Source organism: Vibrio sp. Y42_MX_L11 (assembly GCF_024181785.1).
Lineage (GTDB): Bacteria > Pseudomonadota > Gammaproteobacteria > Enterobacterales > Vibrionaceae > Vibrio > Vibrio diabolicus.
On record NZ_JAMZAP010000010.1, the window covers coordinates 1 to 171,746 of the forward strand.

Sequence of the window (171,746 nt, forward strand, 5' to 3'; positions counted from 1 at the left end):
AATATTACCTAAGAATATCTCGTCTACGATTACCCCTATCCTTACCGCCCTGAAAAATCAGATTGAAAAAGTAGAAACAAAGATAGCGAAACTGATTGAGAGTTGTCCTGAGTATCAAGCCAAAAATACTATTCTCCAAAGCATGCCTGGTGTTGGTAAAGTCCTTGCTGCCTCCCTAATTAGTAATGTACCCGAGCTGGGCTTTATCACTAACAAACAAGCTTCTTCTCTCATTGGTGTCGCACCAATAACAAGAGAAAGTGGCCGCTTTAAAGGTAAGCGGCTGATACAAGGAGGGCGGTCTCAAGTTAGGACCGTTATGTATATGGCGATGATGTCGGCTATCCAATGCAACCCTGTTTTCAAAGCAACTTATGAACGACTACTTACGGCAGGAAAACCGAAAAAAGTTGCCATTGTTGCCTGCATGAGAAAGATGGTTGTTATCTTAAATTCAATGCTAAGAGATGGTGTTATGTGGGATACAGATAGCCTCAAAAATTAACTATTGACGCCATAGTCTCTTGTTATGGGACAGTGCAAGGTAATCATTGCTTTGCATAACAATGGCATTACACGTTGGACGTTTACCAAGAACAAGGTGTTTTTTTTCTCGTTCGGTTCAATTAGATCTTGAATATGAAAATCTAGGCGTTCCTCAATAAAGGAAGGAAGTGGTTTGCTTTGTATAGTTTCACTCATAATAAATCTCTTCTTCATATGGAAAAACGCCAGCGCTGACACTTATTCATATTGCGGATTTTGGGGAGAGTGTCACTAACCAGGTTGCATAAGTTTGCAGACCCTTGCAAACTCGACATTTGAGGGTTGGATGGTGGCTGTAACTCTATAGGGGCCCGGGGTCTAAACTAGTTTGTGCTTAAAGCTTATACGGCGATTTTTCGGTGTTTTTTTCGTGCTTCATGTCTGGATTTTGTATGAGGAATTTAAAGTTTGAAAAGTGAAAAAATGGGCGCATTAGATAACAAAAAAGGCGCGAAAATCGCGCCTTAAAATATGATTGGGAAAAGATAATATCAGTTTATCGCTTATTACGTAGATAGCGCTTGCGGCGCTCTTCTTTACGCTTCGCTTTTTCTTCTTCTTTACGAGCGGTTTCAATCTCGACTTCAATCAGCTCTTGAGTGATCATTTCTGGGCGCTCTAGTGTAATTTGGCCTAGTGTGCCTTGGCGAAGTTCGTGCAACAAAATCTCTGATACTTTGTGCAAGTCCACACGTCCACCTGCGCGTAGTGCGCCACGGCGGCGACCAATTTCTTCCATGATCTCGATATCTGATTCAGGAAGCTCTTCGATTTGGTAACGCTCTTTAAGCTTGTCTGCATAGTGGGCTGCTAGGTACTCAATGGTGTAAAACGCAACCTCGTCGTATTCCATCGCAGTATCTTTTACAGCGCCTGTAGCAGCTAAACGGAAGCCACTGTGTGGGTTTTCCACTTTTGGCCACAGAATCCCTGGAGTATCGGATAAAACGATGCCATTTTGCAGGTTGATGCGCTGCTGACGACGTGTTACCGCGGGCTGGTTACCAGTCACCGCGATCGTTCGACCAGCTAGAGTATTGATGATTGTCGATTTCCCAACGTTTGGGATGCCCATGATCATGGTACGAATGTTTTTACCGATCTCTTCACGGTGTGGGGCAAGTTTACGGCAAAGCTCCATGATTCGATGCACTTCTTGCGGTTCTGACGTCGTGATCGCCATTGCTTTTACGTGTTGCTCTTGCTCCAAGTGCTCAATCCATAATTGAGTTAACTCAGGATCGGCCAAATCACGCTTGTTCAAGACTTTAACGACCGGCTTGTCACCACGGATTTGAGAAATCAAAGGGTTTTCACTACTGAAAGGAATACGAGCATCCAGTACTTCGATGATCACATCCACTTGTGGGATTGCTTCTTCGATCTCTTTGCGTGCTTTGTGCATGTGGCCAGGAAACCACTGGATTGAGTTATTAACCATTTGAATTTAATACCTTAATTTTCTTACTGCTCCAACGGGCGTACGAGTAGTAATTTGAGCTTCGAGCAGCATAGTTTTAGACAGAGTGTGTTAAAACCGTACTTACTTTTGTGGCTCTGTACCGCAAAGTTGAGCGTTTCTTTCGTGTTAATGAGCTAGTTTATCACGGAATGACGGCGAAGCATTCAAGATGGAGACAAAAAGCCACGGTTTAAAGACGAGCAAGTAAACATTTGTTGAGTATACTCTCCAACGGACTTACAACAAGTATTCACTTTGGTGAGATATTAAGCGCAAATATTGTGTAGTCAAAGGTGGATTGTTTTGTCGGTTTTTTCTGACTTATTTTAATTTTTTATCTTTATATCAGTAATTTATATTTCATTTCGCTATTAGTCGAAATTTGACATTTAGCCGACACAAATTAGTCTGACTGCCCAGTCCGAGTAAGGCTTTATGCTCAGTACGATAAGTCGTATTACAGCGTTGTCCGTTGCCACATTTTTGCCAGTAGTTTCTTTTTTAACTCATTGATAGTGACAGTTATTGAGAACAGACAAGCAGACTGAGTTTTACATTGAGGCTGAGTAATGCTGGTCGATTTTGATCAGCGAGTGGCAGGATTAATTTAACCAATCGAGCAGGAGATCGAAAATATAGACTATTGGATAGAGATAAATGAATACACAGCTTAATGTGATGGTGATTGATGGTCATCCTCTACAAACCAAGATACTTACCCAAATATTGGGTCATAGTGGCGCTTCAGTCAGTACATTCAATTGTGTGGACACTGCTAGTCAATGTGCACAAGAGCAATATTTTGATGTGATCTTTTGCGATCTCCAGATGCCGGGAAAAGGCGGTATCGACATCTTGGAAGTATTCGACCAAATTCAGTATCATGGGCAAGTCGTGCTAGTCAGTTTGTTGGAGCAGAGCATCATCTCGGCAGTACGAGAAATGTGCGAAGGGTTTAGTTTTGAGATATTAGGAGAACTGCCTAAGCCGTACGACGAAATGCAAGTGGTTAAACTCCTCAACCAAATAAAAGATGAAAGAACGCGAAAAACAGCGTTTGCTCAACCTATCGTACTGCAAGACCAAGAGTTTTTGTTTGCTTTGGGTGAAGGGCGAGTGAAGAATTATTACCAACCTTTGGTAGACGCACACAGTGGTGAGCTTTTAGGTTATGAAGCGTTAGCGCGTTGGGTGCATCCCATTTATGGCGTGTTGTTACCAAACCACTTTCTTCCGATCGTAAAACGATGCCATTTGTCTTCTGAACTTTTTCAATCAGTGCTGATTAATACAATCTATGACATCAACAATAGGGGATTAACCCAAAAGGTCTCGATTAATGTCGACCACGAAAACTTGAACGACCCTGACTTCTCGCATCGTTTTATTCAACAATGCTCGGAAAGTGGTGTCGACCCGTCACAAATCACCATTGAGATTACAGAGCGGGAAGCTTTCCAAGCTAGCACGTCTATCTACAAAAACCTCATCAAACTCAGAATGAAAGGTGTCACGGTATCAATTGATGATTTTGGTACGGGCTCATCTACATTTGAAAAGTTGGCAAAGTTACCTTTTAACGAGATCAAACTTGACCGCGTTTTTGTCTACGGAGCGAGTGAAGACCTGAAAAAGAAAAGCATTGTCATCGCTATTTGTGCTTTAGCGAAAAGCCTCAATATTCGTATTGTCGCAGAAGGTGTCGAAGACGAAGTAACCTATAAAACCATGCGCGAATGTGGAATAGACATCTGCCAAGGCTTTTACATTGATAAGCCCATGCCGTTAGAGGTAATTACTATTTTGAAGTAAAAATATGAAAAAATTGAACTGTTTGATCTTTGATGATCAAATGCTTATCTGTGTGGCTATCAGTGATAAAACCGTGAGTACCAAGAAACGTCGATTTTTAGACAAGTTTAATGTGAATGATGTTATTGAACTTGCAAAAGTAGTGGGAACATAAAGTGTTATGAATGTAAGAAGTTTTGTTTCTTCTTTTGCGGTTGCGATGTTGTTATTTATTGTATCGGTGACCATGATTGGTGCTGTACTCATCTCTTATGAGGAGAAGCAATTTAATACGTACGCTAACAATTTAGCAAAAACAAAGCAGAAGGTCATTCTGCTAGGCTTGTTGACCGAAGCTCAATTGGCTCAGTATGAAAACTTCAGCGTCGAACAAATAGAAGCACTGACTGACTTCAGTTTTCAAGATGCAATTTATGCTTTAAGGCCGTATAAAAAACTAGATTATGTGGAAACTGTTGCTCGTAAAGCCCTACACCAAGCAGAAGCTCATTTGTCCAATGTCTACGATAGAGAAGACGCCATATTGTACTTTCGTTCTTACACTAGTGACAAACTCATCTTAGAACGACCAATCCCAGCTCTAGAGGGATCTAAAGAGACGTTTGATATAGAATGGTGCAGAGTGAATTACGCTTGTATTCTTGCCGCGTGGAAAGAGCAGCTCTCCGACCGAGTTCTTATCTCTAAGCCCTTCAAAACCACGTATTCAGATGAGATGGCATTAAGTATCATGAGTCCCGTCTACTATAGAGGGAAGCTTGTCGGCGAATTTTCGGAACAACTGTATTTATCATCGCTTTATAATGAAGGCAAAGCCGTTGACGTAGAGGTTAGTAACGGAAATAAGCAGATAATTATTTACTTTCCGAGCTACCCCTTAGCTCATTTTGCTTACACTCAATCCTATGTTGCCGACAATAATAATCTTGTCATTTACCAATATCCGTTTAGTAAAATAGTGGTGGACTACAGCTTTATTCTTGTCATCTATTCTGTCGTAGCGTTCGCCTATTATCGAAAAGCCAATGAATCTAAACAGAGCAAAATTCAATTAGAAAATGCTCTGAGTGATGTAACGCAAGATGACTTAACCGGGTTATTAAATCGGCGAGTATTTAAAGAAGAGCGGTTTAAACATCGAATGGAGGTTGAACCATACTCTATCATTGCGATTGACGGAAATCGTATCAAGAAGATTAATGATCGTTACGGACACCATGTTGGCGATGAAGTCATTGTTATTATTGCAGACTCAATGAGAAAGGTTTTTCGGAACAGTGACTACTTAGTCAGGACTGGTGGTGATGAGTTTATTGTAATTTTGCCCGGATGCAGCATGAGCAAAGCTTCCATGTTAGCGAAAAAGCTCCGTAGCGTTGTTAAACACAATCGTTTAAATACATTAGATATAGAGATCAGCGTTAGTACTGGTGTTGCTGTGCGCGAAGAGGATGAAACGCTGCAAGAGGTGATCGTGAGAGCAGATGAAGAGTTATATGAAATGAAAAAACAGCGTGTTTGAGGACAACAATACATAACCATGACATAACTGTTTGATAAATTTGACCAAGCAGTACCCTTGGTCTTTTATATTAGTCGAGCAATGCATAATGCTCCTTTGATTGCTGATTAGCATAAGACCCAACTGGTACTGTATCGTGAACAAAGACCTTGATCTAAACCTATTAAAAATACTGGTTCTGCTAGAAAAGCATCGTCAGCTTAAACCCGTAGCGAAAGCCTTGGGCAAGAGTGAGGCGTCGATCAGTAAATATCTTGCTCGCTTACGCATCCAGCTTGGTGATGAACTATTCATTCGTCACCCACATCATTTAGAACCCACCAACTTTCTGATGCGTCAGTTACCCAAAATAGCAGATGCATTAGATAACTTAGAAACATGCTTAGTTCGATCAGAATTCAAACCAGAAAAATACAGTAAGGATATAACGGTCTGTTTACCCCAAACGGCTCAGTACTCATTTGGACACTTGTTGGCGATGGATTTAATGACGCTGTTTCCTAAAGCTCATATTACTGTCGCAACCATCACGGAATATACGGTGGACGAAATCCTTTTAGGCAAAGTGGATGCCCAGCTTCATTACTTCAATGATGAATTGCCAAAATCTATCCATCAGAAATTTATTGGCTACGCGCCTGCTGTGGTTGTTGTTCCGGAAGAGCTTGGGATCACCACTCTTGAAGAGGCTGCCAAACTGCCATTTATTATGCTTGAAATTATCGGTTGGAAAGAGAAAGAGCAGCTTGCAAAACGAGCAATGGAAAATCACGGTATGGTGATCAATCGAATTGCAGCGCTAGATAACGTGAGCAGTGTGCTAAAGCTGCTCAAACAAAAAAAGGCGGCGACGGTTTTTCTGGAGTATCAGGCGCCAATCGAAGGATACCGTTTTATTCGTATTCCTGAATCTTATTACACCAATGGCTGGCCAAAGGTTGTACTTCAGATGAAGCAAAGCCATCGTCACGACGCTATGCACCAGATATTAACCGATGCCATTGCAAAATATATGAAGAACTAACGATCGCATCGAATGTTTTCAGCGCTTGGGATCGTATGCAGTAATTCAATCAATGAATCTGCATGGTATTTTTTCAAAATACGAGTTTTGTAAGTGCTGATGGTTTTAGCGCTGAGCGATAGTTGTTCTGAAATACGTTTATTTGAATAGCCCTGAGCTAAGTAGTGGAACACCATGGCTTCGCGATTGGATAGCGTGACATCACCAGTAGAAGGAGCGTGAGTAGACTTAAACATAGAGTACCCACGTGAGACGCTCACAATCGCGTCAGTAATCGCTTCTTTTGTCTCGTTTTTATTCAAGAAACCATGAGCTCCAATCTCGTAAGCCGCTTTAGAAAGGCTGGAATAGTCGCGTGAAGAAATGAAAAGTAATTTACCTTGATAGTCCGTTGCTAAAATATTCTTCGCCAAACGCATACCATCTCGATCACCAAGGACAACGTCTAGAATAATAAAATCAATTTTTGTATTTCGAACTAAGTCCATTACTTCTGCGCTGTCTTTCGACTGAATGACTTCGGCTGTGTTGATTACGCTCTCAACAAGAGAAGTCAGTGCTTCGCTGTAAAGTGGTTGGTCATCAATGATAAGAACATTATTCAAATGGAGCCTCACTACTATCCGAACTGTCATACCGCCCAACGCAATATGATTGTATTAAGAGGGATTGTAGGAAAAACCTTTCTGATGGAAAGGAAAATGACATTTTCTATAATTGAAATTCACTGAGCACAATTGAATAAGATACTGTCGAATACGCCAATACACGAGGGATTTCATATGTGTGGGTTATAGTGATAGGCCAACGAAAAACATCAATATTAACCCTAAACTTTTCATCGAAATGGCCGCTAAAAGTGGGAAGGTAAGCTCGCACTAAGTTAACTCATGTTATCCTGTTCAAAAATGAGACATTTTTTCACAGTTTGATATGGAAATGTGCGTTGGCCGTCCTTTTGGTGGTTTACAAACTTTGTTGTAACGACTAAAAAGGATGCTTGGATTTTTAGCCTGAGAATGGCTTCTCATGGCGTTTGCATCAAACTTTTTCTGATGCGTATTTTGGTTGGATAATTGGCTTTATGAGTAACGTAACCAGCACCATTTTGACAGAAAGTGGTACCAATGAGCTTGAAATCATCGAGTTTCATTTAGAAAAAACATTGCCGGATGGCAGCACAAAAACTTGTTATTACGGCATCAACGTTGCGAAAGTACGAGAAGTGATTCGCGTACCAGAGACAACCGATTATCCAAACGCACAACCTCACATGATCGGGGTGTTTTCGTCCAGAGATGTATTGACGCCTTTAGTAGATTTAGCTGGTTGGTTAGGTGTACCAACACGCCAGGACCTAGAGCGTAAGTTTGTTATCGTTACTGATTTCAACAAAATGACCAATGGCTTTCTGATTGATAGTATTTCACGTATTCATCGTATCTCTTGGAATGATGTGGAATCACCAAGTCAGTTTTTGGAAGCGGGCGAACAAGATTGTGTAGTGGCCGTTGTTCGCAAAGAAGGCAACCTGATCATGATTCTCGACTTTGAAAAAATCATCGCGGATATTAACCCAGAGCTGAGTATGGAAAAATACGATGTGAAAGGGGATAAGTCGGTAGATCTAAACCAGAGAATGGTGGGTAAGCGTAATGCTAAAACGATCATGGTGGTGGATGACTCAGCATTTATTCGCTCTTTGATTCAAGATACATTAGCTTCTTCAGGTTACAATGTGATCACTTGTAAAGACGGTGGTGAGGCTCATGAGAAATTAATGAGCTTAATCGAGGTCGCGAAAGAAGAAAACTTGCCAGTTAAAGAGCTGTTAGATGCGGTGGTTACAGACGTAGAAATGCCTCGAATGGATGGTATGCACTTAGTGAAGAGACTACGCGATACTGAAGCGTTTCATGACATGCCGATCATTATGTTCTCATCATTGATGAGTGAGGATAACCGAGCGAAAGCACTGTCTCTTGGCGCAAATGATACGATTACCAAGCCAGAGATTGGCCGTATGGTGAATATGATGGATAAATACGTATTTAACTTTGCGTAAACAAACCCGATAAGATTAAAAATAAGGCTGCCGATGGGCAGCCTTATCTTATTGTGGGCATGGAAGAATTTTTAAGGTGTAACTTTCGTTTGGAGCCTGCGGTGGTCCATATAAAATCCCGCATTGTGTCAGGCTTGCTCTTTTTTCGTCTACTGCTGCAATGACCATTTCTCGTGTTGTTGAACCCGCTGGGTGATGAAATGTTTTCCAATCTGAGCCTTCTTCGTTCAGCCCTTGCACAAGCAATTTCATCGACTCGCTATCAGAATCAGGATACCCATATAAGAAAACACAGCGTTTTGAACCACCAATATTACAACCGTCAAATGGTAAATCGGCCATTAAAGCACTGTCTACGAAGTTTGAAACGTAAGATTTGCTCTCCAACCCTGCAATCGCCATTTTCCCATAACCGACACCGAGCGCTGATGCAATCGCGCCCTTCATGCCTTCTAAACGCGCTTCACGCGCATCACTTTGAAGGTTTAAAAAGCGTGGTGCGGCAGTGACAGCAAGAATGCCAAGCACGACAATAACTACGACTAACTCTATTAGAGTAAATCCAGTTTGTTTTCTCATATTATTTTCACAGCAAGTTAAAGGTAGAAAAAGTAACACTGACCGTACACTTGTTGTTGTGTAAATAAGTACGGTAATGACAAAATGATCAATAGTATAAAGCGATGAGTCATAAAGTGCTATACCGACGTAGTGAGAATCGGCTACGCCTACATAGAGCGGGAGGAGGGGTCAAAGATCTAATGCGGCCGTTTTTGAGCAGTCATTAATTCCGTTGAAGAAATGCTGTATGAACAGTCGAGCATGAATTCGTCTAGATATAAGCATACGTGTACATTGGCTGAATGAAAGACGAAAAGAAGTGACGGCAAACCGCACAAATGGATTGTCTTTTTGTTCACTTTGATGAATGCTACGCGAGATTCATATCACAACACACTCGACGCATTCATCGTGCGAATGTGCTTTGGTTTCGTGTTTGGCTTTCAAATATAAGAATAATCTAAATGGAATTCGATTCGATAAACTTGCTTGCGATAGGGCTAATATTTCTTGGCTCTTATGTACAAACCGCAATAGGCTTTGGCTTGGCAATTGTTGCCGCACCTTTACTGATTCTTTGGGCGCCGGAGTATGTGCCTGCACCAATCTGTTTAGTCGCGTTATTTATTTCTTTGATGAATGCGATGAAGCACCGCAGTAGTGTTGAAATCGGCGGTTTAAAAATGGCATTGATTGGGCGTGTGCCCGGATCGGTCGCTGGCGGCTTGCTACTGTTTTTTTTCTCGACTCAAGCCCTTACACTTTGGATTGGTTTTTTGGTGTTATTCGCGGTTGTGGTGAGTGTTTTACCGTTTCGGGTTGAACCCACACCAGCGCGTATGACATTAGCAGGATTCTTTTCTGGATTGTTTGGTACCAGTTCGGCGATTGGAGGCCCACCGATGGCGTTGTTGTTGCAACATCAAGAAGCAAATCAGTTACGTGGTAACCTGTCGGCATTTTTTGTTTTCAGTTCCATCATTTCGCTCGTTGTTCAAATTCCCGCTGGTTTCTTCACATTACACCATTTGGTGATTACTATTTCACTATTACCTGCGGCAGCACTTGGGTATTGGCTCGCGATGAAAACCACCCAATCGTTACCAAAAGAAAAAATTCGGTTTGGAGCACTTATGTTGTGTTTTGTGAGTGGGTTTACAGCAGTAGTACAAGCGTTGAACCAGTAATGCCCTCAGCATCTTAAACTCACAGGGATATCGCGTTCCTTTTATTATGCATAGCGCGATTTGTTTGCGCTGACTTATTCGTTTAGATGAGCGATAGTTTTATGAATAACACTCGTTATGGCACTTTTATGGCAGCATTCTCCTTTGTAATTTGGGGGCTGCTACCCATTTATTATCGTTATTTACCGAATGCTTCAATGGATGAGTTGCTGGCATGGCGAATCATCGGCTCAGTTCCGGTCGGTTTTTTAATTGTGCTTGGTATAACCCGTCGAGGACCGAATTGGAAAGAAATCTGGTGTGACAAAAAATCTTTGTGGTACACGTTTGTCGCGAGCAGCTTGATGTGTATTTCATGGAGTGCGTTCACTTGGGCTTTGACTCACCATCGAGTCATCGATGCAAGCTTAGGCTTTTTTATTGGACCGTTAGTGTCTGTGGCACTAGGCGTGTTTATTCTTGGAGATAAGCTATCAAAAGGCAAACTCATCGCAATTGTGCTAGCAACAATTGGTGTGATGTATCAAGTGATTCATTATGGCCAGTTGCCTGTTATCGCACTAACGATGGGGTTGTTCTTTGCTTTGTATGGGTTGTACAAAAAGAAGATAAAATATGACTGGAGCACCACCTTATTTGTTGAGGCTCTACTATTGACTCCAGTTGCCGTGGCGTATTTGTTTTACAAACAATGGACAGTGGGTGAGTTGGCTTCAGGCGTAGATATCACAACTTTGCTTTTGTACTTTGGCAGCGCACCGATCACGCTTTTACCACTGATTTTTTATTCTATCGCGATACGTATAACAAACTTATCGACAGTTGGTTTAATGCAATACATTGAACCAAGCTTGCAGTTTGTTTTGGCTGTCATGTTTTTCGGTGAACTGTTTGATGAAGTTAAAGCAGTGACCTTTGCCTTTATTTGGGTGGGGCTGTTATTTACAATCTTTGAAAGTATTGTCAAAGGGCATAAGCGTAAAAAGCTGGCCAATCATCCTTTATAGTGCACCATTCTTGAATATTCACGATTTCACTCTCACGCCCTCTATTCGAGGGCGTTTTTAGTTCCATAAAGTATTCTCTTACTCGTTTTCTTATAAGCATAATTTGAGGTTAATTGACGCATTATCATTAGGATACCGCTATATTTATAGCCAAGTGACACGCTATATAATGAAAACCGGATCAAAAAGGACGACATATGATCACAGCTCTATACGCTAGCATTCTTGCAATACTGATTATTTGGTTGGCCGTTCAAGTGATTAAGCAGCGTCGCTTAAATCAGGTTGCTTATGCTGACGGAGGAGTAGAGGCTCTCCAAATCGCTCGTAGTGCACAGAGTAACGCGACAGAATATATCCCCATTACTCTGATTCTAATGGCACTATTAGAATCCAATAGTGCTTACCCAACCTGGATACATCTCACAGGCATTATTTTCGTGATCGGTCGAATTATCCATGCTCGAGGTATATTGAAAGAGGACTTAAAAAGGCGTGTTAGGGGCATGCAGGTGACATTCCTAGTGATACTTTCGCTGGTTGTGTTGAATATGATTTATCTTCCGTACGATAAGTTATGGTAAGTCTTCGTAGCTATATCCCGCCGCCATGGGTACTCGTTCTGATTGGGTTAGTACTGAATATTGGCGCGATCGTTCTTACTAGCTTGGTCCTTGATAGGCTTGGCAAACAGTATTCGCAACTCGCAGAGCAAAAGGCGGAAAACTTGTATTCCATCCAACTCGCGTGGAATAGCGTTGAAACTCTAGAAAGAAAAAGAGAGGCGTTGCTGCTTCACTTGCACATAGGTCAGAGCGCAGCGATACCTTCGGAGATAGAACAGATATTGGAAGGGCACTTATCCTCTTGGACTCATCACGAATCGGATGAAATACAAATAGATAAACTCCCTCAGCTAATGTCAAAGATAAACCAAGCACAAGCTTCGTATAGAGATCGCATTGATGACTATTACATTGAGAATGTAGAGCTCAATGAGGTAATGGCAAAGCAAGATGAAAAGATCGCTTGGTACAAGAATATCGGGCTCTTCTTACAAGTATTCGGACTCGCATTAATCCTCGCACGTGATTTGGCTAGGAAGCCATAGAACAAAAGTTAACGGTAGGGTTTATTGCGAAATGCTAATTATAATTTGCAAATTGCAATTCATTGCGTGAGCAAACAGTGGCTATTGGTGAAGTTTTAATGAAAGTGGTTAAATAACAACCTGTTTTTGTGCGCTGCAAAGTTGGCACGTCTCATGCTTTAGTATGAGTGACCCTTTCTAAGCCGAGGGTCACCTAGCCAACTGACGTTGTTAGTGAACCACTTTGTTCACAAATATATACAGCCAATCACGAATCCTTGTGGTTGGCTTTTTTTTATTTAAATGACACAGTTTAGAACTGTGCTTTAATCCAGATCATGCGATGGTCGGAAGACACATCTTTGCCATCACCATACTTGCCGATACGCGCATCGTTAAATAGCTTACGACCTTCTTCATAAGAAGCTGACCAGTATACACCAGAGTCCACCACATTTAGGTTTGCAGAAGGCAAGGCATAATCTACACCCAAGCCAAACGTCGAAGTGATGCGATTTGGATATGGGTGAGTGGAGCTGCGGTCAACAGCGTGTTCGGCTGCCCCAAAGCTTGTCGGATAAAGCTCGCCATTCATCACGGTTTGGTTAACCAATGGATCATTATGCAGTTCTTGCATTACAGAGCTAATACCGTCACCGGCCACGGGATCAAGGTTTTGATCGCCCATCATTACGAATTTAGCCCCGCTCGATAAGCCGCCTTTCTTACCTGCATCGTCGTAGAAATAGTCTTTACCTTGAATGTAGTGATGCCAGAACTCTACTTCGGCTGCGTTTTGCGCTTTGTTTTTACCTGGATCGAATACTGGTGGAGTAGGGTGCGACATCAGTAGATGCACAACTTCCTCGCCATTGCGAGTCGGAATGATAATTGGTGCATCTACGTGGTTTTTAGAAGATAGGCGTACTTGATCCCATTCTTCTGCAGAGTACCACTCATCACCACACTTCATGCCATCTGGAATCTTTTGTGAGCCGTCACAGATAGTAATGGTTGGAATCTTCGCACCTTCCATATCTTTCCATTTAAACGCTTGGAACGTACGCGTATTTGCCGTATCAATCTTGTATTTAGACATTAGGGCAAAGGCATATTGACCGTGGTACATGCCAAAGCCCCATGCATCGCCCGGCATTTGACCTGCTGTTCCATTGTTGTCGAGGTCAAACTCGCTTAGCAAACCTGTGTTTGTAGAGTAAGACTCCGCGTAAGGATATTCGATAGGTTCAAGGTTCGCTTCACCGCCTGCACCATTGATGCTTTGCGCGACAGACAGGTAGTTCTTCTGGAAGCCTTCAAGGGCAGCTTTGTTTTCGCCTGTTCCGTCGTTGTTGTATTCCGCCATCATAAGAACATCAGGGCGATTCTTCTGAATAATCGCAGCAACGTTACGAATTTGAATGACTTTTTCCGCAGTGGTTTTGTCTTCAGCGGCGATAGAACCGTCTAAATAGGCAGTAACCAATACAGTTTGCTGCGCTGGTTCAATTTGCATTTCACTTACTAAAGCTTCAAAAGTTGCACGGTCAAAAGAGAGGTTGTAAGTCGCTATTTTTACTTCTTTTGGCTGAACATTGACGTATTCAGTGTCGTCATTACATCCAGATAATAGAGCGGCGCCAACCAGGAGAGCGATAGAGGTTTTGATTGTTTTCATGGGTACGTCATACCTTATAATTGATTCGGCTGAATATTAAAGTCATCAGTAATTGTTTTAAGCGATATCAATCACACAAACGTTTTCATATTTACATGTTCAATTAGTTTTTGTGTGATTTGTGCAATAAACGCAACACTTTCAACACCAAAAGGTTATATGCAAATTGTTAAAAAACGGTGTCGCTTTTAATAGATGAAATGGCACTAAAACATAAGCTGTATGATTGTGTGTGCTAAAATCAATGAGCGGGATGATTACGATAAGTTTGACTTCACTTTCGGGTGAGAAACAAACAAATAAGAACTGGTCAGTTTGGCTTTGCTATTGATGCAAAATAGGGGGCTAACCGATGGGTTCAGTATCAAACTATCAGAGCAGGTTATTTGTCACGGCAATGCTTGCTTCACCACTTCTTTTTTCAACATCTTTATCCGCCGCTCAGTCCGAACGGCTAGAGAAAAACCATGGTCTTGTTGTTGCTTTAGAAAAACGCAACCTTGCAGCCACACAAAATATAGATCGTGTGTTAGGTTTACAAAATGGAAATCGTGTACAAAAGCTGAAAACCAACAAAGGTAAAAACGGCGGTACGCATAGTCGTTATCAGCAGATGTTTAAAGGCGTCCCGATTTGGGGCAAGCAAATTGTCGTACATCGTGATAAACAGGGCCAAATCAAGCACATCAACGGCACTCTCGTAAAGGATATTGCCCGAGATATCAATGATATGGTGCCTAGATTGTCGCTTTCTCAAGTAATGTCTTCAACGCAAAAGCCGTACCGTGAAAACGGATACCAAATAGAGAATCAGCGCCAAGGTTTGCGTATTTATGTCGATAAAAGTGACGTGGCGCACTTAGCTTATATTGTCCAGTTTTTTGCTGATAATGAGCATGGTGGTAAGCCTACGCGTCCCACCTTTCTTGTTGATGCTAAAACAGGAAACATTTTGCTGCAATATGAAGGGTTAGCGCACGTAGAAGCGAATGGTCCGGGAGGAAACCAAAAAATTGGTCGTTATCATTATGGTGTGGACTTTGAGTCTCTATTAGTCCAGCAATCCGGTGATACGTGTTTGATGGACATTCCTGGCGTGGTCAAAACCATCAACTTGAATGGTGGGACGTCTGGCAATACACATACGTTCGTTTGTCCAACCAATAGTGTTAAAGAAATTAATGGAGCGTACAGCCCGTTAAACGATGCGCATTACTTTGGCAAAGTGGTATACGACATGTACAAAGATTGGCTGAATACCGCGCCCTTAACGTTTCAGCTTCAAATGCGAGTGCATTACCGCAAACGCTATGAAAACGCCTTTTGGAATGGCTCGAGCATGACTTTTGGCGACGGTGCGAGTTATTTCTATCCTTTAGTGAGTTTAGATGTCTCAGCGCACGAAGTTAGCCATGGATTTACAGAACAAAACTCTGATCTGATTTATTCAGAGCAATCTGGCGGAATCAATGAGGCTTTCTCAGATATGGCAGGTGAGGCGGCTGAATTCTATTCACGTGGTTCTAACGATTGGAAAGTTGGGTACGATATTAGAAAGGCTGCCAATGCGGCGTTGCGCTATATGGATAATCCGCCCCTTGATGGTCGTTCAATTGATCACGCGTCTCAGTATGTGAGTGGCATGGATGTGCATTATTCAAGTGGTGTGTTTAACAAAGCGTTTTATCTATTGGCGGTTGAGTACAATTGGGGAACGCGACAGGCGTTCGAGGTTTTTGCGTACGCTAACCAGAACTACTGGACGCCAAGCGAAACGTTTGACTCTGCAGCTGCGGGTGTATTGGCGGCCGCCCAAAGCTTAAACGTGGCGGCGAATGATGTAGCCGACGCTTTTGCTCAGGTCGGTGTTTCAGTTGATGGCGGAGTCGTCGAGCCACCATCTAGCACGTGTGAGGCTATCGCCCTAAACAATGGTGTTTCCAGCAACATAGACTCTTCATCTACTGGTGAGTGGCATTGTTTTACGATTGATGTGCCTACCAATAGTTCAGATTTTACTGTTACCACATCGGGAACAAACGGCGATGCGGATCTTTACGTTAAGTTGGGAAGTGAACCAAGTTTAACCAGCTACGATTGTCGCTCATACAGTAGCAACAGTAATGAAGCATGTAGTATTACTTCTCCGAATGAAGGAACGTGGCACATTGGCGTGTACGCTTACAGCAGTTACAGTAACTTGAATGTGGAAGCAAGTTATGTAGGACAAGAAGCGCCACCACCATCTGGTGAAGTTACTACACAATCAATCAACAATGGTAAAACATGGACGGCGATTATTACTGGTTCTGGCTTGATGAGTGGCGTGTGGAATGTTATTTCAAATACGCCGTGTGATAACGATAACGAGTGCAGTTTATCCGGTATCGGAAAGAAAACCAGTGAGGTTAGCTTTACGTTGACGGATGGTACCGTATTCATCATCGCTAAGCCCTAGCGATTTTTATGTAAAGAGGCCCTGAAATATCAGGGCCTTATTTTTTTACGTTCAATTTTCTGTATATAATAGCGAGTCACAAAGAAGTGAGGACGACCTCACCGCTCTATCTTTTCTCGGGGACGACCCCATCTCGTTGGGAAATATGACATGGCTTGGGGAATTCTCTTCATTGCTGGCTTATGCGAAGTGGCATGGGCTGTCGGACTAAAATACTCACAAGGTTTTACCAAATTGGCGGCATCTGGCTTTACCGTTACGTTTATGGTGTTGAGCTTTTGGTTACTTGGAATTGCATTAAGGACGCTACCACTCGGTATCGCTTACGGCGTTTGGGTAGGTATAGGAGCGATTGGAACGGCAATCGTCAGTATCTACATATTTAACGAGCCCGCGACGCTGATAAAATTGCTGAGTTTACTGCTTATTGTTGCCGGTATCGCTGGATTAAAATTATCCGCTTAACGTCAGGTTAAACATAAAAAGAAAGCCAGAGTCGACTCTGGCTTTTTACGTTTTAGTGTTATCTCGCTTTGGGGCTGAAGGGTTAAGCGCTGCGCTTAACGAATGGCAATCGCAAATGGTGGCCAAATACGTTAATGAGTGCGCCCGCTACAATTAGTGCACCACCGATGTACGTCCAGATGAGCGGGATTTCGCCGAAGAAAATGATGCCTAACAACACAGAAAATACGATCTGAATATACGAGTAAGCAGACACTTTGCCCGCTTGCTGAGTTTGCATTGCTTTGGTTAATCCCAATTGCCCAACTTGGGTGAATACACCAACCAAAACCAACATGAAAGTCAGATACAGGTCGGGCATAACAAAATCATCGCCAATCAGTAAGAGTGAAGCGGGCAGAGCAACCAGAGGGAAATAGAAAATGATCACTGAACTATCTTCAGTTTGGCTAAGTTTTCTAACAATGACATAAGCAATTGAGCTACCAAATGCGCCCAAGATTGCAATCATTACGCTAAACATAGGTAAAGTGCGCTCTGCTTCTTGTCCTGTTTCTGGACTTACCATTATATAGATGCCGAGTAAGCACAAGGCAATACAAAGGAACGTCGATGGTTGAATGCGTTCCTTCAAGAAAAAGACGGCTAGGAGCGCAGTAAATACTGGGTGAATGTATTGGAATATGGTCGCTTCTGCCAAAGGTAAGGTAGTCACCGAATAATATACGCACATCAATGCCATGGTGCCCACTGCGCCACGCGCAAACAGTAATGGCTTATTATTGCCCCATACAGAAATTCGTTTTCGCTTAACATCTAAATAGCTGATAACAAGTGAGACGAGTGCCCTCGCTGCAACAATCTCAAATACAGGGATACCATGAAGGCTGACATGCTTTACTGTGGCAGACATTAGCGCGAAACCGAATGCGGAGAGCACCATAAAGCGCACACCAATGGGAACCAGAGTGTTGAATGAATTAGACATTTTACTGCTCATTTGTTGCGACAGATCTCACTTTAGCATACTCAGCTCACAAAATGATCCGTGATATTCAAACACATCTGCCGAGAGTGAGAATAAGCAGTAGACTGTGGGTTCTCAAGCAACCCTATCTTTCATTCGCGCATGGAGCGCATCTAGGAAATATCTAGATATTTAAGGAGCATACATGATCCCAGTACAAGCGACGCATACTTCTGGCGTTGTCATTTCTAAAATTGATGGCGTCGATAGAATGCTGTTGCTCAAACGTGTTAAAGGTGGTTATTGGTGCCATGTTGCTGGTGGGGTAGAGGCCGGTGAAACCGGATGGCAAACTATTCTCAGAGAACTGAAAGAGGAGACGCAAATTGACGATGTTGAGTTACATACTGCAGACTTTCTAGAACAGTTCTACGAAGCAAAAAATAACCGCATCATGGTTATTCCATGCTTCGTAATGTTTTGTCCACCTAACCAATCGGTTGTACTTAACGAAGAACACACAGAGTATTGTTGGTGTACGCTTGAAGAAGCAAAACGACTAGCCCCGTTTGCAAATCAACACCACCTTTACGAACATGTGTGGAGGCATTACGTGGATGTGGAGTCGTTGACGCCATTTACGTTAATTGAACAAACAGACTAGACGAGATAGCCATCCTTTTAAGCACGTTTGACATAACGAATATGGAAGTTTGTTCTCAATGCAATGAGGCGGTAGGATTTATGAGTAGTGTTTACTGAAAAAGGGATAATGTGGATGGATGAGGTCATGTGCCAAAAGGCGTATCAAGGAAATAGCATGCAGGCCAGTTTTGCTGTTTCAGACAGGGTCTCAATTGAGCCTCTCACCACCAAACACGCGACTGTTTTACTGGAAGTGGTGAACACGTATCGAAACAGCCTCTCTGGCTATTTGCCTTGGACGGACTTTGTGACCAACCGCAGAGAAGCGGTGAACTACATCTCTCAGCGCGTGAACAGCAAAGCGTTAGATGCCCACTGGTGCGCGATTTATTTTGATGAGCAGTTTACGGGTGTTATTGGCATAAAAGGTGTGGATTCGCACACACGCGTCACTGAGATTGGCTATTGGCTTGCCAACAATGGGCGAGGACACCGAGTGATCGACCAAGTACTCGCGGTGTTGATTCCTTTTTTGAAGCAGAAAGGGCACGCGCAATTCATACAATTCCACTGTATGGAAGACAACATTGCCAGCATCAATATTGCTGAGCGTGCTGGTGCTACATTAAAAGAATACGTTGATCACGAGTTCGAGACGCTTGACCGCTCTCAACGGCTCGGCATTTATGAGTTGCGTCTGACTTAGCTCCAAACCCACTGATATTTTAATCAGAGTTCGAACTCTAATTTCGCGAGCGCTACAATAGTAACATTGTTGCGCTCGTGTTAATTTGGAGCGTCATTGGTTGAAACTAGGTTAGGAGAAGCATCATGAACGCAATCGCAGAGGTTGAAGTGGACAACTCGTTACAACAAAGCCTTGATCGCTTAAAAGCAGCGTATGCCGCCGAACCTTATCCTAGTCTGGATGAACGTAAGCAGCGCCTTGTCTTGCTAAAACAAGCTCTGATTGCGAATAAACAAGCATTGGTGGAAGCGCTGAGTGACGATTTTGGCTATCGTTCCGAATTTGATACCGCCATGACCGACGTTTTGCCGACGGTCTCGCACATCAATTACACCATCAAGCAGCTAAAAAAGTGGTGCAAACCAAGTAAGCGTGAATCCGGTCTGTTGCTTGCTCCGTCGAAAGTGACTGTTCAGTATCAGCCACTCGGCGTGGTCGGGATCATTTCGCCGTGGAATTTTCCTGTCATTTTGAGCCTTGCGCCTTTAGTTACTGCTTTGGCCGCAGGTAACCGTGTGATGATGAAGCTCAGCGAATTTACGCCCAAAACCAATAAAGTCATCGTCAATATTTGTCGCGAGTTGTCTGAATATGTCGAAGTATTTGAAGGTGAAGCGGACGTTGCACGATCATTCAGCCAACTGCCATTCGATCATCTTTTGTTTACTGGCTCGACAAATGTTGGTCGCGCTGTGGCAAAAGCAGCGGCAGATAACCTGACTCCAGTGACGTTAGAACTGGGTGGAAAATCTCCGGTGATCATTGCAGAAGATGCAGACATGAAGAAAACCGTTGATGCGATTTTGTTTGGTAAATGCATCAATGCCGGTCAGATTTGTGTCGCGCCTGATTACGCGTTTGTACCACAAGAACGCGTCGAAGAGTTCATCACGCTGTTCTTAAAACGTTTTGAAAAACTCTATTTGAAATCCAACAAGAATCAAAAGCTGACCCATATTATTAATCAACGACAGTATGATCGTTTGACTGCGCTACTTGAGGACGCCAAAGCTCAGGGCGCAAGCATCCATACTGTTGAAGCGTCACCTCAACAGGAAAGGCTTTTGTATCCTCATTTGATCACAGACGTGTCGACAGATATGCGCATCATGCAAGAGGAAATATTTGGGCCATTTCTACCCATCAAGCCTTACAAAGCGGTAGATGAAGCGATTGACTACATTAATCAGCACCAGCGACCACTTGCGCTGTATGTTATGTCGGACAACAAATCGACCATCAGACATATTGTACGCAACACACACAGTGGCGGCGTCGGCATTAACGACACGGTATTACACGTTGGCGCTGAAGATGCGCCTTTCGGTGGCGTTGGTGAATCAGGCATTGGTCATTATCACGGAGTGGAAGGATTCAGAACCTTTAGCCACGCGAAAACCGTACTCCACACGCCGAAATGGCTACCAAGGACGGGGGCATTAATGCGTCGCAGAGCTATGGCGATAAAAGCGATTCAAAAGATTTTTGTTCGATAGTGGTTGGATTGTTAAAAACCGCTCAAACGGGCGTTTTTTGTTTCTATGTGTTCTGAATTGCGGATTACCTAAGGTCGGGAAGTTTCCACCACGCGCTGCCAATAGAGAAAGAAAGGCTCTTTTTGAAAGAGCCTTTTTCACGAAATGTCGACAGATTTTTGGAAGTTTAATGCAGAACTTCACTGCTGAATCTTAAGTATTTGCAGTCGTTCATTAGCTCTTTAAATGCCTTTCTATCTAGCTTAATCAGAGTTTCATGATCGCCGGCTTCAAGATAGACATGTTCCAAGTTTGCTAATCTTTCATCACAAACGGTCGACATGTGGTAAGGACTACCAATCGGTGGAATTGCGCCGTGCTCACAATCAGTGAAGAGTCGGTAAACCATACGCTCTTTCACCAAGTGGAAAGTAGCGTTAAATTCATCGTTTAATCTCGACAAACTGATTTTGTTGTTGGCAGGTAAGACCGCCATCATATGATGCCCTTCATGATCCTCAAGAATGACGCCTTTTGCGATATTCATTAAAGGCACACCTGCGGCAACACCACTTTGTAGCGAGCTATGACTGTGACTGTGATTCACGGTTTGAAAGTGAATGTTATGCTCAGTCAAATATTCATCTAATCGGGTTGCAATCGTCATATAGCCTCCACGTGTATGAGACCCATAAAGAGTATAGGTGAGGCAAGCGACAATCGCGTATTTTACTCTGGTTTCGCTGACGCTCTTTCCGCTCCTGTTCTACGCTTATTGCAAGCCAGCGAGAAAGCGTGGTTAACAATAATAAACAGGGGGCAACATGAGCAAGCCAATCATCGCCGATAATAAGCCGACTAAAGTGAATCTAACCGAAGGGCAAGAATATTACTTTTGCCGATGTGGACGTTCTAAAAATCAACCTTATTGCGATGGGTCGCATTCGGGAACAGGCTTAAAGCCAATGAGCTTTACTGCGGAAAAAGATGAAGAAGCGTATCTCTGCCAGTGCAAGCATACCTCTAATGCCCCATTTTGTGATGGAACACATAAGCGTTTTTCTTCTGAGCAAGTCGGCAAAGAAGGCCCTGAGAAAAAACGAGAGAAAAGTGACAAACCGACTGCGTCCGCTACTCAAGAAGAACCAACCCTAGAGTTTATCCACCAATTAGCGAGAGAAGGGCTCTCTAAACTCGGTCATCATGGTCCGATGGCTGCAATGGGGGTTCCTAGGCATTTGCTACCACATTGGGATGCTATACAAATCATGGTGGCGCAAATGGCGACACAACCGTTGTTAGAAGACGTTCCCGTGTCTACCGAGTTGATTGTGGGGCCAAACGCGCGTAAGCCGCTCAAGCTCGCTATTCCTTTGTTGGTGTCGGACATGAGTTTTGGCGCACTTTCGGAAGAGGCGAAAATTGCGCTAGCAAAAGGTGCTGAGTTGGCAGGGACTGGGATTTGCTCCGGTGAAGGGGGGATGTTACCTGAAGAACAAGCTGCAAATTCGCGGTATTTCTATGAGCTTGCCAGTGCTCAGTTTGGCTACGATGAATCTAAGCTTCTTAATGTTCAGGCTTTTCATTTTAAAGGTGGGCAGGGCGCCAAAACAGGCACGGGTGGTCATCTTCCAGCAAATAAAAATGTGGGTAAGATCTCTCAGGTGAGAGGTATCCCCGAAGGCCAACCAGCAATCTCACCGCCAACATTTAAAGACCTTCATACTACTCACGATTTCAGAAAGTTTGCTGACAGAGTCCGTGGCATCACTGGCGGCATTCCAATTGGCTTTAAACTCAGTGCAAACCATATTGAGCAAGACATACAATTTGCGCTCGATGCGGGTGCCGATTACATCATCTTAGATGGTCGCGGTGGTGGCACGGGCGCGGCGCCAACTATGTTCCGTGATCATATTAGCGTGCCAACCATTCCTGCGCTAGCTCGTGCGCGTAAGTACTTAGATGAAAAAGGCGCAAGTGACCGCGTCACATTAATCATCACTGGTGGGTTGCGAGTTCCTATGGATTTTGTCAAAGCGTTGGCACTTGGGGCAGACGGAGTGGCGATAGCCAACAGTGCGATGCAATCGATCGGTTGCGTCGCGGCTCGCATCTGCAACACCAATAATTGCCCGGCAGGCATTGCGACACAAAATGCCGATTTGAGGCAGCGTCTCGATATCGAAAAATCATCTCAGCAACTGAAAAATTTCTTCGAATCCTCGGTCGAGCTCATGCAAGTTATGGCAAGGGCATGTGGTCACCACGCTCTGAATGAATTTAGTCGCCATGATTTAGCGACTTGGGATCACAACATGGCGAGGCTGTCTGGGATCAAGTATTCAGGTATGGACTTAAACTGATCTCTATCCATATTTTCTGCATATAGGTACATGTTTGATAACAATTATTTATTAGCCGAGATATGGAAATTTTGACTTGGCGTTAACTAAAAATTCAGTGTATGAACTACGCTGTTTGAGGTGGATATTCGATTTATTGAATAACAAAGAGTGGTTACCACAACCACGATACGAAGGAGCATTATATGAGCAACACAAACGGCGGTTCGGTAGGTAAATGTCCAGTTATGCATGGTGGGCAAACATCTACAGATAAGTCGGTGATGGATTGGTGGCCGAATGCCTTAAACTTAGACATCCTGCATCAACACGACTCCAAAACCAACCCATTTGGCCAGGACTTTAATTACAAAGAAGAACTGAAAAAGCTAGATGTCGAAGCACTTAAAAAAGACTTAAAAGAGTTAATGACTGATAGCCAAGACTGGTGGCCTGCCGACTGGGGACATTACGGCGGTTTAATGATCCGAATGGCATGGCACGCAGCGGGTAGTTATCGTATCGCGGATGGACGTGGCGGCGCTGCGACAGGCAACCAGCGTTTTGCTCCTCTCAACTCTTGGCCAGATAACGCAAACCTCGACAAGGCTCGCCGCCTTTTATGGCCAATCAAGAAAAAATATGGCAACAAATTAAGTTGGGCCGATCTGATTGTCCTTGCCGGTAACATGGCGTATGAATCCATGGGCTTTAAGACCTTTGGTTTTGGCTTTGGGCGAGAAGACATTTGGCACCCAGAAAAAGACACTTACTGGGGGTCCGAGCAAGAATGGTTAGCCACAAGTGACGCTGATAACAGCCGCTACTCTGGTGAGCGAGATTTAGAAAATCCACTTGCCGCAGTAATGATGGGGCTTATCTACGTCAACCCAGAAGGGGTGGACGGTAACCCAGATCCCCTCAAAACAGCACATGACATGCGTGTGACCTTTGCGCGAATGGCAATGAACGATGAAGAAACTGTCGCGCTCACAGCGGGTGGTCACACGGTCGGTAAGTGTCATGGTAATGGTGATGCCGCAAACCTTGGTCCAGAGCCCGAAGCAGCAGACGTTCATGAACAAGGTCTTGGCTGGATTAACCACAAAACACGTGGCATTGGCCGTGACACGGTAACGAGCGGCATTGAAGGTGCTTGGACGACACACCCTACACAATGGGACTACGGATACTTCCACCTACTATTTAAGTACGATTGGGAACTGAAGAAGAGCCCAGCAGGTGCGTGGCAGTGGGAGCCAATCGACATTGAAGAAGAAGACAAGCCTGTCGATGTTGAAGATGGTTCTAAGCGCTACAATCCAATTATGACTGACGCCGATATGGCGCTCAAAATGGACCCTGAATATCGCAAGATTGCAGAAAAGTTCCAAAATGACCCAGCGTACTTTGATGACGTTTTTGCTCGTGCCTGGTTTAAGTTGACACACCGCGATCTAGGACCAAAATCATGTTATTTCGGACCTGATGTGCCAAGCGAAGATCTTATTTGGCAAGACCCAACGCCTGCAGGTAAGACAGACTACGATGTCGATTTAGTGAAAACAAAAATCGAAGCAAGTGGCCTATCCATTAGTGAGCTAGTAAGTACGGCGTGGGATAGTGCGCGTACTTACCGTGGCTCTGATCGCCGAGGCGGCGCAAATGGTGCGAGAATTCGTTTGGCTCCGCAAAAAGATTGGCAAGGAAACGAGCCAGAGCGTCTAAGTCGTGTTCTTGCTGTGCTAGAAAAAATAGCAGCAGAAGAGGGCTGTAGTGTTGCAGATGCTATCGTGCTTGCTGGTAACGTAGGTATTGAACTGGCTGCGCGTGCCGCAGGTCATGATGTATCTGTGCCATTCGCGCCAGGCCGAGGTGATGCCACCCAAGAGATGACGGATGTTGAATCATTCGAAGTTCTTGAGCCTGTTGCAGACGGTTTTCGAAATTGGTTGAAGAAAGACTACGCGGTTAAGCCGGAAGAGTTGTTGCTCGACCGAGCGCAGCTTATGGGTTTGACAGCACCAGAAATGACGGTACTCATCGGTGGTATGCGCGTTTTAGGCAGTAACTACGGCGGTGGAAAAGAGGGCGTATTTACTGACCGAGTAGGCACTTTGTCGAATGATTTCTTCGTGAACCTTACTGACATGGCATATACGTGGAAACCAGTGAGTGCTAATCAATATGAAATCCGTGATCGTAAAACCGACGCTGTGAAGTGGACGGCAACCCGTGTGGATCTTGTCTTTGGCTCAAACTCGATTCTACGTTCGTACGCGGAAGTGTATGCGCAAGATGATAATCAGGAAAAATTCATCCACGACTTCATCGCTGCATGGACGAAAGTCATGAACGCCGACCGTTTTGACTTGTAATAAGTGAAACGATGCAAATCGGTAGATGCGTAAACAAAGTTGATGAATAAGTAAGAGAGGCGGGCGCAAAGCTCGCCTTTTTCTTTACCTGTCTTTTTACTTTGATTGTTACTTTGATTGAAAATTGAGCTCATTTGAACCATAATAACTAGACCATATGAACCATAGGAGCTTGATATGGCAACTGCAGCATTAAAAAGCTTTAAGCCGAAACAATCTCATAAAGCCAATTTCTGGCTTATGTTAGGTATTGAAGATGCTGAAACGGGTCGTATTGATGCGGTTCACAAAGGCTTTGAGCCCAAGGTATACCGGAACATTGTTGATCGAGTAAAGCTTTCTCAAAGTGAATTCCAACATGTGACACTGATTCCTGTTAGTACAATTAAGCGTCGTCTTAAAAATGATGAGCGTTTTAATACTCAAGAGAGTGATGCAATCTATCGATTAGCGATGTTATTGAAACTCGCAACAGAGTTGTTTGACGACGAAGAACGCGCGTTAAAATGGATGAGAGAAAATGTGTACGGCTTAGGTGGAAAACGTCCACTTGATATGGTGTCGACTACGGTTGATTTTGAAATCGTAAAAGATTTGATCGGCCGTTTAGAGCACGGGGTGTTCTCGTAATATGAAGCTCTATCGTCTCACACAAAAGAAATTCGCTGACACGCCATTTAGCCCCGTTGGCGCAAAGTTATTTGGAGGGCGATGGAACTCAAAAGGAACCGAAGCCCTCTACTTCTCTGAATCGGAATCCCTTTGCTCGTTGGAAGTGTTTGTTCACGTAAATAACGATCCAGCTATCACCAAACTGTACGATTTATATCGTATTGAGATGCCCGAATATCTCATCGCCACCTTAGATGAAGAAGATCTCCCTGTGACGTGGCGAGCAATACCGGCGAGCGAGTCTACACAGTACATAGGTGACCAGTTTCTCAATGATCCTCATCCTGAGTTTGCCGCGCTACAAGTGCCTTCAACGATTTCACCTCGTGATAAAAACTACGTGGTGAACCCAAATCATCCCAAAATGAAAGAGATCATCAAGAAGGCCGAAAAGCTCGATTTCGCGTTTGACCCACGCATTTTCAAATAAACGCGCTGGCTTTCTCTCGCTTTAAAATATTCAGCGCTTACCTGAGATAAGCGCTGAAGCATAAAAGTTTATTCTCTTGGTTATTGTCGGTCGTAAGTGAACTGTTGCGCTTCATTCGCACTGCTGTGGTAATGCCCAAGCACCAACTCAGCACCTTTGTAAGATAAATGGCTGTCATCGGTATACATGGCGTTGTTCGCACCAACTTTCATTCGACATACACCATTTCTGCAAATGGCCTCGGTCAAGTCGACAAACTCAACATGCTCAAATTGCTCAAAGTAGTTCACTAACTTTTCCACGTTTTGAGGGTGATGTTGTTTGGGAGAAAAATCGCATGCGGACTCTTTCGTCTCGCCAAACAAACGCGCTTTCCAAAGGCATTCTCCTACCGCAAAAGGTGCGGAAGGGGTTGGGCCGAAAACGACCACTTCTTTCCCTTCCAGTTCATTCAACAATCCAGTTAATGATGCCTCATAATCGGCTTGTGAAAGCTCTTTATTGAAGTTGGAAGAGATAACGACGCGACGAATAGAAGGGGTACGCAAAATGGTATCGACTGCCTGTTTGAAGAACTGTCGGCAAGAAATTGATCCAGCATCTTTGATGATGTCGACATAACCGACTGCACAGGAATCTTGAGTAAGTTGCACTACGCCAGTTGGTGTTACTTCGGATAGACGCTTTACGTAAACCATGCTGTGACTATTGCCTAGCACTGCGATGGTGGGCTGCGGCGCAGACGAGCACACATCGTTAACGTCGGTGTTGCCGTTGCAATCTAAACCGTAACCGTTATTAACGCGCATGGCTTCGAAAAATGCGCTTCTTTCTGGAAAACCACCGTTTTTATGACCAATAACGCCGAACGTCAGCAAGGGTAACGTCAACAACACAACAACCGCAGATACAGTGCGCATGCTCATGGCTTTTCGGCTGCGGAACGGCTTTTCAACAAAGCGCCAAGTGAAGTAAGACAGTACAAAAAGAGCGGCAATGTAAAGCGAGATATTGACGTCTTGAGTTGCGTCCAGCATGTAGCGGTAAAACACAAATAGCGGAATATGCCACAAGTACAAGCTGTAGCTGATTAAGCCAACGAACACAACCCATTTTAGGCTCAGCAATTTACCGCAGACATTGTCTTTAGAGGCAAACAAAATCACTAACGCGCTACCGATGACTGGCACCAGCAAAGTGATACCCGCGCCATCTTGCGATTTTTCAAACAAAAGTGCAGAGGCCAATATCAAAACGATGCCAATGGTTGCCAGCGTATCGTTGGATTGAACTTGAACTTTTCTCATTACTAATGCGAGTAATGAACCGGTTGCCAGTTCCCAAGCACGAGAGAAGATCATGTAGAAGGCGAAATCAGGATCGTTGCTCGCATAGACAATAGTCATCAAACTCAGCGCAAATACCGCGATGAAAAAAGTCAGGTAAAACGCGTTTTTGCCACGAGCGAGTAGCATGAGTAGCAAAGGAATGACAATGTAGTATTGTTCTTCAACGCCCAAGCTCCAGGTGTGAAATAGCGGATTGGCTTGATCTTCTAAACCGAAGTAATTGTGACCTTTTAAATACAGAAGAATGTTGGATGAAGAAAGTATAGAAGACACTGCGAACTGACCAACGTCTTTGTGTGCTTGTGGCAAAAACAGCCACCAAGACATCAAATAGCTGACGGCAATCACCACCAGTAGCAGGGGAAGTATGCGGCGAATGCGTCGCTCATAAAAATCACCGAGGCTGAACTTCTGGTTTTCCAAATCGTTAATCACGATGGTGGTGATCAAATAGCCGCTGATAACAAAAAATACGTCGACGCCAATAAAGCCACCAGCGAATTGCTCAACTCCTGCATGAAACAAAATCACCAACGTGACAGCAATCGCCCTTAATCCGTCCACTTCCGCTCTGTAAGTCATATCGTGTCCCTCCAACATTCCGTTTAACGAAGTAGAGCAAAATATGAACCAGAAATAATATTGCTTTAAATCAGCACCTTAAATTGAGTGTCAAAATGAAAAGGCTGGGGGAAATAACGAATTCCCAAATTGAATTTCAATATGGAAATCCCAGAAAGAGTGATTTTAAGAAGCGCTAAATCAAAGAACGTAAAGCGCGAGGCTCTTAGACTTCATTGAAAATGATAACGCTAAAGAAACAATGACAGAGAATACGATTCAGGAAAAAATTGCCAGCTTTACTTGTATCGAAGAAGCGTTGGATTACTTCGAAATCGAGTTTGATAGCCGATTTATCGAAAACAACCGAACCGAGTTGGTTAAGAGATTTAATGGCTACTTAATCCTCACTAAACCGGATGATTGGTTTTCAGGCCGCCGCGCACTGAAAAATGCCTACTGTAAAGTACAACGCAGTTTACTAAGTAAAACGACGCGCTCTGCGTGCCGAGGTTGCACATCTTGTCAAAGACGTTAATTCTTGGTGGCTTAGCCTAAAAAAGAACCCTGCATCTTGGCGTCACAGGGGGAAGAGCAAGGTTCTTTTGGGTTAGCTATTGGTTTGTCGCGAGTTGCGAATCGGCTTTACGTAGATGAGTTAACCCGCGTGATAAGCAGGGTAGTCCACTAAGCCTTTTTCACCGCCGCCGAACAATGTGGCAGGGTCATGTTCTGCCAGTGGATAGCCATGCTTGATGCGGCTTGGTAAGTCTGGGTTTGCAACAAACGGACGACCAAAACCGATCATGTCGGCTAAGCCACTTTCAATCGCGTGTTGCGACTTTTCTGCGTTGTAACGACCGGCATAGATCAGTGTGCCTTTATACGCCTCACGAACTGCGGTTTTAAAGTCGTGCGGAGTGTCTGGTGCGTCGTCCCAATCCACTTCTGCAATGTGAATGTAAACCACATTGAGTTTATCAAGCAGCGCTGCAGCAGCGGTGTAGGTGTTGACAGGTGTGCTATCAACGGTGCCGTTTAACGAAGTGAATGGTGCAAGGCGAACACCAACACGCTCTGCGCCAATGGCTTGCGTCATTGCTTCGACCACTTCACCAAGAAAACGCAGACGGTTTTCAATTGAGCCGCCGTATTCATCGGTGCGGTTGTTCGCTTCAGAATCGATAAACTGGTTAACCAAGTAGCCATTTGCTGCGTGAAGTTCGACACCATCAAACCCAGCTTCTATCGCGTTTAATGCGGCTTGGCGGTATTCTTCAATAACATTCTTGATGTCTTGTTTGGTCATCTCACGCGGCTCAACCACGTCGACAAAGCCAGGTTCGTCTGTGCCATTGTCGATAAATACTTTCACGTTTTCTGCTTTGAGCGCAGAAGAAGAAATAGGTTGCTCGCCGCCGATGTTGTCAGGATGAGTCACACGACCAACGTGCCATAATTGCGCGAAGATAACGCCGCCTTTCTCGTGCACTGCATCAGTTACTTTTTTCCAGCCAGCAATTTGCTCTGGGCTATAAATACCCGGTGTCCACGCGTAGCCTTGACCCATTGGTGAAATTTGCGTGCCTTCAGCAACGATTAATCCCGCTTCGGCGCGTTGAGCGTAGTAGGTGGCCATCATGTCGTTGGCGACATTACCCGGTTGAGAGGCTCGAGAGCGCGTCATCGGAGGCATAACGATGCGGTTTTTTAATGAGAGAGAGCCAAGTTGAATCGGTTGAAATAATGCGTCTGTCATAGGAAACCTCGTTATTGTTTAGTTTGAATCAGTTCGATTGGGTAGCCGTCGGGATCTTTAATGAAGGCGATGTGTGTTTCTCCTCCTTTCATTGGACCGGGTTCGCGAGTGACGTTACCACCAAGCGCTTTGATTTTTTCGCAAGCTGTGTAAATGTCTTCACACCCAAGCGCCATGTGTCCGAATGCGTTACCTAAGTCGTAACTGCCGGTATCCCAGTTATAAGTTAGCTCGATGGTCGCGCTATCTGGTTGATCAGGGCTACCAACAAACACCAGTGAGTAACGGTATTCTTGGTTCTCAAAACGATCCAAAACGCTCATTCCCAGAATTTTTGTATAAAATTCGATAGATTTGTCTAGGTCAACAACACGGATCATCGTGTGGAGAAACTTCATAAGTCGCCTTTCATAACGTTGCGTAATCACGATGCAAACCTTATCGCCACTCTAAATAAACTGGAAATTATCGTTAATTATGAAAATGATTATTTAACGTTATGGATAATGAGGTTGTTGGCCCTACAACGTGCAAACAAAGATTACTCGCCGTTTCTTTTTGATAATTGGCATATGCTAATTACTCTTTTTACAAGCCGAGTACTTAACATGTCCGCAAACAGTCACTTTCATTCCACTCACGAATCTCATTATCAATGTGCGGTTTGTTCTTCAATCGATGCGAATCCGAACTCTTTGGCTGTGAACTACCAGTGCCTAGCCGATGGTTCTGTTGTCGGAGAGTTTCACGTTTTACCGCGTCATCAAGGTTACACAGACCTGTTGCATGGTGGCATTGCGAGTTCGCTGCTCGATGGTGCAATGACGCACTGTTTGTTATTTAGAGACATTCAAGCCCTTACCGCGCAGTTGGATGTGCGCTACCATGCACCTATTGAGCTAGATGAGCATGTCTCGATTACTGCACACTGTGAAGGTGAACGCCGCGGTATATATCAACTGGTGGCTCAATTACTGGTCAATAATGAAGTTAGAGTGACGGCAAAAGGGAAGTTTATTCGTCCTAAAGAGGCGTAAATAAAAACTCGTTCTACGGAGAGATAATGAAGAAATTTGATGAGCTGTACGCAATTGCGACGAGAAAATCTCAATATGACCAAACCAACACTTGGTTTAAAGGCGTAGAGACTTATCTGGAGGCCATTGGCAAAGAAGTCGATGAAGTCCGTGAAGAGATTCGTGAGGATCGCCTTTGTCATTTGGAAGACGAGTTAGGCGATGTGTTGTGGAACTATCTTAATGTATTAAAAGCGTTGGAAAGAGAAAAGGGCATAGATCCTGAGAAAGTACTCGAAAGAGCCTGCACTAAATACGAGCAGCGTGTATCTGCGATTGAATCGGGACGCAGTTGGAATGAGGTTAAACAGCAGCAGAAACAAGCCTTGAACGCGGAACATGAAGCCGCGCAGTTAGAGACCATGAAGAGCCAATAACTGCGCGTGATATTATTTAAGATGCGGCGGAATGGGGAAGCCTGATCAATCCTTCGTGCTATTGACCAACAGCAGGTCACAAGGCGGTTGATCAAGTAACGTGTCTACAGTGCTGCCAGACCAAAATTGGGATGACATGCTTCGCTTACACGCGCCCATAATCAGAATTGCCGCTTGTGATTGCTTAACTGCTTTTGGTAACGCCGTTTCAGGGTTTCCTTCTGGCAGCAGTAGTGGTACTCGTGTTAACTTTTGCGCAGTAATAAAGTCCGTAATGCCTGCTTTTTGATTGCTCAAAATCTATGCACGATAGCGAGATAGATAAGGCGCAACGTAGCGGCAGTAAACTAACGTCATTTTTCCGCCCAAGGTTTTTTCTAGCTTTGAGCCTCGCGATACAATGGCTTTATCTACGACCGATTTCGCATCTCCGCGATGAAGCGGATCTATCGCGCAAAGCATGTTGGCGTGAGAAGGCCATGAACGCTCACTTAATAGCAATAAATCACAATCGTTTTTTGCTAGTTCGGTGAGTAAGGTTTGAATGTCGTGCTTGTTAAAATGCCCCACGAGCAGTAAATCTGTGTGGTCGACAAGACGTTTCGCAACTTGAGCAATCCAATGACTCCCTTTGAAATGCTCGTAAGAGAGGGTTGGCGTTTCAACTTCTTCTTCTTCACAAAGTTCGATAACGAAGTCTTTAAATTTTGATGTCCAAGCTTCAAACTCAGCTTGTCTCTTTTCTATATGGTCAGAGTTGAAACTAAGGAAATGCGCGAACGCGTGATCTTCACTCCGGCGGTGATCTTCCACCAATACCACGATGGGGTGAGCCAGCGCTGTCGCAAACTGAATCACTTTACGAAGCACCTTACGACTTGGTAAGGCGGCTTGCTGAGTCAGAAAAAATACTGGTGCCATTGATTACTCCATTATCAAACGAGGCAAATGCGCCTAATGCACACTAAAAGTTTATACCATCCCCTTATGCAAAGACGTTCTGTTTCTGCGAGCAAAATATAAATTCCGCAATTGTGCGCGCCATTGCCTAGAATTTTAACATCAGGATCTCATGCCTTTAGGTAATAGACATCGTGTTGACACTAACGTGATGTCCAAGGAAATCGGTGACAATGATGATAGATTCCAGCCAATTACAGATTAATCGCAAAGTACCTCATTTGCTTGCCGAGATCATTAAAGCGATAGAGTCGACCGAAGACCTCAGTTTTTTGAAAGACTATCAGGAAGCGCAAATCGCGAACATTTTGGAGTCGGTCAACATTGCTTATCGTAAACGCGTGATAGAAGCGGTGCCGCCAGAGAAGTACTGGACGGTATTAAATTTGCTGCGATACGACACCGCCAAGCACATTCATCAATCACTCAACAAAGAGCTGCAACATGAACGCTTAGCGTACATCACGGATTCGGAACTGATCATCTTTGCAGACTTTCTGCCGACCGAGTTTGTGGATGAGTACCTTATCGACCAAAGTGAAGAGTCGGTCGCACACATTCAACAAGCGCTGTCGTATGAAGACAATAAAGTGGGGAGATATGCCGAGACGCATTTTTTAGTCGCAAATCCTAAAAACAGCGTGGGAGGCATCAAAACCGAGTTGTTAAAACGTGGACAAAGCCCGGTGCGATTGATCATTGTGCGTGATGTCGGAGGCGTTATTGGGACGATAGAACCTCAAACCCTATTGCTGCATGAGAACCATACCAAACTCACAGACTTGACCGTAGTCACGCCAATTCTGGAAGATATCCAAACGATTCAAAGCGTCAGTAAACAGGTCTCGATTGATGGTGGAGCGCATTGGTTTCCTATCATGGCTGGTGGCAAAATTATGGGCGTTTTGTCGATGGCGACCATCGCGATTACTTTGCGCGAGCTCAGCCTACAAGCTGTAGTGGCAGAAAACGTACGAAGCGAAGAAGATTTGTTCACACCATTAACTGTGGCGACAAGGCTAAGAGCACTTTGGTTGGTGATTAACTTGCTGACCGCTTTTGTTGCCTCTGCAATCATTGGTATTTTTGATAATGTGGTCGAGCAAGTCGTTGCGCTTGCGATCTTAATGCCCGTGGTGGCGAGTATGGGCGGCATCGCAGGTAGCCAAACCTTAGCGGTGGCCATTAGGGGTATCGCACTCAACCATTTGCACCAAAGTAACTTGAAGCTATTGGTGAATAAGGAATTAAAAATCGCCACCATTAATGGCTTGATCATGGGATTAGTCATCGCGGGTGTCGTCTACATGGTGTTTGACTCTTGGCCATTGGCGCTTATTATCTGCTGCGCAATTTTTCTCAATAGTCTGGCGGCTGCGGCATCGGGTACGCTGATACCATTCACGTTGAAGAAGTTTAACATTGACCCCGCCGTGGCTGGCTCGGTAGTATTGACGACCGTTACTGATGTCGTCGGTTTCTTTGCGTTCTTAGGCTTAGGTGCCATCTTCTTGATATAGAAAGCCAATTGACGCACTAACCCGCTGATCCAATCTCTCCATTTTCCAACCCAATTTTTGGGCAAGCTTGGTTCGCTCAAAATTCCTCCGTTTTTCATAAACGCTGAACACGCCGTTTAAGCTTCCATTTCATCAATATTTTTCACTGTTCATTTCTATTCCAAAACATTCCACTGCTGATTTCTCTTAACGCTGGCGTGCCAAATGCCATGTCAATTTCAAACGCCAGATGATGCCAATTTTCTTGGCTGTACACGCATTACTTCACTCAAACAAAAAAATAAGGAAACAATTTTGAATAAACTCATCGTATTCACTGGTGGTCCCGGTGCAGGAAAAACCTCGGTAATCGAACAACTAAAAACACAAGGCTTTATCTGCTCGCCAGAAACAGGTCGTCACGTAATACAAAGGCAGGTTGCGAATCACGGTTCAGCATTACCTTGGAATGACAAACAAGCCTTTCGAGACGAAATGATGAAGGCAGAAGTGAGCAATTACCGAGCTTTCAATGTGCACCAAGCGGAGGTGTTTTTTGATCGCAGTATTGTGGACGTATATGGCTACAGCAAGTTGGAACAATTGCCAATCTCGCATGAGCTCATCACGCATTGCCAGACGCTTCGTTATCAGTCTCAAGTGTTCATTTTTCCACCGTGGTCGTCGATATTCAGCAACGATGAAGAGCGAAAGCAAGATTTTTCTGAAGCGGTCGCCACGTATCAACAGATGGTCGATGCATACCACAAGTTCGGTTATCAATTGATCGAAGTGCCCAAAATGTCAGTCGAAGACAGAGTGGCGTTTATTCTCGACTCAGTCATCGAATAAGGCAGACAGATGAATAATGCAAACAAATGCGTAAGGCGACTGTGACCACGACGACAATATGTGTAAAGGGAGTTATTTATACTGGATAAAATTCAATAACTTAATTGAGTATTATGTCTTTTAAATATCTTACCTTATTGCTCGCAACGACGAGCATGAACAGCTTTGCTGACGTGGACCTGCCTTCGGGGGATGATTGGTTAAACCATGTGACGAATGGTCTAGCGCCATATTGGATGATGGAAAGTGCGCATGGGCAACCAGCGGGGAATTTTCCGACATTTCGTTGTGATAACGGTGTCATTCTCGACCCACAAAAGCCGTGTGAAGAATTAAACAAAGGGTGGATTAGCCCGCACTTCGATCGCGAATACACACGCATGAAGTCGCGTCAAACTTACGCTTATGGCGTGCTTTTTCATCTTACGGGTGACAAACAAGCATTAGAGCTAGCCAAGAAAGGGGCTTATTACCTGATTGATCATCTACAAGATGAGAAAAACGGTGGCTTCGTGAGCTTTACGCGTAGTGGAAAACCGGGGATGGAGTGGCAACAGCGAACTTCTCAAGACCAAGCTTACGCCTTGGTGGGCTTGGCGATGTACTACTACTTGACGCAAGATCCAAAGGTTGAACAAACACTTATCGACCAGCAAGCGTTTATATTTAAACAATACCGACGAAGCGATGATCGCGGTCTGGCGTGGGTTTTGAAAGATGGTGATGGAGAAAGTGAGAAGCAGCAAGAGTTAGTCGCTCAACTTGACCAGATCAATGGCTATCTGTTGTTAACGGCACCACTCTTACCAGAGCCAGCGCAAGCCAAGTGGAAGCAAGATCTGCAATGGCTGACGCAAGTGATGCTGGATAACTACCACTCCGACAAAGAGCAGCGCTTTTATGGCGCGATACACCACAAAGCGGTAATGATGCCAGATGCAAAACACAATGATTTTGGACACACCATCAAAGCGTATTGGATGACGTATCTCACTGGTCAGTTGTTGGAGAATTCCAATTGGACAGAGTTTGGTTTCAAAGGAATGAAACACACGCTTAAACAAGCGCAATACCAGCAAAACTTTGAGCAAGTCAAAGCGCTCTTCTCACCAGAATGGCAGAGTAAATGGACGCAAGAGAGTATTCCTGCTTGGCAATCAAGACCGCACAAGCATTACAGCTCGTCTTGGGAATGGGCTGAACTCGATCAAGCGGCGATGACGGTTTCTCTTGTCGATGGTTCGATGAAAGAAACGCTTCAATACACGTTACCCACCTTTATGGACGTGTGGGTGGATCATCAGTACGGAGGTGTTGGTCTGAATCCTAAATCAACCAAAGCGTTCCATTGGGGAAATGGTTACCACCAGTTTGAACATGCGTTGGTCGGGTATTTGTACGCGCAACAAATGGCAAAACAGCCTGCCAAGCTTTACTACGCGCGACCAGCCGAGAGTAAAATGCCACTTAATCCATATTACTTTAACGCGGATATAAAAGCGTTTTCGTCGCAAAGTGATGGAGTCACTACCGCAACGTTCACCAATATTCGACCATAACTTGGTCGATGGTAGTGTGGTGGTTAAAGTCTGCGTGCAAACTAACAAACCCCAGTGGTAAACTGCGGGTCTGTTTTACATAGTATTTAAAGGTAATTTGATGAACCCGATTCTTGCGATGTTGAAAGAAAACAATATTAGCGACGAGCAAATCAACGAGCTATTTCAGGCGTTAACTCAAAACCCTCTGGCTGCAATGGCAACTATCAGCCAACTAGGTTTGCCACAAGAGCAGCTTCAAGCGTTAATGGCGCAGGTAATGCAAAATCCTGTACTGATTAAAGAAGCAGTGGAAGAGCTAGGCCTAGACTTCTCCAAAGTAGTAGAAGCCAAAGCGAAGCTACAGCAGTAATCGAGTTTTCGATAAAAACAAAAGCCGCCAGAGCCAAATGGTTCTGGCGGCTTTTTTACATCAGATGAAAGGTACGCGACTCCAACGGGAAAACGAATAGGTTGAGCTTAACTTGGTGCTTGCATAAAAAATTAAGTGCGATTCTAGTCACGTCGCATGAACTCACGGGTGCTATTGGAAATAAATGAATTGTTTCTAATACATAGAACGTATTAACATGGTTGCACTGGGCCCATATGAGTAAATTCATTGAATATACAATTTGAGAGAGGGTTTAGTTTTAAAAAATAATAGTTAGTTGGAATCTAGGTTAAATGAAAATAAATATATTTAAAAAGCTACAAGTTGTATTTCTTGTGGTGTCAGCATCTTTAATGGTGGGGTGTTCGTCTATAGATGCGCATGCTGGTGGCGGATACGGAAAGCCGTTTTCAGGCACAGCGTTATCAGTCGCACGACAACCTTGCTATTTAAGAGCTGATATTACTTCCATCGCGTTATACCCACTATCATTGATTGACATTCCTTTGTCGTTAGCAACGGACGTTGTGTTTCTTCCTGTTGATTTAATCATGGTAGCTACACCAACAACGAGTTATGGCGGTGTTGTTTCTCTAGGTTGTCCAAGCGGAAGCATGATCTAAAACACTTATTTTATTCAAATAAATGGAAGGAAATGAAAGTGGAATCGAAAAATAATTACTCAACAGAAAACAACGCTCCCTCGGTGCTCTTTGTAACGTCGCTTTTGTGTTTGGCATCAGTTTGTTTGGCCATACTGCTATTTATTATTGAGTACATTTCTGGCATGGAAATGAACGGTGTCGGCTTTCTTGGGACGTTAATACCAGCGATGAGTGTAGGATATTATTTTGGCTATAAAACAGGGAATATAATGCCTTCGACAACGAGATGGTATTCAGTGCTGCTTTGGAATTTATCGAGCTTAGTGGTGTTTTCTCTCATCTTAATGTTTTTGGGCATCTCTATATTTGAACTGATAGCGGAACTAGGCTGGTTCAGTATTATTATCGTTGTATTAACGTTAATAACCGTTTGTCTCGGGTACTTTATTTTCAAGAGTGGTGAAAAAATGGCGATTAAGGTTTTGCTAAAAGCGCAAAAGAGTGCGTAACTCACATATAACGAACGCTTAAAGATAGATACGTAAAGAAGACGCCAGCCATATCGTGCTGGCGTTATTGTCTTCTCTTTCTTTGTGCCTCTTTGGTCTCTAGCAAAATCGAATGTTTTAGACGAAACGGTCTTTCCACGAAAACTCAACATGTTTATGTCTGCCGAAACGTGTGTATAATTCGCCGGAAATTATGATTTACAGATAACGAAAGGTAAGTATGGCAGTCCTCGAAATTCTCTCCATTCCAGACCCAAGACTTAAAGTAAAAGCAGAAAAAGTCACTGATGTATCGACAGTACAAACGTTGATCGACGATATGCTAGAAACACTTTACGCAACGGGCAATGGCATCGGTTTAGCTTCAACCCAAGTGGGCAGAAAAGAGGCGGTTGTTGTCATCGATATCTCTGACGAACGCAATGATCCTTTAATCTTGGTCAACCCAGAAGTGGTGAGCGGAGAAAACAAAGCACTTGGTCAAGAAGGGTGCCTATCTGTTCCCGAATACTACGCCGATGTAGAGCGTTACACATCAGTTGTTGTGTCTGCATTGGACCGTGATGGTAACCCGATGACAATCGAGAGCGATGAGTTTTTAGCGATTGTGATGCAGCACGAAATCGACCACTTATCTGGTAACTTGTTCATTGATTATCTTTCACCGCTAAAGCAAAAAATGGCGATGAAAAAAGTGAAGAAGTACGTAAAAGCACAAGCTAAGTAATATGAAAAGAAGTAACTCACAACCGCGAGTTGCCTCCTTTTAAATCAAGAATAAGTAGAGTGTTTTATCTCGCTTTGTGGGGGACATAACGCTTTACGACCTTCATAAGCCGCTGAAATGAAGAACAGTTCATATGTGACTCATGAGGGTAGGTGGCAACATGGTTTAGGCTGTCTCGCACCGCTTTCAAACGTGTTATTTGCTCATCAATCTCAAGCGCCCTTTTCGCCAGTAAGTCACGATCAATGTATGGTTTTGAACCTTCTGAGTGATTCAACATTTCTGCCATTTCGTTAAGTGATATTCCAGCGATACGCCCCAAACTAATGATGTTGAGTTTATTGAGTACCTCTGGTGAATATTGACGTCTCAATCCATTCCTTCCTATCGAGCGAATTAACCCCAACTGTTCGTAGTATCTGAGCGTTGAGGTCGGTAATCCTGATTTTTTAACCACTTCTGCAATATCCATATTATTCCTCATTGACTTCAAGTTGGCTTTAAGTTGTAGCATGCAACTAAGACCTTAACAAATCAAAAACTTGAGGAGCAAAAAATGCTGTTTTTAATAGGATTACAAGCGGCGCTAATAGGGATTGGTGCGACTTTGGTAATGGATTTATGGGCTTGGATACAAAGGAGAGTGTTTGGTATTCCCTCACTAAACTATGCATTGGTTGCGCGCTGGGTTTTATATATGCCCAAAGGAAAGCTTATGCATGCGCCAATTATGGCAACAGACCCGATGTCGGGAGAAAAAGCACTCGGTTGGCTTTTGCACTATGCCATTGGTGTTGTTTTCGCTTTGGCTCACATTGCTGCTTTTGGGCATCATTGGTTGGTAGAGCCTAGTCTAGTGCCCGGCTTAGCCACTGGTGTGGTAACGTTGGTGTTCCCATTTTTTGTCATTCAACCTTGTCTAGGATTTGGTTTTGCTGCCAGTAAAACCCCAACACCTTGGAAAGCCCGTTTTCTTAGCACATTGGCGCATTTGGCTTATGGCTTGGGTTTATTCATAGCCGGGTTTGCAATCAAAGTGGCGAGCCAGTATTTTGCATAGGGAATATGAGCATCATGCAAACGAGTCTTTTTTGTTTTTATTTATGATGCTCAACTCTTGGTCGTTTTTGGCGCGTTGCTCATAGTGGGCCGATATGTTTGAGGTCTGTCGTATTTATCCAAGACGTAAAGTCGGCGAACATTTAACATTACCTTAACGCCAGAATGGCAAGCGGTTTACCAAGAAAAATTAAAATTATCTGGTTTGATATAAAGAATATTAAGGGTTTCAGATGGCTTCAAAAGTGGCAGGGATATCAATACTGAGCTTATTGGCAGCGCCAGTTGCGATGGGAGAAACAGCCAGTGCTTATGATTTATGTTTGCTAGACAAAATCAAGCAAAGCAAAGGTGAGGAAACCATAAAGAGCATTCGCGCGCAGTGTGAGCTTGATGCAGTAACAAGTACAGTGCCCGCAGATCCAGAAATTGAAGAACCTGAGGAGCTTCAGGAAAGCTTGGTCGACAAGCGTTTGGAGTCAGAACGAGAAAACGCCTTTGAACCATTTAGTTTGGTAGCGCATCGTGTTAACTACATCTTGCCGCTCACTTACAGTGATCGCGTAAATAAGCGTGCTTATGCGGACACTAAGTATGGGGATGAGCTGCGTAAGGAAGAAGCGGAGTTCCAAATTAGTTTTAAAGTGCCAATGAACTACGACGATTTGTTGTTTGATGGGGATGGTTTGTTCTTTGGTATGACGCTCAAGTCATTTTGGCAGGTGTATACAGGAGCAGCATCGCGTCCATTTCGTGAAACCAATTATCGTCCTGAGCTTTTTTATTATACTCCGACAGACTGGAAGCCACTTGATGGTTCGACTTGGTTAGGTTTTGGTATTGAACATGAGTCGAATGGGCAGAGACAAGAGTTATCGCGCAGTTGGAATCGTGTTTACGCCAACTTAACCTTTGCGAAAGACAATTTTGCGGTTTCTCTTCAACCGTGGTGGCGTATACCTGAGGATGAAAAAACATCTCCGAATGATCCTAAAGGTGATGATAACCCGGATATCGAAGATTACATGGGGCACTTTGAGCTATCGAGTGCATACAAATGGAATGGTTATGAGTTTACCTTCTTAGGCCGCCAGAACTTCCAAACGCATAAAGGCTTTGCCGAATTAGGGGTGTCATTTCCGATCTGGGGCAAACTTCAGGGATACGCACAGTACTCGACGGGGTATGGTAAGAGCTTGATTGACTATGATCATAATCAGCAGCGCATTGGTGTTGGTATCGCGATCAACGGTGTTCTGTAGTTTTTCGGTAGCCCATTAGAAATAAACGCTGGCAATTGAGATTTCAGTATTTAGAATGCGTGGCTGAAATTGATTTCCAACCTAGAGTGATTTTATGCTTCGTGATTACACCTTCGATTGTCTTGTAACCATGCCTCGTCATGAACTGGAAGAGTTTAGTGCTCGCATGATCAGTAAAATGGTGCCAGAAGACGTGATGAATGAGCTATTTACTTTCGATCAAGAAGAAGTGGATAGCGAAGACCGTATGTTGTCTGCACGTCTTGATGCCATGCTACGCATGACAGCAATCGCACTGAGTGAAATTCAACAAGCGTTTGATGACTCAGACAATGCAAAGCAAAATAGCGAGCGAATGACGCGATTGGTGCTTTGGCATTTCTATGCGATTTCATTCCATTTGGAAGAGGCAATCACGCTAGAAACACACTGTGCACTAGTGGAAAAACTACTTGAAAATACACCTTCGGATGTTTTTGCTTGGGTGAAAACTCTGACAGAGCTTCTGCACACTTACGCTGAAATCAACGCGAAAGAAAACCCTCAAGACTAAGGTTTTTGTCGTTAATCGTTCAGTAAACAAGGCGAGCCATCCGGTTCGCCTTGTTTTATTTTTGCATCTGTAAAATCCGCAGTTTTGGACTTTTGACGTACACCACTATCCTCGCTTTAGGTTCGCTTCTCACTAGCAAATAGGGCGATTCCTTCTTACACTAAAACCAAAGTATTTGTTTTCGAACACTTTAATGCATCATTAAGGTGTGTCTTTCAATCCACTTAAATACGGATAATTTATGTCGGAGAACGTTCTGGTTTTTAAATTTGGGCCTATTTTGAAGCGCATATGCTTTCTATCTCGGCTATATTTTCGTTGCGGGCGTAAATAATGGACCCGTTAACGCAAGGTTTACTGGGCGCTGCTTTGCCACAGTCTGCGAGTAACAAGCGGCACATTGTGGCTGCTGGCGTGTTAGGCGTGGTTTCAGGGATGGCGCCGGATTTGGACGTACTTATCCGTTCATCAACTGACCCATTGCTGTTTTTGGAGTATCACCGACACTTTACCCATTCATTGTTGTTTATCCCTTTTGGCAGCTTTCTCTGTGCTTTAGTGTTGTATCCGTTGTTTGCAAAAAGACGAGGGCTAAACTTCCGACAGAGTTGGTTTTATTGTGCCCTTGGTTATAGCACCCATGCGCTGTTAGATGCTTGCACCAGCTATGGGACTCAGCTTTTTTGGCCGATAAGCAACACACGCTATGCTTGGAACACAATCTCGGTTATCGACCCCGCTTTCACATTTCCTATTTTGATCCTGCTTTTGTTTGCCGCGCTGAAGCGAAATCGAAATTACGCGCGTGTCGCATTTCTATGGTCTCTGGCTTATCTGACTCTTGGGGTTATTCAACGAGATAGAGCAGAAGTGGCCGGATGGAAAATCGTCCAAGAGCGACAGCACAGCGCTGTGCAGCTAAAAGCAAAACCAACCTTCGGGAACCTTTTGGTCTGGAAAGTGATTTATGAAACGGAAGATAACTACTATGTGGATGCGGTAAGAGTGGGGCGTTCAATAAAAATCTACCCAGGCGAATCCACACCAAAGCTCAATGTGAAGACTCAATTTCCATGGCTCGACCCGCAATCGCAACAAGCGAAAGATATTGAACGTTTCCGCTGGTTTTCAAATGGTTTTGTAGTGCAAGACCCGGATGACGAAATGCGAATTGTTGATGTGCGTTACTCCATCGTGCCAAACCAAATTAATGCGCTGTGGGGCATCAATCTATCCCCAAAAGCCAGCGCGGATGAACACGTCGAATACACTGCTCATCGAGGTAGTACAGCGGAAGACCGCCAAACTTTTCTCAATATGCTTACGGACTTTGATTGAGCGCTTACTTGGGTTACATGGGGAGTGACTCAGTGACTATCAAGCCGATTGAAAGTCCTTCACCAGCGTAGGCTTATGAGCAAAGAAGATTTTGCTAAACAGAGATTTATACTTCCATCCAAGAGACAACAGTCGTTTTGCTAAGCTTTTGTTTTCAATGATAGCGACTTCAACGCCTTGGTAATGATATGGATGGCTTTTAATGTAGTCGATAAATGCAGTAAGCACACCTTGCCCGCGAACGGAGGGCGCAAAGTTGACTGCAACAATGGAAAAGCGCTGACTGCCAACAGGGCAACGGACAAAGCAGTGTCCAAGCGGATGAGTGATGGTCTCGGAAAACTCAGGAAACGCGCGAGACTCTAGTTCTTGAGAGAGCGCATCGTATTGCTTACATAGATAAGAAAATAGTTGTTTCGCTTCGCTGTTCATATCGGTGCCGCTTACTTGTAACTTGGTTTAAAGGCATGGATTTCAAAAACATTGTAACCATAGGCAGCAAGACAAAATGCGGTGAACTTTTACAATGGTGATTTCCTATTTTTGAAAGCTGACTTGTTACAAATGAAGTTGATTGGATTTTATATGGTACTTGGGGATGAGTGTTTCTAGTTGAAGGGAGAGTACGCTGGTTACTGGATTCTTACCGGAGTTCCTGTATTAAAAGGAGAACCACTTGGTTTAATGCCGCTCGTTTAACTGCGAGTGGCATCTTTTTGTATTTCGTCACCTTGTACAGCGACGAAGGTGCGTGATATAGGATCTTCTATCCTAGCTCTTTATGGTCAAAATTGTCTCTTTAACCACTCAGCACGTTGCTATTAGATTCCTAGTCTCGCCAAGGCTCGCTGGAATGACACAAAAACATCGTTAAGCTATTGGCATTAAATCTCTTGGTCCGTTTTTGCTTATTCTGAGGGCTTAACTAGGCATTACTCTAAGTGCTTAAATTGCAATGCCACAAGTCGCTGATACAACTCACAGCTTTGCATTAATGATTGGTGGTTACCAACATCGACTAACTCGCCATTGTCGAGCACCGCAATTTTATCCGCATGTTGGATAGTCGAAAGACGATGAGCAATGATCAGCGTTGTGCGTCCTTTCATCAGTGCTTCAAGTGCTTGCTGAACGTGATGTTCACTTTCACTATCAAGAGCGCTGGTAGCTTCGTCTAGCAGTAAGATTTTTGGATCTTTTAGAATCGCGCGAGCAATCGCAATGCGCTGTTTTTGTCCGCCCGATAGCCTAACGCCGCGCTCGCCTAAAAAGCTGTGATAGCCTTCGGGAAGCTTCTCAATAAACTCATGGGCATGGGCTTTTTTCGCAGCCTCGACGACTTGTTCATCCGTTGCTTCAGGATTACCGTAGCGAATATTGTGAAACACATCATGGCTAAACAGCGCTGGTTGTTGTGGTACGAGTGCCATTTGACGTCGAAGCTCTTTTGGGTCGAACTGTCGAATATCTTCGCCACCAAACAACACTTGCCCCTGTTGTGGGTCATAAAAGCGTTGCAGCAATTCGAATAGTGTTGTTTTACCTGCACCAGAAGGGCCAACCAACGCCAATACTTTGCCTTGTTCTGCGGTTAGATTTAATTCTTTGATAGCTGGTTGATTTGGGCGAGAAGGGTAGTTGAAACTCACCGAATTAAAGTTAACCTCAGCAGGTATGTCCGGACGGACAGGCAAATAGTTGCTTGGCGCTTTAATATCGCTGTCTACTTGAAGAATCTCAATCAGTCGCTCGGTAGCACCTGCGGCTCTTTGCAGTTCACCCATGACTTCGGAAATGGTTGCAGTCGATGAGGCAACCATAATGGCGTAAAACACAAACGCTGCTAGGTCTCCCGCAGACATCTTTCCGTGAATCACATCGCTGCCGCCAACCCAAAGCATGCCTGCAATTGCGCTGAACACAATCACAATAACGCCTGATATCAGGATTGCGCGTTGTTTTACTCTCTGTCTGCCCACTTCATACGCTTTTTCCACCTCGACAGCGAAAGCCGCTCGTTCGTACGGCTCTGAGCTAAAACTTTGCACGGTTTTAATATGTTCTATCGCTTCACCTGCGTAGCTGCCGACATCGGCCATTGAGTCTTGACTTTGGCGAGAGAGCGCACGCACGCGTCGTCCATAAAACAAAATCGGAACCAAAACCAAAGGCACAGAAGCAAGCACAATCAGCGTGAGCTTAACGTTGGTGGCAAACAACATTATGATGGCCCCAAAGCACATCAAAGCGCTACGCATCGCCATCGAGAACGATGAACCAATAATGCTTTGCAGCAACGTGGTATCGGTAGTCAGGCGCGACATAATATCGCCGCTACTGTTGGTCTCAAAATAGCTCGGATGCAGCGTAATCACATGGTTAAACACCGCAAGGCGAATATCCGCACTAACGCGCTCACCTACGGCAGAGACAAGGTAAAAGCGAAAGAAAGTCCCAATGGCAATACAAAGTGTGACACCGACAATAAACTGAATCGCATTGGTAAGCTCTTGCAGTGATTGCTGAGCAAAGCCTTGGTCGATAAGAATACGTACTCCATAGCCAACGGATAACGTCAAACTTGCTGTCGCGACAAGGGCAACCAAGGCCGCCGCAACCCGCCATTTATAGGGTGCAATAAAGGTGTTGAGTTTAAGAAGAATGCTGAGATTTTTGTTATTTTTTCTGCTCATGAGTGACTCACAAAGCGTTTTAGGTACCAGGCATAGTAAGCCAGTTTGGTTGGTGAGACCAGCGAACTGCCGCTTTCGAATTAGGAAATTCACTGGGATAACCAATATCGCATGTATATCGAAAATCACTTAAACGTCGAAGAGACTAGAATCAGCTTTTAGTTCGGAGGGTGTTACGCACGGCTTTTGGCGAGTAGCAGGTCGACTTTTCCTTTGGCTGTTTTACTGACCGTTTGCATCAACTTAAAACTTGGTTTTTCGACGCCTGAGTTTTCTATCCCTTCGACCATTAAGAGCCAAAGCTTGGCTGTCATTTGCGCATCGGCTAGTGCACGGTGGAAAACACCGTCGTTGTCGATATTTTTATAGCGAACAAGTTCACCTAGCTTATGTGATGGGGCTTCTTGAATGAGCCGTCTTGCCACCAGTAAGGAGCAAGCAAACTCACCCGAATAACTACAGTTGATTCGTTCAAGCTCCGCATCTAAAAATCGTTTATCGAAGGACGCGTTGTGAGCGATAAGATTCTCGCCTGCAATGAACTCACTAAATGACGCCATTACCTCTTCGCAGCTTGGTGCCGATCGCAACATATTGTTAGTAATGCCGGTGTAGTTCTCAATGAAAGAACTCACTCTGAAGCCTGGATTCATGAGTTGCTGAAAACTATCGACAACCTCGCCATCGACTAACTTTACTGCACCAATTTCTATTACGCGATCACCTAAAGTAGGAGAGAGACCTGTGGTTTCAAAGTCGAGTACGACCACAGAGTTTGCTTGAGGCATAAAATTTTCCAGCCGAGTAATATTGCGCAAGAGTATTATCGAAAGCGACAGAAAAAGAAAGGCGAACGCAATGGTGAATATCTGTCTATCTTTACTCCACAAAGTCAGTGTTCGTCGTCCACTGTTTATGGTCAGGTACGTTCTGGCTTACCCATCGCGGCTTGTGCGGTAGCCTTATATTTCAAATGTTTTTCGGCTTTTCGATTCATTTCAGTTAAGCATTAACTTTCGATACAACATACTGATTATAAATTGATTTTATAAATTAACTTCGGCATCATTCACGGCTTGATTTTGAGGATGAATATCATCACGGCAAAAAATTAGAACAACTTATAATGCGAGGCTAGGGAACGATGGAACCAATGAAAAATCACTATTTAGATATACCTGAAGAAAGAAAATTGCGTATTTTTCGTGAAGAAGATGAAGATTTCTACAGCTTCTGGGAAAGAATGCTTGATGAAAAACAATTTTTTTATCAGCAACCTCTCAAAAGAATGAGTAGCGACGCTTGGTATTCGCTTGATGCATTCTTCACTGCTTCCGAATTCGGACAACATCAGGCCTCGCCAGCTTATATAAAAAGGGCGCTTGAGTTACTGAATAACGTGTACTTGCTGGCCAATCATTCAGACCAAGTTGTTGAGTTCTCCGTTGGGCACCGACACTTTTCGGAAGTGGGTAACCGTTCTATTGCAGGAGGAACAATGGATGCTTGGCTGGATGAAATCTGCTTAGCGATGGCCGCGAGAGATTGGCGCTGCGTAGAGCTGATGACCATCATGGATGAGTCATTATTGTCTATAAAGACGCCGTTTAATGTTGCTCTAGTCGAGTTCGTTAGCGGTGTATTTAGCAATTCATCAGCGTTACCTGAGTTATTGCAAACTGTGATGGAGAAATCCTCCCCGCAATATTTAGAATCAACCAGGGTACCATATGTACACTCTTTGTTTATTCCATTTGTGAATGTGTTTGTTGCCATTATCGATGGCGATGAGTCACATTATCAAGAAGCACTGAGAGATGCGTTAGAGGCGCATTACCAGTTCTACATGAATGAAGATGTTCGCTATTCGCCAAAAGGAAATGTTTCTTTGAAACTGACTGGTCTTGCTGCATTGGCATACGATAAGTATGGCTGGACAATTCCAGAAGCCGCATATTTACCGAAATGGCTCGTTTACGGTGAACAGGATCTTTGTTCTAAATAAATCATTAATAGAACACCTTATGTAGTGTCTGCAGCAATGCCGTTCGATGAAAGGTTGGCTCAGCTGCGGGCTCTGTTTGAGCGAACAAAACAAATCTACAAGATCATTGGGCTTTGTTGCGTAATTCGATGGAACTAAATCAGGAAGTTACGATCTGATCGGCTACATCAGTTAATCATCGTAGCCTTATGCCGAAACCTTGTTACAAAACAACTAACTGGAAACAGGCGGCTTTTCGATTCATTTCAATTAAGTATTACTTTTCGATATAAGATACTGATTATAAATTGATTTCATAAAACAACTTCGGCATCATTCACTGCTTGATTTTGAGGATGATTATCATCACGGCAAAAAATAAGAACAACTTATAATGCGAGGCTAGGGAACGATGGAACCAATAAAAAATCACTATTTAGATATACCTGAAGAAAGAAAATTGCGTATTTTTCGTGAAGAAGACGAACGTTTCTACAGCTTTTGGGAAGAAATGCTTGATGAAAAGCAGTCCTTTTATCAACAACCTCTGAAAAGAATGAAAGGCGATGCTTGGCATTCGCTCCACTCATTCTTCACTGCTTCAAAATACGGACAACATCAGGCCTCGCCAGCTTATATAAAAAGAGCGCTTGAGTTACTGAATAACGTCTACTTACTGGCCAATCATTCAGACCAAGTTGTTGAATTCTCCGTTGGGCACCGACATTTTTCGGAAGTAGGTAACCGTTCTGTTGCAGGAGGAACAATGGATGCATGGTTGGATGAAATCTGTTTAACGATGGCCGCGAGAGATTGGCGCTGCGTAGAGCTGATGACCATCATGGATGAGTCGTTAGTGCGTTTAAAAGATCCATTCGATGTTGCGCTAGTCGAGTTCGTTAACGGTGTATTTAGCAATTCATCAGCGTTACCTGAGTTATTGCAAACTGTGATGGAGAAATCTTCTCCGCAATACTTAGAATCAACCAGAGTGCCCTATGTACATTCTTTGTTTATTCCATTTGTGAATGTGTTTGTTGCCATTATCGATGGTGATGAGGAACATTATCAAAAAGCACTGAGAGATGCGTTAGAGGCGCATTACCAGTTCTATATGAATGAAGATGTTCGTTATTCGCCAAAAGGGAATGTTTCTCTGAAACTGACTGGTCTTGCTGCATTGGCATACGATAAGTATGGCTGGACAATTCCAGAAGCCGCATATTTGCCGAAGTGGCTCGTTTACGGTGAACATGATCTTTGTCCTAAATAAATCATTCGGAGTCTGCGCCCAAGCCCATTCGGATGTTCTGCACGGAAGCATACACAGAAAACATGCCGCGAAAAGGTTGTTTTTTAATCGACCACTCGGTCGTAAGGCATAAACTTATCAATATGCGAGCTTACTAACACGCCATACGTGACACTTCATGTATTCTTAGCCGAAGCGAAGAAGAGGATTTATCAATGTCAAAAAGCTCCAAGCTTCACAATGAAGACAAACTGGTCAAGAAGGCACTAGAGATTGGTGGGAAGATGGCGAAACTACAAGGTTTTGACCTTCCACAGTCACCACAACCTCTGAGAGTAAAAGCGATTTACCTATTCTTGGTCGATGCAAAACAGATAACGCCACTACCGGAAAGTAAGCTAGACGGCGCAAGCATCAAACACCGACTGGCAGTATGGATACACAGTGCATTGCCAGACAACGACCCTCTAAAGTAGAAAACTCAAGAAGTCACATAGGTTATTACTTAACACAGGCCATTAATTAACAAGGCGAGCCAAGTGGTTCGCCTTGTTTGATCTTGGCGAGTGCACCGAGGTCTTTTTGCGTGGCGGTATCATTGATTTACAAAACAGAATCAAAAGGACTAAAGATAAATCCCGAGAAGCGCTACAATGCAGGCGTTGCGAGAGTGCAACCAAGATTACTCATTTACAGAAGCCTTGAAGTAACCAAACATGTCTAAAGATTTCGAATTCACTACAGAATACATACTCGACAAACCTTTCTTTGCTGAGTGTTATGATCAAACTAGCCAGCCAACTAAGTTCCCACAAGCGTACCTAAAAGGGATACTGTTTCTTATCTTTGGTGTGGTTTTATTAGAGTTTGAACTGCTACCAAACGGTTATGTCGGTTGGTTCTTTATCGTATTGAGTGTGATTGAAGCATGTAGCGTTTACTTCAAAAGAACTTGGTGGCTATGGCGTCAAACCATCAGTTCAAGCCGTGGCAGCAAAGTAGTGTTTGAAGTGAATGCAGATGGCGTGCGCTACAAAAGCGGTAAAGTTGACCGCAGCCTCGCATGGAATGAAATCGACCAACTGGAACAAACTGATTTGGGCTTTATCCTTCACCTTGGTAAACAGCGCCAATACATCAGCAAATCCTGCTTAAACGAAGAAGTGATCGCGTTTATGGTAGAACAGCAAGCGGCATCAAAAGCGAGCTAACAAATTCACATCAAGCTGGAATGAGCGATCTGAAAAGTAGGTGATATATGATCGAACTTCATAACAAGTGCTTGGTTGATTCTGAATCAACTGGGTTTGATGTAGAAAGCTAATAGGGTTTAGAGATTTCTCTTTCGGACATACTGCTTCGGTGTCATGCGCGCAATCTGCTTACACTCTCTAGTCATGTGTGATTGATCGGAAAAACCTTGCTCCAGCGCCAACTCCGATAAAGTAAGATCGGGTTGCGCTCGGAGTTGCTCTAAAGTGTGCTTCACTCATTTAATGCGTTGGTAATGTTTAGGAGTAATCCCCAACCATTTCTGAAAATTGCGCTCTCTCTGGCGCTGACTGAGCGTCCCTGTAGGCTGGTCAATGATGTGGCGGACGTACTGTGGTTCATATTCCTCAATCAGTGCTTGAACCCAGCGATACAAAGTAGAAATCCTTGCAGACGGCGAACGCGCTGTTTTCAGAGACTCAAATGTTGCTAGCGCAGAAGAAGCCAAAGGGTGGTCGTCTTGAATCCGCAATAGCTGATCTAGGCGTTTACCAAATAGTTGATAACCAACTGCAGGATGAAAGCGTACGCCAGTCATCACCGCGCCTGGCGGTAGGAAGACCTGATGTGCAAGAATGCTCACAGGTAGTAGGACAACCCCCGGCGCCTGCCGTTCACCATCCATTTGTACTTCATTTTGTAAAATGAATACCACACCTGTACCAGCATCACTGAGTAATTGTTTACATACGGTTTGCGTCGTATCAGGTTTGACGGATGCTGACCAAATGGCTTGAACATAGCCAGCTAAAGCCCTTTGAGGTTTTAAAATATCAAATTCTAGGTTCAAATGAATCATCCTATTTAACCTCAACTTAAATGAGAAAGTGATATACATGTACTTTTCATCATATTAAGCTGAGGAATAAGCAGCGACTTATATGTAAAAACTGTCAGATAGAATTATCTAGGTTTATAGACTCCAGCCTTTGGCTTAAATGCCTTAACTATTCGGTTCCAACTGTTGATCGCGTTGATCGCAATTGTTAGGCTGACCATAGCTTCTTCTCCGAAGGTATTCAAGGTCAGCTGATAGGTATCATCATCTACTGGTCGGCCAGCAGTTAGTAATTCAGCCCAGCCTAGTGCAACGTGTTCTGCATCGCTGTAGAATGGCATATCTTTCCATGCACTAAGCCCCCATATGCGTTCCGGCTTTTCACCTAACTTAAGCGCATCTTTACTATGCATGTCGATACAAAATGCACATTGATTGATTTGCGATATGCGTAACTTAACCAGTTCCCATATGATCATGTTCATGGTTTCTGATTGGCTAAATTGTTCATGGAAGTAAGCTTCCTGAGCGTATAGGATTTCTATTGCCTTTGGCGCTACTTCAATATAGTTGAGTCGTTTTTTCATGGTCATTCTCCTCTGTTTTTCACATAATAAAAAACGCTCTTAGCAAAAGATTGAAGATTTTCGACATGCACTCAATAAAGTTAGATAAAGGAGTGAACGAAGAAAGCGAAAAAGGATGTCTATTTGATGCTATGCGTAAACATTCGTATTGTGTGCCTTACACTTTTGCAAGGCGTTACGTGCTTTCTAGAAAAGTCTCAAAATAGCGTACAATTAGCGTTTTGACACAGCGGAAATCATCATGGCCAAAACTGTTCAGCAGCAAATCGGAAACATTGCTCTAGTCGTTGAAAATTACGACGATGCTATCGAATTTTATACTCAAAAACTTCAATTCACCCTGGTTGAAGATACCAGCCTAGGTGGTGGTAAACGCTGGGTTCAAGTTTCTCCTCCAAACTCCAATGGTACAAACCTTCTTTTGGCTCAAGCGAGTACACCGGAGCAAACGCACGCAGTAGGAAATCAAACAGGTGGTCGTGTTTTCTTGTTCCTGCAAACTAATGATTTCTGGCGTGACTATGAGTTGATGAAGAAAAATGGTGTTGTATTTAATGAAGAGCCTCGTGTGGAAGAATACGGGACAGTGGTGGTGTTCCAAGATCTCTATGGTAATAAATGGGACTTACTGCAACTGAACTGAGAAACTACACATTACCTGCATAACATAGTGTTCATGAGGAGTTTCCAACAAGCTTTTAAGGTTCTGAGATATTAGTGCTAATTCAAAGGTTCTCAGAAGTCACAATATTTCTAAATCACTTTTGTGCAAACAATAACTAGCCATCATTCCTTCTTGATGTATCAACAAATGTTAGGGCGGCACACCAAAAACAAAAAGGCGAACCAAACGGTTCGCCTTTGTCTATTTAGATGCTGCCAAAAATTAATCTTCGTAGTTATCGATGCTTGGGCACGAGCAGATTAGGTTACGGTCGCCGTATACGTTATCTACGCGGTTTACTGTTGGCCAGTACTTCCAAGATTTGGTCGCTTTAGAAGGGAAGCAGCCAAGCTCGCGAGAGTAAGGACGGTCCCACTCTTCAGCAGAAAGGTCAACTTGCGTGTGTGGCGCATTAACGAGAGGGTTGTTCTCTAGTGGCCATTCACCGTTTTTCACTTTTTCCATTTCTTCGCGGATAGCGATCATCGCATCACAGAAGCGGTCCAGCTCTTCTAGATCTTCCGATTCCGTTGGCTCAACCATTAGCGTGCCCGCTACAGGGAACGACATAGTTGGTGCGTGGAAACCGTAGTCCATTAGACGCTTCGCAATGTCTTCTTCGCTGATGCCTGTTTCTTCTTTCAGTGGACGAATGTCGATAATACATTCGTGCGCTACACGACCATTTTTGCCACGGTAAAGAACAGGGTAGTGTTGGCGAAGTGTTTCCATCACGTAGTTTGCGTTCAGAATTGCTACTTTTGTTGCATCTGTTAGGCCTGCTTCGCCCATCATTGCGATGTAAGCCCAAGAGATAGGTAGGATAGAAGCGCTACCCATATCTGCTGCTGATACTGCAAAATCTTCGCCTTCTACGCCGTCTTCAATATGGCCTGGTAGGAAAGGCGCTAGGTGAGATTTCACACCGATAGGACCCATACCCGGACCGCCACCACCATGTGGGATACAGAAGGTTTTGTGTAGGTTTAGGTGAGAAACGTCTGAACCGATGAAGCCTGGTGATGTTAGACCAACCTGTGCGTTCATATTAGCGCCGTCTAGGTAAACCTGACCGCCAGCGGCATGAACCATTTCACACACTTCTTTCACTTTCTCTTCGTAAACGCCGTGCGTAGAAGGGTAAGTGATCATAATGCTTGATAGGTTGTCTTTGTGCTTCTCGATTTTCGCTGCTAGGTCGTCGATGTCGATGTTGCCTTCTTCATCACACTTAACCACGACAACTTTCATTGACACCATAGATGCTGTCGCAGGGTTAGTACCGTGCGCAGAGCTTGGGATCAAACATACGTTGCGGTGACCTTCGCCACGGCTTTCGTGGTAGCGTTGAATCGCGATAAGACCTGCATACTCACCAGATGCACCAGAGTTTGGCTGAAGTGAGAATGCGTCGTAGCCTGTGATCTCACAAAGCTTCTCTTTTAGATCTTTCGCTAGTGCTGCATAGCCCGCCGCTTGTTCTGCTGGCGCGAATGGGTGGATAGAACCAAACTCAGGCCAAGTGATTGGAATCATCTCTGCCGCGGCATTCAGCTTCATCGTACAGCTGCCTAGTGGAATCATGCCGTGCGTTAGCGAGAAGTCTTTGTTCTCTAGCTGTTTCAGGTAACGCATCATTTGCGTTTCGCTATGGTGCGTATTGAATACAGGGTGAGTCAGGTATTCTGTTGTTCGGCGTAGCGCTTCTGGAATTGCCGCAAACTCGTTGCCTGCGATTTCCGTCGATAGTGCTGCTACGTCTTCTTTTACACCAAAGACTGCAAATAGTGCTTCTACATCAGCGACCGTGGTTGTTTCGTCACAGCTAATACCTAGCTTGCCTGGTAGTAGACGTAGGTTGATGTCTGCTGAAAGTGCTTTTGCGTAAAGCTCTTCTGTTTTTGAACCTGTGTTGATGGTGATGGTATCGAAGAAGCTGTTATGAGCAAGTTCAAAGCCGCCTTTGGTTAGGCCAGCGGCGATAATCGCAGTCATATGGTGTGTACGGCGAGCAATAGTGCGTAGACCTTCTGCGCCGTGGTAAACCGCGTAAAAAGACGCCATGTTCGCTAGCAATGCTTGAGCGGTACAGATGTTCGATGTCGCTTTTTCGCGGCGGATATGCTGCTCACGAGTTTGCATTGCCATGCGCAGTGCTTGGTTACCGTTGGTATCGATAGAAACACCGATAACACGACCTGGCATGGTACGCTTGTGTTTGTCACGCGTTGCCATGAATGCCGCGTGTGGACCGCCGTAACCCATAGGAACGCCAAAACGTTGTGCAGAACCGATTGCTACGTCTGCGCCCATTTCACCAGCAGGCTTCAATAGGGTAGAAGCAAGCAGGTCAGTCGCAACAGTGACAAGCGTTTTGTTTGCTTGCGCTTTTGCGATGATGTCCGTTAGGTCACGAACTTCACCTGTTGTGCTTGGGTATTGAACTAATGCGCCGAACACGTCTTGCTCTGGTAGGGATTCTAGCGAACCAACCAGAACTTCAAAGCCGATGAATTTTGCACGAGTTTTTACTACTTCTAGCGTTTGTGGGTGAACATCGTCAGCCACAAAGAATACGTTGCTCTTGCTCTTACCTGCGCGCTTACACAGAGTCATTGCTTCTGCTGCCGCTGTTGCTTCGTCTAGCAATGAGGCGTTCGCGATTTCCATACCAGTTAGGTCGATGATCATTTGTTGGAAGTTTAAAAGGGCTTCCAAGCGACCTTGAGAAATTTCAGGTTGGTAAGGTGTGTAAGCGGTATACCAGCCAGGGTTTTCTAGCACGTTACGTAGAATGACGTTTGGAGTAAACGTGTTGTAGTAGCCCTGGCCAATGAATGTACGTTTAATTTGGTTTTGTTTAGCAAACTGCTTCATCGTCACTAGCATGTCTGCTTCGCTTTTCGCTTCTGCCAACGTCATTGGTTGTTCTAGGCGAATTTGTGCAGGCACGGTTTCTTCGATGAGGGCGTCAAGGCTTACCGCGTTGATGGCATCCAACATTTTTTGTTGGTCTGATTTGCTTGGTCCGTTGTGGCGTCCAACGAACTCATTTTGTGTGCTGAGGCTTTGAAGTAATTCAGTCATTGTCCTTTACCTACTCCTTGGCTCGGGTAACGGAAATGGTCGTTAGTGACACATTTAATTATACGTCCGAACCTAGAAAAAAAGCTGCTCTCTAAACAGGCTAGGGAACAGCTTTCGTCACATCCTAATTACTCTTCTTCGATAGAGTTTAGGTATTCTTCCGCGTCTTTTAAGTCATCCAACTCAGATGGGTTTGAAAGCTTCACTTTCACAATCCAACCACCTTCGTACGGTTCTTCGTTGATTAGCTCTGGGCTGTCTTCTAGTTCTTCGTTGATTTCTACGATTTCACCGGTAACAGGAGAGTAGATATCTGACGCTGCTTTTACAGACTCAACCAAAGAGAAGCTTTCACCTGCTTCTACTTCGTCTTCTACGTCTGGTAGGTCAACGAATACTACGTCACCCAACATTTCTTGCGCATGCTCAGAAATACCAAGTGTTACTGTGCCGTCACCGTTGTCACGTACCCACTCGTGGCTATCTGTAAACTTCAGTGTTTTGTCCATTGCTTAATCTCCAAATAACTTGTCAGGAATTATTGTGATTTTTAAAAAATCGTTTATTGGTAAAGAGGGAAGCGACTGCAAAGTTCTTTTACTTCTTTGCGAACGCGTTTTTCAACGTCTGCGTCACCTTCTGGGTTGTTCACCAAACCATCCAGCACGTCACCTATCCAATTACCGATGAGTTTGAATTCTTCAGCGCCAAAGCCGCGGCTTGTACCCGCAGGCGTTCCTAAACGGATGCCCGATGTAATCATAGGCTTCTCTGTATCGAATGGGATGCCATTTTTGTTACATGTGATCCCAGCACGTTCTAGAGCTTCTTCTGCTTTGTTGCCTTTCAAGCCTTTAGGGCGAAGGTCAACCAGCATTAGGTGCGTGTCTGTGCCACCAGTTACGATGTCGCAACCGCGAGTTTGCAATACTTCCGCTAGGACTTTTGCGTTATTGATCACCGAATCAATATAAGTTTTAAATTCAGGGCCAAGCGCTTCTCCAAATGCAACCGCTTTTGCTGCGATAACGTGCATCAGTGGGCCGCCTTGTAGGCCAGGGAATACGGCGGAGTTGATTTTCTTAATGATGTCTTCGTGGTTAGTAAGAATCATACCGCCGCGAGGGCCACGCAATGTTTTGTGTGTTGTGGTTGTCACAACATGCGCATGTGGCAATGGGCTAGGGTGTGCACCTGTTGCGATAAGGCCAGCAATGTGCGCCATATCGACCATAAGAATTGCGCCAACTTCGTCAGCGATTTCACGGAACTTAGCAAAATCGATAACGCGTGGAATAGCACTGCCACCCGCGATGATCATCTTTGGTTTGTGCTCTACTGCAAGTGCACGAACGTCGTCGTAGTTGATTTCTAGTGTTTCGCGATCAACGCCGTATTGAACTGCGTTAAACCATTTACCAGAAAGTGCTGGGCGTGCACCGTGTGTTAGGTGGCCACCAGCGTCCAAAGACATGCCAAGAATGGTGTCACCTGGTTGAAGAAGAGCCAGTTTCACCGCACCATTTGCTTGAGCGCCTGAGTGAGGTTGAACGTTTGCGTATTCGCAATTAAAAAGTTTTTTCGCGCGTTCGATAGCAATGGCTTCCACTGTATCTACGTGCTCACAACCACCGTAGTAACGACGACCTGGATAACCTTCAGCGTATTTGTTTGTTAGGCATGTGCCTTGAGCTTGCATTACCGCTTTAGAAACAATGTTCTCAGAAGCGATAAGTTCGATTTGTTCATTTTGGCGAGCGGATTCCGCCTGAATTCCAGCAAAGACAGCATCATCTGTCGCAGAGAGGTTGGTAGAGAAAAAGTTTTCCAAGCTGTGGTTAGGGTAACTCTTATTCATGGTAGTTGACCTTCCAAATCTTAAAATGAACCCGCAATAGATGAATTATGATTTGCGGTTGTGGTTCATTTGTCCTCAAAACAGCTGAACTGCATAGCAGAACAGAGTGAACATCCGGCCCTAAATGTGGGCAAAAACTCCGTCGGATTGCGTGTTTCCTTTACCAATCTCTTACGGAAATATGCATCTCTACATCTAACAAGTTGGTAACATAGCGCCTGCGGCGGGAACAATCAACCAAAAATTTCCTATAGGAAACAAGATTTCAAAAATTGTTAACAAGAGCACGGTTTAATTCACTTGGTGGACTTTTCTCCACTATGTGCTTCATGCACAATGCGAGTAGGACAAAAATAAGGATATCTATAGAGGGATTTATGGCAGAAAGTATTTACGATGAATACCCATCGATGACGTTAGCGAAAGAGCAAAATGATCAAAATATCGAGCCGTTAAAGCTGGGTCAGCGTATCAAGGATATCCGCTCAAAACTTGGTATTACACTAGAAGAAGCCAGTCAGCGAACAGGGCTTGCTCGTTCTACACTAAGTAAAATAGAAAATGAGCAGATCTCTCCGACATTTCAAGCAATGCAAAAATTGGCGCTTGGCTTACAAATTGATATGCCGCAACTCTTTGAACCGCCTAGAAAAAAAGTTGCAACAGGGCGTAGAGATGTTACCAAGAAGAATGAAGGTAAACCACACCCAACGCAAACTTATGAACATGAGCTGCTCGCTACTCAACTTTCCAATAAGAAAATGATGCCGTTTAAGAGCCAAATTCGTGCTCGCAGTTTTGATGAATATAAAGACTGGGTTCGTCATGATGGTGAAGAATTTCTGCTTATCTTATCTGGTGAGGTCATGTTCTATTCTGAGTTCTACGAACCTGTCGTTCTAAGCGAGGGCGACAGCGTCTATTACGATGCGAACATGGGACATATGTTGACCAGTGTTAGCGAGGAAGATGCGCACATTTTGTGGGTGACAGCCAAATAGTGATAAATAGTTGTAAATTTCCTATAGTGAAAGCAAACGATTGCTGTTGGTGGTCGTTATGATGAAAAGGCGCTTTTTTGATGAGAATACACTCATTAAAGCGCTTTTTTTGTACGATTTGTTGTGATTAAAATGTTAAGAGTCACACTTTTGCAAGTCGATCTACGTCTTGTTCGTGCAAAATAGAACGAGCCATGTTTATTATTGGAAACACATCGAATGCCGATAGCATTCTCGGGTCTATCTAAATGGAGACGAAAATGACTCAAGAACTACTGAAAACACCACTACACGCACTTCACGTTGAAGTTGGTGCCAAAATGGTCCCGTTCGCGGGTTACGATATGCCTGTTCAGTATCCTCTAGGCGTAAAAAAGGAACACTTACACACTCGTGATGCGGCAGGTCTGTTTGATGTTTCTCATATGGGACAACTTCGCCTACTCGGTGACGGTGCAGCTGCGTTCCTAGAAACATTAGTGCCAGTGGATATTGTGGATCTTGAGTCTGGTAAACAGCGTTATGCGTTCTTCACTAATGAAGAGGGCGGCATCATGGACGACTTGATGGTAGCTAATCTAGGCGATCATCTTTTTGTGGTTGTGAACGCGGCATGCAAAGAACAAGACATTGCACACCTACAATCGCATTTGCCATCTGGTGTTGAGTTAGAAATTATCGAAGACCGTGCTCTGCTTGCGATCCAAGGTCCTAAAGCGGCAGCTGTATTGGCGCGTTTTGCCTCAGAAGTTTCTGACATGCTGTTCATGGATATTCGTAAAGTCGATATTTTAGGCGCCGAATGCATTGTTTCTCGTAGTGGCTACACTGGCGAAGATGGTTACGAGATCTCGGTTCCTGCTGACAAGGCAGAAGAACTCGCACGTAAACTGACCGCGGAAGAGGAAGTTGAATGGATTGGCCTTGGTGCTCGTGATTCACTTCGTCTTGAGTGTGGTCTTTGCCTATACGGTCACGACCTAGACACAACAACTACGCCTGTAGAAGCAAGCTTGTTATGGGGCATCCAAAAGGTTCGTCGTATCGGCGGTGAACGTGAAGGTGGTTTCCCAGGTGCGGATATTATTCTTAAGCAGATCGAGACCAAAGATGTGGCGCGCAAGCGTGTCGGTTTAGTTGGCCAAACTAAAGCACCAGTACGTGAAGGCGCGGAATTGTTTGATGCTGATGGCGTTAAAATTGGCGTTGTCACCAGCGGCACTGCGGGTCCAAATGCAGGTAAGCCTGTCTCAATGGGTTATGTGCGTGCTGATCTTGCTGCGATTGGTACCGAATTGTTCGCTGAAGTACGCGGAAAAATGCTATCAATGACGGTTGAGAAAATGCCGTTTGTACCGCAACGTTACTACCGCGGTTAGGTTACTCTTTATTGTCATTCTTCGCGTATTCGCGAAGCAAGAAACAAGCAAAAATGCCGAGCTTTCTAGCTCGGCATTTTTATGTATATCGGTTTTATATACGCTTGGAAGTTATCGTAGTTTCTGCAGCCTTATCCGACCGCTTTGTCGATTGTACAACACATGTCGATAACGATATCTTCAAGTTTTTCCGGATGAATCATGTCTTCTTTTGCAATCCCAAACTGAGACGCCATGATCGTATTGAACAGCTCCCAATGTTTGATCAGCATTTTTTCGCGATTATCAGCGATGTCAGGCCATGTCTCTTGCATCATCGGAGTAAGACTGATTGCACCATGTGCAAAAATCAACATCTGCCACTTTGATTCCCACTGATCAAATTGGGCGTTAGGGTTTTCACTGTTGTACTGCTCAAAAATTCCGGTAAATATCGCAGCAAACTCATCTTTTGACTTTAAGAAATACTGCAGCAGGGCACCATCATCGCCTTGGCGAATAGCATCAGCGATCATCTGTACTGGGTGAGGATTAACGAGCGCAAATGCCAGCATGCGAACCATGAACAGATAAATTTTTCTATTCGAAGGTGTGTTCTCTGGCATCTCATTGATTAATTCAGCCATATAGCACTGCATGAATTCATCCATCGCGTCGCTAACCGCTTGCCAAATCTTCTCTTTGCTGCCGAAGTGGTGACGGATCAAACTATGTGAAACACCAGCCTTTTCACTGATATTGCGCAGTGAGACACGCTCGTAACCAAGTTCACAAAACATATCTGCTGCCACCTTAAGGATCAGACACTTAGTTTGTTCTGCGGCTTCAGCACTTCTACGCCCCTGCTTTCTTTCATTCATAGTTCGAATTTTCCCGAATATTGATCAACGCGCTTACTTTTACCAGAAACCGGACGCTTTGACTAATTAATTTGCTTTCCACCTGGAAAATATGTTGATCAATTTCAAATTCTGCATATACTGCACGACTGTGTAATATATAAAACCTACGGAGAAAGCGGGTGCGAAAACAATATTTAAAGCGCACTTTAGTTGGTGCTGTGGTGACATTAAGTCTCTCTGGCATGCTAACTGGGTGTAACAAAGCCATTTCCGAGCCGTCTGAACCTTTAATCAAACCTGTAAAATTACTGGCGGTGAAAGATCTAGAAGTTGAAGACTCGCATGCCTTTTTAGCGCGTATTGATGCGACACATCGCGCACAGCTTTCTTTTCAGGTGGGTGGTGAGGTCGATGAATTACTTGTTCGCATGGGCCAAGAGGTAAAAAAAGGTGAAGTGCTTGCAACGTTAGACCCTAAAGATCTTCAGCTTGCGTTAGACGCCTCTCAAGCACAATTCGCGTTAGCAAAAACGCAATGGGAGCGCGCGAAAAACCTTTATGGAAAAAAGCTGATTAGTACAGATGAGTACGACCAGAAAGAAACTCAATATAAAGCGGCATTGGCAAACTACGAACAAGCCAAAACAGATTTGAGTTATACCAAGATTCAAGCACCTTTTGATGGCATCGTGTCATACACCTACGTTAACCCGTTTCAAGTGGTCGCAGAGAAGCAAGAGATCCTGAATCTTATCGATAACACGACCTTAGATGTGTCGTTCACACTGCCAGTCAGTTATGCGGAATCCGTATCACTTGAGTCACTGCAAAACTCCGATATGTGGGTGACGATGGATAGCGAGCCAGGAAAACGTATCCCTGGAAAATTTAAAGAAATTTCGACTCAGCCAAATATCGATACCAACAGTTATGAGGCGATCGTAACCATCACTCGACCAGAAGATCGCAATTTGCTAACAGGTATGACAGGGCAGGTGCACGTAGCTAAACAACATCTATCGGACGCGATGACGTTGCCTCAATCTGCTTGGGTAAACAAAAAAGAGACGCAAGGCGAAGTGTGGGTAATGGACAGAAACACACAGCAAGTTAATAAAGTCACTGTGTCTCTTGATGCCTCTGGAGGTGTGAAAGCAGGGCTTGATAACAATGATTACGTTGTTGTTGCTGGCGTTGAACGACTGGTCGAAGGACAAGTCGTGAAAGCTTGGGTTCGTGAGGGAGGCATTTAATGAAACGATCTCTACTTACGATCTCTGCAATTGCGCTTGCAGTTTTAACGGGTTGCAAAAATGAAAACCAAGCTGTCGTCGAGCAGCCGCTTTTTGTGTCGACTATCTCTGTGGATGCGCCGGTACAAAGCCAATATCGAGCTTTTAAAGGAATAGTTGTACCAGCAGAGCAAACGCCTATGGCATTCCGCCGCGCGGGAGAAATTCAACACGTGTTGGTGAAAGCAGGCGACGTTGTTAAGCAAGGCCAAATGATCGCAAAGCTGGATGACAGTAAAGAAAAGCAAGCCGTAAATGACGCAGAAGCGCAATATACACTGGCGATTCGTCAGCTCAAACGCGGCGAAGACCTACACGCACGTCAGATGATCTCAAAGGCCGAGCTTGATGAGCTAACGGCTAATAAAGAGTTGGCAGAGGCTAATTTCTATAACGCCACCAATCAATTGAACTACACCCGTTTATTCGCCCCGTTTGCCGGTAAAGTGTCTGACGTTTTCAAAGAGCGTTTTGAACGTGTGGCAGTTGGGGAGCCGGTTTTGAACCTATACCAAAACGATTTGGTGTACGTGCGTATTGAGCTTTCCGACAATGTTCTCGCTATGGTGGACCCAAATTCAGACAACATGAGTTACAAGCCCAGAGCAACCTTCTCCGGCATTAATGACACATTTGCTTTGGACTATTTAGAGCACACAAGTGAGCCTAACTCCGAAACTCAAACTTACGAAATGTATTTGACGATGCCGCAGCCAAAACCAGAGATATTGCCGGGAACCAGTGTCAGTGTTCTGGTTGATATGGTGAAAGCGGGGATTACCTCCATCGATGGTTACAGTATTCCAGTGACGGCGCTTCAAGCGGGCAGCGAAGAGAATGAGTTCTTTGTATGGAAAAAAGAGGGTGACGTTGTCACCCGGGTGCCTGTGATGATTTCCCAAGTGAATGGCAACGGAGCCATTGTGTCGTCAGGAGTTAAGCAAGGCGACGTTCTGATTAATTCAAACCTACGTAAATTACGTGAAGGTAAACATGTGGATGTTGTGGAGAATAAACAATAATGAACATTGCTGAGTACTCAATAAAAAATAAAGTCATCAGCTGGTTGTTTATTATTATCCTTGCTGTTGGTGGTCTAACGTCGTTTTTGGAGCTTGGGCGACTAGAAGACCCGGCATTTACGATTAAAGATGCCATGATCATTTCAACATACCCTGGCGCGACGTCGAAAGAGGTTGAAGAAGAGCTGACGTATCCTTTAGAAAAAGAGATTCGAAAGCTTCCTTATATAGACAAAATTACCTCTACGTCTTCTGATGGTATGTCTCAAATCACGGTCAGTATGGAAATGGACTATGGTCCTGATGAACTGCCGCAAATTTGGGATGAAATGCGCCGTAAAATTAATGACTTGCGACCAACTTTGCCTCAGGGCGTACAATCTTTGCAGATCATTGATGATTTCGGTGACGTTTATGGCGTGATGCTGATGCTCACTGGTGACGATTACGATTATGTCGAGCTAAAACGCTATGCTGATTACCTGACTCGTGAAATCGAGCTGGTTGATGGCGTAGGAAAGGTGGATATCACGGGCGATCAGCAAGAAATGCTATTCGTTGAGATCTCACTTGATCGCCTTGCGGCATTGAACTTAGACATGAACGTGGTTGCGAGCTTGTTGAACCAACAAAATAATGTGGTTTCAGCAGGGGAAGTGATGGTCAATGGCGAAAGCCTTGTCATTCGTCCAAGTGGTACCTTAAACACCGTAGAAGCGCTAGAAAACTTGATCATTCATGGTCGTGACACTGGGAACCTAATTCGTCTAAAAGATGTAGCAACGATTTCTCGTGGTATCCAAGAGAAGCCAAGCAACGTCGTACTCTTTAACGGTCAAAAAGCAATTAATATCGGTATCTCGTTTGCGTCAGGTGTGAACGTGGTTGAGGTTGGCGAACGTTTGGATGCGGAGCTTGCGAGCCTTGAGTCTATCAAGCCTGCTGGCATCGATATGAACTACTTTTACAACCAAGCCAATGAAGTGGATGAGTCCGTTAAAGCGTTTGTGATTAGCCTAGCAGAGGCTGTGGCGATCGTTATCATCGTTCTGCTGTTTACGATGGGATTACGCAGTGGTGTCATCATTGGCGTCGTGCTGTTATTGACGGTGTTCGGTACCTTCATCTTGATGAACTACAACAATATCGAGCTGCACCGTATTTCTCTTGGCGCGTTAATTATTGCTCTGGGTATGCTGGTTGATAACGCGATTGTGGTCGTGGAAGGCATCTTGGTTGGCCTAAAAAAAGGGCGCACTAAAGTTCAAGCGGCCGTCGATATTGTAAAGCAAACACAGTGGCCTTTGCTTGGCGCAACCATCATTGCGATTACGGCTTTTGCACCTATCGGTTTGTCGCAAGATGCAACGGGTGAGTTCATGGGCTCTCTATTCTGGGTGCTGTGTTTCTCACTATTTTTGAGCTGGATTACCGCTATTACGCTGACGCCATTCCTCGCAGATCTATTGTTGAAAGAAGAGGACAAGGGCCAAGATACCAACGAAGAAGATCCCTATAAAGGTTGGCTGTTTGTTGTATTTGGCGCATCGCTGAAATTCGCACTGCGATTCCGTTGGCTCACGGTTGCTGGCATGGTCGCGCTATTAGTGGGTGCTGTCGTGGCATTTGGTAATGTAAAACAGCAGTTCTTCCCACCATCGAACACGCCGATGTTTTACGTTGATATGTGGATGCCAGAAGGTACGGACATCCGCGAAACGATCAAAAAAGCTGAAGAGGTAGAAAGCTACATTCGTCAGCAAGATGATATTGACTTTGTTTCTGCTTCAATTGGGCAGGGTTTGCAGCGTTTCGCTCTGACTTACCAGCCAGAGAAAAGCTACGAAGCGTACGCCCAGTTCCAAGTTCGCGCCACTGATCGTGAGAGCATGTTCGGTTTGTTGCACAAGTTAGACGCTAACCTTGCGAAGACGTTTGATGCACCGACATTTCAATTTAAATTGATGGAATTTGGCCCTTCACCAGCGTCTAAGATCGAAGCACGTATTACTGGTCCCGATCCGCAAGTTTTACGTGATTTAGCGGTGCAAGTTGAAGACATCCTTCATACCGACCCTGGTGCCCGAAACATTCGTCACGATTGGCGAGAGCGTACTAAGGAGCTGGTGCCTGTTTTCAATGAGTCTAAAGCTCGCCGCTTAGGCATTTCGAAAGAAGATCTTTCAAGCACACTACAAATGGCGTTTGGTGGTAGCACGTTGGGTTACTTACGCGATGGTACACACACTTTGCCAATTATGACGCGCCTTCCTGAAGAAGAACGCGTGGACTTTGAATCACTACAAAACGTGACCATTTGGAGCCCATCACTGCAAACGTATATTCCGGTCGACCAAGTGATTGATGGCGTTAAATTGGATTGGAGCGAGCCGCTAATTCAGCGTCGTGACCGCAAGCGCACGTTAACTGTGCTCGCTGACCACGATGTGTTGAGCGACGACACGGCGGCAAGCTTGTTTGCACGTGTGCAGCCTAAAGTGATGGCACTGCATATTCCAGAAGGTTACGAAATCACATGGGGTGGTGAGTATGAATCATCGAAAGATGCGCAAGAAGGTCTGTTTGGTTCGTTGCCGATGGGTTACTTGTTGATGTTCATCATTACTATTTTGCTGTTTAACTCAATTAAAAAGCCGTTGGTCATTTGGTTCACCGTGCCGTTGGCGATCATTGGTGTTGCCTTTGGTTTACTTACCACTAATATGCCGTTCAGCTTTACAGCATTCCTTGGTTTGCTGAGCCTAAGTGGCATGATTTTGAAAAACGGTATTGTGTTGCTTGATCAAATTAACCTTGAGTTGGAATCAGGGAAAGAGCCTTACCTCGCGATTGTCGATAGTGCGATCAGTCGTGTTCGTCCGGTAAGTATGGCTGCTCTGACGACCATCTTGGGGATGATTCCACTCGTCTTCGATGCCTTCTTTGGATCGATGGCAATAACGATTATGGCAGGTCTTGGTTTTGCTACAGTACTGACACTGATTGTAGTGCCAGTAATGTTTGCGATTCTGTTTAGGGTAAAACCGACCACTGCATAGGGACTCCTGGCTATTTGCCAGCTTCCTGCCTAGCCCTGAAGGTCTTCTTCAGGGCTTTTTTGATCTTACCAATGTACACCAATCCATTCATTTACTTGATTCTAATGATTTTCTTACGAATGCAATGCAAATCATGCGTATACTGATGGAACGATACATCAAAGAGCGAGATAACATGAACAAGCGCGTATTACACGGACTCTTCTTCGTCGGTTCTTTCACCTTGGTCGGCTGTACTACGACAGACAGTATGACTACAGAAGAGGCTAAGCAAGCCGTTCCTAAAATCAACAGCGTTAGCACTGAAGTCATCTCCAACTGGATTGATAGCAAGGTTTTAGCGCCTGAAGGGCTTTCACTCGAACAAGACAATCTACGTTATATATCGGGTAGCGCCGACTTAAACAGCGATGGCAATGCAGAACACATTGTATTGCTACAGGACCGTTATTTCTGTGGCAGCGGTGGTTGTGCAGCTTATATGTTTGATAATGAGGGGAACGTTATCAATCGAATGTCTGTCACTCGCACGCCTATTGTACTTGCAGATAGTTACAGCAATGGCTGGCAAGATTTCATCGTTTGGAGTAATGGCTCATATCGACTCATGAGTTACAACGGTGAATCTTACCCGAGTAACCCTTCTTTGGAGCCAAAGGTGGATCGTGACTCAAACCAGCAGGCGGCAATTGCGAATGTAATGGCGACAGAGCTTTATCAGCAAGATGGCTATGACATTATGCCCGCTGATTCGAAAACTTTGTGGACGCCAGCCAATGTATACCACTTCACCTTTAAACATTACGGTGATCCGCATAGTACTTATAAAGCGACGGTGGATATGAATAGTGGGGAAGTAGACATTGTTGCCGTTCCGGCTGCGGAATAAAAAACACCTCCCTTAACCGGAATTAAAGGGAGGTGCTGAATGCCAAATTCGAGGGTGGCATTGTTAAGCGGAGTAATTCTGTTTATGCCGCGACTTCTTGTTTGGCTTCTGCTTTGCTTTTTAAGAAAGCGTAAGTAAAGCCAGTTACTGCTGTACCAGCTGCGATAGCCACTAAGTACATTAACACTGGTGAAATGGCGTTAGGGATTAACAGTACGAACAGACCGCCGTGTGGTGCCATTAATTTTGCACCGAACAGCATGGATAGGGCACCAGTAAGCGCGCCACCTGCCATACAAGATGGAATCACACGCATTGGATCTTTGGCGGCAAATGGAATTGCGCCTTCAGAGATGAAACACAGGCCCAATACAAATGATGCTTTACCAGCCTCACGTTCATTTTGTTCAAATTTGTTCTTCGCAATGAAGGTCGCTAAACCCATACCTAGCGCAGGAACCATACCTGCTGCCATGATTGCTGCCATTGGCGCGTAAGTTTGCGAAGCCAATAGACCGACGCCAAATGCGTAAGCGGCTTTGTTTACTGGGCCACCTAGGTCGAAACACATCATCGCACCAAGGATAATACCTAGCAGAACTGCACTGTCAGATCCCATGTTGTTTAGGAAGTCAGTCAGGCCGTTCATGATGCCTGAAACTGGGCCACCTACGATGTAGATCATCACAAGGCCGGTGAACAGTGTTGCCACAAATGGAATGATCAGAATTGGTTTAAGCGCTTCCATCGATTGTGGGAGTTTTACTTTGTCCGCAAGGAGCTTCGCTGCATAACCGGCAATGAAGCCCGCTGCGATACCTCCTAGGAAACCAGCACCCGTTGAACTTGCTAGCATACCGCCAACAAGACCAGGAGCCAGGCCCGGACGGTCAGCAATTGAGAACGCGATGTAACCCGCAAGAACAGGAATCATCAATGCGAATGCAGAGCCACCACCAATGTTCATCAATGCTGCAGCTAGCGTGCCTTCTTCTTTAAATGCTTCAATGCCAAACACGAACGATAGGGCGATGATCAAACCACCAGCGACAACCACAGGCAGCATGTGCGATACCCCTGTCATCAAGTGTTTGTAAGCGCCTTTCTTCTCGTCTGCTGCCGAAGCAGAATTTGCAGAACCTGAATGTTGGTAAATCGTGGCTTGCTCGAATGCTTTGTCCATCTCTTCGGCTGTTTTCTTCAGAGCTGGGCCTGTTTTCGTGCGGTACATCTTTTTGCCGTTGAAGCGATCAAGTGGCACTTCGATATCTGCAGCAATGATCACTAGATCAGCGTCTGCGATGTCTTGATCTGTCAGTTGGTTTTTCGCACCAACTGAACCACGAGTTTCCACCTTGATTTGATGGCCACGGCGTTTGCCTTCTTCTTCTAGCGCTTCTGCTGCCATAAAGGTATGCGCAACGCCAGTAGGACAAGCGGTGATTGCGACAATTTTCTTCGCTGCTGATGTTGCTTCAGGAGTGATAGGGGCTGCAAGTGTGGTTGCTTTTTCAAGTAAAGTGGCGTTTTCAACCGCTTGCTGGAGAAACGCAGTTGCGTCTTTTGCTACTTCGCGGATTTCCGCTTGGTAAACCTTTTTCCCTACGAAACGAGAAGTATCCACGCAAGTATTTGCCGCAATGATAATGACTTCTGCTTGCTCAACGTCAGCTTCCGTCAGCAATGTAGGTTCAACCACACTTGATTGACATTCGATTTTTGCATTCCAGGTTAATTTTGCGGCTGCTTGTTCTAGTAACCCTGCCGCAAGGATGCTATTTGCAACACCGCTCGGACAGGCAGTAATAATGGCAATATTCATACGATAACCTTCTGTTCCTTAGTTTTGTTCTAAGTTTGTAATAGGGTAAAGCTCGCTAACTTCAGTTTGCTGCTTGATGTTCTCCAGTTCTTCCTGACTGGTTAGCCCTACGCCGACTTGACTAACTGCCAAGGCAGAAAGTGCTGTAGCGAAGCGCAATAAATCGTTTTTCGGCATCAGTTGCATGTGACCCCAACACAAGCCAGCAACTAGCGTATCGCCAGCGCCAACGGTGCTTACCACATTCATTCGAGGGGGTTGTGCACGAAGCCATTCGCCTTGGTTTAGCCACATCACACCGTCAGCGCCCATGGAAACCACGATGTTCTCGATGCCTTTGTCACTGAGTGTTTGCGCGGCGGCTTGGCATTGTTCTGGTGTTTCTAGGTGTTCGCCGACAAAATCACCAAGTTCTTCATCGTTAGGCTTAATCAACCATGGGTGAGCCTCAATACCTGATTTCAATGCGGCTTTACTGCTGTCGAACAACACCTTTTTGCCTTGTTGATGCAGTGCTTTTATCCACGCAGCACATTGTTCGGCGGTTACGCCACCAGGTAAGCTACCCGCAAGCACAAAGTAATCGTGAGTCTCTGCGAGACGGAATAGCGTCTCCTCAAAGCGAGCAATTTCGTCAGCCGTTACTTGAACACCAGGGAAGTTAATGTCACTAACGTTGCCACTAGCCTCCACGAGCTTGACGTTGATACGAGTGGCACCTTGTACTTCTATAAACTCATTCTTAACGCCGATGTCATTGAAAAGCTGATGGAATAGCTCAGGGTTATCTTTACCAAGAAAGCCGGTAACCGTGACATCTGCGCCTAAATCGCTCAACACTTTTGCTACGTTGACACCTTTACCTGCAGCATGGAGATTGCTTTGCTGCACTAGGCTCACGGAACCAACGTTTAGCTCATTTACTGAACCTGTTAAATCCAATGCCGGGTTGAGCGTAATAGTGACAACTTTACTTGTTTTGTTCGTCATATCGGCTCCTTAACCTTCACCAAGGCCAGAAGCGATAGCATTCCCGATAGACTCCAAGGCTTTTGGTGCATCAGGGCCTTCCGCAGTGAATTGAAGTTGATGGCCGTGCTTAACCCCAAGCGCAATGACTTTCATTAGGCTCTTCGCGTTTACTGTTTTGCCATCACCGTCTAGGTTGGCAACGCGAATGGTGGATTCAAATTTTTTCGCTTCCGCCACTAACATTGCACCCGGACGAGCATGTAAACCATGAGAGTTTTTGATTTTAAATACAGCGGTATTGCCTTCTTCTGAAGATGCGGCTGTGGCTTCTTCACTTTTAAACAAAGCAAGAATCTGTTCTACTGATGCATCTAAAAGCTTGCCGTGCTCATTGTTAAACACAATATTAGAAAGCGTTTTTAGGATAGGCTGGTGAGCATTGTTACATGCCGCAAACGCGACAAGTGCACGCACTTTTTGACCTTCATATTCGCAGTCGTTTGCCGTCGAGACAAATGACACGCCTGTGCGAGTTACATGTTTGTCACTGCCAATTAACCAAAGGCCATTACCTAAGTGAGTTGGTGTTTTGGTAACGAGATCTGCGACGAACTCGTTATCAGCACAGCCCGTGTTTTTCAAAAGACCACCAGCAACAGCACTCATTTGTAGCATATCGCTCGCAGGGAACATAAGTTGAATTAAAGAAGCGTCAAAGTCTGCTTCAAGCTGAACATCACCGTGGAGCAGGGCAATAATCTCGTCTTCATTTTTTGCATTACGTAGGCGTTCTTCTACGCCGTCAGCGCCTAGCACTTTCGTTAGCTGTTTAAGAATGCCAAGGTGCTCATCAGATTTAGCTGCAATGCCGATAGCGACGAATACCGTGTTACCATCGCCCCAGTCGACACCTTGTGGAAAGTGGTGCACAGCAACACCCGTTGTTTTCACCATTGAGCGAGTGTCAGTCGTGCCGTGCGGGATGGCAATACCGTTCCCCAAAAACGTTGAGTTTTGGTTTTCACGGTTTAGCATGCCTTCCACATAACCTTGTTCAACAAGGCCTTTATCAGTCAGGCTATGAGCAATACTCTTTATTGCTTCAAACTTATCTGTCGCTGATTGCGAGAGGGTAATGTCGTTCTTATTTAGCTTAAGCATGGTGCTTCTCCAGCCTTAAGGTATCAATTTAAAAATGTATTCTGTGTGAGAAGTTGAACGCTGCTTCTGCTGAGCGCTTATCACTCCTCAAACCATTCTATCTTTCAAGCTAAATCGATTCAGCTTATTGGTAAATTTTTTAAAAGACTCAGAAAAACTATTTTAAAAACTGACGTTAACAAATGAGTCTTTGGCGCTGTCCTATAGCCTAGCCTACAAATTGGTTTGTTGTGTATTCAGGTGATTTACGTCAATTTTTAAGTTTTGCTGAATCCTTTCAGCTTTTATACTGAATCGGTTCAGCTTATAATTCAACTTATCGAAAGATCGCTGATGTATTAATATGATCGCGCGCACAGAATAAGGTTTAGAATATGACACTGGATGAAATAGCCAAATTAGCAGGCGTTTCTAAGACAACTGCAAGCTATGTGATTAACGGAAAAGCGCAGAAATACCGCATCAGCGAGAAGACTCAGAAGAAAGTGATGGCCGTTGTAGAAGAATACAATTATAAGCCAGATCATGCGGCGTCTTCTTTGCGAGCAGGTAATTCACGCTCATTTGGGCTTATCATCCCAGACTTAGAAAACACCAGTTATGCGCGTCTTGCAAAACTGATTGAGCAAAACTCGCGTAAAGCAGGGTACCAAATTTTAATTGGCTGCTCTGATGATGATCCTGATACAGAGCAAAAGGTGGCGGAAGCGTTAGTCAGTCGTCGCATTGATGCGTTGTTTGTGGCAAGTGGTATGCCCACTGCAAACGAGTATTATCTTAAGTTGCAAAATTCTGGTACGCCAGTTATCGCGCTAGACCGCCCAATGGATGATGAGCACTTTTGTTGTGTCATCAGCGAAGATTTTGACGCCGCACTTGAACTCACTCAGTCAGTACTGTCCGAGGATATAAAGTCCATTGGCTTAATCGGCGCATTGCAAGATCTTCAAGTTTCAAAAGAGCGTGAGCTCGGTTTTCGATCCGCTTCTCAACAAGGTGGCAAAACGGCAACAGTGGGTTATGGACAACACTTCTCCCGAGAAGAAGGTAAGAAAGTCTTAGAGAGATGGCTAGCAGAGAACGAGCAGCCAGATGCCATTGTCACAACGTCATACACACTGTTAGAAGGTGTGTTGGATGTGATGCTCGAAAAGCCAGAACTCATGAGCAAAGTTCGCCTAGCGACGTTTGGTGATAATCGACTGCTGGACTTCTTGCCAGTGAAAATCAACTCTTTACCTCAACAATTTGAGTTGATCGCGGACAGTGCAATGGAGTTAGCGCTCAACGCTTCCGCCAAACGTTATAAACCGGGTGTTGAGTTGATTCCACGTAAAATTGTTAAACGTCACTAAACAGGTTACTCAAAGCTTTACTTCAGCCGTCAGCGCCACAAATGCGTGGTCGCTGGCGTTTTTATCTCTGTCATAAATCGGGTTGATCAGATGTTGGTTAGACACCTGATAATCAACAACCTCGGCAACCGATATATCTGATAAGGTGTCAAACTCTTGAGAGAGCAAGATATAGTCGAGCACATTCCCAGTGGAAAAATGATAATGCGTAGCGGGGCGTTCATCCTTCAGAGCGTCACTTTGTAATGACCATCCATCTTTGAGTTGCAACTCAGTGACGCTGTCACCAGTATTGGCTACCAATGCGCTATTAACACTGGTTGGAGTGATAGGTTGATTCATATCGCCCATTAACACCGTTGGCATTGGCTCCTTTCTATACCTTTTTTGCATCGCGTCTCTTAACATCGCAGCTTCCCAACCTCTTTGCTGGGTGGATAACCAGCGCCCCATAATCGTGCTAGACGTTTCTGGTTGTTCTGAGTCGGCTGGGCGTTGAGATTTTAGGTGCGTCACGTAAACGGCGATATGACCGAGTACAGGATGTATGACTTGGGCATAGATAGGTTTGCGACTGAACTCTGGAGCAACACTTACTCCAAAAGGCTCAAGCGTTGCTAAGTCAAACTCTACCGCTTGTACTTTTACTATTGGAAACCGAGATGCGATTGCCACAACAGGGCTTGAGTAAATGTACTCATCCTCAACATGTGGGGTGTCAACGGTCGCAAAGTAGGGGTAGCCGATGGTTGAAAAGAATGCCTGGGTCTTCTCGATACAGAATACTTCTTGTAAGCCAATCACGTCGCCTTCCAGTTTTTCAACTTGACGTTGCGTCCAAGCAAGTTTGTCTTGCCATTGCTCTAACGAGTAGATGTTTTCGAAATCATAGTAGGCATCAGGAGGTGCGACAAAATTAAACAAGTTAGCCGTGACAAAGGTAATTCTGCTTGGTTGAGACAAAGTATTCGCTCTTTTCAACAATAACTTGAAGAGTATATACCTTCAGACTGCGTAATTGCAGCTTCGTTTGAACCAAGCCTCGACATACAAGCTAACGAGCAGCAAGTTAAATGGGTTAAGAGGTACTCAAATGCCAAGGCTAATCGGTGATTGAGCATCGGCAGAGGTTTCTATTTTTAAGCATTGCGTTTAAACTTCAGGGCATCAAATAGTAAGAGTAAGTAACATGACCCAAGATTACGACCACGAAGAGTATTTAGAAGGCGAAGAGATTGAGATCGAAGCGATTGGCATCGACGTTGATGCGCATCCGATCGAACTGTACAAGCTTTTTAAAATCGCGAACTTGGTCAGCGGTGGCGGCGAAGCAAAGCATATCATCGAAGAAGGTTACGTCGCGGTGAATGGTGAGCTAGAAACACGTAAGCGCCGCAAGATGTATGATGGTGACTTTTTTGAGTTTAACCAGGAATATTATGTTGTGGTTTGCGATGCGCCGGTAACTGAACCTGAAACGGCAGAGCAAAAAGCGGAAAAGAAAGCGAAGAAAGAAGCGCAATCCGCACGTAAAGAGAAATCTCGCCAAAGCAAGCCTGCTAAAGGCTCTGGACCTAAGTCAACAGGCCGAAAAGCAGCGCATAAAGAGCGTAAAGCACAACAAAACGCGCTGTCGCAATCGGCGAAGAAAGGTAAGAAAGCTGAAAAGCCGCAAGCGACTCGTGATCCGAAGAGCGGACGTAACTCTATTGACTTTTTCTAAGCAAATTAATACCTAACTAAGCAGGTCATCGCCAAGCAAAACCCAAAAAGCGCCGAGTATATATCGGCGCTTTTTGGGTTTTACTGTATTGTAAGGGGGCAGTGTCAATGCACTGTCGTCTCAATGTTTAGGCTATCGGTCCAGTGATGAATGGCGCAAGGCTTACCTAAGTAAAAGCCTTGGTAATAATCCAAATCAAGTTGATACATCGCTTGCAGCTGCACGTCTTCTTCTACCCCTTCTATGATCACTTTTGCTCCCATATGAGCCGCGAGCTCAACGGCGCTATGTATGGAAAAGGTTTCTCCGGCGCAGTAATCAAGTAGATAGGAGCGATCGATTTTTATGATGTCAGGGCAGAGCTGCTGAACACGTGCGATATCAGAATGTTGAGCGCCAAAATCATCGATAGCAAAGATAAAGCCATTCGCTCTCATTAACTGCACGGCTTTGATCAGTAAATCAGTATCACCGCATGACTCTTCGACTACTTCAAACACCACGTCTGATGGGCTCATACCAAGTTCGGAAAGGCGCTTGTAAAGCAGGCCGTTGTCTTTAAAGCCCATGTCTTTGGTTAGGGTGAGTAGGGTTTGAGGCATGACATTGAGAAACAGTTTGATAGGCGTTCCTGCGAAACAGCGTGCAAAATTTCGAATGTGCATTGCTCTGGATAAAAACTCAACACACAATCGAAAGTAGGGATCGAGGCCATTGTTGGCCAGAAATACATCAGGACGAATTAACGAACCATCAATGCCACGAATTCGCAGTAGAGCTTCCATTCCAATAATACGCTGGTGCTTATCAAAAATCGGCTGATAAACACTGTGAAAAGTGAATTGATTGAGAACTACGTAATATTCACCAAGATTATCTTGCTTAATGTATCGCTCGTAGTCCGATTGATTCTTTAACTCCATGAAAAACGCCGAAAATTTAGCATCTTTTCAATGTAACAGGATGCAATTCTGATTTGAAGATTCAAATGTGTCTAATTACATATACGGTTGAGTTAATTTGAAATGGATTCCGATTTTGCTTCAATGTAGCGAAAAGTAAGTGACAACCCGAAACAAATCAAAAAGTAAGCAAGGCCGACAATCAGCCAAATTTCAAAGATATATCCTGATGAGTTTGCCATCTCTGTCCCAACGAAAGTCATTTCTTGTATAGAAATTAGCGAAACGATGGAGGTGTCTTTCACTAGAGAGATGGTTTGACCTGCAAGTGCTGGGGTGATGACTTTGAGCACTTGCGGCGCGATAACGAATCGGTATTTCACCCACCGAGACAAGCCCAATGAATCTGCCGCTTCCCACTGTCCTTGGTCGATACTTTGTAAACCTGCACGCACCACTTCTGCAACGTAGGCAGAAGATAGTAGGCCGACGCATAACACGCCAGAGGCAAGATTTTCCCAAAGGTTATAAGGCCCAAAAAGAAAGCTCTGTAGCGCATTTGGTTCGCTGTTATAGTTTCGTAGAATATCTTCCAAACCGAGTAACGGGATCAACTGGTTAGAAATGAAAAAGTAGAAAATAAAAACAAAAACCAACGGTGGGATGTTTCTTACCAACTGGATAAATGTGTTTGCAGGTGTGCGCAACCAAACGGAGCGAGAGAAGCGCGCTAAGCCTAGCAACGTGCCAAGTACTAACGCGAAGCTGATGCTCCAAATACTGAGCCTTAACGTCGAAATCAAACCTTGGAAGAAGTAGGGCAAACCACCATCGCCTCTGGGCGTAAAAAGTAGTTCAAACGCCTCTTTCCACTGCCACAAATAATGCACACCAACAGTGGAGCGATGGTACAGCCAAACGCCACCAATACCACAGATAATAAGCAGTACCCAATCTAGCGTGTTTAACCGCGATAGAAAGGAACCTGTGTTGGAATTAGTGGGTACTGTGCGAGTGGTGGTTTGTTCGCCCAAAAATTTGACTCCGATAGATGATGAAAAAGTAAAATGGATGATTGGAAAGTATAGGCTCGCGAAGACCACGAGCCATTTAGATTACTGGCCTCGCGCGACTTGATCTTGCCAATCTAATGTCGAGAACCAGTATTCATAACGCTGTTTTAACCATCCATCTTGGGTTCTTTCTTCAATCCATTTATTGAAAAAGGCTTTTTTATCTTCTTCTCCTAGGCGAACCGCAAAGGCTTCGTTACCTTTTGAGAGTCGCTCGGAGAATGGAAGGAATAGTTTGTCGCTGTGTTTCACTGTCTCATGCTCTGGTTTTGGGCTAGAAGCGATGACCGCATGGGCGTTACCATTCAGCACCTCTTGGAACGCTTGAGCGTCATCATCAAATTGCAGAATCTTCGCTTTCGGGAAGGTTTCTCTGGCTACTTGAACGGTGAACGCACCGCGACGAGCCGCTATTTTTACGCGTCGTGAGTCAAAATCGGAGAATTCGCTAAAACCTGAAGCCAGCTCTTTGTTCGCTGCCACTTGAACTCCAGAGTGCGAGTAGGGCTCAGTAAACAACACGCTTTTGGAACGCTCGGGCGTGACCGACATGCCACCGATGATCACGTCGAACTTTTTCGCCAGTAGTGCGGGAATAATGCCATCCCACGCGGTCGGTACAAATTCCACTTTCAAACCTGAATCTTCTGCTAAGCGTTTGGCAACATCGATTTCAAAACCGATTAACTCACCTTGCTTGTTGCGCATTGCCCAAGGGACAAATGTTGACATACCAACGCGCAAAGTGCCTCGTTCTTTGATTTGATCTACATTGGGTGTGGCAACATCTTCTTTCGCGATTGTAGGCATAGCGATGGCTAGCCCTAATAATGCAGTAATGGTCGCTTTGAATAACTTCATGTTATCTCCTTATAATTTGCGCCAACTGGCTCCGAGTTTGTGTTCTAGCCATGCAGACAAGCCAGAAAGTGATAGAGTGAGAGCAAGATAAATTGCTGCCACGGTAAACCAAATTTCAAACGGCATCGCCGTCTCAGAGACGATGTTGCGTGCCTGTGTTGTTAAATCAAAAATCGCCATCACGCTTACAATGGAAGAGTTTTTGATCAAAGAAACCACTTCATTGGTCAGTGGCGGTAATGTGCGCTGTAAAACCTGGGGCAAAATTACGTCTTTGTAAGTGTAAGACGGTGATAACCCGAGTGTTTGTGCTGCTTCGAATTGCCCTTTAGGAATACTCTTTAAACCTGCGCGGAATATTTCTGCAGTGTAAGCTCCTTGGAAAAGGGACAAAGCCAAAACGGCGGTGCTGAATCGGTCCAAACCAATCACGGGGCCAAACACGAAGTAAAGCAAATAGATTTGCACCAACAACGGCGTGTTACGTATTACCTCGACATAAGTGGTGCCAATAACATTGCCGACTTTCGAATCACTAAGTCTTAGTAACGCGATGACCAACCCCAACACTAAGGTGAAGAATAGACTAATGGCCGAGATGTTAAGCGTGACCAACAGCCCATCGATAAGTTCTGCCGGCCACCATTCGCCATCTTCATAAAAAGCGATGTAATCAGGTACGCGCTCCCATTGCCATTGATACCCCATAGCGTCGGCACCAGAGTCTAACACCCACACAATCGCGATGAAGAGGAGCGTCATTTGTAGTAAAGCTTGAAGGACAGGTTTGATTACGCGAACTATCATCAGTAACTTAAAATTTGGTTCAAAAATGCTTGGGTTCGTGGATGCTGTGGTGTCTCAAATAAGGCGATCGGTGAGTTCATTTCCACGATTTGGCCTTCATCCATAAATACCACGCGGTTCGCTACTTTTTTGGCAAATCCCATTTCGTGCGTGACGCAAATCATCGTCATTCCGCTTTGTGCCAGCTCAACCATGACATCCAACACTTCATTGATCATTTCCGGATCAAGTGCTGAAGTTGGTTCGTCAAAGAGGAGTAAGTCCGGTTCCATACATAAGGAGCGGGCAATCGCGACGCGTTGCTGCTGACCGCCAGAAAGCTGGATAGGATACTTACTCGCTTGCTCTTCAATATTGACTCGCTTGAGGTAATGTCGTGCGCGTTTTTCAGCTTCTTGTTTTGACAATTTGAGTGTGCGAATCGGCGCTAAGGTGAGGTTTTCCAGTACAGTCAAATGAGGAAAAAGGTGGAAGTGCTGGAACACCATGCCGATTTTACCGGGCTTGAGAGATTTTGCGTGAGAAGGCTGGTCAAACACATGAAGTTGGCCTTCTTGAATCGATTCAAGATGGTTGATGCAACGAATGAGCGTTGATTTTCCTGAACCAGAAGGGCCACACACCACGACGATCTCGCCAGAATGCACGGAGAAGTTGATATCTTTTAGAGCGTGGTAATCGCCATACCACTTGTTTACGTTGCTAAATTCAACGACGGGAGTGTTCTCTTTCAAAGGGGCACGCTATAAAGGAAAAATATCCTTCTACAATAGCAAGTTGTGCGCATTATTTCATTAAGAACAAGCTTATATTCAGGTTCTAAGATTAAGAACCTGCTCACTTTAGTGTTTGATAAAGTAATGTTTTAAGAATTAGGCACAAAAGCTATTACTAATAATGCAGTTCAACTGAGATACGGATAACGAACAACGATGGCAACAACAGACATCACCATCAATGTTTGTGCGGAATAGTAGGTCACCATGACGACTTGTCGCGAAAATACGGATCGTCCCCCGAAGCGTTCAAAAGCTAAGACGGTACCAGAAACGATGAAGATAAAGCTTCCGAGCACTGCAAATGAGGACGATTGTGTTTTTCCACTCAAATAATACTCGATAGCAGCCCAACACATGGTCATCAATACCAATATGTAGCTGGCAACCGGGAGCTTTTCTTGACCAAGGTCCGGTCGAAACAACCAATAGAAACACACACCGAGTCCAAATAAAGCAATAGGGAGCCAAGGCGTAAAATGCCAAGCGGACATGATGGTAAAACCGTAGCTATAGGAAAGATGGGCAGAGCAGAAGAGCACTAATCCGGTAATAAACTTATCTCTAGGGAGCATTAATAGTAGATCACCAAGCAACGAGAGCGATAAGCCAACCAAAATCCAATGCGTGTATGGCATATGATAGGCAGGAGACTGGATTAAAATCCCTAACATACAGAGCACTGGTAATGGTTTGGATACGTAGAAGACCCACTTAGGACCTTTACGGATACTGATGATATGTATGAATGCTAATACTACAACAACTAGCCACATAAAATGGATTCTCGAACAGACAAGCTAATGTAGTGGATAACTACAACAAATAAAAGGTCCATTAAATGAGTAAGTTAGACCTTTGAATTCAATTTTATTTTTTGTTTGTGTAAAGCTGGACAGTTGTCTCTTTACTGACCTACACGATCAATGAGTTTGTAGGGATTAATCGTTATTTTGAGGAGTTCCCGAATTTGAACGTGATGAAGCTTACAAAATAGCATAAAAAAACGGTATTGTGACCGTTAAGTCACAATACCGTTAAACCCTAGAAAGGGCAGTGAACTATTTTTGCTGTTAGGCAACAGCGAGTTCTAAAATTTCACGACTACGTTCAAGAGTAATCGCTTGGTTTTCACCGAGAACGGTCATTCCGTGTTTATTGAGTTGTTCGATGATGGCATCGATCGCTTGTTCACGACTTTCACCATAGTTTTCTAGCTTAGTTGCGACATCAAGTTGATGATAAAACGCTTCGATCGCTTCGATGGTACGTTCAGCAAGATCGTCTCCAGCTTCAAGTCCAAATACGTTGCGACCCATTTGCTCTAGCTTAGGACGTTTAAATTGCATTTGGTTGCGAAGTAGCGATGGTTGGACGATTGCAAGAGAACGTGCATGATCGACGCCCCATAGAGCCGTTAATTCATGGCCGATCATATGTGTCGCCCAGTCTTGTGGAACGCCACTACCAATTAACCCGTTCAATGCTTGGTTAGCAGACCACATTAAGTTTGCGCGCCACATATCGTCGTCTCGCTCGGCAAACTGTTCTCCGAGTGTTTTTAAGGTTTTCAGCAGTGTTTCTGCATAGCCATCTTGAACCATTGCGCCAGTAGGAAGCGTCAAGTATTGCTCACATACGTGCACCCATGCGTCAACAATGCCGTTGATCAACTGGCGTTCTGGCAATGTTTTCATTACATCCGGGTCTAACACCGCAAATTTAGGCTGTACTGCTGGAGACATGAACGGAAGTTTGTCTTGAGTTTCTTTTTTAGTGATAACTGCGCCCATGTTTGACTCTGAGCCTGTTGCTGGCAGTGTCAAAATTGCAGCTAGAGGCGTCGCTTCAGTGACTTGGTGTTTACCAATCATGATATCCCAGCCATCACCATCATACTTAGATGCTGCTGCTACGTATTTAGAGCCATCAATGACTGAACCACCACCTACAGCAAGAATAAAGTCAACACCATGTTCTTTTACCATTGCAACCGCTTTATCGAGCGTTTCTTTGGTTGGGTTTGGTTCAACACCAGAAAACTCTAGCCATTCATGTCCCTCTAGTGCTTCTGAGACTTGGTCGTACACGCCATTTTTTTTAATTGAGCCACCGCCGTATACCACTAAAACTTTTTGGTCGGATGGGATAGCTTCTTTGATTGCAGCGATTTGTTTTTGACCAAAGAAAATCTTGGTTGGGTTTACATAAGAAAAGTTCATTATTAGCCCTCTTGCTTCCAGTAAAGGAGATTGAATACGTGCATATTAGTCCTGATTAACGTTCGTTAATAGGTCGATTTCTGCAAATAATCTGCCTATTTCTACAAAATTGATGCTCTTGAGCTAGAAAGTTAAAGTCGAGAGGAAGTATAGTGCACGAAATGATAATAGAGACCAAACTCGTTGGTCATTGATGGAGCGCTCGAATGCACACTCTCGCAGATATCATGCAGCAATATGTTGAAAAGCAGGGACTGCATGACTTAGAAGGTATGAAGAAAACCGCAATAGATGGCGTATGGTTTTATCGCAGTAGCAAAGGAAATCATCGCCAGCCGTTTGTCTATCAGTCTGGAGTTATTGTTTTAGGGCAAGGACATAAGAACATTCATATCGGTGATACACCTGTCCAATATGGGCCCGATGATTACCTTGTCGTAGGAGTTCCCATGCCCCTGGAGTGCGAAGCGTTTGCGACAAACAATGAGCCTTTACTTGGCATCTCGATAGATATTTCGCCAACGCTTCTTCATAAGCTCGTTAAAAAACTTGAGGCTGAGAAATTCAGTAATAAGTGTCTGGACGCTACCCGTTGCGGCCTTAAATCGGTACGCATGAGCGAAGGTATGCTGGATGCATGCAAGCGACTAATGAGCGCGTTGTGTAATGAGCTAGATGTTGTCATGCTCGGTGATCTACTTCTTGAGGAAATTGTTTATCGCACTTTGGTAAGCAAAGAAGGGTATGTTTTATTTGACTTAGCACACCAAGAAGGCTCTTACGCTAGAGTGGCCAAAGCATTGAATCGTGTTCATCAAGCGTATCATGAACAGTTGAGCGTACAAACATTGGCTGAAGAAGCCAACATGAGTGTGTCTGCTTTCCATCAAGCATTTCGCAATGTCACGCTTGAATCTCCGTTGCAATACATTAAGAAAGTTCGACTTAATAAAGCGCGCGAGTTGATCCAGTTGGAGGGGCGACGTGTCAACGATGCCGCGAGACTGGTCGGGTACACGAGCCCATCACAGTTTAGTCGTGAGTACAAGCGACATTTTAATGAAACGCCAAGGTCAACAAAGGCTTAGTGATCTTTATTTCAAAATAACGACTTCTTTTGCCTTTTTTATTAATTTGCGAGTGACATATTTATTTGATTTATAAAATTAGTTACTGGTGCCAAATAATAGGTACGTTGTTGCAAGCATTTAGTGGATTGTTGCGAGGCGGTGTGGAAAACTCGTAAATAGATAGTGTGAAATCACCAACTTGTACTTAAGTTATTTTACGTCGAAATAAAAGTATAAGTGCGCTTTGTTTAGCGCATTTAGTATTGTTTTAACAATAACTTAAGGAAGAGCGATTATGCACCTTAAAAATGGCAACGCAGTGAAAAGCGTGTTCACACTAAGCACTCTCACCGCTTCTTGTCTTATGGCCTTCAATAGCTACGCAGCGGTTGACTGTGCCCCTCTAGAAACTTGGCAATCATCAAAAGTTTATAACGGTGGTGACCAAGTTCAACATGAAGGTAATGCTTACAAAGCACGTTACTGGACGCAAAACAGTAACCCAGCGCAATCTGGTGAGTGGGGCGAGTGGGAAACACTTGGCGCATGTGATGGCACCGGACCGGTTGATCCACCTCAGAATGAAGTCCCGACTGTTACTCTAACATCGCCTTCTGCGTCGGCTTCTGTGACTGCGGGGGATGTTGTTAACCTAGCTGCAGATGCAGCAGATACCGATGGTACTGTTAGCAAAGTAGAATTCTTTGTTGATGGCGTATTAGTTGGTCAGGCAACGTCTGCGCCTTATGCTGCGTCATGGACAGCGACTGAAGGCCAGCACGAATTCTCTACTAAGGCGTATGATGATGCAGGTGCAGTGAGCACAGCAAGCGCTGTGACGTTAACTGTGGCACCAGCACAACCTGGTAACGAAGCGCCGACAGTGGATGTTGCGCTTTCTGCTACTTCTATTGACTTAGGTGGCTCCGTCACACTGACTGCGAATGCCGCAGATGCGGATGGCACCGTTGCTAAAGTTGATTTCTATGTGGCGGGCGTCCTTGCTGGCACCGCAACAACTGCGCCATACACGCTTGATGTAACGCCTTCACAAGCTGGTTCGCTAAGTGTTTATGCGAGAGCAACCGATGATGCCGGAGCAACAGCAGATTCTGCACTTGCGACGTTAACGGTAAACGGTGGCGCGGTGACATCTAACTGTCGCCCTGATGGCTTGTATCAAACAACGGGTGTAGACGTTCCTTACTGTTCTATTTATGACGAAGAAGGTCGCGAGAAAATGGGCGCCGATCACCCACGTCGTGTGATTGGTTACTTTACTAGTTGGCGCGCAGGTGAGGACCCTCAATCGACTTACCTTGTTAAAGATATTCCTTGGGAGCAACTTACTCACATTAACTACGCGTTTGTGAGCATTGGTTCTGATGGTAAAGTAAACGTTGGTGACGTTAATGACCCTAACAACCCTGCTACGGGTAAAACTTGGCCTGGCGTTGAGGTAGATCCTGCTCTTGGCTTTAAAGGTCACTTTGGTGCGCTCGCGACTTACAAGCAAAAACATGATGTTAAAACGCTAATCTCTATCGGTGGTTGGGCTGAAACGGGCGGTCACTTCGATACGAACGGCAATCGTGTAGCTGATGGTGGCTTCTACACCATGACGACGAATGCGGATGGTTCTATTAACCATGCAGGCATCGAGAAGTTCGCAACTTCAGCCGTTGAAATGATGCGTCAGTACAAGTTCGATGGCCTGGATATCGACTATGAATACCCGACATCAATGGCTGGTGCTGGTAACCCTTACGACAAAGACTTCATGGAACCACGTCGTCAGTATCTATGGGCGTCTTACCAAGAGCTTATGAAAGTATTGCGTGAGAAACTTGACGCGGCATCCGCGCAAGATGGCATTCATTATATGCTGACTATCGCAGCCCCATCTTCAGGTTACTTGCTACGTGGGATGGAAACCTTCGATGTAACTAAGTACCTAGACTACGTAAACATCATGTCTTACGACTTGCATGGGGCTTGGAATGATCACGTTGGTCACAACGCGGCATTATTCGATACAGGTAAAGACTCGGAGCTAGCGCAGTGGAACGTATACGGCACTGCTGCATACGGTGGTATCGGTTACTTGAACACAGACTGGGCTTACCATTACTTCCGTGGTTCTATGCCTGCAGGTCGTATCAACATTGGTGTTCCTTACTACACCCGTGGTTGGCAAGGTGTTACTGGTGGTGAAAATGGTCTGTGGGGCCGAGCAGCACTGCCAAACCAAGCTGAGTGTCAACCAGGTACCGGTGAAGGTGAGAAGAACAACTGTGGTCACGGTGCTATTGGTATCGACAACATGTGGCACGATACCGACCCTAAAGGCAACGAAATGGGCGCTGGCTCTAACCCAATGTGGCATGCGAAGAACCTAGAAAATGGTATCTGGGGCTCATACGCAGCCGCTTACGGTCTTGATCCAGTTAACGATCCTTCGGATAAGTTTGTTGGTACATATACACGTCATTACGATAGCGTTGCTGTAGCGCCTTGGTTGTGGAACGCAGAGAAGAGCGTGTTCCTATCTACGGAAGATAAAGCTTCTATCGAAGTGAAAGCTGATTACGTTATCGATAAAGAAATCGGCGGTATTATGTTCTGGGAACTGGCAGGCGACTACAACTGTTACGTACTGGATACAAATGGTAATCGTACGGCAGTAGATGCAACTGAACAAGCTTGTGCAGCTGGTAATGGTGAGTACCACATGGGTAACACTATGACCAAAGCTATCTACGACAAGTTTAAGTCTGCAACACCTTACGGTAATAAAGTTGCGACGGGTCCAACACCAACAGAAGCGGTAGACATTACAGTCAGCGTTGGCGGCTTTAAGGTTGGCGACCAAAACTACCCAATTAATCCGAAGATCACGTTTACGAACAACACTGGTCAAGCGATCCCTGGTGGTACTGAATTCCAGTTTGATATCCCAGTATCAGCTCCTGATAATGCGAAAGATCAATCTGGTGGCGGTTTGAAAGTCATTGCTTCTGGACATACTCGTGCAAACAACATCGGTGGCTTAGATGGCGTAATGCACCGCGTATCGTTCTCTCTACCTGCTTGGAAAGATTTACCAGCGGGCGGTACTTACGAGCTTGATATGGTTTACTACCTACCAATCTCTGGTCCGGCTAACTACTCAGTGATTTCTGGTGGTAAAGAGTTTGCGTTCAAGTTTGAACAGCCAGAACTGCCAATTGGCGACCTAAATGCAGGCTCGGGTGATGGTGGTACTACTGAACCAGGTACGTGTGATACGACAGGTTTAGTGACATACCCAGCTCTACCACAAACGGATTGGGCTGGTAACCCAAGCCATGCTAACCAAGGTGATAAGATCATCCACAACGGTGTGGTTTACCAAGCGAACTGGTGGACAGCGGCTGAGCCGGGCACTGATGGTAGCTGGTCAACGGTATGTAACATCTAATCGTTTTTGATTAACTGTTATAGCCTAACGTTAATAGGCATTTAAACAAAAGCGCACGATAATGATCGTGCGCTTTTTTGTTGCGATGGTTTGTCGTTTAATCGAATTGATAACTTTCGGGTATGACGACAATACCTTTGTCTGAGATTTTAAATCGCTTCGCATCTTCTAGTTTGTTGATGCCAATTTGAGTATGTGGCGGAATACGAACATGTTTATCCACAATACAGTTGACCAACTGACTTCCTTCACCGACCTCTACGTCATCAAAAATGATGGAATCGACAACCGTTGCACTGTCTTGAATACGTACGTTAGAGGAAATGATGGAATGCTGTACTGAGCCTCCAGAATTGATGACACCGGTAGCAATGATGGAGTTAATAAAAATACCTTCATTGCCCGTAGCAGAAGAAACGGTACGAGCTGGTGGAAACTGCGGCTCGTAAGTACGAATCGCCCAATTGGATTGATATAGGTTCATTGGTGGTACTGGCTCTAGCAGATCCATATTCGCTTCATAGAAGGAATCAATGGTACCCACGTCGCGCCAGTAGCAATCCTTATCAACTCGACCTTTACTGCCACAAAATTGATAAGCATAAACGGATTCCGTATCAATCAGCTTAGGTATGATGTCTTTTCCGAAGTCATGACTTGATGAATCGAGTTTTGAGTCGTCTTCGAGTGCTTCTTTTAAAACATCCATATCAAAGATATAGATCCCCATGGAAACGAGGCTTCTAGTTTTGCTTCCTGGAAGGGTAGGTGGGAATTCTGGTTTTTCTATAAATGAAGTAACTAGCCCGTTTTCTGCGGTGCCCATTACCCCGAATGCTGAAGCATCCTCTACGGGAACATCCATACAGGCAACGGTGAGCTTAGCACCTTTCTCTTTATGCTCTTCAAGCATTGCGGCGTAGTCCATTCGATAGATATGATCGCCGGATAACACAACCACATACTTCGCGTCATTGCGCGATAGTAACCACATGTTGTGATAAATCGCATCAGCGGTTCCTTCATACCATGCACCACCTTTGCGCATTTGAGGTGGAACCGCAGTAATGTACTCGCCAAGCTCTGGATTGAATATCGACCAACCATCTCGCAAGTGTTTTTGAAGTGAATGAGATTTGTATTGGGTCAAAACAAGGATTTTACGTAAACCCGAGTGTAAACAGTTGGTTAGTGTGAAATCTATAATTCTATACTTTCCGCCAAAAGGTACTGCTGGCTTGGTTCTATCATCGGTGAGTGGGCTGAGTCTAGACCCCATCCCTCCAGCTAAAATTACGGCGAGTGCGTCTTCCATATTATTCCCTTTCCCTTTTTTGCATGCATCAAAACGGTGCTAACCAGGAGGAAGTGGTGTACAGCGCAGAGGTTTTGAAAGTGCATGTGCTGATGTGTTTACTACTGCAAACTTTAGTACAAGATTCGAGCCATAGAATATCTCTTTAAAAATCAAAGGGGTTAAAAATTCATCGCAAGGTAATTGCACCACATTAGTGAAGTGCTAAGTAGGCCGTGCATCAAATTGGCGCAAGATTATAGGGAAGGGGAGAAAATAAGTATGGATTTACAATGTAAAGTGAGGATAAAACAGTAAGATAAAGATAATCAAGCACGCCTCTTCGTCTGTTCAAAGTGAGTGGATATAGAAGTAAACCACTCACTCTTTAAACGTGCTTCCTTTATAGTCAACTATACGTTGACGTTACACTAAGAGAGACCGACGATATTTCCTTCATCATCAAGGTCTAAGTTCATAAACGCAGGCTTATCAGGCAAACCTGGCATCGTCATCACCGTACCGGACAACGCATACACAAACCCAGCGCCAGCACACAGACGTAACTCGCGGATAGGGACGGTAAAACCTGTTGGCGCGCCTTTGACAGCGGAATCTGTTGTTATCGATAATGGGGTTTTCGCTATGCAAACCGCTAAGTTGTTAAAACCTAGATTTTCAAAATGGTTGAGCTGTTCAGTAGCAAGAGAACTCATTTCTATATTGGCGGCACCATAGCCAGCTTCACACACAGCCATAAGTTTTTCCTGTAACGATTGTTCTTTATTGTATAAAGGACGAAACTCTGTAGGCTGGGCACAAGCGTCAATAACATGTTGAGCTAACTGAGTTGTGCCTTGCCCGCCTTGCGCAAAAGCGGTGCTGATAGCGACTTTAACTTCCGGATTAAATTGCTGAACTAGCTCTTTAAGTATTTTAAGCTCTTTCTCACAATCGTGCGGGAACTGGTTAATAGCGACAACAGCTGGAATGCCATATTTATGAACGTTATTAATGTGCCATTTTAAGTTTTCAAATCCCGCTTCCAATGCTGCTTGGTCTGGATTAAAAATGGAATCTGGAATGGCCATACCTGGTCGTAAATCGTAGTGTCCAGAATTTGCTTTGAGGCCGCGTAATGTCGCTACTATCACTACACAATCTAGCGCCTTGCTGGCGGCGGCAGCTTTAATGTTACACGCTTTCTCAAATCCCATGTCTGAGCCAAATCCCGCCTCCGTTACAGTGTAACTTGATAGTTTTAGCGCGATATCGTCGGCAATAATGGATGAATTTCCATGGGCGATGTTTGCAAACGGGCCTGCGTGAATCAACGTAGGAACACCTTCCAGAGTTTGCATCAGTGTCGGTGCTATGGCCTCTTTTAATGTCACTGCCATTGCTCCTGCAACTTGCAGATCCTCAGTGGTTACCGGGTTTCCGTTCAAATCGTACGCTACGACAATTTTCCCAATACGTTGACGTAAATCTTTTAAATCTTTAGCCAGTGCAATGATAGCCATTAACTCAGACGCGGCAGAAATATCAAACCCTTCGTCGCGTTCGTATCCATTGATGACTTTTCCTGGCTCATTTAACCCAATTTTGACTTTACGTAGTGCACGATCATTATGGTCCATTACTCGTTTCCAAGTAATGCTTGCCGTATCGATTTTAAGTGCCTTTAATCCAGTACGTGCTTCAAAGGCATCATAGCCTTCGCGTTGTTCATGATACAAGCGAGCATCAAGCGCGGCTGAAGCTAGATTATGCGCCGCCGTCACCGCATGGATGTCACCAGTAAGGTGCAAGTTCAGTTCTTCCATTGGAGCAACTTGGGAATAACCACCGCCAGCAGCACCGCCTTTAATACCGAATACAGGCCCCATAGAAGGTTGTCTAATACATGCGATAACGGATTGTCTAAGCTTAGCTAAACCTTGCGCCAGTCCGACTGTTGTAACGGTTTTTCCTTCGCCAAGTGGGGTAGGAGTGATCGCAGTAACAAGCACAAGCTTACCGTTATCATTCTCTTTGAGCCGCTCCAAACATTTTGGATGGACTTTGGCTTTGTGCTTCCCGTGAGTGTCATATTCTTCGGGTAGTAACCCTACTTTTTCCGCAATAACATCAATAGAAGAAAGTGGTGTGTTTCGGCAAATTTCAATATCTGACTGCATGGATAATCCCTAAAGTGACTCGCAGGTAGTGTTGAAAAACAATCTGAGTTGGAGCAAGTATTATTGTTGGGCAAACGTTTGCTCGGTGATGGTACGGTTTCGATTCGGTATGTAAAGAGTTTACTGCTCTATACTGTGCTACATACTAACAAAATCTACTATTTACTGCGCCAGATCAAAACAAAAAGGCCACCAAATGGTGACCTTGATGTATTTTTAGCTTTAAAGCTGTGATCTTAACGATCCCAGTAAGTTTCTTCTAAGCTATCTTCTCGTTCAGGAAGTGCTCGCGATAGGCGAGGAGAGTGTTGCGTCAACACTTCATAGCTTACTCGGTTTGCATATTTACAGATCTGAGAAAGTGATGAGTAAGTCAAACAGCGTACTTCGTGCTTTTCTGAGTTAGGCACTTCTTTTTGATGGAAAGAGTTTGCAGCCATATCATGCAGTAAAGCAGAAAGCGCCGCATCACCTGCGCCGTTGGTGTTCTTAATCTCTAGTGGACCACCCAGGTAAGGACCAATGTAAGAGTATACCTTCATTGGCTTCTCACAATCTCCTTTACGCATCGCACGACTGAATTCGTATTGGTTAAAGGCTTCAATTGAACCTTCAAGAATGTCGTGTGTGGTTTCTCGTTTTACTTTTTCGTCGGTGTAACCTGCCATGTATAGGCCATTTGGCCCAGCAGTACATAGAACAAGATCGACCCACTCAAGTGCTTTATCAGCAGCCGCAAGCGGTTCTGTCTCGCCTGTTAATGCGGCGCCTTCTTCTTCATTCATTGCAACAACAGATATGTTCTCGCGAATGTACTCTTGCCACCACTGCGCGTTACCTTCGATAACGTATTTTGTGCCTAAAGTTAGTACTACAGGGACATCGTGCTTCTTGGCAAAGTCGATCGCTTTTTGTACTGCTTTCGGCATTGGATCCTCTTCTTTACCGCGCATGAGGTAAGAAGAAACAACCAGAGCTGATGCTTTCTCAAAGATCTCTTCAGGAATGCTTTCTGGAAGTAGTTGGTTCATGTGACCTTCATTGATAGCAAATGTGCGTTCGCCATCTTGAGAAATCAAGGTATAACAACGACCAATAGGACCATCTACCGTTTGTAGGTGGTTGAGGTTCATGCGTGAAGACGTGCGGCAAAGGTAACGGTAAGCAAAAGAACCAACTTGAATGTTCTTGGACATCACACCGAGCAAAACGGATTTGCTATCCGCCAATACTGAGTAATTGTGGAGCGTGTTGCCAATCGTGTCACCTGGGTATTGGTGTGTGATCAGGCCTTGCTCAACCAGTTCTTCGTAAAGTGCATCTGCTTTGCTTTCTTCAAGAACGAGTGAATGTCCTTTACTTAGGTTGTATTTTTCTAAAAACGCATCATCTACACGCGCTTCGATATCTACGATGGTTTGACCGACACCAACAATAGTTGGGCGATATAGCTTAGGCGCTTGTCGGATTTGGTTTACTAATGGATCTCGAGCGTGAGTTGGGAAGTAGTGTTTAGATTTACGCTGACCAGGAAACTTCATGCTTGTTCTTGAGTGAGAAAAAAAAGAGGCGGGATTGTATCACAAAAAAATGAAAATCGTGGCGTTTTATTACAAAGAAGTTTGCCCGCTGAAAAAACCAGCGAGCTGGAGAAATTGCGACCAAGATAACCTAAATTACTGATGCTTATAGTACTGCAATTGGTCGCTTTTCAGATTGTTGATCGGTTATTCTCTTTAACAACGAGCTTGGAGCTACCCAAAATTAGCTGCGTTACTTTTTAACTTCAGTTGGCTCAACGTAAGCCTTGGTGCCCCAAAGTGGAACCGTCGATAGGCTGTGCTTAAAGCTACCGTCTGTCTCTTTTGTTGTGTAAGACAGGTAGAGTAAGGTTTGGTTGTCTGCATCATAAATTCGGCGAACCTTCATTGTTTTGAAGAAAATACTTTTTGACTTCTTAAATACAATTTCGCCAGACTTACTTTTATCTATTTTTGCAATCATTTCCGGCGTGATTTCGCCAGTCTGACGACATGATATTGAGCTGTCACTTGGATCCGCTAAGCTAAAATCGGCTTCGATAGAAGCTATATGACACGTTACCCCCGTGACTACCTCGTCTTTTAATTCACCTACTTTGATGTCTTTCAAAGTAAACCAACCGAGTCCTACATCAGCAACATCGTTATCTGAACAACCAACCAGCGTAGTAGCAAGCAATGCACTTAACAGCATCTTTTTCATTATTTTTGTCCTTAACTAGGAAAGATATTGATGAAATCTATCAGAGGTTTGCAACTAAAACAAAATTTAGCCAAGGAAAGGTCTACGTACGCTAGGTTTGTTGTGGGCTTCATGCTAATGTACTGCTCTAAACGAAATGATGAGTTAGAGTGACCATACTTTCTCCCAATATGACTTTATATCGCTTGTCGCTCTGTCTAAGCTTCACTCTATGTGAGAATGAAACACTTTGCATATTTCGTTTTGCAACTAAGGTATCAAAATGAATGAACAACAGTTAGCCAGTATCGAGCGTAAAAATGCATGGCTGTATGATCTGGTTGAAGTTGAATTTCCAACACCAGAGAGTCTGAAAGGGCGTGATGTCTATTTCAAAGCACTAGAACAAGCAACCTATCAAGTGGTCGACAAAGACACGCTACTTGAGAGTAATTCTGAATTTAGCTCTGACGATATTTTTCTGGTCGATTTTCACCGACTTACTATCATGTTTTCTGTCCTGCAGTCTCAGCGTTGGGATCAACAGTACGATAAAGATATGATTGTGGAATATCTCACTCAGATAATTCTAACGCCAGATTTTGAATTATATGTTGGTTTTAAATCTGGAGCTCCAATTGGTGCCGCTATTATTAGCCACCTTGAAGGAAACACGCTTATCTCTGATGTCGCGGTTTCTGAATCAAAATACAAGAGTTCGTTTGTGGCGGATCTTGCTAAAAGACTAAGTACCGAACACAAGCTTTTAGATTCGGTGATTATTGAAAGCTAATTTGCGCACTCAAATGCATAAAAAGCAAAGCAAGATGACGATAGGTGATCTTGCTTAGAAAAACTGTAATTGCTCCCCTCTATTTCTATGAAATGCCAAGCTCGTCGTTTCAACAATCCCAAACTTAAATAAGATTAAGCCAACATTTTTAAAATCAGCTAGGGCATTAGCCTTTAAGATGTCTGGAGATGGCTATGGCAATTACCAATATTAAGTGCGTGATATTTGATTGTGATGGTACGTTGGTCGATAGTGAACGATTGTGTTGCCAAGCTCTCGTCAATGTATTTAACCTGCATGGCGCAGAATTAACGATGGAAGAGTGCGTTTCTCATTTTAAAGGAGGAAAGCTCGCTGACATCCTTTTAGATACTAAAGAGCTGAAAGATATCAAAGTCCCTATTGATGTCTTAGAGCCGCAATACCGTGAAGAAGTCCAGTCTCTTTTTGTTCGCCACTTACAGCCGATGGATGGCGCAAAGCGATTAATTCAGTTTTTAGATTCGCATAATATCGAATATTGTGTCGCGTCCAATGGGCCGAAAGATAAAATAGAATACGCATTGGAGTTAACAGGATTGATCGATGCTTTCCAGGGGAAAGTGTTCTCTGCATTCGATGCGAATAGTTGGAAGCCTGAACCTGACTTAATTATGTACAGTGCAATGAGCATGGGCTTTTTACCGAGCGACTGTCTTTATATTGATGACACACCTAAAGGCGTAGAAGCGGGATTAAACGCTGGCATTAAAACCGTACAGCTATTTAATGGTGAGGCAATCAATCGTGTTGATGATGAACGCGTAATTCGCATTCAACATTTAGATGAATTAAAAGAGCAGCTATTTAGCTGCTCTGTTTAATCTCTTAATGGCACACCGTACTTAAGCTATGGATATGTTTAAGTTTGGACTGTAGGTAAGGGGTTTGATGTAGGCATTGGATGGATGAGAAGCTTTTTGTATGAAATCCGCAAGCAGCGCATGTGAATTTCTCTCCATCCGATGAAATGAGATATTCATCCCCCTGGCAGAGAGGGCAACTTAGGTTTTCGATGTCTTTTGTATCTTTGTAATTATTCATATTGTTTTCCAGCAGCAAATTGGAATTGGCAGGATTAAGCATAGCGGAACGCTTTGTTTATGAACATTATTTCATCAGGTACAGCGAGAACTTGAGATTCACTTCAAATATCCACTTGTGTGTAGTAGAAAATATCGACGATAACGGCTGAAAACGGTTTAAAGAAAAGGGCTCCTGAGGAGCCCTTGTTGATCATAAATGCTGCAAAGTTATGCTGTGCGGTAGCGTTGTAATACCTCACCAAGAGACACTGACGCCTGAGTGAGATTAGCTACCCCTACGGTAGATTGCTCTGCAACTTCTCTGATTGTGCTCGACTGGCTGCGAATTTCTGAAAGCTCAGATGCAATATCGTTGGCGACTGCGCTTTGTTCTTCTGCTGAGGTGGAAATTTGGATACTCATGTCCATCAATGAGCGTGCGGATTCAGCAATAGACGTCACATCATGACCAATTTCATCAATAAGCTGGCTACTGGTTTGCGCTTGTTGAACGGTTCGATCAGTGATTGAAGCAATGTTCTGGCTTTCGGCTTGTAGTTTCTCAATCATGGCTTGAATTTCTACTGTTGCCTGTTGAGTTCGGCTTGCCAATGTACGCACTTCATCAGCAACCACAGCAAATCCACGACCTTGCTCCCCGGCGCGTGCCGCTTCAATTGCCGCATTCAGAGCCAATAGGTTGGTTTGTTCTGAAATGGCATTGATCGTTGTGATAACGTCATTAATCTGCGTCGTGTTTTCATTTAAATTGGTTACTGATGTGGAAGCCTGTTCAATATAGCTGGATAACGTCTCAATTTCTCCAATCACATTTTGCACGCGATTTCTGCTTAGCTCGATCTTTTGAGCATCCTGATCGGATTGCATCGTCGCTTGTTGGGAAATGCTGGATACTTCTTTTGCAGAGGCTGTCATTTCTTCCATTGCTGTCGCGACGGAATCGAGTGTTTGATATTGATGAGATATCTGCGTTTCGCTCAACTGCATATCTTTTTCGAATGCAGAAGATGTCTCACTCAATGTAGCCGCATTATTTTTCACACTGTTAACCAGTTCACTTAAGGTGTCCATAGATTTATCTAACGCGCAACCAATGGTGCCAAACTCGTCTCGGCCAGGATGAAAACCAAGGCGAGAGGTTAAATCACCTTCACCAATTTTTTCGGTTGTCGTATATAAAACCCACAGGGCGCCTCCTATAAAGGTCGCAACCCAGTAAGAGAAAAGGGCAAAAGGAACAACCCATAAAAAGCTGAGTAACAGAGAGGTTAAGGCTGACGACTTTGCAGATTCGTATTGCGCGGATACGTTTTTAGTCAACTTAATCACTTCGCCAGAATGCAACTTTGCATAAGCGGTGACAGAGCCATCAACAAAAGAGCTCTCGCTTACGCGACTTGATTTCGATACGCCGTCAATTTGTGGAACATGACCTGGTTGAGCGTCAACAATACCAGAAAGTTTCGCTTCGCTAGCAGAAATCGCTTGTTGTTTAAATTGTTGTATTTCATTGAAGTAGCGGCTTCCAGCCACAGAAGTGAGGGCTACTAAAAACAGCAGGAATATAACCCACATTTTGTCGTTGATAGACATCTTGATAAACAGCCTGTCTATCGTTCTAAACTCAACTTCTCTCATTTAAAGCTCCATTAGAGATAAAAGATATTGACCAAATCTATTGCTATATCGAAACAAAATATGCGAAGTTAATCAGCAAAATATGTAACGAAAACTAAATTTAGTTTAAAAAATGAGATCTAAGGACGCCTATAACGGTATGTTATATCTTTAAATTGACATAAATATTGATAAAAGAGCTATTTCTCTGTAGTGCTAAGTAGATATGAAATCTGGTTGCAAACGTTTACTTTTGATTCTGCTCATAGGTTTTTAAATCTTTACTTCTCGCTGTCATGAATGTGTCATATAAAGACTATAAAAAGGAGTTGTTGACGTGGATATGGCAAGGCCAAGCCGTCAGCAAGTACAAGCAAGAGAGCTTAAAATAAAGGAGGTCACAATGAGCGACCAATACCAAAACGATGAGAGCCTAGAGCTGCTAGATGCGCTTGAAATTGGCATTATCTTGTCGGAATACGTTGGCTCAGACAACGAAGCCGAATAGCGGAACACTCTCATCTCGTCGTAATTGACGTTATACTAGGTTCATGTCACACCAAGCCTTAAAGGCCAAAACTGGCGTCGGATGAACTTTCTAGCCCACCTGCATATCGCAGACCACTGTAACAGCCATTTATTGGGAAACTTGCTTGGAGACTTCGTAAAAGGGGATCCAAGCAAGCTGTATGAACGTGATATCTCGAACGGCATCAAATTACATAGATTTGTTGACCGCATTACCGATCACCATCCTATTGTTAACGAATGCAAACCTCACTTCAAAGGTACTGCGCGGCGCTTTGCCCCTATCGCTCTCGATATGTTCTGGGACCATTGTCTTGCAAAACACTGGGACGACTTTTATGCCGTATCTCTCGAACACTTTGTCGACTCGGCATACGAGCGAGTAAACCGTGACGTTGATGAACATTTGCCGTCGCGTTTTTTGGTGCTCCACAGCCGGATGTGGCACGGTCGATGGCTTCAGTCATACCAAGACCTGGATAATATCGAATTTGCATTACATCGAATGTCGCAAAGAAGCCCGAGAATGGCTGACCTTACTACAACATTTAAAGTGATTGAGAGTGATTACACAGTATTGGAAGAGAAGTTCTCGACACTCTATCGAGACGTTTTACGCCAGTCGTATGATTTTCAGCAACAGCTTATTGATTTAGCCCAATGAGATAGAAAAGTAGTATGGCTATTGGGGCTCTGGTAAACTCTGCGCTCCAAAAATAATGAGGTTACACATGTCTGTTAATTTTGCTGACTTAGGCATTGAACAAAAGCTAATCGAGACGCTAAGCAATCTAAATATTGTGACGCCAACACCAGTGCAAGAAAAGTCTATTCCACATGTCCTTGAAGGAAAGAACTTACTTGCTGCTGCACAAACTGGTACGGGGAAAACGGCTGCGTTTGGTTTACCTATTATACAAACCGTTCAGCAAAAAAAACTCAACGGCACGCCTCAAGCATTGGTTTTGGTTCCAACACGCGAGCTTGCGCAGCAGGTATTTGATAATTTGAATCAGTACGCTGCACAAACCGAACTTCGCATTGTGTGTGTTTATGGTGGTACAAGCATTGGCGTACAAAAGAGGAAGTTAGAAGAGGGCGCTGATATTTTGATTGCAACACCAGGCCGCCTTTTGGATCATCTGTTTAATGGCAACGTAAACATCTCCAAAACCAGTATGCTCGTTCTAGACGAAGCCGACCGTATGTTAGATATGGGATTCTGGCCTGACTTGCAACGCATCTTCCGACGTTTACCCGCCGAAAAACAGATCCTGTTGTTCTCTGCGACATTTGAAAAGCGAATCAAGACTATTGCGTACAAACTCATGGAATCGCCGGTTGAAGTTGAAGTGTCACCAGCAAACACGACGGCTGAAACGGTAAAACAGATGGTTTATCCGGTAGACAAAAAGCGTAAACGTGAATTATTGGCGTACTTGATTGGCTCGCGCAATTGGCAGCAAGTGCTTGTATTTACAAAAACTAAGCAAGGTAGCGATGAGCTAGCAAAAGAGCTTAAGTTAGATGGCATAAAAGCGGTTTCAATTAACGGAGATAAGTCACAGGGTGCGCGTCAAAGAGCGTTGGATGAGTTCAAACAAGGTAAGGTGCGTGCGTTGATTGCAACAGATGTAGCAGCACGAGGGCTGGATATTCAAGAGTTAGAGCAAGTGGTGAACTTTGATATGCCATTTAAAGCCGAAGATTATGTCCACCGTATAGGCCGTACTGGCCGTGCAGGAAAGTCAGGTTTAGCTGTCTCTCTAATGAGTCGAGATGAAGAATATTTATTGCATGCTATCGAGAATTTGCTTGATCAACGCCTACCACAAGAATGGTTGGCAGGCTTCGAGCCAAGCCTTATAGAAGAAGTCGAGCCTGAGAAAAATGGTAGTGGACGCCGTCGAAGCCGTTCATCAGAGAAGCGTAAGCTAAAAGCAAAATTAGCGATTCATAAGAGCCGTGGTAAATCACGTAACTCTCGCTAAACCGCACAAACTTTTGTTGTTACATAGTCAGGCTGTTTTTGCCTCTTCATAAACGTCTAACGTTTGCGGGATAGCGAGTAGGTATCCTTGATACATATCGAAACCGAGTTTTTTCATTAAGTTAAGTTGATGCTCGGTTTCAATTCCTTCGATAACGGTTTTAGAGCGCAACGTTCTTGCTAGTGATAATGCATCGACTAGAGCTTTCCAGTCACCATTTTCGTATCTCAGCATTAACGAGCGATCCATCTTTATTATGTCTGGACGAACGCCTTTCACTCGTTCAATTGTTGAGGCATTGACGCCATAATCGTCGATCGCCAATTTAAACCCGCCTTGGCTTAATTCACGAGCTGCTTGCGACAACGAGGACTCGTCTTCTACGTTCAACTCAAGCAACTCCATGACGATTTGTTCATTTACTAAATGAGATTGATAAATGGTTTGTTTTAGCAGCCTATTGTACGTGATGTCTCTGGCTAGTATTTTTGCTGCTTCTGGTAATACATTAAGAAACAGTTGTTTATTGTGAAAGTGAGATTGGGCAAAGTTTTTGATATGAATTAGGCGACTTAAGCGTTCGACATTGAGTAGGTCTTGAGCGGCAATGGTTTTTGATTGGAAAAACTGATCTGGCCTGATCATGGTGCCATTAGCATTGGTAATTCTTACTAGTGCCTCAAGGCCAACGATAGAAATATCTTTTTTATATATAGGTTGAAAGACACTTCGAAGAGTGAGCTTTGCGTATTTCGCAATATATTGCCCGTCGGCTTGTTTGCGGATGCAACTAAGGAGTTGCGAGGTGCTCATCATTGTTACAACAACCTAAATCAATGCTTCTACATCAGCGCTATCGCGCTAACTTTTTATTTCATTGGCAGTGAATCTAAGTGGGCTCATGAACTCAAGCAAGAATGATGGTAAGAGATGATTAGATTTGTCGAGTGATATCAAACAAATTGATGAAATGACTGACAATCTTCCTATTGCAATTTGATGTTACCATTGTAGTACTGCATACAGTTGTAAGTATTTTCTGACCAACTGTTGTTTGTTCGAGCGACGCAAAGGATGACCAAACTTAATGTAACAAGGGCTAATGCCAAATCGAGTGTCTAACGATTGCGTGAGCTGCGATTCGCTGGTGTACAGCGTGATCCCTTGCTCCGTGTATTCGTTGATCTGGTCGGGCAGTTCTCCCATCCACCAATGAAGCAACTCTCGGCTCGTTTTGCTGCGACTGATCCAATGATCACAAACTAAAAAGAGTAGATCATTCGGTTGCAGCGCATAACCATATTCGCTTTGCCATTCAGTAATTGATGAGAGTAAGTTTTCTCGACAAGATTTTCCCGCACTGACCATATGGTGGCTCAGGACCCAAACCGTGCCTATTTCAGATGAAATACGGTAGTGATGAGGAAGGTCCGGCGTATTTAAAACTTCAATTGGTTTTACCACACTGTTGTATCCGAAGTGACGGAAAGTGTGTTCCATTCGTCTTGAAAACGCGAGACCAAGATGATGCTCACTCATGCCTTGGTTATGTACCGCAGGGTAATGCTTTTCACACAGCTTAAGACAGTCGTCTTGAAAATCATTAACACTTTGAATCACTAGGTCGAGTAGCAAAGAATATCCCTTAATAATTAACAAAACGAACTGCAAAAGGTTAGCATAGTCTTTTGAGAATAGACTAATTTACTTCGGCAACTTCTTGATCTAAACACCAAATTTCTCACAAAGGATCGCGCCTACTCTTTAAGAGAGCAAGACGATAGAAGCACACATAGAACAAAATTCTGAAAAAGGGCAAAGATGATAAAGTTAGAACGTGCACAAAAAGAAACGCTGGCAACCGCCATTCAAGATTATATGCAGGACGAACTAGATGTTGAGATTGGCCAGTTCGATAGTGAATTTCTTATTGATTTCATTACAGAAAAACTAGGGCCAATTTATTACAACAAGGGGGTGGAAGATGCAAAATCACTGGTTGAACGGAGAATGTTAGAAGTGTCCGAAGAGCTGTATGAGATAGAACAAGAAGTTAAGCTGTAAGTTTCAGTTTTATAAACGATTTAAAGTTCCTTCAAAAAATTCGAACAACTTGATAGATACGGTGCCATTGGCTGGATGTAAATGATGGTAAATAATCTGTTTCATATGACGTAAATAGGTTAATGTAGTGTTTCTTGCTCAACATTAACTTAGGAATATATCTAGGAACTTGAGATGGATACACTGGTAAAGAATTACAACCTTACTGCACGCGTGATGCACTGGTTATCTGCGCTGTGCATTATTGGTCTATTTGCAGTGGGTTTGTGGATGGTCGACCTTAGCTATTACAGCGAATGGTATCGAACTGCACCACATTACCATCGCTCTGTCGGTATTTTACTCGCTATTTTAACTTTGGCACGCATTGTATGGAAACATGTTACGGCGTCACCAAAGGTAGAAGGCAAACCTTACGAAGTGCTTGCTGCTAAAGCGGCGCATGGTGTTATGTACCTACTATTGGTCACCATCTTTGTTTCAGGTTACCTCATTTCAACGTCTGATGGACGCGGTATCGAAGTGTTTAATTGGTTTACCGTGCCAGGAGCGGGAGAGTTATTCCCAGGACAATCAGACATAGCGGGTGAAATTCACTTCTACGCAGCTTGGGCCGTCATCCTGATAGCAGGTTTGCACGCTATTGCTGCGCTAAAACACCACTTTATCGATAAAGACAACACATTAAGAAAAATGTTAGGAGCTTCAAAATGAAAAAGTCACTCTTCGCTACAGGATTAGCTATCGCTATGGCACTACCATTTGGTGCGCAAGCTGCAGATTATGTCATCGATACCAAAGGTGCTCACGCTTCAATTAACTTTAAAGTTAGTCACTTGGGTTACAGCTTCATCAAAGGTCGTTTCAATACATTTTCTGGTGACTTTTCTTTTGATGAGAACAACATTGCTGATTCAAAAGTGAATGTTGTTGTTGATACAACTAGCTTAGACTCCAACCACGCTGAACGTGACAAGCACATTCGTAGTGGTGACTTCATTGATGCTGGTAAATACAGCGAAGCGACCTTTAAAAGCACAAAAGTGGTTGATAAAGGCAATGGCAAGCTAGATGTAACTGGTGATCTAACGCTACACGGTGTTACTAAGCCTATTACTATCGAAGCTGAATTTGTTGGCGCAGGTAGTGACCCATGGGGTGGTGAGCGCGCTGGCTTCGTTGGTAACACTCGCCTTGAGCTTGCTGACTTTGATATCCCAGTAATGGGTGCTTCAAGCTATGTTGATATGGAACTTCATATCGAAGGCGTTAAGAAGTAACGAACTTCTTTTAGATACAGTAAAAGCGCTCTTCAACGGAAGAGCGCTTTTTTATTACCTCAATCACAATCGACAACATTGGCAAGCCAGTCAGTGACAGCGATTGAAAGCCAACAGACGTTGCAAGCGTTTAATGAATTACGCTGTTTCTAACTCGTTTTTTTCTACTAGGTTTAAACGCTCACCAAAAATCGGGCGTAGTGCTTTTAATACTTCAGTACGAGTAACAACACCGACCATCTGGCCATTTTCAAGTACAGGAAGTACTTGTGGCTTGCTCACTTTGATGCTTTTTGCGCGTTCTTCTAAAGATAAAGACGTCATGCGAGTGGCGATGCCCATGCTGCTCGTTGGGTACAACTGCTCTTTATCGATACATAGGAACTCGACAACATCAACGAGACGGTCACCAGCATCAATTGCGACCACATCGCGGCTCATGATGTCGACGACTTTTTGGTCTTTCACCGGAATGTAGTCTTCACACCATAGTTCTACCATCACATCGTGAGCAGAGAAGAAGCCAACCAATCGATTTTGTACGTCTACAACAGGTGCGCTAGTTACGTTGTTATCAAGTAGCACATCCAGTGCGATTGCTATCGGGGTTTCTGCACTGATGGTAACTGGTTTTGGGTTCATAATGTCTTTAACAAAAGATGCGTTTTTCATGGTGAAATCCTTAACTGACGAGAGTGTTGTAGTCGTTGTGATAGAAGAGATATTCGCTGCTTTTAGTTCTGGTCGGCGAAAAATACACCAGTTTGCAAGACCAACTAAAACCGCTCCGCCGACGATGTTGCCAAGCGTGACAGGAATTAAGTTAGCGGTAATAAAGTGGCCAATATTTAAGTCTGCGTACTGTGAAGCGGGCACACCGACGGAGGCCCAAAAAGACTCAGGTGCAAAATTCGCGATAACAATGCCAAGTGGAACCATAAACATGTTCGCGACACAGTGTTCAAAGCCACTGCTGACAAACATGGCCACAGGCATGATTGTCATTGCTGCTTTTGTCATTGCATTTGCAGAGCTAAACGTTAACCAAATCGCGAGGCAGACCAATAGGTTACAAAGGATGCCGAGCGCAAACGCCTGAATGAGAGTGTGATGAAGCTTGTGCTGCGCGATGTTAAGCGCATTTAACCCCCATTGACCGCTATCCATTTGATAAAGACCAGCTGCAGTAACTAGCGCAAGTAGGAACATCGCACCAATGAAGTTGCCAACGTAAACCTTGCCCCAAATAGAAAGCATTTTTCCGAACGAGATTTGCTTATTGGCCCATGAGATACTGGAAAGAACTGAGCTGGTAAATAGTTCACCGCCGCAGATCACGATGAGGATCAAGCCCATACTAAATGCTAATCCGCCAGCAAGACGGCTTAAGCCCCAACCAGCGCCAGCGCTGCCAGTAGTCACTGTGATGTAAAACAAGAACGCCAATCCAATGAACGCGCCCGCCATGATGGCAAGACTCAGTGTCATACTGCTGGTTTTGTTTGCTTTACTTAACGCAAATTTTTCCGCTTCAGCCATCATTTCTTTTGGAGAAAAGTACTGGTGATTTTGAGAGCTGGTCACCGCCATATTGACTCCTTAATTTGTAATCGCATAAAAATTCCTTGGTTATTAACTCAAAAATGAAATTGTTGTTTTTATTTAGAAGCCTCAATGACTTCAGTCTCAAAGTCATTGAGGCTTGCGGTGTTCCCGAACCGCACAGTCAGAATAAGGAGAAGGGTTTGGTAGGTAAAATTGATAATATTTAGAAACCTCATCAAATTAATTGATAACTTTATGCGGCTAGGTAAAATGAACTCTATTGCTTATTGGGGCATGTTTTTAACGATTGTGAGGGTATGAAAAATACTCACCAATAATGGAGGACACTTTGCGCTACTCACTTAAGCAATTAGCGGTTTTTGACGCAGTTGCAGATACCGGCAGTGTAAGCCAGGCCGCAGAGAAACTGGCTTTGACACAATCAGCGACAAGTATGTCGCTTGCGCAATTAGAAAAAATGCTTGGCAGGCCTTTATTTGAGAGGCAGGGCAAGCAAATGGCGTTAACCCATTGGGGTATGTGGTTACGACCAAAAGCAAAACGCTTATTACAAGACGCACTGCAGATTGAAATGGGCTTTTATGAGCAACATTTGTTAAGCGGTGAGATTCGCATGGGCGCGAGTCAAACTCCGGCAGAGCATCTGGTTCCAGACCTTATCAGTATCATTGATAATGACTTTCCAGAAATGCGTATTTCCCTTGGTGTGCAGAGTACAAAAGGGGTTATTGATGGCGTATTAGATTATAAATATGATTTAGGGATCATCGAGGGGCGTTGTGACGATAACCGTTTGCACCAAGAAGTCTGGTGCCGAGACCATCTTACTGTTGTCGCTGCATCTCATCATCCTTTTGCTCGCAATCAATCTGTAAGCCTCGCGCAGTTAGAACAAGCGAAGTGGGTGTTGAGAGAGCATGGCTCTGGCACACGAAAAACATTTGATAGCTCTATTCATCATCTAATTGAAGATTTGGATGTGTGGCGAGAGTACGAGCACGTTCCGGTGTTACGCAGCTTAGTTGCTAACGGCCAGTACCTTACTTGTTTACCGTATTTAGATGTAGAGCGATATATAGAAGCGGGTCATCTTGTTGCGTTAAATGTGCCCGAGCTAAAAATGGAAAGGACACTTTCATTTATATGGCGAGCTGATATGGCAGAAAACCCACTAGTCGACTGCATTAAACGAGAAGGTCTGCGAATGATGAAAGGTAAGCCTTCGGTATTGTAAGTTACCACTCAATACACGCAATAAACTCTAGAAGCACAGCAATGCCACTCGCTTAATTGTGAGTGGCATATTTCTATGTAAGTATACTGAACTTCGAAGAACAAGCGTGATTCAGGAGCTTCTATGCACTCACTTGGTGGACCCATGATTCTGCACGTCGATATTAGCTTCCTAGTCTCGTTAAAGCTTGCTGGAGTGACCTATTGGAACTATCCAACACACACCCTTTTTTACCGAGTATTAGAAATACTCACTCCCTAAATCTGTTGATTTATCGGTTGCGTCAAATTTTTAGTGCAAGTCATGAAATTATTATAACCTTATTGTGATCATTGTCACCGATAAACAAGACTGATGTATCTAACATGTGTCCTTGATTTCAATGTATGAAGGCAGTTATTGAGCCATATGGGTACGATAATAGCCAAGCAGGTACGACTACCATGACGACACTTTTAGCTATCTCTATCACTACTGGAATTTTATCTGGCGTATGGGGTTGGATCGCCATTTCTTTAGGTTTGCTTTCTTGGGCTGGTTTTTTAGGTTGCACGAGCTACTTTGCTGCGCCAACTAGCGGATTGAAAGGACTTGGTATCAGCTTAATCACTAATATGACGGGTGTATTCTGGGCAATGGTAATTATCCACGGTTCAACTTACGTTGGTTTGGAAATTATCGGTTATGTGATTACCGCTATTGTGGCATTTTTCATGTGTATTCAAGCGAAACAGGCTTGGCTCGCGTACATTCCAGGCACTTTTATTGGTTCCTGCGCAACATTTGCCGCTGATGGAAACTGGCAACTTGTCATTCCATCTTTGCTGCTAGGTGGTGTGTTTGGTTATCTAATGAAAGCGACTGGACTTTGGTTGCATACGAAATCAAGCACTACTTCTTCTACGCTTGCTGAGCAAGCACAGTAGTGAACCCCCGATCTTATTTGTATCCACTGTGTATTGAGTTTTATCCCTCTCAATACCTTTAATCAAAATTAATGATGTTTGATACAAGCACACCAATTTGGTGTGCTTTTTTTGTATTACAAGACAAGGTGTGAGTGTGAAATACTCTAACTCATGTATTGCCGTTTGCCATGGTGACAACGCGCTTAAGTGTCCAACGCAGAAGTACAGGAATGCATTCCATACCTCTCTCTTCACAGTGGGAGACAATGGCCAAAGCTAAGTCCGGTTTTGCATGCTTTTTCAAAACACGGTTGACGACTTTTTTAGCTGGGATAGGGTGATCATGAGGAACTTTGATGATGTCCTTAAAGAAAAGTTCAAACCCATGATTATATAGAAAATGTTCGATATCTCGATCAGGTAACTCTGTAAGTCTATGCCTTTCCTGATCATGATCGAGTTGCGCTCTCACGGCATGCGCGTACTTTTTACCTGCCGGGTCACCATCGGTAACAACATGCCAGTCGATACCGAACTCTTTTGCTACTTTGATCAGTGACTTCAGTCCTGACTGTGCAAATTCAACGATTTGAACTCCTTCCGCAGCTAAGTCATATCCGCATTGACGAGCCAGTTCATGAAATAACCAAACTTCAGTTTCGCCCTCTACGAGTAACCAACACCGTGCAAACAACGCCCCTGAGCGATGAAAACGAATGTGGAAACCAATTCGGCGTAACTCATCTCTACCAAACTTGGCAGAGTTTAAGCTCTTGGCAATGGTTCGGTCTGACAAGCGAATCAAACGCCGGATTGAATAAAGTGGAACCGAGCCAAGTAACGTACCGCTGTTGGTAGTTAAAATCTTTTGCATTGGCAACAACTGCAATAATGACCACGCTCTAGCGAGATGAGTTGGGTGTAGTCGGCCTTCTGGGTCCTCGATGATCAGTATCGGTCTTGCGCAGCGTCTTAAATCGGTAGGGCCTTTTGCTTGAAGGTAAGCATTGAGAAGCCCCATTAAAAGCAAACGGCTTTGTTTATCATTTGTTTCCTTAAGGAATTGACTTAATCCTTTATCAGAGGAAGGGCTTGTATAAAAAAGACCATCACGAGGTTTTCGTGGGTTACCTTTGCTGACACTGCGGAACGCAAAATAGTGTTCGACAAGTGTTTGCATTGAATCGAGACTACTGCGAATCTCACCCTTGTTTACGTGCCCAGGCATCGCCAATAGCCGTCGACAGGTGTTATTGATTCGTTTTTCAATCCGAGCATTTTTGCTGTCGCCGTTGACGTGGTTTAAATCTGGGAAGCGTCGGGAGTCTCGTAGGCGGATAACAGGGTGAAGAGTCATCAACTCTACGGCGAGTTTCTCAGAGTGGTGCAGTTTCTTCGGCTTACCGTTATGATCCAAAAATGCGTATTCAGTTTTAATATCATACTCGTCGCGAGACGCACTAATTCGATAGTAAATGACCTGCTCACCATCCTCGTTTGTGCACCATGCAGGTTTTATCCGTCGATAACGCCCAGCTTTTACTTCGTTCTTGTCTTGTGTTTTAAAGCAAACAATGATCTGCAAGTGTTGGGTTTGTGGATGAGAAATTGAATAATCAACGTGAAAATCTTTTAATTCGAATTGATACAATGAGCCATTAGCAGGTAGCGCGATAGAAAGGGCATCGAGCAATGATGATTTGCCCCACGTGTTCTCACCGATGAGCGTAGTGAGTTCGTCAAAAGAGAGTGAAAGGCGTTTGATGCCTCTAAACCCGGAGATTTCGATGCGTTCTAGTCTCATCTCAATCCTCCTTGCAATTATTTGAATTATCGAGAGTTATTTTGCTACTCCTAAGCATATATTAATTCGAAATATTGGAGTTAAGCTCAGTTCACAAAATTACGAGAGCCCCTTAATGAATAGAGACCGCAACAAGCGACGCTTGCTTTCAAAAGTAGTGTAGATAGCATCGTGATCACTTAAACATGAAATCAAAAAATCACAGTTTCATAAAATTCATGATTCTGTCATGATTCACTTCTTATTATTATAAGGAATGAAAAGAGAGAAGATGAAGATGAATAACAATCATAAGCCAGTGAGAATCAAACTGGCACACATCAATGACACACATTCCTACTTTGAGCCAACGTCATTACAGTTAAAGCTTAAGATCAACAATGAACTCACGCTAGAGCCATACGTGAGTGCTGGCGGGTTCTCTCGCATCGCGACCCGAGTAGAGCAGCTACGAGACGACGCTCAGCGTCAAGGGCATGGGATGTTATTTCTCCATGCTGGAGACTGTTTCCAAGGCACACTTTATTTCTCATTATTTAAAGGTAAAGCCAACGCCGATTTGTTGAATGCGTTAAAGATTGATGCGATGGCGTTAGGCAACCATGAACTGGATATGGGTAATGAACCTGTTGCCTTATTCTGTCAACGTACTCAGTTTCCATTGCTTGCTGGTAACTGGGATCTATCAAATGAATCGCTTCAAAAGCCTCACCGAGTCAGCGATAGCAACAATGTGTATAGTTATCAAACGGAGACACAAAGCGCACAATACATCGTCAAAGAGTTTCATGGTGAGCAGGTTGCGATTTTCGGATTATCCATTGATAAAATGAGCGATATCGCGAACCCAGATGCAGATACCCCATTTAAGTCTGCAATTGAAACCGCTAAGGCGACCGTAAAACAAATTCACTCCTCTGGTATTAAAAATATCATTCTTCTGAGTCACTTAGGTTATGAAGGTGATTTAGAGTTAGCTGAACAAGTTGAGGGGATTGGTATTATTGTTGGTGGACATAGCCACCGACTGCAAGGCGATTTCTCATCAATAGGTTTAGGGCAAGATGACCCTTATGGTGTCAAAGTAAAAGATACCTACGTTGTGCAAGCGGGCTTTCATGCTTTGACCATGGGGCACTGCGTCATTGAATTTGATGAAAACGGCAAAGCAACCATGCTGAGTGGTCAAAATGAACTGTTACTTGGCCGACGTATTTTTTGGGACTCGACACTAAATCAACAGCTTGACCAAGGCGTATTCGAAACCGCGTGTGACTTTATCCATGGCCAACCTAATGTGGTGGTCTGTAAGAAACACCCGGAGACTCAAGCAATCCTAAGTGATAAATACATCCCTCGGGTAAGACAGTTACAGTCACAAGTCATTGCCAGTATTGACACCAAAAAGCGTCATGTGCGAATCCCAGATGAGTTTGGTGAGAGCGAGCTGGCTTCTTCCGTTGCTCGTTCATTTTTGTACAGCCTAAATAAACGCGGGCATGAGGTTCAATTTGCGATTCATAATGCGGGTGGCGTGCGAACATCATTGAATCCTGGCAACATCACAGTGGCAGATATTGCCGGACGATTGTTGCCTTTTGCCGTTCCGATCGGCTTTTACGACGTAAAAGGCAGTGCTATTCGCCGAGCACTTGAAGGCGCCATAAACAATGCACTCAACAATGATGTGGAAGGTACTGGCTCTGGCAGTTATCCATACACTTACAATTTAAACTTTGAGTACCGAGCGGATGCCCCTAAAGGTGAAAGAATTCAGTCATTAGCAATTTTTGATGGTCAACAATGGGTCGACGTTCAAGACGACACCTGGTATCGAGGCACTTCCTCCGCTTATACCATGAAAGGGAAAGAAGGTTACGATGCGCTACTGGAGATGAAAGGCGAGGGGCGTGTAACCAACTTATCCATGGCAGACTGTTTTATTGAACTTCTGACCGATGAGCCAAACTGCTTGAATCAAAGTCACAAACTTTATACACAGCAACACAGATAGTAGATATTGGTATCGATTTTGCTGTCCTTCAATTGCTACATGCGATGATGAGGGTGGCAGTATGTGGAATAAAGATTGGACAGATACGGCAGTGGTGGTTGCTTGGGTCGCAATTTGGTCAACGTTAGTTTACTTTGTACCTTTGAGCGGCTTTTGAATTGCTAATAACACGGAAGTTAGAAAAGGAGCAGTTATGCTCCTTTTTTGTGTCTATGTTCTCAGAGACAACGCTCTGACTCCTAAATGTATCATCTTGAGTCACTTTCCGATCTTTACATCTAATAACAAAAGTTCACGTGGTTGAACCAATTCCTTTGTTTTTATATTTCTTTCTGATTTTTAATAAGAATTTTATTTCGATTGGACAAAGTTTTTTTGTTGGAAAGCGTGACATTCGGCGTTATCATTGCGGCGTTTGGGGAGTAGTTAGCGCAAGTTTACTTATCGTCATCTCGTTAAGCATTAGCTTATCCGGTAAGTAAAGGTGTTGCGTGATTCATCCACGCCGACACTTCAACGAGACCAACGCATTCATTGACTGGCAGCACATGATTACTATGTGACTGCTTGTTGTTATTGTCTGCGGAAGGTCACCAAACTCATGTCCTTCCGCCATGGGAGGAAGCATGTCTCTTATCGAAAGTACCACCCAATTGAGCCAATCGGCACCACTTCAAGAGTCATTAGCGATGTATGGCGCTTTTGGTCTTTTTACGCTTGTTCTTGTTGCGCTTGATATCTATCAAACGCGTGGTGGCGTAATAACGATGAAAAAAGCCATCCTTTGGAGTGTTTTTTGGTTCTTACTTGCCTTTGTTTTTGCAGGTTCTATCTATTTATTCTGGGACCTTTACGCACCGCACAGCACTTATACGAACGATAAAGCAACGGTTTCATTCTTAACAGGCTACTTACTAGAGAAGTCGCTAAGCGTGGATAACTTGTTTGTGTTTGCCATCATCTTTGCACAATACAGTGTGCCGGAGCATTTGCGTCCGCGAGCGCTGCTTTGGGGCGTGATTGGTGCGTTAGTTCTACGGGCTATCATGATTGCGGTTGGTACTCAGTTACTTGCGCAGTACCACTGGGTGTTGTACCTCTTTGCCGCATTCCTTATTTGGACAGGTATTAAGCTTGCTCGCGACAAAGGTGAAGCAGAAGAGGTTAACCCATACCCTGAGCAGTTTATTCGCAGAATATTGCCAGTTACGGATGATTACCAAGGAAATCACTTAATCTTAAAGCAAACTGGTAAGTGGGTGGCAACACCAATGCTGATCGTAGTCGGTGTAATTGCAGTTATGGACGTAATGTTTGCACTGGATTCTATACCAGCCATATTCGCGGTAACACGAGAGCCATTTTTAGTCTTAGCCGCGAACGTGTTTGCACTGTTGGGTTTGCGATCTTTGTACTTTGTTCTGCAAGCGATGTTAGACAAGTTTGTGTACTTAAAACCAGCATTATCGGTGATCATGATGTTTATCGGTGTAAAGATGTTATTGGTGGGAACAGAGTATGAGATTCCGACAACGTGGTCACTCACATTCTTAATCGTTGTGATGACATCAGCAGTTGTGGCATCGCTCCTCAAAAATAAGTCGAACAGTCGCTCTAGCGTTAAAATTACTAATCAAAAAATATAAGTAAAGCGCTAAAAATAAAATAAATAACGAAACTTAATGTTAAAAATATGTTGTAACTTGAGGTGTGCTTATGCAGGTAACGTTAAGTTATTCAACATAATTAAACAGTTTCTGACTATTTATGCTGTTATTATTCATTTGTATTTTTGATGTTTGTAATGGGCTTGTTTTATTAGATAATCTAATTCGAATAGGTAAAATTTGTCATTTCTTAAATAATAAGAAACTGACTAATATACAACCAACAAAACAGACTACTGCTTTAAAGAGAGGCAATCATGGCACAAGCAATGCAAATGACAAATGTAGCTTTACCAACCTCTATGGATAAGAAAACCTACGCGGTTAACTTCAAAGGACTGATTGCTCACTTACTAGACATTCTATTCGTAGATAATACTGCACCACGCAGTTACTATGCGGAAGATTTGTCAGCTCACATTCAAAAAGATATCGGTATGTACCGTTAATCTTGAAATTATGAATGAAAATACCGGCCTATAAGCCGGTATTTTTTTAGCTGCTCAAACGTGAATAACGGAGCTAGAACTCTATACAGAGTCAATACCGGAGTAGAGGAGCTTATTCCAAATTGGTGTTCATTAGAAATGAAAACGGGGCACTAATAGTGCCCCGTTTTGACTTGTAGAGTAATACGATATTACTTCTTACGGCAGTATTCTGCGATCACGTACATTGACTGACCGCCATTTGCCTTGCCCGAAACTAGTTTCGGATCATCACCAAGGCTGATACCACGGATCACTGTGCCTTGTTTGATTACTTGGTTAGTGCCTTTAACTGGTAGGTCTTTGATTACCGTTACATCGTCACCTTTCTTAAGTTCAGTGCCGTTGCAATCCAGCGTTTTGTCATCATCAGACATACCCTTCATCGCCCAGTTCATTTGCTCTTCTTCCATGTACATCATGTCAAGAGCATCTTGAGCCCAGCTTTCAGAGTTTAGGCGAGTGAGTTGGCGCCATGCTGTCACTTGTACTGCAGGAACCTGGCTCCACATGCTTTCGTTTAGACAACGCCAGTGGTTAATGTCTTTTGGCTCATCGATCTCACCCAGACACTTATCACAAACCATGATAGCAGTATCAACGGTCACGTTACCGTGAGGTGGGACAGCGTATGCTGTTAGTTGAGATTCAGAAGAACACAGTTCACATTTTGACTCGCAGCGCGCAAGCAGAGTAGCTTCAATAGACATAAGGACTCACCTTAGTAATGTTATTTTGTGGCGGTATTATCCACTTTATCCTGAGAAATAAAAGGGTGTTAGCGAATTAAAGCCGAGATTTTACAATATTCCAACCTGATTAGGGTGAAGATGTAAAATATTCGCTAAACAAATAATACCTGTATATAAGAAAATGCATTGATTGTTTTGAATGATGAATTGGTTGCTTCATTTCTTGAGGAAGTTAGAGGTTCGTTGGGAGTATTAACTGCGCTCAGAAGTGTGGGCAGAGCCCTCTATAAATATAGAGGGCATGTTGCTAGCGTTCAATAATCTGCACAATTTGATCTTTTGAAATGCTCATTTCTTTCCCATCCATGTCTTCATACTCGTACATACCCGTTTCTTCGTTAAGGTCTGGTTTACCGTAAGAAGTAATAATTTTTCCTTCATTTGTCGACATAAGATATTGGCTACTTCCGCATGCAGCAAGAAGTAAAGCAGTGGCCATTATAGTGAATATGCGCATAGAGTTTTCCTTTCAAACAAGTAAGTTAGGTACGACACCGCTTTAACTATAGCAAAGGATATACGGGACGGTTTTTTATGATAGAGAACGAAAAAGCCCAGTCGAAACTGGGCTTTGGTAAGAGAGGTGATACGATTACTTCAGAACGGAAGTATTAGTCACACCCGTTAAAGTGTCATCCATTAAGAAGTCTGTGTTTTCCATTTGCATCTCAACGTGATGGTCAATATCAGAAAGTGTGCCATTTGGAGAAACAAACGTAATGTGCGATGCAGTAGCGTTATATTGCACAAAGCTTGCCATTGGAGACACGGCTGTATTAGCACTGTTTACGGTCGTTAAACCTAGTTTAGCTGCTAGAGGCTCAGTCCCGGCAAACGGTGCATTTGGAACGCTGTTTGGTACATTGCCATCGCCATCAACCTCGGTCATCAGGAATGGTGTTGTTAGTGAACCAGAAGCAACTAAATCTGACGCGTTTGTGAACGGGTCTACGGTATCTAGCGTGGTTTGTGCCGCGTAGATAAACTGGGAGAAGCCAGCTTCTAGTGTTGCTAACTGAGTTTCTGTTGCTGCGGCCTCAAAAGCTTCGTAACACGTTTTATCTTCCAGTTGTGTACATGACGCATCTGCATAACTCGCGTAGTCTGCAGACGCAGCATATGCTAAGTTATGCCTGATCTGAGCGCCATAGGCTTCTGAACCTAGTAACAAATTGCCGATTTGGCCACCAGAGTTCTGTACAGAAGCAGAGCTAAATGTGTAAAGTGCATCTGCGTTGGGGCTACCTAGCGTGTTATTTGCTGCTGCCACGGCAGATGTAGCCACAATACCGCCAAGTGAATGACCTAACATTTTGACTTTAGAACCCGTCATTGGGTTAAAGCCTTGTAGAGGCCCTTCTGCCAACAGACCACCTTGCGCTGATACCACTAAGCTCGCGCGTAAACCCAATACATCCAGTACACTTTGGCGTAGGTTATCACGAGCGATTGCCAAGTTAGAAAGATTTAGATACGCCAAGATATTAGCATTAGCTGAACGTTGCTCATCTAAGCTACGTGTGCCGTGAATAGGTAAGTCGATAGCAATAACTGCCACACCTGCTTTCACCATATTAAACGCGAAGGCATATGAATCCTCTTTTGCAGAAGTGATGCCGTGTTGATAAATCACAACGTCGGTCGCGACACCAGATTTAGGTGTGAAGACAAGTACTTCGACATCTTCTACCGATTTAACGACTGGAACTGGGGAGTAGCGAGTCACAATACGTTCGCTGTCGAGTTGGGTACCATCGCTTAATGTGAGTTTAGCACCCACCAGTTTTAGCTGCTCTGTAGGATCGGTTGCAAGCTTTGTCACGTCAACAGGGTTATTTGCGAAAACGCCGGTTGATAGCTGCTGGACCATGTTCGCTTGCTCGTTCGGATCCGCCAGTGCTGCACTTAGCTTCGCTAGGCTTGGCATCGCAGATACCATTGGCTGCATGTTCCAGTTTGCCCCTTTTTCTAGATAATGAGGCAGTCTGACCACACCTTGAGTCACATTTACATCGGCACCTGACTTCGCATAAAGGCCTTTAATTGCCGTTTTTGCCGCGTCTAGGTCACTAACGTACTCACTAAAGTCATCGTCAGAGTCTAGCGCAGTGCTAAAGTCTTGGGTTGCACCAAGTGTCATTGTGTAGGCTGTTGATAAATCTACTGAACCTTCGTTCGCATCGTTTTTGTAAACGGCGTTTAGTGTATTTGCACCCGTTGAGAAACCGGTTGCGGTTACACCTTTAACCGCCGCCAAAGTATCACCTACAGACTGAGTGCTGAACCATGAGGAGTAAACGATGTCGTCAGGGTTAACTTGAGCTAGACCAAAAATGCCTTCCACCGCTTGTGTCACCGCTTGAATAGAAGCAAGAGCACCAGTTTCATAAACGATTTCTTTCGATTTACCTGTCGCGTAACTGGCTGATGTACCGATTGGCTCGCCATTCACGTCAGTAACATCTTGTGTTACGGCAAAAATGTACTCGCTTGACTCATCAAGCGCATCCATGAACTGGATATATAGAGAGTTGCCTTTTGCTTGAACTACGTAGTCTTGGTTCTGAACGAGAACTTCTTCGATTGGGTTAGACTTACCATCCCACTCGGTCAAACGTTGATTAATCTTGATGACTTTAATACCAGACGGCAGCATACCCGTTGCAAAACCATCGCCTTTAAAGTTCAGAACGATTGGCATAGACGTTGACCATCCATCCATCGTATTCATCGAGGCTCTAGGGTTGGTTAAGGCATCATCACCGTCAGTTGGCAGACCAAGCGTGCCATCTGTTGTGTCCATTAATAAGTAAGAGGGCGCAGGTACATCCGCATTCGCCCCTTGAAGCGTAAAGCTGATAGATGTTCCACGGTCGAGCAGTGCTTGGACTTCATCTTCAAATTGAACTTTGTCGGAAGTACCAGAGCTTGATGTATTATCACCACAACCAGCAAGAAGGATTGCAGAACAAAGCATTGATAATTTAAACGTGTGTTTCATTGGTTTACTCCGTAATCCCATTATTTGAAGGTGTAGTTCATCTGTACCGCGCTGATGTAAGCAGTACCTTCAGAGTCGAACTTGATCTCTTCATCCTGAGCGTTCGTCTCGGTGAAAGAGCCTGATTTACTCTTAACAAGTGCAAAGCCTGCATCGAAAGTTAAATTCTCATTCATTGCGTAAGTCAGGCCCGCGCTGTACCAAAAACGGTCACTGTCAGGGATGCTCAATGTGGCTTCACCTGCTTGTTCGTCGTATGCAAAGCCTGCACGGAATGTCCAATCCGCATTGAGGGTGTAAGTTGCACCAATAGAATAACGGTTGTTGTCTTCGTATTTCTCTGGTTTGTAGAAACATTGACCAGCAGTTCCATCATTACATTGAGGACTCGTCGCTTTCAGTTCTTTAAATGTGCTCCAATCGGTCTGTTGCCAGCCGTAATGTACTGCCCATTGTTCATTCAGTTGATGGAAAGCCGATAATTCGATAATTGAAGGGAGAGAGATTTTTAAACGGCCATCCACTTTTGGTGATGGAGCTCGGCCTGAGTCGTAACTACTAAACTCACCGTCGTCAAAATCTAGATCAACTTTAGAACGGTAACCAAAGCCAAAACGGTTGTTTTCATTTAGCTCGTACAAAGCGCCAATATTCCAACCCCAAGCAAAAGTTTCGCCTTCCATGCCGACAAGGTTATCGGACTTATTACCACCTAAAATACGGGCGAGTGCGCCTTTGTGACGAGTCAGCTCCGCTTCCGCATACACTAGGTTGATACCGCCACCGACACTGAAAGACTCGTTAATACGGTAAGCAACATTAGGATTAATGTTTACTGAAAGTAGGGAAGTGTCACCTGCCATGTCACCCGCAGAAATATCATCTGGATAATCAGTAGCAACACCGTATGTGGTGAACATACCGATACCCCAAGCCCAGTTATCGTTGATAGGGCTGATGTAATAACCCGCTGGCACGACTTGTAAAGGGGCAACATCTTTTGCATGTTCTTTGTTAACCGTGTCATACACATCGACTTCAGGATCGATGATAGATAACGCGCCCGAGAATTGAGCTTCTTTGAAAAGCGTCATCGCTGCTGGGTTTCGTGCAAGAACGCTGGCATTGTCTGCGACCGCTCCTTCACCTGAAAATGCTCGACCAAGACCAGATGCTGAATGCTCAGCTACCTGGAAGCCCGCTGAATGGGCATTACACGCAAACAATATCGAAATTGTAAGCAGAGAGCAGTGCTTCTTGTTCATCCTTGACCCTCCTAGGGTGTCATAGTGTTGGACCGAAGTCCTTGTAATTGTTGTGTGATACTTACACCAGTTGTTAATACGTGAAATACAACTGTGATGTAAATGTAATGTTAATTGTATGTTTAATAACTTGTCAAAGTTTGAGAGTATTTTGCGTTTTAAATATGATGCATAGGTCAAACGGTGATTCGTAAGGGCATGTATTATCGTTATATTTTTTAAGAGAATGGTACGACCAGAATTGTTTTACGGGCTTTATGGTTAAATGGCATTCAAACCAAGAGATAGCGGGCTTTGCCGTTTCTGTACTTAGCAGGCATAATTCGCGCCTCGCTTTGTTGTTATTCAATAGACGCAATAGGAATCGTGTTGGAATTACTGAATGTTGAATTTTTAGGTCGTTCGTTAAGGCTCGAAGGATCGATGGCTGGTTGGCAGCAGTTATATTGGGATAACACCTTGGTGTCCCAAATAGATGCCAGTGATAATGTTGCAGACACTTGCCTTCACCAGTTTAGACTCTCTGCTGGGGAGGAAGTCCTGGTATGCCATTTGGAGTGTTCATTAACATGGCAACCGTTTGAATTGAGTTACAAGGTCACAATTAACGATGAGCTTATTAGCGAAGGTTGCCGAAATGAAAAAGACATCGAACGCCAAGTACCAGAAATTGAGCCGCCAACAGAAAAGCGTTTAAGTGTGATAGGGCTAGTATCGCTTGGAATGAAAGCACTCAAGAGTGCGAAAGTCATCAAAGTGGCGTTAGCATCTGCAAGTCTTGCTGCATATTCTTGGCTATTTTCTATCGAGTTCGCGTTAGCTTTGATCGCATGTTTAGTTTTCCATGAGTATGGCCATATTAGAGCGATGAAGTACTTTGGAATGAAGACCAAGGGCATCTATTTGATTCCATTTCTTGGCGGTTTAGCGCTGAGTGATGAAAAGATCAACACACGCTGGCAAGATGTGGTTATCTCGATTATGGGACCATTTTTTGGTTTAGTTCTTAGCATCGCGTTTACTTTGCTTTATTGGATGACTGGAGAGGTGCTCTTCGCTGGCCTAGCAGTGTTTAACGCGTTACTAAACCTGTTTAATCTGTTGCCTATTCTGCCACTAGATGGTGGTCATGTACTCAAAAGCATTACCTTCTCGATGAACACTTGGGTTGGATTAGTCGGCAGTATAGCTGCTGCCTTGTTGGGTATTTTTATCAGCTATTCTTTCGGGCTGACGTTGCTAGGGTTTTTATTGTTAATGGGGATGCTAGAAGTGGTCATGGAATGGAGAGGTCGACACCATTGTCATTTATTGCCGTTAACCCGTTACGGACAACTCTTCTCACTTGCTTGGTACTTGGTTTCTGTCGGTGGTTTTGTCGCTATCATTTGGTATTTTGCTACCCTTGGAGATAGCCTGTTGAGCTTGCCACTACAGATACTGGGTACTTAAACTATTCCTTATACCCATTAAAAAAGCTCCCTAGGGAGCTTTTTTGCGAAAAATAGACACTGGTAGCAGAAGTTTAGCCACATTTTGGCGCTTTCGCCTTATACGCAGGCAACTTATTTATGGTTGCTTGTAAATCTTTAATACGCGTACTGTGCGATGGGTGAGTTGAGAAGAATTCAGGAGGTTGAGAGCCACCGGATGCAGCACTCATATTTTTCCATAAATCGACACTTTGACGTGGGTCGAAGCCTGCTTTTGCCATAAACTCAAGCCCGACAATATCAGCCTCGGATTCCTGTGTACGACCGTATGGTAAAATAACACCGTATTGGACACCGACACCAAGTGCCGCCATCGTCATTTGCTGATACTGTTTGTACTCGGAAGCTCCTATAGCAACGTTTGCCAGAGACAATCCCGCATTTGCTAACTGGCTTTGTGAAAGGCGTTCATTACTGTGGTCAGCAAGGACGTGAGCCACTTCGTGACCAATGACTGTTGCCAACTGATCTTGGTTTTTCGCGACACCTAAAAGCCCGGTGTAAACGCCGATCTTCCCACCAGGTAGAGCAAAAGCATTGACTTGTTCACTATCAAAAACAACCACCTCCCAATCTTTAAATCCAGCTTGTGCAGGAATGGTGTCAGTGATGTGTTTGGCAACGCATTGTACGTAGGCATTCGTTTTGCGATCTTTGCTGATTGGGATATCTTTCTTCATTTGTTCGAAAGATTTGGCGCCAAGCGATGACATTTCTTGATCTGAAAACATCAGGATCTGGTTACGGCCGGTCGGTGATGCGCTACATGCCGTTAAGCCCGCGATAGTTAAAAGAGCAGAGGCTTTCATCCATACCTTCATAATAGGCTCCATCTAAATTATTTTTGTTTTGAAGCAATAGTATATACCCAAATAGTAACATGATGCATGGATCAAATTATTCATCAACTGGCAAAGAGGCCAAGATGTTACACCTTGAAGTTAGACCTAAGTAAAGTCTATGCTAGCTCTCTAATAAATCGTAACAATCCGACAAACCAATTTGTGAAATTAAGAGTAAAACAATGAGTATATGGAAAAAGCCCGTTAGCATAGAGATTCTGAATGCTACATCAAAAAATACCCTGATCGAGCACCTACAAATTGAATACACAGATTTTACGGATGACTCCCTTACAGCAACTATGCCCGTATGCAGCTTTACTCATCAACCTTTAGGAATGCTTCACGGTGGTGCATCAGTCGTGCTCGCAGAAACATTAGGCTCTTTAGCTGCGAATTTCTCTGTTGATGAGGGGAGTTACTGTGTCGGTTTGGATATCAACGCGAACCATGTACGTGCAATGCGAAGTGGTCATGTGATTGGTACGGCAAAACCCGTACACCTTGGCGTTTCAACACAAGTGTGGCAAATCGACATAACTGATGAACGAGGCCGATTAGTGTGTACCAGTCGCTTAACTATCGCAGTGAAGCAACATAAAACAAAGTCGGTATAAAGCAAGATGGTGATTGAGTTTTCATTAGGAAAAATCATTGCTACCCAGCGTGAAATCGTGATTAAGCTCTCCGGCAGTGCAATGGTAACCTTACAAGCGCAAACCGATTCTATCCAGTTACTGGGTAGAGGAGCGAACGTTGTTTTATCTCATGGTGCAGAGTGTAAATGGTCTATCAAGCTGGATAATGAGGAACAACTTGCCGATCTTGCACGAGAAATTGGCATCGATATTCAATAATTTACTGCGTGACGTTTGCACTTTTTGATAAAAATGAGGAAACTTAGCTTATCAACAATAAGATAAGAATTTCCTCTTTATGAGTAGCCCTCGTTTACGTGTTCAGTTCGAAACACTGTTTGAAAAATTCGCCGGTCACGATACGGACGTTCAGCTAGAAGACATTACCGAAGCGCTGTTTTGTACACGTCGCAATGCCCGTATTGTTCTCAATAAATTAGAAGAGGAGGGCTGGATTGAATGGCATCCAGCGGCGGGTCGAGGAAAGCTCTCAAAACTCGTTTTCAAACGTAACCGTAGCGATGTCAGTGAAAACCTCGCCAGACGTTATCTCGACGAAGGGAAAATTGGCCAGGCTCTAGATGCGCTTGATAACGACGCGGCTCGATTAACGCAGGTTATTCAGGGTTATTTAGGGCTTCAGCATCGACAGGGCGAGCAGGTGGTACGTTTGCCTTATTATCGACCATTGGCGATGTTAAACCCACAGAAACCGATGCGGCGTTCTGAACAGCACATCGCCAGACAAATTTTTAGCGGGCTAACTCGCCTTGATGAAAATGAACAACTTCAGCCAGATTTAGCCCACACATGGGAAGCCATTTCTGATACACACTGGCGTTTTTATCTTCGTCGTGGGGTGCGTTTTCATAATGGTGAACCGTTATCAACCAGTTGTGTACTTGAAAGTGTGCTTGCACTAAGTAGCTTGAACCTGTTTTCTCATATAAAAAAGGTATCTTCACCACAGAAATGGACCGTCGATATTGAACTCGTCCGTCCTGACCGCTACCTGCCTTTGGCGCTGAGTGAGTCGCAAGCAAAAGTTTTGCTACCAAGCGCTTTGCGTTCAGAAAACTTCGATAGACAACCGATTGGGACAGGGCCGTTCCAAGTTAAAATGAATGATGATAAGCGTCTCATTTTGACTGCTTTTGATGGCTACTTTGGCTTTCGTCCCTTGCTGGACCAAGTTGAGGTGTGGGTAATTGATGAAGCGTACTCTTCAATGGTCTATCCAAGCTTGTCTAAGCCAAAGATGGATAAACAAGGTTCATCTGATGAGGTCGAGCTTGATCCTGGCTGTACATTCCTATTACTAAACAAAAACACCGGGATTGCAAAAGACCCACGCTGGGCAGAATTCCTATCACAAACTCTCAACAGTCACCAAATTTATGCTCATGTTCCTCAGGATAAAGTGATGGAACTGGGAGTATTGCAAGCCTTTGGCCTTAAGCCAGGTTGGATTGACCTTAGGCCAGCAGAGGCGGGAACCGTGCCGCAGGCTGATAAGGTGATTTCCGTGGCGTATCAGAAAAAGCATCCGATGTTTCCAGTAGTTGCCAAGGCCATCAAGACACTCTTAAAACCGCACGGTATAGAGGTCGAGTTTATTCGTTATGACTCTCAACCGCCCGCACCGGAGGAAGTGGATATTTGGGTGAAAGCCATGGGCATTGCAACGAACCGAAATGACGCGTTAGCGGGCTGGCTTCTGGATTACAGTGATATTGAGAAATTCAGTTCTGGTTACGATTTTAGCGAATGGGCTAAGCTCGTTGATCAGTGGCGTGCTGGTGTTTATCCAGACTTCCCTGCACGTGAGTTAGGACGTCAGTTGGTAAAAAGTTGTCAGGTGATTCCGATGTTTCACTGCTGGTTGGGTGTCAATAAAGACCACAGCGGTGCCTTACAAAATGCAAAGTGTAATGCCTTAGGTTGGTTTGACTTTAATAACGTATGGGTAAAACCTGATATAGAAAATAATCATGGCGAAACCGAATAAGAAACAGCCGACGAAAACCGTCGATATCTATTGCTCAAAGTGTAAAACTCAACTATTCAAGTACCGTAAAGGCGGAAAAGGCGCACTGGTCAAGTGCTTCAAAGAGCGCATTGTTGACGATTTCACACAAACCCCATGCATCTGTCCCAGTTGCGGGCAAGAGTTTGCAAGAGATACCCTAGTGAGAGGAACGCCCGCTTACAAAATGATTGGCGGCAAAGTGACAATGAAATAATGAAGGGCTAAAAAATGAGTATAAAACATGATTACTGCATGGTGTTAAGCACAACCTGCAACGAAAAAAATCGAGATCAGATCATTAAAGGTTTGCTAGATGCCCAATTAGCCGCGTGTATTCAAACGATGCCTATTGAAAGTCACTATGTGTGGAAAGGGGAGATTTGTACTGACAACGAATGGTTGCTGGTGATCAAAACTCGTCGAGAGCTCTATGAATTAGTGGAAGAGAAAATAGAAAACCTGCACGAATATGAAGTAGCACAGATCGTACAGGTTCCAATTGTTGATGGGTTTAACCCTTATTTAGAGTGGCTGAGAGAATCGACGCTGAGCCGACATTAAAAACAGCGACAACGCTGCACCAACGGTGTCGCACAACATATCTTTCTGGGCGTCCCATATGTCACCTTGCGAGCCCAGAAAGGCGATTCCTTCATCGCCGCCAGCCAATTCTGCATACCACCATTCGATAATCTCATAGCCTGCTGCAAGCGACATGATCGCAAACAAAGCAAACCAGCAGGAGAACGTTTTGTTGAACTTATTCTTGTGTATCAAGTATTCAGCTATCGGATACGCATAAAGGCCAATCGAAAAGTGCGCAACGCGATCAAAGTTGTTTCTATCTGAACCAATCATGTCGTTAAACCAGTCAAATGGTACTTCGGAAAACGTATATTTCGCTCCGATAGTGTGCAAACAGAGCCAGATGAACATTAAAAAGTAAGCCGTATTACTGAATTGATAGCGAATCGAGATTGCCCAAATAGCAACAAGAATACCAATTGCTGGGATAATCTCCGCAAACCAAACGGCACGTGAGTTAGGTTCTAACGCAGAAAATAAAAACACGATGGCATAAAAAATCGTCAATCCTAAGAGTGTCGAGGTGCTTTTCATAGAGTTACTTGATCCTTCAATTTATCTTACAGTGGGACTCCATAGACTTGGGTAATGATTACACTTAATTGAACGGTGTGCAATTGTTATTTTGATGGTGTTTTTGATCACTGAAAATGTTGATTTATTGCCAAACTGCTCAACATTAAAACGTTTGCGCGTGCACTTTTCATTAAAGTTTGATTTACAACATGCCCATCCATAGAATCCGTGATTCAGTCTAATAAAAAAGAAGTAAAGCCATGAAACTGGAAACTGTCGATTATCTTGCTGACGATGCTGCTCAACAGTTCGTTACCTCTCTGCGCGAAACAGGGTTCGGTGTGTTGAAAAACCACCCGATTCCACAAGAGCTTGTAGAGTCAATTTACAAAAACTGGCATGAGTTTTTCTGTTCAGATCAAAAGAATGATTTTCACTTTAACGTAGATACCCAAGATGGCTATTTTCCACCTTCTGTGTCTGAAGTAGCGAAAGGGCACAAAGTGAAAGACATCAAAGAGTACTTTCATGTTTACCCTTGGGGTCAGATCCCAGAGCAACTTAAAGCTGAAATCTTAGAGTACTACGAGCGTGCGAATGCATTTGCTCAGGAGCTATTAGGCTGGGTTGAAGCGTACGCACCTAAGGACGTTCAAGAGAAGTTTTCTATCGCGTTGTCAGAAATGATCAATAACAGCGACAAAACATTACTACGCGTTCTTCACTACCCGCCAATGACAGGGGAAGAAGAGCCAGGCGCTATCCGTGCTGCCGCGCATGAAGACATTAACCTGCTAACGGTTCTGCCAGCCGCTAATGAGCCTGGACTGCAAGTAAAGAGCAAAGAAGGTGATTGGATAGATGTACCCTGTGACTTCGGAAACTTAATCATCAACATTGGTGATATGCTTCAAGAAGCGTCGGGCGGTTACTTTCCTTCAACGACTCACCGTGTAATCAACCCAACGGGTGGCCGTCAAGAAAAGTCGCGTATTTCATTGCCGTTGTTCTTGCATCCAAAGCCAGAAGTGGTTTTGTCAGAGCGCTACACCGCACACAGCTACCTTATGGAACGTTTACGTGAACTAGGGGTTATTTAACCTTTACGTGATCTCCTTACAAAGGCCGATGGTTGATGACTATCGGCCTTTTGTTGTTTATGGTACAAAATGATACCCACGCTTCATTCGGTGCCACAGAAATTAGGCCTGAAACACGCGTCAGCAAGCATTTTTACCAGTACAGATGAGCAGCTTTCTCTGAGATTAGTGCGATGCTTCAATATTAAAAACAGAGAGGATGAATGGAAGGACAACGCACGGTCAGTAGTATTGAGACTCACGCAATAGAAAACCCGTTGCTTTGGCCAATGCTAGAAATTCTTAGAAAGCAGCCTTCCGATTGGAAAGTTCACACCTTAGCAAGCAAGTTGAGTGAACAGGGCTACATTTCGACATTGGATGACTCTCCTGATAAGGATTTATTCAAACGAAATTTCTTAATCATGAACGCGCTATACCAACTGCAAGAAACGCTTTACCCAGATGCCTGGCTGCAAGTTGAAGCGATGAATATCCAGCTGATGTCTTCGTTAGAAGCTTCGAGGCATATCGTTGATATTAACGATCCTTTGCGTGAATATTATCTGGATTGGCGCAACTACGAAGCGGACGAAGATGAAGTGCGTCGATTGTTGAATGAATTTTGGACCACTTATCAAAAATTCATTGGTGGTTCGTCTACAGTCAGTGTGGATAAAACAAAAGCACTCTCACTGTTTGAGCTTAACCTTGATGCAACACCCGCAGAAATTAGAAAGCAGTGGCGAAAACTCGCGCTTCGTTGGCACCCAGATAGAGAGAATGGTGATGCAGAAAGGTTTAGAATTCTTTGTGAAGCGTGGAATGTACTGAGAAACGAATGATTCGGTATGAATAAAGATAAAGGAAGGCAGCTAACTATTAACTGCCTTTTTTCATTGGATTGTCTCAATCAGCGTATCAAAACTAGCATGAAGGCTTAAACTGAGATTTTCTCATGCGATTAAGCGCAGCCATTACGTCTAGTGTGCGTGGTTTGGCTAAGTCCCCTTGCTTAGGAAGCGATGCATGCCACTCACCAGACAGCATTTCTTCAATTTCTTTCGCTGGATGATTACACCAGCCTGGAAGCTGAGCGATTTGGAACCATAACCAGCCAATCGTGTTGACTTCATCTGCGGACTCAATCTGTTCCAAAGCGCTAAGGTCAGTAAACTCTTTGCCAAATCGAAGTGACTCTTTGCCTTTCGCATTCACACGGAATTTACCGTCAGTGAGAATATTCATCAAAGCAACGCGATTCAGGGCGCGAGGCGGGAAGGTTTGTAAACGTTCTTCCGATTCGTTATGACGTTGAGTAGGGTGCTGAGCGATCACTTCTTTCGCTTTTTCTGTCACATCAACCGCTTGGTAGTCGTGCATCTGAATGACTGTGTCGGCAACGTCTAAGTAGTCGCCTGAACCACCCATAACGATAATGGTAGAGATATCGAGATCATCTCGCAATTGACCAATGCGATCGACAAGAGGGGTAATTGGTTCATCACCTTTTGCCACCAATGCCTGCATACGTTCATCTCGAATCATGAAGTTCGTCGCAGAGGTGTCTTCATCAATCAATAACGTGCTCGCACCTGATTCAATAGACTCTTGAAGCCAAGCGGCTTGTGATGTTGAGCCTGATGCATCTTGAGTCGAAAAGTCCGCTGTATCTTTACCCATTGGCAAATGGTTGATGTAATTCGACAGGTTCAAATGATGCACGCATCGACCATCTTCGGCGCGGATCTTCATTGCCTTGTCATCAGCTACGATGTATTCACGACCATCTCCTGGAATATGGTCGTAAATCGAACGCTCAATCGCATTCAGTAAGGTAGATTTACCGTGGAAACCGCCACCAACGATTAGCGTAATGCCCTTTGGAATCCCTAATCCCGTGACATGGCCTTTGTTTGGTGCATGTAAAGTCACTTGCAGCGATTCAGGGGCCTTGAACTCAACCGCCTCTTTCATTGGGAGATCACAGTTGCCAGCAGTTCGAGGAAGAATGCTGCCATTTGCGACAAACGCAACTAGGTTATTGGCTTCCAACTGTGCACGCAGGGCATCTTGGTCTTCAACAACTTGGCAATGCTCAATCAATGCTGTTTTGTCGAGTTCACGTTCTAAGGTCGCTCGACGGATAAACTTAGGCAAATGGAAAGTCAGTATGTTGTTGGCTTTTTTCCCCAACACTGAACGACCTTCAGCAGGCAAGTTAACTCGAAAACGCAGTTCAATACCTTCCTCGGTAAACAATACTGCGGTGCTATCCAACACAGTTTGGCCATTCAATGAAATGGATACGGAGTTTTCTTGTTTAGCAAACTGCTCAAAACTGCGCGCAATAAAATCACGTGCTGCTCGTTGAAAAGCAGGGGACTCGTCTTTCAACCATTCCAGACCAGTCAAGGACCAGGCGCGAGTTGCACGAAAACGTGACGCGGAAGCATACGGATCTCCTTGTACGTGATCGATGAACAAAGTGAAATCAGTGAAGTCGTATTGACCTTTGATTTGCTGATAAGCGCGGTAGTTCTGCTTTTCAATTTTCTTAAGCGTGGCAGTCAACTGATCCATGAAGATATTGGCCTTTTAATAGAAGCGGGCGGCGATTATAGAAACCACCGCCACCTTAGTAAAGAGAATGCTTAGGAAGAGTAGGCGTATTGTCCGCCTGAAAGACGCTGATTAAACAAACTTTGCTCAAATTCATTACAAGGCATCGGTTTACCATAGAGAAAGCCTTGCCCAATATCACAACCCTCACCAATAAGAAACTGCTCTTGTTGGGGGGATTCAATGCCCTCAATAACCACTTGGAGGTCCAGTTTTTTAGCTATGTGTATGATAGAGCAAATGATCGCACGATCATCGTCCGACTTTTCCATTTGCTGGACAAAGCTCTTATCAATCTTGATGGCATCAAATGGGTATTTCTTCAAATAGCTGAAAGAGGCGTACCCAGTACCAAAGTCATCTAGTGACAACGTCACACCTAGTTCGTGCAATTTGTTTAGCGTTGTGCGTGCTACGATTTCATCGGCAATTAAAGCGCTCTCCGTCACCTCGAGTTCGAGAAAATGTGCTGGTAAATGGAAGGATTCGAGTAGGTGTTGCACTTGCTCCGCAAAGTTCACGTTTTGTAATTGAATTGGAGAGACGTTAACGGCAATTTTGAAATTATCAATTAACTCCGACCACTGTTTAGCTTTGTCTATCGCGGTACGAAGAACAAAAGAGCCAACTTCAAAAATAAGCCCATTTTGTTCGGCCATATGTATTAATGCTTCGTTAGAGACGTCGCCCAGTATTGGGTGTCTCCAGCGCAGCAATGCTTCTGCGCCAATCCATTTGTGAGTATGGGGATGAACTTTGGGCTGAAAGTACAGCATCAGGTCGTCATTTCTTACCGCTTGCAACAAGTAGCTTTCCAATTGATTGTGGTTGTTTAGCTCATTCGAATGACTTTCACAAAAATAACTATACGCTTCGCCAGACTCTTTACACAGCAGCATGGCATAGCATGCATTTTGAAGAAGTTGTTTGGCATTGCTGGTTTGGTGGGCTTGTACAACACCAATATAAGAGTTGAGGTGAACCTCTGTGTCTTTTGTATAAAAGCTTCCCAAGCCAATATTGGTGATATCATCCAGTAGCTTACGCAATTTCATATCAATATCGTTGCCCCAAATGAGTAATACAAGGTCATTCGAGCTCGGCCTCCCGGTAACAAAATAACTCGATTCTCGTTTACCAAGGCGATACCTAAATTCTTTTAATATCTCGTCAAAGGCCTCAAAGCCATAGCGGGTTTGGATACTGCGAGCGTTACTAAAGCCAATGTTTATCACGAGCAGTGATTGCTGGCTATGATCCAACATTCCGAGCGTTTCTCCGACAACACTTTCAAGTGCTGCGCGGTTTAAGAATCCGGTTCCCTGATCGTGTGTTTTTTGGTAGCTCACTTGTTTTTCTGCGGCCTTACGACGATCAATCTCTTTTGTTAGGGAGTAACTCAACTGCGCTAAGTCCGTAGTACGGTTCTCAACTCGATTTTTGAGTTCATTATTAAGACGCTGGAGCTTGTGTTGCTGATACACGACGGAGAGCTGCGCTTCGATTGAGTCTTTGAAAGTTCCGAGCAATTGGCGGTAAGTGTCGCTGTATTCATTCTTCTTGGAATCAAGCATGCAGATGGTTCCAAACGTCTCTCCGTTTGGCCAGAATAACGGTAAACCACAATAAGATATCATGCCTAGTTTGATGTCAGGGTTATTGCACCATTCTTCATCCTCGAGCGCATTAGGAACCATGAGTTCGCTCTTATGCTCAATGACATGCTCACAATATAAACCGTTGCCGAGTAGTTCAGCATCGCCGGTACGATAGGGGTTACCTTGAGTTTCACTGGATGTGTTGACTTCTATACGATCTCGGTGGATACGCATGATTAATGTGGTGGGTACGTGCGTGATTTGAGCCAGTAAGTTGACGATTTCCTGCCAGCTTTTTTGCATAGACTCAGGGATTTCATAATCTAATGTTTGCAATCTCCCCATATAAGTCATCCTTTACGTGGTTTCACTTCCTGTGAATTTAAAATGTAGACTGCTCTATCTTGTTCTCGGTTTTTAATTAAGTATAGGGTGGCTGGGGCTTGAAACAAAAAAAAGTCCTGAAAAGTGTTCAGGACTAGGAATAGTTATCACATATCTCATACTTGAAACAGATAACAAGCATTAAGGTTTAAGCGATTTTAGCGACTCAATAGAAATGTCTTGCGAATAGTCGACGTCTTCAAAGTTAAAGCCATTTAGCTTCATAAATTCATCTTTAAAGCCTTGGTAATCACCAATCTCTTTAAAGTTATTGGCGTTCATTTGTTCTAAAAGAGCATGGACTTCTTGTTGTACTTGCGGGTCAAGCTCTAAGTCGTCTATCCGGATTAAGCGTTCGCCGTCAACAGGCACTTTATCTTGATCGTACAATTTAGTGGTAAACAGTCGCTGCATTTGTTCAATACAACGTTCGTGAGTACCTTTTTCCTTCATCACTCGATAAAGTGCTAATAGGTAGGGACTTAGCGCAGGAATGAACACACTGGCTTTCGTCACCAACGCCTTACACACTGTTGCGTAAGCACCGCCGTCAAAGTTGGCAAGTTTTAGATTCAACGAGTGACTTGTTTGGTGTAAATCTATTTTCGCTCGACCTAACGTACCATCGAGATAGATAGGGTGCGTAACGTCTGGTCCCATGTAAGAAAACGCGATGGTTTTGCAGCCTTGTGCAATCGAGTCGTTATTAATCAGTGTATCAATCCAGCTTTCCCAGTCTTCACCACCCATCACTTTGATAGTGGCTTCGGCCTCTTCCTCTGTTGCGGGAGTTAAAGTGGTTTCTACCCACTGATCGTTCTCCAGCATAATTGAAGCGCCAGTGACAGGCTCACCAATAGGCTTAATGACACTGCGCCAAAACTCATCAGACTCTGGTTTAGGTCGAACACCCGTCGCTAAGCTATAGATGACTAAATCAACTTCACCTTCAAAGTACGTTTCAATGGCTTCAATCACTTGATTGCGGACAGAGTTAGAGAATGCGTCACCAACAATATTGATGGCGGTACGCCCCGCGTGATTTGCTTCTTGTTTAAAAAAGATGTTGTTATACCAACCCGCACTTCCAACGCCTTTATCTGAAGGCCCGTGCTCGAAGGACACACCAATGGTATCAGCTTTAGCACCTCCGAAGGTGAGGGCAATACGAGCCGCTAACCCGAAACCAGAGGAAGCACCAATAATCAAAACCCGTTTTGGACCGCTTTTGATCTGCGGGGCGTGTTTTACGTATTCAATTTGCTCTTTAATGGATGCATGACACCCGTATGGGTGAGCAGAGCGAGCAACAACACCTTGAATTAAAGGGTCTATTCGCATGTTGTTATCTATCCTCGATGAGTGGAATTGAAAATAGATTAACGTAAAGTTAAGTAAAACTTATTGAGCTAGACCATTAAAATTAGAGATGTTTAATTAATTCTTGAGCAACAAAGTCAGCAATCCAAGGCTGTGCATCAGGCTTTGGGTGAAGGCCATCATCCATCATCCACTCGGGTTTGATGACCACATGCTCCAAGAAGAATGGCATCAAGGTAACTTGTTGATGTTGTGCAAGCTTAGGGTAGATATCGTAAAACATATCGCTATAGCGCTTACCATAATTAGGTGGCACTCGAATTTGCATCATGACAACGTCCGCACCTGAATCTTTTATCATGGTAATCATTTTTGAGAGATTCGACGTAATAAGTTTAGGAGGGAAACCCCTCAGGCCATCGTTGGCACCTAACTCAATGAGCACCATATCAGGGCTGTGCTGGGTTAGCAGCTGCGGTAATCGAGCTAAGCCGTTGCCTGTGGTATCGCCAGAAATGCTGGCATTAATAACTGTTACATCTTGACCATGTTCTGACAACGCATCAGGGAGTAAGCTAGGCCAACTCTTTTCGATCGGCATCTGATAGCCCGCGCTCAGGCTATCACCTAAGACAAGTAGCTTTTCGCTCGCATGTGCAGTAGCGGAAAAACAAAAAAATAGAACTAAGGAAAGTATACGAATCATGCAAACACCTGTACTTAATGCACCTATTGTTCAAGCCAATTTGGTTTCTAAACAAGTCTCTACTAATCAAGAGCAATTAACAATCCTCAAAGATGTAAATGTTGACATCAGGAAAGGAGAAAAAATCGCCATCGTCGGTACTTCCGGTGCGGGTAAGTCAACGTTGATGACGTTGTTAGCTGGCCTTGATACACCAACATCAGGTGAAATTACCTTGTTAGGTCATGAGTTATCAAAACTTGACGATGAAGCTCGCGCAAAAATTCGCGCTGACTCTCTGGGTTTTGTTTTCCAAAGTTTCTTATTAATCCCGAGCTTGAGTGCATTACGCAATGTTACGCTTCCTTGTCTTTTACGTGGTGAAGCCGAAGATGAAGCAAGAGCAGCCGAATTATTAACCGCTGTTGGATTGGAAAAACGTGTCGATCATCTTCCAAGTCAATTATCTGGTGGTGAACAACAACGTGTCGCGCTAGCACGTGCCTTTATGACACAGCCTGAACTGTTGTTCGCAGACGAGCCTACCGGCAATCTTGACCATCAAACCGCAGACAAAGTGATTGAGCTGCTATTCGATCTTAATGAGCAGCATGGAACAACGCTGATATTAGTTACACACGATGGTCATCTAGCAAGTCGATGTGACCGTATTTATCGTATGGAGGCGGGTGAGCTTAAGGAGGAGGTGTAATGTCTGCAGTATCATCAAGCGAAGCAACATCGACAGAAAGAAGCAGTGCAATAAAACACTCGTCAAACAAAAGCCTAATACGTTGGAGTTTCGGCGAAATAAGACAGGGGAACCTTTGGCCTATTAGCGTTGCTCTTATTCTTGTGATTGCGAGCATCTTTGCGCTTTCTGCATTAGCGGAGCGAATGGAGCAGGTGATCGTCAAACAGGGGAAGGATGCATTGACAGCGGATGCGGTGTTTGTGTCTGCTAATCCTATACCTGACACGTTGTTATCCTCGACTGAAAACCTAGAACGTTCGACGATGACACGATTTGCCACGATGGCATTTAGCGACAATGGTATGCAGTTGATTTCCGTAAGGGCAGTGGACGACAATTACCCTTTAATGGGAGAACTGGTACTAGACAACAACCCATCCGGTCGCGTTAAAGAGAACCAACTCTGGCTTGATGAGCGGATTATGGCTCAACTAGACGTCAAGTCGGGTGACAGCGTCACTATAGGCGATGCCGATTTTACGGTTTCAGGTGCAGTGCTGATGGAACCTGGGTTAAGCTTTAACCCATTTCAACAAATGCCTTCTGCATACATCCATCAAAAAGACGTTGAGAAAACGGGAGCGATTCAAGTCGGGAGTCGAGTTCAATACCGTCTGTTTTTACAAGCCGATGATAAAACGCTAAAAGGCCTGCAAGAAGATACTGTTCTTTCTCCTAGTGATCGCTGGCGCACGCAAGATACTGCCAGTCGTAGCAATGAGGTTTTTGAACGTACGACGCAGTATCTGTCGTTGACCGTAGCGATTGTCATCATTATGGCGGCGACAACATTGGTTCTTACTTGCCAAAACTATGTGAATAGTCGAACACAAACCATTGCGATGCTAAAAAGCCTTGGCGCAAGTCGACGATGGATTGAAAAATGGCTGTTTATTCAAGTCACAATCCTGCTCATTAGCGCCAGTGTCGTTGGGTTATTGTTGGGGAGTGGGCTGGAGTACTTATTGCGCATTCCACTCAAAGACTTATTACCAGAGCCACTACCTAGTTACGGCGTCACTCCTTATCTAGTGTCGTTTATCTCAGCGGTTCTGATTACCGTTCCTGCCCTTGGCATACCATTGTTGGGTTTGATTAAAACTCCAGCCTTAGAAGTGCTACAGCAGGGCAAAGCACAACGTTCTTGGAAGCGAATGTTGCTTGTTCTAGTTCCCGTCGTCCCATTACTTTTGCTTTATGCTGATAATACCTTAGTTTGGATTGTTCTTATTGGTATTGCAGTACTTTTTGTAGTGCTTGCTGCAGTGAGCGTCGCACTCACAAAATTGTTTGCGCGTATTTCAACACAACCTGCCATGAAGCTTGCGTTGAGTCGTATCAACCGCGAGCCAGTAACCAGTGGCCTGCAGTTTGGTGCTTTGGCGTTGTCCTTGATGCTGCTATCTGTTATCTGGCTTGTGCGCAGCGATATTCTCGCGGATTGGGAGAGAACCTTACCTGCAGACGCGCCAAATGTCTTCGCATTAAATATTGGTGATTACGAACTCGATAGCTACCTAGAAACCTTAGATAAAAATGGGGTTACACGGTCACAAGCTTATCCAATTATTCGTGGTCGATTGACAGAGATTAATGGTCAAAACGTCAAAGAGATTGAATACGAAGGAGAAGGCTCTGACGCAATACGTCGTGAATTGAACCTTACGTGGGGAGACAGCCTGCCAGAGTATAATGATGTGCTTGCGGGTGAATGGACAAATAAGGGGAGTGTCTCCGTAGAAGCCGATGTAGCAAATGACTTGGGCATCGAACTTGGTGACAAACTGCGCTTTGTTATTAATAGCCAGAACTACGATGCGGTAGTAGATACCATTCGTTATGTTGAATGGCGTGATATGAAGCCTAACTTTTACTTTATTTTCTCATCCGACGTTATGGCTAATCTACCGGGTTCTTACCTCATCAGTTATAGAATTGATGAAGGGAACGAAGCACTATTAACGTCTATGTCTCGATCTCACCCAACGGTATCTGTTTTAGATATTCGTACCATGGGCGAAAAAATCCAGGATTTGATTCAACAAATCGTATCGGCAATCACTATTCTTGCTCTTTTAGGCGTGGTTGCGGGGTTGCTACTTATCTTTACGCTATTGAGATTAAGCTTATCCCAACGTCAGCAGGAGATCCGTTTGTATCGCACATTAGGTTCAAGTAAAAAACGGATCAATACAACTCTGTGGGCCGAATACGGCATTATGGCGTTGATAGCGAGCGGTGTCGCGGTATTCGCTGCCGAAGTTTGTGTTGCCGCGGTAATGATATATGGCTTCGACCTAAACGCACAAATTCACCCCGAATTGTGGATAGCTTTACCACTGGCAACATTTGTTACGTTGGCACTTGTCGTAATGAGTTTGTTGAAAAGATTGTTAACGCCAGTAAACACTTAATCACTGCAAATGTTATTAAATGTGGAACACTCCATGACACTTTTATTTTAGTTATCCACAAAAACAGTGGATAACTTTTGGGATAACTAAATGGGGTAAAAAGTGGGGTGTTTCTGCAGGCTTTGCGCCATGGGTCTTACAGTGAAATTGTTATTCACATAGGCACAAAAAAGTGTCTTCCTAACCATGTCGTCAAGTACTTTTTTTGCAATTTTTTTCTACTTTAACGCACCATAAAGGCGCAGTTGGATATTTCGCAAACCCATGAACTTTTTGTGATTTTAATCAAGCCCAAACACGAGTAGAATCCACCGTTAGTAAAGAGTTTTCCTTATAAAATTTTTAGTGAAGCAATGAAGTCTGAGTTTCCAAATTACAAAGATAAGCACATCGCTGTTGTTGGTGGCGGTGTCGCAGGTGCAACAGCAGCAATTCATTTTGCGGAGCTGGGTTTTAAAGTTTCCGTAATAGAGAAGGGCGTATCACTGGTAAATGGTCCGCCCATTTGCCATTTACATGCAGGTGGCAACTTATATCGAGAGATTTCTGAGCAACAATGTTTAGATTTGTTAGCACAATCCATTGATACCGTTCGCCTATATCCGCTTTCACTGAATATTCGCCCGACGATCATTGCAGTTCCTTATTCTGATGGTGGAGACCCATCCGCACTTATTCCTCGACTAGAGGTGGTGAAAAATGCGTATCAAACGCTCGTTGATAAAGATCAAAGCAACAAAGTGCTCGGCGAGCCAAGCGAATACTACAAATTGTATTCAAAAGAGGATCTAGAAGCACTCGCACAATGTACTCAACCAAGTCACCCTGCAACCTTTGATGAGTGGTGTATTCCTTTTGCTCAACATACTGATCTAGAAGCGCTAAAGTACCCAGTTGTGGCGGTTCAGGAATATGGCTGGAGTGTTTTTCGCCTTGCCGCAATTGCCAACTTAACGTTGAACGCTCTGCCAAACGCCTCAGTATGCACACAAGCAACGCTCAAACAAGCGGACTGGATGGGTAATCACTGGCAACTTGGTTACGAACGAGATGGCATTGATTATCTTATGACATGTGACTACTTGGTCAATGCATGTGGTTTTGAAACAGGATCCATTGACAATACCATCGGTGCCAAGCATGATAGGTTAGTTGAGTTTAAAGCCGCTTACGTAACCAAGTGGGCAGACTGTCAACAACTGTGGCCAGAAGTTATTTTCCATGGACCGCGTGGAACTGATAAAGGAATGGCTCAACTGACCCCCTATGGTGATGGTTATTTTCAGCTTCACGGCATGACGAAAGGTATTACGCTATTTGAAGATGGCTTAGTTGAGAGTACACCGTCCTCAGCTCAGCCCGAACTGCCCGTTCCTTTACTCTCAAAGATACGTAACGGTTGGCGAGAAGAAGTCTTAGAAGAACGAACCAATAACGCTATCAATCACATGGCGCAGTTCATTCCCAACTATCACTCTGCTATCAAAGGGGGAAAAGCCCTGTTTGGTGCCCAGCAAATTCCTGGAACGGATCCGGTACTCAGGGCAGCCGACGTGACCTTTGAAGACAACCATTACGCACGAATAGAAGTGGTAAAAGCGTCATCAACACTACTCGCAGCGCAAAAAATGCTTCAGTTCTGGTTTGATGTTGAACCTAATCAAAATGTGGAATCCCAACATCCTGTCGCTGTGCATTGGTCTGAACAAGAAATTGAACAGTACGCGATTAAACTCACGCAAGAGCGAGATTATCCGCAAGCGTTAGCAGAGCGTTATGGGATGCCTGCATAACAGTTACGTATGGGCTTAGAGGTTGTATTAATATCCAAAAAACTGAGCCCATTGGCACCATACTTCTTGCAAGCCTTGTCTATCTCCTTTCACAAAATTGACTTTTTGCCCGGGTTTCGCCTGTGCCAACCTTGGCAGGTCAATACGTGCTACACAGCCAAACTTAGGATAGCCACCGATGGTTTGATGGTCGTTGAGCAACACAATGGGATTACCATCGTTAGGAACTTGAATCGATCCTAGCGCAATTCCTTCCGACAGTACGCCTTCGTAAGGCGGTTTGATTTTGTTTCCTTCAAGACGATAGCCCATACGATTTGAATCAGGGGATATGGTGAATGCGTTGCTATAAAAGGCTTGGCGAGCGTCTTCATCAAAGTCCTCATTTTGATAGCCTTCAATCACTCTCAGCTTGATAGGTAAGTTGTAATCCGGCTTAAAGCGAAATGTCATCAGCCTTGGTTTGTGTTTCGGTAAGTTATGAGGAAAAAAGGGAAGAATATCGCCTGCTTTTAAAGCGCCACCATTTGAGTCATAACCACCAAGAGATTCTCTCGTGACTGTAGAGGCACTTCCTAAGTGCTGAGCAATATCGAACCCACCTTTAACCGCAAGATAGGATCGAAGTCCATTTTTTGCGACTCCGAACTGCAGCTTCTGCCCCTTCTTCAATATAAAGTCAGACCAATTTGAGATAGGCTCACCATCTATTTTTGCATTCAAATCACCACCACATATTGCAAGATGGCAGTTATGTAGTGCGACAAAGCAAGCGTTACCCAAAGTAATTTCAATCGCTGCACAATTGACTACGTTACCAAGTAAATGATTTGCCCAACTGTAGGCGTAATCATCTACGGGGCCACCTTGAGTCACGCCAATATGCGCTAAGCCAAAACGACCAAAGTCTTGAATCAAAGAAAGTGGCCCTGACTTTTCCACCAGCAATCCAGCGTAACTCATAGAACACCTCCTAACTCGATAAACTTTTGTTTGGAAATGGCATTAAACGTGACCTTGTCACCTACTTCAAACGGTATAAAAGGTGGTGTATCAGAGAAAAGGGGAAGCGGGCTTCTACCGATAATGTTCCATCCGCCAGGACTATCTGATGGATAGACGGCCGTTTTAGAGTCTGCGATTCCCACGCTTCCGGCTGGTACTCGCGTTCTTGGTGTAGCTAACCTTGGCATATGTAATTGAGTATCGACATCGGAGAGGAATGCAAAACCTGGAGCAAAACCAATCGCTGAAACCGCATACTCGGCTTGAGTATGTAAGGAAATGAGCGCGTCTAATGATAGTCCACGATCTTGAAAGCGGGGCAAATCTAGCGCGGTTTCTTCGGAGTAGTATACGGGAATAGTGATGTGGTTAGGTTGAACAAGGCTGAGCGATTGAGTATCAAACTTACTGATCATTTGATGCAGTTTATGCACTAAATCTTTTTCATTGATTCGAAAAGGCAAGTAATCAATGAGGATGGTTTGATAGGAGGGGACCACGTTCATAATGATTGACGCTAAAGTGTCTTTGATGTTTCGAGCAAGTTCTCCGATCGCATTTTCAGAGATATTCTCGTCAAACTTAATGAAAATACTGCACTCAGAGATCAAAGAGATACTAAATTTCTCTTTATGCATTAATTTCCTCCCGCGTATAGGCTTTGACGGATCTTTTGGATCAGCGCGATCGACTCTTCATTGTCACCATGAACACAAATCGTATCGGCTTCCAGTAAAATGTAGCCGCCAGAAGCGGTTTTGACACGCCCAGAGTCTGCTAACGTACGGACTTGCTCAAGTATCGCATGCTCACTATTTAATACGGCATTAGGCTGTGTCCTAGGTGTAAGTAATCCGTCATCTTGATACAAACGGTCTGCAAATGCTTCAAACAGCAAGGGAACGTCATAATCATCTGCGATTTCTAAGTATTTTTCGTTTTCCTGTGACGCTAGAATCATTAACGGCACTTTGAACAAAGCTGCCGCCTTTACGACTGATCTAAATATCGAATCACTTTTCATCATGTCGTTGTATAACGCGCCATGAGGCTTTATATAGCTAATATCTGTGTATTGAGCCCGACAAAGTGCCTGTAAAGCGCCTACTTGGTATATAACCATGTTAGTAATTTCATCACCCGTCATGTTTATACTGCGCCTGCCGAAGCCTTGGAGGTCGGCGTAGCCCGGGTGTGCTCCAATATCAACATCGTTGTCGTTGGCGAGAGTGATAGTGTCGTGCATGACATTAGGATCGGAAGCATGAAAACCGCACGCGATGTTTGCCATATCAACATGAGGCATAACATCTTCGTCTGCCCCCATAATCCAAGAGCCAAAGCTCTCACCCATGTCACAGTTCAATGTAAGTTGCTGTTTATTCAATGTCATACGTTTTATTTCTACACAAGCAATGGGTTCACGATGCAGGAAAATGCATCTAGGTTCAGTGACTCACTTCATTCTTCTATCATGAAAGCGAGGTTTATGATCTGATGGCTGACGAAAAAGATCACTTTAGTCCATAAAGATGTTGCCGTTATTTGAGTTGATCCGAATTTTAAGGTATTTCGTTCCTTTTCCATCCAATTATTGAGAATTTAAGGTTATTTTGCATTGGCATCGTGTTAATCTTGTCGCCCTTAATGGGTAATAGATTGCATAACAACGCTTCTGTCATTTTTAGTGGTTGTCTGCGACAGGAATACATATGTCATTACGAGCAAAGCTTATTTGGCCAATTTTGGTCTTTATAACGGCTATCTTTGTTATCTCAAAAGGTTATACCTCGTATACTGCATACCAATCGTCTAAGCATGAGTTGGTCGAACAAACGAGAAAGTTGATTAACAATGTTTCTTTCTCAATTAAAGATGCGCTAACGACAAAGAACAAGCAAAAAGCTCAAACTACTCTCATCAACTTTTTAAACCAGCCGAATGTTACGCGGGTCAAACTTTACGACCAAGATGATCAACCTTTCGTTGTTCTTGAAGGAGGTGGGGTATCAGCTCCCGTCCCTAATCAAACTGAAAGAAGCAAGTTACACGCGCTAGGTTATGCCTTATCTGCCAAATTTCTTTATGTTCTAGAGCCAATTATTCACGATGGTCGTGTCATTGGCAGTATGAGGGTTACGCTTTCCCATCGTCCAATCATAGAAGCCCAACAATCTTTACTTCGAGATGGTGCTGTACTTCTTCTGTTGCTGTTCGCTGGTGGCACTATCTTTTACATAAGTATCGATAGGCTTGTTCTCAAACCTGTTATAGAACTGAGTCATACGATAGAGAGTGTGACACACGGACAAAATACGGATACTCAAGTTCGCTATTACTCCAAGGATGAAATTGGAGAACTCGCACATTCCTTCAATCAAATGATGAACAAGTTAACAACACGCGAGAAACAGCGGCAACATTCATTAGAAATGTTAGAACAAAAGCGGGCGTTTTCAGAAGAAGTCATTGAATCTATTCAACATGCATTAGTTATTACCGACAACTTCGGGCGTGTTATTTACTGTAATACTGCGACTCGGCAGATATTTCAAAAAAAGTCAGAGGAACTTGAGCATGCCAATATCCGTGATCTAATTAAAACGAAAACACCGAATGAGCTGAGCCAAATCCTAAGTAGGGGGTTAGAGTGCGATGACATTCACCTCAAAAATGCAGACAACGAACAGCAGTTGAGTTTAACCAGTCGTCGTTTGTCCACACATGGACACTTATTGTTTTCGATTCAAGATATCACCGAAATTGAAGAGGCCATGAGCAGGCAGCGTGTTGCGGGGCGTGTTTTTGAGAGCAGCCAAGATGGCCTCATCGTTCTTAATCATCGAGGTGTTATCACAATGGCTAACCCTGCGGTCACTAAGTTAGTTGGACTAGAGATGGATCAGCTTATTGGGAAGTCATTTATCCAAACACTTAAGTGGCGCAAGTTGCAGGAAATGATGCCTAGCATCATTGAATCGATAGAAAACTACGGGGTATGGCAAGGGGAAGTTATTGAACAGAACCATCTTGGCCAGTTTGTGCCGATGTTTGCAAGGGTTAATCGCATCGTTAAGTGTGAAGACCATGGGTTCTACGACCTGGTCATTGTTCTTACCGATCTTTCTGGCGCAAAAGAGATGGAACGGCTTGAGTACTTAGCTCATCACGATGCATTAACGGGGTTAGCGAATCGCTCTAAGTTCCATTTAGAGTTGGAAGAATTAGTACAACGGTCGGGATACTTACGTGACGAATTTGCGGTGCTTTACCTCGATCTCGATGGTTTTAAAGAGGTTAATGATACCTATGGCCATGACGCAGGTGATGAAGTTCTGAAAAAAGTAGCCGAGCGTCTAACATCTGCGACTCGACATAGTGATTTAATCGCAAGACTTTCGGGTGATGAATTTGTCATGTTGGTTAATCCTGCCAACCAAAAAGTCGTCACCCGAATTGCAGAACAACTGCTCGAAAGCGTATGCACACCAATCAAGTACAAAGGTAACTCGCTCAAGGTTGGCGTTAGCATCGGCGTAAAATTGGTCGGTGTTAATGAGCGAGATGCCACTCGAGTGTTAAAAAGTGCAGATACTGCAATGTATCAAGCTAAAAAAGCCGGAAAAGGCCAAGCAATATTAATGGGATGTGAATTGCAGGAGACAGTTTAAATCGTAACGTCAAAGCTTTAAACTAAACCCATTCGCGTCAGAAGGAATGATAAAATGAAAGTACTTGTTACGGGTGGTATGGGCTATATTGGTAGCCATACATGTATTCAAATGATCGAAGCTGGTATGACGCCAGTGATTCTAGATAACCTGTACAACAGTAAGTCTACGGTCTTAGAGCGCATTGAAAAGGTATGTGGCGTAAAGCCAACCTTCATCCAAGCCGATATCAGAGATAAATCGACAATGGTAGAGGTTCTAAAATCGCACGATATAGAAGCGGTTATCCATTTTGCAGGTTTAAAGGCCGTCGGTGAGTCCGTAGCAAAACCTCTAGAGTATTATGACAACAATGTGAATGGCACTTTGGTATTGGTTGATGCAATGCGCGAAGCTGGAGTTAAATCGTTGGTATTTAGCTCCTCAGCAACTGTCTATGGCGATCCTGCATCTGTTCCAATCACAGAAGACTTTCCAACTAGCGCAACTAACCCTTACGGACGCAGTAAATTAATGGTGGAAGAGTGTTTAACAGACTTCCAAAAGGCGAATCCAGATTGGAGCATCACACTTCTTCGTTACTTTAACCCTGTAGGTTCACATCCAACAGGTGAGTTAGGTGAAGATCCTCAAGGTATTCCAAATAACCTAATGCCGTTTGTTTCTCAAGTTGCGGTGGGCCGCCGAGAGTTCCTCTCTGTATTCGGTAGCGACTACCCAACGAAAGATGGCACCGGCGTGCGTGACTACATTCATGTGATGGACTTATCCGATGGTCACGTCGCTGCTTTGGAAAAAGTAGGTAACAAAGCTGGGCTTCATGTCTACAACCTTGGCACTGGCAATGGCTACAGTGTGCTTGAAATGGTGAAAGCGTTTGAAACCGCAAGTGGTAAAGATGTTCCATACCAACTTGTTGAACGTCGTCCAGGCGATATTGCGGAGTGCTGGGCTGATCCATCAAAAGCAATGAATGAGTTAGGTTGGAAAGCGTCTCGCACTCTAGAAGAAATGACGGGTGATACATGGCGTTGGCAATCTAACAACCCTCAAGGTTATCCAGACGCCTAATTTTGATTTACACAATAATAACAAAAAGACGCATAATTGCGTCTTTTTTGATCCAAATCGGAAAAAATCGTAAATTACTGGTTAAAAGGTAGCAAGTCTATATAGAGCTGTTAAACTATGTCCGACTCTTAATTTGGGTTATAAATTTTCTCATAGCTATTGGGGTAGTTCATGGAACTCGGTCTGATCATCACTTTTATCATTGCAGCAGCAGTAATGGTGAAAAAAGAGATGGCAAAACAGTAAACTTTCATTTTTCATACTTTTCTTTACATTTTTGAAATGAAAGCCATAAAAAAGCCAGCATTAAGCTGGCTTTTGTGTTTTTAAGGTTTAGAACTCGTATTTAACACTAATGTTGTAATTACGCTCAGCTTGCGTTTTATCTCGACTTAACTCAGTCTTACCGCGAACATCGTTCCAAAGATGGTATTCTTCATTCGTCAGATTCATAACACCAGCATGAATGGTTATATCTTTCATTGGTTTGTAGTACGCCGTTAAGTCAACGACTGTCGCAGACGGCAAAGCAACTTGGTCTTTGATTCCGCCTTTATCACCATCAGAGTTGATATCACTGTTCGATTTCTTAGCCGTGTAGTTTACTTTTAGACTTGTCCCCCAAAGTGCATTTGGTGAATCGTAATTTACCGCTGCCACTGCATTCCATGGGTTGACGCTGTTCAATGGGTTACCATCACCATCTTCACCTTCTGTGTATGCTGCAACAAAACGAGTTGTCACGCCTGATGGAAGACCGGCAATAGCATGCCAATCAAGACGGTTAGAGAGCTCAACCCCTTTAATATTTGCTTCATTAATATTGATATTTGTGAATTCAGTTAAACCACCATTATTTGATGACGTTTGCTCAATAAAGTCACTGTAATCACTGTAGTAGAACGCTACTTCAGTTGCAGACGCTGCAGTGTTATGACGGTAACCAAGCTCATAAGACAAACTCTTTTCAGATCCCAAATTTGGGTTAGGGCGGTTGGTATAGCCATGAGCCGGATTATCGTAGGTGTAGTAAAGCTCGTCGAACGATGGCGCTCGAAACCCTTGGCTCACTTGCGCGAAGATCGTGCCAGGTTGCGATATAGAGTAAGTTGCTCCTAAACGACCAGTTAATGCAGAGTCGCTAAACTTCTCGAATGACTCTTCAGAGGTGTTGGAAGGATTAGTAGAGAAGTAATCGTAACGCACACCTGGAGTCAGAATTAGCTTGTCATTAAGAAGTGAAATTTCATCTTGCAAGAATAAACCAAAGCTTTCTTCTTTTGCATCCGGAGTGTAAACGTAAACGGTATCTGGCGTGCCGGGATCGGAATTCAACTCGCGATTGGTATTACTGATGTCACTATGTTTATACGATATTCCGTAAACAATATAGTGATTTTGAATCTCTTTATCTAACTGAGTTTCGAATTCAAATTTGTCTTCAGTATATTCATAATCTTTTTTCTGTTGGTTGTCACCACTAGGCGGTACGTAAGGTGGATAACCTGGGCTGGCTTCGATAAAGCGATTAGACACGCCGTTTTCTTCTTTACCAATCCATGTAAGCTTGGACGTGATCGTATCCGAGATAGCTGCATCTGCAAACCAAATGTGCTTGAGCCCAATGCGATTTTGCTTGGTTGTGTCTTCAGCGTTGAAGTTTTTGTAACTTTTATGTGCGATCTCTGAGTCAGTCTCGTTGTAAATAACTTCTCCCAAGAACTCCAAGCGATGAGCGTCATTCAATTGAGATTGAAGTTTTACCAATAGATCGTTTTTGTAATAATCTTGGTTGTCCACAGAATAGTTATCGTAAGGTGCCTTAGAGAAATTTTGTAGATCTCCACCATCACGTCGTGTAAAGGCAATAAGTGCTTCTGTATTAGCGAAACGCTTTGCTAAAGCTACATGCTCACTAAAAGAGTTATCTTCCGATGAATAAGAAAGTTTTGCTTGACCACCAAAGTCTTTACCATCTTTGAGGAAATCCTTCGGATCTTTTGTTTCGAATGCGACAACACCCCCAATTGCATCACTACCATGTAGACTAGAAGCTGCACCTTTAACAATTTCGACACTCTTTAGCATATCAGGGTCAACAGTAACGGCACTAGAATTGATAAACGAATATGGTCCACCGCTGAATACACCTGGTTGAGATGCACCGTCTACTAAGATTTTAACTCGTTTACCTTCCGTCCCGCGAATGTTAATACTTTGAACGCCTTGGCGTTGAGTGCCATTAACAGTAACTCCTGGCGTATACTCGAATAGATCATTCAAGTCCTTTACCATGTTTTCTTCGATTTCTTTCTCAGAAATAACGGCAACAGACGCAGCAACCGTATCCATGGTTTGGTTGGTACGAGTTGCCGACACAACGACTTCTTCAAACTTAGAAACTTCTTCCGCATAAGCAGTCTGGGAAAGGGCAATCAGAATAGAGGCTGACAAAATTGTTTTTTTATACATTGGCTTCAATACCTTAGATCCATAATAGGTAACAACAAACGGATATTAATGGATCTAAATAGCAATTACTATCATTACCGTTATCACTTGTGACTTTATCCTGAATAGAACTCTTAGGTTATGAGCATTTCTAGTCTTTAGTTATCAGTGTGTTATATTGTTTAACGTTAGTTCTTGGTAAGATCATCCAAATACAATCAATGTGACAAAAATCACATTAAGAGAGGCCATGTGCAGAGTCCAATTACGTTAGAAGCGCTCCATATTCTGGATGCCATTGACCGAAGAGGGAGTTTTGCAGCTGCTGCGAATGAGTTAGATAGAGCCCCGTCATCACTGAGCTATCAGATCCAGAAACTCGAGCAAGACTTAGACATCATTATCTTCGATCGCTCTGGCCACAAAGCCCATTTTACTGAAGCAGGAAAGCTCATCCTTGAAAGAGGACGAGCCATTTTACAAGCCAGTGAAAAGTTAGTGAATGATGCAACGTTATTGGCGAATGGTTGGGAACTGGATATTACCATTGCCTTTGATGGCATTATTCCTATATCCAATTTCTTCCCTATGGTTGATGCATTGGCTGAAGTAAGCTCAACACGAGTCAGACTGCAAGAAGAGATCTTGGCTGGTAGCTGGGAATCGCTGAATACAGGTAGAGCGGATTTACTGATTTGCCCATCACTGGATACACTTCCTCAAGAAGTCAAATCAGAAAAAATTGGTAAAATGAGCATGTTTTGGGTAGCGGCAGCTGATCACTATGTTCACAAGCGTAGTGGTAAGTTTGATGAGGCGGCGCGAGAAAAGTACCGAATCATTGCCATTGCAGACACTGCACGCGAACAACCCGCGCTCTCAATTAATATCATTCAAAAACAGCCTCGCTTGACCGTCACCAACTTTACGGCCAAAGTAGATGCGCTCACTGCAGGTTTAGGCATTGGTACGTTACCAAGCCAAATTGCACAACCTTTGATTGATAGTGGCGTATTGAAGCGAATCGAAGGTACAGAAGAGCAACCGATGGATATTATCTTAGCATGGCGCCGAAATACCATGGGTGAGGCGAAATCCTGGTGTATTCAATACTTGAAAAAGAATTGGAAACTAAAGTAACAACGTAACTTTTACTTCTTAGGTTCCCATTACTTATCGAATCTAAGAAGTAAAGTTATCGCTAATGCTTTATTTTTCAATTTAAAGGGAGCACCATATCTGCCGTACCATCGGCAAACTGAACATCGACTTCAAATCCCAGGTTTTGAGCTAACATCAACATCCCTCTGTTTGTAGGCATGGTCATTCCAGACATTTGCTTTGTGCCTTTAATCTTGCAATAGCTGATAATTTTCTGCATCAGCACTTTACCTAAGCCTTTTCCTTTCAAATCTGAACGAACCAAAATAGCAAACTCAGCATCACTATTATCTGGTGTAATCAATGCGCGGGCTACGCCTATGATAGACGGTCCGTCGGTATTAAACGCTACCGCAACAAACGCCATTTCGCGGTCATAGTCGATTTGAGTGAAGTTTGCCAAAGCCTCATGGTTGAACTCACCAACCTCAGAAAAGAAACGCTTATAGAGATCTTCTTTCGATACGCTATTAATGAATTGAGCATGCAGCGGCTCATCTTCAGGCAGGATAGGGCGAAGCAGGATAGGTTGGCCATCTCGAAGCGTCACTGTTTCGACAAATTCTGCCGGGAAAGGACGAATCGCCAGACGTTTTTGCGCATCTCCCTCGTATTTACACAGTGTGATGTCCGCATCGAGGATAGTTAAATCGCTTCCCGACACCAATACTGGATGGATATCCAGTCTTTGTATTTCTGGCAACTCTACCGCCATTTGGGAGATACGAACTAAGAATTTCGACAACTCACTGATATCGAGCGCATCTTTGTGTTTCTGCAGGCGAATCTTTCCAGACTTTAAAGCCACAACGACAAGGTAGCGTGCAAGCGTCATGTTCAAAGGAGGAAGTGCAGCGACGGCATCTTGGGCGATATTCCACTCTGAGCCGCCTTGACCCAGCAAGATGACAGGTCCAAAGACCTTATCTACTGCAATACTAATCCGTAGCTCTTCAGCGCTGCCGAGCTTTGCCATACCTTGCACCAGCAGACCGTGTACATTGGCAGAAGGGTAACTGAGCTTTACTGTATCTAAAATGGATAGCGCTGCGTTAGAAACTTCTCGACTGTTTCTTAAATTCAGGGCGACACCGTGTACATCCGATTTATGAGGAATGTCTGGAGATCGCAACTTAACCGCAACAGGGTATCCGATATTTTCTGCCATATGAACGGCTTCAATGTCGTCAGATGCAATCCATGTTGGCAGAACATTAAACCCGAACAGCTTAAATAATGGGCTGGTTTGATGCGTATCCAGGGAAACTGTGTTTTTATCCAGTAGTCGCTCATTTACCCATTCTTTTGCAGAACTCACACTTCCAGAGTGCAATGGCTCAGCTGTCGTTGGCGTTTCCATTAATTGCTTCTGGTTTCGACGATACTCAACCAAGTGCATGTATGCAACGACCGCACTTTCCGGCGTTCGATAGGTTGGAATGCCAGCTTGAGTAAATGCCAGTCGTGCCTCTCTCGACGTTTGTTCTCCTGACCAGTTGGTCAAGATATTAAAATGCTTATGCCGAGGGTGAGCCTTGATCGCTTCAATAACAGCTTGAGCAGTTTCAAGAGGGTCGGAAACTGCAGAAGGACTATGCATAATCAAGATCGCATCTGCACAGTCGTTATTCATCAGTGCGTTAATGGTATCAATGTAGCGTTTTTTTGTTGCGTCACCAGACAGATCAATCGGATTTCGAGCGCGCCAGTTGGACGGGAGTACAGTTTGTAATTGCTCAATGGAAGCGTCATCAAGCGTTGCTAGCTGACCACCACGTTCAATCAAAGTATCAACGGACATAACAGCAGGGCCGCCGCCATTGGTGATGATCGCTAAACGCTCCCCACGAAGTGGCACAGAATGCGTGAGTGTTTCTACCGCAGCGAATAACTCATGCGTATTGCTGACTCGTAACATACCAGTTCGACGGATGGCAGAATCGTAAATTACATCAAGCGTATCACCATCTTGCTGTTCGAAAGTATTCATCTCTTTAGAGCGGCCAGCTTTTAATACCAATATACGGCGGTTACGTGAAGCAGCTCGCGCAGCAGACATAAATCGCCGAGCATCTTGGATGTTATCCACATAAAGCAGAATAGCTTCCGTATTCCCATCCATACTTAAGTAATCAAGCAAATCTGCAAAATCGATATCCTGTCCGCGTCCAATCGAAATGAACGAAGAAAAGCCAATATTCTTATCATTTGCCCAGTCTAACACTGTGGTACAAACCGCCGCAGATTGTGAGATGAACGCAATTTTTCCGGGCTTAGCCGCAACAGGAGAAAACGTGCAGTTAAAATTGTGCCAAGGCAAGATAATACCCAAGCTGTTTGGTCCTAAAACTCGAATATTCAATGATGAAATATTTAAAGGCTTAGCGTCATCAGAGATAACAATCGCAAACGGCGTGCCTCTCTCATCTAACTCTTTAAGCAGTTGCTCGTTGCGTGAAACGTTCGTACATAAAATCGCAATATCTGGCGTATAGGGTAGGGAAGCCACATCAGGGTAGGCTATAACTCCGGATACCGCTTTGTATCGCGGCGTTACTGGCATAATCGCGCCACCAAATCCACTTTGTAGAAGGTTACGCATAACGACATGCCCTGCTCGCAATGCTTTTTGAGATGCACCAATAACGGCCACAGAGTTGGGTTTAAAGAGTTTATGTAGTTTATTCATGCTGACTCCTAGCCGTTTGCAAGTAACGTTTGCCTATCGGTTTCATATCAATCATAAACGAATAATTTATTGATAAAACGCCTTCAGACCAGACATTGAATAAAATGTGGGCGATGCTTATGGAGTTTGTGTTATTCATCACATCAAAATCACAGATTATTGTATTTGATGCTTGATAAACGGCCCTGCTATCGGCATGATTTATCGTAATATTTATCCAGAGCATTTGTTACTTCATGAAAAAAATCGCAATCATCGGCTTGTCAGTCCTGCTTTCTGCTTGTGCATCTGAAACTTACATCACAGACGTAACTTCTGAAAGTTATCGAGAGGACTACAAATCAGATCGTATCTCTAAGCCAATTATGGCGTCTGAAAACGCTGTAGTAGAAAAAGACGTACAACCAACTGTTGTGAAAATGACGGCAAAGCCTGAAGAGAAGAAAGTAGTCAAGCTAACGCCAAAAGAGCAGGCGAAGCCAGTTAAGATAGTACCACCGAGTAAAAAGCAAGCTGGCATTCAACGATTTGGCTATACCATTCAAGTCGCCGCTGTGGGTAGCCAAGCGAAAGTCGATCAGTTTGCAAATAAACTACCACAAAACGGTCAGCCGATTTGGGAAAACTATAAAGTCGTCAACGGTACTAAGTGGTTCTCAGTTTTATACGGAGACTACGCAACAAGCGCGGAAGCCAAGCAAGCGATTTCGACTTTGCCTGCTCAATTTCAGCAGTTAAGACCATTTGTTAAAAGCATTGACGCCATTAAAAACTCAGCCTACCCAACGCTTAACAAATTAAACTAACACATCAAATAAGGGAGCGAATAGCTCCCTTATTTATTTGTTCAAATCCTACTCGAACAAAATTCCTCACACTAAAATTACTGTACGTCACACTTCAAAGGTTTATCATAATAAATAGTATCTTTTGTAGGTCACGGAAAGATTGATTCATGATTAAAAATATTCTTCTACTATGCGGCGGCGGCTCTTCTGAGCACGAGATTTCATTATTGTCTGCAAACTTTGTCGAACAACAATTAAATCTTATTGAAGACGTTCACGTTACACGCGTAGAAATAAAAAACGAAGGTTGGATGACCAACCAAGGTGAGTTGGTTTACTTGGATCTCAATACCAAGCAGTTGTGCTCAAGTGAATCTAATCAAACCATCGATTTCATTGTGCCTTGTATACATGGTTTTCCAGGCGAGACAGGTGATATTCAATCTCTGTTTGAAATCGCAGGCATTCCTTACCTGGGTTGCGGGCCAGAAGCAAGTAGCAATAGCTTCAATAAAATCACATCTAAGCTTTGGTACGACGCTATCGGCATTCCCAATACGCCATACTTATTCTTAACGCGCAACGATGAAGAAGCTCATACTCAAGCTCATAAAGCATTTGAAAAATGGGGAAAAGTCTTTGTCAAAGCCGCGCGTCAAGGGTCATCTGTTGGATGTTACAGCGTCACAGAAAAAGATAAACTTTCCAATGCAGTAAATGATGCGTTTGGGTTTTCTGACCAAGTGTTGGTTGAAAAATCAGTAAAACCACGAGAGCTTGAAGTTGCTGCATATGAGATGAATGGCCAGCTGCACATAACGAAGCCAGGCGAGGTTATTGCACCTGACGGTGCTTTTTACTCGTACGATGAAAAGTACAGCAGTTCAAGTCACTCGCTAACTGAAGTTGAAGCGAAGAATCTAACCCAAGAACAATTAGATGCAATTCAGCACGCATCTGAGAGGGTATTTAAGCAAATGAATCTTCGCCATTTGTCTCGTATCGACTTTTTCTTAACGGAAGATGATGAGATTTACTTAAACGAAGTAAACACATTCCCAGGTATGACTCCGATCTCGATGTTCCCTAAAATGCTTCAAAATAACGGGCACAAATTCCATGAGTTCTTGGAAGATTGTATAAACAGTGCAAAGTGATTAACGTTATCAAGGCGCGTTTTATGATAGAAATTGTTTTCTAGAGCAAGGTTTATTCAAGCCGTATTTGAATATTGCTCAGTAGCAATTATGATTATATCAACGCATTAAACAGATGACTCAGTGGTATGGCGATTTCAAACTATAGAGGTTTTAACCTGCAGTCAGGCGGACCAGATGGCAGTATTTGGAAGGTTAAAATCAAGAACCACGTCTTACAAGGTAGTTTGACGGCGGTAAAGAAAAGCATTGATTGGTGGTGCGACACCGCATCAATTATTGATCCCAAAGAGTTTGCCGCCCTTGGACAAAGAGCGCAGCAAGTTGGTGGTGCAAAATCAGAAGTCTTTAACGGTTATACGATTCAAAATGATACAGGTCAGCCCAACTCTTGGTACTGTATGTTTAATGGTAAACTGATTAAGGGTAGTAAAACTGCTATTCAACGTCATATCGAAGCTTATTTAGTTGCAAAGCAAAAAGCGATGCAAGCTCAACAACAAAAGAAACAATAGAATGACTCTGGTATATTCAACAGAAACCGGTCGAATTAAGCCGGAAGAAGAGAAAACATCTCGCCCCAAAGGCGACGGTATTGTACGAATTCAGCGCCAAACGAAAGGACGTAAAGGTAAAGGTGTATGCATCGTTACAGGTTTAGACTTGGATGATGCACCTTTAAAATTATTGGCTGCAGAACTCAAAAAAGTCTGCGGCTGTGGTGGCTCGGTAAAAGATGGCAATATCGAAATTCAAGGTGATGCTAGAGACAAGATCAAAGCGCATCTTGAAAAGAAAGGCATGACAGTCAAATTAGCCGGTGGTTAATTTACATTCAGGAAAACTCAGAATGGCGTCTAAAAATAGACGCCATTTTTTATTTTAGTAAGTAATACGCTAATTGAAGAACAAGCAATCGCAGATTGATAGATCGATATTAGCTATTTTATGGTAAATAGCCATTATGTTTAATGGTTATGATAGAGACCTTAAATTTCAAATCCACAGGGGAGTAGGAGTACTCATTGGCAACATTTGGCGTACGAGCACTCATCATTTAACATAATATACATAATGCGCACTGATATAGTGATTCTTTAGGACTTGCAATCACTAAGGCTAATCCAGCACAAGCCATTGAAATACTTGATAATCCAAGTCCGTTAAACTTTTTTCCTATGTTCTGCCATAGTGTCTGCGCTTCGTGCGTTTTTGCTTTATCCATCGCTAAGCCAATCAGAGCCTTTTCTTTATCTTCGCCTACAGCGTCCGCAAGCATAAGTATCTGATTCTCATTAAGAAATGTTCGACCTTTTCTAACTTCTGTGATCATTTGCGGGCTTACACCCAAGTCATGAGCTATCTGTTTGTATTGAACGTAGTTCATCTTGTCTTTATAAGCGTCGAGCAGCTTGTTTGTATACATTTTGTAGCGTCCTCAATTCACGTCATTAAACCGATTTTAGTCTTTTAACACATAATTTGCTGTATTGACGATACATAAGATTCTGTATTTAATCGGTACAGAATTTAATGTATTCGCTGCTTTAGCGGTCACTGTCTAAATTACTCTAGGTGATTTTTATGCTTACGGAACAAATCAAATCCCTTATCGAAAATGAATGTGCGCTTAGTCCTCGACTTACTGGCGTGTTCTTCCGTAAGCACCTGAACCAATCTATGTATGATGATGACGGCCAACTCACTGAGTTCGCCATTCAATGTCATCACTACTTTAACGAACTCAAACGCGCTGCTGAGCAAAAAGCCTTTCATGCTCGTCTTGAACAACGTCGTCTTCAACACGAACAACAGCAAGAATCAGTTAAACGCGTTAATCAGTCCGTAAAGAAATCCGCTAACCAGTCACGAGCTCAGTTCATTGGCTCTCTGCGCTTTGAACTCAATCAAGGCGTTCTGATGGTTCGCTCGGTTTCCCGTTCAATGCCAACACCAACCAAATGGATTCGTCACTATCTCAAGAAACTTGGCGTACATCGCATTGGTAAGTCTTTGTCTAACGGTGTTTTATTTACTGGTGACGCTGTCACTGAAATCCTTGCTTGTTTGCAAGCTAAACAGGCTAAGAACGACACCATACCGTTTGAACTGAATATCAGCGCCCTGCCGATTTTAGCTTGGTTTCGTTCGCCACTCAGCTTTGGCACTCCAACATTGGAGGCTCAGTAATCATGAACGAAGCTCAAATCATCTATTACGACTTGCTGCCTGACTACACGGTTTCTGTGTTGGTCAAAGGTTGCGACGAATGGGATTTGCTTAAATCCATGTCTCATCTTGAGTCTTGGGCTTCGTCTCAGTTCGCTTCTTATGAGTTGGTGTCCATCACCAACACGACCGTTGAACAACGTATCAATATGGGGGTGTTCGATGACTACTGCAACTAACATCCTTAAAAGTTTCGATGAGCAAAGCGTTCATATTGATTACCTGTGTTTTACGTTTGCCGTGAAGGATTTACGTCATTGTCACGATGCCGTTCGTCGATTGCACAAGCATGAGGAATACAAAGGCTTTGCCAAATCTGGACTGTTACAGCGTCACTGTCGTGCGCCTAAGTTCCCTGCTCCACCTGTGTTTAATCCGACCGTCGCTCAGACTTCCGACGAGATTGATGCGTACAACAAAGCGTTTGATATCTGTTATCGCAATTACTTGGAAGACTGCTTGCGCATCTTCACCAACCAAGTGCTTGGTTTGTCGCTGTCTGCGCCTCGCGGTTTGGGTTTCCAGTTCTACACCGAATCCATGAAACTGACTTCGCCAGATGGTGAGGACTTTTGCGGCTTCGTTGGTATCGGCGGTAACAATGACACGGTGCATTTCCAAATCAACGGAACGGGATGCAAGCATGTATTTGCCCGTCGTCCTACGTGGTCGCTGCATGACTGGCTGACTAATGTACTTGGTGTGCAAACTCTGGCGCGTGTTGACTTGGCCTATGACGATTACGACGGGCTTTTTGATTGCGAATACGCTTACAAGGCGTGGCGTGACGACTGTTTCCGCACCGCAGAACGTGGTCGTGGCCCTGTGCTTCATGAAGATATGACCATTGCCAGTATCGGAAAAGACGGCAAACCGATTTACACCAAAGAGCAATACTCGATTGGTTCGCGTACCTCGCGCATTTATTGGCGTATCTACAACAAGGCTCTTGAGCAGAAACTCGCGAACACTGGCCTTGTCTGGTACCGCTCCGAAGTTGAGCTGAAAAAATGGAATGTTGATGTGTTGCTGAATCCAGCTGGCGCGTATGCCGCGCTCAATGATTTCGCAGCCTCGATTTCTACTGCAAAGAAATTCAATACCAAACCTGTCCCGACCAAACGCGCGGCGTTAGACCTGTTGGCCTCTGCGCACTGGATGCGTCGTCAGTACGGGAAAATCCTTAATTCACTTATCGAGTTCCATGAGGGCGACATTGAAACCGTCGTCGGTTCCCTTGTCCGTGATGGAACGAAATTCACCTTCCCCGATACCTACGGCAAGTTGGTGACTCACATATTGGAGACTTAACAAATGGCTAAATCCGTTTTTGTACTTGGCATGGATATCACTTGGAACTCAGCACGTGGTGACAGTGCTCAACTGAACGTGTCGCGTCCTCTACGTGAAATCAACTCAGAGAAATTCAAACGCCGCACTATCGGTGAATCCGGTGATGTGAATCCACAGTGGGACCAACCGTTGATGATTGATCATCAATACGCCCTATTACTTGAGCGCACTGGTGCCCTCGTTCCTCGCCGTGAGTACCAATTGCGTTTGGAGATTAACCCAGACGACCCATTGGCAGGTGCTATCGTGACTGAGCTTATTCCAGTCGACCAAGAAATTAAGAAGCACTTCGAGGCTTCAATGAAACCCGTTCAAGGCTAAAAAATGTCTGTATGCGTCACCGTCGTTAACCAGTATGGCAATTTGAAAGCAACAAAAACGCCTGTTGCGGATTGCCAAGAATACGTGCTGATTTCGGCGGTGGACTACCAAGAATATAAGGAACCAGTCCTATTCAACGGTGACTTGTTCCTGTATGTCAGTGGCGTGCTCTTGATCAACATGGTCGTTGGTCACTGGGTGGGTCGTGTTGTTCGCCTTATGAGTAAAAGGTAAATCTTATGAAAAAACTAGAACTTGTTGTAACTAACGTAAAACACGCAGTCGTAAACAAAAAAACCGCAGCTGGCGCTGCACTGATGGCCGCGTCTGTCTCTCCGGCGTTCGCTGAAGTCGATATCACGGGCGCAATCAACTCTGCGGTATCCGGTGGTCAAGCTAACGTATCACTGGTTGTGGCGGGTCTGATTGGTATGGCTGCACTGGGCTTTGGTGTGACCATGGTTGTTGGCTTCTTGCGTCGCTAACGGCTCACCTCTATGCCTCCTTTATCGGGTAATTTACTTGGAGATGTTCTCGCTATCGTTCTAGGTGTTGCCTTTGCGGGGGCATTCCTCCACGGCTTTGTGAGTGGCATCAATACTCACTAATCAATAGATAAAGGGGGCTTCGGCTCCCTTTTTTATTGGTTTGTTGTGATGAATATTAGTCTCACTTTTCGTTACCTTATTTTTTTCTCTCTCTTATTTTTAGCCTGTCACTCTAGTGCTTTAGAAATGTATGCAAGTTCGGGAATGATGGGATGCTATGAGAAAAGAGCTTGGAATAATCCCTCTTCTGTCCATGCGTGTTTGTATGAGAATTACGGTGAAAACCTTTACGGTGGTGTGCGTGATTGTTCTGTTGTGCTTTACGATACTGATTTAGGTTACAACCGATATGCTTCAAATTGTTATAACAATAAAGGCTACTACGAGACCTACGTTATATATGAGAAAGCGAGATGTCCATCTGGCGAGCGATTTAATAGCTCAACGATAGCCTGCGAGCCTAAATGTGACTATGGGACGAATCCTGATGGCTCATGCATGGATGCTTGTCAGTTCAAACAGTCCATTGGCGATACGGTGAAATTGTATTGGCACCCTGCGGTTTACGGCGAACTGGTGACGGGCGCGTGTTACGGTGACTACGGTGCCACTCGATGCGAAATGACCAAAAACGAATCCACCATTATTTGTACTGGCGTTCCTGATGGACAGTACACGCCCGACTCTCAATGCTCTCTGCGCTTTGCTTACACTGGACGTCAGTGTGAAGGTGGCACACTTTTCTGGGGCGTGAATGGGCCAGACGAGCCAATCATTCCACCGGATACGCCAGAAGACCCAACCCATGACCCTGACGACCCAACAGGCGAGATTGAAGACCCAAGTGTCCTACCCGATGATTCAACCAACACGGTCAATCCCGGTGTCGTTGATGATAAACCGGACGTAGAAGACCCTGACACGGATGAATCGACAGACACGGCAGTCCTTTCTGCTATTAAAGGGCTTAACGTGGATGTGAACAAAGGCATTCATGATCTTAACGTCGATATCAACCAGTCACACGCTGACATCACCAACGCGGTGATTGATGTGAAAGGCTCTTTGGTCGATAACACCCAAGCCATTCAAGAGCAGCAAATCAATGACAACAAGATTTATAGCAACACCAAGGCACTCATCCAACAGGCCAACGGCGATATCACTACGGCGGTGAACAACAATACCAACGCCACCATTGGTATTCGTGACGATTTAAAAGGGCTTGGTGATTCCATGGGCGAACTCGATAGCAGCTTAAATGCAATTGAGGGTCTATTGACTGGCTCAGAGTTTGGCACACCTACGGGCACCGCTATTACTGGCGAAATCTTCACGGCAGAAGACTTTGCCAACCTGCAAACCACGATAGATGAAAAAGCCGAATCCATCCAAGGCTATGTGGACGACATTAAAGGTTTAATCACTATCGGCACCAACTTCAACAACGGCACATTAAGCGACAAGTCTTTCAATATCAAAGGCGCAACCGTTGAATCAGGACTACAGCGTTTTGATGCGGTATCGGGCTACGTGCGCCCTGTCGTGCTGTTCATTTGTGCCTTAATCGCCCTTTGGGTTCTGTTTGGTAATCGGAGTAAATAACATGGAATACATCTACTCAGCATTAGAGTTTATTGCCAACATTGGGCAAACCTTTCTCGACTTCTTTGATGTGGCGATTGAATGGATAAAGAACGCATTTGAATATGGTGCGATGTGGCTTATCTCAGTATGGCTCGATATCAAGATTGCCTCGATACAAATTGCACTCAAGATTGCGCAGCTGCTGCTCGAAGAATATGGCGTCTATACGCTTGTCGAAGACCGCTTTAATGCGCTTCCTTCTGACGTCCGTTATATCTTGACGGAATACGGCGTCACCTCTGGGCTACGTGTCATCTTTGATGCGTTCGCTACGTCTTTAGTTATGCGTTTCTTTAACTGGTGATTGAATGGCTACTTCATTTCGATACGGTCACGGTGGCTCTTACAAATCGGCTTGCGCCGTGTGGTTTGACTTACTGCCTGCACTGCGTGAAGGTCGAATTTGCATTACCAACATTCATGGCATGCAGCCACTTGAAGTGATTGAACAACGCCTTGGTGAGAAGTTCCCTGATACGGCTCGGCTCATTCGCATTAGCTCTCGCAATCCTGAAGGCTTCGAGCTGTGGAAATACTTCTTCTGTTGGGCACCCATTGGGGCATTCATCCTCATTGATGAGTGTCAGCAAATCTTCTCGGTCAATGCAGGTTTCAAAATGGCGAACATACACAAGCGCCCTTTCACTGACTTTGAGCCTCACTTACCGGAAGGATTCTCCGAGCTGTTTCACTCTCGTTGGCTAACGATTGATACATCCAGTTTGGACAATGGCGAGATAGACGATTGCCAACGCACACGCTTTGATGAGCAAGGACGCATCATCTATCCAGAGAACTTTAACAACGCCTTTATGGAGCACCGGCACTACAACTGGGACATTGTGTTGCTCACGCCTGACTTTGCTCAAATCCCGAAAGAGTTAAAAGGTGTTGCGGAGTTGGCCAAGCAACATAAGGGGAAAGATGGGATCTTCTTTTCCAACCGCAAACCGCGCATCTTGGAACATGACCCGACTCGAACGGTCACCAAACCAAGCAAAGACGATGTGGTTTATAACCTCAAGGTGCCGCTTGATGTCCACCTACTCTACGCCTCGACCGTCACGGGGCAAATCACCAAGTCGGGGCTTGGAAAGAATATCTTCCTTAACCCGAAATTCTTAGCAGCTATGGCACTGGTCGTGCTTTCATTTGGGTACTTAGTTTATGCGCTTATTGGTATGGTTTCTGATTCTGAGACGACAACTTCGGAAGGAACGCAGCTTCATCAAACTTCGCAGCAAAGTGGCGTTTCGACTTCGCAAGGTCAAGCACGTCCTGGTCAAAGTGGTTCGCCTGGTTCTGTCATGGGTTCTAGTGGTTCTGGCTGTACGGGTTCTGGTTGCGGGAATGAGTCTTATCATGACGTAGGCACCGTTCCTGCTTGGTTCCCACTGGCGAACTCAGAGAGTATCTATGTTTCTGCCGTGGAACGTTGGCACAAAGCCACCTCGATACACGTCAACGTGCATTTTGAGGTTGTCACACCACGCGGTGTGACTTACCTCGATGACGGATTCCTAAATAAGTTGGGCGTCAAGATGGAATATCTGGACGATTGCCTCGTCCAGCTGTCTCGCGGCACATCCAATTTCTATGTCACGTGTTCGCCGTATGAGCAATATGCGCAACGGCAAGAGCAAGATATTGAACTTAAACCTGTTGGCGGTCTGTTTAGTGGAGGCGAAACCTAATGAATGAATACGTAACGCATGGACAGCTCGTTGAGATCATCGAGCTGTTTGATCATCTCTCGATAGTGAACGCTGTCATTGTGGTGATCGTGTATGACCTTGCGAGATACCTCCTAGGCAAATTGGTCGACTACTTCAATTAAAGGCACGGTGCCAGCCCCGCAGGGATAAGGAGTTGCGGAGCGACGACGAGGCACCAAGCCGCCCACCTTAGCAAAACCTAGCCTCATCACTTAATCGGCGCGGTTAGCAGCCCAAAGCGACTTGGATGCTGCCGCCCTCCTTCCTGCTAGACCAGCCTTGCAGAGACTATCCACACCAAAGGCGCGTTAACCGACTGGAACGCTGCATACTCACAACATCAAAGCTTTGCGAGTGTCGAGCAATGCTTATTCTTCTTTTCTGGGTTCTCTCCGACGGACGCGCGGAGCAAGTGAGGACGGGCTAGGACGATTGCGCGACGTGCGGCGGGAGGTCAAACCCCCGAATCTGTATTACGGGGGTAAATTCCACGAAATTAACAGAGGTTTCTATAAGAAAGCAACAGCCATATGCGTCTTGTGTCTATAAATCAGTTTTAAAAGATGCGATAGTTAGCGTCTTCATGATAGGATTGCAGCGAGTTTACGCTAACGATAAATCATTAAAATGAAAAGACTAATTATAGATAATTTTATAACATTGAAGCATGTCGACATAGAGATTGGCGGCTTTACAGTTTTAATCGGTCAGCAAGCTAGTGGTAAAAGTATCATCGCTAAACTTTGTTACTTTTTCACAGAGTTTGCCACAGAATCCTTATTTGATGGGATAAAAAACAACTCGAGAAAGAACAAAGTAGATAAAGAAATTATTTCTAATTTTGTCAGCCTTTTTGACAAAGAAACGTGGCAAGACAAACCATTTAAGATTACTTTTAGATATGATGAATATCACGGTATAACTATTGAAAAGGTAAAAGTAAAGTCAAGTATTAAGGTTACTCTTTTAGATTGTACCAATAATTTTTTCACACAAGGAAAAAAGAAATTTATTCGTTATCAAAACCATGTTCCTTCTGACGAATATACATCATTGAGCAAAATGTTTCATAATTTCAAATATGATGAATTACGATATTTCCAACACTGCGATACTTTGTTTCATTTTAATTCGTACATACCAGCATCTAGAGCTATATTCTCCACATTGTCAGAAAATATATTCTCATTACTTTCCGAAACGGGAAGAATTGATAAAATGATTTCTGAGTTTGGCAATGTATATAACTTAGCCAAAGACATAAATAACAAAAAAATTAGTCGTAAAATTCTTGATAGAATTGAAGCATACTTATCCGATGAACAGCAGGATGTATTGAAATATGTTGACGAAATTATCTATAGCATCTTGCATGGCGAATTCAGATCTATCAATGGGGATGAATATTTAGAAACTAAAGAGGGTATATTAAGCCTTATTAATACATCTTCTGGGCAGCAGGAAAGTTTACCGATTTTGATAACTGTCCGAATGATATCTTATTTTTGGTCAGATTTCCCTGGTAACTATTATGTTGAAGAGCCAGAAGCTCACCTTTTCCCGGAAGCGCAATATAACGTTGTTAAAGTTCTAGCGCTGTTAAGGTCATGCTATGAAGATGCTCCAAATTATTTTATTACTACACACAGTCCTTATGTACTGACAGCCATTAATAACCTGCTTTACGTAGGTAAAATTAGAGAGCTAGATAACAAGACTTCTGACTTAGAAAAAGACTTTAATCCATATTTAGGAATCGATTTTAAACACTTAAACGCTTACTCTATAATTGATGGCTATTCTAAATCTATTCTTGATGAAGAGTCAGAACTTATAGATGCAACACTTATTGATTCTGTTTCCTCCGTATTCAGTGACGAGTTTGATAAATTGCTTGACATTTTATATAGCGAAGATGAGGAAGGGAATGAGTAATCTTGATTATATTAGTGCTACCGTAACCTGCTCGAAGAAACTAATGCCTTGTAGTGAGAATAATAGGAAGTTTGATTTCAAAAACCCTAAACAAATTCCCGCAAAACTATACAAAGTAGATGGTGGTCTAATAGCGAGCGTGGGACAAAAAAAGTGTGATTATATGTATGAAGTATTTTCACCGAATGCGGACATAGCTCAAATTACTAAGGATCTTAATCAGGACAATAAGATTAGCCCCCACATTAAGAAGTTAGTTTATGTTGAGCTTAAAGGTAAGGATTTTGAACAAGGCGTATCTCAATTAGAAGTGACTGCGGCTACTTTTAAAAATCGCCACTCAAATTGTAAATCTAAGCATGGGTTTATCGTTTGTAGCAAGGTTAGACATCCACAGTTTTCAACTCTTTATCAGAACCTCAAAGCCAAATTTAGAAAAAATCACAATATTAGTCTTACTATACAAAGCCAAGTTAGTAATATGACTGTCTAGATAAAGGCTCCACAAGGAGCCTTTTTTACTACACGATTTTCTTCAATACCCTTGCATATTTAAGAATCTGGTGCGCTACCTCAATATCATTTGAGGCTCCGATCTCGAGCAACGCTACTCCAATCAAAACTTGCTGAGCAGTAACCAACTGCCCTGTCGGAAGCTCTAGACGATCATGCCTCATTACGAAGTTTTCCCACTCTTCACAACAGCTAAGCTCCCTCCCCCTATTCATCCTCATCAAGCGTTTGCACTCTGGCGGAATGGATTTCCCCTTATCCCACTCTTTGACCGTTCTCACAGTTTTCAAACAAAGTTTGGCAGCTTCTTCGACGGTTAAACCACATTCAAATTCACGAAAAATATAGTTTTTAGTCATTTCGTGATACTTCATTGAATTGTCCCTCAAAAGAGAGACATTTTATAGGATACGCATATGCAATCGTATTCATCATAAGCGCCCATAATACGCACTTTAGAGTTAGAAGATTAGCATTGAAGATGATAGCTTGGTGACGCCGTATTTGGCTTTTCGCTTTATAGACTGCAGTAGCCGATTAAGTTCCTGCACTGTATCTTTGGTTACGTTCGACACCATGCACGTTGGTTCTGCATCTTGCTCATTCAAGTAACCGAACAGCTGGATTGGATATTCCATTATTTCTCTCCAACTTTCTGAGTTAACAAGATCTTTGGCTGGCGTTATTGAAGTTCGATACTAACTCTGCTGGGCATGAGCTAGTGTTTAAGTTATATCAGATAAGCAACCTAACGATTGCTTAAAGCCTTTGTCTTCAAATCTCATTATATCCTTTCGATAACTTATGTTTTAAGTTATCGAAAGGATGAGAAAATTCAATGTTCTCACTTATGGGCACGTATTGTTCATCCCCAAAAGTGTAATTATTACATTAGCTTTATAGGAACGTAAACTCTCTACTTTTCAATCTATACCTAGATCTTTCTTCATATGTTCACTCAACTCACTAGTGGTTCTTACATTAATTTTATGTTTGCAATGATGGATTCTCAACTCTTCACCAAATAATTTTACTAACGATTTTGTATACAAAGCACTAATATTATTTATTATTCTATACAATGTACCTTTCTGATAAACAGATCTTTTCGAATTTTGTATTGCAGTCTTCATATTTAAATATTCTCACATTTTTAACTTTATAATTTAAAGAATTATTTTCAAGTTCGATCTTTATTATTACTTTTGTCGATATTGAATGAGTCATTATCAATGATGCGCAATCGACAATTAAATTACCTGAATCCAACTTAGTAATTTCACGAGAGAGAACTTTTATTTTTAAATTTTCATTTTCGTTATTTAAGTCGATTGAGTTAATTTCTTCAGGATATTTGTTTAACTTAATATCCAATATAGTTTTATTAAGATAGTAGTCTGCCATTATTTCATGACGGCTTTTAAATATCATTGTCCCCCTCCGTTGATGCAAGTTATACTTTCCCTCCCGTTAAAAGACAACGTGACTCAGAGTTGCAAAAAGGTAACAATCATGGAATTGATGAACAATGAGCTGGTCTGCTTTGCAGCCATTTGTAAACACCTCTCTCTTACAGAGGCATCAAAAGAACTTGGAAAGTCGAAAGCTCAAGTCAGCAGGCAGTTAGCGGCATTAGAAAAGCAACTTGGTGTAACACTCGTCCACAGGACAACAAGAAAACTCGTTTTAACTGATCATGGCGAAAGCATTAGAGAGCTTGCCATCAAAACGTTAGAGAGCTTGCAGGAGTTAAATTACAGAGCTAGCTCGTTGAGTGAATGCATTAATGGAAAGTTTAAAATTACAATGCCCAATTCTATAGCCTCTTCTATTTTTGGTTCTGTTCTTAAAGGCTTACAAGAACGATATCCAGCAGTGAACTTTGAAATATCATCAAGTAACAATGTTGAGAATTTATTAGAAAGTAATGTAGATTTAGCGATTAGGCTTAATAATATTATTGATGACACTCTGATTGCACATAAAATCGGTGATTATAACGATGTTTTAATATCTACAGTTAACAATGCCAATAATAACACGCTATTAATCTACAAGAATCACTCGAATAAGGAATCGATTAAAAAGCAGTACACTGACGTTATCGAAGTTGATAACACCTCTATTTTAATAAACTTTGTCTCTGAGGGGGTTGGGGTTGGCGTCATCCCAAATTATCTTGTAAAAGGTAACCATATAGACAACAATATCCAAATTTCACAAAATTTTGATATAGAACGCTCCATGTATATCGCCTACCCTTATCAAAACCCTTTACCAAGAAAGCTAGCTGAAATATCTACTTTTATTAGGTCTGAGTTATCAAAAATATTGAAAAATGAATCACTTTAGGATGGCTTTTCAGGTTTATAATTTTCCTTTGATAACTCATGAGGTCTAGCGAGAAGCTTTGTAACGTATTGTTTCAAAGAGCCTCGTTAGGCATTTATGAAAATCCCCATCTTTATGCTTGTTATCACAACATGAGATGCTATACCGTTTCATTATCAAGGCTTTGCGTGGAATAAATCACGTGGGTTAAACGATAGATTGACTTACATTAAAAATTTAATCGAAAGCAGCTTTATATTAAATTGATTTCATACCGTTCTGCGTGTATCTTCTACCCATATCCCCACAATAACCAAGGAGAATGCCATGGATAAGCTACTCGCGTCTGCACTAGAAATTAAGCAGCGAACTATGGTGACTGGCTTTTTTGCTAGAAATGGATTCAAAATCGCTATGACCGATTTTGATGATGTCACTTTTGAGCGAGAAGGTGTGCAAGTTAACGTGCATTTTGATTTGCAGTCAAACGCAGAGTCTGCATCTATTTTATCCCAAGAGGCTTCTGCCATTCCTGGTTAATTATTTTGTCGTCAATCATACGTAAAGCCGAACACAAACGTTCGGCTTTTTAATATGCGAAAAACGGGATTACAAAAGATGTGGCACAAACCTGCGTTACTGTCACTCATCCAAGTAAACAATCAATAAATCCGCTTCAACCTCATTCGCTACCTTTGGTACCGATGAAAAGAAACGGCTCAATAAATTATGATGATGACCGCAGACAACTAGGTCTATTCCCTCTTTTTTTACGATTCCCGACAATTTGATATGAAGGTCACCGATAACTGCCATCGTCTCGTGTACTGGATATAGGCATTTATCAGCGAGTTCTTGTAGCTCCTTTTGCAACTTTTGTTCTTCTTTCGGCTCCATGATCACACGATCAACATCCACATAAACGAATGAAAGTTTGGCGTTCGAGTTCTTTGCTTGAGTTATTGCTTTTTCGATAACGACTTGGCTAGATTGAGATAAATCAACAGCGACTAAAACGTGCTTGTAACTCATTCTTTCTCTCCTAGTTAGTTTTCATGTGCTTATAGTAAGTCTAGTTCACTAAGAGCGAATGCAATGTCTAAACTCATATTTCATGAAAATATGGGAGTTTGATATAAGAATGTGGAAACAGCCGAGCGATCAGCTATCTAATAGCCATTGAAGGCTCGTGAAGTCAACTAGTGACTTAGGAACCGGTTATTGATATGTGGCCCATTTTGTTCTCCCTCCTTAGGATGTACATAACTATGTAACTAACGCAAACAAACCCACGCTACACTGTCACTACGCTTCTAAATCCTGTCAATTTCTATTGCAGCTTGTTTTATATTCCTAATTACAACGTCGCCTAGTTTAGTAAAACCACTTGGCAATAAGTAATTTCTTCGTGTAATCCATCGATCAAGATTAAGAGCTATTTTCATAGACAACACTGAATTAAAGACAAGATTTAGAGGTAAAACAGAGTCCAACACTCCTATGTTCAACCTAAAACCGACATACGTCTGCGAGCACTTACTGTCTCTATAAGGTCAATTATATAACTATATTCAGATTTTATTTTTCTGTTACAACGTGTCTTTTTTGTCTTTTCAGCATAATCCTCTACTTGAAAACAGGCCCAATAACCGCCTTGTAATTTAATTACACAAAAAACATGACCGAAATAGAAACACAAGACAAAAACCAACGTAAGCTGATGAATTTATTTATTTTAATTTAAAAATGGCATTTTACCCCATATCCGTTCAAGCCAGAACGCATCAAGGTTAACTTAAACAAGTAAAATTTTACTAACTGCTTAGTACAGAATAGAGGGAGTTGAATAAATTGAATGGTATAGAAATAACGTTACGACGTAACTACGTTAAGGTGTGAAAATATTTGAGGATAATATGAGACCAAAAAAAACAGGGCCAAAGCCCTGATATGAATTAATTAGTTTTGTTGCTGTTGTTTTTCTGCGTACTCAGATCGAATTTGTTCGGCAACAATTTTGATGGCTTCTGCTGTACTTGTGCCCTTCGCCATCAATTCTTGAATTTTCTCTACAGCTTGTTGTTGCTCTTGGTGAGATAGAGGGGGTAAATCGTCAAACATAAAAAAGCTCCTCATTTTGAGGAGCAGACTATAACGATTCAATTAATAGGTCGCAAGGAAATTAATGGATGCCCCCATTGCGTTCTCGTTCGTGTACTGAGCAGCAATATCTAATTCGATCAACTTAAGTGGAGACAGTCCAATACCTGCAGTAATGGTACCTTCGTCGCTACTTCGAGCTAAGTTTTTCATATAACCCGCTCGCAATGCCAGTTGACGCAAGATATCAAATTCAATACCAGCTCGAATCATTTGTGTATTATCATCGAAGGATGAAAAACGTTTTTCTTCATTAAGATCGTAGTCGACACTCATAGTAAAGTAATCGGCAACAACCCCTGCCCCGACCGTATATACGGTACGCATGCTGTACTCGTATGATTTTATCGTATCACTGCCATACATGAACGATTTTGTTTTAACGTCTCTTCCGATCAAGTTTTTTGCTGAAATACCGAGACGATATGGGCCAAAGAACCAAAGCGCTCCCGCATCCAAGTTAAACATCGTTTCCGCTGTCTCATGTTCACGTAAGTCTTTGGTATCGAAATTCTGAAAACTCGTGGCGTAAGAGTACGTATAAATACGCTGAAGTTTAGGCGTAACACCAAATGAAAGGTGTTGATTCATAAAGTTGGTGTATTTAGCAAGTGATACACCTGCTTCAGCAACACCAATAGAAACACCTTGTACGTAGCTATCGTCTAACGGATTAGTACCTGACGTATCTACTTTTGGTTGTACGAATGATTCAGTGTATAACTTACCGTATGCAGTTGCAGATAAAAATTTATTAGGAATACCTATAGCGACAACGCCACCAAGATCAAAGTCAGTTTTTTTTCCATCTATGGCATTCATCGATTTTTTGATTTCATCGACATCGGTCAATTTGCTGATGCGTTCGATTTCATCGACAAGATCATATTGATCATCGTAGTTACCACCAAAACTTGGCACGATCATTCCTGCGTCGTCGTTTCGGCGATAAATTGCAGTAAGTGCGGGGTTGAAAAAAGGAGCAGTCAGATAAGTTGCCGATACCGTACCAACGCCACCCATCGCATCGCTACGAGCTTCTATCGCATAAGTGGCAGCCGAAGCAACGTTTGCGAAAAGTGTGGTGGCAACAGAGGTGGCTAGAATTTTATATTTGGTTTTCATACTACACTTGTGATTTTGGTTCTTCCTGAACCTTTATCGGCACAAATGGTATTTCTTTAACTATTCTTCTTGGGAAAGATCATAGGTTCGGCTAATAGTTTGAGCTTGCTCAACAATTATATCGCCCTGCCAACGACGACTGTTGATACTCACTGCTAGCACGTATCTATCATTTGGGACGCCCGCAAGCTCTAGTGAATTGGGATAGTTAGACTCGTAAGTCTTTTTCCACATTTGCTCGTATTGACCATCAATGTAGTCATATAAACCAACCTCAAGTTGCGGTAATGGACAATGGGGATTACGAAGTGCGCTCTTTTCTACTTTCCAATTCTCTTTAGATGTCCAACGAACATATTGCGAAGAATTGGAATCTCCTAATATTACCCAAGTTCGATACTCTTGTTTATCTTTAGAAACAATAGTTAAGTGATACAAGCCTGCTTCAAGCTTACCCGTGAGGTTATAGCGTTTCGAATAACTACGCTCATTGGCTAATTCCGTACCGCTCGGCTGTTCTTCATAACTGAATGAACTGTCTGCAGATATAGAATCATCCACCCATCTATTAAATGAAATATTTTCGATGTCAGTTGTAGCTCTTAGCTTGATCACTAACCTAAATGTATCTCGCCCAGGGCTTTGGATGGTCTGACGAATAACGTTCACACCACTTATCCATTCAGGCAGCGTTACACCAGTGAGAGACTTGCCACAGTTTTTAGATAGTGACTGGCCAAGAAGGTCATTGAGATGAGGAGTCAAATCTTTACTTGGTTCCGTTTGCCACAGTTCAACGAGAGAGTTGAACATACCGGCAAGATCATCTTCAAGTAAGTGTTGATGTGCCTGCGTTAAAGGCGTGTTGGTTTGAAACCAGTCCATTGCATGGACTGGTTTCACTAACGCTAATGAGAGAACTACGGGGAGTAGTGTTTTCATTATGACTTATGCTTTCATCTTGTAGCCAACACCGCGAAGTGTTTCAATTTCCAGTCCTGGCAGTTTTTGACGAAGCTGCAATACGTGCGTATCCACAGTACGTGTCGTTGGGAAGTGATTGTAACCCCAAACGTGGTCAAGTAGCTCATCACGAGTAAACACGCGACCTAAGTTCGACGCTAAAAATAGCAGTAGATCAAACTCTGTACGAGTTAACGTAATTAGCTCATCTTTATAGGTAACTTCACGAGTTGAACGATCAATTTCTAAGTCTTTTGTGATCACTTTATCAGCGCTGCTTTGCTCTGCTGAATCCGGTGCTCGTAGCTGTGCACGGATTCTCGCAAAGAGTTCCGCTTCAGCAAAAGGCTTCGTTAAGTAGTCGTTCGCGCCGGAATCAAGGCCTGCAACTTTATCTTTTACGGTAACAAGTGCCGTTAGCAAGATAACTGGTACGTCTTTAATCTGTTTCCATTCTGGGAGACATTGTACAGAGTCACCATCTGGGAGTTGGCGATCGAGAATAACCAAGTCAGCTTTTTTCCATTGTGGTTCTACGTCTGCAATACGTTCCACATGTAAACACTCATATCCTGCTTGTTCCAGGCTTACTAACAGGCCATCAGCCAAGTTTTTATCGTCCTCAACGAGAAGCAGTGTCTGTTTCACAAGGTATCTCCAATATAAAGGTTGTAGGTGGTCCCATCAGGGACATTTTTCCGCCCATGCGGCCTACCATAGATTCAACGATTGTTAACCCAAGTCCTAACCCGCTCTTACTGACGAACGGTTTCTTCAAATTTGCCCAATCTTTAGCCGTTAGGCCACCAGCATCTCGGACTTGGAATACTATTTTTTCTTCACTAGTTGAAACATCCAATTCAACTGGTGCAATACCGTACTTAAGCGCATTACGAAGCAAGTTATCGATACAAGTTCCTAACCAGTACACATTAACTTTAGCAGCCACATCTTCATTGATGTTGAAAAGCACGGCACTATCAAATTCTTCTTCGATCTTAAATTCTAACCAGTCTGCGACAGACGGAACCCAGTCTGTTGCAAGCATTTGGTTATCAGATTGCAAATAATCTTTACTCGCTTCTGCCAATTGACGCAAACGACGTGTATCTTCACACAATCTGCGAAACTCGTCATATACGCTTTCAGGTAGATGCTCGAATTCTCGGCGAAAGCCCTCAACCGTCAGTGATAGAGATGCAATCGGTGTTCTGAGCTCATGCGTTAAAATTTGCAATACAAGCATTCTACTACGGAGCTCTTCTCGCTTACTATTCCAGCGGTATACAGCCCAACCAATCACTAGAAGAATATTTGCGATTACCAGTATGATCATACTGATCCGCAAAACTTGTGAGTGATCTTCTACATCCCAACAAATATTGCCTCGTTTAACAAAACAACTTTTACTTTGAGACGCTAGAGCGTACGACAGACCCGCATTAGCGACGTTTTCTTCCCAGATATCTTTCTCGAAAACAAAGTAACGGTCACCACGTCGTAACCAAAGTTCGTTACCTTCGATAAACATGCTCGCGCCTGCAATCAAAGCATTAATGGCGTCGTCGTCCATGTTTTTCAAGCTTTCTAACAACTCATCCCCTTCCTCATTGTCACGCTCTTTAATATGCATGTATTGAGCAAGCTTGGGTTTGAGTTCTGGATACTTATCCACATAGCGTGCAGCATAAGTCCCACCACCTGGGTGAATGAGCCCACTACGCGAAAACCAACGTGGTGTCAGTTGCGTCCCTTTACAGATAGCTCTTGTAAATACTAACGGCTCAGTAATTAAAGGACTTAATGGCAATTTACCACGACAATTATTCGCTAAGCTGTAAAGCTGTTGTATATCTTTTAACGGATAGTCAGACGTTTGCGGCAGAAGCGAATCTGGCGCAAGTAACTTGGTAGGATAATTTGATTGCAGAATACGAATATCATACGATTTAAGAGCTACTTCATAATTAAATAGCTCTGTAAACGTATCTATTCTTTCTGGTAGTGAATCGGAAAATGCAGGTGCCGAAAAAAGCGGCAATACAGTTGCAAAACCGAGCAAAAACTTTTTAATCAAACTGTTACCGTCACTTGTTACATTAGCCAAAACTATACATCAATCTACAAGCAATTGACATCTGCTAACAGAAGGATTTGCATTACTATAACATTGAAACGGAACAAAAAAGGGCCAGCGATTGCTGACCCTGTATAGTTTTAAATCAAGAATGGTTAGAGTGCTTTAAAAATAGACTCAACACTTTCCTTCGCATCACCAAATAGCATTGATGTATTTTCTTTGAAGAACAGTGGGTTCTGTACACCTGCGTAACCAGTATTCATTGAACGCTTGAATACCACTACATTTTTCGCGTTCCAAACCTCCAGTACAGGCATACCAGCAATCGGGCTGTTCGGATCTTCCAGAGCTGCTGGGTTTACCGTATCGTTAGCGCCGATAACCAGTACGGTATCTGTTTCAGCGAAGTCATCATTGATTTCATCCATTTCTAGAACGATATCATACGGTACTTTCGCTTCAGCAAGTAACACGTTCATATGTCCCGGAAGACGACCTGCTACTGGGTGAATACCAAAGCGAACCTCAATACCTTTTGAACGAAGTACGTCAGTAATTTCATGCACTGGATACTGCGCTTGCGCTACAGCCATACCATATCCTGGAGTGATGATTACTGATTTTGAGTTCTTCAGCATTTCAGCAACTTCTTCTGCCGTTGTTTCGCGGTGTTCGCCCTGCTCTTCGTCACCTGAAATTACAATCTCTTGACCAAAGCCACCAGCAATAACACTGATAAACGAACGGTTCATGGCTTTACACATGATGTAAGAAAGAATCGCACCTGAAGAACCAACCAACGCACCTGTTACGATTAATAGGTCATTTGCGAGCATGAAACCTGCTGCTGCTGCTGCCCAACCTGAATATGAGTTCAGCATTGAAACGACAACTGGCATATCAGCACCACCAATTGAAGCAACTAAGTGGTAACCGAACGCGAACGCAATCAGTGTCATCACAATCAGAGCGAACATGCTGCCATCTGCTTTTACGAAGTAGATCATAAGAAGCGTAGAAATCACAACCGCTGCAAGGTTCATTTTGTGCTTGTGGGGAAGGTTAAGCGGCGAAGAAGAAATCACACCACGTAACTTACCAAATGCAACAATTGAACCCGTGAATGTTACGGCACCAATGAAGACACCCAAGAATACTTCTACAAGGTGGATAACATGTTCAGCATGAGTTGCTGCTTCTGGCGCATCAAGGTAACTGTTGTAGCCAACTAAAACCGCAGCTAAACCTACAAAGCTGTGCAGTATCGCAACCAGTTCTGGCATTTCGGTCATTTCTACTTTCTTCGCATAGAAAATACCGATCGCCCCACCTATCGCCATCGCAATAATGATCCACCCAAAGCCTTGAGCATCAGGGCTGAAGATCGTCGCGATCAGCGCGATCGTCATACCTGCGATACCATAGTAGTTACCATTACGAGCGGACTCTTGCTTTGAAAGCCCCGCCAAACTCATGATGAAAAATAATGCAGCAACAATGTAAGCTGCTTGTACTAATCCTGCAGACATTGTAACTCCTATTTATCTTTGCGGAACATTTCAAGCATACGCTTGGTGACGGTGAAACCACCGAAGATATTGATGCTGGCGATCAATACAGCAATAAAGGATAGGAATGAAACGACCCCATTACCTTGCCCAATTTGCAGTAATGCACCAACCACAATAATGCCGGAGATAGCATTCGTTACCGACATAAGCGGAGTATGAAGTGCATGGGTAACATTCCAAACCACGTAGTAGCCGACAACACAAGCTAAAACAAATACAGTAAAGTGAGAAAGGAACGCTGCCGGCGCAACCGATGCAATCCAAGCAAAAGCACCTACTGCCGCGGCTACACCAATAATTTTCTTCGTTGGAGAGGTAGGTTCTTCTACTTTAGGCTCTGGTTTCGCAGGTTGCTCTTGTTTCACTTGCGGCTGCGCTGAAACCTGGATTGGTGGCGCAGGCCATGTAATTTCACCTTCTTTAACCACGGTGACACCACGGATAACAACATCTTCGAAATCAATATTGATGTTACCATCTTTTTCTTTACACAGCAGTTTTAGAAGGTTAACAAGGTTTGTCGCGTAAAGTTGAGAAGATTGCGTTGGCAAACGGCCGACCATGTCAGTGTAACCAACAATTTTTACGCCATTATCTGTCATGATAACTTGGTCTTTAACTGTGTATTCACAGTTACCGCCATTAGCAGCTGCCAAGTCAACAATGACACTGCCCGCTTTCATGCTGTCGACCATTTCCTTGGTGATCAGCTTCGGAGCAGGTTTGCCAGGGATTAGTGCCGTTGTAATAATGATATCAACATCTTTAGCTTGCTCTGCATATAACTCTGCCGCTTTTTTGTTGAAGTCATCGGACATTTCTTTTGCATAGCCGTCACCAGAACCAGAGTCTTCTTGGAAATCCACGGTCAGGAACTCTGCTCCCATGGACTCAACTTGTTCTTTTACTTCTGGGCGAACGTCAAATGCACGAACAATAGCCCCTAGGCTACCCGCAGCACCGATTGCAGCCAAACCAGCCACACCCGCACCAGCGACCAATACTTTCGCTGGTGGTACTTTACCGGCAGCCGTGATTTGACCTGTAAAGAAACGACCAAACTCATGAGCTGCTTCAACAACCGCACGATACCCAGCGATGTTAGCCATCGAAGAGAGCGCGTCTAAGGCTTGTGCACGAGAGATACGAGGAACAGAATCCATGGCAAGAACGTTAATGTTCTTACTTGAAAGTTGTTCCATCAACTCTGCGTTTTGAGCAGGCCAAATAAAGCTAACAAGTGTTGCACCATCTTGTAGTAGTGCGATTTCGTCAATGCCTTGTTCTTCATCTACGATTGGCGCATTAACTTTTAGAATAAGACCAGATGCCCAAACTTCTTCACTAGAAACGATTTTCGCACCAGCAGCTTCATAAGCAGCATCATCGAAACTCGCAAGCCCCCCCGCTTGGGATTCAATCGCGATATCGAATCCCAACTTTATTAACTGCTCAACCGACTTCGGCGATGCAGCTACTCGCGATTCACCCGCAAGTATCTCTTTAGGTACACCGATTTGCAAAACGCATACTCCTTGTATACATATCAATAAATTAGTCCCAAAACAGAGCGTCGCTCTACTCTAACTCTTTTTTATTTCTATCTGTTTACCACGCAAGACAATTGCAAACGAAAGATGGTGTTTGGGGCCACCCATTTGCACAATAACACCTTGACTAACAGCCCTGTTATTATTCTGTTTGTATCGAACGCGTCTCATTACTTCAAGTGTTTTGTAATTTAAATACTAAATTTCATTACATATAACGCTAAGTAATGAATGATTGTCGCTCTGAGCACGAAAAATAACAACGCCATGCCTTACTAGACTGAGGTCTAACCAGATCATAATTAAATGCTGACTTAACAAACATTTAAGCTCTAAAAAAGAAAGAGCCATCAGCATATACACTAATGGCTCTTTTTAAGATGATTGGAATCAAGTTGCGGTGAATTGTTAGTCGAAGATTTTATCGCCCATTTGATCGATAAACATTTGAGATTTCTTCAACATAAGTTCATTGGCATCTTGTTCCGAGCCGAGCAAATCTGAACGAATAAATCGATGAGTTTTCACTTCATCGTCGTATTGCTTTTCTATTCGACCGGCAATGCGGTATTGCCCACCCTCTGAAAGGCTCTCTTGGTAAATAAGGAAACCTTTGTACTCAACTGGTTCCACAGTTTTTACTTCAGCAGTTTTTTCACTACCACCAAACAAACGCGAAAAAAATCCCACGGTTCCTCCTTGGGTAAGCTCATCGATAGATTAAGCTTGTATCACTTAATATTGACATTGAGGATTGGTTTTTCATACCAGTCCAATTCTTTGTCTTCATCATAACTGGTATGGGTAAAAATTACAGGTACATCATGATCTCGGTTTTTACGCCGGTCTTCTTTCACCATTTCTGCCGCGTTTTTCACCGCGATATCTGCACTTTGCTTAAATTGGGTGAGCTTTTGTTCCGGAAGCGAAGATAGAAAATCAATATCATGACGAATATAGACAGGTTTAAGCTGAATAAGTGCAAGGCACGCAATATCTGCGAGCTGCTCGTTGTCATACTGCTCTACAAACTGAGGCAAACTGAGCACTTGTCCAACAAGTGTTTCCATGTAGTTATGCACATCTGAACTTATCTGCATTGGCAAATCTCCCTTGTTCTATGAAAACAAGTATAGCAACGACTTGTTTATAACAACTTATTGATTGCTCTTAATTTAATCAATCTCTCTCTTTTTGTCGTAATGTCTCCCAAAATACTTGGGAAAATGAGCAAATAGACGTATTCTTGCTAGTTCTCGAAGAAAGAAAATCGATAGCAGATTAATATCTATATTGATGAAACACTTAACCTAACCAATTATATAATCAACTATTTTCAGGCAATTTGTAATAGATGTCCTCATCATCAATGACTTCATCAGGCTTTAGGTTCCTTTTCCCATTTATGTTGCTGGGATTAGTGAGTTCGAGCATGAACAACATCATTCAGATGACTCAGTCAAACTGGGGTATTGCCGCAAATTTGCCGTACATACTGTTAGGCTGTGCACTGCTCCTTTGCTATTCATTTAAGCAAGGTCGGGAGTCAATGGTGTGCTTAGCGATGTTACTGGCCTATTTCGTGATACAGCACAGGCTACAAGTCCCACTTCAAAGTGGTACAGCCTTACTTGAGCTGACCATTTTAGCCACGCTACTTCCTGTTTCTTTTCTTGCGGTATTTTTGTTTAGTAAAGACGGTTTCGACTCAAGAGCCATGTTTACTTACCTCTTGATGTTAACGATGTTCGTTCTTTGGTCTTACCTTACGTTAGCGTATTACGTTGAAGGTGGGTTTGAACAATGGACAAGCGGCATTTTATTTATCGTACCTACGGTTTCTAAACTGCCTTTTATTCTAGTTTTATATTGTGTGGGTATTGTCTGCTTCCTCGGTATTCTTGTTTTAAAGAAGAATGAAATCATCCATGCGATGACCTACTCTGCAATGGTGCTGGCGTCCGCGACGTTCATTTTCTTTGATGTGCAATACATATCTAGCACCATGTTTACGCTAACGGGGTTGCTTATCATTATTTATGCTGCCTCTGCCAGCCATCAATTGGCTTTCACAGATAGCTTAACGCGGATCCCGAGTAGGCGCGCACTCGACCTTGACTTAAAACACATGGGCAAAAAGTTCACGATCGCAATGCTTGATGTTGACCACTTTAAAAAGTTTAACGATACCTACGGTCACGATACGGGTGATGACGTATTAAAAATGGTCGCTTCGCGTCTAACTAAAACTCCCGGTGGCGCAAAAGGTAAGCGCCCCATGAACACACGGGCGCTTTTTTATGTGTGGGAGAAGTTCCAGGGAAGAAGTGAGTCGATATCAGGCTCGGGCTTAGCCAACTCTTTCATGCACTTAACCATGTAGTCGTA

The 171,746-nt window shown here is 43.7% G+C and carries 161 protein-coding genes and 4 pseudogenes; 94 read left to right on the forward strand and 71 right to left on the reverse strand.

The window, feature by feature from the left end; all coding sequences use genetic code 11:
* On the forward strand, positions 1-505 hold a 505-nt coding region (locus NL643_RS11745; RefSeq protein WP_253644442.1), incomplete at its 5' end, for a transposase.
* Between the two features lie 18 nt (positions 506-523).
* On the opposite strand, the pseudogene NL643_RS11750 reads toward NL643_RS11745, so the two are convergent.
* Together NL643_RS11750 and ylqF are read right to left on the reverse strand one after the other, a co-directional pair.
* A pseudogene (locus NL643_RS11750) lies at positions 524-702 on the reverse strand (CAI-1 autoinducer synthase); the annotation flags it as partial.
* Positions 703-1,042: 340 nt separating this feature from the next.
* Positions 1,043-1,987 (reverse strand): ribosome biogenesis GTPase YlqF, encoded by a 945-nt coding sequence (gene ylqF, locus NL643_RS11755; protein ID WP_005376521.1) that lies wholly within the window; start codon positions 1,985-1,987, stop codon positions 1,043-1,045.
* A 678-nt stretch (positions 1,988-2,665) separates the two neighbouring features.
* Here ylqF and NL643_RS11760 point away from each other — a divergent pair.
* The 4 genes from NL643_RS11760 (at position 2,666) to NL643_RS11775 (ending at position 6,366) form a co-directional block, all read left to right on the forward strand.
* Entirely contained in the window at positions 2,666-3,820 is a 1,155-nt protein-coding gene (locus tag NL643_RS11760) for an EAL domain-containing protein (protein WP_134645615.1), read from the forward strand.
* Positions 3,821-3,824: 4 nt separating this feature from the next.
* Positions 3,825-3,974, forward strand: coding sequence for a hypothetical protein (locus NL643_RS11765; RefSeq protein WP_048624969.1), 150 nt, complete (start codon positions 3,825-3,827; stop codon positions 3,972-3,974).
* A 6-nt stretch (positions 3,975-3,980) separates the two neighbouring features.
* Positions 3,981-5,342, forward strand: a complete 1,362-nt coding sequence (locus NL643_RS11770; RefSeq protein ID WP_253644443.1) for a GGDEF domain-containing protein — start codon at positions 3,981-3,983, stop codon at positions 5,340-5,342.
* 136 nt (positions 5,343-5,478) lie between these two features.
* Positions 5,479-6,366 carry a LysR family transcriptional regulator gene (locus NL643_RS11775; protein ID WP_253644444.1) on the forward strand — a complete coding sequence of 296 codons (888 nt, stop codon included), beginning with the start codon at positions 5,479-5,481 and terminating at the stop codon, positions 6,364-6,366.
* Here NL643_RS11775 and NL643_RS11780 read toward each other — a convergent pair.
* On the reverse strand, positions 6,363-6,971 hold the full coding sequence (locus NL643_RS11780; protein WP_253644445.1) for a response regulator transcription factor: 609 nt from the start codon (positions 6,969-6,971) through the stop codon (positions 6,363-6,365). The genes NL643_RS11775 and NL643_RS11780 overlap by 4 nt on opposite strands.
* Before the next feature lie 479 nt (positions 6,972-7,450).
* Here NL643_RS11780 and NL643_RS11785 point away from each other — a divergent pair, with 479 nt between their 5' ends.
* Positions 7,451-8,431, forward strand: a complete 981-nt coding sequence (locus NL643_RS11785) for a chemotaxis protein (protein ID WP_253644446.1) — start codon at positions 7,451-7,453, stop codon at positions 8,429-8,431.
* 48 nt (positions 8,432-8,479) lie between these two features.
* On the opposite strand, the gene NL643_RS11790 is transcribed toward NL643_RS11785, so the two are convergent.
* Positions 8,480-9,010 carry a prepilin-type N-terminal cleavage/methylation domain-containing protein gene (locus NL643_RS11790; protein ID WP_046876029.1) on the reverse strand — a complete coding sequence of 177 codons (531 nt, stop codon included), beginning with the start codon at positions 9,008-9,010 and terminating at the stop codon, positions 8,480-8,482.
* A 446-nt stretch (positions 9,011-9,456) separates the two neighbouring features.
* Here NL643_RS11790 and NL643_RS11795 point away from each other — a divergent pair, with 446 nt between their 5' ends.
* The 4 genes from NL643_RS11795 to NL643_RS11810 all read left to right on the forward strand — a co-directional run bounded on the left by NL643_RS11795 (position 9,457) and on the right by NL643_RS11810 (position 12,297).
* The gene (locus NL643_RS11795) at positions 9,457-10,179 is read left to right on the forward strand and encodes a sulfite exporter TauE/SafE family protein (protein WP_253644447.1); all 723 of its coding nucleotides are present in this window, start codon (positions 9,457-9,459) and stop codon (positions 10,177-10,179) included.
* A 101-nt stretch (positions 10,180-10,280) separates the two neighbouring features.
* Positions 10,281-11,186: an EamA family transporter RarD gene (gene rarD, locus NL643_RS11800; RefSeq protein ID WP_065646305.1), complete on the forward strand. Its 906-nt coding sequence runs from the start codon at positions 10,281-10,283 to the stop codon at positions 11,184-11,186.
* Between the two features lie 197 nt (positions 11,187-11,383).
* A complete protein-coding gene (locus NL643_RS11805; RefSeq protein ID WP_005395243.1) occupies positions 11,384-11,770 on the forward strand; it encodes an MAPEG family protein in 387 nt (128 codons plus the stop codon).
* Positions 11,764-12,297 (forward strand): hypothetical protein, encoded by a 534-nt coding sequence (locus tag NL643_RS11810; protein WP_047008291.1) that lies wholly within the window; start codon positions 11,764-11,766, stop codon positions 12,295-12,297. The genes NL643_RS11805 and NL643_RS11810 overlap by 7 nt, the downstream gene beginning before the upstream one ends.
* A gap of 292 nt (positions 12,298-12,589) precedes the next feature.
* Here NL643_RS11810 and NL643_RS11815 read toward each other — a convergent pair whose 3' ends face one another.
* Entirely contained in the window at positions 12,590-13,954 is a 1,365-nt protein-coding gene (locus NL643_RS11815; protein WP_085343727.1) for an endonuclease/exonuclease/phosphatase family protein, read from the reverse strand.
* Positions 13,955-14,306: 352 nt separating this feature from the next.
* Between NL643_RS11815 and NL643_RS11820 the strand changes: the two genes are divergently transcribed.
* Complete coding sequence (locus NL643_RS11820) at positions 14,307-16,412, forward strand: M4 family metallopeptidase (protein WP_253644448.1); 2,106 nt, start codon at positions 14,307-14,309, stop codon at positions 16,410-16,412.
* A 150-nt stretch (positions 16,413-16,562) separates the two neighbouring features.
* Positions 16,563-16,877 (forward strand): multidrug efflux SMR transporter, encoded by a 315-nt coding sequence (locus NL643_RS11825; RefSeq protein WP_005395239.1) that lies wholly within the window; start codon positions 16,563-16,565, stop codon positions 16,875-16,877.
* 82 nt (positions 16,878-16,959) lie between these two features.
* Here the strand turns inward: NL643_RS11825 and NL643_RS11830 are convergent, their stop codons facing one another.
* Positions 16,960-17,865 (reverse strand): DMT family transporter, encoded by a 906-nt coding sequence (locus tag NL643_RS11830; RefSeq protein ID WP_253644449.1) that lies wholly within the window; start codon positions 17,863-17,865, stop codon positions 16,960-16,962.
* A 184-nt stretch (positions 17,866-18,049) separates the two neighbouring features.
* Between NL643_RS11830 and NL643_RS11835 the strand changes: the two genes are divergently transcribed.
* The 3 genes from NL643_RS11835 (at position 18,050) to NL643_RS11845 (ending at position 20,733) form a co-directional block, all read left to right on the forward strand.
* Positions 18,050-18,508, forward strand: a complete 459-nt coding sequence (locus tag NL643_RS11835) for an NUDIX pyrophosphatase (RefSeq protein ID WP_170892629.1) — start codon at positions 18,050-18,052, stop codon at positions 18,506-18,508.
* Positions 18,509-18,622: 114 nt separating this feature from the next.
* Positions 18,623-19,195, forward strand: coding sequence for a GNAT family N-acetyltransferase (locus tag NL643_RS11840; RefSeq protein ID WP_253644450.1), 573 nt, complete (start codon positions 18,623-18,625; stop codon positions 19,193-19,195).
* Between the two features lie 125 nt (positions 19,196-19,320).
* Positions 19,321-20,733 carry a coniferyl aldehyde dehydrogenase gene (locus NL643_RS11845; RefSeq protein ID WP_253644451.1) on the forward strand — a complete coding sequence of 471 codons (1,413 nt, stop codon included), beginning with the start codon at positions 19,321-19,323 and terminating at the stop codon, positions 20,731-20,733.
* A gap of 166 nt (positions 20,734-20,899) precedes the next feature.
* Here NL643_RS11845 and NL643_RS11850 read toward each other — a convergent pair whose 3' ends face one another.
* The gene (locus NL643_RS11850; RefSeq protein WP_006742302.1) at positions 20,900-21,379 is read right to left on the reverse strand and encodes an aminoacyl-tRNA deacylase; all 480 of its coding nucleotides are present in this window, start codon (positions 21,377-21,379) and stop codon (positions 20,900-20,902) included.
* A gap of 157 nt (positions 21,380-21,536) precedes the next feature.
* On the opposite strand from NL643_RS11850, the gene NL643_RS11855 reads away from it, so the two are divergent.
* The 4 genes from NL643_RS11855 to NL643_RS11870 all read left to right on the forward strand — a co-directional run bounded on the left by NL643_RS11855 (position 21,537) and on the right by NL643_RS11870 (position 26,537).
* Complete coding sequence (locus tag NL643_RS11855) at positions 21,537-23,078, forward strand: glutamate synthase-related protein (protein ID WP_253644452.1); 1,542 nt, start codon at positions 21,537-21,539, stop codon at positions 23,076-23,078.
* Between the two features lie 185 nt (positions 23,079-23,263).
* Complete coding sequence (katG, locus tag NL643_RS11860) at positions 23,264-25,435, forward strand: catalase/peroxidase HPI (RefSeq protein WP_114323685.1); 2,172 nt, start codon at positions 23,264-23,266, stop codon at positions 25,433-25,435.
* Positions 25,436-25,612: 177 nt separating this feature from the next.
* Positions 25,613-26,065, forward strand: coding sequence for an antitoxin Xre/MbcA/ParS toxin-binding domain-containing protein (locus NL643_RS11865; protein ID WP_006742299.1), 453 nt, complete (start codon positions 25,613-25,615; stop codon positions 26,063-26,065).
* 1 nt (position 26,066) lies between these two features.
* The gene (locus NL643_RS11870) at positions 26,067-26,537 is read left to right on the forward strand and encodes an RES family NAD+ phosphorylase (RefSeq protein WP_005376497.1); all 471 of its coding nucleotides are present in this window, start codon (positions 26,067-26,069) and stop codon (positions 26,535-26,537) included.
* Positions 26,538-26,617: 80 nt separating this feature from the next.
* On the opposite strand, the gene NL643_RS11875 is transcribed toward NL643_RS11870, so the two are convergent.
* Positions 26,618-28,468 carry an acyltransferase family protein gene (locus NL643_RS11875; protein WP_253644453.1) on the reverse strand — a complete coding sequence of 617 codons (1,851 nt, stop codon included), beginning with the start codon at positions 28,466-28,468 and terminating at the stop codon, positions 26,618-26,620.
* Between the two features lie 241 nt (positions 28,469-28,709).
* On the opposite strand from NL643_RS11875, the gene NL643_RS11880 reads away from it, so the two are divergent.
* Positions 28,710-28,985, forward strand: a complete 276-nt coding sequence (locus tag NL643_RS11880) for a nitrogenase-stabilizing/protective protein NifW (RefSeq protein WP_005498697.1) — start codon at positions 28,710-28,712, stop codon at positions 28,983-28,985.
* 120 nt (positions 28,986-29,105) lie between these two features.
* Here NL643_RS11880 and NL643_RS11885 read toward each other — a convergent pair whose 3' ends face one another.
* A complete protein-coding gene (locus NL643_RS11885; RefSeq protein WP_253644454.1) occupies positions 29,106-30,206 on the reverse strand; it encodes an alkene reductase in 1,101 nt (366 codons plus the stop codon).
* An 11-nt stretch (positions 30,207-30,217) separates the two neighbouring features.
* The gene (gene gloA, locus NL643_RS11890) at positions 30,218-30,604 is read right to left on the reverse strand and encodes a lactoylglutathione lyase (protein ID WP_253644455.1); all 387 of its coding nucleotides are present in this window, start codon (positions 30,602-30,604) and stop codon (positions 30,218-30,220) included.
* Between the two features lie 210 nt (positions 30,605-30,814).
* On the opposite strand from gloA, the gene NL643_RS11895 reads away from it, so the two are divergent.
* Both NL643_RS11895 and NL643_RS11900 read left to right on the forward strand, forming a co-directional pair.
* On the forward strand, positions 30,815-31,243 hold the full coding sequence (locus tag NL643_RS11895) for a PaaI family thioesterase (RefSeq protein WP_020842047.1): 429 nt from the start codon (positions 30,815-30,817) through the stop codon (positions 31,241-31,243).
* Between the two features lie 26 nt (positions 31,244-31,269).
* Positions 31,270-31,659, forward strand: a complete 390-nt coding sequence (locus tag NL643_RS11900; protein ID WP_253644456.1) for a MazG nucleotide pyrophosphohydrolase domain-containing protein — start codon at positions 31,270-31,272, stop codon at positions 31,657-31,659.
* 45 nt (positions 31,660-31,704) lie between these two features.
* On the opposite strand, the gene NL643_RS11905 is transcribed toward NL643_RS11900, so the two are convergent.
* A complete protein-coding gene (locus tag NL643_RS11905) occupies positions 31,705-31,956 on the reverse strand; it encodes a universal stress protein (RefSeq protein ID WP_253644457.1) in 252 nt (83 codons plus the stop codon).
* Between the two features lie 3 nt (positions 31,957-31,959).
* Positions 31,960-32,580: a universal stress protein gene (locus tag NL643_RS11910; RefSeq protein ID WP_253644458.1), complete on the reverse strand. Its 621-nt coding sequence runs from the start codon at positions 32,578-32,580 to the stop codon at positions 31,960-31,962.
* A gap of 212 nt (positions 32,581-32,792) precedes the next feature.
* On the opposite strand from NL643_RS11910, the gene NL643_RS11915 reads away from it, so the two are divergent.
* From NL643_RS11915 to def, 7 genes are all read left to right on the forward strand, one after another.
* Complete coding sequence (locus tag NL643_RS11915; protein WP_253644459.1) at positions 32,793-34,139, forward strand: magnesium transporter; 1,347 nt, start codon at positions 32,793-32,795, stop codon at positions 34,137-34,139.
* 294 nt (positions 34,140-34,433) lie between these two features.
* Positions 34,434-34,970, forward strand: a complete 537-nt coding sequence (locus NL643_RS11920; RefSeq protein WP_176319379.1) for an AAA family ATPase — start codon at positions 34,434-34,436, stop codon at positions 34,968-34,970.
* Between the two features lie 113 nt (positions 34,971-35,083).
* Positions 35,084-36,529, forward strand: coding sequence for an N-acylglucosamine 2-epimerase (locus tag NL643_RS11925; RefSeq protein WP_253644460.1), 1,446 nt, complete (start codon positions 35,084-35,086; stop codon positions 36,527-36,529).
* Positions 36,530-36,629: 100 nt separating this feature from the next.
* On the forward strand, positions 36,630-36,881 hold the full coding sequence (locus NL643_RS11930; RefSeq protein ID WP_140325490.1) for a DUF2999 family protein: 252 nt from the start codon (positions 36,630-36,632) through the stop codon (positions 36,879-36,881).
* 314 nt (positions 36,882-37,195) lie between these two features.
* Positions 37,196-37,525, forward strand: coding sequence for a YceK/YidQ family lipoprotein (locus tag NL643_RS11935; RefSeq protein ID WP_005478428.1), 330 nt, complete (start codon positions 37,196-37,198; stop codon positions 37,523-37,525).
* Positions 37,526-37,557: 32 nt separating this feature from the next.
* The gene (locus NL643_RS11940) at positions 37,558-38,016 is read left to right on the forward strand and encodes an ABZJ_00895 family protein (protein WP_029817912.1); all 459 of its coding nucleotides are present in this window, start codon (positions 37,558-37,560) and stop codon (positions 38,014-38,016) included.
* A gap of 220 nt (positions 38,017-38,236) precedes the next feature.
* Complete coding sequence (gene def, locus NL643_RS11945) at positions 38,237-38,743, forward strand: peptide deformylase (RefSeq protein ID WP_006742287.1); 507 nt, start codon at positions 38,237-38,239, stop codon at positions 38,741-38,743.
* 64 nt (positions 38,744-38,807) lie between these two features.
* On the opposite strand, the gene NL643_RS11950 is transcribed toward def, so the two are convergent.
* The gene (locus NL643_RS11950; RefSeq protein ID WP_253644461.1) at positions 38,808-39,215 is read right to left on the reverse strand and encodes a helix-turn-helix domain-containing protein; all 408 of its coding nucleotides are present in this window, start codon (positions 39,213-39,215) and stop codon (positions 38,808-38,810) included.
* Positions 39,216-39,299: 84 nt separating this feature from the next.
* Between NL643_RS11950 and NL643_RS11955 the strand changes: the two genes are divergently transcribed.
* From NL643_RS11955 to NL643_RS11970, 4 genes are all read left to right on the forward strand, one after another.
* A complete protein-coding gene (locus NL643_RS11955; protein WP_253644462.1) occupies positions 39,300-39,803 on the forward strand; it encodes a DUF2938 domain-containing protein in 504 nt (167 codons plus the stop codon).
* 232 nt (positions 39,804-40,035) lie between these two features.
* Complete coding sequence (locus NL643_RS11960; RefSeq protein ID WP_253644463.1) at positions 40,036-41,064, forward strand: phospholipase A; 1,029 nt, start codon at positions 40,036-40,038, stop codon at positions 41,062-41,064.
* A 94-nt stretch (positions 41,065-41,158) separates the two neighbouring features.
* The gene (locus tag NL643_RS11965) at positions 41,159-41,617 is read left to right on the forward strand and encodes a hypothetical protein (protein ID WP_005486552.1); all 459 of its coding nucleotides are present in this window, start codon (positions 41,159-41,161) and stop codon (positions 41,615-41,617) included.
* Between the two features lie 333 nt (positions 41,618-41,950).
* Positions 41,951-42,955 carry a metal-dependent hydrolase gene (locus tag NL643_RS11970; RefSeq protein WP_253644464.1) on the forward strand — a complete coding sequence of 335 codons (1,005 nt, stop codon included), beginning with the start codon at positions 41,951-41,953 and terminating at the stop codon, positions 42,953-42,955.
* A gap of 39 nt (positions 42,956-42,994) precedes the next feature.
* On the opposite strand, the gene NL643_RS11975 is transcribed toward NL643_RS11970, so the two are convergent.
* From NL643_RS11975 to NL643_RS11985, 3 genes are all read right to left on the reverse strand, one after another.
* Entirely contained in the window at positions 42,995-43,387 is a 393-nt protein-coding gene (locus NL643_RS11975; RefSeq protein ID WP_253644465.1) for a hypothetical protein, read from the reverse strand.
* Positions 43,388-43,887: 500 nt separating this feature from the next.
* Positions 43,888-45,648, reverse strand: a complete 1,761-nt coding sequence (locus NL643_RS11980; RefSeq protein WP_253644466.1) for an ABC transporter ATP-binding protein/permease — start codon at positions 45,646-45,648, stop codon at positions 43,888-43,890.
* Positions 45,649-45,821: 173 nt separating this feature from the next.
* Entirely contained in the window at positions 45,822-46,436 is a 615-nt protein-coding gene (locus tag NL643_RS11985; RefSeq protein ID WP_253644467.1) for a PolC-type DNA polymerase III, read from the reverse strand.
* Positions 46,437-46,792: 356 nt separating this feature from the next.
* Between NL643_RS11985 and NL643_RS11990 the strand changes: the two genes are divergently transcribed.
* The 5 genes and pseudogenes from NL643_RS11990 to NL643_RS12010 all read left to right on the forward strand — a co-directional run bounded on the left by NL643_RS11990 (position 46,793) and on the right by NL643_RS12010 (position 50,095).
* A complete protein-coding gene (locus NL643_RS11990; protein ID WP_253644468.1) occupies positions 46,793-47,653 on the forward strand; it encodes an immunity 49 family protein in 861 nt (286 codons plus the stop codon).
* Positions 47,654-47,761: pseudogene (locus NL643_RS11995) on the forward strand (threonine aldolase); the annotation flags it as partial.
* A gap of 283 nt (positions 47,762-48,044) precedes the next feature.
* Positions 48,045-48,905, forward strand: a complete 861-nt coding sequence (locus NL643_RS12000) for an immunity 49 family protein (protein ID WP_253644469.1) — start codon at positions 48,045-48,047, stop codon at positions 48,903-48,905.
* Positions 48,906-49,099: 194 nt separating this feature from the next.
* Positions 49,100-49,360, forward strand: coding sequence for a DUF5062 family protein (locus NL643_RS12005; RefSeq protein WP_005376453.1), 261 nt, complete (start codon positions 49,100-49,102; stop codon positions 49,358-49,360).
* A gap of 240 nt (positions 49,361-49,600) precedes the next feature.
* Positions 49,601-50,095, forward strand: coding sequence for a YcxB family protein (locus NL643_RS12010; RefSeq protein WP_145472896.1), 495 nt, complete (start codon positions 49,601-49,603; stop codon positions 50,093-50,095).
* Between the two features lie 119 nt (positions 50,096-50,214).
* Here the strand turns inward: NL643_RS12010 and NL643_RS12020 are convergent.
* Positions 50,215-50,955 (reverse strand): annotated as a pseudogene (locus NL643_RS12020) (helix-turn-helix domain-containing protein).
* A 104-nt stretch (positions 50,956-51,059) separates the two neighbouring features.
* The gene (locus tag NL643_RS12025; protein WP_253644472.1) at positions 51,060-51,521 is read right to left on the reverse strand and encodes a carboxymuconolactone decarboxylase family protein; all 462 of its coding nucleotides are present in this window, start codon (positions 51,519-51,521) and stop codon (positions 51,060-51,062) included.
* 241 nt (positions 51,522-51,762) lie between these two features.
* Between NL643_RS12025 and NL643_RS12030 the strand changes: the two genes are divergently transcribed.
* Positions 51,763-52,164, forward strand: coding sequence for a VOC family protein (locus NL643_RS12030; RefSeq protein ID WP_109169928.1), 402 nt, complete (start codon positions 51,763-51,765; stop codon positions 52,162-52,164).
* A 243-nt stretch (positions 52,165-52,407) separates the two neighbouring features.
* Here NL643_RS12030 and gcvP read toward each other — a convergent pair whose 3' ends face one another.
* The 3 genes from gcvP to NL643_RS12045 all read right to left on the reverse strand — a co-directional run bounded on the left by gcvP (position 52,408) and on the right by NL643_RS12045 (position 57,130).
* On the reverse strand, positions 52,408-55,272 hold the full coding sequence (gene gcvP, locus NL643_RS12035; protein WP_046876055.1) for an aminomethyl-transferring glycine dehydrogenase: 2,865 nt from the start codon (positions 55,270-55,272) through the stop codon (positions 52,408-52,410).
* Between the two features lie 128 nt (positions 55,273-55,400).
* Positions 55,401-55,781: a glycine cleavage system protein GcvH gene (gene gcvH / locus NL643_RS12040; protein WP_046876056.1), complete on the reverse strand. Its 381-nt coding sequence runs from the start codon at positions 55,779-55,781 to the stop codon at positions 55,401-55,403.
* Between the two features lie 53 nt (positions 55,782-55,834).
* Entirely contained in the window at positions 55,835-57,130 is a 1,296-nt protein-coding gene (locus NL643_RS12045; protein WP_005395177.1) for a serine hydroxymethyltransferase, read from the reverse strand.
* Positions 57,131-57,507: 377 nt separating this feature from the next.
* On the opposite strand from NL643_RS12045, the gene NL643_RS12050 reads away from it, so the two are divergent.
* Positions 57,508-58,131 (forward strand): helix-turn-helix domain-containing protein, encoded by a 624-nt coding sequence (locus NL643_RS12050; RefSeq protein WP_005395176.1) that lies wholly within the window; start codon positions 57,508-57,510, stop codon positions 58,129-58,131.
* Positions 58,132-58,391: 260 nt separating this feature from the next.
* Positions 58,392-59,510, forward strand: a complete 1,119-nt coding sequence (gene gcvT / locus NL643_RS12055) for a glycine cleavage system aminomethyltransferase GcvT (RefSeq protein WP_253644473.1) — start codon at positions 58,392-58,394, stop codon at positions 59,508-59,510.
* Between the two features lie 131 nt (positions 59,511-59,641).
* Here gcvT and vdeR read toward each other — a convergent pair whose 3' ends face one another.
* Positions 59,642-60,370: an efflux transporter transcriptional repressor VdeR gene (gene vdeR / locus NL643_RS12060; protein WP_006742273.1), complete on the reverse strand. Its 729-nt coding sequence runs from the start codon at positions 60,368-60,370 to the stop codon at positions 59,642-59,644.
* Positions 60,371-60,531: 161 nt separating this feature from the next.
* Here vdeR and NL643_RS12065 point away from each other — a divergent pair, with 161 nt between their 5' ends.
* The 4 genes from NL643_RS12065 to NL643_RS12080 all read left to right on the forward strand — a co-directional run bounded on the left by NL643_RS12065 (position 60,532) and on the right by NL643_RS12080 (position 66,614).
* A complete protein-coding gene (locus NL643_RS12065) occupies positions 60,532-61,605 on the forward strand; it encodes an efflux RND transporter periplasmic adaptor subunit (RefSeq protein ID WP_253644474.1) in 1,074 nt (357 codons plus the stop codon).
* Positions 61,605-62,666, forward strand: a complete 1,062-nt coding sequence (locus tag NL643_RS12070) for an efflux RND transporter periplasmic adaptor subunit (protein WP_006742271.1) — start codon at positions 61,605-61,607, stop codon at positions 62,664-62,666. Before NL643_RS12065 ends, NL643_RS12070 begins: the two co-directional genes overlap by 1 nt.
* Positions 62,666-65,725 (forward strand): efflux RND transporter permease subunit, encoded by a 3,060-nt coding sequence (locus NL643_RS12075; RefSeq protein WP_074190632.1) that lies wholly within the window; start codon positions 62,666-62,668, stop codon positions 65,723-65,725. The genes NL643_RS12070 and NL643_RS12075 overlap by 1 nt, the downstream gene beginning before the upstream one ends.
* Positions 65,726-65,900: 175 nt before the next feature.
* The gene (locus NL643_RS12080) at positions 65,901-66,614 is read left to right on the forward strand and encodes a hypothetical protein (RefSeq protein WP_085343740.1); all 714 of its coding nucleotides are present in this window, start codon (positions 65,901-65,903) and stop codon (positions 66,612-66,614) included.
* 82 nt (positions 66,615-66,696) lie between these two features.
* Here NL643_RS12080 and fruA read toward each other — a convergent pair whose 3' ends face one another.
* Genes fruA through fruB form a run of 3 tightly spaced genes read right to left on the reverse strand, consistent with a single transcriptional unit; the run spans position 66,697 to position 70,569 of the window.
* Positions 66,697-68,436, reverse strand: coding sequence for a PTS fructose transporter subunit IIBC (fruA, locus tag NL643_RS12085; protein WP_048625003.1), 1,740 nt, complete (start codon positions 68,434-68,436; stop codon positions 66,697-66,699).
* 18 nt (positions 68,437-68,454) lie between these two features.
* Positions 68,455-69,426 (reverse strand): 1-phosphofructokinase, encoded by a 972-nt coding sequence (gene pfkB / locus NL643_RS12090; protein ID WP_253644475.1) that lies wholly within the window; start codon positions 69,424-69,426, stop codon positions 68,455-68,457.
* Between the two features lie 9 nt (positions 69,427-69,435).
* Positions 69,436-70,569 carry a fused PTS fructose transporter subunit IIA/HPr protein gene (fruB, locus tag NL643_RS12095; protein ID WP_253644476.1) on the reverse strand — a complete coding sequence of 378 codons (1,134 nt, stop codon included), beginning with the start codon at positions 70,567-70,569 and terminating at the stop codon, positions 69,436-69,438.
* Positions 70,570-70,943: 374 nt separating this feature from the next.
* On the opposite strand from fruB, the gene cra reads away from it, so the two are divergent.
* Positions 70,944-71,924, forward strand: a complete 981-nt coding sequence (gene cra / locus NL643_RS12100; RefSeq protein ID WP_253644477.1) for a catabolite repressor/activator — start codon at positions 70,944-70,946, stop codon at positions 71,922-71,924.
* Between the two features lie 9 nt (positions 71,925-71,933).
* Here the strand turns inward: cra and NL643_RS12105 are convergent, their stop codons facing one another.
* Positions 71,934-72,887, reverse strand: coding sequence for an endonuclease/exonuclease/phosphatase family protein (locus NL643_RS12105; protein ID WP_253644478.1), 954 nt, complete (start codon positions 72,885-72,887; stop codon positions 71,934-71,936).
* A gap of 226 nt (positions 72,888-73,113) precedes the next feature.
* Between NL643_RS12105 and NL643_RS12110 the strand changes: the two genes are divergently transcribed.
* The gene (locus tag NL643_RS12110) at positions 73,114-73,647 is read left to right on the forward strand and encodes an RNA-binding S4 domain-containing protein (RefSeq protein ID WP_054867581.1); all 534 of its coding nucleotides are present in this window, start codon (positions 73,114-73,116) and stop codon (positions 73,645-73,647) included.
* Between the two features lie 104 nt (positions 73,648-73,751).
* Here the strand turns inward: NL643_RS12110 and NL643_RS12115 are convergent, their stop codons facing one another.
* From NL643_RS12115 to NL643_RS12145, 7 genes are all read right to left on the reverse strand, one after another.
* Positions 73,752-74,570 (reverse strand): EAL domain-containing protein, encoded by an 819-nt coding sequence (locus NL643_RS12115; RefSeq protein ID WP_046876068.1) that lies wholly within the window; start codon positions 74,568-74,570, stop codon positions 73,752-73,754.
* Positions 74,571-74,662: 92 nt separating this feature from the next.
* The gene (locus NL643_RS12120) at positions 74,663-75,583 is read right to left on the reverse strand and encodes an amino acid ABC transporter permease (RefSeq protein WP_253644479.1); all 921 of its coding nucleotides are present in this window, start codon (positions 75,581-75,583) and stop codon (positions 74,663-74,665) included.
* An 81-nt stretch (positions 75,584-75,664) separates the two neighbouring features.
* A complete protein-coding gene (locus NL643_RS12125) occupies positions 75,665-76,483 on the reverse strand; it encodes a transporter substrate-binding domain-containing protein (protein WP_253644480.1) in 819 nt (272 codons plus the stop codon).
* A gap of 9 nt (positions 76,484-76,492) precedes the next feature.
* Positions 76,493-77,290 (reverse strand): amino acid ABC transporter permease, encoded by a 798-nt coding sequence (locus NL643_RS12130; RefSeq protein ID WP_253644481.1) that lies wholly within the window; start codon positions 77,288-77,290, stop codon positions 76,493-76,495.
* Positions 77,290-78,024, reverse strand: a complete 735-nt coding sequence (locus NL643_RS12135; RefSeq protein WP_020835258.1) for an amino acid ABC transporter ATP-binding protein — start codon at positions 78,022-78,024, stop codon at positions 77,290-77,292. Before NL643_RS12135 ends, NL643_RS12130 begins: the two co-directional genes overlap by 1 nt.
* A 170-nt stretch (positions 78,025-78,194) precedes the next feature.
* Positions 78,195-78,842 (reverse strand): lysoplasmalogenase, encoded by a 648-nt coding sequence (locus tag NL643_RS12140; protein ID WP_104972557.1) that lies wholly within the window; start codon positions 78,840-78,842, stop codon positions 78,195-78,197.
* A 297-nt stretch (positions 78,843-79,139) separates the two neighbouring features.
* Complete coding sequence (locus NL643_RS12145) at positions 79,140-80,288, reverse strand: iron-containing alcohol dehydrogenase (RefSeq protein ID WP_006742257.1); 1,149 nt, start codon at positions 80,286-80,288, stop codon at positions 79,140-79,142.
* A gap of 206 nt (positions 80,289-80,494) precedes the next feature.
* Here NL643_RS12145 and NL643_RS12150 point away from each other — a divergent pair, with 206 nt between their 5' ends.
* Positions 80,495-81,376: an AraC family transcriptional regulator gene (locus tag NL643_RS12150; protein ID WP_253644482.1), complete on the forward strand. Its 882-nt coding sequence runs from the start codon at positions 80,495-80,497 to the stop codon at positions 81,374-81,376.
* Positions 81,377-81,653: 277 nt separating this feature from the next.
* Positions 81,654-84,818, forward strand: coding sequence for a glycosyl hydrolase family 18 protein (locus NL643_RS12155; RefSeq protein ID WP_253644483.1), 3,165 nt, complete (start codon positions 81,654-81,656; stop codon positions 84,816-84,818).
* A 97-nt stretch (positions 84,819-84,915) separates the two neighbouring features.
* On the opposite strand, the gene glgC is transcribed toward NL643_RS12155, so the two are convergent.
* From glgC to NL643_RS12175, 4 genes are all read right to left on the reverse strand, one after another.
* Positions 84,916-86,133, reverse strand: a complete 1,218-nt coding sequence (glgC, locus tag NL643_RS12160; RefSeq protein ID WP_253644484.1) for a glucose-1-phosphate adenylyltransferase — start codon at positions 86,131-86,133, stop codon at positions 84,916-84,918.
* 410 nt (positions 86,134-86,543) lie between these two features.
* Positions 86,544-88,292 carry a formate--tetrahydrofolate ligase gene (locus tag NL643_RS12165; RefSeq protein WP_253644485.1) on the reverse strand — a complete coding sequence of 583 codons (1,749 nt, stop codon included), beginning with the start codon at positions 88,290-88,292 and terminating at the stop codon, positions 86,544-86,546.
* A 236-nt stretch (positions 88,293-88,528) separates the two neighbouring features.
* Positions 88,529-89,833, reverse strand: coding sequence for an inosine/guanosine kinase (locus NL643_RS12170; RefSeq protein ID WP_005397615.1), 1,305 nt, complete (start codon positions 89,831-89,833; stop codon positions 88,529-88,531).
* A gap of 232 nt (positions 89,834-90,065) precedes the next feature.
* Positions 90,066-90,536, reverse strand: a complete 471-nt coding sequence (locus NL643_RS12175) for a CreA family protein (RefSeq protein ID WP_005397614.1) — start codon at positions 90,534-90,536, stop codon at positions 90,066-90,068.
* Positions 90,537-90,798: 262 nt separating this feature from the next.
* On the opposite strand from NL643_RS12175, the gene NL643_RS12180 reads away from it, so the two are divergent.
* Together NL643_RS12180 and NL643_RS12185 are read left to right on the forward strand one after the other, a co-directional pair.
* On the forward strand, positions 90,799-91,308 hold the full coding sequence (locus NL643_RS12180; protein ID WP_005397613.1) for a hypothetical protein: 510 nt from the start codon (positions 90,799-90,801) through the stop codon (positions 91,306-91,308).
* A gap of 194 nt (positions 91,309-91,502) precedes the next feature.
* Entirely contained in the window at positions 91,503-92,171 is a 669-nt protein-coding gene (locus NL643_RS12185; protein WP_253644486.1) for an HAD-IA family hydrolase, read from the forward strand.
* Positions 92,172-92,600: 429 nt separating this feature from the next.
* On the opposite strand, the gene NL643_RS12190 is transcribed toward NL643_RS12185, so the two are convergent.
* Positions 92,601-94,031 carry a methyl-accepting chemotaxis protein gene (locus tag NL643_RS12190; protein ID WP_253644487.1) on the reverse strand — a complete coding sequence of 477 codons (1,431 nt, stop codon included), beginning with the start codon at positions 94,029-94,031 and terminating at the stop codon, positions 92,601-92,603.
* A 568-nt stretch (positions 94,032-94,599) separates the two neighbouring features.
* Between NL643_RS12190 and NL643_RS12195 the strand changes: the two genes are divergently transcribed.
* Positions 94,600-95,202, forward strand: a complete 603-nt coding sequence (locus NL643_RS12195; protein WP_176319407.1) for an ACP phosphodiesterase — start codon at positions 94,600-94,602, stop codon at positions 95,200-95,202.
* A gap of 67 nt (positions 95,203-95,269) precedes the next feature.
* Positions 95,270-96,529 carry a DEAD/DEAH box helicase gene (locus NL643_RS12200; protein ID WP_253644488.1) on the forward strand — a complete coding sequence of 420 codons (1,260 nt, stop codon included), beginning with the start codon at positions 95,270-95,272 and terminating at the stop codon, positions 96,527-96,529.
* Between the two features lie 27 nt (positions 96,530-96,556).
* On the opposite strand, the gene NL643_RS12205 is transcribed toward NL643_RS12200, so the two are convergent.
* Together NL643_RS12205 and NL643_RS12210 are read right to left on the reverse strand one after the other, a co-directional pair.
* Positions 96,557-97,345: an EAL domain-containing protein gene (locus NL643_RS12205; RefSeq protein ID WP_005395532.1), complete on the reverse strand. Its 789-nt coding sequence runs from the start codon at positions 97,343-97,345 to the stop codon at positions 96,557-96,559.
* Between the two features lie 186 nt (positions 97,346-97,531).
* Positions 97,532-98,164 carry a hypothetical protein gene (locus NL643_RS12210; RefSeq protein ID WP_005395531.1) on the reverse strand — a complete coding sequence of 211 codons (633 nt, stop codon included), beginning with the start codon at positions 98,162-98,164 and terminating at the stop codon, positions 97,532-97,534.
* A gap of 186 nt (positions 98,165-98,350) precedes the next feature.
* On the opposite strand from NL643_RS12210, the gene NL643_RS12215 reads away from it, so the two are divergent.
* The 3 genes from NL643_RS12215 to NL643_RS12225 all read left to right on the forward strand — a co-directional run bounded on the left by NL643_RS12215 (position 98,351) and on the right by NL643_RS12225 (position 99,873).
* The gene (locus tag NL643_RS12215; protein ID WP_005395529.1) at positions 98,351-98,593 is read left to right on the forward strand and encodes a DUF2164 domain-containing protein; all 243 of its coding nucleotides are present in this window, start codon (positions 98,351-98,353) and stop codon (positions 98,591-98,593) included.
* A gap of 174 nt (positions 98,594-98,767) precedes the next feature.
* Positions 98,768-99,307 carry a cytochrome b gene (locus NL643_RS12220; RefSeq protein WP_012842319.1) on the forward strand — a complete coding sequence of 180 codons (540 nt, stop codon included), beginning with the start codon at positions 98,768-98,770 and terminating at the stop codon, positions 99,305-99,307.
* Entirely contained in the window at positions 99,304-99,873 is a 570-nt protein-coding gene (locus NL643_RS12225) for a YceI family protein (RefSeq protein ID WP_005395526.1), read from the forward strand. Before NL643_RS12220 ends, NL643_RS12225 begins: the two co-directional genes overlap by 4 nt.
* Before the next feature lie 138 nt (positions 99,874-100,011).
* On the opposite strand, the gene focA is transcribed toward NL643_RS12225, so the two are convergent.
* Positions 100,012-101,463 carry a formate transporter FocA gene (gene focA / locus NL643_RS12230; protein ID WP_012842317.1) on the reverse strand — a complete coding sequence of 484 codons (1,452 nt, stop codon included), beginning with the start codon at positions 101,461-101,463 and terminating at the stop codon, positions 100,012-100,014.
* Between the two features lie 304 nt (positions 101,464-101,767).
* On the opposite strand from focA, the gene NL643_RS12235 reads away from it, so the two are divergent.
* Together NL643_RS12235 and NL643_RS12240 are read left to right on the forward strand one after the other, a co-directional pair.
* The gene (locus tag NL643_RS12235) at positions 101,768-102,673 is read left to right on the forward strand and encodes a LysR substrate-binding domain-containing protein (protein ID WP_005395522.1); all 906 of its coding nucleotides are present in this window, start codon (positions 101,768-101,770) and stop codon (positions 102,671-102,673) included.
* Positions 102,674-103,116: 443 nt separating this feature from the next.
* A complete protein-coding gene (locus tag NL643_RS12240; protein ID WP_005395520.1) occupies positions 103,117-103,599 on the forward strand; it encodes a DUF1097 domain-containing protein in 483 nt (160 codons plus the stop codon).
* A 151-nt stretch (positions 103,600-103,750) separates the two neighbouring features.
* Here the strand turns inward: NL643_RS12240 and NL643_RS12245 are convergent, their stop codons facing one another.
* Positions 103,751-105,385: an ATP-dependent endonuclease gene (locus NL643_RS12245; protein ID WP_253644489.1), complete on the reverse strand. Its 1,635-nt coding sequence runs from the start codon at positions 105,383-105,385 to the stop codon at positions 103,751-103,753.
* A 271-nt stretch (positions 105,386-105,656) separates the two neighbouring features.
* Between NL643_RS12245 and NL643_RS12250 the strand changes: the two genes are divergently transcribed.
* The 3 genes from NL643_RS12250 to NL643_RS12260 all read left to right on the forward strand — a co-directional run bounded on the left by NL643_RS12250 (position 105,657) and on the right by NL643_RS12260 (position 109,515).
* Positions 105,657-107,399 (forward strand): bifunctional UDP-sugar hydrolase/5'-nucleotidase, encoded by a 1,743-nt coding sequence (locus NL643_RS12250; RefSeq protein WP_046876083.1) that lies wholly within the window; start codon positions 105,657-105,659, stop codon positions 107,397-107,399.
* Between the two features lie 626 nt (positions 107,400-108,025).
* Positions 108,026-109,045 (forward strand): TerC/Alx family metal homeostasis membrane protein, encoded by a 1,020-nt coding sequence (locus NL643_RS12255; RefSeq protein WP_253644490.1) that lies wholly within the window; start codon positions 108,026-108,028, stop codon positions 109,043-109,045.
* A 278-nt stretch (positions 109,046-109,323) separates the two neighbouring features.
* Entirely contained in the window at positions 109,324-109,515 is a 192-nt protein-coding gene (locus NL643_RS12260) for a hypothetical protein (RefSeq protein ID WP_005376351.1), read from the forward strand.
* Between the two features lie 191 nt (positions 109,516-109,706).
* Here the strand turns inward: NL643_RS12260 and NL643_RS12265 are convergent, their stop codons facing one another.
* The 4 genes from NL643_RS12265 to NL643_RS12280 form a co-directional block, all read right to left on the reverse strand.
* Complete coding sequence (locus NL643_RS12265) at positions 109,707-110,264, reverse strand: PhnA domain-containing protein (protein ID WP_005395511.1); 558 nt, start codon at positions 110,262-110,264, stop codon at positions 109,707-109,709.
* Positions 110,265-110,553: 289 nt separating this feature from the next.
* Positions 110,554-110,763: a YgdI/YgdR family lipoprotein gene (locus tag NL643_RS12270; RefSeq protein WP_041853072.1), complete on the reverse strand. Its 210-nt coding sequence runs from the start codon at positions 110,761-110,763 to the stop codon at positions 110,554-110,556.
* A 135-nt stretch (positions 110,764-110,898) separates the two neighbouring features.
* Positions 110,899-113,307, reverse strand: coding sequence for a VolA/Pla-1 family phospholipase (locus NL643_RS12275; RefSeq protein ID WP_253644491.1), 2,409 nt, complete (start codon positions 113,305-113,307; stop codon positions 110,899-110,901).
* Between the two features lie 20 nt (positions 113,308-113,327).
* Entirely contained in the window at positions 113,328-114,572 is a 1,245-nt protein-coding gene (locus tag NL643_RS12280) for an outer membrane protein transport protein (protein ID WP_012842310.1), read from the reverse strand.
* A gap of 423 nt (positions 114,573-114,995) precedes the next feature.
* Between NL643_RS12280 and NL643_RS12285 the strand changes: the two genes are divergently transcribed.
* The gene (locus tag NL643_RS12285) at positions 114,996-116,024 is read left to right on the forward strand and encodes a site-2 protease family protein (protein ID WP_253644512.1); all 1,029 of its coding nucleotides are present in this window, start codon (positions 114,996-114,998) and stop codon (positions 116,022-116,024) included.
* A gap of 73 nt (positions 116,025-116,097) precedes the next feature.
* On the opposite strand, the gene NL643_RS12290 is transcribed toward NL643_RS12285, so the two are convergent.
* Entirely contained in the window at positions 116,098-116,886 is a 789-nt protein-coding gene (locus NL643_RS12290) for a M48 family metallopeptidase (protein WP_152814675.1), read from the reverse strand.
* A 203-nt stretch (positions 116,887-117,089) separates the two neighbouring features.
* On the opposite strand from NL643_RS12290, the gene NL643_RS12295 reads away from it, so the two are divergent.
* The 5 genes from NL643_RS12295 to cutA all read left to right on the forward strand — a co-directional run bounded on the left by NL643_RS12295 (position 117,090) and on the right by cutA (position 120,135).
* A complete protein-coding gene (locus NL643_RS12295; RefSeq protein ID WP_012842307.1) occupies positions 117,090-117,524 on the forward strand; it encodes a hotdog fold thioesterase in 435 nt (144 codons plus the stop codon).
* Positions 117,525-117,530: 6 nt separating this feature from the next.
* Positions 117,531-117,764 (forward strand): DUF3389 domain-containing protein, encoded by a 234-nt coding sequence (locus NL643_RS12300; protein WP_005395503.1) that lies wholly within the window; start codon positions 117,531-117,533, stop codon positions 117,762-117,764.
* Between the two features lie 79 nt (positions 117,765-117,843).
* Positions 117,844-119,553 (forward strand): SgrR family transcriptional regulator, encoded by a 1,710-nt coding sequence (locus NL643_RS12305; RefSeq protein ID WP_253644492.1) that lies wholly within the window; start codon positions 117,844-117,846, stop codon positions 119,551-119,553.
* The gene (locus NL643_RS12310; protein ID WP_053349877.1) at positions 119,537-119,788 is read left to right on the forward strand and encodes a hypothetical protein; all 252 of its coding nucleotides are present in this window, start codon (positions 119,537-119,539) and stop codon (positions 119,786-119,788) included. Before NL643_RS12305 ends, NL643_RS12310 begins: the two co-directional genes overlap by 17 nt.
* A gap of 14 nt (positions 119,789-119,802) precedes the next feature.
* On the forward strand, positions 119,803-120,135 hold the full coding sequence (gene cutA / locus NL643_RS12315; RefSeq protein ID WP_253644493.1) for a divalent-cation tolerance protein CutA: 333 nt from the start codon (positions 119,803-119,805) through the stop codon (positions 120,133-120,135).
* Here the strand turns inward: cutA and NL643_RS12320 are convergent.
* Positions 120,097-120,693 carry a DUF2238 domain-containing protein gene (locus NL643_RS12320; RefSeq protein ID WP_005395495.1) on the reverse strand — a complete coding sequence of 199 codons (597 nt, stop codon included), beginning with the start codon at positions 120,691-120,693 and terminating at the stop codon, positions 120,097-120,099. The genes cutA and NL643_RS12320 overlap by 39 nt on opposite strands.
* 242 nt (positions 120,694-120,935) lie before the next feature.
* Between NL643_RS12320 and NL643_RS12325 the strand changes: the two genes are divergently transcribed.
* Positions 120,936-121,775 carry an isopenicillin N synthase family oxygenase gene (locus NL643_RS12325; protein WP_005376329.1) on the forward strand — a complete coding sequence of 280 codons (840 nt, stop codon included), beginning with the start codon at positions 120,936-120,938 and terminating at the stop codon, positions 121,773-121,775.
* Positions 121,776-121,978: 203 nt separating this feature from the next.
* Positions 121,979-122,599 carry a DNA-J related domain-containing protein gene (locus NL643_RS12330; RefSeq protein WP_150916615.1) on the forward strand — a complete coding sequence of 207 codons (621 nt, stop codon included), beginning with the start codon at positions 121,979-121,981 and terminating at the stop codon, positions 122,597-122,599.
* 82 nt (positions 122,600-122,681) lie between these two features.
* On the opposite strand, the gene NL643_RS12335 is transcribed toward NL643_RS12330, so the two are convergent.
* The 4 genes from NL643_RS12335 to tesA all read right to left on the reverse strand — a co-directional run bounded on the left by NL643_RS12335 (position 122,682) and on the right by tesA (position 128,384).
* Positions 122,682-124,337 (reverse strand): ABC-ATPase domain-containing protein, encoded by a 1,656-nt coding sequence (locus tag NL643_RS12335; RefSeq protein ID WP_253644494.1) that lies wholly within the window; start codon positions 124,335-124,337, stop codon positions 122,682-122,684.
* Positions 124,338-124,408: 71 nt separating this feature from the next.
* The gene (locus NL643_RS12340) at positions 124,409-126,319 is read right to left on the reverse strand and encodes an EAL domain-containing protein (RefSeq protein WP_253644495.1); all 1,911 of its coding nucleotides are present in this window, start codon (positions 126,317-126,319) and stop codon (positions 124,409-124,411) included.
* Positions 126,320-126,499: 180 nt separating this feature from the next.
* Positions 126,500-127,699, reverse strand: a complete 1,200-nt coding sequence (fabV, locus tag NL643_RS12345) for an enoyl-ACP reductase FabV (protein ID WP_253644496.1) — start codon at positions 127,697-127,699, stop codon at positions 126,500-126,502.
* Positions 127,700-127,781: 82 nt separating this feature from the next.
* Positions 127,782-128,384, reverse strand: coding sequence for a multifunctional acyl-CoA thioesterase I/protease I/lysophospholipase L1 (gene tesA / locus NL643_RS12350; protein WP_005395483.1), 603 nt, complete (start codon positions 128,382-128,384; stop codon positions 127,782-127,784).
* Between tesA and NL643_RS12355 the strand changes: the two genes are divergently transcribed.
* The 3 genes from NL643_RS12355 to NL643_RS12365 all read left to right on the forward strand — a co-directional run bounded on the left by NL643_RS12355 (position 128,383) and on the right by NL643_RS12365 (position 133,324).
* On the forward strand, positions 128,383-129,075 hold the full coding sequence (locus NL643_RS12355; protein ID WP_005395482.1) for an ABC transporter ATP-binding protein: 693 nt from the start codon (positions 128,383-128,385) through the stop codon (positions 129,073-129,075). The two genes, tesA and NL643_RS12355, sit on opposite strands and share 2 nt — an antisense overlap.
* On the forward strand, positions 129,075-131,531 hold the full coding sequence (locus tag NL643_RS12360) for an ABC transporter permease (protein WP_253644497.1): 2,457 nt from the start codon (positions 129,075-129,077) through the stop codon (positions 131,529-131,531). Before NL643_RS12355 ends, NL643_RS12360 begins: the two co-directional genes overlap by 1 nt.
* A gap of 353 nt (positions 131,532-131,884) precedes the next feature.
* Positions 131,885-133,324 (forward strand): FAD-dependent oxidoreductase, encoded by a 1,440-nt coding sequence (locus NL643_RS12365; RefSeq protein ID WP_253644498.1) that lies wholly within the window; start codon positions 131,885-131,887, stop codon positions 133,322-133,324.
* A gap of 27 nt (positions 133,325-133,351) precedes the next feature.
* Here NL643_RS12365 and NL643_RS12370 read toward each other — a convergent pair whose 3' ends face one another.
* The 3 genes from NL643_RS12370 to NL643_RS12380 are packed head-to-tail and all read right to left on the reverse strand — an operon-like array spanning position 133,352 to position 135,722.
* Entirely contained in the window at positions 133,352-134,287 is a 936-nt protein-coding gene (locus NL643_RS12370; RefSeq protein WP_253644499.1) for a biotin-dependent carboxyltransferase family protein, read from the reverse strand.
* On the reverse strand, positions 134,284-134,967 hold the full coding sequence (locus NL643_RS12375) for an allophanate hydrolase subunit 1 (protein ID WP_253644500.1): 684 nt from the start codon (positions 134,965-134,967) through the stop codon (positions 134,284-134,286). Before NL643_RS12375 ends, NL643_RS12370 begins: the two co-directional genes overlap by 4 nt.
* Positions 134,967-135,722, reverse strand: a complete 756-nt coding sequence (locus NL643_RS12380; protein ID WP_048625039.1) for a 5-oxoprolinase subunit PxpA — start codon at positions 135,720-135,722, stop codon at positions 134,967-134,969. The genes NL643_RS12375 and NL643_RS12380 overlap by 1 nt, the downstream gene beginning before the upstream one ends.
* A gap of 319 nt (positions 135,723-136,041) precedes the next feature.
* On the opposite strand from NL643_RS12380, the gene NL643_RS12385 reads away from it, so the two are divergent.
* Both NL643_RS12385 and galE read left to right on the forward strand, forming a co-directional pair.
* Positions 136,042-138,000, forward strand: coding sequence for a diguanylate cyclase (locus NL643_RS12385; protein ID WP_193447303.1), 1,959 nt, complete (start codon positions 136,042-136,044; stop codon positions 137,998-138,000).
* Positions 138,001-138,054: 54 nt separating this feature from the next.
* The gene (galE, locus tag NL643_RS12390; RefSeq protein WP_012842291.1) at positions 138,055-139,071 is read left to right on the forward strand and encodes a UDP-glucose 4-epimerase GalE; all 1,017 of its coding nucleotides are present in this window, start codon (positions 138,055-138,057) and stop codon (positions 139,069-139,071) included.
* Positions 139,072-139,404: 333 nt separating this feature from the next.
* On the opposite strand, the gene NL643_RS12395 is transcribed toward galE, so the two are convergent.
* Positions 139,405-141,543 carry a TonB-dependent hemoglobin/transferrin/lactoferrin family receptor gene (locus NL643_RS12395; RefSeq protein ID WP_104973680.1) on the reverse strand — a complete coding sequence of 713 codons (2,139 nt, stop codon included), beginning with the start codon at positions 141,541-141,543 and terminating at the stop codon, positions 139,405-139,407.
* A gap of 231 nt (positions 141,544-141,774) precedes the next feature.
* Between NL643_RS12395 and NL643_RS12400 the strand changes: the two genes are divergently transcribed.
* On the forward strand, positions 141,775-142,662 hold the full coding sequence (locus NL643_RS12400) for a LysR family transcriptional regulator (protein WP_005395465.1): 888 nt from the start codon (positions 141,775-141,777) through the stop codon (positions 142,660-142,662).
* 76 nt (positions 142,663-142,738) lie between these two features.
* Here NL643_RS12400 and NL643_RS12405 read toward each other — a convergent pair whose 3' ends face one another.
* Positions 142,739-145,372, reverse strand: a complete 2,634-nt coding sequence (locus NL643_RS12405; RefSeq protein WP_253644501.1) for a bifunctional acetate--CoA ligase family protein/GNAT family N-acetyltransferase — start codon at positions 145,370-145,372, stop codon at positions 142,739-142,741.
* A gap of 236 nt (positions 145,373-145,608) precedes the next feature.
* On the opposite strand from NL643_RS12405, the gene NL643_RS12410 reads away from it, so the two are divergent.
* The 4 genes from NL643_RS12410 to yciH all read left to right on the forward strand — a co-directional run bounded on the left by NL643_RS12410 (position 145,609) and on the right by yciH (position 148,145).
* The gene (locus NL643_RS12410) at positions 145,609-146,178 is read left to right on the forward strand and encodes an SPOR domain-containing protein (RefSeq protein ID WP_005390018.1); all 570 of its coding nucleotides are present in this window, start codon (positions 145,609-145,611) and stop codon (positions 146,176-146,178) included.
* Positions 146,179-146,327: 149 nt separating this feature from the next.
* The gene (locus NL643_RS12415) at positions 146,328-147,317 is read left to right on the forward strand and encodes a D-alanine--D-alanine ligase (protein ID WP_104973682.1); all 990 of its coding nucleotides are present in this window, start codon (positions 146,328-146,330) and stop codon (positions 147,315-147,317) included.
* Positions 147,318-147,445: 128 nt separating this feature from the next.
* Positions 147,446-147,832: a DUF3319 domain-containing protein gene (locus NL643_RS12420; RefSeq protein WP_005395460.1), complete on the forward strand. Its 387-nt coding sequence runs from the start codon at positions 147,446-147,448 to the stop codon at positions 147,830-147,832.
* Between the two features lies 1 nt (position 147,833).
* Positions 147,834-148,145 carry a stress response translation initiation inhibitor YciH gene (gene yciH / locus NL643_RS12425; protein WP_012842285.1) on the forward strand — a complete coding sequence of 104 codons (312 nt, stop codon included), beginning with the start codon at positions 147,834-147,836 and terminating at the stop codon, positions 148,143-148,145.
* Between the two features lie 229 nt (positions 148,146-148,374).
* On the opposite strand, the gene NL643_RS12430 is transcribed toward yciH, so the two are convergent.
* Positions 148,375-148,743 (reverse strand): DUF3693 domain-containing protein, encoded by a 369-nt coding sequence (locus tag NL643_RS12430; RefSeq protein ID WP_063517467.1) that lies wholly within the window; start codon positions 148,741-148,743, stop codon positions 148,375-148,377.
* A gap of 158 nt (positions 148,744-148,901) precedes the next feature.
* Here NL643_RS12430 and NL643_RS12435 point away from each other — a divergent pair, with 158 nt between their 5' ends.
* The 12 genes from NL643_RS12435 to NL643_RS12490 all read left to right on the forward strand — a co-directional run bounded on the left by NL643_RS12435 (position 148,902) and on the right by NL643_RS12490 (position 157,558).
* Positions 148,902-149,507, forward strand: a complete 606-nt coding sequence (locus NL643_RS12435; RefSeq protein WP_253644502.1) for a hypothetical protein — start codon at positions 148,902-148,904, stop codon at positions 149,505-149,507.
* A 2-nt stretch (positions 149,508-149,509) separates the two neighbouring features.
* A complete protein-coding gene (locus NL643_RS12440) occupies positions 149,510-149,725 on the forward strand; it encodes a hypothetical protein (protein ID WP_005488200.1) in 216 nt (71 codons plus the stop codon).
* Entirely contained in the window at positions 149,709-150,857 is a 1,149-nt protein-coding gene (locus NL643_RS12445; protein ID WP_253644503.1) for a replication initiation factor domain-containing protein, read from the forward strand. The genes NL643_RS12440 and NL643_RS12445 overlap by 17 nt, the downstream gene beginning before the upstream one ends.
* Positions 150,858-150,860: 3 nt before the next feature.
* Positions 150,861-151,220, forward strand: a complete 360-nt coding sequence (locus tag NL643_RS12450) for a DUF1293 family protein (protein ID WP_140204331.1) — start codon at positions 150,861-150,863, stop codon at positions 151,218-151,220.
* 3 nt (positions 151,221-151,223) lie between these two features.
* Positions 151,224-151,454 carry a hypothetical protein gene (locus NL643_RS12455; RefSeq protein ID WP_005477619.1) on the forward strand — a complete coding sequence of 77 codons (231 nt, stop codon included), beginning with the start codon at positions 151,224-151,226 and terminating at the stop codon, positions 151,452-151,454.
* Between the two features lie 5 nt (positions 151,455-151,459).
* The gene (locus tag NL643_RS12460) at positions 151,460-151,705 is read left to right on the forward strand and encodes a hypothetical protein (protein WP_005477614.1); all 246 of its coding nucleotides are present in this window, start codon (positions 151,460-151,462) and stop codon (positions 151,703-151,705) included.
* 171 nt (positions 151,706-151,876) lie between these two features.
* The gene (locus NL643_RS12465; protein ID WP_367651908.1) at positions 151,877-153,373 is read left to right on the forward strand and encodes a hypothetical protein; all 1,497 of its coding nucleotides are present in this window, start codon (positions 151,877-151,879) and stop codon (positions 153,371-153,373) included.
* Between the two features lies 1 nt (position 153,374).
* Positions 153,375-153,719, forward strand: coding sequence for a DUF2523 family protein (locus tag NL643_RS12470; protein WP_005477634.1), 345 nt, complete (start codon positions 153,375-153,377; stop codon positions 153,717-153,719).
* 4 nt (positions 153,720-153,723) lie between these two features.
* A complete protein-coding gene (locus tag NL643_RS12475) occupies positions 153,724-155,109 on the forward strand; it encodes a zonular occludens toxin domain-containing protein (protein WP_253644505.1) in 1,386 nt (461 codons plus the stop codon).
* On the forward strand, positions 155,109-155,252 hold the full coding sequence (locus NL643_RS12480; protein WP_005494995.1) for a hypothetical protein: 144 nt from the start codon (positions 155,109-155,111) through the stop codon (positions 155,250-155,252). The genes NL643_RS12475 and NL643_RS12480 overlap by 1 nt, the downstream gene beginning before the upstream one ends.
* Positions 155,253-155,757: 505 nt before the next feature.
* Positions 155,758-157,065, forward strand: coding sequence for an AAA family ATPase (locus tag NL643_RS12485; protein WP_253644506.1), 1,308 nt, complete (start codon positions 155,758-155,760; stop codon positions 157,063-157,065).
* Positions 157,058-157,558 (forward strand): hypothetical protein, encoded by a 501-nt coding sequence (locus NL643_RS12490; RefSeq protein ID WP_248379897.1) that lies wholly within the window; start codon positions 157,058-157,060, stop codon positions 157,556-157,558. Before NL643_RS12485 ends, NL643_RS12490 begins: the two co-directional genes overlap by 8 nt.
* A 28-nt stretch (positions 157,559-157,586) precedes the next feature.
* Here NL643_RS12490 and NL643_RS12495 read toward each other — a convergent pair whose 3' ends face one another.
* The 3 genes from NL643_RS12495 to NL643_RS12505 all read right to left on the reverse strand — a co-directional run bounded on the left by NL643_RS12495 (position 157,587) and on the right by NL643_RS12505 (position 159,009).
* A complete protein-coding gene (locus NL643_RS12495; RefSeq protein ID WP_248379898.1) occupies positions 157,587-157,952 on the reverse strand; it encodes a regulator in 366 nt (121 codons plus the stop codon).
* 87 nt (positions 157,953-158,039) lie between these two features.
* Positions 158,040-158,216, reverse strand: coding sequence for a hypothetical protein (locus NL643_RS12500; RefSeq protein ID WP_253644507.1), 177 nt, complete (start codon positions 158,214-158,216; stop codon positions 158,040-158,042).
* A gap of 436 nt (positions 158,217-158,652) precedes the next feature.
* Positions 158,653-159,009 carry a hypothetical protein gene (locus NL643_RS12505; protein WP_253644508.1) on the reverse strand — a complete coding sequence of 119 codons (357 nt, stop codon included), beginning with the start codon at positions 159,007-159,009 and terminating at the stop codon, positions 158,653-158,655.
* 81 nt (positions 159,010-159,090) lie between these two features.
* Between NL643_RS12505 and NL643_RS12510 the strand changes: the two genes are divergently transcribed.
* The gene (locus NL643_RS12510; protein WP_012842273.1) at positions 159,091-159,930 is read left to right on the forward strand and encodes a LysR family transcriptional regulator; all 840 of its coding nucleotides are present in this window, start codon (positions 159,091-159,093) and stop codon (positions 159,928-159,930) included.
* A 306-nt stretch (positions 159,931-160,236) separates the two neighbouring features.
* Positions 160,237-160,449, forward strand: a complete 213-nt coding sequence (locus NL643_RS12515) for a hypothetical protein (RefSeq protein ID WP_012842272.1) — start codon at positions 160,237-160,239, stop codon at positions 160,447-160,449.
* A 102-nt stretch (positions 160,450-160,551) separates the two neighbouring features.
* Here NL643_RS12515 and NL643_RS12520 read toward each other — a convergent pair whose 3' ends face one another.
* The 10 genes from NL643_RS12520 to NL643_RS12565 form a co-directional block, all read right to left on the reverse strand.
* A complete protein-coding gene (locus NL643_RS12520) occupies positions 160,552-160,941 on the reverse strand; it encodes a universal stress protein (protein WP_046875460.1) in 390 nt (129 codons plus the stop codon).
* Positions 160,942-161,868: 927 nt separating this feature from the next.
* Entirely contained in the window at positions 161,869-162,030 is a 162-nt protein-coding gene (locus NL643_RS12525; protein ID WP_005394474.1) for a YoaH family protein, read from the reverse strand.
* Between the two features lie 42 nt (positions 162,031-162,072).
* The gene (locus tag NL643_RS12530) at positions 162,073-163,194 is read right to left on the reverse strand and encodes a conjugal transfer protein TraF (RefSeq protein WP_253644509.1); all 1,122 of its coding nucleotides are present in this window, start codon (positions 163,192-163,194) and stop codon (positions 162,073-162,075) included.
* 60 nt (positions 163,195-163,254) lie between these two features.
* A complete protein-coding gene (locus NL643_RS12535) occupies positions 163,255-164,136 on the reverse strand; it encodes a DUF2861 family protein (RefSeq protein ID WP_005394478.1) in 882 nt (293 codons plus the stop codon).
* Positions 164,137-164,142: 6 nt separating this feature from the next.
* Complete coding sequence (vxrB, locus tag NL643_RS12540) at positions 164,143-164,805, reverse strand: response regulator transcription factor VxrB (RefSeq protein ID WP_005394480.1); 663 nt, start codon at positions 164,803-164,805, stop codon at positions 164,143-164,145.
* Complete coding sequence (gene vxrA / locus NL643_RS12545) at positions 164,780-166,234, reverse strand: sensor histidine kinase VxrA (RefSeq protein WP_253644510.1); 1,455 nt, start codon at positions 166,232-166,234, stop codon at positions 164,780-164,782. Before vxrA ends, vxrB begins: the two co-directional genes overlap by 26 nt.
* A 155-nt stretch (positions 166,235-166,389) precedes the next feature.
* A complete protein-coding gene (gene pntB / locus NL643_RS12550) occupies positions 166,390-167,766 on the reverse strand; it encodes a Re/Si-specific NAD(P)(+) transhydrogenase subunit beta (protein ID WP_005394484.1) in 1,377 nt (458 codons plus the stop codon).
* Between the two features lie 8 nt (positions 167,767-167,774).
* Positions 167,775-169,331, reverse strand: coding sequence for a Re/Si-specific NAD(P)(+) transhydrogenase subunit alpha (locus tag NL643_RS12555; RefSeq protein ID WP_253644511.1), 1,557 nt, complete (start codon positions 169,329-169,331; stop codon positions 167,775-167,777).
* Positions 169,332-169,766: 435 nt separating this feature from the next.
* Positions 169,767-170,048: an HlyU family transcriptional regulator gene (locus tag NL643_RS12560; protein WP_005394488.1), complete on the reverse strand. Its 282-nt coding sequence runs from the start codon at positions 170,046-170,048 to the stop codon at positions 169,767-169,769.
* A 41-nt stretch (positions 170,049-170,089) separates the two neighbouring features.
* Positions 170,090-170,458, reverse strand: coding sequence for a late competence development ComFB family protein (locus tag NL643_RS12565; RefSeq protein ID WP_005394489.1), 369 nt, complete (start codon positions 170,456-170,458; stop codon positions 170,090-170,092).
* A gap of 254 nt (positions 170,459-170,712) precedes the next feature.
* On the opposite strand from NL643_RS12565, the pseudogene NL643_RS12570 reads away from it, so the two are divergent.
* A pseudogene (locus NL643_RS12570) lies at positions 170,713-171,624 on the forward strand (diguanylate cyclase); the annotation flags it as partial.
* Positions 171,625-171,746 lie beyond the last annotated feature (122 nt).

What these genes read in the sequence shown, in the direction of transcription:
- NL643_RS11950 (WP_253644461.1), bottom strand. Translation starts at nt 39,215, where the DNA reads ATGGATATTGCAGAAGTGGTTAAAAAATCAGGATTACCGACCTCAACG.
- vdeR (WP_006742273.1), bottom strand. Translation starts at nt 60,370, where the DNA reads ATGAATGAAAGAAAGCAGGGGCGTAGAAGTGCTGAAGCCGCAGAACAA.
- NL643_RS12475 (WP_253644505.1), top strand. Translation starts at nt 153,724, where the DNA reads ATGGCTACTTCATTTCGATACGGTCACGGTGGCTCTTACAAATCGGCT.
- cutA (WP_253644493.1), top strand. Translation starts at nt 119,803, where the DNA reads ATGAGTATAAAACATGATTACTGCATGGTGTTAAGCACAACCTGCAAC.
- NL643_RS11935 (WP_005478428.1), top strand. Translation starts at nt 37,196, where the DNA reads ATGAAAATAAATATATTTAAAAAGCTACAAGTTGTATTTCTTGTGGTG.
- NL643_RS12310 (WP_053349877.1), top strand. Translation starts at nt 119,537, where the DNA reads ATGGCGAAACCGAATAAGAAACAGCCGACGAAAACCGTCGATATCTAT.
- NL643_RS12485 (WP_253644506.1), top strand. Translation starts at nt 155,758, where the DNA reads ATGAAAAGACTAATTATAGATAATTTTATAACATTGAAGCATGTCGAC.
- NL643_RS11815 (WP_085343727.1), bottom strand. Translation starts at nt 13,954, where the DNA reads ATGAAAACAATCAAAACCTCTATCGCTCTCCTGGTTGGCGCCGCTCTA.
- NL643_RS11910 (WP_253644458.1), bottom strand. Translation starts at nt 32,580, where the DNA reads ATGGCACCAGTATTTTTTCTGACTCAGCAAGCCGCCTTACCAAGTCGT.
- NL643_RS12190 (WP_253644487.1), bottom strand. Translation starts at nt 94,031, where the DNA reads ATGAGAGAAGTTGAGTTTAGAACGATAGACAGGCTGTTTATCAAGATG.
- NL643_RS12515 (WP_012842272.1), top strand. Translation starts at nt 160,237, where the DNA reads ATGGATAAGCTACTCGCGTCTGCACTAGAAATTAAGCAGCGAACTATG.
- NL643_RS12465 (WP_367651908.1), top strand. Translation starts at nt 151,877, where the DNA reads ATGAATATTAGTCTCACTTTTCGTTACCTTATTTTTTTCTCTCTCTTA.
- NL643_RS12510 (WP_012842273.1), top strand. Translation starts at nt 159,091, where the DNA reads ATGGAATTGATGAACAATGAGCTGGTCTGCTTTGCAGCCATTTGTAAA.
- yciH (WP_012842285.1), top strand. Translation starts at nt 147,834, where the DNA reads ATGACTCTGGTATATTCAACAGAAACCGGTCGAATTAAGCCGGAAGAA.
- def (WP_006742287.1), top strand. Translation starts at nt 38,237, where the DNA reads ATGGCAGTCCTCGAAATTCTCTCCATTCCAGACCCAAGACTTAAAGTA.
- NL643_RS12565 (WP_005394489.1), bottom strand. Translation starts at nt 170,458, where the DNA reads ATGCAGATAAGTTCAGATGTGCATAACTACATGGAAACACTTGTTGGA.
- NL643_RS11985 (WP_253644467.1), bottom strand. Translation starts at nt 46,436, where the DNA reads ATGCCTCAAGCAAACTCTGTGGTCGTACTCGACTTTGAAACCACAGGT.
- NL643_RS11900 (WP_253644456.1), top strand. Translation starts at nt 31,270, where the DNA reads ATGAAGAAATTTGATGAGCTGTACGCAATTGCGACGAGAAAATCTCAA.
- NL643_RS12525 (WP_005394474.1), bottom strand. Translation starts at nt 162,030, where the DNA reads ATGTTTGACGATTTACCCCCTCTATCTCACCAAGAGCAACAACAAGCT.
- NL643_RS12275 (WP_253644491.1), bottom strand. Translation starts at nt 113,307, where the DNA reads ATGAAACACACGTTTAAATTATCAATGCTTTGTTCTGCAATCCTTCTT.
- NL643_RS12370 (WP_253644499.1), bottom strand. Translation starts at nt 134,287, where the DNA reads ATGAGTTACGCTGGATTGCTGGTGGAAAAGTCAGGGCCACTTTCTTTG.
- NL643_RS12385 (WP_193447303.1), top strand. Translation starts at nt 136,042, where the DNA reads ATGTCATTACGAGCAAAGCTTATTTGGCCAATTTTGGTCTTTATAACG.
- NL643_RS12115 (WP_046876068.1), bottom strand. Translation starts at nt 74,570, where the DNA reads ATGGAGTTAAAGAATCAATCGGACTACGAGCGATACATTAAGCAAGAT.
- gcvT (WP_253644473.1), top strand. Translation starts at nt 58,392, where the DNA reads ATGACTCAAGAACTACTGAAAACACCACTACACGCACTTCACGTTGAA.
- NL643_RS12205 (WP_005395532.1), bottom strand. Translation starts at nt 97,345, where the DNA reads ATGATGAGCACCTCGCAACTCCTTAGTTGCATCCGCAAACAAGCCGAC.
- ylqF (WP_005376521.1), bottom strand. Translation starts at nt 1,987, where the DNA reads ATGGTTAATAACTCAATCCAGTGGTTTCCTGGCCACATGCACAAAGCA.
- NL643_RS11810 (WP_047008291.1), top strand. Translation starts at nt 11,764, where the DNA reads ATGGTAAGTCTTCGTAGCTATATCCCGCCGCCATGGGTACTCGTTCTG.
- NL643_RS12245 (WP_253644489.1), bottom strand. Translation starts at nt 105,385, where the DNA reads ATGAGACTAGAACGCATCGAAATCTCCGGGTTTAGAGGCATCAAACGC.
- NL643_RS12200 (WP_253644488.1), top strand. Translation starts at nt 95,270, where the DNA reads ATGTCTGTTAATTTTGCTGACTTAGGCATTGAACAAAAGCTAATCGAG.
- NL643_RS11880 (WP_005498697.1), top strand. Translation starts at nt 28,710, where the DNA reads ATGACAGAGAATACGATTCAGGAAAAAATTGCCAGCTTTACTTGTATC.
- NL643_RS11865 (WP_006742299.1), top strand. Translation starts at nt 25,613, where the DNA reads ATGGCAACTGCAGCATTAAAAAGCTTTAAGCCGAAACAATCTCATAAA.
- NL643_RS12530 (WP_253644509.1), bottom strand. Translation starts at nt 163,194, where the DNA reads ATGAAAACCAAATATAAAATTCTAGCCACCTCTGTTGCCACCACACTT.
- NL643_RS12165 (WP_253644485.1), bottom strand. Translation starts at nt 88,292, where the DNA reads ATGCAGTCAGATATTGAAATTTGCCGAAACACACCACTTTCTTCTATT.
- tesA (WP_005395483.1), bottom strand. Translation starts at nt 128,384, where the DNA reads ATGATTCGTATACTTTCCTTAGTTCTATTTTTTTGTTTTTCCGCTACT.
- NL643_RS12195 (WP_176319407.1), top strand. Translation starts at nt 94,600, where the DNA reads ATGAACTTTCTAGCCCACCTGCATATCGCAGACCACTGTAACAGCCAT.
- NL643_RS11970 (WP_253644464.1), top strand. Translation starts at nt 41,951, where the DNA reads ATGGACCCGTTAACGCAAGGTTTACTGGGCGCTGCTTTGCCACAGTCT.
- NL643_RS12155 (WP_253644483.1), top strand. Translation starts at nt 81,654, where the DNA reads ATGCACCTTAAAAATGGCAACGCAGTGAAAAGCGTGTTCACACTAAGC.
- gcvH (WP_046876056.1), bottom strand. Translation starts at nt 55,781, where the DNA reads ATGGACAAAACACTGAAGTTTACAGATAGCCACGAGTGGGTACGTGAC.
- NL643_RS12080 (WP_085343740.1), top strand. Translation starts at nt 65,901, where the DNA reads ATGAACAAGCGCGTATTACACGGACTCTTCTTCGTCGGTTCTTTCACC.
- NL643_RS12325 (WP_005376329.1), top strand. Translation starts at nt 120,936, where the DNA reads ATGAAACTGGAAACTGTCGATTATCTTGCTGACGATGCTGCTCAACAG.
- NL643_RS11830 (WP_253644449.1), bottom strand. Translation starts at nt 17,865, where the DNA reads ATGTCTAATTCATTCAACACTCTGGTTCCCATTGGTGTGCGCTTTATG.
- NL643_RS11855 (WP_253644452.1), top strand. Translation starts at nt 21,537, where the DNA reads ATGAGCAAGCCAATCATCGCCGATAATAAGCCGACTAAAGTGAATCTA.
- NL643_RS12030 (WP_109169928.1), top strand. Translation starts at nt 51,763, where the DNA reads ATGGCCAAAACTGTTCAGCAGCAAATCGGAAACATTGCTCTAGTCGTT.
- NL643_RS12365 (WP_253644498.1), top strand. Translation starts at nt 131,885, where the DNA reads ATGAAGTCTGAGTTTCCAAATTACAAAGATAAGCACATCGCTGTTGTT.
- NL643_RS11785 (WP_253644446.1), top strand. Translation starts at nt 7,451, where the DNA reads ATGAGTAACGTAACCAGCACCATTTTGACAGAAAGTGGTACCAATGAG.
- NL643_RS11790 (WP_046876029.1), bottom strand. Translation starts at nt 9,010, where the DNA reads ATGAGAAAACAAACTGGATTTACTCTAATAGAGTTAGTCGTAGTTATT.
- NL643_RS12435 (WP_253644502.1), top strand. Translation starts at nt 148,902, where the DNA reads ATGCTTACGGAACAAATCAAATCCCTTATCGAAAATGAATGTGCGCTT.
- NL643_RS12250 (WP_046876083.1), top strand. Translation starts at nt 105,657, where the DNA reads ATGAAGATGAATAACAATCATAAGCCAGTGAGAATCAAACTGGCACAC.
- NL643_RS12220 (WP_012842319.1), top strand. Translation starts at nt 98,768, where the DNA reads ATGGATACACTGGTAAAGAATTACAACCTTACTGCACGCGTGATGCAC.
- NL643_RS12495 (WP_248379898.1), bottom strand. Translation starts at nt 157,952, where the DNA reads ATGAAGTATCACGAAATGACTAAAAACTATATTTTTCGTGAATTTGAA.
- fruA (WP_048625003.1), bottom strand. Translation starts at nt 68,436, where the DNA reads ATGAATATTGCCATTATTACTGCCTGTCCGAGCGGTGTTGCAAATAGC.
- NL643_RS12450 (WP_140204331.1), top strand. Translation starts at nt 150,861, where the DNA reads ATGGCTAAATCCGTTTTTGTACTTGGCATGGATATCACTTGGAACTCA.
- NL643_RS12150 (WP_253644482.1), top strand. Translation starts at nt 80,495, where the DNA reads ATGCACACTCTCGCAGATATCATGCAGCAATATGTTGAAAAGCAGGGA.
- NL643_RS11835 (WP_170892629.1), top strand. Translation starts at nt 18,050, where the DNA reads ATGATCCCAGTACAAGCGACGCATACTTCTGGCGTTGTCATTTCTAAA.
- gcvP (WP_046876055.1), bottom strand. Translation starts at nt 55,272, where the DNA reads ATGACTGAATTACTTCAAAGCCTCAGCACACAAAATGAGTTCGTTGGA.
- NL643_RS11965 (WP_005486552.1), top strand. Translation starts at nt 41,159, where the DNA reads ATGCTTCGTGATTACACCTTCGATTGTCTTGTAACCATGCCTCGTCAT.
- NL643_RS12330 (WP_150916615.1), top strand. Translation starts at nt 121,979, where the DNA reads ATGGAAGGACAACGCACGGTCAGTAGTATTGAGACTCACGCAATAGAA.
- cra (WP_253644477.1), top strand. Translation starts at nt 70,944, where the DNA reads ATGACACTGGATGAAATAGCCAAATTAGCAGGCGTTTCTAAGACAACT.
- pntB (WP_005394484.1), bottom strand. Translation starts at nt 167,766, where the DNA reads ATGTCTGCAGGATTAGTACAAGCAGCTTACATTGTTGCTGCATTATTT.
- NL643_RS12445 (WP_253644503.1), top strand. Translation starts at nt 149,709, where the DNA reads ATGACTACTGCAACTAACATCCTTAAAAGTTTCGATGAGCAAAGCGTT.
- NL643_RS12470 (WP_005477634.1), top strand. Translation starts at nt 153,375, where the DNA reads ATGGAATACATCTACTCAGCATTAGAGTTTATTGCCAACATTGGGCAA.
- focA (WP_012842317.1), bottom strand. Translation starts at nt 101,463, where the DNA reads ATGGCGGTGACCAGCTCTCAAAATCACCAGTACTTTTCTCCAAAAGAA.
- NL643_RS11975 (WP_253644465.1), bottom strand. Translation starts at nt 43,387, where the DNA reads ATGAACAGCGAAGCGAAACAACTATTTTCTTATCTATGTAAGCAATAC.
- NL643_RS11840 (WP_253644450.1), top strand. Translation starts at nt 18,623, where the DNA reads ATGGATGAGGTCATGTGCCAAAAGGCGTATCAAGGAAATAGCATGCAG.
- NL643_RS12110 (WP_054867581.1), top strand. Translation starts at nt 73,114, where the DNA reads ATGACCCAAGATTACGACCACGAAGAGTATTTAGAAGGCGAAGAGATT.
- NL643_RS11770 (WP_253644443.1), top strand. Translation starts at nt 3,981, where the DNA reads ATGAATGTAAGAAGTTTTGTTTCTTCTTTTGCGGTTGCGATGTTGTTA.
- NL643_RS12430 (WP_063517467.1), bottom strand. Translation starts at nt 148,743, where the DNA reads ATGTATACAAACAAGCTGCTCGACGCTTATAAAGACAAGATGAACTAC.
- NL643_RS11850 (WP_006742302.1), bottom strand. Translation starts at nt 21,379, where the DNA reads ATGACGATTGCAACCCGATTAGATGAATATTTGACTGAGCATAACATT.
- NL643_RS11940 (WP_029817912.1), top strand. Translation starts at nt 37,558, where the DNA reads ATGAAAGTGGAATCGAAAAATAATTACTCAACAGAAAACAACGCTCCC.
- NL643_RS12050 (WP_005395176.1), top strand. Translation starts at nt 57,508, where the DNA reads ATGGCAGAAAGTATTTACGATGAATACCCATCGATGACGTTAGCGAAA.
- NL643_RS12260 (WP_005376351.1), top strand. Translation starts at nt 109,324, where the DNA reads ATGGCACAAGCAATGCAAATGACAAATGTAGCTTTACCAACCTCTATG.
- NL643_RS11960 (WP_253644463.1), top strand. Translation starts at nt 40,036, where the DNA reads ATGGCTTCAAAAGTGGCAGGGATATCAATACTGAGCTTATTGGCAGCG.
- NL643_RS12375 (WP_253644500.1), bottom strand. Translation starts at nt 134,967, where the DNA reads ATGCATAAAGAGAAATTTAGTATCTCTTTGATCTCTGAGTGCAGTATT.
- NL643_RS12290 (WP_152814675.1), bottom strand. Translation starts at nt 116,886, where the DNA reads ATGAAGGTATGGATGAAAGCCTCTGCTCTTTTAACTATCGCGGGCTTA.
- NL643_RS12225 (WP_005395526.1), top strand. Translation starts at nt 99,304, where the DNA reads ATGAAAAAGTCACTCTTCGCTACAGGATTAGCTATCGCTATGGCACTA.
- fruB (WP_253644476.1), bottom strand. Translation starts at nt 70,569, where the DNA reads ATGCTTAAGCTAAATAAGAACGACATTACCCTCTCGCAATCAGCGACA.
- NL643_RS12265 (WP_005395511.1), bottom strand. Translation starts at nt 110,264, where the DNA reads ATGTCTATTGAAGCTACTCTGCTTGCGCGCTGCGAGTCAAAATGTGAA.
- NL643_RS11925 (WP_253644460.1), top strand. Translation starts at nt 35,084, where the DNA reads ATGTCTTTTAAATATCTTACCTTATTGCTCGCAACGACGAGCATGAAC.
- NL643_RS12285 (WP_253644512.1), top strand. Translation starts at nt 114,996, where the DNA reads ATGGCTGGTTGGCAGCAGTTATATTGGGATAACACCTTGGTGTCCCAA.
- NL643_RS12145 (WP_006742257.1), bottom strand. Translation starts at nt 80,288, where the DNA reads ATGAACTTTTCTTATGTAAACCCAACCAAGATTTTCTTTGGTCAAAAA.
- NL643_RS11915 (WP_253644459.1), top strand. Translation starts at nt 32,793, where the DNA reads ATGATGATAGATTCCAGCCAATTACAGATTAATCGCAAAGTACCTCAT.
- rarD (WP_065646305.1), top strand. Translation starts at nt 10,281, where the DNA reads ATGAATAACACTCGTTATGGCACTTTTATGGCAGCATTCTCCTTTGTA.
- NL643_RS12320 (WP_005395495.1), bottom strand. Translation starts at nt 120,693, where the DNA reads ATGAAAAGCACCTCGACACTCTTAGGATTGACGATTTTTTATGCCATC.
- NL643_RS12125 (WP_253644480.1), bottom strand. Translation starts at nt 76,483, where the DNA reads ATGAAGTTATTCAAAGCGACCATTACTGCATTATTAGGGCTAGCCATC.
- NL643_RS12490 (WP_248379897.1), top strand. Translation starts at nt 157,058, where the DNA reads ATGAGTAATCTTGATTATATTAGTGCTACCGTAACCTGCTCGAAGAAA.
- NL643_RS11885 (WP_253644454.1), bottom strand. Translation starts at nt 30,206, where the DNA reads ATGACAGACGCATTATTTCAACCGATTCAACTTGGCTCTCTCTCATTA.
- NL643_RS11820 (WP_253644448.1), top strand. Translation starts at nt 14,307, where the DNA reads ATGGGTTCAGTATCAAACTATCAGAGCAGGTTATTTGTCACGGCAATG.
- NL643_RS12535 (WP_005394478.1), bottom strand. Translation starts at nt 164,136, where the DNA reads ATGAAAACACTACTCCCCGTAGTTCTCTCATTAGCGTTAGTGAAACCA.
- NL643_RS12000 (WP_253644469.1), top strand. Translation starts at nt 48,045, where the DNA reads ATGGAACCAATAAAAAATCACTATTTAGATATACCTGAAGAAAGAAAA.
- NL643_RS12300 (WP_005395503.1), top strand. Translation starts at nt 117,531, where the DNA reads ATGGTGATTGAGTTTTCATTAGGAAAAATCATTGCTACCCAGCGTGAA.
- NL643_RS12185 (WP_253644486.1), top strand. Translation starts at nt 91,503, where the DNA reads ATGGCAATTACCAATATTAAGTGCGTGATATTTGATTGTGATGGTACG.
- NL643_RS12140 (WP_104972557.1), bottom strand. Translation starts at nt 78,842, where the DNA reads ATGTGGCTAGTTGTTGTAGTATTAGCATTCATACATATCATCAGTATC.
- NL643_RS12440 (WP_005488200.1), top strand. Translation starts at nt 149,510, where the DNA reads ATGAACGAAGCTCAAATCATCTATTACGACTTGCTGCCTGACTACACG.
- NL643_RS12360 (WP_253644497.1), top strand. Translation starts at nt 129,075, where the DNA reads ATGTCTGCAGTATCATCAAGCGAAGCAACATCGACAGAAAGAAGCAGT.
- NL643_RS11825 (WP_005395239.1), top strand. Translation starts at nt 16,563, where the DNA reads ATGGCTTGGGGAATTCTCTTCATTGCTGGCTTATGCGAAGTGGCATGG.
- NL643_RS11930 (WP_140325490.1), top strand. Translation starts at nt 36,630, where the DNA reads ATGAACCCGATTCTTGCGATGTTGAAAGAAAACAATATTAGCGACGAG.
- NL643_RS12500 (WP_253644507.1), bottom strand. Translation starts at nt 158,216, where the DNA reads ATGGAATATCCAATCCAGCTGTTCGGTTACTTGAATGAGCAAGATGCA.
- NL643_RS12255 (WP_253644490.1), top strand. Translation starts at nt 108,026, where the DNA reads ATGTCTCTTATCGAAAGTACCACCCAATTGAGCCAATCGGCACCACTT.
- NL643_RS12420 (WP_005395460.1), top strand. Translation starts at nt 147,446, where the DNA reads ATGGCGATTTCAAACTATAGAGGTTTTAACCTGCAGTCAGGCGGACCA.
- NL643_RS11760 (WP_134645615.1), top strand. Translation starts at nt 2,666, where the DNA reads ATGAATACACAGCTTAATGTGATGGTGATTGATGGTCATCCTCTACAA.
- NL643_RS11805 (WP_005395243.1), top strand. Translation starts at nt 11,384, where the DNA reads ATGATCACAGCTCTATACGCTAGCATTCTTGCAATACTGATTATTTGG.
- NL643_RS12295 (WP_012842307.1), top strand. Translation starts at nt 117,090, where the DNA reads ATGAGTATATGGAAAAAGCCCGTTAGCATAGAGATTCTGAATGCTACA.
- NL643_RS12215 (WP_005395529.1), top strand. Translation starts at nt 98,351, where the DNA reads ATGATAAAGTTAGAACGTGCACAAAAAGAAACGCTGGCAACCGCCATT.
- galE (WP_012842291.1), top strand. Translation starts at nt 138,055, where the DNA reads ATGAAAGTACTTGTTACGGGTGGTATGGGCTATATTGGTAGCCATACA.
- NL643_RS11955 (WP_253644462.1), top strand. Translation starts at nt 39,300, where the DNA reads ATGCTGTTTTTAATAGGATTACAAGCGGCGCTAATAGGGATTGGTGCG.
- NL643_RS11875 (WP_253644453.1), bottom strand. Translation starts at nt 28,468, where the DNA reads ATGACTTACAGAGCGGAAGTGGACGGATTAAGGGCGATTGCTGTCACG.
- NL643_RS11990 (WP_253644468.1), top strand. Translation starts at nt 46,793, where the DNA reads ATGGAACCAATGAAAAATCACTATTTAGATATACCTGAAGAAAGAAAA.
- NL643_RS12045 (WP_005395177.1), bottom strand. Translation starts at nt 57,130, where the DNA reads ATGAATAAGAGTTACCCTAACCACAGCTTGGAAAACTTTTTCTCTACC.
- NL643_RS12505 (WP_253644508.1), bottom strand. Translation starts at nt 159,009, where the DNA reads ATGATATTTAAAAGCCGTCATGAAATAATGGCAGACTACTATCTTAAT.
- NL643_RS11895 (WP_020842047.1), top strand. Translation starts at nt 30,815, where the DNA reads ATGTCCGCAAACAGTCACTTTCATTCCACTCACGAATCTCATTATCAA.
- fabV (WP_253644496.1), bottom strand. Translation starts at nt 127,699, where the DNA reads ATGCGAATAGACCCTTTAATTCAAGGTGTTGTTGCTCGCTCTGCTCAC.
- NL643_RS12075 (WP_074190632.1), top strand. Translation starts at nt 62,666, where the DNA reads ATGAACATTGCTGAGTACTCAATAAAAAATAAAGTCATCAGCTGGTTG.
- glgC (WP_253644484.1), bottom strand. Translation starts at nt 86,133, where the DNA reads ATGGAAGACGCACTCGCCGTAATTTTAGCTGGAGGGATGGGGTCTAGA.
- NL643_RS12455 (WP_005477619.1), top strand. Translation starts at nt 151,224, where the DNA reads ATGTCTGTATGCGTCACCGTCGTTAACCAGTATGGCAATTTGAAAGCA.
- NL643_RS12025 (WP_253644472.1), bottom strand. Translation starts at nt 51,521, where the DNA reads ATGAAAAAACGACTCAACTATATTGAAGTAGCGCCAAAGGCAATAGAA.
- NL643_RS12305 (WP_253644492.1), top strand. Translation starts at nt 117,844, where the DNA reads ATGAGTAGCCCTCGTTTACGTGTTCAGTTCGAAACACTGTTTGAAAAA.
- pfkB (WP_253644475.1), bottom strand. Translation starts at nt 69,426, where the DNA reads ATGACGAACAAAACAAGTAAAGTTGTCACTATTACGCTCAACCCGGCA.
- NL643_RS12520 (WP_046875460.1), bottom strand. Translation starts at nt 160,941, where the DNA reads ATGAGTTACAAGCACGTTTTAGTCGCTGTTGATTTATCTCAATCTAGC.
- NL643_RS12170 (WP_005397615.1), bottom strand. Translation starts at nt 89,833, where the DNA reads ATGAAGTTTCCTGGTCAGCGTAAATCTAAACACTACTTCCCAACTCAC.
- NL643_RS11845 (WP_253644451.1), top strand. Translation starts at nt 19,321, where the DNA reads ATGAACGCAATCGCAGAGGTTGAAGTGGACAACTCGTTACAACAAAGC.
- NL643_RS12005 (WP_005376453.1), top strand. Translation starts at nt 49,100, where the DNA reads ATGTCAAAAAGCTCCAAGCTTCACAATGAAGACAAACTGGTCAAGAAG.
- NL643_RS12070 (WP_006742271.1), top strand. Translation starts at nt 61,605, where the DNA reads ATGAAACGATCTCTACTTACGATCTCTGCAATTGCGCTTGCAGTTTTA.
- NL643_RS12410 (WP_005390018.1), top strand. Translation starts at nt 145,609, where the DNA reads ATGAAAAAAATCGCAATCATCGGCTTGTCAGTCCTGCTTTCTGCTTGT.
- NL643_RS12280 (WP_012842310.1), bottom strand. Translation starts at nt 114,572, where the DNA reads ATGAACAAGAAGCACTGCTCTCTGCTTACAATTTCGATATTGTTTGCG.
- NL643_RS12415 (WP_104973682.1), top strand. Translation starts at nt 146,328, where the DNA reads ATGATTAAAAATATTCTTCTACTATGCGGCGGCGGCTCTTCTGAGCAC.
- NL643_RS12270 (WP_041853072.1), bottom strand. Translation starts at nt 110,763, where the DNA reads ATGCGCATATTCACTATAATGGCCACTGCTTTACTTCTTGCTGCATGC.
- NL643_RS12480 (WP_005494995.1), top strand. Translation starts at nt 155,109, where the DNA reads ATGAATGAATACGTAACGCATGGACAGCTCGTTGAGATCATCGAGCTG.
- gloA (WP_253644455.1), bottom strand. Translation starts at nt 30,604, where the DNA reads ATGAAGTTTCTCCACACGATGATCCGTGTTGTTGACCTAGACAAATCT.
- NL643_RS12240 (WP_005395520.1), top strand. Translation starts at nt 103,117, where the DNA reads ATGACGACACTTTTAGCTATCTCTATCACTACTGGAATTTTATCTGGC.
- NL643_RS11980 (WP_253644466.1), bottom strand. Translation starts at nt 45,648, where the DNA reads ATGAGCAGAAAAAATAACAAAAATCTCAGCATTCTTCTTAAACTCAAC.
- NL643_RS12460 (WP_005477614.1), top strand. Translation starts at nt 151,460, where the DNA reads ATGAAAAAACTAGAACTTGTTGTAACTAACGTAAAACACGCAGTCGTA.
- NL643_RS12335 (WP_253644494.1), bottom strand. Translation starts at nt 124,337, where the DNA reads ATGGATCAGTTGACTGCCACGCTTAAGAAAATTGAAAAGCAGAACTAC.
- NL643_RS11870 (WP_005376497.1), top strand. Translation starts at nt 26,067, where the DNA reads ATGAAGCTCTATCGTCTCACACAAAAGAAATTCGCTGACACGCCATTT.
- NL643_RS12380 (WP_048625039.1), bottom strand. Translation starts at nt 135,722, where the DNA reads ATGACATTGAATAAACAGCAACTTACATTGAACTGTGACATGGGTGAG.
- NL643_RS12130 (WP_253644481.1), bottom strand. Translation starts at nt 77,290, where the DNA reads ATGATAGTTCGCGTAATCAAACCTGTCCTTCAAGCTTTACTACAAATG.
- NL643_RS12010 (WP_145472896.1), top strand. Translation starts at nt 49,601, where the DNA reads ATGTCTAAAGATTTCGAATTCACTACAGAATACATACTCGACAAACCT.
- katG (WP_114323685.1), top strand. Translation starts at nt 23,264, where the DNA reads ATGAGCAACACAAACGGCGGTTCGGTAGGTAAATGTCCAGTTATGCAT.
- NL643_RS12405 (WP_253644501.1), bottom strand. Translation starts at nt 145,372, where the DNA reads ATGAATAAACTACATAAACTCTTTAAACCCAACTCTGTGGCCGTTATT.
- NL643_RS12340 (WP_253644495.1), bottom strand. Translation starts at nt 126,319, where the DNA reads ATGGGGAGATTGCAAACATTAGATTATGAAATCCCTGAGTCTATGCAA.
- NL643_RS12175 (WP_005397614.1), bottom strand. Translation starts at nt 90,536, where the DNA reads ATGAAAAAGATGCTGTTAAGTGCATTGCTTGCTACTACGCTGGTTGGT.
- NL643_RS11795 (WP_253644447.1), top strand. Translation starts at nt 9,457, where the DNA reads ATGGAATTCGATTCGATAAACTTGCTTGCGATAGGGCTAATATTTCTT.
- NL643_RS12180 (WP_005397613.1), top strand. Translation starts at nt 90,799, where the DNA reads ATGAATGAACAACAGTTAGCCAGTATCGAGCGTAAAAATGCATGGCTG.
- NL643_RS12355 (WP_005395482.1), top strand. Translation starts at nt 128,383, where the DNA reads ATGCAAACACCTGTACTTAATGCACCTATTGTTCAAGCCAATTTGGTT.
- NL643_RS11765 (WP_048624969.1), top strand. Translation starts at nt 3,825, where the DNA reads ATGAAAAAATTGAACTGTTTGATCTTTGATGATCAAATGCTTATCTGT.
- NL643_RS12395 (WP_104973680.1), bottom strand. Translation starts at nt 141,543, where the DNA reads ATGTATAAAAAAACAATTTTGTCAGCCTCTATTCTGATTGCCCTTTCC.